The organism is Paracoccus aminophilus JCM 7686, from assembly GCF_000444995.1.
Lineage (GTDB): Bacteria > Pseudomonadota > Alphaproteobacteria > Rhodobacterales > Rhodobacteraceae > Paracoccus > Paracoccus aminophilus.
Window position 1 is genome coordinate 763,300 of sequence record NC_022041.1, and the last position, 227,593, is coordinate 990,892.

Sequence of the window (227,593 nt, forward strand, 5' to 3'; positions counted from 1 at the left end):
AAGAACTAACCTAGACAGCGAAAAGCCGAGCGGTCTTGGTTATGAGGCCCGCCCGGCTGGACTCGTTACGCCGCGTTGTTTTCTTGCCTCATGCATACGCCTTTGGGTGGAGTTTCGGCTATATAACTAAATCGTAAGTAATAGGTCAGCATCGGGGCACTATTATATAGACCAGTTGACCTATCTGTGGCGCTGCGCAGAGGTTGTCAGGCGCTTGCTGTGGTGGTTGGGCGGTTCCACCCATCACGCCTCCTCCCCGCTCTCTCCGCGGGTCGCGCCCTGATAGGCAAAGTCGATATGCTCCTCGACTGATCCCATGCGCCCTGTCGCTGGCGGATCGGGCGCCGCAATTCTCGCAGATGTACAGGTGTCCGCGCTTGCCCGTCACCGCCCTCCCTTCCCAGCAAGGGCGCGCCGGGCGGCGCGGGCAACTACCGCTAAACGGTTGAAGATCAGAACTTCCAACCGACACGGGCAGAAATCGTGTCGTTCGTGGCCTTCCATCCCTGCAAATTGTCGTAGTCGTGCCGGGTATACTTGATGCCCAAGATCACGTTGTCAGTAAGTGCATAGTCAACACCTGCTGCCGCGAGCCACCCATCATCACCACTGGTTTTGACGTAACCGGCAGCGATATAAGGCAGAAACCTTGCGTAGGCGTAGCCGAGCTGTGCTTCAATACTTACCGTTTTCAGGTCAAACCTGTGAGACTCCTGCTCAAATGAGGTCCTAACGCCGTTTGTTCGAGCGTAGTTTGCCTCCACGCCAACAACAGCCTTGTTGGAAAACTGATAGCGATAACCGGTGAAAACACCGAAGGTGTTCGCGCTTTCTTTCATTTCCTGCACGAAAGTCGAAGCATAGGCGGCGCGCACGACCTCCGTCCACGCTTCGCTTATGATGCGAGTTTCCCGACGCTCGGGTTCTACGATGATCGTTTCAGTCCGGGCGGCGCTCACGATCTCAGTTTCGGTTCGCCCCGGCTCCACGATCACAGTTTCGACCCGCCCGGGGGTGACGACCACGGTTTCGGTCCAACTGTCACGAACGATTTCTGTTTCAGTGCGTCCTGGTGTGACGATGACGGTTTCGGTCGACGTTTCGGTCCAAGCATCGCGGATGGTGACGGTTTCGCGACCGACTTCGCCACGTTTCCAGTCGCCTGTCCATTGCCCCTTATCGTTCCATTCGCCGGATCCGGGAACCGGGACTGGGCAAGTGTTATTGCCATGGTTGCAGCCGGGATATTGGTCTTTCGGGTCGGTTGGCTTCCAAATTTTGTCGATGACTGGGCGTTCTTCTGTGACAGGAGGGTGCTCAACAACGATTTCACGTTCTTCCGTGATCGGGGGTATCTCGACTTCTCGGGTAATTGGCGGATGAACCACGTCGCGCGTGACGGGCGGGATTTCCCGTTCTTCGGTTACCGGCGGAATTTCTACGTCACGGGTCTCGGCAGGTATCACGACCTCTTCGGTTACCGCCGGTACTATGACTTCTTCGGTGATAGCCGGGTGTTCAATCACCTCAGCCGGATGCTCGACGGGTACTCTGCGTTTGAGCTTAAGGTCGCTATAGCCGATTGCGGCCCCTAGATACGGCCCAGTCCATGAAAAGGATTGAGCGTTCTCTAATTGACTTTGAGCGGCGATCATCGGTGCTGGCGCGACATCGTCAACAGACACCACCGGAGCTACATATCCCCCGGCAGATGCCGTTGATGTAGCAAAAACACAGGCCAAGACAGCCATATTTTGTGCAATATGCGTCAAATCGTTACCCTACTATTTAAACAACATGATGGTTAACAGAGATCTTCTTAAGGTAGAATCTCTCAACAAGCATCCTGACTATTCAGACAGTTAGGCGACCGCGAATTGTGATAGGGACATTCCGCTCTTAGCTATCTTGATTGGTTAAGGGGTAACTATTTGTTGGCTAGGATAGCCCTTGGCCTCAACGCTCGGCTTCCAATAGATCTCGCCCGGCCGCTCTGGCAGCTTCCGAAAGCATTGACCGCAGAGCCAGTAGCCGTTGACGAAATCGCCGTTCTGGTGCTTGCAGGTCGCGGTCATGGGCGGGGCTCCTGCTCAAGGTCTTTGAGGCACCGCTTGCAGACCAAGGACCCGCCTTTACCGCGCCAATCATAGCCCATGCAGACAGGATCATGCCCCATCAGCCAGCAGGCGAACGGTGCCTCGCTCACGGCTTCTCTCCCCCGAGGGCGCGGCGCAGTGCGCCGTCTGCTATGTGCCAGATGTGAGGGTCTAGCGATCGCGAGACCGCGCTTCGGACCCGCTCTAGCCCCTCCCGTAGTATATCGACCTCCCGCGCCTCTCTGCTCACCGCGTCACCCGCGACAGGGGCGGTCTACGCCTTTTTCAGAACCGAACTGCCATGCAACACGACCGTCAGGGTAAACGTCAATCGTGCCCTTCCCGTTGACCTCAAACGACAGAACGCCATCGTCTAGATGCGACACGCTCGCCGCGTCAACCGCGGCAGCTTGAACCGGCAGTCTGCGATTAATCGCAGACTTCGGGTTCGCGGGTTCATCGAGCAGGTGTCCGAACCCTGCCTCGATTAGACGACGCTTGCTGTCCTGCACATCGGCGAGGATCTTGGCATAGCGCGGGGTCAGTGCCACCGGCTCCGCCTCGACCATTTTGTTGCCGTCACCGATATGGTCCGGATCCGGCTCGGCGTCGGGCTGGATCGCGGCGGCATGGGCGTTCACCGCGTCACCCGCGACAGGGGCGGCGTAGAGGGGGACTGTGTGGCCCGTGCTCTTGTCTGGTCGGTCGAAAATAACCCGATTGCCGTATCGGTTGTAACCGTCATCGGGAGCCATATAGCCAATCGGCTGCGTGCTCGCGGGATGGATCGCGGCGAGTGATCGCTTACCGACCTCATTCGGGCGCGTGACAATCCCGTCAGCTTCGGCGCGCTCAACAAGCCGGGCGGCGGCATTGTAGCCGATACCCATTGACCGGCTAACGAATGAGGTGCTGACGCGGTTTGCTCGGATCATAATCCCGATGGCCCGTTCATAATCCGCATCTAGATCGGCGGTTCGGTTGATCGTGCCGCACACCGTAGGGGCGGGATTGGTGGTCATAGCTTCAATCCTTCTACCTGTCGGGCAATCTCCACGGTTACATGAGCGCGCTCGCCATCCTCGATCAGCCACCATTGGCGGCGCGGATAGAACGACACGTCAACGAACACAGGTCTGCCGTTGAAAACACCAGCGCCATACCGCACGCGGTCTGCGACCTCGGCTCGCTCGACAGCGCGGAGAACCTCGGGGGCCAACTGATCTCGTGCGATACCCCTCGCCGTAGGGGTGGGATTGGTGGGGGTGGTCATCGGGTGGCCTCCGGCTTCATGAAAACGATCCAGTGGGATTTCGCGGTCTTGCCGCAGCGATTGCCGATCAGCGGCTTTTGGTCGGTCAGGGCCAGCAGCTCCGACACCCGCACCTCGTGCTCATTCCATTTGAAAATGAGCGTGCCGTGCGGTTTCAGAACGCGGAAGCACTCGGCGAAACCGGCGCGGATATCGTCGCGCCAGTCAGCGCCGAGCTTTCCGTATTTTTTGGCCAGCCAGCCGGTCTTTCCGTTTCGGATCAGGTGCGGCGGGTCGAAAATGACCAGGTGGAATGTGTCGTCCGGGAATGGCAGGGCGCGGAAGTCCATCACGGCGGCGGGCGCGATGATCAGTTCACGCGCGCCGCCGGCCGAGGATTTGTCGGGGAGGGAATGCCGCTCCGCCCGAATGTCGCCAAAGATGGCACGCGGATCAGCTCGATCGAACCAGAACATGCGGCTGCCGCAGCAGGCATCGAGCACAGGAGTTTCGCTCATGCCTTTCCCTCCCCGCCCTTGGGCTGGTCGAGGCGGGCGAGGATGGTGGAGCAGATGAAACCTGCCATAGCCTGCTCACCCTGATATCGCCCCCGGACTAAATCTGTCGGCCTATTGGCAACAAGTGGCCTGCGTTCGGCTATGCTTTGGGCAGCCTCCGCACACGCCCGCGTCTCTGCCTCGACGGCCCGCTGGACATGCTCGGCAAGGGCGGCTTTGGCATCGGCAGGGGTGAGGGCGCGGATACGCGCAGAGATAGTTTCCGCGCCCGGCGCACAGAGGGCCGCCTTCTCATACGCCGCCGCTGTCTCGGCCCGCGCTTGGTCTCGCTCTTTGGTCCGGCGGGCGATGAGGGCCCGCGCCTCGGTAAGGGCGGCTTTGATCTCGGTAAGCTCAGCTTTGTAGTCACGCCATAGCCGATCCGCCGCGCCAAGGGCGTCACGGGTGCTTTGGATGAAGCTGATTGCCAAGCCGACCCTGGGTAATTCCGGGTTCGGTGTTCCCGTGCAGCAAGACATTCCCGCCTCGATCAGTGCATCCCGCTCGGCCTCTGCCTTCTCGGCGCGGGCTTTCTCCTGCTCCCAGAGGCGTCCCATCATATCTCGGGCTTCGATCAGCGCCGCTTTATCGGCTTGCAGCGCGGTCAGGGCGTCGTCCCGATGTGCCGCGCAAAGGGTGAGCTTCTCGCGGATTTCTCGCGCCGCGATCACCTTGTCGTCGTAATCGTTGATGGTCAGCAGATCGTGCAGGGCCAGATCCGACATGAGTTCGTCGGCCCAAACTGCGATCTGCTCGTGGTGTGGCTCCACCAACCCCTCGACCTCGGCAGGCGCAGAGGGGGAGGACCGGCGAAAATCAGCATCGGCCAGCGCGAAATCACGATCAGCTTGCTTGTCAGGGTCGTGGGCCGTCAGCAGCCATCCCGGCTCGGGGTGCCAGTCAGTCGAGCCCCACCAGATCCGCTTGGGCGTCACGGTGCGGTCTGCGACCTCGCCGCGATAGTTGCGGTAGGTCATGGTAATCGGCTGACCCTCCTGCGCAGAGGGGGCGGAGAGATCGGCGCGGATGTACGCCACCTCATCACCATTCATCCGTTCGCCGGGGCATTCTTCGACCCAGGTGAGATTGTCCTGATCGGCCCAGATCCGCTCCGGTGCTTTATCCACGGCGCTCATGCTGCACCGCCTTTCGCCCAAGCCGCAATCTCGACGGGTTCACAGCTGTCGAAGCACCATGCGACCGGGGCAAGACCATGCGCGACCTGCCATTCGTCGATCGCCGCGCGGACGCGCTTCCCTAGATCTTCACAGGCCTCCGCTTTGAAATCGAGGATCGGATCGCCGTCCTCATTCGACAATTCGCAAAGGTCTTCCTCTGCTCGCTCAAGAAAGGCTTCGTGATCGAAGAAACGGGAAACGCGGATCGGCCCTTTCGTCGCCTGCACGATCAGCCGGTGCTCTTCCGCTTTCGCGCCCGCTTCGGCTTCCTCTCGCGTGTCGTAAGGACCACCGTGCCAGACCTCCTCGTCGTTCGAGGAATACCATGCGGTGCGGGCTTGGGTCAGCGCCTCGATGGCGCGCCCCACCTGATCGGCGGGCGGCGCAGTCTCGGCGTGGGGCGGGGTGGGCGAATCTTGACGGTCGCCCGCGTGGGGTGATGGCGCAGAGAATGCGCGGTTTGCAGACCTCGCATAACTCATTGAATTGATTTCAACCGGATCGAAGTTCGTTTGCAAACTATCTGATTGAAATTCGGAATTCTGTCCGGTTTTGGGTACCGTAGGCCGGAGGTTCGAATCCTCTCGCCCCGACCACAATTTAGCGTGTTTCGCTAAGGACATTTTACTCCTCATTTTACAGACTTTGCGCTTTTCGACTGCTGCGAGCTTCGCCGCGAGGCCGTCAGTCATTCTGGGTGATAGCGCGACATAGCGCTCGATCACCTCGGCCGCGTGCTGGATCGACCATCCCATGGGTGTCGCGATTTCCTTGAGTTCGGCCCCCGCCTCGAACAAGCGGCTCACCGAGATCTTCAGCAAGTGCCTGGGTTCGGATTGCGTTGATATCTTGATGAAATCAGGTGACTTGGCTGGGGTGGAAAGGTTTGGTTCGGCCATCGCGAGCCGTCAGATCAAGCTTACCCCAATCTCCTCACCGCTCCGGCGAAAGATCCGCCATGAGGTAGCAGGCCGAGACAGCACTGCTTTCCGCAGCCGCAGCCGCAGTCCTGTCCTCGGACCGGTCGATTACGTCGGGGGTCTGGATCGATTTGTTGTGGCTCGCATGACCGGCGGGTCGTGTTCGCGCCGCGTGGGTCGGTGCCCATTCGACAGGACGGCCCGCGAAGACTGCCGCAGGCATGGCGCGACCGGGATGACCGGCCCCCGGACGTTTGCGACAGGGCGGGGGCCGAGGCGAGCCTCCTCCCCCGGGGCTCGAGCCAGCTTCATTCTATCACATCTGGCAGGCCTTGGGTGCGCTCTCGCGGGCGGAACTCCCTGCTCTCAGGCAAAAGCCAGCGCGTGATGCGCGGCGCGGAAAACAATGCGAGGATGGTTGCGGAGGGGCGGGGCGATTGGCGATGACCCAACAGTGAGTGACCGGCAAGACGTGCTTGCGCGGTCACCAAACCACTACTCGTTACGACACATGAACAAGTCCACTCAGTACATAATAACAACTTTTGGGGGATTTATTGGTTTCCTGTCTAAAACGTCAGGCTGGCGTATTCCGAGTTGGGCCGGGTCGCATGGATCAGGCGGAGCGGGGGTTGCCGAGGTTTTTCGCGCGCCCGCTACGTTCATATTAAGAGCGTTGATACTAACTGCAGCCTAGAACGATGGGGCGAGGGCAGGGGCGATAGGCAGGAGATCGGACGCTGCCATCGTCTGTTGCGATGCGGCGAAATGACGAACCCGCCGGATATGATCGCGACGCGGTTGCGACGCTTCTCGCGGCGTTTGGCGGGGGGACCGGCTTCCTGTACCTTGCGCGATTTAAGAAGATAATCCGGCCAGAGGTAAGGCGATCATCAGATCTCTGAGGCGGGGTGTCGTTCGCGAGGGACGGTCAGCCGAGGCCGCCGGAATCTGCCCGCCGAACCGACGGACAGGCTTATGCGAGACGGCGTCTGTCCCAGCCGATCTGACAAGGCGCGGGGGGCCAACCCTGCGGCCCGGTCGCCAAGAGGTCCTTGAGTCAGGACTTCTGGATTTCGTTCAGGATTTCCTGAGCAATGGCCGCGGTGCCGACGGCCATGTCCGGAATGACCTCGTTCAGGAAGGCGATGATCTTGCCGCGCTCTGATTCGTGGCGGGACGCATATTCGGATATCAGAAAGATAATCGTGCGCTTTCGAAGCTGGATCTCGGCGTCGAGCACGGAAACTTTATCAATTTCAGACATTTATAACCTCCGGTATCGCATCACTACTCCATTGCGCCCCCCTCTCGTCAAGGGTTTTCACGGCGCTGCCCGATGCGCCACCGCCTTGATCCGTCCAGCAAGCCGTAATTCTGACCCGGAGCGCCGCAGTCGCTCAGTGGCACTCGACCCGGAACACCTTGTCGCGTTGTGCGGCCACGACCTGCTCGGTCGGCTGAACCGAGCCCGGCTCTGCGCTGTCGCGAAAGCGGATCTGATAGCGATTGAGAAAGTCACGCACGGCATCGGCGCGAATGACCCAGGCCATATTCTCGATCCCGGTTTCGGCGCGCAGGCTTTTTCCGGCTTTGGCCGCGACCACGGCAAGCTGGCGCCCGCTGCGGTCAAGCACCGGCCCGCCCGAATTTCCGGGCTGCACCGGCGCCGTGATCTGGAAGCTGAGACGGCTGCCTTCAAAGCCAGAGGTGCTTGAGACGACGCCATCGGTGACATTGAGCGCCTGAGTCAGGCTGAAGACCGGATAGCCCATCACGAGCAGGCTTTCGCCCAGTTTCGGCCCCTCGGTGCGGAAGGCAATCGGCTCGCGGCTGGCGAATTTCGGGACGCGGAGCAGCGCGAGGTCAAGCCGCACATCCGAGCCGATCAGCTCGGCGGGCTGGCCATTGACCGTCAGGCTGTCGCAAGAGGCGATGACGTGATGGTTCGTCAGCACATGGCCCTCGGTCGAGACAAGTGAGCCCGAACCGCTGGCGGTCATCGAGCGATACCAGTCCGGCCGATCCTCCATCCCCGGATAGCGGCCCTCGATCAGCCTGTCCTTGATCGCCTTGAAGGGCACGCCTTTCCCGGCAAAAAGCTCGGTCGAGGCCAGAACCTCGGCCACGATCGGGCGCATCGCCCAAGAGGACGAGGCCGAAACCGCGACCGAGACGCCGCGCATTTCACGGTCATCCTGCCCCATGATCGTATAGATCAGCAGATCGTCAACGCGCACGGCCAGATATCCCAACCCTCCGGTCACGCCGCTGGCCAGAATCTCGGCATCGTCCTGATCCGCGACCAATTGCTTGGCGAGCGCGCGCGGATTGATCGCGCTATTGCTTTGAAAACGGGTCTCGCGGATTTCGAAGGGCACGGCGGCGCGGCCCTCGTAAAGCAGACCCTGTGCATCCTCACCGTCGATCTGTGCCGCCGCGACAAAGCCACGCGGAATGGCGATGCGGATGCCGGTCCAATCCGAGGTCTCGACGCTGAGATCGGTGTCCTGCCGGGTCGCCTCGGCCCGTTTGGCCAGGATCGCGCGGCTTTCGGGATCGAGCGTGCCGGTTTCTGCCGTGCCAAGGCTGCGCTGAAAACTGCGCACGGCCTCTTTGGTCTCGGCACCCGCGCTGCCGTCAATCGCGCCGCGATAATGCCCGGTCCAAAGCAGATCGCCCTGAATGGAGGCCAGATCGCTGTCGGTCGCGCCATTGGCGGCAAGGTTGAAGGCCCGCATGATCTGCGCGGGCAGCTCGGCCTGCGCCGCCGAAGCGGCGCAGGTCAGTGTTACCATCAGGGCCGCTCGGCCCAGCCAGCCTGACAGGCCAAAGCGCGACACCAGTCCGGCGGGCAAAGCGGCGCGCCTCATCCGAGCAGCTTCTCGATGGCCTGCACATTCGCCTCGAGCTTCGCGCGCTGCTGGCCGTCTGCGGTCTTCTGCTGGTTCAGCGACGAGCTGACCGAAGCAACACTTGGGGTCGCAGTGCGGGCGGCGCGGGCATTGCGGTCCTTGGCGGCCAGATATTCGGCACGGTTGACCTGCGCGGTCGCGGCCGAAGCGTCAACATAGCCGTCGACCCGCTGACCGATCCCGTTGAACGAGGCCGAGATCACCTTGTTGTCGGTCGCGATATGGCGCTTGAGCGCCTCGAGCTGGGCTTTGCCCGATTTCTTGTCGATCTTGCCCGCGCGAATGCCTTTGGCCAGTTGATCGGCCTGCTGGCTGCGGCAGCTGCGCAGGGCGGCGACGGCTTTCCCGGTGGTCGTGACCAGCGCGCCCTCGGTTCGGGCGTCATTGTTGACCGAGGCCAGAAGCGTGCGCGCATCTTGCGCATTCTGTTGTTTTTGCTGGTAATAGGTCGCCGAATAGCCAGCAAGACCGCCCGCGGTCGCACCAATCAGCGCGCCTTTGGCCCGGTCATGGCGACCCGAAACTGCGGCACCCAGAACCGCGCCCAGCACGGCGCCGGCGACGGCATTGTTGGCCTGCCGGTTGATCTCGGTCGTGCGCGCGGCCGAGATCGTGTTGTAATAGGTGCTGCAGCTGTCTTTCGGATCAACAGCCGCTTCCTTCACCGTGATCTGCTCATCGCAGGCGGTCAGCAGCAGCATCGAGCTCAGGGCGAGAGCGGTCGTGCCCTTGCCGATGACTTTGAAGAGTGAGGTCTCAAACACGAAGGAACTCCTTGCAGGGTGAACTATTGAAAATCGGGGTAGTCGTTCCGGCGCTCGGCGCGGGTGGCGTCGAGGTCCGAAATCCAGTCGGCGCGCATCTGGTCCGAGATCTGGCCGCGCCCCTCGCGCAGCGTCTCGAGATGGCGGATCAAGAGGTCGAGATTGGGGGCAAGGCTCGCGCCGCCCTCATCGGCAAAGCTCGCGCGGGTGTCGCGGATCGCGGTATCGACCAGGGGCGCGGGGCGGGCGGCAAGCTCGACTTGCACCTGAAGATAGAGGTCATAAGCGTCCTGAATGCGGGCCTCGTTTTCGGCAATCCGGCTAAGAATGCGCGCGCGTTGCGAGCGCCTTTCGGCATTGGTCAGCTTGGTGCCCGCTGCGACATCCTCGAGCCGGGCAAGCTCGAACAAGGCCAGCCCGATATTGCGCCCGATCCGGTCAATGAGATTGCCGGTCAGCAGGCCCGAGCGGATCGAGAAGCGCACGGCCTCTTTTTCCTTTTCGGCCAAAGCGACATTCATCCGGTCCATCTGGACCTGCAATTCATCGGTCTTGCGCTCAAGTTCCTCGCGCGACAGCTCGCGCGCGGCGATCTGTTCGCGCAGACCGGCCAGCTCGGCCCCCATCGCTTGAGGGTCCGCGCTCGCCAGATTGGCGCCGCCTTGCAGCAGGGTCTGGCGGCTGGCGAGCATGTCCTTTTCCAGCTCGGGATTGGCCAAGCCTTCGACTGGCGGCGCGGCCTCGTCGCGCCGCCCGGCAAAGACCGGGGCCGAAATCGCCAGTCGCATCCCCAGCGCCGGTGTCCGACCCTCGCCGCCTTGCGTGAAGAGCGCCGCCACCTCGCTGCGCCGCCCGATGGCATTGCCTTCGCGCAGAACCAGTGACGAGCCGCCTTTCGAGATCACGCCCCCGACCTGACCGGCCAGCCCATCGGGCCGGGTCGGGCGGAAGAAGTCGAGCACGATTTCCTCGGCATTGCAGAGCATATCATAGAGGCCGAGCATATTCGGCAGGCGCGTGCCCACCGCGCCGGGGCGCGGCACGTCCGAGCGGGGCGGCGGGGCGCAGATTTCGTCAAGGCTGGCGTCGCGCGGCTGACCGCCGTCGCCCATGACCTGATAGAGCTGCCGCCCGCGATTTTGCGCGGTGACATAGGCCGCGCCACCGCGCGCGCCATATTCCCATTCCGCTTCCGTCGGCAGGCGCAGATAGCCAGTCGCTCCTTGATTCCACGGCAGATAACTGGGTTCCTTCGCCGCGATCCGGTCCTTGTCGAGCGCGATCATCCAGGCCGAATAGGCGCGCGAGAAGTCCACCGCATCAAACCAAGAAAGCCCGCCCTTCGCCTCGATCTGGCGCAGATTGCTGGCGGCGATCGCGGTGTTGAAGTCCGCGCAGGCGGGGGCATCCTCGGCCAAGGTCTCGGCAGGGGGGCGGGTGAACAGACCCATCTCATAGGCCAGCCATTGCGGCTGGGTCAGCTCGTATTTGGCGAGATAGAAGCTGAGCATCGCGGTGCGCTCAAGCCCGTCAGAGCCAAGCGGCTCCCCGGCTTCATCCAGCGCGAACGTGCCCGCGACGGGCGCATTCCACGGGCTGTTCGACAGCACGGATTGCGGGGTTTCCGCGCCGATATCAATGACGCGACCAAAGCTCGCATTGACCTGATCGAGCCCGCCGCGCGCGGGCACATCGATCCGGCGAAAGAGCATATGGCGCCCGCAGGGCAGGGGCAGGGCCAGCTCGACTGGCGTTCCGCCCGGGGCGGCAAGCGCGGGACAGGCGAGCTTTGTCAGGTCCTTTTCGCCCGAAGCGATCAGCTTTTTGCGGGCTTCGGCCCAGCCCGCCGGATCGTCGATCTGGCACCAGAGCGGTTTTTCAGCGGCCAAGGCGGTAATCGGCACAGCCAGAAGCAAGGCGGTCAGGGCGAATGCGGCTTTAATCATGGCGAAGCCCCTCGGCAATCTGCATCCGGCCCGCGCGCCAACCGGCTGCGCAGCCCGCCAAAGCTCCGGCGGCAACCGCAAGGGCGAAGGCCCAGAAAAGATGATAGGGCGCCAGCGCCATCATTGGCCCTTCCAGCCCGCCGAGCCCTGCCAGCCGCGCATTGACCAGCGGCTGAACGAGCCAAGCAGCAAGCCCGGCCAAAGTCGCTCCCGCCCCCGCAATCATCGCGCCTTGCAGCGAGGGCAGCAGCGCGACTGCCCCCGCCTGCAGGCCAAGAAGCCGCAAAAGCGAGAGCTCGCGCGCCTTCTCCATCACCCCGGCGGCGAGATGCAGGCCAAGCGTCAGCACGAAGCCCAGTACCGAAAAGACCGTCACCAGCGAAAACACCCAGCCAATCCCGGATTCGACGGCGAGCGCGGTCTCGATCTCTTCGGCGCGGGTCGAGACGTCAAAGCCCTGATGCATCAGCGCGTCGCGCAAGCCGGGCACATCGCGGATGTCGCGCGCGTAAAGGCGAAAGCTGGCATAGCTGCGATGCGCGGCATCGGTCTGGCCCTCGCGCGCACCGTCCCAGCCGAGCTCGGGGACGGCATAGCCCTCGCGCCAGCGTTCGACAGCGGTTTCGAGCGCGCGGTCAACGAAAATATCGTCGCTTTGCAGCAGATCGCGGGGCAACACGGCCAGAACCGTGACCTTGAGGTTGGCGCTTTCGCGCTTCTCCCCGACCTGTCGCAAGGCCGTCAGCGTGAGCTCATCGCCGGGATTTGCCCCCGCAGCGATCGCCAGCCGCTCGGTCAGGACGGTTTGGTGCAGCCCCTCGGGGACGGGAAGCCCCGCAAGCAGCGGATCGCCTTTGGCCGTCGGCAACAGCCGGGGTTCGAGCATCTCGCGCGCATCGGGGCCGCGCATCCGGACCGATGAGGCAAGATAGCGCGCACGCGGCAGCACAAAGCCCACGCGCGGATCGGCGGCGGTGGTCTCGAACCATTCGGGGGCAATCTGCAGATCGCGGGCCAGACGGATTTCCAGAATGCGCGGGTCCGAGCGCAGTCGGGTGACAAGATTGTCGACCACGCCAAGGCCGAGCCCGCCCAGAAGCAGGATCGGCAAAAGCGCCACCGCAACCGCCAGCATCAGGCACAGGCTGGAGCGCCAGCCATGCCAGAGATCGCGCAGCGCCAGCAGGGGCAGGGTCACAAGCGCCGTCATATCGCCTCGATCTCCAGCGAGACCCGGGTGAGCGCGGCGCTTCTTTCGCGCGCAACCAGCCGCCAGAGCGCGAAGCCGCAGGCGCTGAGAAGCGCCTCATGATGGCTGCTGACGAGAACCGCGCGATCCTCGGGCAGATCGGCGATCAGGCGCATGGTGGCACCGGCATTTGTGGCATCGAGCGCCGCGGTCGGCTCGTCGGCGAGGATCAGCTCGGCCTGTGAAACCAGCCCACGCAACACGGCGGCGCGCTGGCGCTGGCCCCCCGAAAGCGCCGAGGGCAGCTTGTGCAGCAAGGGCGCGATCCCGAGCCCTTCGGCCAGAGTTTCGATCTGCGCGCCATGCCCCGCCCGCGCCAGACGGGTGGCCAGCCGCGCATTCGCGCCGACGCTGAGATAGGGCAAAAGCCCGCCGTCTTGCAGGATATAGCTGATGTGGCGGCGTCGATAGCGCGTGAGCCGCCGCGCCCGGTCCTTGAGCAGATCCGGCGCGATCTCGGTCCCGAGCAGGCGAAAGCTTTTGGCCTGATCGGGGCGGCGGATCAGGGCCAAAAGATCGAGGAGCGTGCTTTTGCCGATGCCGCTTTCGCCAACCAGCCCGATCCGCGCGCCGGGCCAGAGCGTCAGGCGCGGGATCTCCAGCCGAAAGGCCGGGCTGCCCGCGCGCCCGGCGCGGGTCAGGACAAGACCGGCAAGGTCAAGGCAGGGCTCTCCCATGGCCGGGCCTCAGGGCAGGTTGACCAGCCGGACCGGCGTCGCCTCAAGCCCGGGATCGCCGGCGCCAAAATCGGCCCAGATCTCTGTTTGACCAAAGAGATCGGCATAGATCTTGCGCTTGGCCTCGAGGTTTTCGATGAACTCCTGCTGCTGGCTCACCGACATCGAGGACCAGTAGGATTGATCGAGCCGGAGCACCTGCGAGCGATAGGGCAGCTTTTTGAGGAAGCTCGGCAGGATCGCCTCGATCGTGGCGCGATCGCCCTGACGCAGACTTTCGGGATCGGACGAGGTCTGGGCTGCGAGCATCTGCAGATTGGCAAAGAAGGCCTGCGGATCCTGACCGCCGCTGCGGAAGGCCTCGATGATCGCCTCAAGCCGCTTGTCGAGCGTCGAAAGCTGGTTGCGGCTCAGATAGACGCTGACCTCAAGCGTTTCGACATCGGGGTTGGTCAGATCGCGGTCGGCGGCCCAGCCCGCCAGGAAGGCAGGCGCGGCGCTGCCCTCGACCCGACCGAGGCTTTCCAGTTGCGCGCGGAAGATCTCATTGCCGACGATATCCGAGAGGCGCGAGATATCGCCCGCCTTGCCCGGATCCGCCGCATCAGCGACTTCGGGCGCATCCGCAGCTTCCGCAGCGGCGGGCTGATCCGCGGGCATCGGCTCCTTCTTCTCGGTGTCCCCGCGCAGGATTTCCCCGGCGTTGGCGCGCAAGGTGCTGGTCGCGACATCGCGTGCGAGCTGTTCGAGTGCCTTTTGGAACTCGTCGGCGCGCGTCACATCCAGCGCCAGATATTTGTCCTCGGACAAATCTCCGGTCTGGGCGAGCTTCTGATACTGGGCGCGCGCAACCTCGGCATCGCCCTCTTTCTTATTGGCGGGGGTCAGCAGATGGATCGGGATGATCGTGATGTTTTGCGCCCGCGCCTTTTCGCGCAGCCGCTCCAGCGTCATATCGGGATATTTCGCCTTGGCATCGGTGCGCGCCGAGGCGTCGGTCACCAGAATGATGATGCGCGCGTCATAGGGCGACCAGTCGTTTTCATCGATCGCATCGGTCAGACCGGCAAGCGAATCCTCGGCAAAGCCCAGATTCGAGACCCGTGCCTCGGTCATCCGCTTCATATTGTTCAGAATGCTTTGCGCCGGGGCATCGGGATCGAGCGGCTGGAAGTTGCGCGTCACATATTCGAGGTTCTTCGGATCGCTGTCGATATTGTCGCGAAAACCGGTCAGGCCGAAGGAGATGTATTTCGCGCTCTCGACCTTGGAGAAGGCATCGTAAAAGCCCTGAATCGCGGCATAAGTGCGGTCGATAAAGGGACGCATCGACACGGTGGTATCGACCACGAAGACCACGCCGACGCGGAATTCATCATCCTTGGCCGCCGCATCCTTGGCCGAAGAGGCGAAGCTCGCATCATCCTTGGCCGCGATTTTCGCCGAAGACCCGGCAGGCAGCGCGGCGACCTTGACCAGAGTCGTATCGGCGGTACCGTCAAACATCTCGTTACGCCAATCGAGGATCGGCAGCAGATAGGGTTTGTCGCCATAGCGAACCGCCGTCTCTGGCTCGATCGCAACAAGATCGGTATTCCACTGCGGCTTGTAATCGGGATCCTGCGCCAGCTTGCGGCGCTCGTCGCCGAGCTTTTCGTAAATGCCGACCGCCGTGGTCTGATAGAAGGGACCAGAGATCAGGTCGGTCAACGGCGCATCGCCATTGAAGAAGAGCACGCGGTTGCGTTTGCCGCGCGGGGCGAATTGCATGACCAGCATGGTCGACCAATCCATCGCCTCTGCGGCGCGCGCCCAGCCGAGCGGCTCTTTGTTGAGCGCCGTGCCGAGCTGTAGCCAGCTTTCGCCACCCAGATCGCGGCGCTCGAAGACATAGAGCACCGAAAAGGCGGGCAGCGCGGTTCCGGGATCGGTGATGCCGGGCGCATCGTGAAGCTGGAGGTCAGGCAGAGAAATCACGCGCTGGAACAGATCGGGATTATCGGGCACCGCCAGCGGCATCGGCCCTTTGGCAAGCGCCGCGGTTTCGTTTTCGGGGGCCGAGGCGGTGGTGGCTGCGGGCACTTCGGGTTCGGTCGTGGCGGCTGTACTCGTGGTGGTTTCGTTTGCGGGGCTCGCCTGTTCAGCGGAGCCGGTCTCTGGCGCAGTGGCGATCGCGGCGCCAGCCGCGGCTGCGGCGGCACCGTGCGCGGCGCCGGCGGTGACGGCCTCCTCAGGCATCGGCTCCATCGCTTCGTCGCCCGGTGCGTCTTTGACGGCTGCGGTCTCGGTGGAGGCGGTCTCAGCAGCGGCGCGGTCCTCAGCGGCCGACGGCGTCACCTCGGTCGTCTGCACCTCCGGCGCGGTTTTCGCGGCCGATTCCTCGGGCTTTGCCGCGCTCGAGGCGATTTCGGCCCCTTCGGCGGGCTTGGCGGCTTCTGATGCTGCGACAGTGTTGGGCTCGGTAGGCTTGGCCTGATCCTCGGCGGTGGCTTTGTTGTCCGATTCCTCGGGTTTTGCCGCGCTCGAAGCAATCTCGGCCCCTTCGGCAGGCTTGGCCTGATCCTTGGCGGCGGCCTTTGCTGTGTCGGTGGCCTTGCTTTCCGATTCTGCGGGCTTGGCCTCGCTTGACACGACTTCAGCCCCTTCGGCAGGCTTTGCGGTTTCCGAGGCTGCGACGGTGGTTGGCTCGGCGGGCTTGGTCTGATCCTCGGCGGCGGTCTTGGCGGTGTCGGGGCCCTTGCTTTCTGCCGCAGCTGCGGTTTGCCCGGCTGTGCTGTCTGGGGAAGCGGGCGTTGCCGCGGGTGTGGGGCTTTCTGTGGCGGCCTGCGCCTTCACGGGAGCCGCGTCGCCGCTTTCGAGAAGGGTCAGCGCGGCCTCGCGCTCTTCGACGATCTTCTGCGCGGCATCGAGCTCGGTCCGGACCTGCTCTGCGGCGGAGAGCTCGGCGGTCAGTTCCGTGGTGCAACCCTTGTCACCGGTCAGCACGGGCGCGGGCGCCTTGGGCAGCTCGGGCAACTTGGCAATCGTGCTGCGATCGGTTTGCTCGCCAAGGCCGGCCAGTCGCAGCTCTTGTCCATCAATACGCGCCTGCAATTTGCGCAGGCTGCGGGAAATCGCACTGATTTCCTGGGTGAGCTCAAGCTTCTGCGCCTGGAATTTCGGCACGCAGGCCTCTTCAGCCTGTGCGGCCGAGGCGAGCAGGAGGCCTGCGATGACGGTGCGGCGCAGATAGGCCATTCTGTCCATTCCCTTGTCTGTGAAGATGAATGCGTCAGCGAGATGCGGTGAGGAGGGGCACCCAAAGACGGCGCGGCCCGGCAGGAGGCTGTCCCAGCCGCTGATGGCTCTGGCTGTTCTCTTGCATGGCGCGGCACTCCCGCCCCGGGGGCCCGAGGCAAACGATCAAAAACTCACGGGAATATGACTAAGCGTGAAGCCGAAGACAACCCAAAGCCGGGAAGCTTCGTAAACCAAAGATGAGCGGCGGGCGCTTACCGCTCGAAGCGCCCCTGCGGAATGGTCGAGGGCTCGAAGGTTTCGGCCGAGGCGCGATTCCAGCGGCTCTGCCAATCGCGCAATTCGGGATAGTCGCGCGCGCCGACGAGGAAGCTTTCCGGCAGATAGGGAAAGGCTTCGTTGCCGTCGAGGAAGGTGCCGTCGCTTTGGCGGAACATGAAGTGATAGGGCAAAAAGTCGTTGGGGCTGGAAAGTCCTGCCGCCCCGGCAATCTCGCCAAGCGCATGGAGCGTGTTGCGGTGGAACCGCGCGACGCGGTCGCTTTTGCTGCCGACATCAATGGCGCGTTGGCGCAGCTTGTCCTGGGTCGCGATGCCGACCGGGCAGGCGTTGGTGTGGCACGATTGGGACTGGATGCAGCCGATTGCGAACATGAAGCCGCGCGCCGAATTGCACCAATCCGCGCCAAGCGCGATGGCGCGGGCGAGATCGAAGGCGCTGACCACTTTGCCCGCGGCGCCGATGCGGATGCGGTCGCGCAATCCCGCGCCGCGCAGGGTGTTGTGGACGAAGTTCAGCCCCTCGAGCATGGGCATCCCGACCCGGTTGGCGAATTCAAGCGGTGCCGAGCCGGTGCCGCCCTCTTTGCCGTCGACCACGATGAAATCCGGGGTAATGCCGGTCTCGATCATTGCTTTGACGATACACATGAACTCGCGACGATGACCGATGCACAGCTTGAAGCCGATGGGTTTGCCGTTCGACAGCTCGCGCAGCTCGGCAATGAAATTGCAAAGCCCGATCGGGGTTGAGAACGTGCTATGGGCAGGCGGCGAGAGGCAGTCCTGTCCCATGGGAACGCCGCGCGCCTCGGCGATTTCGGGGCTGATCTTGGCGGCGGGCAGCATCCCGCCGTGACCGGGTTTCGCACCCTGACTGAGCTTGATCTCGATCATCTTGATCTGAGGATCGGCCGCCTGTTGCCGGAATTTCTCCGGGTCGAAACCACCCTCCGCCGTGCGACAGCCGAAATAACCCGAGGCGACCTGATAGATGAGATCGCCGCCATTCGCGCGGTGATAGCGGCTGATTCCGCCTTCGCCGGTGTCATGGGCAAAGCCGCCGGTCTTGGCGCCAAGGTTCAGCGCGGCGATGGCATTGGCCGAAAGCGCGCCGAAGCTCATCGCCGAGATATTGTAAAGCGACGCCATATAGGGCTGGCGGCAATCCGGGCCGCCAATCGAAATCCGGAAATCGGTATCGTGGATGACCTTGGGCGCGACGGAATGGGTGACCCAAGCATAGCCGGCCTCATAGACCTTTTCCGAGGTGCCGAAGGGCTTCTTGTCCTCGGCCCCTTTGGCGCGCTGATAGACGAGACTGCGCGCTTCCCGGCTGAAGGGCAGCTCTTCGCTGTCGCTTTCGATCAGATATTGCCGGATCTCGGGCCGGATGCTTTCGAGCAGAAAGCGCATATGGCCGATCACCGGATAATTGCGCAGCACCGCATGGCGCGATTGGATCAGGTCGTAGACCCCGAGCGCTGACAGCGCCAGCGCCAGAACCGCCAGAAGCTTGATCCAGAAGTTGCCCGACATCCCCAGAGGAAAGAGGATCAGGACGGCGAGAATGCAAAGGGCGAGGACGGAGTAGCGCTTGATCTGTGGCATTGCGGGCTTTCGGGCGTCAGATTTACGACTTTGGCACGATACTGACCGATGGTTGATATATTCTCAACGGTGAGCAGGTCACGTCTGCTTTAGGCATAATTTGCGACGGCGCGGTAAAGCTAGCAGGCCCTGCATGGGCGATGCGTCTGGGGCTTCGGGTAAGTCCGGGGCGAGAGCTTGGTTTTATGCGTGCCCAGGCTGCGGATTGAGGCGTTTTGGCCTTCTACGGATCGCAAAATCCCTCGCGCTCAGGGCGAGCTATCACCGAACATTTCTTTGAGCTTTTAGGAGGATAGCGGTTCGACCGCGGGCCGTTGACCATCACGACGCGCGCGTGGTCTATCTCGCTTTCGTCGCAGGCTTCTTGTCTCACAGGGGCAGGGGGCAGGTCCCATTCCGACGGATTTCAGGCATACCAGCCCCTCTTTGAAGCGAGTAAAACCATCTCCACAAGGGCTCGCTGCGACGGGCGAGGTGGCCATTCGGCACGGTCCCGAGACCCGCGATTTTGTCTCACCCGGGGACCTATTCAAATGATCGTGCGAAAACTTCGGAACCAGGCGCAGGGCGGAATGTTAAGTTTTCGATTGTAGGACATGCGAGATGAGGATGCGGGACATGTGCGCCAATAGGATAGCGAGGCATACATTGGTCATTCACGATGAAATCGATGATCTCATCGAAGCTTATCACCCGGAGCCCGATCACGAGGCTGCGGCGGAAGCCTATGTCGATGCGGTGGGCTATCTTTTGTGGGCGGCAGAGATGGCCTCAATGGGCAAGCTGCAGGATGGCCCCATGTCGCGCGCGACCCTGTTGCAAGCGGCCCGGCGTAGTCTGGAGGATGCTGAGCGTGCGGAGTTGATGGCGCTGAATGCGATCCACCAATCCACGACCCCGATCATTGCGAAGGTTGCAGCCGGGGCCTGACCGGACCATCCGGCTCCGGTTATCGCAGATCTTGTCAATATCGTCTGATTCTTCGCGACCGGCGAAGATGTGCAGATTGTTGCTATGAAGGCAGTGCGCACGCGCGCCCTGAATCGCGCTGGGCGTGGTGTTGACCTGTTGCCAACTGGACCCGGAAGCTGATGCAACGCGGTGGCCGTAGGGCCGTCGAGTTGCCTATCTGTAACATCTTTTTTCGAGGCGCGACAGGGGTTTGTCGTCAAGCGAGGAAAAATCTTCGCGTGCTTTGGTGTGGTTGGAAACGGGCGCGCAGAGATCAGGGACCGAACCCTTTCGGTCGCCGATTTCGTGACGGCTGTTTTAGAGCCGCATAGGGGCTGCGCGGCCGGCTTGTCTGACCGTAACGGCTTACGTTAACCAACGCGCTCAATGATCCTTACCGATCGGGGGTGCGTTCGTGGTTCTTTCGACAGCCAAGGGCCATTTCAAAGAATGCGATGGCCATTCTTTCGTCAGAGCGCCCAAGCCATCGGCGCCTGTCGCTCATCCCATTTATCCTCTTCGTGGCCTATCTCTGCACGCGTCGCCCGAGCCGACGGGCGCAAAACGGGCTGATCGCGCGGCCCCCCAATCTGCAAAGCCGCCGGTGCCAAGGGCAGCCGGCGGCTTTGATTGTCAGTTGATCGGATCGCCTGTTACCGGGCCGTCCCAGTTCGGTTTCCAGCCAAGCGCAGGCGCGACATGTTTGGCAAAGGATTCAAGCAGATGCAGGTTGTATTCCGGCCCGAGCTGGTTCGGAATCGTCAGCATCAATGTATCCGCCAGCGCCACGGCCTTGTCGCGTTTCAGCTCTTCGATCAGCCGGTCGGGCTCGGCGGCATAGGTCCGCCCGAAGGTCGAGCGGAAGCCGTCGATCACGCCAATCCCGTCGCGCCGGTCCTCTCCGCCGCCGAAATAGGCCGCATCCTGCGCGTTCATGATCGGGAAGACGCTTCGGCTGACCGAGACCCGCGGCGCGCCTTTATGCCCGGCGGCGCGATAAGCCTCGCGGAAGCGCAGGATCTGCTCGGCCTGCAGCTCGTCAAAGGGCATTCCGGCTTCCTCGGTCAATAGGGTCGAGGACATCAGGTTCAGCCCCTGTTTCCCGGTCCATTCCGCCGTTTCGCGCGTCGCAGAGCCCCACCAGATATGATCGCGCAGCGAGGCCGAACGCGGCTCGATCGGCGTCATCTGCCCGCCCGACATCTGCCGGTCGCCCTTCGCCAGACGCGCACCGTCGATCGCCTGCAAAAACAACGCGAACTTGTCGCGGGCAATATCGGCGCCGCGCTCATCGTTCGAGCCGGTGTAGCCAAAGGCCTCATAGCCGCGCACGACGGTCTCGGGCGAGCCACGGCTGATCCCCAGCGCAATGCGACCATCCGCCAGAATATCGAGCGATGCCGCCTCTTCCGCGAGATAAAGCGGGTTCTCATAGCGCATGTCGATCACGCCGGTGCCGACCTCGATATGTTTGGTCTTGGCGGCGATCGTGGCCAGAAGCGGCATCGGCGAGGCCTGCTGGCTGGCAAAGTGATGCACGCGGAAATAAGCGCCGTTGACGCCGAGTTTATCGGCCCCGACGCCGATCTCGACCGCCTGTTTCAGCATCTCGCTGGCGTTGCGGGTCTGCGAGCCACGTGCGTTCAGATAGTGGCCAAAGCTCAAAAAACCGAAAGCTCTCATCGAAGTTCTCCTGCCGCCCGAGGCGGTCTCACTGTCCGTCTCGATATGGGCTTTCCCACCCGTTCGCCGAGCCCGCGCGCAGCCAACGCGGTGTTCGCTTTGATCGAACGGATAGGGTGGATTTGGCTGCGCGGCTTACGGCTATGCCGTCTGTTCTGGATTATGGGTCGGGCAGGATTGACTTATCTCAAGGTTGCATGAAGTCTAATCGCACAATTTAAAAGATATTGATTGATGATCTTGGAAGCGGAGACAGTGATGTGTCTGACGTGTTTTTAAATTGCGGCGCGGTCCGGGCGGCGGGATTTCTGCCACTGCAGCAGCCTGAGGACCTTGGCGGCAAGAGCAATCTCGGCTGGCGCGCCGATCCCGACCATCTGCGGCTGATCAGGAAGGGCGGCCGCATCTTCAAGAACAATCTGTGAGGAACAGCCATGATGCGGAAACTTCTGGCGGGCGCGGCCCTTCTTTGTGCTTCGGTGCTGTCGACCAGCGCCGGAGAGTGGTCGGGGCAGGTCACGCCCTATGTCTGGGCGGCGGGCGTCGGTGGCGATATCACGCCCTTTACCGGCGCGCCGAGCCTGTCGTTCGACAAATCCGCGTCCGAGATCCTCAAGGATGTCGATGGCGCGTTCTTCCTGTCGGGCTATGCGCGGCGTGACCGGCTGGTGGTGATGGGCGATCTGAGCTGGTCGTCGAGCTCGAAATCCGGGGCGATCCCGCCGGGCCTGCCTGCCGAGGCCAAGCTGAAACAGCGCTCGCTGACGCTGCTGACCGGGTGGCGAGCGGTCACGAGTGACGACATGTCGCTTGATCTGCTCGCGGGCGCGCGCGCGTGGAAGATCAAGGGCAGCGTCGATGTGGCGGGCGGGATGCTGTCAGCATCGCCCAGCAAGGATTTCGTCGATCCGATCGTCGCGGTGCGCGCCAATTTCAAACTGGCACCCAGATGGTCGTCCATTTTCTATGTCGATTACGGCGGCTTCGGCGCGGGCTCGGACAGCACCAGCCAGATCCTTGCGACGGTGAATTATCAGGCGAGCGACAATCTCTGGCTGTCGGTCGGCTATCGCCAATTGAATGTCGATTATCAAAGCGGCGGCACGAAATTCGACGTGAGCATGGCCGGTCCGCTGCTTGGCGCGACCTGGCGTTTCTGAGGAGATGAAGATGTTTCGTAAACTCGCCCTGACCTTCTCTGTGGCGCTGATGGCGGCGGCGCCCATCGCCGAGGCCTGCACTCGCGTCATCTATCACGGCCCCGATGGCCGCGTGCTCACCGTGCGCTCGATGGATTGGAGCCTGCCTATGGTGTCCAACCTTTGGGTCTTCCCGCGCGGCATGACCCGCAGCGGCGAGGCCGGGCCGCGCTCGCTCGAATGGACCTCGAAATATGGCAGCCTGATCGTCACGGGCTATGACATCTCGACGGTCGATGGCATGAACGAGGCCGGGCTGACCGCCAATATGCTGTGGCTGGTCAGCTCGGATTACCCCAAGGACGACGGCAAGACGCCGCAGATCTCGCTGTCGCTTTGGGCGCAATATGTCATGGACAATTACGCGACCGTGGCCGAGGCCGTCGCGGATATGCAGGCCAATCCGATCCATGTCGTCACCAGCGACGTGCCGATGCAGCCGGGGCGTCTGGCGACGGTCCATCTCTCGCTCTCGGACCCGAGCGGAGACAGCGCGATTCTCGAATGGATCGACGGCGCCTTGCAAATCCATCACGGGCCGGAATTTCGGGTGATGACCAATGATCCGCCCTATGACGAGCAGCTTGCCATCACCTCTTATTGGCAGGGCGTGAACCCGCGGGAAATGCTGCCCGGCACGACTCGCGCCCCGGATCGGTTCACGCGCGCGGGCACCTATATCGACATGGTGGTGCAGTCGGATGATCCCCGGACGGCGGCCGCGGCAGCTTTCAGCGTGATCCGCAACGTCTCTGTCCCCTACGGGATCAGCACGCCGGATGCGCCGAACCTCTCGACCACGCGCTGGCGCGTGGTGGCCGATCAGAAGGATCGGCTGTTTTATGTGGAATCGGCGATTTCCCCGAATATCTTCTGGGTCGATCTGAAAAAGCTCGACTTCTCGGAGGCGGGCGGCGTGCGCTGGCTCGATCTCGGCGAGGATATGGCGGTGCTTCACTCGGGCGAGGTCTCTGGCGACTTCACCCCGGCGAAACCGTTTCGGTTCGAGCCTGCGGGGTAGGGCGGTCCATGTCCCTTGTCGGCCCGGCGGAAGACTGCCGGGCTGCCTGCCGCGCGATGTGATCTTTGCTTGAGGAACCCCCGCGCGCCAAGAGATGGCAGTATGCATGCCAATCCGTTGGCGACAAACAGAACTGCTTGGCTGGTGATTATCCAACCAACTGAATTCATGCGTATTTGAAGGGTGGATAACTGGTGCTGCAAGAGAGGATTGAACTCTCGACCTCTCCCTTACCAAGGGAGTGCTCTACCACTGAGCTACTGCAGCGCCGGTGGAAGGGCGTTTAGCCCGCGCCGCGTGAGGGTGCAAGAGGGTATCGGGAAAAAAACGCCAAGAACTTGCGCAAGCCCGAGATTGGTTCTGTCCGGGCGCAGGCGTTCGGCGGGATTTGCAGTTCCGGCGCGTCAGGGTGCGGGGCAGATGTCGGGCGGATGCTGGACGGATGCGCAGAGGGCGTTTAACAGAAGACATGAGCAAACGCCCGGATTCCCCCACAGACAAATCCAAGCGCGAGGATCGGCTCAAAGCCGCCTTGCGCGCCAATCTCAATCGACGCAAGGCGCAAGATCGCGCCCGTGCCGCCGATCCTGATTGGCGGTCTGACGAATCCGGGGAGGGGCAGGCGGCGCACCTCGACGACGAATCGACGGCTCCGCCCAAACAGGAGACTTGAATGGACCAGATCATCGTGCGGGGCGGCAATGAGCTCCACGGCGAAATTCCGATCACCGGGGCGAAAAATGCCTGTCTGACGCTGATGCCGCTGACGCTGCTGACCGATCAGCCGCTGACGCTGACCAATGCGCCGCGCCTCTCGGATATCCGCACCATGACACAGCTTCTGCAGTCGCTCGGCGCGGAAGTCGCCAGCCTGCAAGACGGTCAGGTTCTGGCGATGTCGAGCCATGCACTGACCAGCCAGACCGCCGATTATGACATCGTGCGCAAGATGCGCGCCTCGATTCTGGTGCTCGGGCCGCTGCTCGCGCGCTATGGTCAGGGTGTCGTGTCGCTGCCGGGCGGGTGTGCCATTGGCGCGCGGCCGGTCGATCTGCATCTCAAGGCCTTCGAGGCGATGGGGGCAGAGCTTGATCTGCGCGACGGCTATGTCTGGGCCAAGGCGCCTGCGGGCGGACTGAAGGGCGCGGTTATCGACTTCCCGATCGTCTCGGTCGGCGCGACGGAAAACGCGCTGATGGCGGCGGCGCTCGCCAAGGGCACCACGGTCATCAAGAACGCCGCGCGTGAGCCGGAAATCGTCGATCTCGCCGTCTGTTTGCGCCGCATGGGCGCGCAGATCGAGGGCGAGGGCACCTCGACCATCACCATCCAGGGCGTCACCAGTCTCGGCGGCGCGACCCATCCCGTCGTCACCGACCGGATCGAGCTTGGCACCTATATGCTCGCGCCCGCGATCTGCGGCGGCGAGGTCGAATGTCTGGGCGGTCGCATCGACCTGCTCGCGGCCTTCTGCGAGAAACTGGACGAGGCTGGCATCAGCGTGACCGAGACCCCGCGCGGGCTGAAAGTCGCACGCAAGAATGGCCGCGTCCGCGCCGTCGATGTCGTGACCGAGCCCTTCCCGGGCTTTCCGACCGACCTTCAGGCCCAGATCATGGCGCTGATGTGCACCGCCGAGGGCACTTCGGTGCTGGAGGAGCGCATTTTCGAGAACCGCTTCATGCATGCGCCCGAACTGGCTCGCATGGGCGCGCGCATCGAGGTTCATGGCGGCACTGCGCGGGTCACCGGGATCGAGAAGCTCAAGGGGGCGCCGGTCATGGCCACCGATCTGCGCGCCTCGGTCAGCCTGATTCTCGCCGGGCTCGCTGCCGAGGGCGAGACCGTGGTCAGCCGCGTCTATCACCTCGATCGCGGATATGAGAAGGTTGTGCGCAAATTGAGCGGCGTTGGCGCCCAGATCGAGCGCATCAAGGAGGTTCACCACGATGAGTGACGCAAGCTTTCACGATGCCGATCCCGGTCCGCTTGCTCTTGCGGCGGCGGATGGTGACGATCTGCAGGTGATCGCCGCGCTGGCGCAGGACGCGGTTCTGCCGGTCAGTGACATCAGCTACGATTCGAAGCGGCGCTATCTGGCGCTGCTTCTCAACCGCTTTCGCTGGGAAGATCTTGAAGAGGCGCAGCGCGATCAGCGCCCCTATGAGCGGGTGCGCAGCCTGTTGGTGCTGTCGGATGTGGTCCGGGTGCAGGGCGACGGGATCGACCGGCAGGACAAGGATCTCGTGCTCGAGTTGCTCAGCATTGGCTGGGAGCCGGGCGAGGATGGCTGCGGCCGGATCTTGCTGCAATTCGCGGGTGACGGCACGCTGATGGTCGATGTCGAATGCGTCAATGCCGAACTGCGCGACGTGACGCGCCCCTATATCGCGCCCAGCCAACGGGTGCCGAGCCATCCATGAAGCTTTGGCAGATCGGGCCGGAGGCTGCGGCCTCTTGGCGCGAGATCCGTCTGGAGGCCCTGCGGCTTGCGCCTCGGGCCTTTGGCTCGCGCTATGAGGATTGGCGGGACGTGCCTTTGTCCTCCTTCAAAAAGCGCCTGAGCGACGCCCGCCATTTCGCTGCCGGAGAGGCCGACGGCCGCCCCTTGGCAGTCGGTTGCTGGCAAGAGGGCATGGTGTCCGACGATCCGGCTCAGGGCTGGGTCATGTCGGTCTATGCCCGCCCCGAGGCACGCGGTCTTGGCTATGCTCAGGCCGTCATGGCGCGGATTGCTGAAGATGCCCGCGCCGCTGGCATGACCTCACTCGGCCTGCATGTCGTCACGACGAACCACGCCGCCCTGCGCTTCTACGCCCGGCTGGGCTATGCCGATAGCGGGATCGCGGGCGTGATGAGCAATCTGGGAGACCCCGAGTTCCGCCTGATGCTCGATCTTGGGCCCCGGATCTAAGACCTTTCCCCAATCGGCGCGGATCATTGCTTGAGCCAGCGAGACCCAGCCGCTAGGTAGAGGCTGGTTTTCCGGAGGCCCAGTCATGCCCATCACCCTTTCCACCTCGCAATCCGATTTCGACGCCCGCTTTGAAGAGATGCTCTCTGCCAAGCGTGAAGATTCGGTTGATGTGAGCGAGGTCGTCGCGAAAATCATCGCGGATGTGGGCGACAGGGGTGATGTGGCGCTGACCGAGTTGACTGCGCGCTTCGACCGGCTGGAACTGACGCCCGACCGCTTGGCCTTTTCTCCCGAAGAGGTCGATGCCGAGATCGCGAAAGTCTCGCCCGAGGATCGCGCCGCGCTGGTGCTCGCGGCAGAGCGCATCCGCGCCTATCACGCGCGCCAGATGCCCGAAGACGTCTTCTGGACCGACCCCGATGGCGCGAGTCTCGGCTGGCGCTGGACGCCGGTCTCGGCGGCCGGTCTCTATGTGCCGGGCGGGCTTGCGAGCTATCCGTCCTCGGTCCTGATGAACGCCATTCCCGCGCGCGTCGCGGGCGTCGAGCGTCTTGTCGTTTGCGTGCCGACGCCCGATGGCGTGGTCAATCCGCTGGTCCTGCTGGCCTGCCGGATCGCGGGCGTCGATGAAATCTATCGCATCGGCGGCGCGCAGGCGATTGCCGCGCTGGCTTACGGCACCGACACGATCCGCAAGGTCGACAAGATCACCGGGCCGGGCAATGCCTATGTCGCGGCGGCCAAGCGTCAGGTCTTTGGTCGGGTCGGGATCGACATGATCGCGGGCCCCTCCGAGGTTTTGGTGATTGCCGAGGGCGATCAGAACCCTGAATGGCTGGCGCTTGATCTGATGGCGCAGGCCGAACATGACGCCGATGCGCAGGCGATTCTGGTGACGCCGGATGCCGGGCTTGCTGCGCGGGTCGTGGCCGAGGTCGAGGCGCTTTTGCCGCGACTGCCGCGCAGCGCCATCGCCGGAGCAAGCTGGCGCGATTACGGCACTGTCATCCTCACGCGCGATCTCGACGAGGCGGCGGCGATCTCGGATCGGGTGGCGCCCGAACATCTCGAGCTTTGCGTCACCGATCCGCAGGCGCTTTTGCAAAAGGTCCGCCATGCGGGTGCGATTTTCCTCGGCGGCTGGACGCCCGAGGCGGTCGGCGATTATGTCTCGGGCCCGAATCACGTCCTGCCGACCGCGCGTTCGGCCCGGTTCTCTTCGGGGCTTTCGACGCTCGATTTTCTCAAGCGCACGACGCTGGCGCAGCTCACGCCGGGCGCTTTGGCGGCCATCGGCCCGGCGGCGGTGCGTCTTGCGACATCAGAAGGGCTTGACGCGCACGGTCTTTCGGTTTCGGCTCGGCTGCGGACTTTGAACGAGGACGGGAAATGACCGCGACGGATTTGGCGTCGAGACTAGCGCGGATTGATATCGACGACGGCGGCCTGCCGCCGCCCACGCCCGAGATGGAGCAAGAGCGCCGCGTCGCGGTGTTCGATCTCTTGGAGGACAACAGTTTCCGGCTGCCCGGCCGGGATGGGCATGAGGTGCCGATCGGGCCCTATGCGCTGCTTTTGGCCACGCGTGAGGGGCGTCTGGTCTTCGACATTGCCACCGATCCGGGCGTGAAGATTGCGGAATTCCATTTGTCGCTCGGCCCGTTCCGTCAGACGGTAAAGGATTACTTCCAGATCTGTGCGAGCTATTACGACGCGGTCAAAAAGCTGCCGCCGGCGCAGATCGAGGCGATTGATATGGCGCGACGGGGCATTCACAACGAAGGGGCGCGCACATTGCAGGACCGTCTTGACGGCAAGGCGGTGATCGATATCGACACCGCGCGGCGCCTGTTCACCCTGATCTGCGCGCTGGTCCCGGGCAAGTAAGTGACGCAGCAGATACCACATTCGGTGCTCTTCTGCTGCGATCACAATGCGATTCGCTCGCCGATGGCCGAGGGGATGATGAAGAGGTTTTACGGCCGCTCTGCCTATGTGCAGTCTGCGGGTGTGAAAAATGATACGGAAATTGACGGTTTTGCGATTGCCGTCTGCCAAGAGCTCGGGATCGAGCTGGCACAACATCGCTCGCGGTCGTTCGAGGAAATGCAGGCCTGGGGCGATGATCTTGGCGGTTTCGATCTGGTCGTGGCGCTGTCTCCGGCAAGCCAAAGGCAAGCGCTTGAACTGACACGGGTTTTTCACCTCGATGTTGAGTATTGGCCAATTATGGACCCGACCGGCCTTGCCGAAGGGCGCGAGGCGAAATTGCAGGCCTATCGCCAAACCCGCGATCAGATCCGCGACAGGATGATTGCCCGCTTTGGCCCGCCCCGCGACGACTAGTCGACATCTTGCCGAATTTTATCCATTCGCTATTTGCGGGCGGGAGAAAGTCAGAGGCAGGCTAACGATATCTTATCCTTTCAGTCCTATTCCAACGGGAAACCGGACAGGAGTTGCCGATGTCGTCTACCACCCATCCCTTCCCAGACCAGGCCTTGTTTGCGGTTGAAAAGGTCCAGGCGGTTCTCGCCTATGATCTTGACGGCCGCATTGTTGATGTGAACCAGCGTTATCTCGATATTTGCGGCTACCGCCGGGAAGAGTTGGTTGGCCAGCCGCTGATGATGCTGAATGAAAATCAGGATTCAGATCGTCTCGCCCCCGAAGATTTCATGTCGGCGCTCTGTCGCGGTGCCGCGCAAAAGACCGAAGCGAAACATGTCGGTCGCGGGGGTGAAAGCTATTGGGTCTTTGAAACTCATGTTCCCGTCATGAATGAGGCAGGGCAGCTCGAAAAAGTTGTCATTCTCGCGCTCGATCAGACCAAGTCGAACCATCGTGCGCAAGAACATGACGCGCTCCAGCGAGCCGTCGATCGCTCGCAGGCGGTGATCGAGTTCAAGCCGAATGGTGAAATCATCACCGCGAATGACAACTTTCTGAAGACCTTTGGCTATACGCTTGGGGAAATCAAAGGCCGCCATCACAGCATTTTCTGCGATCCGGCCTTTTCCAATAGCATCGAATACCGCCAATTCTGGACCGATCTCGAAAACGGCTATTTTCAGGCCGGCGAGTTTCACCGGATGGCCAAAGGCGGGCGCGATGTCTGGGTTGTGGCCAGCTACAATCCCGTTGTCGACAAATGCGGCAATGTCTTGCGCGTCGTCAAATATGCGGCGGATGTGACGGCTCGCAAACGCGCGCTGCTCGACAAGGCGGAGTCGCGTCAGGCAGCAGTCTCGCGCTCGCAGGCCGTGATCGAATTCAAGCCGACCGGCGAGATCATCACCGCCAACGAGAACTTCCTGACCGCGCTTGGCTATACCCTGCCCGAGATTCAGGGCCGCCATCACAGCATGTTCTGCGATCCGAGCTACACCCAGACCGCTGAATATCGCCAGTTCTGGATGGAGCTTGAAGGCGGCCGCTATCAGACCGGCGAATATCGCCGGGTTGCGAAGGGTGGGCGCGATGTCTGGATCGTTGCAAGCTACAACCCGGTGCTCGATGAGCAAGGCAACGTGTCGAGCGTGATCAAATATGCCACCGATGTGACGCCGCGCAAACGTGCGGTAAACGAGCTGATTGTCGGTCTCGATAAACTTGCTCATGGCGATCTGACGCCGCGGATCAGCGATGCGATCAGCTCCGAGTTCGAATCGGTGCGTGAAAGCTTCAACCTGACGCTCGATTCCTTCACCGAGATGGTCGAAGAAATCCGTAATCAGGCCGAGGCGATGAACACCGAAGCCGGTCAGATCGCCCGAGGCGCCGGGGATCTCGCACGGCGCGGCGAAAGCCAGGCGGCGTCACTCGAGGAAACCGCCTCTGCGGTCGAGCAGATTTCCGGCAACATCGCGATGACGAGCTCGGCCGCCAATGATGCGGATGCCGCGGCCCGTGACGCCCAGCAAGTCGTGCTCAAGGGTGCCGAAGTGGTCTCTCAGGCGATTGCCGCGATCGAGCGGATTGATGAGCACACCAAACAGATGGGCGAATTCACCCGCGTCATCGAAGGCTTTGCCTTCCAGACCAACCTTTTGTCGATCAATGCCGCCGTCGAAGCCGCGCGTGCGGGTGAGGTAGGGCGTGGATTTGCTGTTGTCGCAAACGAGGTGCGCAACCTCGCCCAGCAATCGGCGAAAGCCTCGCAAAGCATTGCCGATCTGATCAACAAAAGCGAAACCGAGGTGAAGGCCGGGGTCAAGCTGGTGCGCGACGCGGGCAGCTCGCTCAATCAGATCCGCGAGGCGGTGGCGGGCATGGTCGAGAATATCGCCGGGATCGCACATGCCACCTCGGAGCAGGCAACCGGCGTGCGCGAGGTCTCGCAGGCGCTGTCGCAGCTTGATAGCGTGAACCAGGCCAACCTCTCGATGTCAGAGCAATATGCCGCTGCAGCCGCCTCGCTATCGTCGCAGGTCGAGGATCTTGGCGCGATGATGGATCGCTTTGACACCGGTGCGGAGGCTCCGGCCCCGACGACGCGTCGGTTTTCTCAGAAAATTGCCTGAGCGCTCAGCTTTGGCGGCGGTCCCGCGATCCGTCCAGATCGGCACAGAACTGCAGAGTGTAAAAGAGAGGGCGCGGCTTGCGCCCTCTCGATCAGATCAAACCACGATCGAGGCGCCGTCCGTGGCAGGACCGACATGGGCGCGGAATGCCTTGAAAAGCTCCCGCCCCATGCCCTCGGCACTGTCTTCGGTCTCGATAAGAGTAACCGGGCGGGTGTCGAAATCCGGCTCCAGACAGCTGATCGTGCCGCTATTGGCATCGAGGCGCAGAAGGTCGCCGTCGCGAAGGCGCGCCAAAGGCCCACCATCTGCCGCTTCGGGCGACATGTGGATCGCCGCTGGTACTTTTCCGGACGCGCCCGACATGCGGCCGTCGGTAACAAGCGCAACCCGAAGTCCACGATCCTGTAGCACGGCAAGGACAGGGGTAAGGGCATGCAGTTCAGGCATCCCATTGGCTCGCGGACCCTGACCGCGCACGACTACAATGCAATCCGAGGTGAACTCGCCATTTTTGAAGGCGGCCTTGACTTCGTCCTGTCGCGAAAAGACCCGGGCGGGCGCCTCGATGACATGGCGATCCGCGGCGACCGCCGAAACCTTGATAACCCCGCGCCCGAGATTGCCCTGAAGCAGCTTCACGCCGCCGATTGGCGCAAAGGGCGTGCGGGCGGGGCGCAGGATCTTGTCGTTGAGACTGTCCGGCGCGCCTTCGGCCCAGGAGAGAGTGTCGCCCGACAGGCGAGGCTCTTGCGTATAATGATGAAGGCCGGAGCCGGCGACGGTTTGAACGTCTTCGTGCAGCAGTCCGGCATCGAGCAGACTCGCAATCATGAAGCCCAATCCGCCTGCGGCGTGGAAGTGGTTCACATCGGCAAGACCATTTGGATAAACCCGCGCCATCAGCGGAACCGCTTCGGAGATGTCGTGGAAATCTTCGAGCGTCAGGTGAATCCCCGCTGCCCGCGCCATCGCCGGAAGGTGGATCACCAGATTGGTCGAGCCGCCGGTGGCCATCAAACCGACCAAGCCGTTCACGAAGGCTTTTTCATCCAGCACCTCGCCGACCGGCAGGTAATTGTTGCCAAGCCGCGTCAAAGCGGCGGCGCGCGCTACGGCGGTCACGGTCAGCGCCTCGCGCAAGGGCGTGTTCGGCGGCACGAAGCTGGAGCCGGGCAGATGCAGGCCCATGAACTCCATCAGCATCTGATTGGTGTTCGCCGTGCCATAGAAGGTGCAGGTGCCCGGGGCATGATAGCTCGCCATTTCTGCGGCCATCAGCGCATCGCGCCCGATCTCGCCGGTGGCGAACTGCTGACGAACCTTCGACTTTTCGTCATTGGGCAGCCCCGAGGGCATCGGCCCCGACGGCAGAAAGACCGAGGGGAGATGCCCGAAAGTCGCGGCGGCAATGATCAGCCCTGGCACGATCTTGTCGCAGATCCCAAGGTAGAGCGCCGCGTCAAACGTATCATGCGAAAGCGCGACCCCCGCCGCCAAGGCAATGACATCGCGCGAGAAAAGCGAAAGCTCCATCCCGGCGCGGCCCTGGGTAACCCCGTCGCACATCGCCGGAACCCCGCCCGCAACCTGCGCCGTTGCCCCGGCCTCATGGGCGGCGCGGCGGATCAGCGCGGGGTAGTGCTCATAGGGCTGATGCGCCGAAAGCATGTCATTATAGGCGGTGACAATGCCCAGGTTCGGCTTGCGTGACTGCGCCAGATCAAGCTTGTCCTCCATCGCGGCATAGGCATGGGCCTGATTGCCGCAGGACAGATGGGCACGACGCGGACCGTCCTCGGCGGCGCGGGCGATCTTGGCCAGATAGGCGGCGCGTGTGGTGAGCGATCTTTCGCGGATCCGCTCCGTGACGCGGTCAATGGTGGAATCCAAGGGCATGGCATTCTTCCTTTCGCTTGGGCCCTCATAGCATGTTAGCGGTAACAACGCAACCGGCTGCCCTTGCTGCGACGCGGTCTTCGTGTCACATCTAACGGTCAAATCCGAGGCCAAAATGACTTCTCAACTCCCTACCGTCCGCCTGCGTCCGAAAGCCAATGCCCGTGCAATCCGCCACGGTTTCCCTTGGGTTTTCGCCGATGAGCTGGTGACCGACCGCCGCACCCGCGCCATTGCGCCGGGGGCTTTCGCGCTGCTTGAGGATGAGGAGCGTCGTCCCTTGGGCGTCGTGACCGTCAATCCGAATTCGAAGATCATCGGCCGGATGATGGATCAAAATCCCGAGGCAGAGATCGACGGAACCTGGCTGCGCGCCAAGATTGCGCGGGCTCTTGCCCTGCGCGAGCGGCTTTATGACCAACCCTTCTACCGCCTCGTCCATGCCGAGGCCGATGGGCTGCCCGGCACGATCATCGACCGTTTCGGCGATGTGGCGGTGATCCAGCCGAATGCGGCTTGGGCGGATCGGATGATCGCGGATCTGGCCGAGGCTCTGCGTGAGGTCACCGGCGTCTCGACCGTGATCATGAACGGTCAGGGCCGGGTGCGCGGTCTTGAGGGGTTGGACGAGCGGACCGAGATTCTGTCGGGCCAGATCGCGGGGCCGGTCGAGGTGCCGATGAATGGCGCGACCTATCTGGCCGATGTGATCGGTGGGCAGAAGACCGGGCTTTTCTATGACCAGCGCCCGAACCATGCCTTCGCGCAGCGTCTTGCGAAGGGCGCGCGGGTGCTTGACGTCTTTTCCCATGTCGGCGGCTTTGGGCTGGCGATGCTGGCGGGCGGGGCGCGCAAGGCGACTTGTGTCGATGGCTCGGCGGCGGCTTTGGCCTTGGCCGGGCAGGGGGCAGAGCGCATGGGCATGGCCGATCGCTTCACTGCGCGGCAGGGCGATGCTTTTGCGGTCCTTGAGGCCTTGGCCGAGGAAGGCGCGGAATTCGACGTGGTGATCTGCGATCCGCCAGCTTTCGCGCCCTCGAAACCCGCGCTTGAGGCCGGGCTGCGCGCCTATGAGCGGGTGGCGCGGCTTGCGGCGCCTCTGGTGGCGCCGGGCGGTTATCTTGGGCTGTGCTCGTGTTCCCATGCTGTGGATCTGGCCGCGTTCCGCAACTCCAGCGCGCGCGGCATTGGTCGGGGCGGGCGGCGGATGCAGCTTTTGCACAGCGGGCAAGCGGGGCCGGACCATCCGACGCTGCCGCAGCTTGCCGAGACCGGCTATCTCAAGGCGCTGTTCTTCCGGCTCGATGGATGAAGGCCCTGCTCGATGCCTGCGTGCTCTTCCCGACCATCTTGCGGGAAATCCTGACGGATGTCGCGCAGGCCGGGCTTTACACTCCGCTCTGGTCCGAGCGGATCTTGAGCGAATGGCTCCATGCCGCTGGACGGTTGGGCGAGGTGCAAGCGGTGATCGCGGGCGGAGAGGCGGCGCTGATGCGCGCGCGCTTTCCGGGCGCGATGATCGCGCCGGGCGATGAGGCCACGCTTGGCGTGAGCCTGCCCGACGCCGGAGATCTCCATGTCCTGCGCACGGCGGTTGATGGCGAGGCCGATCTGATCGTGACCTTCAACCTGCGCGATTTCCCGCGCCGGACCCTCGGTCTTTACGGGATTTCGGCGCTGCATCCTGATGAATTTCTGACGACGCTCGCCAAAAGCCAAGGCGCGGTGGTTGAGGCTGCAGTCGAGGCCGCCCGTGCCCGCGCGATTGCAGCGGGCGGAGATCTGACGCGCCGCGCGATGCTTGCGCGCTCGGGTCTGCCGCGCTTGAATAAATTCCTGACGCAAAACTCTGCCAAGATCGACGAAACGGTGGTAAGTGGACGGCGGGGTTGATGGTAGCGCTAACAAGAGATAGACGCTTCGGGACTCATCAGGAGGAAGCCATGGTTTCGCGGATCATCCCTGTCGAGGATTTTGACCTCGTCATCTTCGGCGCGACCGGAGATCTTGCGCGTCGCAAGATTTTGCCCGGCCTCTACCGGCGTTTCGTTGCCGGTCAGATCCAGGACAGTGCCCGAATCATCGGGGCCGCGCGCACCGATCAAAACGATGCCGCCTTTCGCGAAGAGGCCAGCGCCGCGATCCGCGAATTCGCACCGTCGGCGGTCGATGAAGCCGCGCTCGCGTCCTTCCTGAAGCTTCTGTCCTATGTCACCATCGATGCCCGCGGCACGGCGGGTTGGGACCGGCTCAAATCCGAGATGCGTCCGGGCGTGACGGCAGCTTTCTATTTCTCGGTGGCGCCCGCGCTCTTTGGCGATATTGCCGAACGACTGGCGAGCAATGGCATCACCCATGACGACAGCCGGATTGTCGTCGAAAAGCCCTTCGGCCGCGATCTCGCCAGCGCCAAGGCGCTGAACAAGATGCTCGCGCGCTATTTCCACGAGGGGCAGATCTACCGGATCGACCATTATCTCGGCAAGGAAACCGTCCAGAACCTGATGGCGGTGCGGTTCGCCAATATCCTGTTCGAGCCGCTCTGGAATGCGCAATATGTCGACCATGTCCAGATCACGGTCGCCGAAACCGTCGGCGTCGGCGGGCGCGGCGAATATTACGATCACTCCGGCGCGATCCGCGACATGGTCCAGAACCATATGATGCAGCTTCTGTGCCTGATCGCGATGGAGCCGCCCTATCATTTCGACCCCGATGCAGTGCGCGATGAGAAACTCAAGGTGATCCGCGCGCTCGATCCCCTGAAGCCCGGAGACATTGTACGCGGGCAGTATCTCGCCGGACCGGACGGGCCGGGGTATTTGGATGATGTAGAAAACGCAGAGTCGCGGACCGAAAGCTTCGTGGCGCTGAAGCTCACGATCGCCAATTGGCGCTGGACCGGCACGCCTTTCTATCTGCGCACCGGCAAGCGTCTGCGCGCGCGCACGAGCGAGATTGTCGTGACCTTCAAAGAGCCGCCGCATTCGATCTTTGACGAGGCCGAGGCACCCAAGGCCAATCAACTCGTCATCAAATTGCAGCCCAATGAGGGCATGCATCTGACCGTGATGATCAAGGAGCCGGGGCCGGGCGGGATGCGGCTGGTGCAGGTGCCTTTGGACATGAGCTTTGCCGATGCGCTCGGGCAGGAGGGCAGCGATATGCCCGATGCCTATGAGCGGCTGATCATGGATGTGATCCGGGGCAATCAGACGCTCTTCATGCGGGGCGATGAGGTCGAAGCGGCCTGGGCCTGGACCGATCCGATCATCTCGGACTGGGAGGCGGCGCCGACCCGGCCCGAGCCCTATGATGCCGGTTCGAGCGGTCCGGAAGAGGCCTTGCGGCTCTTGCACCGCGACGACCGCCGCTGGCGGGAGATCCGCGCATGAGCCTCAATATCGTCGAATATCCCGACCGTGAGCTGCTCTATCTTTCGCTCGCGAACAGCATGGCGGGCCAGCTTGCCCAGTATTTGCGGGTGAATGAGCGCGCCTCGCTTTGCGTGCCGGGCGGGACCTCTCCGGCGCCGGTGTTCAATACGCTATCGGGCACCGATCTCGACTGGGAGCGGGTGACGGTTTTTCTCAACGACGAGCGTTGGGTCGATGGGGAGCATAACCGCTCGAACAGCCGCCTGTTGCGCCGCCATCTCTTGCGCGACCGGGCCGAGGCCGCGGAATATATCGACCTCTATACCGGCGATGCCGATGCCGCCGCCGCCGCGCCTTTGCTTGCGCCGCGGATCGAGGGGCAATTGCCGATCACCGTCCTGCTGCTCGGCATGGGCAATGACATGCATACGGCGAGCCTCTTTCCCGGCCTGTCCGACACGGTCATGGCTTTCGCCCCCGATGCACCGGCGGTCATGCCGGTCGGCGGGCTTGAGGAGCCGCGCATCACCCTGTCCGCGCGGGCGCTGAAATCCGCGATCCACACCCATCTTCTGATCACCGGACCCGAAAAGCGCGAGGCCCTGGAGCGGGCGGAAAAGCTCGATCCGCTGGAGGCACCGATCCGGGCTTTCCTGGGCGAAGCCACCGTCCATTGGGCCGAATGAGGCAAAGACCGAGATGAGCCATCCTTCTGATATCTGGGCGAAACTTGAAGCCCACCGCCAAGCGCAAGGCGATCTGCGGATCGAGGCGCTGCTCGATGAGACGCGCGCTCGCGACTATACGACTTCTGCCGATGGGCTAAGCTTCGATTGGTCGAAAACCACCATCGACGCCGAGGCGCGTGCGCTTTTGCTGGCCCTTGCCGCGCCGGTGGCTGCTCGCCGGGCCGCGATGTTTGCGGGTGAGCGCATCAATGAGACCGAGGACCGTGCGGTCCTGCATACGGCTTTGCGCGATCTCGACCAAAGCCTGATCCTCGACGGGCAGGATGTCATGGCGGAGGTCCGCAAGACCCATGACCGCATGGCGCGCTTTGCCGAACAGCTGCGCGATGGCCGTTTCCGCGGGCAGGGCGGCAAGATTACCGATGTGGTCAATATCGGCATCGGCGGCTCGGATCTTGGTCCGGCGATGGCGGTGCGCGCGCTCGCACCTTATCACGACGGGCCGCGCGTGCATTTCGTCTCGAATGTCGATGGTGCGGATATTGCCGATACTTTGGCGGTGCTCGATCCCGAAACGACTTTGGTGATCGTCGCCTCGAAAACCTTCACCACGATCGAGACGATGACCAATGCCGAGACGGCACGCCGGTGGATGGCGCACAAGGTCGCGACCCCCGCCGATCAATTCGCGGCGCTCTCTTCGGCCGAGGGCAAGACCTCGGAATGGGGCATTGATGCGACCCGGGTCTTTGGCTTCGAGGATTGGGTCGGCGGGCGCTATTCCGTCTGGGGCCCGATCGGTCTCTCGCTGATGATCGCCATCGGCCCGGCGAATTTCGACGCGTTTCTCGCCGGTGGCGCCGCGATGGACCGCCATTTCCGCGAGGCCGCGCCCGAGGACAACCTGCCGGTGCTGCTGGCGCTGACCGGGATCTGGCACCACCAGATCTGCGGCTATGCCACCCGCGCCGTGCTGCCCTATGACAACCGCCTCGCGCGCCTTCCGGCCTATCTCCAGCAGCTCGAGATGGAATCGAATGGCAAGGGCGTGGCGATGGACGGCACCTCGCTGACGCGCCCCTCTGGCCCGGTGGTCTGGGGCGAGCCGGGCACCAATGGCCAACATGCCTTCTACCAGCTTATCCATCAGGGCACGGCCATTGTGCCCTGCGAATTCATCCTCGCCGCCCGTGGCCATGAAGCCGATCTCGCCCACCACCACCGCCTTCTCGTCGCGAATTGCCTCGCCCAATCCGAGGCGCTGATGCGCGGCCGCGATCTCGACACCGCGCGGGCGCTGATGCGTGCCAAAGGCTATGAGGGTGCCGCGCTCGACCGTCAGGCCCGCCACCGCGTCTTCCCGGGCAACCGCCCCTCGACGACGCTCTTGATCCCCGAGCTCACCCCCTTCACGCTCGGCCAGATCGTCGCGCTTTACGAACACCGTGTCTTCACCGAGGGCGTCATTCTCGGCATCAACAGCTTCGATCAATGGGGGGTTGAGCTCGGCAAAGAGCTCGCGCTCAAGGTCGAGCCGCTGCTCGAAGGTCAGGACATGCCGGGCCATGACGCCTCGACCCGCCATCTCGCGGAGCTGGTGCGCGACTTGCGCAACTGACGCGCGCCCACCACCCGCACGGACGCTCCCCGTCTTTCATGCCGAAATATCCCGGGGGAGGCCCGCAAGGGCCGGGGGCAGCGCCCCCTCTTCCCCCGGTACCCCTCGGCTCCCGCGCGCCAAGATTGCGTCAGCGCCGGGCTCTCCCTAAGGTGGCGCAAAATCTGATCCAAAGGGAGACATACCATGAGCGAGACCTGGGGCTTTGATACGCTCGCCATCCATGCGGGCACCGCGCCTGATCCGGCGACCGGGGCGCGGCAGGTGCCGATCTATCAAACGACGGCCTATGCGTTCAAAGATGCCGCCCATGCTGCGCGGCTTTTTGGCCTGCAGGAAGTGGGCTATATCTATTCGCGCCTGACCAACCCGACCGTCTCGGCGCTGCAAGCGCGGGTCGCGGCGATGGAGGGCGGCGCGGGTGCGGTCTGCTGCTCGTCGGGCCATGCCGCCCAGATCATGGCGCTGTTCCCGCTGATGGAACCGGGGCGCAATTTGATTGCTTCGACCCGGCTTTACGGCGGCACCGTCACCCAATTCAGCCAGACCTTCAAACGCTTCGGCTGGAAGGTCAAATTCGTCGATCTCGATGATCAGGCCGCGCTGAAGGCGGCGATTGACGATGACACCCGCGCGATCTTTTGCGAATCGATCTCGAACCCGGGCGGCTATGCCACCGATATTCCGGCGATTGCAGCGATTGCCGATGCGGCGGGCCTGCCGCTCATCGTCGACAACACGCTCGCCTCGCCCTATCTCTGCCGCCCGATCGAGATGGGCGCGACGCTCGTCGTCCACAGCCTGACGAAATACATGACCGGCAATGGCACGGTGACGGGCGGCGTGGTCGTCGACAGTGGCAAGTTCGACTGGTCCGCCAGCGGGAAGTTCCCCTCGCTCTCGGCGCCCGAGCCGGCCTATCACGGGCTCAAATTCCACGAGACCTTCGGCGCGCTTGCCTTCACCTTCCACGGCATTGCCATCGGTCTGCGCGATCTCGGCATGACCATGAACCCGCAGGCGGCGCATTATACGCTGATGGGGATCGAGACCTTGGGGCTGCGGATGCCGCGCCATGTCGAGAATGCCCAGAAAGTCGCAGAATGGCTGGAAAACGACCCGCGCGTTGCCTCGGTGACCTATGCCGGGCTGGCCTCGTCGCCCTGGAACGAAACTGCGAAACGCGTCTATCCCAAGGGCGCGGGCGCGCTCTTCACCTTCTCGGTCAAGGGCGGCTATGAGGCCTGTGTTAAGCTGGTCGATCACCTCAAGCTCTTCAGCCATGTCGCGAACCTCGGCGACACGCGCTCGCTGGTGATCCACTCGGCTTCGACCACGCATAGCCAGTTGACCGAGGCCCAGCAGATTGCGGCGGGCGCGGGGCCCGATGTCGTGCGTCTCTCGATCGGGACCGAGACGGTCGCGGATCTGATTGCCGATCTCGATCAGGCTTTGGCGGCGGCGACCGCCTGAGGTCGCGCGAAGCCCCGATGTTGCATCCGCTCAGGCGGGGCGGCGACGACGGGCGGACATGAAAAAGCCCGGCGAAACCGCCGGGCCGTCGAGGGCAGGCGCAGGCCTGCCCTTTTTCAATGGCTTATTCGGCTGCCGGTGCCTCGGCGCCCGCATCCTCAGCGCCATCAGCACCACCCGCCGGACCATGGGCCGGGACCAGAGCGAAGGTCGCGGTGACATTGGCGGTCACGCCAAGCTCGCCCGCCTCGATCGGCGTATCGGCGGCTTTGGCATTGGCATTCATCGCCATCATGATCGGACGCGGGCCCGAGCCCATGGTGACATCCGACAGCGAGATCAGCCGGCCAAGCTTCATGCCGGTGGCATTGGCCATGACTTCGGCCTTGTGGCGGGCATTCTCGATTGCCTTGACGCGGGCCTGATCCTCGGCCTCGAGCGTATCCTCGCGCGAGAAGCTGATGCCGTTGATTTCATTGGCACCTGCCATGACCAGCGTATCCAGCGCCGGGCCAAGCTTCGCCAGATCGCGGACCCGGACCTGAACCATGTTCTGCGCCATATAGCCGGTCACGACCGGCGGTTTGCCGTCATTGGTATAGGTCTGGACCGGCGAGAGGTTGAGGCCCGAGGTCTGGATATCCTTGGCATCGACGCCGATCTCTTTCAGCTTGGCGATCACCGCTTGCTGGCGGCTCGCGTTCTCGCTCATGGCGGCGGCGGCGGTATCGGCCTGCACGGTCACGCCGATCGAGATCGAGGCCATATCGGGCTGAGCCGACGAGGTGCCTTCGCCGCTGACGGTGAGTCTGCTGACCATGGCGGGATGCTGTCCTTCCATTTTGCCCGCGTGATGGGGCGGCGGCGGGGTCTCACCCGGGGTAGCTTGCGCAAGGGCGGGCAGGCTCGATGCGACGAGCGTCAGCGCTGTGGCGCCTGCGGCCAGTCCAGCGGCAAAGCGGCGGGAGAGACTGCGGTCGGCAGCGCGTGACAGGGTGGGACGACGTTCCATTACTGGCTCCATATTGTGGCCCGCTTCCTGCGGGCTCGAGTGATCCTACACACGCCGAACGTGAAAGTCGGCGATTGGCTGCATAACAATCCGGTGTAAAGCTTTTCACGCAGCCCAATCTGCGCTACTCCCAGAACAAATCACCATAAGAGCAGTTCCCGGACAGTCAGCCGTCGTATGCAGCCTCACGCACATCCAGATCATGCCCTTTCCTTCAGCGCCGATGCCGTTCATCTGTTGCGGCGCGCTTGGGGAACTTCGCCGGACGATTGGGAAGAGATCGGCTTTGCTGATTTCTCCTCTCCGAGTTTTCGCAGTGATCTTGCCGAGCTGCGCGGGACGATCAGCCACGCACCGGATCTGGTTCCGGTCGTGCTGGTCATCCCGGACGATCAGATCCTCTATACTGATCTCTCGGTTCCGGTCGGCGTGGCACGGACGCAGGCCGTCGGGCTCGCGCTTGACGGGCTGACGCCTTACGCGATCGAAGAGCTGGCCTTTGACTGGGACGGCGAGGGCAATGATATCCGCGTCGCCGCCGTCGCGCGCCAAACGCTGATCGAGGCGCAAGAATTCGCCTCTCGGCATGGCTTCGACGGATGCGAATATTCCGCGCAACCCGCCGCCGAAGATTTCCCGGGCCGGCCGATCTTCCGGCTGGACGATGATGTCGAGGACGCGCCGGTGAGCAATGGCGTCCACAGCGATGCTTTCCACAATGATGCTTTCCACAGCGATGCCTTCACCGAGGGTCTGCCCGAGCTTCCCTCCGATGCGGCGGCTTCGGGCGGCTATGACACCCAAAGCGCGGCAGACCTCGATCTCGACCTCGATCTTGAGGGGCTCGATGCCCATCCGGCGAGCGAACAAGACATCACCGATGTGACCTATATCGAAGTGGCCCCCGAAGACACCGCCGCGGCGCTCGACACGACCGGGGCAGAGGAGGAGGGGGGCGCTGGCTCCGAAGCCTTTGCGCCCGAGGCGCAGGCTGAGGGGGAGGTCGCGTCGGAACCCGCTTCGGTTGAACCGGTCGAAGAGGCCGAGATCGAAGAGATCACGGCGCCGCTCGCCGATCTCCCCGAGGATTCAGCGGCTGATGCTGCGGATTCCGAAAGTGCAGATCCCGACCTTCCAGAGACAGCAGAGATCGCGGCAGAACCCGCCGTAGCCGAGCTGATCCCGACGGAGATCCCGGCCTCGTCGGCGGCAGCGCCGTCCGACGAGCTCGCGGAGATTGCGGCGGACGATGCCGCTCCGATCGAGGCTGAGGTGACGGTTGAGGCTGCGGACGGTGCTGAGGCATTGGACGCCGACACGCCCGCCCATGATCAGGAGCCACTGGCCGATTCTGTCGTGACCCTGACGTCCGACGAGGTCGAACCGGTCGCGCATGAACACGACACCGCTGCCCATTCGGCAGGCGACACCGCCGACAAGCCTTTGGGCGAGAACGCCGCGCATGAAACCCCCACGGCGGATGAACTGGCTGCGCTTCTGAGCGCGGAGGTTGCCGGTCCGGCCCATGAATCCGCCGCTGATCTTGATCAGGCCGAAACGGATGGCGCGGCACCGGAAAATCTGTCGCCAGAAGCCGAAGCTGGTTTCGAGCCGGAAGTTGAGCCCGAACCTGAAGACGAGCTGACCGAAGCCGAACGACTGGCTTTGGCTCTGGCCGCAGCCGAGGTCGCTGCCGAAGAAGAGGCCGCCGCGCGCGGTCTGTCGCAACGTGGTGGCAATGCCGCGCTGAACCCGCGCGCCCGCGCCGTTCGCGACCGCGCGATGGAAGCCCGCCGCGCCAGAGGAGACGAGGAAGAGGTCTTGGCCGCGCCGGAACGTCCCCGGACGCGGCGCGCAGGCGAGCGCGGTGGGGTTTTCGAACTCGCGCTGATGCTTGGAGCGCTCGTGATCGGCATCGGGCTGGTCTGGATCTTCTTCATGCCGCATGAAAATCCGGCGGAAGTCGCGCTGCGCAATGCCGCGCGCGGCACGACGCCCGAGATCGCGCGGACCAGCTCGGATCCGGCGACGGCATTGCCTGAGACCGCGCCCGAAACCGCGACGGGCGCCGCGACCCCGGTCAGCGCGGCGCCCGCCACCTCACCAGTCGTTGTGCCGGATTCGGCGCTGTCACCGGCAGAGCGTGCCGCCGTGATCGAGGCCGCGACCCAGCCTCTTCTGGCCATTCTTCCCGATCCCGAAGAGCTCGCCGATACCGAGCTGGTCGAGGCCGAGGCGATGAGCCAGCCTGTCGCCACAGCGCAACCCATCTCTGAGCCTGCGCCGCAAACGGCGCCTGTCGCGACGGCACCGGCGACTCCCGCAGAGGCTCTGGCCGAGGCGGCTCGTGCGCAAGCCGCTGCCGCGCAGCCGGGCCAAACCGCCACAGCACCGCAAGCCGAGCCTGTGGTTGCAAGCCCGCCCGCGCCGACGCAAGCTGCGCCAGTCCAAGCTGCCCCGGCTCCGACGACCCCGGCGCAACCGGCACAGGTTGCTGTCGCCCCGGCTCCGACTGCTGCTGCTCCGGCCCCAACTGCTCCGGCACAGCCCGCGCCGCGTGTCGAGGCCGCGAAACCGGCGACACAGCCGCGCGCCGAGCCTGCCCAGCCGGTCCGAACCGCGCGTGCGGGGCTGACCAGCTCGGCACGGCCGCAAAGCGCGACCGCGCCGCGCAAACGCGCCGCCGTGCCCGATGAGGACACGCCGCCGCGGGTGCCGGGCAATCCCTTGCCCTACGAGGTCGCTCAGAAAAAGACCGGCCTGACCGGCAGTGCGCGCCCGCCTGCGCGCCCCGCTCGGGCACGCGCCGCTGCCTCGACCAATGCCGCAGCGACCGCGCCTGCCGCGCCGCGTGCGCCAGAGGCCGCGGCCAGCCCGGCTCCGGCCAGCAGCCAGACCAGCCAGCTGCGCAGCTCAAGCCGCCCGCCGTCGCGTCCCGAGGGTTCGGCCCCCGATACGCTGGCGGATGCGCCGCTGACGCCCGCCGAACAAAGCCAGCTTGACGGCCTGCGCCTTGATCTGCGCGCCAAACTGCCGGGTGTGCAGATTTCGGCCCTGTCACCTGTCCCGGAGGCGCGGGGCGAACGTTATGCCGAAGCGCGTCCGGCGCAGCGGCCCAAGCGCAAGGGCGGCGTCGATGCCGCTGCGGTTGATTCGGCGGTGCGCGAGGCCGCAAAACCGGCGTCGAGCGCCAGCCGTGGCTCGACCGTTCCCGCCAGCGGTCGGAACAGCGGCGTGCAGTCTTCTGACCGCCCCCATGCGCGGCCGGGTGCTGCTGCCAGCACGGCGGCAGTCGCCACTGGCGGCAAGAAGGCGAAGTCCAAGACCGACGACGCGGTCAAAGAGGCGATTGCCAGCGCGGTCAGCGAATCCTCGGCCTCGCGTGGCGGGGTTGAGCTGAAAGCGCTGCGCTCATCGGCACTCCCGCCGCGTCGAAGCGGCGCGGCTGCCGTCGCCGCTGCTGCGGCCGCGACCTCGACCAAGACCGAAGAGGCGCCGGTGACGATGACGCTTGCGGCGGCGGCTCCGACCTCTGCGGGTGTGCCGACTGTTCCCGAGACCGCTGCCGCCGCGCCGAATGATGGCGGGGCGAATACCGCCGAGATCGCCGAGCGGCGCCGCGTCGATGAGCAGCTTCAGGCGCAGGCTGAAGCGCGGATCCGGGCGCGCGCTCAAGCCGATGCTGCCGCCGAGGCCCAGGCCCGTGCTCAGGCCGAGGCCCGCGCGCGTGCGCAGGAAGAGGCCGAAGCTCAGGCCGCCGCCCGTCAGCGCCAGACCTACCGTCCGGCCGAGGTGGACAACGAACCCGAAGTCGCGTTGAACGTCCCGAAAGGCGCGTCGAGCGCGGTTGTCGCCAGTGCTGCGACCCAAAAGCGCGGGCTCGATATGGGCCGGACCACGATCATCGGCATCATTGGCGCCGGTCAGGCCAGCCGTGCGCTGATCCGCCTGAGCAGCGGCAAGATCGTCACCGTGCGTCTGGGCGACCGGATCGACGGCGGCACGATCAACTCGATCGGCGATGGCCGGATCACCTATGTCAAAGCCGGTCAGCTGCGCGAATTGCGGATGCTCGACGGGCGCTGACGGACAGGCGCTGACGAACGAGTTGTGAAAGAATGAGAAAAGGCCGCCTTTGGGGCGGCCTTTTTCATATGGAGGGCAGGGAGGCGGCGCCTTACCGGCCGCAATAGGCCTGCTGGCTGGTCCAGGCGGCAATGTCCGAACGCTTCGAGGTCGAGCGCAGCGGCATCCAATCGCGGGCGACGCCGCGCTGACCAGCGGCAATCGCGCCATCACGCCCGACATTGCGCGCGGCGATCTTGACGGCGCAGGCCATATTGTCCGAGCCGTTCAGCATATTGCCTTTGCAATTGTAGTGGCGCGCGGTCGATTGCGAGATCTGCATCAGCCCGAGATAGCGCCCGCCGCCGCCCTTGGCGGTCGGGTTATAGCCGCTTTCGTGCTTGGCGACCGAAGACAGCAGCCCGACCCAGAAATGCTTGCGATCCTCGCGGTTAAGCGAGGCATAGCCCGGGCAGTAGGTTTTGACATCCGACGGCACCGAGGACAGCAAGGTGACGCCCTCGGATTCAAGCGTGCGCAAAGCGGCGCGGGTCCAGTCGTCCGAGCCCGCGCGGTTGCCCCAGCGCATTTTCGGAGCTTTTGCCGATTTGGCTTCAGCCAGTCGCACAACATTGCTGCCGCCACTTGGTTTGGCATCACAGGCAGCGACACCCATGACCATGATCAAGGTTGCAGCAGCGATTGCGCGAGCGCCGAATTTGCCGAGCATCGGAAGGTCCGTTGTTGTTTCGTCCTGCACGGCGTATCGCGGGAAGGCCTTTCGAAAAACCTAACCGTTTGTGATAAAGCGGAAATTCGCCATCTGGGCGGATTCGCATGAGAGGATTTCCGCCGACGAAAACCGAAAATCCCGGGGATTCGACCTTTTCGGCCTCGGGCCCCGGATTTGGCGTCATTTGGTTAACTGACTGAAAATAAATATATTAACTAATGTTTCGGGGATGTTCCGGCGCGTGAAAAGACCCGTGTCAAGCGGGAGTCGTCAGATTTTCACACTTTTGAGTTGAGCGAGGCGGTATTCTGCGCGTCAAGCGAAAACGACCGAAGCGCGGGTGCTGCCAAATGGCCACGAATCTGCCAAAGCACGGAGGATTCGCGGGAAAAGCGCGGGGCGAGACAGGATGCAGGCGATCCGCTCGGGCGAAAGGCCGCGCTTGGGCGTGGCGCAAAGCGGCCATCCTTCTCTTGCCCCGCAGGCGTTCCGGCCCTAGAACCGCGTGCAATATGCAAGGATATCGCGATGCTTGATCTACTCAGCTTTACCCCGCCGAAACCCAAAGTCATCCAGGGCGCGAAGCAGGACTGGGAACTGGTTATCGGGCTTGAGGTCCATGCTCAGGTCGCGTCGAATGCCAAGCTCTTCTCGGGCGCCTCGACCGGCTTTGGGGCCGAGCCGAACAGCCATGTCGCCTTCGTTGATGCGGCGATGCCGGGGATGCTGCCGGTCATTAACGAATTCTGCGTCGAGCAGGCGGTGCGCACCGGTCTGGGGATCAAGGCCGCGATCAACCTGCGCTCGGCCTTTGACCGCAAGAACTATTTCTACCCGGATCTGCCGCAGGGCTATCAGATCAGCCAGCTCTATCATCCCATCGTGGGCGAGGGCGAAGTGATCGTCGATATGGGGCCGGGCGTCGCTCGCCGCGTTCGCATCGAGCGCATTCACCTTGAGCAGGATGCGGGCAAGTCGATCCATGACATGGATCCGAACATGTCCTTCGTTGACCTCAACCGCACCGGCGTTGCGCTGATGGAGATCGTCAGCCGTCCCGACATTCGTGGCCCGGAAGAGGCCGCCGCCTATGTCGCGAAACTCCGCCAGATCATGCGCTATCTCGGCACCTGCGACGGCAATATGCAGAACGGCAACCTGCGGGCAGACGTGAACGTCTCGATCTGTACGCCGGGCGCCTATGAGAAATTCCAGGAAACCGGCGATTTCGGCTATCTCGGCACGCGCTGCGAGATCAAGAATATGAACTCGCTGCGCTTTATCCAGGCCGCGATCGAGGTCGAGGCCCGCCGTCAGATCGCCATCGTCGAAGATGGCGGCGCGGTCGTGCAGGAAACCCGGCTTTACGATCCGGACAAGGGCGAGACGCGCTCGATGCGCTCGAAGGAAGAGGCGCATGATTACCGCTACTTCCCCGATCCCGACCTGCTGCCGCTGGAAATCGAGCAGGCTTGGGTCGATGACATTGCCGGGGCGATGCCGGAACTGCCGGATGCCAAGAAGGCCCGCTTCGTGGGCGATCTCGGCCTGTCGGAATATGACGCCAGCGTCCTGACCGCCGAGGTCGAGAATGCCGATTTCTTCGAGGCGGTAGCCGCGGGTCGCGATGGCAAGATCGCCGCGAATTGGGTCATCAACGAGCTCTTCGGTCGCCTGAACAAAGAGGGCCTTACGGTCGAGACCTCTCCGGTGTCGGCGGGTCAGCTCGGCGGGATCATTGATCTGATCGCTAAGGGCGACATCTCGGGCAAGATCGCCAAGGATCTCTTCGAGATCGTCTGGACCGAAGGCGGCGAGCCGGCCGAGATCGTCGATGCGCGCGGCATGAAGCAGGTGACCGACCTCGGCGCGATCGAAAAGGCCGTCGATGAGATCATCGCGGCCAACCCCGATCAGGTCGAGAAGGCCAAGCAGAACCCGAAACTCGCGGGCTGGTTCGTCGGGCAGGTGCTGAAAGCCACCGGCGGCAAGGCCAATCCGGCGGCGGTCAACGAACTGGTTGCGAAAAAGCTCGCGGATTAAGTCGATGCTGCGCCCCGTTCTGATCGGGCTGGGCGCCTTCATTGCCGCCTTTCTGGCGCTTTACACGCTCTTGCGTCCGGAGATCGACATGCTCGATCCCCGGGCGCCGTCGATTTGGTGGGCGGCCCTGCTTGCGGGTGGCGTCGTGGCCGGGCTCTTCTGGTCGGATCCGCGCCGCCCGGCCAAGCTCTGGCGGGTGATCGGGGTCGCGGCGCTTTTGACCCTTCTGGCTGCCGGGCTGCTGATCGTCTTTCTGACCTCAACCGTCCTCTTGGTGCAGGTGATCGCGATCGGTTTTGCGGTTCTGGGCGATATCCTGACCGGCGGTGCTTATGGCATGGCGGATGAGCTGCAGCGCGACTTCCGCGTCAACTGCCCCTTGCTCGCCAGCGATCTCGCGGTGGCACTCGCGATTTCGCTGGTCGGGCTGGGGATTGGATTGGGCCTGCGACAGATCCGCCGGATCGGCCCGTAAGCGGAACTCTTGCCCCGGGCAAAAGCGTTAGGCTCGGGCGCTTGGTTCATCAGGACGGCGTCAAGGCAAGGATGCCCTGAGGAAAAGGAAGGTAAGGCCAGATGCAGAAGTTTGAATATTCCGTCATCCCCGCTCCGGACCGCGGCGAGAAAGCTCGCGGCGCCAAGACCGGGGCCGACCGCTTCTCGCTGGCTTTGACAACAGTGCTGAACGAGCGCGCGGCCGAGGGCTGGGAATATGTGCGCGCCGAGACCCTTCCGGCGGAAGAGCGCACCGGGCTGACCGGGCGCGCCACGGTTTACCACAATGTCCTGATTTTCCGCCGCGCCCTTGCCGGATCGGCACCGCAAGAGGTCGAGTCGCGCCTCTTCAGCCAGCCGATGCGCGTCATCGAAAAGCCGGAGCCGCAGCGCGAGGCGATCGCCGAGGCCGAAGCCGCCGATGAGGAAGCCGCAGCCGCCGAGGCCGGCAAGGCCTGATCGCGCGCCGTGACGGCCCGCCTGCCTCAGCCCGTCCTCACCAATGGGGCGGGCGCTGATCGGCCAGAGGGATCGTGCCTTCCTGACTGGCCTCGCGTTCCGCCTCACGCTCCATCAGCAGGCCGACGCGGCGACCGAGCCGGGCGATCTCGCGCTCTTGGCGGGCGACGATCCCCGAGAGGTCCTCGGCCAGTCGCGTCAGATGCGCCACGTTTTCTTCCAGCCGCTCGATGCGATCTTCCGCGCGCTTGTCCATAAAGCCTCCATCCGCTAGACCCCTGCCTGAACTCACCAAAAGGCACGGCGATGGCCAAGGATCAGAAAAAACAGCCCCGTCCCAAGGCAGAGACGCCTAAGGGCTTTCGCGACTATTTCGGCGCGGATGTGACGGAACGCAAGGAGATGTTGGACCGGATTGCCGAGGTCTATCATCGCCACGGCTTTGATCCTCTGGAAACCAGCGCGGTCGAGACGGTCGAGGCGCTCGGCAAATTCCTCCCCGATGTGGACCGCCCGAACGCGGGCGTCTTCGCTTGGCAAGAGGCCGAGGTCCCCGGCGGCGGCACGGCGGGCGATTGGCTGGCGCTGCGCTATGACCTGACGGCGCCCTTGGCGCGGGTCGCGGCGCAATATCGCAACGATCTGCCCTCGCCCTATCGGCGCTATGCGATGGGTCCGGTCTGGCGCAATGAAAAGCCCGGTCCGGGCCGTTTCCGCCAGTTCTATCAATGCGACGCCGATACGGTCGGCTCGGCCTCGGTCGCGGCGGATGCCGAGATCTGCGGGATGCTCGCGGATGCACTCGAAGCCGTCGGCATCGAGCGCGGCGATTATCTGGTGCGCGTCAACAATCGCAAAGTGCTGAACGGCATTCTTGAGGAAATGGGCGTGACGCCGGGCGAACAGGCCGATGCCGTCCTGCGCACCATCGACAAATTTGACAAGGTCGGCGCGCAGGGCGTGCGCGAGCTGCTGACCACCGGGCGCAAGGATGACAGCGGCGCGGTGATCGAGGGCGTCGGACTGGCGGCCACGGCGGTCGAGCCGGTGCTGGCCTTCCTGACCTCGAAAGGCGCCGATAACGCCGAAACGCTCGCCAATTTGCGCGCCGCCGTTGGCGCCTCGGTTGCGGGCGGCGAAGGCGTGGACGAGCTTCAGCAAATCGCCGAGATGCTCGCGGCTGCAGGCGTTGGCCCGGATCGCGTGGTCATCGACCCCTCGATCGTGCGCGGGCTTGGCTATTACACCGGTCCGGTCTTCGAGGCCGAGCTGACCTTCGAAATCCTTGACGAAAAGGGCCGCAAGCGCCAGTTCGGCTCGGTCGCGGGCGGCGGGCGTTATGACGGTCTGGTCGAGCGCTTCACCGGCCAGAAGGTTCCGGCAACCGGCGTCTCGATCGGCGTGGACCGCCTGCTTGCCGCGCTGCGTGCCAAGGGGCTTGCGGGCCGCGAGGGTCATGGCCCGGTCGTCGTCACCGTCATGGATAAGGCGCGCATGGCCGATTATCAGGCAATGGCCGCCGAGCTGCGCGCCGCAGGCATCCGCGCCGAGGTCTATCTCGGCAATCCGAAAAACTTCGGCAACCAGCTCAAATATGCCGACAAGCGCCAGTCTCCGGTCGCGGTGATCCAAGGCGAGGATGAGGCCGCGCGCCGTGTCGTCCAGATCAAGGACCTGATCCTTGGCGCGAAAATCGCAGCCGAGGCCAGCCATGAGGAATGGAAGGCCCAGCCCGCCCAGACCGAAGTCGCGCGCGCCGATCTGGTCGCGGCGGTGAAAAAGATCCTCGGCTCATGATCGTGAAAAGCGCCCGGCAGGCCACCGGCCAGCGCATTCTCGGCCGGTTCCGTGATGCCGGCGCGACCGAGGTTGCGCCCGACATCCTGCTGCCCGCCGAGACGCTGCTTGATCTTTACGGCGAGGACATCCGCGCCCGCGCCTATGTCACCCATGACCCGATCCGGGGCGAGGTGATGATGCGCCCGGATTTCACGGTTCCGGTCGTGCAGATGCATATGGCGGGCGGGGCCGAGCCCGCGCGCTATTGCTATCTGGGCGAGGTCTTCCGCAAGCAGGATCACGGCGACACGCGCCCCGACCACCCGCGCGAGAATGAATATCTCCAAGCCGGTTTCGAGCTTTTCGCCCGCGACGATGCCGCTGACGCCGAGGTCTTCACGCTCTTCGCCGATATCCTCGCGCCTTACCGGCTCTCGGCGGTGATGGGGGATATGAGCCTTGTGCTTGACGCGATCCGCGCGCTGCCTTTGTCGCCCGCGCGCCGCGATATGCTCTTGCACTATATCTGGCAGCCCAAGCGCTTCCGCGCCTGTCTCGCCCGCTTTTCGAGCCCCGCGCCCCGCCGTGATTTCGGCGATGACAGCGGCGTCTGGACCGGTTTGCGCACCCCCGAGGAAATGCAGGCCCGCGTCGATCGGCTGAACGCGATTGCCGAGGAAACCCCGCTCCCCGCCGAATGGTCGGGGCGGTTGCAGCATCTGCTGTCGATCACCGGCTCGGCCCCGCAGGCCTTGACCGAGTTGCAGGCGCTGGCGAAGGAAATGCCGCAGATCGGTCCGGCGGTTGCGCGTCTGGGCAAGCGGCTGGCGCTGATTGCCGAGCGCGGTATCGACATTGCCGCGATCCGCTTTGACGCGAGCCACGGGCGCCATTCGATGGAATATTACGACGGCATGACGTTTTCCTTCTTCACCCATCGCGCCGATTGGCCGCCGGTTGCCTCGGGCGGGCGCTATGACGCGCTGACTCAGGTTTTGGGGCAGGGCAAGGCCATTCCGGCCGTGGGCGGCATCATCCGCCCCGGTCTCGTCGCCGAATTGGAGGCCGGGCAATGATCCGTCTGGGCGTGCCGTCCAAGGGGCGGCTGATGGAGCAGACCTTCGACTGGTTCGCCGCGCGCGGGGTGAAACTGTCGCGGGCGGGCTCGGACCGCGAATATTCGGGCAAGGTCGAGGGCGCCGCGGGCGTCTCTCTGGTCCTGCTCTCGGCGGGCGAGATCCCGCGTGAGCTGGCTGCGGGCCGGATCGAGCTTGGCGTCACCGGCACCGATCTCGTGCGCGAAAAGCTTGCGGGTTGGCGCTCGGATGTGGTCGAGATCGCCGAAATGGGCTTTGGTCATGCCGATCTCATCCTCGCCGTGCCCGCCTGCTGGCGCGATTGCGAGACCTTGGACGATGTCGCCTCGATCGCGCGGGATTTCCGCCTGAGCCACGGCTTCCGCCTGCGGATTGCGACGAAATATCATCGGCTTGTGCGGGCTTGGCTGTCAGAGCAAGAGGTCGCGGATTACCAGCTCGTCGACAGCCAGGGCGCGACCGAAGGCACCGTCGCCAATCTCACCGCCGAGGCGATTGCCGATATCACCTCGTCGGGCGAGACCCTGCGCGCCAACCATCTCAAGATCATCGACGCCGAGCCGATCCTGCGCTCGCAAGCGACGCTTTTCGCGAGCCGCACCGCGCTTGATGCAGAGACGCTTGGCCCCGAAATGGCGCGCTTCCTCGATCAGCTCGGACTGGCCGCCTGACGCCAATCTCCGGGCAAAGGCGAACCTTTTCGCCTGCCCGAACGTTCCCCTTGGACCTGAACAGGAGAAGCCGATGCGTTCCCACCTCGTCCTTGCCGCTTTGTTGGCGTCGGCCACCACCGCCGCAGCATCTTCCGACGCCGCATGGGAGACGTTTCGCCAAGAGGTCAATGACGCCTGCTCTGCGCTCGCGCCAAAAGACGGCGAGACCGTGATCGAGGTCAATCCTTTCGGCTCGGAAAGCTATGGCGCGGCGCTCATCATCCATACGGTGAATGACGAAGGCGCGGATCGCTATGTCTGCATCTATGACAAGACCAGCAAGAAGGCCGAGCTCACCGCCGCCTTCCTGCCGCCGGGGGAGATCACCACGCCGGTGGCCCAGCCCGATGGCACGATCAAGCCGGAAAAATCACAAAGCACTGACGCGCATCTCGTGAAATAGCGCAGCGCCCGGCGCCTGATGCCGCCGGGCTCAGTCGAGCCCAACCAGCGCGCGGGCAAAATCGCGTGCATCAAAGGCATCGAGATCGTCGATCTGCTCGCCCACGCCAATCGCATGGATCGGCAGGCCGAAGCGGTCGGCCAAGGCGACCAACACACCACCGCGCGCGGTCCCGTCCAGCTTGGTCATCACCAGACCCGAGACATCGGCAAGCTTCTGGAAGGTTTCGACCTGCGACAGAGCATTCTGCCCGGTGGTCGCATCCAGCACGAGCAGCGTGTTATGCGGGGCCGAAGGGTCCTTCTTGCGGATCACGCGAACGATCTTGGCCAGCTCTTCCATCAGATCCTGACGGTTCTGCAAGCGCCCGGCGGTGTCGATCATCAAGAGATCCGCCCCATCCGCTTCCGCCCGCGTCATCGCATCAAAGGCAAGGCTCGCCGGATCCGAGCCCTCGGGCGCGGTCAGCACCGGCACGCCAGCGCGCTTGCCCCAGACCTGCAATTGCTCGACCGCCGCCGCGCGGAAGGTATCGCCCGCTGCGATGACGACATTCTTGCCCGCCGCGCGAAACTGGCTGGCGAGCTTGCCGATCGTCGTGGTCTTGCCCGAGCCATTGACGCCCACCACCAGCACGACCTGCGGCTTCTTGGGATAGATCGGCAAAGGCTTCGCGACCGGCGTCATGATCCGGGTCACTTCGCTGGCCAGAAGCTCCTTGAGCTCGGACGAGGAAATCTTCCGCCCGAGCCGCCCCTCAGCGATATTGGCGGTGACGCGCAAAGCGGTCTCAACGCCCATATCGGCCTGAATGAGCATCTCTTCCAGCTCCTCCAGCATCTCATCGTCCAGCTCGCGCCGAGGCTCTGCCTCGCTGCGCCCGAACAAGCGCCCGATCACGCCGGGCCGCGCAGCTTCCTCACGCACCGGTTCGACACGCGCAGGCTCGACCCGCGCAGGCTCCGAACGGACCAGCTCACCCTCAAGCGGTGCTGGCATCGGCGGCAGGCCCGGGGCGGGCGCAGGTGCGAGCCCGGTTTCCTCGGGCAGCTCGGCGCGGCTCGGCTCGGGCGTGGCGCTGTCCTTGACCAGATCGTCAAGCCCTTCGCCGATCTTCGACGAGGACCGGGTCAAACGCTCGCGGAGCTTCGAGAAAAACGACATGGGCAATCCTTCTGATAACCCGGAGAACCTAGGACTTTCCGCGCCCAAGGAAAAGCCCGGCCGGATCGCGCAACGGAAAAAGGGCGCCCGCAGACGCCCTTTCTTCATCACGCAAATCCCCCACGGGGGTGTGGGGGTGTGAAACCCCCACCCTGAGCCCCGCTCAGGCTTTGCCGAGATAGATATCGACCAGCTTTTCGAGCATCGCCAAAGCATCCTCGCGCGAGCGCTGGAAGCTGTTGCGCCCGATGATCGAGCCATTGCCGCCGCCATCACGGATCGCGCGGGCATCGTCATAGACTGCATCGGTGCCTTTTGCGGCGCCGCCCGAGAAGACGACGATGCGGCGGCCGTTGAAGCTTGCCTGCATGCAATGTGCGACGCGCTTGGCTTGGGTCGCGATGTCGATCTGCTTGTCCTCATAGACCTTCTTGGCCTCGGGCAGCATCAGGTGATCGGTCGAGAGCTTGATCTTGATGATATGCGCACCGATCAGCGCCGCGATCTGCGCGGCGTAGGCCGCGACATCAATGGCAGTCTCTCCGTCTTTGGTGATCGCCTCACCGCGCGGATAGGACCAGATCACGGTCGCGACGCCTTTCGCGGCGGCTTCCTTGCGCATCTCGACGATCTCTTCGAACATTTCGAGCGCGAGATCCGAGCCCGGATAGATCGTGAAACCGATGGCGGCGCAGCCCAGGCGCAGAGCATCATCGACCGAAGCGGTGATCGCCTGGTTTTTGCCTGCCGTATCCGACATCAACGAATTGGCCGAGTTCACCTTGAGGATCGTCGGGATCTGACCGGCGAAGGTATCCGCACCGGCCTCGATCATGCCAAGGGGGGCGGCATAGGCGTTCAGGCCTGCGTCGATCGCGAGCTGATAGTGGTAATGGGGATCATAGCCCGCCGGGTTCGGCGCAAAGCTGCGCGCCGGGCCGTGCTCGAAACCCTGATCGACCGGCAGGATGATCATCTTGCCCGTCCCGGCGAGTTTGCCGGTCATGAGCATACGGGAAAGCTGGGCTTTGACGCCGGGCGTCTCACCTTCGTAATTCGCGAGGATCTTGCGAACCGTATCTGTCATTTTCATAGGAAACTCCCCTTTCCGGACTTAGGCGCTGATACGCAGGCCGACCGCGAAGAACAATCCAGATTGCGCTAACGGGAACCGCCTTGAACAGACTGCGTTAATTTCGTGAAGGTTTTGCGAGGAGGCATCCCATGGCAAATGAAGATCCCGCCGGAATTCCCGAACAGATCCGGCAGAACCGCCCGTTTTTCATGGTTCTGCTGCTCGCTTTGTTGATCGCGATCGGCACGTTCATGTTCGTGCTGTCGCGCGACACCGGCGAAAAGGACATCGACCGCAATGTCATCGACGCGCCGACCGCGACCGGGCTTGACGCCGCAGGCGCAGCCGCGACCGGCCTGCCGGAAGAGGGCAGCCCCGCACCCGCGAAACCCGCAGCTCCCGCAGCAGCGAAACCGGCCCCAGCGGCAACCACCGCGCCTGCGGCTCATACGACGCCCGCGGCGCCGGCACCCGCAGCAACGGCTCCCGCCGCAACAGCTCCCGTGACGCCCGCCCCGGCGGCGACAACGGCTACCCCGGCAACACCGGCACCGGCTGCCACAACTCCTGCTGCGCCCACGCCTGCAGCGCCCGCAACCGCTCCGGCGACGAGCAACTGACGTTCTCGGCCGAGGATGAAAAAAGGGGCCCCGCGGGGCCCCTGATTATGTCAGATCGCGAAAATCTGACCCAGAAAACGCCGCTTCAGCGTTTGGCCAAAGCCAGCACGCCGGGCAGATCCTTGCCTTCCATCCATTCAAGGAAAGCGCCGCCTGCGGTCGAGATATAGGTGAAATCACCAGCCACGCCCGCCTTGTTCAGCGCCGCAACCGTATCGCCGCCCCCGGCAACCGAGATCAGCTTTCCAGCCTTGGTCAGTGCGGCCGCGTCACGCGCTGCGGCATTGGTCGCGGCATCGAAAGGCGGGATTTCGAAGGCACCAAGCGGGCCGTTCCAGATCAGCGTGCGCGCGCCTTCGAAGACCGCTTTGATCGCGGCAACCGTCTGCGGACCGGCGTCGAGGATCATCGCATCGGCCGGGCATTGGTCGGCGGGCAGGGTCTCGGTTTCGGCATGAGCCTTGAACTCGCGGGCGACGACGATATCGACGGGCAGGTGGATGGTGCAGCCGGTCGCGGTGGATTTCTCCAAGATGGCGCGGGCGGTGTCGGCCATGTCGCGCTCGGCCAAAGACTTGCCGACCTCGATCCCCTTGGCGACAAGGAAGGTATTGGCCATGCCGCCGCCGATCACCAGATGCTCGACCTTCTCGATGAGATTGGTCAGCAGTTCGAGCTTGGTCGAGACCTTCGCACCGCCGACAATCGCCACGACCGGACGCTCGGGATTGCCAAGGGCGGCATCGAGCGCGGTCAGCTCTGCCTGCATCAGACGGCCCGCCGCCGAAGGCAGCAGTTTCGCGATGCCTTCCGTCGAGGCATGGGCGCGATGCGCGGCCGAGAAAGCGTCATTGACATAGACCTGACCGAGTGCCGCGACCGAGGCCGCGAAGGTCGGGTCATTGGCCTCTTCGCCGGGATAGAAGCGGGTGTTTTCCAAAAGCAGGATATCGCCCGCCTTGAGATCGGCAACTGCACGCTTGGCCGGGCCGCCAATCGCCTCTTCCGAGAATTTGACCGGCTGGCCGAGAGCTTTTTCCAGCGCGGGAATCAGCTGGTGCAGGCTCATCGCCGGGACCTTCTGGCCCTTCGGACGATCGAAATGCGCCAGCAGCACCGGGATGCCGCCTTTGGCCTGAATATCCTTCACCGTCGGCACGATCTTTTCGATGCGGGTCGCGTCGGTGACCTGACCGTTCTCGACCGGGACGTTGATATCCACCCGGACCAGCACAACCTTGCCGTCCAGATCCAAGTCGTCGATCGTATTGAAATCCGCCATGTCAGCACCTCTCCGCAACTGCATTGTCTGTGTCGCTGTCCTGCTGCGTTTTCCACGATGTTGACAATATCGTCAACTGACGCCCCCCTGCTGTTTCGTTAAACCGCCGAGCAGCGTTGTTCATGGCAAGCCTTTCCGACGATGGCCCTCTCCTGAACGGGCCCTTACCACGACGGGCCTTTATTATGACGGGCGTTGTCCATAGCGGGCGAAAGGCTTAACTCTGAGCAAGTTCAGAAAAAGAGGACCACATGGCCGAGATCAAAGATCCTGAGAACACCATCATCATCGAGCTGAAGGACGGTCCTGTCGTGATCGAGCTTTTGCCCGATGTCGCGCCCAAACATGCCGAGCGCATGAAGCAGCTCGCGCGCGATGGCGCCTATGACAATGTGGCGTTCCACCGCGTCATCGACGGCTTCATGGCCCAGACCGGCGATGTCGAGAATGCCAATATGGAAAAGGACTACAATCCGCGCCGCGCTGGCACGGGCGGGTCGCAATATCCTGATCTTCCGGCAGAGTTCTCGAAACTGCCGCATGACCGTGGCACGCTTGGCGCCGCGCGGTCGCAGAACCCGAACTCGGCCAACAGCCAGTTCTTCATCAACTTTGGCGACAACCATTTCCTCAATGGCCAGTACACGGTCTATGGCCGGGTTATCTCGGGCATGGAAAATGTCGACAAGATCCTGCGCGGCGAGCCGCCGGCGAACCCCGACCGCATGATCTCGGTCCGCGTTGCAGCGGATGAGCCCAAATGATGCTGAAATATCTTCTGACCCCTGCGCTCGCATTGTCGGCTTCGGTCGCCTTTGCTGAGGGCCTGCCGGGCGTGAAAGACGGCCCGGGCCCGAATCTCGTGATCGAAGTCGCCGATGCCGCCGGTCAGCCCAAGGGCACGATCGTGCTGGATCTTTACGCTGACAAGGCGCCGAAACATGTCGAGCGTCTGGTTTCGCTGGCGAAATCGGGTGCCTATGACGGCGTTGTCTTCCATCGCGTCATCGACGGCTTCATGGCCCAAACAGGCGATGTGAAATTCGGCAAGAAAGACGGCGATACCTCGCGCGCGGGGATGGGGGGATCCGATCTTCCCAATCTCAAGGCCGAGTTCAACGATGTCTCGTTCCAGGCGGGCACCGTCGGCATGGCACGTTCGCAGGATCCGAATTCCGCCAACAGCCAGTTCTTCATCGATCTGGCCCCGGCGGAATTCCTTGACGGGCAATATACCGTCGTCGGCCAGTTGGTTGACGGCTGGGATGTGCTCAATGCGATCAAGAAGGGCGATGCCGCGGCCAATGGCTCGGTCGACAAGCCCGATTACATGCTCAAGGTCACCGTTCAGCAGTGAGCTTTGGCCGCAACGCCGGGGCCTCGCCGGCCCCGCGCGTCCCGCAGCAAAAAGGCCCCCTCGGGGGCCTTTTCTTATGCGCGCCGCTTCCCCGCAGGTATTTTCGTCAAAGCGAAGGGCGGGAGGGCGAAGGAGGGGCCGGATCAGCCGATCTGGATCATCCGGTGCTTTTTCTTGCCAACCGAGACCTTGAGGCCATCGCCGATGGTCGCCGCACCGATCACGGTTTGCGGGTCGGTGACCGTGTCGTTGTTGAGCTTGAGCCCGCCTTCGGAGATCAGGCGTTTGGCCTCTTTGCCAGAGGGCGTGATGCCGGTCTGGGTCAGAAGCTGGACGATGGAAAGCCCTTCGCCAAGCGCATCCGCTCCGATCAGCACGGTTTCGAGATCGCCGCCTGCGCCGCCTTCTTCGAAGACCTTGCGCGCGGTCGCCTCGGCCGAGGCGGCGGCCTCGGCACCATGGAGGAGCGTCGTTACCGCATTGGCGAGGACGATCTTGGCGCCGTTGATTTCCGAGCCTTCGAGCTTGCCCAGACGCTCGCATTCCTCGACCGGGAGCTCGGTATAGAGCTTGAGGAAGCGGCCGACATCGGCGTCGGTCGTGTTGCGCCAGAACTGCCAGAACTCATAGGGCGAGAGCATTTCGCCGTTGAGCCAGACCGCGCCGCCCTGCGACTTGCCCATCTTGCGCCCGTCCGAGGTGGTCAGAAGCGGCGAGGTCAGGCCCCAGATCTCGTGATCGAGGACGCGGCGGGTCAGGTCGATCCCGTTGATGATATTGCCCCATTGATCCGAGCCGCCCATCTGAAGGCGGCACTCGTAGCGCCGGTTCAGCTCGAGGAAGTCATAGGCCTGCAAAATCATATAGTTGAATTCGAGGAAGGAGAGCGACTGCTCGCGGTCGAGGCGCGATTTCACCGATTCAAACGACAGCATCCGGTTGACCGAGAAATGCCGCCCGATGTCGCGCAGGAATTCGAGGTAATTCAGATTGTCGAGCCATTCGGCATTGTTGAGCATCTGCGCCTTGCCGTCGCCGTAGTCGAGGTAACGGGCAAAGACCTTCTGCATCCCGTCGATATTCGACTGGATCGCAGCTTCGTCGAGCAGCGGGCGCTCTTCCGAGCGGAAAGACGGATCGCCGACCTTGGTCGTGCCGCCGCCCATCAGCGTGATCGGGCGGTGGCCGGTCTTTTGGAACCAGCGCAGCATCATGATGTTCAGAAGGTGCCCGACATGCAGGCTCGCCGCCGTCGCGTCATAGCCGATATATGCCGTGACCGGGCCATCCTTGAGGGCTTCGTCAAGCGCTTGCAGATCGGTGCAATCGGCCAGATAGCCGCGCTCGATCATCACGCGCAGGAATTCGGACTTGGCATGGTATGTCATGGGCTGTTCCTTTCGAATAGCGGGGATATACCGGCAGACGCGCCGAAGGAAAAGCCATAGGAAAAGCCATGACAAACCGCATGATCCGCGCGCTGGGGCTGATGTCGGGGACCTCGCTGGACGGGGTCGATGCCGCGATAATCGAAACCGACGGCCTTCGCATCGCGGGTTTCGGGCGTTCGGCCTATGCCGGTTACTCGGATAATGAGGCGCAGGTGCTGCATGAAGCCTTGGGGCGCTGGCCCGGCGAGCCGGGCGTGGCCGAGGCGGCAGAGTTGTCGGTTGCCGCCCATGCCGGGCTTGCCGCGCAATTCCCGGAGGCCGAGGTTTTGGGCTATCACGGCCAGACGCTCGCCCATGATCCGGCGGGCGGGCGCACCCATCAGGCGGGCGATGGCGCGGCTTTGGCGCACCGCCTTGACCGCCCGGTCGTCTGGGATTTCCGCAGCGAGGATGTGCGCCAAGGCGGCGAGGGCGCACCGCTTGCGCCCTTCTTTCACTGGGCCTGTGCGGTCTGGGCAATGGGGCAGGGCAGGCTGCCCGAGGCTCCGGTCGCGTTTCTGAACCTGGGCGGCGTTGGCAATATCACCTTTGTCGACCCCCGCGCACAGGCGCCCGAGGCCGAGGGGGCTTGTTTGGCCTTCGACACCGGCCCGGCCAATGCGCCCGTCAACGATCTGATGCGCAAGCGGTTGCGGCGCGAGCGCGATGAGGGCGGGGCTTTGGCCCTGGCGGGGCGCGTCGATGAGGCGGTGATCGCGGACTTCCTGAGCCATCCTTATTTCGCGCGCGTGCCGCCGAAGTCTTTGGACCGCGATGCCTTTACCGCGCTGAGCCAAGCAGTCGAGGGCCTGAGCGACGCGGATGCGGCGGCGACCTTGACCGAAGCCGCGGCGGCGGCTGCGGGGGCGGGTATGCTCTGGATGCCCGAGCCGCCCGAGCGGGTTTTGGTCTGCGGCGGCGGACGGCACAATCGCGCGATGATGGCCGCCTTGGCGCGGCGCATTGCCGCAGAGGTCGTGCCGGTCGAAGAGGCCGGGCTCGATGGCGATATGCTGGAGGCGCAGGCCTTTGGCTGGCTTGCGGTCCGGGTGTTGCAGGGCTTGCCGACCTCGGGACCGGGCACGACCGGCGTGGCCGCGCCGGTTTCGGGCGGACGAATCAGCTATCCCCGCCGCTCTGGCCCGATGCCGAGCTCGGCATCGCGGGAACAGATACCGGGACGAGCGGGTTAAGCCTGCGAGAACTGCCACGACCCGACTGATATGTCTTATCTTGAGAGGAGATCGCGATGAAAGTCTTGCTCGCTGCCGCTGCGACGGTTGCATTGGCCACTGGAGCCTTTGCTCAGACGGCGCCGGAGCAAAGCGCTCCGGCTCAGGCCGCCGAGACCGCGAAGGATGCGGCACAGACTGCGGCAGATGCCGCCAAGGAGGCCGCGCAAAAAGTCGGCGAGGCCGCTGTTCAAGCCGGTCAGGAAACCGGCGCTGCCGTGAAAAACGCCGTAGATGCCGCGAAGAATGCTGCAGATGCGGCGGTGGATGCCGCCGATCAGGCCGGAGAATCTGCGGCGGCTGCGGCCAATAATGCCGCTGCCGCCACCACCGACAAGGCGGGCGAACTGGCCGATCAGGCCAAGACGACCGCTGCGGCTGCGGCGAACAAAGCCGCTGATGCGGCCGACAAGGCCGCCGATTCGGCCGCTGAGGCGGTGAAGGCTGCGGAAACCGCGATTGCTGCCCCCGATGTCGCTGCGCCGGTGATTTCGGCAAGCTCGCCCGGGATCCTGAGCTCCTGGGTTACCAGCCGTCAGATCTGGACGACGAATGATTCGACCAGCACGCCCTGGGCTGGCGAGGCTTTGGCCAAGCGGCCGGCGGAATGGACCCAGGTTGCCAAGGTCGATGACCTCGTGCTCGACGATCATGGCAAGCTGGTCGGCTATGTCGCCGATATCGGCGGCTTCCTTGGCATCGGCGCGAAGAAGGTCCTGCTGGGCAAGGATGCGATCCACCTTCTGACGATTGGCGAGGACCGCTTCTACGCGACCAACTTCACCAAAGCCGAGCTTGAGGCTTTGCCCGATTTCGATCCGGCGACCGTTCTGAAGTGACGGCGGGCCAGCTGGGCTGCCTTTGGGCGGTCCGGGCGGGCCTCCATGAACGCGCGAGAGGCCCGGAATCGGGCTTCTCGCACTTTTCGTGACAAAGGGCGTAGATCGGGCCTTGACGGTCCATCGTCCTGCCCTTAGACACCGCCTCACTCCAGAGGCGATCTGGTAGTGGAACGGGCGGTTGTAGCTCAGTTGGTTAGAGTACCGGCCTGTCACGCCGGGGGTCGCGGGTTCGAGCCCCGTCAACCGCGCCACTCCACTCTCATATCGCCACGGAAAAAATGCGCGGTTGTAGCTCAGTTGGTTAGAGTACCGGCCTGTCACGCCGGGGGTCGCGGGTTCGAGCCCCGTCAACCGCGCCATTTTTCGCCGATCTGGATCGACAGGGCCCCTTCACGGGGCCTTTTGTCGTTTCTGGCCCCATGTTTTCCTCATGATCCGGCGCGGGCCATTTTGCTTTTCCTCGGCGCGTTTCCTCGTCCGGCGGGGCTTTTCATCGCTTCGCAATTGCCTATTCTGGCAGCCACGAAAACAGGAGGACGTCATGGCACGCGGAATCGATTATGGCGGAATGATGCACCGCGCCATGCAGGGGCTCATTGCTGACGTTCTGCGCTCGGTCGCGGCAGAAGGCTTGCCGGGAGAGCATCATTTCTTCATCACCTTCGACACCCGGGATCCGGATGTGCAGATGGCCGATTGGCTGCGCGAGCGCTATCCGGAAGAGATGACCATCGTCATCCAGCACTGGTTCGACAATCTCGTGATCGAGAAAGACCATTTCGAGATCACGCTGAACTTCGGCAACTCGCCCGAGCCGCTGCATGTGCCCTTCGATGCGGTGCGCACCTTCGTCGATCCTTCGGTCGAATTCGGTCTGCGGTTCGAGACCCAGAACGAGGATGATGACGAGGAAGACGACGAGGAAGACGAGGATGACGCCGAAGACGGGGTCGAGGTTGCCGAGGCCGAAGAGGCTCCGAAAACCGGCGCCGAGGTGGTCAGCCTGGACAAGTGGCGCAAGTAATCCGTCATAAGCCTGTCACTGCGAGGACCTAGGCCCCATATCAGCATCATGCTGGAGGTAGCCTTGTCCGACCTGTCGCTGTTTCTTGGCCAATTTCTGCGCCGCCCCTCTGAAATCCGCTCGCTCGTGCCGACCGGGCGCGCCGCCGCTCGCGAAATGGCGCGGCATGTGCGCCCGGAGATGGAGGCGGTGGCGGAAATCGGGGTTGGCACCGGCACCATCACCAAAGCCATTCTGGCGCGCGGCCTGCCGCCGGAACGGCTTGAGCTTTACGAGCTGAATGCCGCGTTTTGCGGCCGTCTGCGCGAGCTTTTCCCCGGCACGCACGTCCATAACCTGCCCGCGCAAGAGATGGTCAATGTCGGGAGGAAGGATCTCGATGCGGTGATTTCCTGCGTCCCGACCCTGCCTCTGCCCGACGAGATCCAAAGCGCGATTCTGGGCGCTGCGCTGAAAATGATGAAGCCGGGCGCGCCCTTCGTGCAGATCACCTATGGCCCCTTGCCGCCGCTCTCGGATGCGGTGCGCGCGCGCTTTGGTCTGAGCCACCAGAAAAGCCGCCGGATCTGGGCCAATTTCCCGCCTGCCAGCATCTATGTCTTCCGTCAGCTTGGCTGATTTTGGCATACATTTGCATACAGATTGCGAATCTCTGCCGCAGCGCCTAGAACCCCCACGAAACCGTGAGGCCGCCCTCTGCGTGGCCCACAAAACCGCGAGGGATGGAGAGCCATGACCAAGACCCGCACCGAGACCGACAGCTTTGGCCCGCTCGAGGTTGATGCCAGCAAATATTGGGGCGCGCAGACGCAGCGCTCGATCATGAACTTCCCGATCGGCTGGGAAAAGCAGCCCGTGCCGATCATTCGCGCGCTTGGCGTGATCAAGCAGGCCGCCGCCGAAGTGAATATGGCGACCGGCAATCTTGATCCCAAGATCGGCAATGCCATGGTCGAGGCCGCGAAAGAGGTCGTTGCGGGCAAGTTCGACGACAACTTCCCGCTGGTGGTCTGGCAGACCGGCTCGGGCACCCAGTCGAACATGAACGCGAACGAGGTCATCTCGAACCGTGCCATCGAGATTCTGGGCGGCGAGCTTGGCTCGAAAAAGCCGGTTCACCCGAATGACCATGTGAACATGGGCCAGTCCTCGAACGACACTTTCCCGACCGCGATGCATGTCGGCATTGCCATGCTGGCGCGCGATCTGCTGATCCCGGGGCTCGAAAAGCTGCACAAGGCGCTGGCCGCCAAGGCGGTCGAGTTCAAGGACATCATCAAGATCGGCCGCACCCATACGCAGGATGCAACGCCCCTGACCTTGGGTCAGGAATTCGGCGGCTATGCCCATCAGGTCGAAAAAGGCATTGAGCGCGTGAAACTCGCGCTTGGCGACATCTATGAGCTCGCGCAGGGCGGCACGGCTGTCGGCACCGGGCTCAACACCAAAAAAGGCTGGGACACTGCGATTGCCGCGAAGATCGCGGAAATCACCAACCTGCCTTTCGTGACCGCACCGAACAAATTCGAGGCTCTGGCCGCGCATGATGCGATGGTGTTTTTCTCGGGCGCGCTGAAGACGGTTGCGGCCTCGCTCTTCAAGATCGCGAACGACATCCGCTTGCTGGGTTCGGGTCCGCGCTCGGGTCTGGGCGAGCTGATCCTGCCGGAAAACGAGCCGGGCTCTTCGATCATGCCGGGCAAGGTCAACCCGACCCAGGCCGAGGCGCTGACCATGGTCTGTGCCCATGTCATGGGCAATGACGCGGCGGTGACCTTCGCGGGTTCGCAGGGCCATTTCGAACTCAACGTCTATAATCCGATGATGAGCTACAATGTCTTGCAATCCATGCAGCTCTTGGGCGATGCGGCGGGCTCTTTCACCGACAATATGGTCGTCGGCATCGAGGCGAACCTGCCGCGAATCGACAAGCTGATGAAGGAATCGCTGATGCTGGTGACGGCGCTGGCGCCGACCATCGGTTACGACAACGCCACGAAAGTCGCCAAGACCGCCCACAAGAACGGCACGACGCTCCGCGAAGAGGCGATCAATCTGGGCTTCGTCGATGGCGAGACCTTCGACAAGGTCGTTCGTCCTGAGCAGATGGTCGGCCCCGAAGACTGATCCGCGCCTGCGATCTGGTGGCGTGATCTCGCGCCACCGATGACAATCAGGGGCCGCCGTGGCATTCTGCCGGGGCGGCCTTTTCCATGCGGAGACCTTCCATGACTGTCATCAACCTGCGTCAGGCGCGCAAGGACCGTGCCCGCGTCGAAAAGCGCGCCAAGGGCGATGAAAATGCCGCGAAATTCGGGCGTTCCAAGGCGGAAACCGCGCAGAGTCGTGCTGAGGCCGAGCTGAGCGCGCGCCGTCTCGACGGGCATCACCTTGACGGCGGCCGCGCGCCGGGCGAGGGCGCGGATGATTGATCTGCCGCCTTTGAGCGCGCCCGCGAAACACTCGGTCACGATTGACGGGCACCGCACCAGCGTCAGTCTGGAGGAGGCCTTCTGGCGCGAGTTGCGCGCGATTGCGCAGGTGCAACAGACCACCCCCGCCGCGCTGATTGCCGCCATCGACCACCAGCGCCCGCCCGAGGTCGGCCTTGCCACCGCGATCCGGCTTTACGTTCTTGCCGAGGTCAAGGCGGGGAGAAACCTTGCGGCGACGGCCATCGGCGACTAAAAGCGCCCCACAAACCCTAGAAATGACGACATACGGGACCCCGCACAATGGCTGGCCATTCCAAATGGGCGAACATTCAGCACCGCAAAGGGCGCCAGGACGGCATCCGTTCGAAGCTGTTTTCCAAGCTCTCCAAAGAAATCACCGTCGCTGCCAAGATGGGCGACCCTGATCCCGACAAGAACCCGCGCCTGCGTCTGGCGGTGAAGGAAGCGAAGTCAAACTCGGTTCCGAAAGACGTGATCGACCGCGCCATCAAGAAGGCGGTCGGTGGTGATGCCGAGAACTATGACGAGATCCGCTATGAGGGCTATGGTCCGAACGGCATCGCGATCATCGTCGAGGCCATGACCGACAACCGCAACCGCACCGCCTCGAATGTGCGCAGCTATTTTACCAAATCCGGCGGTGACATGGGCCAGACCGGCTCGGTCAGCTTCATGTTCGATCGCGTCGGCGAGATCTTCTACAAAGCCGCGATTGGCGATGCCGATACCGTCATGATGGCGGCTTTGGAGGCCGGGGCCGATGATGTCGAGAGCGACGATGAAGGTCACTGGATCTATACGTCGGATCAGAGCCTGATCGATGTCGCGGGCGCGCTGGAAAGCTCGCTTGGCGAATCGGAGCATGCGAAGCTGATCTGGAAGCCGCAGGCGCCGACCGAGATTACCGATCTCGAGATGGCGCAGAAGCTGATGAAGCTGATCGACACGTTGGAAGATGATGACGACGTCCAGAATGTGACGGCGAATTTCGATCTCTCCGAGAGCGTGGCCGCGCAGCTTTGATGTCTTTGCCGGAGCCTCCGGCGGGGATATTTAAGACATGAAAGACATCAGGGTCGCAGGTCTTCTGCGGCCCTTTTGCATATGGCCTGCGTCAGCGGGGCGATGGCCGCGGCGATGTCGCGGCTGACCTGCCAGTAAAGCGGCACGTCAAACGGCTGCCCGGGGGCCAGCGTGACCAGGCGGCCTGCGGTGATCGCGGGGAGCGCCATGCTTTCGGGGATCATGCCCCAGCCGAGGCCGAGTTCGATCGCATGGGCGAAGGGTTCCGAGGCGGGGATGCGGTGGCCGGAGAGGCGAAGTTTCGCGCCGGTGGCGCGTTCGGCCCATCGCATTTGCAGCGCGTCCTTGGTGTTGAAGATGATCGTGGGCGCGGCGGCGAGGCTTTGCGCGGTGAGCCCTTGCGCGAAATGGCGCGCGTGGAATTCGGGCGTGGCGGTCGCGAGATAGCGCATATGGCCGAGCGCGCGGGCGTCGCAGCCCGCGACCGGATTGGGGTTTGAGGTGATCGCCGCCGAGACCTGACCTTGCCGGAGCCAGTCTCGGGCGTGGTCCTGATCGTCGATCACCAGATCGAAGAGCACGGGCAGCGCCGTCATCGCGGGCATGAACCAGGTCGCGAGGCTGTCGGCATTGACCGCGATTTTCAGGACCGCCGGACCCGCCTTGGGACGGATCGCGGTCTCGAGGCTTTGTTCGAGCAGGCGGACCTGATCGAGATGCTGCATCAGTCGGAGCCCGGTTTCGGTGCCGGTTGCGGGGGGGCCTCGGTGGATGAGCACGGCGCCGAGGCGCTCCTCGAGCCCCTTGATGCGTTGGGACACGGCAGAGGGGGTGAGCGAGAGTTGCGCCGCTGCCGCCTCGAACGAGCCGCGGCGGATGATCTCGGCCAGAGCTTCGAGAGCGGCATAGTCGTGCATCAGTTTTCCTTAATCTGAATGAGAATTGTTAATTTGATTGATCATGGCCCATCAGGCAAGACGAGGCAAAGGAGATAAGCCATGCAATCCTATCTTGCCGGTCTGGGCATGCTCTTGTCATTGATCGTTGCCATTGGCGCGCAGAATGCCTTTGTGCTGAAACAAGGCCTGTTGCGGCAGCATGTGCTGGCGGTGGCCCTGTTTTGCGCGCTCTCAGATGCGCTGCTGATTGTCGCGGGGGTCGCTGGTGCGGGGGTGATCGTCTCGGCTCATCCGGGCTTTTTGACGGCGACGAAATGGGGCGGGGCGCTCTTTCTTTTCTGGTATGGGCTGCGGTCGTTTCGCGCGGCTTGGGTGGGCGGTCAGGAGCTGCATGCGACGGCGGGCACGGCGGTGCAGTTGGGTGCGGTTCTGAGCACGGCGGCGGCGCTGACCTGGCTCAATCCGCATGTCTATCTGGATACGCTGATCCTGCTAGGTGCGGTTTCGGCGCAGGCCGAGAGCCGGTGGCTGTTTGCTTTGGGCGCGGTCTCGGGCTCGCTTGGGTTCTTCCTGCTTTTGGGCTTTGGCGCGCGTTTGCTCGCGCCGGTCTTTGCCCGCCCGATCGCGTGGCGCGTGCTCGACGCATTGGTCGGTGCGATGATGTGGCTGATCGCCTGGGGGTTGGTGCGCGGATGATGCGAGGATGATGTTGGGGGTGATCGGGAGGAGCTGGAGCGCTCCTCCCTTGGACCTTACCGCAGCAGCGTCCGGTCCGGCGGCTCGTGTTTGCGGTTGAGGCCGATATCGCGCAGCAGATAATCCGAGAGGCCGGTCACCGGCGGCGGCCGGTTTTTGCGCCGGATTGCGGCACGGATCAGCGCGGTGGCCACGGCCCAGATGCCGTGGGTGTCGATCAGATCGTCGAGAGGCGCGCGCAGTTCATGCGCCGGGGTCAAAGGCAAAGCAGTCATGGGGTTCGTCCGCCTGCGCAGGGCAGGGCGGTCCTTATGTGGAAGGTTTCGAAAGGGGTGCCACGGCGCGCCGCAGGGTTGCGGGGCGAAAGAGGCATCGGCTTTGAAGGGAGATCCCGCCGTCAGGTCGGGATCAGTTGCGGATCAGAAGCGCTGCGAAAAGCGGCGTCGGTGATCCTGCGCTTGCGCCATGAAGGAATGGGCAAAAGCGGTATTGGATTTGAATACGAACATTGGCCCCCCTTTCTTCTGTGATGGCGCAGGCCGCCAGTTGCGCAGAGATGGCTCATCAAAACAAGCCCGCCCCGCGCAAAAGGCGGGGCGGGCTGTGTCGGCTTGGCAACAGGGGGCGGTTAGCGCCCGGGATTGACCAGAGCGGCAATCACGCCCTTGCGGCTGACGATGCCGCCGCCCAGAACCGGCGCGGTTTCGCGGTCGGCCAAGGCCCAGAGCACCTCGCGCACCGGCAGATCGCGGGGCAGGGGGCGGCCCTCGGCCTCGCCCTCTTCGAGCACATCCTCGGCGCGCAGCACGGCCATCGGGTTCATATGGGCGACGAAATCCTCGACATATTGATCGACGGGATTGGCGATGATTTCGCGCGCGGTGCCGATCTGGACGATGCGCCCGCCCTCCATCAGCGCAATGCGGTTGCCCAGTTTGAAGGCCTCGTCGAGGTCATGGCTGACGAAGATGATCGTGCGCTGGAACTTGTCCTGCAGCTCGAGCAGCTCGTCTTGCAGGCGCGAGCGGATCAGCGGATCGAGCGCCGAGAAGGGCTCGTCCATCAGAAGGATCGGCGCTTCGGTGGCAAAGGCGCGGGCGAGGCCCACGCGCTGCTGCATCCCGCCCGAAAGATCGCCGACCTTGCGATCCGCCCAATCGGCCAGACCCACCGTGTTGAGCTGGTTGTCGACCTTGGCGCGGCGCTCGGCCGGGGACATGCCGGCGAGCTCAAGCCCGAGGCCGACGTTTTCGCGCACGGTCCGCCATGGCAGAAGGCCGAATTGCTGAAAGACCATCGCGATGTTTTTCAGCCGGATCTGCCGCAGTTTCGCCGATCCCGCCTTGGTGACCGAGACCATTTCGGTCCCGTCCCAGATCCGGACATCGCCGCGACAGACCTCGTTGAGCGCATTGACCCCGCGCAGCAAGGTCGATTTGCCCGAGCCCGAAAGGCCCATGAGCACGAGAATCTCGCCCTCGCGGACATTGAGCGAGCAATTGTGGACGCCCAGAACCTGCCCGGTCGCGGCCTTGATCTCGGCGCGGGACTTCTGCTGATCCATCAGCGGCAGCGCATCCTTGGGGCGGGCGCCGAAGACGATGCAGGCATTGTCGAATTCGACGGCGTTGCGCTCGGTCGTATTGAGTTCAGTCATTGTGTTTCCCCACGCGCAGCATCCGATCAAGCATGATCGCCACGACGACGATGATTGCACCGCTTTCAAAGCCAAGCGCCGTGTTGACGCTGTTGAGTGCGCGCACCACCGGCACGCCAAGCCCCGAGGCACCGACCAGCGCCGCGATCACGACCATCGAAAGCGACAGCATAATCGTCTGATTGAGCCCTGCCATGATCTGGGGCATCGCGCTGGGAAGCTCGACCTTCCACAGAAGCTGGCGTTTGGTCGCGCCAAAGGCGGTCGCGGCCTCGACCAGCGCCCGCGGCGTCGAGGAAATGCCGAGATAGGTCAGCCGCACCGGCGCGGGCAGCACAAAGATCACGGTTGCGATCAGACCGGGCACCATGCCGATGCCGAAGAAGACGATGGCCGGGATCAGATAGACGAAGGTTGGCAGCGTCTGCATCAGGTCGAGGACCGGGCGCACCCAGGAATAGAGCTTGGGGCGATGCGCCACGGCAATGCCGATCGGCACGCCGACCAGCATACAGACGACGCAGGCCGAGAGGACCAGCGTCAGCGATTGCATGGTCTCGTCCCAATAGCCCTGATTGAGGATGAAGAGAAAGCTCAGCAGGACCAGCAGGCAGACCTTCCAGCTGCGCTGCAATGCCCAGGTCAAAGCGACCATGATCAGCGTGAAGATCAGCGGATGCGGCAATTCAAGCAGCCACAGGATGCCGTTGATCAGGCTTTCCATCACTTTCGAGATGAAATTGAAGACGACGGACGCATGCGCGTTCAACCAGTCGAACACGGTTTTGGCTGTCTTGCCGACTGGAATTTTCCAACCGGTGAGGAGGGCCGTCAGTTGCTCCATTCAGATTTTACTCCGGCTTGCGGGCGCTGCGGCCCTCTCGCGATAAATGGCCGGTCAGGCCGCGATGTCAGTCCTTGAGAAAGGTCGAGATGATCTCGCCGGCCTGCTCGGGCTGCTCCCAGAAGAAATTATGCCCAAGACCGGTGAATTGATGAAACTCGGCTTTGGGCAGGGTCTTGCGCAGTTTGTCTTGAGTCTCGGGGCCGAAGAGCGCGTCCTGATCGCCCCAGAGGATCGCGGTCGGCGCCTCGATCCGGGGCGCGAGTTTGCTCCAATCGAGAACCGTTAGAGCCTGCAAGACACCCATCCAGACGTGATGGGGGACGGCAGCGGATTCCGCGCGCTCATGGGTCAGGAAATCTTCCGAAACCGGGGTCGGATTGGCGTACCAGTCCCGCATGAACTTGCTGTTCGGATCGATCTGTTCGGGCAGGGCCGGGACATTGTCCCACAGCCATGCCGTTGCCTCGGGTGGACTTGAGGTCGAGACGCTGGCCAGAACGATGCGATTGACGCGGCTCGGCTCGGTGGCGGCGAGAAAGGCCGTCGTCATGGATCCGAGCGAATGGCCGACGACATCGGCGCGTTTGATTTGCAAGGCATCGAGCGCGCCCGCAATGTCATGGGCAAGGCTGTCAGGGCCATAGCAGCAACTCGGCGCATCCGACGCGCCATGGCCGCGCAGATCGAAGGCGAGAATGCGGCGACCCGGCAGCTCCTTGCGCAGGACCGGCGCGACCAGAGACCAACTGCGGCTGTTGTCGGTATAGCCGTGGATCAAAATGATCGGCAGGCCGACCGCCGTTTCCGGCGCCTCGCCAAGCTCGACATAGGCGATATCGACGCCATCGGCCGTCACGACATGCTGGCGCGCATCGTTCCAGCCCGCCTGATCTGGCAGGGACACGGGAGCGGCAAAAGCCGTCCCGCCCCCGAAGTTTACCGCAAGGCCGGTCAGAGCCGCACTCAGCGCGATGGCGCGAAGTGCTTTCCTCATTTGGCCAAAGCCGCATCAATGGCGGCCTGTGCATCGCCGCCGTCGACGGTGGTGACGCCAACGAGCCAGGGTTTCACCGCGTCGGGATTGGCCTTCAGCCATGCCTTGGCCGCTTTTGCCGGATCATCGCCATCATTCAGGATCTTGCCCATCACATCGTTTTCCATGGGCAAGGTGAATTCGAGGTTTTCGAGGAATTTCCCGACATTCGGGCATTCCTTGGCATAGCCTTGGCGGATGTTGGTATCAACGCGCGCGCCGCCGAAATTCGGCCCGAAGACGTCATCCCCGCCCGCGAGATAGGTCATCTGGAACTGGTTGTTCATCGGATGGGGCTCCCAGCCGAGGAAGACGATCGGCTTCTTGGCCCCGGTCGCGCGGGCGACCTGCGCCAGCATCCCCTGTTCCGAGCTCTCGACGATCTCCATCGTGCCGGTGTCGAACTTGTTGTCCGCGACCATCTGCAAAAGCAGGCGGTTGCCGTCATTGCCGGGCTCGATCGCGAAGATCTTGCCGTCGAGATCTTTCTTATGCGCCGCGATCTGGGCGAAATCGGTGATGCCGAGATCCTTGCCATATTGGTTGGTCGCGAGCGTATATTTCGCGCCAGTCAGGTTGGTGCGCAGGGTTTCGACCGTGCCAGCGTCGCGATAGGGCTTCAGATCGTTTTCCTGCGTCGGCATCCAGTTGCCGAGGAACACGTCGAGGTCGCCTTTCGCCATCGCGGTATAGGTCACCGGCAGCGAGAGAATCTTGATCTCGGTCTTGTAGCCGAGGTCCTGCAGGACGGTGGTCGCCAATGCCGTCGTCGCCGAGATGTCCGTCCAGCCGACATCGGAAAAGACAACATCCTTGCACGAATCCGGTTCTGCCGCGAAGGCCGGTAGCGCCAGCGCGGTTAAGGCGGTGGCGAGCATCAAGCTACGAACGGTCATTTGTTTCCCCCCTGTTGTTGATTGACGAGTCAATTAAGAATGAGCTACGTCAATCTGGCAACGATTTTTTTCAGGGACCGTCGTCAGAATGCCGAAACTTGGTGTCGAGCCTATCCGAAAGGCGGCGTTAATCAACGCCGCGATTACGATGGTGGGGCGCACCGGATCGCTTGATGTGACCGTCGCCCAGATCGCGCGAGAGGCCGGAATGTCCTCGGCTCTGGCGCATCATTACTTTGGTTCTAAAGACAAAATCTTCCTTGCTGCGATGCGGCAGATTTTGTCCTCCTACCGCGATGGCGTGCGGGAGGCCCTGCGCGATGTGACCACCCCGCGCGCCCGGCTCGACGCCATCGTGACAGTGAGTTTCGCGACGCCGAACTTCGACACGAACACCGTCGCGGCCTGGCTCAACTTCTATGCGCTGGCGCTGGTCGACCCCGCTGCCGCCCGGCTTTTGCGGGTCTATCGCAACCGGCTGCGCTCGAATCTGCTGACCGCGCTCAACCCGCTGGTGCCCGAGCGCGCTCAGGATGTTGCCGAAACCCTTGGCGCGCTGATCGACGGCGTCTATCTGCGCGCCGCTTTGTCCGAAAAGCCCGATGCCTCGATGGCTGAGCGCATCGTCCAAGACTTTCTCCGGGAGATACTCGCATGACGCTTCACGCTCAGCCCAAGGCGAGCCTTTTCATCAATGGCGCCTATGTCGAGGGCGAAGGCCCTGAACTCAAGGTGCTTTACCCCTATACGGGCGAGGTGATCGCAACCCTGCGCGAGGCCAGCCCCGAGCAGGTGGCGCTGGCCACCAAATCGGCCGAGGCCGCGCAAAAGGCCTGGGGCGCGCTGCGTCCGGTCGAGCGCGGCCGCGTGTTGGCCCGCGCCGCCGCGATCATCCGCGAACGCGGGGCCGAGCTCGCGCGTCTCGAAACGCTCGACACCGGCAAGCCCATTCAGGAAACCGAAGTCGCGGACTGGCCCTCGGGGGCGGATGCGATCGAATATTTCGCGGGTCTCGCCGCGACGCTGACCGGCGAATCGATCCCGCTTGGCGGCGATTTCGTCTATACGATTCGCGAGCCTTTGGGCGTTTGCGCAGGCATTGGCGCGTGGAACTATCCCAGCCAGATCGCCTGCTGGAAATCGGCGCCCGCGCTGATCATGGGCAATGCCATGGTCTTCAAACCCAGCGAGGAAACCCCGCTTGGTGCCCTGAAACTGGCCGAGATTCTGGTCGAGGCCGGGCTGCCTGCCGGGGTCTTCAACGTTGTGCAGGGACGCGGCGCGGTGGGGGCGGCACTGGTCACCGACCCGCGCGTGGCCAAGGTCTCGCTGACCGGCTCGGTTCCCACGGGGCGCAAGGTCTATGCCGCTGCGGCCGAAGGGATTCGCCATGTCACGATGGAGCTGGGTGGCAAATCGCCCCTGATCGTCTTTGACGACGCGAGCCTTGAAGATGCGGTCGGCGCGGCGATTCTGGCGAATTTCTATTCCTCGGGTCAGATCTGCTCGAATGGCACGCGGGTTTTCGTGCAGGAGGGCATCAAGGAGGCCTTCCTCGCGCGGCTCGCCGCGCGCTGCGCCGATGTGGCGATGGGCGATCCTCTGGACCCCGCGACGCAGCACGGCCCGATCATCAGCGCGGCCCAGGCTGCCAAGATCCGCGCCGCGATCGAGGCCGGGATTGCCGAGGGCGCGCGGCTGGTCTGCGGCGGTCCGGGCGACGGCGCCTTCATCCCGCCGACCGTCTTTGCCGAGGCGACGGATGCCATGACCATCACCCGCGAAGAAATCTTCGGTCCGGTGATGACTGTCCTGACGTTCAAGGATGAGGACGAGGTGATTGCCCGCGCCAATGGCACGAATTTCGGCCTTGCGGCGGGCGTCTTCACCCGCGATCTGGCGCGCGGACATCGCGTCATCGCCCAGCTTGAAGCCGGAACCTGCTGGATCAATGCCTACAACCTGACCCCGGTCGAGGCGCCTTTCGGTGGCGTCAAGCAATCGGGGGTGGGCCGCGAGAACTCGCGCGCCGCCATCGAGCATTATTCGCAACTCAAATCCGTCTATGTCGGGCTTGGCCCCGTCGAATCCCCCTATTGAGGGCGAAGCCGCCCTATTGAGGAGCCCAGAATGAAGGCTGATTACGTCATCATCGGTGCCGGTTCTGCTGGTTGCGCTTTGGCCTATCGTCTGGTCAAGGCAGGCAAACGCGTCGATCTCATCGAATTCGGCGGCTCGGATATCGGGCCGTTCATCCAGATGCCCGCGGCTCTGTCCTATCCGATGAATATGTCGCGCTATGATTGGGGCTTTTCCTCCGAGCCCGAGCCGCATCTGGGCAATCGCCGTCTGGTGACGCCGCGCGGCAAGGTGATCGGGGGGTCCTCTTCGATCAACGGCATGGTCTTTGTGCGCGGCCATGCCCGCGACTTCGACTTCTGGGCCGAATCGGGGGCGCATGGCTGGTCCTATGCCGATGTGCTGCCCTATTTCATCCGCATGGAGACCTCGCATGGCGCGGTCAGCGATTATCGCGGCACCGAGGGCCCGCTGCATGTGACACGCGGCCAGCGCAAGAACCCGCTCTTCAACGCCTTCATCCGGGCGGGGCGCGAGGCGGGCTATCCGGTGACGGATGATTACAACGGCTCGCAGCAGGAAGGTTTCGGCGCGATGGAGGCGACGATCTGGGAAGGTCGCCGCTGGTCCGCCGCCAATGCCTATCTGCGGCCTGCGCTGAAAACCGGGCTGCTGCGCCTGCGTCGCGGTCTGGCCAGCCGAATCGTCTTTGACGGCAAGCGCGCGGTCGGGGTCGAGATCAAGAATGCCCGCGGGCTCGAGGTGATAGCCGCCGCTCAGGAGGTCATCGTCTCGGCAAGCTCGATCAATACGCCGAAACTGCTGATGCTGTCGGGGATTGGCCCGGCAGAGCATCTGCAGGCCCATGGCATCACGCCGCTGGCGGATCGTCCGGGCGTTGGCTCGAACCTGCAAGATCACCTTGAAATCTATATGCAATATACCGCGACCCAGCCGGTGACGCTCTACAAGCACTGGAACCTGTGGGGCAAAGGCTCGATCGGGGCGCAGTGGATGGCGACCGGGCAGGGGCTTGGCGCCTCGAACCAGTTCGAAAGCTGCGGCTTCATCCGCTCGGCGCCGGGGGTGGAATATCCCGATATTCAATATCACTTCATCCCGCTGGCGGTGCGCTATGACGGCAAGGCCGCAGCCGAGGGCCATGGCTTCCAGGCCCATGTCGGGCCGATGCGCTCAAAATCGCGCGGCACGGTGCGGCTGAAAAGCGCAGATGCTGCCGAATCGCCCGAGATTCGCTTCAACTACATGTCGCAAGAGAGCGACTGGGCCGAGTTCCGCGCCTGCGTGCGCCTGACCCGCGAGATCTTCGACCAATCCGCCTTTGCTGAATACAAGGGCCACGAGATCCAGCCGGGCCAGAATGTGACCTCGGATGCCGAGATCGACGCCTTCATCCGCGAACATGCCGAATCAGCCTTCCATCCCTGCGGCACGGCGCGGATGGGCGCGGCCTCGGATCCGATGGCAGTGGTTGATCCAGAGCTGCGGGTGATCGGGGTCGAGGGGCTGCGCGTCGCGGATAGCTCGATTTTCCCGCGCATCACCAATGGCAACCTCAACGCGCCTTCGATCATGACCGGCGAAAAAGCCGCCGATCATATTCTGGGCCAAGGGATGCTCGCGCCGAAGAACCTCGGGCCGCATCTCGTCGCGGATTGGGACAAGATGCAGCGTTCGAGCTGAGTTACTGCTTTTGCTTCAGCAAATCGGCGAGGCCAGCGAAGGGACGGCGGATCTCGGCATCCGCATCTTCGGCCTCGTCGGCGGGAAGTTCAGCCCCTGCGGCGCGCGGATAAAGCGGCAGCGCGAGCTCGAGCGCCTCGATCATCACCGCGCGCAGGTCGATGAACTGGCCAAGCAGATCGACCTCTTCGTCAGGCATTTCAACCTCTTCGCCCTCGGGCGTCGCGGCATGGGGCGAATAGATGCGATGGACCGGCTCGCTGAGATCGGTCTTGACCGGAGCCAGCGTCACCACGCAGGGCTGGACGACACGGGCGGTCAGCTGACCGGTCAGCTCCCAGGCATCGGTGCCCTTGGCGCGGATCGCGCCCGCGAAGTCGAGTTTGGGCAGATCGAGCAGATCGAGCTCGGCGGCCAGCGCCTTGCGCGCTTCGGCATCCGGGGTAATTCGGAACTCCGTCGGCTGGCGGGGATTGAGATGGGCCACGCGAAGGCGCGTGTTGTTGTCGTTTTGACGGGTCATGGGTCGGTCTTTCGCTGACAAGCCCGATTGGCTTAGGGATATTCTTGAGCGCGGGGGCTGAGTTTGCTAAGTCGGGCACACCGCGTCAACAGGCGGATAAGGGGGCAGACGATCAATATGACCAGTTTCCGGCGGCATCTCTATGCGCTTGCCCTTGTTCTGCCACTCGCCGTGGCCGGATGCACCCATGTTTATCGCAATCATGGCTATGTCCCACCCGAGGTGGATCTGCAACAGGTGCAGATCGGCAAGACCACGCAGGGCGAACTTGATTCGCTGATTGGTCGCCCCAGTGCGCAGGGCGTGCTCACCGGCTCGACCTGGTATTACGTCGGCTCGCGCTGGGATTATTACGGCTACCGCGAACCGCGCGAGATCGAACGCCGAGTCGTCGCGATCAGCTTCACCCCGCAGGGCGTCGTCAGCAATGTCGCGACCTATGGGCTCGATCATGGCCGCGTCGTCGAACTGTCGCGCCGCGTGACTGATTCGGGCATCGAGAATGTCAGCATCGTCCGCCAGCTCATGGGCAGCCTCGGCCGGGTCTCGGCAGGGCAGTTGCTCGATCAGCAGTAAGCTGCGACCAAGCGCGACGCAGAACAGGCACAGAGAAGGGCCCGGGGAGAACCCGGGCCTTTGTCATGTGGCGCGCGGCCCAAGTCGCGGATGCATGAGCGGCAGAGGCGTCAGCGCGGCGGTTTGCTCTTGAGGACCGCATCGGCCTTGGCATCGACCTTGCGCGCCTCTTCGGGGGAAAGATGGCCGGATTTCAGCTCTTGCGCAGCGCGGGCCTTGGCATTGCGGGCATGGGCCGCGTCTTCGACCGGATAGCGCCGCCCAGGCAAAGCAAAATCGCTGTCGGGCAAAGCATCGCGGGATGTCGTGGTCAGTTTGCTCATCGAAGACTTCCTTGCTGTTCCACTTTGTGAAACGCCTAGGTCAACGCAGGGGCATTCGCCGCAGTTCCGGGAAATGGGTCCGGAAGAGTGCAGCAAGGGGCGTCCGCCCCGAAGAGCAGGACGCTAAGGGCTTCAGCCTTTGAGGATCTCGCGCAGGCTCGCGCCGGGCTTGCCGTCGCGCCCGGGCAGGGGCGTCGCGTGCCACATCGCATTCAGCACCGCCTCTTCGACGGTCTCGACTGCCGCGAGAAAGAACGGGTCAAGCGCGTCGTCATCCAGCAGCGCCGTCGTCAAAAGCCCGTCCTCGCCCTTGACCGGGCGCTTCGTGGTGAAGGCGAGCGCAATATCGCCCGAGCCGTGGCCAAGGTGGCTGCCCAGCCGTCCAAGCCCCGCCGCCGCCCGGCGCGAGATTCGGGTGAGCTGGCGCGAATCAAGCGGTGCATCGGTGGCATAGGTGATGATGATCGAGCCCTTGTCGCGGGTCTCTTCGCCCGAGAGCGGCACGCGCTGGCCAAGGACGCGCAGTTCCGACCGCTGGCCGAAGTTCGACAGGACCAGCGCCGCAAGTGTGTAGTCGCCGACCCGGCGCGAGGCCGAGCCGATGCCGCCATTCAGCCCGAAGGTCTTCATGCCCCGCCCTGCGCCAACGGTGCCTTGCTCGGGCGGGTTCGGGCTTGCCGCGTCAATCGCCGCCTGCGCATCTGAGGGCCGCAGGGCCAAAGCTTGAATGTCGTTCACCCGGCCATCGTTGCATTCCAAGACAAGGGCGTTGACCGTCGAGGTCGAACGTCCGATCGCCGGATTTTCGGCAATGGCGCGGCGGATCAAAGCCTCGGTCCCGGCGGCGATCGCAAAGGTGTTGGTCAGAAGAATCGGGGTCTCGATCTCGCCAAGCTCGATGAGCTGGATCAGCCCCGCGCTTTTGCCAAAGCCGTTCAGCACCACCGCGCCGGCAGGCACCGGATCGGCGAAGAGGTTGCCCTGATGGGGAAGGATCGCGGTAAAGCCGGTCTGAACCGACCCTTCGTCGCGGGTGAAATGGCCAAGGGTGACGCCGGCGACGTCACAGATCGAATTTTGCGGCCCGGCGGGCAGGGCCCACCAGTCGCCGGGATCGAGGTCATGTCTCATTTTGCTTCCGGTCTTGGGGTGCGGCCGGAGATCAGCTCTCCGGCACGAAGGTCAGGGCAAGGCCGTTGATGCAGTAACGCAAGCCGGTCGGCGGCGGTCCATCGGGAAAGACATGGCCGAGATGGGCGTCACAGCGATGACAACGCACCTCTGTCCGGATCATGCCATGACTGCTATCGCGCAGCTCGTCAATCTTGCCGCCCGCCTGCGAGAAGCTGGGCCAGCCGCAATGACTTTCGAATTTCGTATCGCCGTCAAACAGGCGCGCCCCGCAGCAGACACAATCGTAATGGCCCGGCCCTTTGGGAAAGCCCGGATGGGAAAAAGGCCGCTCGGTCCCTGCCTCTCGCGTGATCCGGTAGGTCTCGGGATCAAGCGCGGCGCGCCATTCGGCATCCGTCTTGGTGATCTTCTCGGACATGTTGCCCCTGTTATCCTGTTGCGGTCCTGTTACAACATAGGATTAGGGACGTAGGGAACAAGACGGATGCCCCTTCCGTGAAATGGGCGTCAGGAGCAAGGATCGGTCCGCCATGAAGCCGATGAGCAAAGGCCGCTATATCCTTCGCGTCGCAGAAACCGCCGCAGATCTCTCTGCCGCGCAGCGCCTGCGCTGGCTGTGCTTTTTGTCGCAATCCGGCGCCGCGGCTGGTGGCGCTTCCGGTGCGGGCGAGGAGGCGGGGCTAGATGCCGACGACCATGACGCGCGCTGCACCCATATTCTGATCGAAGAGCAGGCGAGCGGGGTTCTCGTGGCCTGTTTCCGGATGCTGACCCTGACCGGCGGCGCCGATATCGGCCAAAGCTATTCGGCGCGCTATTACAACCTTGCCGGTTTGCGCGGTTATGATGGGCGCATGGCCGAGATCGGGCGCTTCTGCCTCCATCCCGAATGGCACGATCCCGATATCCTGCGCCTCGCCTGGGGCGGGCTTGCGCGGCATGTCGATGATGCCGGTGTCGGGATGCTCTTTGGCTGTTCGAGCTTTCATGGCACGGCGATCGAGGGCTATGAAGACGCTTTCGCCATGCTGCGCGAGCGCCATCTTGCGCCCAAGCGCTGGCTGCCGCGCGTGAAGGCGCCGCAGGTCTTCCGCTTTGCCCGCGCTTTGCGTGCCCGCAAACCTGATCCGAAACGCGCCATGGCCGCGATGCCGCCCTTGCTGCGCAGCTATCTGCTGATGGGGGGCTGGGTCTCGGATCATGCGGTCGTCGATCCCGAGATGAACACGCTCCATGTCTTCACCGGGCTAGAGATCGCCGCGATCCCGCCGGTGCGGGCCCATTTGCTGCGCGCGGTCGCGAGCTGAGCCGTCTTTGCCGCTTGCGCGGTCCTTTGGGTATTTGGGTGATGAAGAAGCGCGGTCTTCGGCTTTGATTTCGCCGGGCGGCTGCGTTATCAGGCGCCATCATGAGCACAAAATTCTCTTTCTCGGTCTCGGCAGTTGACGGGCAGGCGCGCACCGGCGTGATCTCGACCCCGCGTGGCGAGATCCGCACCCCTGCCTTCATGCCGGTCGGCACTGCCGCCACGGTCAAGGCGATGATGCCCGAATCGGTGCGCGCGACTGGCGCGGATATCTTGCTGGGCAATACCTATCATCTGATGCTGCGCCCCGGCGCGGACCGGATCGAGCGTCTGGGGGGCCTGCATAAATTCATGAACTGGCCGCGCCCGATCCTGACCGATTCCGGCGGCTTTCAGGTCATGTCACTGTCGGGCTTGCGCAAGCTGACCGAAGAGGGCGTGACTTTCTCGAGCCATGTTGACGGCTCGAAGCATTTTCTCTCGCCCGAGACCAGCATGGAGATCCAGCGCAAGCTTGGCTCTGATATCGTGATGTGTTTCGACGAATGCCCGGCGCTGCCTGCGACCGAGGCTGAGGTCGCGACCTCGATGCGGATGTCGATGCGCTGGGCGCAGCGGTCTCGCGATGCTTTCGGGGATCGTCCGGGCCATGCTTTGTTCGGGATCCAGCAGGGCGGCGTCACCCGCGAGCTGCGCGAGGAATCGGCTGAGGCTTTGCGGGCGATCGGTTTTGACGGCTATGCCATTGGCGGCCTTGCGGTCGGCGAGGGGCAGGAGGCGATGTTCGGCGTGCTGGATTATGCGCCGGGCTTTCTGCCCGAGGACAAGCCGCGCTATCTCATGGGCGTCGGCAAGCCCGATGATATCGTTGGCGCGGTCGTGCGCGGCGTCGATATGATGGATTGCGTGCTGCCCTCCCGCTCAGGCCGGACCGGGCAGGCTTGGACGCGGCGCGGTCAGGTCAATATCAAGAACGCCCGCCATGCCGACGACCCGCGTCCGCTGGACGAGCACTGCAGCTGCCCGGCCTGCAGCCAATATTCGCGCGCCTATCTGCATCATGTCTTCCGCTCGGGAGAGATGATTTCGGGTATGCTGCTGACCTGGCACAATCTGCACTACTTCCAGGAGCTGATGGCCGGGCTGCGCGGTGCCATTGCTGCGGGGCGACTCGGGGCCTTTGTCGCCGAATTTGAGTCGCAGCGGGCCGAAGGGGATATCGAGCCGCTGACGGTCGAGCGCGGCTGATCACCTGCAAAAGAGCGTGGCAAATTGAATGAATTTGCCACTTTTGCATTTGTGCAACACTCCTGTTGCGATAAATCATCACCTTTCTGCATCCGAGAGTTGCGGGGAACCGAAGAGCGCCAACAAACTTGATGTTTGTTGGCCAAATCTGTTTCTGCACTGTCATATTCCAGAGAAGAATTGGCGGACGACCCGCCCATATCGAAAGGCTCAGGCGGATGTCCGCACCAGCGATTGAAACGATCACCACCACCGAAGCCCTTGCCGCATTCTGCGCCGAGGCGAAGACGATGCCCTATGTCACGCTCGACACCGAGTTCCTGCGTGAGCGCACCTATTACTCGAAGCTTTGTCTGATTCAGGCCGCGCTTCCGCCGGCGGGGATCGGCAAGGGCGGCAGCGGCGGTGGTCGCGCGGTGCTGATCGACCCGATCGTCGGGAATATGTCGCTTGAGCCGCTTTATGACCTCTTCCGCCATCAGGCGACGGTCAAGGTCTTCCATGCCGCGCGTCAGGATCTTGAGATCTTTTACCACGATGCCGGTGTGCTGCCCGACCCGCTGTTTGACACCCAGATCGCGGCCATGGTCTGCGGTTTCGGCGAACAGGCGGGTTATGAGACGCTGGTCAAGAAGATCGCCCGCCAGCCGCTCGACAAATCGAGCCGGTTCACCGATTGGTCGCGCCGCCCGCTGACCGAGGATCAGGCCGCTTATGCCATCGCCGATGTCATCCATCTGCGCGCGATCTACGAATATCTCTCGGCGCAGCTGCAAAAGACCGGACGTGGCCCCTGGGTCGAAGAAGAGGTCGGCGTCCTCTTGGACCCCGAGACCTATATCACCCGCCCCGACGAGGCTTGGGAGCGGGTGCGCACGCGCTCGGGCTCGCCGCGGTTTTTGGCGGTGGTGCGCGAGCTCGCGCGGTTTCGCGAGATCTATGCCCAGAAGAACGACGTGCCGCGCTCGCGCGTTTACAAGGATGATGCGCTGATCGAGTTGGCCTCGACGCGGCCGCTCAATGAAAACGATCTCGGCAAGTCGCGGCTGTTGCTGCGTGAGGCGCGCAAGGGCGAGATTGCCACGGGCATTCTGGCTGCCGTGAAGGCCGGGACCGAGGCCAAGGAGCTGCCCAAAGCCACGCTGGAAGAGCCGGGCCGTCCTGGCAATGCCGCTTTGGCCGATCTCTTGCGCGTGCTCCTCAAGGCGAAATCGGATGCGGCGGATGTCGCGCCGAAGCTGATCGCCTCTTCGGCCGATCTTGACGCCATCGCCTCGGGCGCGCGCGATCTGCCCGCCCTCAGCGGCTGGCGGGCTGAGGTTTTCGGCAAGGATGCGCTGCGGCTGGCGGCGGGCGAGATTGCGCTTTCGGCGGAAGGGGGCGCGGTGCGGATCGTGCCGGTCACAGGCTGATGCGGATTACTCTGGGACGGGCGCGGGCGGCAGATACACCGGCGATTTCGGTGGCTCTGATGGACCCGGCCGTCTCGTCCTGGCTCAAGACCTTTCCGTTTCCCTATGATCGCGACGCGGTTCTGGCCGAAGAGGTCGAGACCGGGCTGGCCGGGGATTTCGCGATCCTTGTCAACGGCGGCTTTGCCGGGCTGGTGCTGGCACGGCCAGAACTGGGCTGCTGGGTCGATCCGAAGTTTCAGGGCCGTGGCGTCGGGACGCGGGCCTCGATGCTGGCGCTGTCGCGCCATTTCGCCACCGGCGCCGAGACCGCCCATGCACGTTGCCGTGCCGACAATCTGGCGATGCGCCCGGTGCTGGCGCGGCTGGGTTTCGTGCCGGACGAGGCGGCGCGCTCGATCCCAGGCGAGCTGGAGCTGCACCGTCTGAGCCGCAAAGATTTCGCCACGGCGCAACCGTTCCGCCTGCGCACCGCGCGCTGTCGGGTCGAGGGCGCGCGCCCCGAGGATGCCGAGGATCTATACGATCTGGCGTCGCGGCGCGCGGTCCTGTGTATGCAGGGGCCGCTTCATGCCGGGCTTGGCTTTGAAAGCTTTGCCCGGATGATCCATCCCTTTGCTGGGGGCTTGCCGTTTTCGGCCCGGATCATGGTCGAGGATCGCGCGATCGGCATGATCGGCATCGGCCCGGGCCCCGAGGCGCTTTTGTATTTCTGCCTCGCGCCTGAAGTCACCGGGCTGGGCTTTGCCTCCGAGGTCGTTCCGGCCTTTTGCGCCGAGATCTTCGACCGCTACGGGGTTCAGGCGATTCTGGGCGATGTGGTTCCGGGCAATGCCGCCTCGGTCCGCCTGCTCGAACGCGCAGGCTTTGCCTTCGAGGGGCCCGCGATGATCCATAGCGCGGGACGGACCCCGGAAATGGGGATGCGTTACCGCCTGAAAAACCCGGAGTGACCCGCTGGCCGCGCTGCGCCTTTAGCGGCGCCCGGCCTTTTCGTCGATGCCCGAGCGGCCTTCACGCCGTTCGAGCTCGGCCAGAACTTCCTCAAGCGAGACATCGCGCGCCGTCAGCATGACGATGAGGTGATAAAGCACATCCGCCGCCTCCGAGGTCAGCCGGGCGCGGTCGCCCTTCACCGCCTCGATGATCGCCTCGACGGCCTCTTCGCCGAATTTCTCGGCGCATTTCTCGGGACCCTTGGCGAGAAGCTGGGCGGTCCAGCTTTCCGAAGGATCGGCCCCGCGCCGGGCGGCAACGGTCTCGGCCAAACGGGTCAGCGCAGTCTCGGTCATGCAAGCCTCATCGGAATGCCGGCGGCGGCCATATGGGCCTTGGCCTCGGCGACGGTATAGGTGCCGAAATGGAAGATCGAGGCGGCGAGAACGGCGCTCGCATGGCCCTCGGTCACGCCCTCGACAAGATGGTCGAGCGTGCCGACCCCACCCGAGGCGATGACCGGAATCGTCACCGCATCGGCAATCGCGCGGGTCAGCGGGATATTGAACCCCGCCCGGGTGCCGTCGCGGTCCATGCTGGTCAAAAGGATCTCGCCCGCGCCTTTGGACGCGACCAGACGCGCGAATTCGACGGCGTCAATGCCGGTCTCCTTGCGCCCGCCATGGGTGAAGATCTCCCATTTGCCGGGCGCGACGGTCTTGGCGTCGATGGCGCAGACGATGCATTGGCTGCCAAAGCGGTCGGCGGCTTCCGCGATGACATCGGGATTGGCGACAGCGGCCGAATTGAAGCTGACCTTGTCGGCCCCGGCAAGCAGCAGATCGCGGACATCGTGATGGCTGCGCACGCCGCCGCCCACGGTCAGCGGGATGAAACATTGCTCGGCGGTGCGGGTGACCAGATCGAACATCGTGCCGCGGTTCTCATGGGTCGCGTGGATGTCGAGAAAGCACAACTCGTCGGCGCCGGCGGCATCATAGGCGCGCGCGGCCTCGACCGGATCACCCGCATCGATCAGATCGACGAAATTGACGCCCTTGACCACGCGGCCATCGGCAACATCAAGGCAGGGAATGATGCGGGTCTTCAGCATGGAGCCTCCTGTCCGTCGCAGTCTCAGCCGCGATCTATCCCCTTGTTGCCGCCGGGGGAAGTGGGCGCGGCGCCGGGTGGGGCCTGTCGCCGGGCGCGGATCTCGATGACGGCGGCAACCGCCAGCGTCAGCAGCGTAATCAGCGGCAGCATTCCGGTGCCGAGCAAAAGCAGGATGACGACCGTGGCGACCCCGCCGCCGGTCGGATCTGTGCAGTTCAGCGTGAAGGCATCAACCAGCGGCCCGCAATAGCCGATCAGCCCAAAGCCGATGGCGAGGACCAAAAGCATCAGCCCCACCATCAGCAGAGCCATGACCATGAGCAGCCGTCGCACCAAAAGATCGCGGCAGAAAAACCGCGCGAGCAGCAAAAGCAGCGGAGAGATCACGATCATGGTCACGGCGTCTCTCCTTCTCCTGCGATCAAGCGGCCAAAGCCCTCAACGCAGCATGAAGATCAATCGCGCCGTCGTAAAGCGCGCGGCCCGAAATCGCCCCGGCAATCACCCCGGTCGCCTTCAGAGCCTCAAGATCGGCCATCGAGGAGACACCCCCCGAAGCGATCACCGGAATATTGACCGCCCGCGCCAAAGCCTCGGTCGCGGCGATATTCGGGCCCTGCATCGCGCCGTCGCGGTCGATGTCGGTGTAGATGATCGCAGCCACCCCGGCATCCTCGAAGCGCTTGGCCAGATCGGTGACCATGACATCGGTCTCCTCCGCCCAGCCGCGCGTCGCGACGCGGCCCTTGCGCGCATCGATGCCGACGGCGATCTTGCCCGGAAAGGCCATGGCAGCCTCGCGCACCAAAGCGGGCTCCTCGACGGCAACCGTGCCCAGAATGACCCGGCTCAACCCGCGCGCAATCCAGGCCTCGATCGTGGCCATGTCGCGAATGCCGCCGCCCAATTGCGCCGGAACCGAGATCGCCGCCAGAATCGCCTCGACGGCGGCGGCATTGACCGGATGCCCGGCGAAGGCCCCGTTCAGATCGACCAGATGGATCCACTCCGCGCCCGCATCCTCGAAAGCCTTGGCCTGAGCCGCCGGATCGGTCCCAAAGACCGTCGCCGCCTCCATCTCGCCGCGCAAAAGCCGCACGCAATTGCCGTCCTTGAGGTCGATCGCGGGGTAAAGGATCATCGCATCACTCCTGAATGCCCATCTCGGGGACCGCCGGCCCACCGTTGTCGTCCCTTTGCCATATCGCGCCCCGATCAGAAACCCCGCCTTTGACCCGAGACCACAGGCGCCGAACCTCACGTCACGCTTGATCGCAACCCCGGACCTGCCGATCCTCAAAGCGGAAGGGCCAGAGGAGGACCATATGAAGATCATCACCGCCGCCGCGCTTGTCGCCATATCGACGCTTGCCGTACAGGCACAACAGGCACAGGGCATCAGCGGCATCTTTCAGACGCAAGCCAATGACGAAGGCCATCTCGGCATGGTGGAGTTCTACGATTGCGGCGGCAAATACTGCGGCACACTGGTGCGCTCCTTCGACAAAAGCGGCAAGGAAATCAACTCGCCCAATACCGGAAAGAACATCGTCGCGAATATGACCGACAATGGCGACGGCAGCTTTTCGGGCGGGACGATCTGGGATCCGGGCTCGGGCAAGACCTATAAATCGAAAATGAGCCTCAGCGGCAAAACCCTGAATGTGTCGGGCTGCGTCGCGATTTTCTGCCGGACCCAGGTCTGGACCAAAGTGAAATAACAAACCCGCCCGAGCCGCTCCCGCCCCGTCTTTCATGCGGAAATATCCTGCGGGGGTCCGGGGGCGCAAAGCCCCCGGCTTCGACCATTAGGGCTTCCAGCGCAGGAAGTTCTCGATCAGTCGCAGCCCGACGGCTTGGGATTTTTCGGGGTGGAACTGCATGCCCAGAATATTGTCGCGCCCGACAATCGCCGTCACTGGTCCGCCGTAATCCACTGTCGCAATCAGATGCGCGGGGTCGGTGACGCGGAATTGCCAGCTATGGACGAAATAGGCGTGATCGCCGCCCGAGACGCCTTCCAGCACCGGATGCGGGCGGTGGATCTGAAGATCATTCCAGCCCATATGCGGCACCTTCAGACCCGGCGCTTCGATCGCCACGACCTCGCCGCCGATCCAGCCGAGACCCGGCGTCGGGCGATATTCTTGGCCGGTTTCCGCGAGCATCTGCATGCCCACGCAGATCCCCAGAAAGGGCACGGCGCGCGCGAGCACGGCATCTTCAAGCGCCTCGATCATCCCGGGCACCGCGGCCAAAGCGTCGCGGCAGGCCGGGAAGGCGCCGTCGCCGGGCAGGACGATCCGTTCGGCCCGGGCCACGACCTCGGGATCCGAGGTCAGATCGACCTCAACCCCGGCCGCCATGCCCGCAAGCTTCAGCGCCTTGGCCGCCGAATGGAGGTTGCCGCTTTCATAATCGACCAAAGCCACCCGCATCAGAGCGCGCCCTTGGTCGAGGGCAGCACGCCCGCCATGCGCGGATCGGGCTCGACTGCTTCACGCAGCGCGCGGGCCACCGATTTGAAGGTGGCCTCGGCGATATGGTGGCTGTTGAACCCGTGCAGCTTGTCGACATGCAGCGTGATCCCGCCATGGGTCGACAAAGCCTGAAAGAATTCGCGCACCAATTCGGTGTCGAAGGCGCCGATCTTCTGGGTCGGGAAATCGACATTCCAGATCAGGAAGGGCCGCGCCGACAGATCCAGCGCTGTGCGGATCTGGCTGTCGTCCATCGCCAGATGGAACGCGCCATAGCGGCGGATGCCGCGCTTGTCGCCAAGCGCCTTGACCAGCGCCTGCCCGATGGTGATGCCCACATCCTCGACGGTGTGGTGGTCGTCGATATGCAGATCGCCCTTGGCCGTGACCTTGAGGTCGATCAGCGAGTGCCGCGCGAGCTGGTCGAGCATGTGATCGAAGAAGCCGATGCCGGTCCGGTTCTCGTAAGCGCCGGAGCCATCGAGATTAAGCGAGACCTCGATTTCGGTTTCGGCCGTCTTGCGGGTGATCGTGACACTGCGCATCTTCTGTCCCTTTCCAGGCCCGACTTGGGTCAGGCCACCTTATAGGCTGCGAATTCGAGGCTGAAAAGCAGGCCGATCCGCGCCGATTTCATGGGAAATCCGGGGCTTCGGGTATCGCGTCCTTGTCACGGGGGATTTGGAATGCCAAAAAGTTGAGGACTATCTGAAAAGGATGCAGACCCATGATCGGCAACCTGACCGCCAGCGAGAAGCGTCTGATCGCGGCGCTCGACCGGATCGATTACACGATCGAACGTGCCGCCGCAGGGCGCGGCGCGCCTTCCGCCGCCAACGCAGCCTCTGGCGCAGCGCCAGAAACCCTGCGTGAAACCCCGGCTGATGAGGGCGCGGCGGCGCTTCAGGCCGAAAACCAGCGGCTCAGTGCCGAGATCAAAGAGGTCTATGCCAAGCATGACGCCATGCTGTTGCGTCTCGCCGACAGCCAGCAACGTCTGACCGAGGTCAGCGAGCAGGCAGCCGCATTGGCGGGCGCGAATGAGGCTTTGGCCGAGGCCAACCGCAGCTTGCTTGCCCGCTCGGACAGCGGCGGGGCAGGGCCGGATGAGGCGCGGGCGAGCCTTGAGGCCGAGATCCGCGCCTTGCGCGCGGCGCGCTCGGCCGAGATCGGCAAGGTCGCCGAAATCATCGATTCGCTTGACCGGATGCTCGGGACAACGCCCGCCAAAGAGCGCGGTGCCGCCCCCAGCCCCGCCGAAGCCGTGACCGAGAAGGAGGGCTGAGCATGGCCGAAGTCGATTTCACCATCGGGCACAAGCAATATACGCTCTCTTGCCAAGAGGGCGAAGAGCGGCTGCTCAAGCGCGCGGCCGGAATGCTTGATACCGAGGCGCAGCAGATTCTGTCTCAGGCCGGGCGGATGCCCGAGCCACGTCTTCTGCTTCTGGCCGGGCTGATGCTGGCCGACCGGACCTCGGCGCTTGAAGATCGCGCCAATGCCGCCGAGCGCGAGTTGGCCCGGCTCAAGTCGAACCCGCAGAAGGTCGAGGTTCCCGCCGTGCCGCAGGATCTGGCCGATGCCTTTGCCGAACTGGCGGCCCGGGCAGAAGCCCTCGCCCAAAAGGCTGAGGACAGCCTCATCTCTGAATAGCTTTGATCGGAACGCCGGGCGGACCGGGATTTGACCCAGCGGCAAGGCGAAACCGGAATTTTCCCTGACAGCGACTCGGAAGAGAAGATTTTTGCGCCGTCCCTTTGGGGCGGCGCGGTTGATTCGCATCGGAAGATCCGTCGTGAAAGCCGATGATTCGCAAGGCCTGCGGGAATTTCGTTGCGGTTCGATTGCTGGAGGCCGGGAAAATATCCCAGTCTGGACAGAAAAACGAAAACAGCGTAAACACGACAATCTTTAGCGTAATTTTTTTCTTGCGAAATGCGAGTAACTCAGTCGATATTTTTGCCGTAACGGGGAGCGCCGCAAAGGACAGGCCCCGATAACAGGAAGGAAGACCGACATGATCCGTTTTGCTCGCCTCTCTGGTACTGCCGTTCCGGCCGCGCGCGTTTGTGCGCCTCACGCCTCTTCGGCCCGCCCGATGCGTCGGATCGTCGCGGCGGTTGTGACCGCCATTTCGCTGGGTTTCGGCCCCCAGATCGCCAGCGCCGAATCGCTGCTCAATGTCAGCTATGACCCGACCCGCGAGCTTTACCGCGCGGTGAACGAAGCCTTTTCCGCGAAATGGGTTGCTGAGGGCCATGAGGCGCCGAAGCTTGAATCCTCGCATGGTGGCTCGGGCTCGCAGGCGCGTGCCGTCATCGACGGGCTCAAGGCGCAGGTGGTGACGCTCGCGCTGGGTGCCGATATCGACAAGATCGCCGAAAAGGGCCTTCTGGCCGAAGACTGGCAATCCCGTCTGCCGCATAACTCGTCGCCCTATACCTCGACGATCGTCTTCCTTGTCCGCGAGGGCAACCCGAAGGGGATCAAGGATTGGAGCGATCTGGTGCGCGATGATGTCGAAGTCATTACGCCGAACCCGAAAACCTCGGGTGGCGCGCGCTGGAACTATCTGGCCGCCTGGGCCTGGGCCGAAAAGAACGGCAAGGACCCCAAGGAATTCATGAAAGAGCTGTTCTCGCATGTGCCGGTGCTCGACAGCGGTGCGCGCGGCGCGACCACGACCTTCACCCAACGCGGGATGGGCGATGTGCTGCTCGCTTGGGAAAACGAGGCCTATCTGTCGCTGCAAGAGCTGGGCGATGATCAGTTCGATATCGTGACGCCCTCGCTTTCGATCCTGACCGAGCCCCCGGTCGCGGTCGTCGACAAGAACATCACCTCGGAAGGGCAGGGCGAGCTGGCCAAGGCCTATCTCGACTTCCTGTATTCGCCCGAGGGGCAGGCCATCATCTGGAAGAACTTCTACCGCGGTTGGGATACCTCTAAAGCCGATCCGGCTGATGTTGCCCGCTTCCCGAAACTCGATCTCGTGACCATCGCCGATTTCGGCGGCTGGAAGAAAGCGCAGGCCGAGCATTTCGCCGACGGTGGCACCTTCGACCAGATCTATACCGCGAAGTAAGAGGGAAGCCTGATGCGCGCGCTCGTCAACAAATCTCCCATGCCGGGCTTCGGGCTCGGCATGGGCATCACCCTGACAATGCTGTCTTTGGTGGTGCTCTTGCCGATCGCGGCGCTTCTCACTTACGGCTTCAGCTTCGGACCCGGCGAAGTCTGGCGGGTCGTCAACACCGAGCGGGTCTGGGCGGCGCTTTACCTGTCGTTCCGGATCTCGCTGTTCGCGGCGCTGTTCAATCTCGTCTTCGGGGTGGTGCTGGCCTGGGTGCTGGCGCGCTATGAGTTTCCGGGCCGCCGGGTGGTCGATGCCATCGTCGATCTGCCTTTCGCCTTGCCCACCGCCGTCGCCGGCATTGCGCTGACGACGCTTTACGCGCCGAAAGGGGTCTTCGGAGCCTTTTCGCGCGACTATCTGGCCCCGCTTGGCAATACGCTTCTGGGGCCCTTTGGGCTGCATTTTTCGGGCAAGATCGCCTATACGCAATGGGGCATCCTGATCGCGCTGATCTTCGTTGGCCTGCCCTTCGTCGTGCGCACCGTCCAGCCCGTCATTGCCGAGATCGAGCGCGAGGTCGAAGAGGCTTCGGCGACGCTTGGCGCGGGGCGCGCCTATACGATCCGCCGGGTCATCCTGCCGGCGCTGGCGCCTGCCGCGCTGACCGGCTTTGCGCTGTCGCTAGCGCGGGCGGTGGGCGAATATGGCTCGGTCATCTTTATCGCGGGCAATATTCCCATGAAGACCGAGATCGCGCCTTTGCTGATCGTGATCCGGCTTGAAGAATTCGATTATGCCGCCGCTTCGGCCATCGGCATCGCCATGCTGCTGATTTCCTTCTCGATGCTGCTGGTGATCAACCTTATCCAAATCTGGAGCCGCCGGAGGATTGGCCATGTCTGAGACTTCATTCCAATCCGGCACGAGTGCGCCCCCGCGCCGCTGGCGCCCCGTCACCAATGAGAGCCGTCCGGTGCGGATCACCCTGATCGTGGTCTCGCTGTTTCTGCTGGCGGTGCTGGTCGTCGCGCCGCTGCTGGTGGTCTTTGCCGAGGCTTTGGCCAAGGGCACCCAAGCCGCCATCGCCTCTTTGTCCCAGCCCGACGCCCGCTCGGCCGTGCGCCTGACGCTCTTGGTCGCGGCGATCACCGTGCCGCTGAATGCGGTTTTTGGCGTGGCTGCGGCCTGGACGATCACGAAATTCGACTTCAAGGGCAAAGCCTTCCTGATCACGCTGATCGACCTGCCGTTCTCGGTCTCGCCGGTGGTGGCGGGCCTGTCGCTGGTCTTGCTCTTCGGCGCCAACAGCCTGCTGGGCGGCTGGCTGGTCGCGCAGGGCTTTCCGATCATCTTCGCGCTGCCGGGCATCGTGCTGGCCTCGATGTTCGTGACCTTCCCCTTCGTCGCGCGCGAGCTCATCCCGGTCATGGTCGAGCAGGGCAAGACAGAGGAAGAGGCCGCGCTGACGCTTGGCGCGTCGGGCTGGCGCATCTTCCTGACGGTGACCTTGCCGAATATCAAATGGGCGCTGCTTTACGGCGTGCTTCTGAGCAATGCGCGCGCCATGGGCGAATTCGGCGCGGTCGCGGTCGTGTCGGGCAAGATCCGCGGCGTCACCGCGACCATGCCGATCGCGATCGAGATGGCCTATAACGAATTCCTTTCGGTTGCGGCCTTTTCCATGGCGGGCGTGCTTGCCGCGCTGGCTTTGGTGACGCTGATCCTCAAGACACTTCTGGAATGGCGCTATGCCGACCAGCTTGCCACCTCCCGCCGCCACTAAGGCCAGATGAAGGGTGTGAATATGCATATTGAAATCGACGAAATCGCAAAAGCCTTCGGCGCAACTTCGGCGCTTCATCCGGTCAGCCTGCAAATCCCCTCGGGCGCTTTGGTGGCGCTTCTGGGGCCCTCGGGCTCGGGCAAGACGACGCTCCTGCGCATTCTGGGCGGTCTGGAGTATCCGACCTCGGGGCGCGTGCTCTTTGACGGGCAGGATGCGACCGGGCTCACGGTGCAAGAGCGCCGCGCGGGCTTTGTCTTCCAGAGCTACGCGCTCTTTCGCCATATGACGGTCTTTGAAAATATCGCCTATGGGCTGCGCGCCCGCCCGCGCAAGACCCGTCCGACCAATGCCGAGATCGATCGGCGCGTGCGTCATCTGCTTGATCTCATTCAGCTGCCCGATATCGGCGCGCGCTATCCGAGCCAGCTTTCGGGCGGACAGCGGCAGCGCGTGGCTCTGGCCCGTGCGCTGGCGATCGAGCCGCGGATGCTGCTTCTCGACGAGCCTTTCGGCGCTTTGGATGCGCGCGTGCGCAAGGAGCTGCGTCAGGGCCTGCGCGAGATCCATGACACGACCGGGCTGACCTCGATCTTCGTGACCCATGATCAGGAAGAGGCGATGGAATTGGCCGATCTGGTTGTCGTCATGTCGATGGGCCGGATCGAGCAAATCGGCCGCCCGCAAGACATCCGCGCCCGGCCCGAGACCGATTTCGTGCGCGAATTCATCGAGGCCTGAGCCTGATTGCCCCGTCTTTTGGGTATTTGGGTGATGAAGAAAGCGTGATTGTCGCCCGCTTTGGGCGCTGATGCGGATATTCGGCGAGAAACGGGCTTGTCCTTCGGTCCGGTCCTTGACTAGATTGGCTGCTTCCGCGGCGGTCGGGGCATTGCTCTCTCTGCGCCGAATTGTTCCCTGACCTCACGGCTGACGCGAGGGGCAGTCTTTTCTGGCACGCCGATTTCGGGGGGAGCGCACGCTTCCACCCTTGCGCCGCAGCCTGTCATGGCTATAACCCCGGACGATTTATCTGCCGCACATCGCCCGAGGACTCAGCATGCCGAAAAGAACTGATATCAAATCCATCATGATCATCGGTGCGGGTCCCATCGTCATCGGGCAAGCCTGCGAATTCGATTACTCGGGCGCACAGGCCTGTAAAGCGCTGCGCGAAGAGGGTTACCGGGTCATTCTGGTGAACTCGAACCCGGCCACGATCATGACCGATCCCGAGATGGCCGATGCGACCTATATCGAGCCGATCACCCCGGAAATCGTCGAGAAAATCATCGCCAAAGAGCGTCCCGATGCGCTGTTGCCGACGATGGGCGGGCAGACCGCGCTGAATACCGCGCTGGCTTTGGCCGATATGGGCGTGTTGAACCGCTACGGCGTCGAGTTGATCGGGGCGCAGCGCGCGGCCATTGAAATGGCTGAAGACCGGAAATTGTTCCGCGAGGCGATGGACCGGATCGGGCTGGAAAACCCGCGTGCAACGATCATTTCGGCGCCGAAGCTTGCCAACGGGCGCTATGATATCGCGAGCGGCGTGGCTGAAGCGATGAAGGCCTTGGATGATATCGGCCTGCCCGCGATCATTCGCCCGGCCTTCACGCTTGGCGGCACCGGCGGCGGGGTTGCTTATAACCGCGATGATTACGAGGCGATCTGCCGCTCGGGGCTTGATGCCTCGCCGATGGCGCAGATTCTGGTCGATGAAAGCCTGCTCGGCTGGAAAGAGTTCGAGATGGAGGTCGTGCGGGATCGCAACGACAATGCCATCATCGTTTGCGCGATTGAAAACGTCGATCCGATGGGCGTCCATACCGGCGATTCGATCACGGTTGCGCCCGCTTTGACGCTGACGGACCGCGAATATCAGGCGATGCGCAATGCTTCGATCGCGGTTCTGCGCGAGATCGGCGTCGAGACCGGCGGCTCGAACGTGCAATGGGCGGTGAACCCGAAGGACGGCCGCATGGTCGTGATCGAGATGAACCCGCGCGTCTCGCGCTCTTCGGCTTTGGCCTCGAAGGCCACCGGTTTCCCGATTGCCAAGATCGCAGCGAAACTGGCCGTCGGCTATACGCTCGACGAGCTCGACAATGATATCACCCGCGTAACGCCCGCGTCCTTCGAGCCCTCGATCGACTATGTCGTGACCAAGATCCCGCGTTTCGCCTTCGAGAAATTCCCGGGCTCGAAACCGGAACTCACCACCGCGATGAAATCGGTGGGCGAGGTCATGGCGATTGGCCGCAGCTTCCACGAATCGCTGCAAAAGGCGCTGACCTCTATGGAGAACGGGCTGACCGGCCTTGACGATATCGAGATCCCCGGCGCGCCCGAGAAATCGGCGATCATCAAGGCGCTGTCGCAGCAGACCCCGGATCGGCTGCGCGTCATTGCCCAAGCCATGCGCCACGGCCTGACCAATGACGAGATCCAACATGCCACGAGCTTCGATCCGTGGTTCCTCGCTCGACTGCGCGAAATCGTCGATGCCGAGGCCGAGGTCATTGCCAAGGGTCTGCCGGATGATCTGGACGGGCTGCGCCGCCTGAAGATGATGGGCTTCACCGATGCGCGTCTGGCCACCTTGGCCGGGAAATCCGAGGCGGCGGTTCGCAAGACGCGCCGCTCGCTCGAGCTGCATCCGGTCTTCAAGCGCATCGACACCTGTGCCGCCGAATTCGAGGCGCAGACGCCTTACATGTATTCGACCTATGAAGCCCCGGCGATGGGCGATGTCGAGAACGAGGCGCGGCCCTCGGATCGCAAGAAGGTCGTCATTCTCGGCGGCGGTCCGAACCGGATCGGGCAGGGGATCGAATTCGATTACTGCTGCTGCCACGCCTGCTTCTCGCTGTCGAAAGTTGGTTATGAGACGATCATGATCAACTGTAACCCCGAGACGGTTTCGACCGATTACGACACCTCGGACCGGCTGTATTTCGAACCGCTGACCTTCGAGCATGTCCTTGAAATCCTGCGCATCGAGCAGGAAAACGGCACGCTTCATGGCGTTATCGTCCAGTTCGGCGGCCAGACGCCGCTGAAGCTCGCGAATGCTTTGGAGGCCGAGGGCATTCCGATCCTTGGCACCACGCCCGACGCGATTGACCTCGCCGAGGACCGCGAGCGTTTCCAGAAGCTGCTCAATGATCTCGAGCTGAAGCAGCCGGTAAACGGGATTGCCCATTCCGACGCAGAGGCCATTGAAATCGCAGGTCGTGTCGGCTTCCCGCTGGTCATCCGCCCCTCCTATGTTCTGGGTGGTCGCGCGATGGAGATCGTGCGCGATATGGACCAGCTCCACCGCTATATCCGCGAGGCCGTGAAGGTGTCGGGGGATAGCCCGGTGCTGCTCGACAGCTATCTCTCGGGCGCGATCGAGGTTGATGTCGATGCGCTCTCGGATGGCAAGACCGTCCATGTCGCGGGCATTATGGAGCATATCGAGGAAGCGGGCGTCCATTCGGGCGACTCAGCCTGTTCGCTGCCGCCGCATACGCTGTCGCCCGCGATCATCGAGGAGCTGAAGCGTCAGACCGTTGAAATGGCCAAGGCGCTCAATGTCGTCGGCCTGATGAACGTGCAATTCGCGATCAAGGGCGAGACGATCTATGTCCTCGAAGTGAACCCGCGCGCCTCGCGCACCGTGCCGTTTGTGGCCAAGGCGACCGACAGCGCGATTGCCTCGATCGCGGCGCGTCTGATGGCGGGCGAGCCGATGTCGGCCTTCCCGGCGCGCGCACCCTATCCGGCAGGCGTGGGCCCGGATGATCCGCTGCCCTTCGCCGATCCGATGACCTTGGCCGATCCTAATACGCCTTGGTATTCGGTCAAGGAAGCGGTGCTGCCCTTCGCCCGCTTCCCCGGCGTCGATACGCTGCTTGGGCCGGAAATGCGCTCGACCGGCGAAGTCATGGGCTGGGACCGTACCTTTGCCCGCGCTTTCCTGAAGGCGCAGATGGGCGCAGGCGTCAACCTGCCGGACGAGGGCCGCGTCTTCATCTCGGTCAAGGATGCCGACAAGACCGCCGAGCTGGCCGAGGCCGCCCGCGATCTGACCGCGATGGGCTTCACGCTTGTCTCGACCAGCGGCACCGGCGCGTTCCTGAAAGCACAGGGCGTTGAAACCGAGCAGGTCAACAAGGTCTATGAGGGCCGCCCGAACATCGTCGATCGCCTGAAGAACGGCGATATCACGATGGTGCTGAACACGACCGAAGGCACGCAGGCGATTGCCGACAGCCGCGAGATCCGCGCCGTCGCGCTTTATGCCAAGATGCCCTATTTCACCACGGCTGCGGGCAGCATTGCCGCGGTCGCTGCGATCAAATCGCGCGGTGAGGGCGAAGTCGGCGTGCGTCCGCTGCAAGCCTGAGAGCTGTGAAATCGAGACGCTGTAAATCAGGACCCTGCCCAGATGGGCGGGGTCTTTTTCTTTCGGGATGTGGTGCGCGGATTTAGCCGCGCAGGGCTTGCCCGCCAGTCTCGGAGCGGGCGCCGAACCGGGCATAGCTGTCGCGACTAAAGCCGAGCGTGACCACGGCCATGACCACGACCCCCACCATCATCAGATACCAGGCCTGCGTGAGCGAGGCGAAATGGTCCTTGATCGCCCCGGCGACGAAGGGCAGGGCGCTGGCGAGAATATAGCCCCAGCCTTGCACGAATCCGGCGAGGTCTCCGGCGATCTCGGGGTTCGAGGCATGATCCATGGTCACGATCAGCCCGAGCGGGAAGACCGAGCCGATGCCGATGCCCAGAAGGATCATCGCGGGAATTGCCATGCTGACCGGAGCCCAGACCAGCAGGATCAGCCCCAGCATCAGCGCCGCCAGCACCGCAAACAGCGGCCCGCGCCGGTCGGGGAAGCGGTCGATGAAGGCGGCAATGGCAAGGCCCGCGAAGACCTCGGTGATCGTGAGGCCCGCAAGCATATAGCCGCTGGTTTCGCGCCCGAGGCCAAGGTCTTGATAATACGGCGGAAGCCAGGCCAGAACCAGCGTATAGGACCCAGTGCCAAGGCCGAAGAAGACGACAAGCTGCCACGCGCGCGGAAGGCGCGACAGCGCGAGGCGGGGGGCAGGCGCGCGGCCCGGATCTCGCGCAGGATCCGCCGGGGCAATCAGCCACCACACGATCAGACCGGCCAAGGCGGGCAGGGCCCAAAGCGCAAGCGAGGCCTGCCAGCCGATCAGCCGCGCCAGATCGGCCGAACTGGCCGCGCCAAGCGCCGAGCCGGTCATGATCCCGGTCGTGTAAAGCGCCATGACCGTGCCGGTCGCCATGCCGAAATGGCGCTTGATCAGCCCGGGCAGCAGCGCCTGCGTCAAGGCAATGCCAAGCCCGCCCAAAGCCGCGCTGAAGAGCATCCCAAAGGCCGAGTTGAAGGGCAGGCGCATCGCGCAGGCGATGGTCAGGCAGAGCGCGCCAAAGGCGATGCCGCGCTTTTCCCCGATCACCCGCCGCACCGTGCCGCCCGCCAGCGCGACAAGGCCCATGACCAGAATCGGCAGCGTCGTCAGCAGCCCGGCCTGCGCCGAGCTCAGCCCGGTCCGCAACTCGATCAGGTCGATCACCGGCCCAAGCACCGCCATGACCGGACGCAGCGAGAGCGACAAAAGCAGGATGGCGGCCAGCAGGGCGCGATGTTTGCGGATCATGGGGGACCTTTCCGGCCTTTGGCCTCAGCCCGGCGAGACTAGTCGCTTCGCGCCGGAAAGGCCCGTGCGATTTTGGGGTGGGTTTCCCAGAAAAGCTGAAACCAGTTGCAAGCTTTGCTTGAAAGCCGCCGCGCTCTTTTCCGGCAGGCGACCGCATGGCACAGAGGGGAAAGCGCAGGGGGCGGATCGCAGGGGAGCAGCCATGACACAGACCGCAAGCACCGATTTCCTCATCATCGGCGGCGGCATTGCCGGGGTCTCGGCTGCCGCAGAGCTGGCGCCTCTGGGCAGCACCCGGCTGATCGAGGCCGAGGCGCATCTGGCCTATCACGCCTCGGGCCGCTCTGCCGCGCTTTATGAGCCATTTTACGGCCCGCCGCCGATGGTCACGCTGAGCCTTGCCTCACGCGAGGGGCTCGATGCGGCGGGGGTGCTCTCGCCGCGCGGGGTCATGCTGGTCGTCGGCCATGACGATGCTGGGCTTCTCGACGAAGAGGCGGCGCTGATGCGAATGACCGAGATCGACCGCGAGGCGGCGCTTGCCGCCTGTCCGGGGCTCGATCCGGCCAAACTTGCCCGCGCGGCTCTGGGCGGCGATGCGCAGGATATCGACACCGACAAGCTCATCCAAAGCTATCTGCGCCGCGCCAAGGCGCAAGGCGCGCAGGTCGAGCTTTCCGCCCCCGCCACTGCGATCACCCGGCGCGCGGGGCTGTGGCGGGTGGCGACGCCCAGGGGTGAATTCTCGGCTGCGGTTTTGGTGAATGCGGCGGGCGCTTGGGCTGATCCGGTCGCGCAAATGGCCGGGGTCGCGCCCAAAAGCATCGTGCCGCACCGCCGCTCGATGGCACGGATCGCCGCGCCCGCCGGGGTCGATGTCTCGGGCTGGCCGATGCTGCTGGGCGCGCGCGACAGCTTCTACGCCAAGCCCGATGCGGGCGCGCTGATCGTCTCACCGGGCGATGCCGAGTCGACCACGCCCCATGACGCTTGGGCCGATGATCTGGTGCTGGCCGAGGGGCTCGCGCGCTACGAGGCGCTGATGCGTTACCCGGTCGAGCGGATGCTGGCCAATTGGGCGGGGCTGCGCAGCTTTGCGCCTGATGGCGCGCCGGTCTATGGCCGCGACCCGGATGAGCCCGATTTCATCTGGTTCGCCGGGCAGGGCGGATATGGGTTCCAGTCCTCGGTCGCAGCGGCGCGGCTGATCGCCGATCTGGTCGCCGAACGCCCGACCGATCCCGAGTTGACCCGAGCAATCGACCCCGCCCGCTTTGCCTGAGGCCAGTTTGCCGTTGCCCCCTGCGAAGGGCGGGGGTATCGCGGGACGGACGGATCAACAGGCAGGTTAACGGACAGGCGCGCCCCATGAGTTTCAACACCTTTGGCCATCTTTTCCGCTTCACGACCTGGGGCGAAAGCCACGGGCCGGCGCTGGGGGCGACGGTGGACGGCTGCCCGCCCGGGATCGCTTTGGACGAGGCTTTCATCCAGCAATTTCTGGACCGGCGCAAACCCGGCACCTCGAAACACACGACCCAGCGCAAGGAAGCCGACGAGGTCCGCATCCTCTCGGGCGTGTTCGAGGGCAAGACCACCGGCACGCCGATCCAGCTGATGATCGAGAACACCGACCAGCGCTCGAAGGATTACGGCGAGATCGCGCAGGCCTTCCGCCCCGGTCACGCCGATATCGCCTATCATCTGAAATACGGCATCCGCGATTATCGCGGCGGCGGGCGCTCCAGCGCGCGCGAAACTGCGGCGCGGGTCGCGGCGGGTGGCGTGGCGCAGGCGGTTTTGCGCGATCTCGTGCCGGGGCTGCGCATCACCGGCTATATGACCCAGATGGGCGCGCTGCATCTGGACCGCGACAAGTTCGATGCCTCCGAGATCCTGAACAATCCCTTCTTCCTGCCCGATGCCTCGGCGGTTCCGGCTTGGGAGGATTACCTCACCGGCATCCGCAAGGCGCAGGATTCGGTCGGCGCCGCCATCGAGGTGCTGATCGAGGGCTGCCCGGCGGGCCTTGGTGCGCCGATCTATGCCAAGCTCGACACCGCGCTGGCGGCGGCGATGATGTCGATCAATGCGGTCAAGGGCGTCGAGATCGGCGAGGGCATGGGCGCTGCGGCGCTGACCGGGACCGAGAATGCCGATGAGATCATCATGGGCAATGACGGGCCGGTCTTCCTTTCGAACCATGCGGGCGGGATTCTGGGCGGGATTTCGACCGGGCAGGACATCGTCGTGCGCTTCTCGGTTAAGCCGACGAGCTCGATCCTGACGCCGCGCCGCACGATCAACCAAAAGGGCGAAGAGATCGAGCTGATCACCAAGGGCCGCCACGACCCCTGCGTGGGCATCCGCGCCGTGCCGATCGCCGAGGCGATGGCCGCTTGCGTCATTCTGGATCACCTGCTTCTGGACCGCGCCCAGACCGGCGGGCAGCGCGGACATATCGGCGGGTAAATCCACGCTTGATCCGGACGGAAAAGGCGAGGGCTGCGCAGGGCGCGGCCCTTCTTTTTGTGTCCGAACTGTCATCTGCGCTGTCACAAAGCCGGGAATCAGCGCTGGACTACTGCACTTGTTGTCGAGGCAAGCGTCATATTTCTTTCCCGCATCACACGAATCCAGCGAGAAAATTCTCTCCCGTTTTCGTTTGTTTACAGCCTGTTAACCAGACACCTCCCCGATGTCATTCAACTGTCACATTTCTGTATCAAAAGCGACATGTCGACGCTCTAGGTCACAGCCAAGGTCGAGCACGACCTCAGACATTCAGGAGAGATCCATGACTTCCGTGAAATTCACCGTCTCGGCCCTGGCCCTCATCGCTGCCTCGGCCACTGCTGCCTCGGCTCGCGACCAGATCCAGGTCTCCGGCTCCTCGACGGTGCTGCCCTATGCCACCATCGCCGCCGAAGCGTTCAGCGAGAACTCTGACTTCCCGACGCCGGTTGTTGAATCGGGTGGTTCGTCGGCTGGTCTGAAGAAGTTCTGTGAAGGCGTGGGCGACAACACGATCGACATCGCGAACTCGTCGCGTCCGATCAAAGACAGCGAGCGCGAAGCTTGCAAAGCCGCCGGCGTCGCCGACATCATGGAAGTCCGCATCGGCTATGACGGGATCGTCTTCGCCAGCGACATCGCGGGCAACTCCTTCGCCTTCACCCCGGCCGACTGGTTCAACGCGCTTTCGGCTGAAGTCGTGAAAGACGGCAAAGTCGTCAAGAACACCGCGACCAAATGGAACGAGATCCGCGCCGAGCTGCCGGATCAGGAAATCCTCGCTTTCGTTCCGGGCACCAAGCACGGCACCCGTGAAGTCTTCGAAGAGAAAGTCATCGCCGCAGGCTGCAAAGAGGCCGGTGCTGCTGACGTCTTCAAGAAAGAGCTCGGCGACGACAAAGCCAAGGAAGCCTGCATGGCGCTGCGCACCGATGGCAAATCGGTCGACATCGACGGCGACTATACCGAGACTCTGGCCCGCATCGGCTCGGCCAAGAACGGCATCGGCGTCTTCGGTCTGTCCTTCTACGAGAACAACACCGACAAGCTGAAAGTCGCGACCATGTCGGGCGTCACCCCCTCGACCGAGACCATCGCTTCGGGCGACTACCCGGTCTCGCGTCCGCTCTTCTTCTACGTCAAGAAAGCCCATATCGGCCAAGTCCCGGGCCTGAAAGAATTCGCTGAATTCTTCGTCTCGGACGACATCGCTGGCCCGACCGGCCCGCTGGCTCAATACGGTCTCGTGTCGGATCCGAAACTGGCCGACACCCAGAAGGCCGTGGCTGACGAAGCCACCATGCAATAAGCGAAAACGAGCGGGGCCAGAGATGGCCCCGCCCGCCCTTTGTAGCTTCTCCATCATCCATTTCCCGAACAATCCGAGGCCCTTATGCCTGCAATCTGGATCGCGCTGATCATCCTCGCGCTGGCCGTCGTTGGCTATGTGCTGGGCGTCAAACGCGCGCTGTCCCTTGCTGGCGGTGACAGTCGCCGTCTGCATTCCCGCACAACCTATTATGGCTGGAACGTCGCGCTGTTCGCCGCTGTTCCGGCTTTGCTGGTTCTGGTGCTGTGGCTGATCGCGCAGCCGGTCATGCTTGAGCGCGCCATGTCCGGTGCCATTCCCGAGGATATGCTGAGCGAAGGGGCAAACCGCAGCCTGATCATCGCCGATGTCCGCAACACCGCCAATGCCTTGAGCGCAGCCGAGCAGAAGGGTCTGCTCAGTGCCGCCGAGCTTGCCGATCCTGCGGGCAATGCCGATGCGATCAAGGCCAAGCTGACCGATGCGGGCATCCGCTTCGCCTCGGGCGCCACGCCGCAGATCTTCGCGGCCGCCGAGCATTACAGCGCCAGCCAATCGACTGGCCGCAAGGTCATCACCGTGCTCGCGCTTCTGGCCGCTGTCGCCGGGCTCGCCTTTGCGACCATGCGCATCCATCCCGAGTTCCGCGCGCGCAATGTCGTCGAGACCTTCATCAAGGGCCTGCTCATCGCCTGCTCGAGCATCGCGATCCTGACCACGGTCGGCATTGTTTTGTCGATGCTCTTCGAGACCGGGCATTTCTTCCAGGCCTATCCCTGGACCGACTTCTTCTTCGGCACGACCTGGTCGCCGAAATTCGGCGGCGGTTCGCAGCTTGGCATCCTGCCGCTGATCTGGGGCACGCTTTATATCTCGGTCATCGCGCTGGCGGTGTCGGTTCCGGTCGGGCTTTTCGCTGCGATCTACATGTCGGAATATGCGTCGAGCCGCGTCCGTTCGGTGGTCAAACCCGCCATCGAGATGCTGGCCGGTATCCCGACCATCGTTTACGGTCTCTTTGCGCTGATCACGGTCGGCCCGATGCTGCGCGACTATTTCGCCCAGCCGCTTGGCCTTGGCTCGTCGGGCTCTTCGGTGATGACCGCGGGTCTGGTCATGGGCATCATGCTGATCCCCTTCGTCAGCTCGCTGTCCGATGACATCATCAACGCTGTGCCCCAAAGCCTGCGCGATGGCGCGCTTGGCCTTGGCTCGACCCAGTCCGAAACCGTGCGCAAGGTGGTTCTGCCCGCCGCGCTGCCGGGCATCGTCGGCGCGATCCTGCTGGCCGCCTCGCGCGCCATCGGTGAAACCATGATCGTGGTCATGGGTGCGGGGGCTGCGGCGAAGATGAACCTCAACCCCTTCGAGGCGATGACAACCATCACCGTGAAGATCGTGAGCCAGCTGACCGGCGACACCGATTTCCGCGCACCCGAGACGCTGGTCGCCTTCGCGCTGGGTCTGACGCTCTTTGTCATCACCCTCGCCCTCAACATCGTCGCGCTGTATGTGGTGCGCAAATACCGGGAGCAATACGAATGACCGACGCAAGCCTCTCTGGGGCCGCTGCCCCCGCGCGTCGTCACGGCTCGCTGACGCAACTCGACGAGCGGACCCGCCGCCGCAATGCTGCCGAAAAGCGCTTCCGCGCCTATGGTGCCGGTGCGATCGCCATCGCCATCGCCTGTCTTGCGATCCTGCTTTTCACGATCCTGAGCAACGGTCTTGGCGCCTTCCGCCAGACCTACCTGACACTGCCGGTCGCGCTTGACGCGCAGGTGCTTGATCCTTCGGGCCAGCGCGATCTTGACGCGATGAAGAAGGTCACGACCATCGGTTACAGCAAGGTTCTGGAAGCCGCTTTGCGCCAGACCCTCGCCCAGAACGCCATTCCCGAAGAGGGGCTGTCGAAGAAGGACATCGGCGATCTGATCTCGAAAGAGGCGCCCGCGCAGCTGCGCAATATGGTGCTGGCCGATCCGGCACTTGTCGGCACCAGCGTCGATGTCAGCGTCCTGACCAACGGTCGCGTCGATGGCTTCTTCAAGGGCCGCGTGACCATGGCTTCGGCCGAAAAGGACAGCAACACCTCGCCCGCGCAGTTGCAGCTGGCGCAGACCCTGAAAGAGAAGGGGATGCTGGCCACGAAATGGAACTGGGCTTTCCTGACCAATCCCGATGCCTCTGACCAGCGCCCCGAAGCGGCCGGTGTCGGCATCGCGATCCTGGGCTCGGTCTATATGATGCTGGTGGTGCTGGTTCTGGCAGTTCCGATCGGGGTTGCGGCCTCGATCTATCTGGAAGAATTCGCGCCGAAGAACCGTCTGACCGATATCATCGAGGTCAATATCGCGAACCTTGCGGCCGTGCCCTCGATCGTTTTCGGTATCCTTGGTCTGGCGGCCTTCATCAACTTCGCCGGTCTGCCGCAATCGGCGCCGATCGTTGGCGGTCTGGTGCTGACGCTGATGACGCTGCCGACGATCATCATCTCGACCCGCGCTGCGCTGAAGGCGGTTCCGCCCTCGATCCGCGACGCAGCGCTTGGGATCGGTGCCTCGAAGATGCAGACGATCTTCCACCACGTCCTGCCGCTGGCGCTTCCGGGCATCCTGACCGGCACGATCATCGGTCTGGCTCAGGCGCTTGGCGAAACCGCGCCGCTTCTGCTGATCGGCATGGTCGCCTTCGTGAAGAACTTCCCCTCGGCCCCGCCGGAAGGTCTCTTCGACCCGGCTTCGGCTCTGCCCGTACAGGTCTATAACTGGACCCAACGCGCGGACCCGGCCTTCTTCGAGCGTGCCTCGGGCGCCATCATCGTCCTCCTCGTGTTCCTGCTGTGCATGAACGTTCTCGCCATCTTCCTGCGTCGCCGCTTCGAGCGCCGGTGGTGATCTTAAAAAGGAAATCTGATAATGAATGACATGAGCATCATGGAGCGCGCCGTGACCGTCAACGAAAGCAAGATCTCGGCCAAGAAGGTGCAGGTCTATTACGGCGAGAAACATGCCGTGAAGGACGTCGACATCGAGATCCTGGACAAGACCGTCACCGCTTTCATCGGCCCGTCGGGCTGCGGCAAATCGACTTTCCTGCGCTGCATCAACCGCATGAACGACACGATCGACATCTGCCGCGTCGAAGGTCAGATCACGCTGGACGGGGACGATATCTACGACCGCCGCGTCGACCCGGTGCAGCTGCGCGCCAAGGTTGGCATGGTTTTCCAAAAGCCGAACCCCTTCCCGAAGTCGATCTATGACAACGTGGCTTACGGGCCGCGCATCCACGGCCTCGTGCGCAACAAGGTGGAAACCGACGAGATCGTCGAGAAGTCGCTGCGTGGCGCCGCACTCTGGAACGAGGTCAAGGATCGCCTGCACGAGCCGGGGACCGGTCTCTCGGGTGGTCAGCAACAGCGTCTGTGCATCGCCCGCGCGGTTGCGACCCAGCCGGAAGTCCTGCTGATGGACGAGCCGTGCTCGGCGCTTGACCCGATCGCGACCAGCCAGGTCGAAGAGCTGATCGACCAGCTGCGCTCGGAATTCTCGGTCGTGATCGTGACCCACTCGATGCAGCAGGCCGCGCGCGTCAGCCAGAAAACCGCCTTCTTCCACCTGGGCAACCTGGTCGAATATGGCGACACCGACGATATTTTCACCCGGCCGCGCGATCCGCGCACCGAAAGCTACATCTCCGGCAAGATCGGTTGATCGGATAGAGGGCAATATGAATACCAACAACGAACGCCATATCGCCTCGGCCTTTGATCGCGACCTTGAAACGGTTCAGGCTCTGGTCGTGAAAATGGGTGGAATGGTCGAAACGGCCATTCAGGATTCGGCGCGTGCGCTGGAAACCCGCGACGACGAGCTGGCCGAAGATGTGCGTCAGCGCGACAAGGCCATCGACGCGCTCGAGGCCCAGATCAACGAAGAAGCCGCCCGGCTGATCGCTTTGCGCGCGCCGATTGCCTCGGATCTGCGCACGGCGCTGACCGTGATCAAGATCTCGGCCAGCCTCGAGCGGGTCGGCGATTACGCCAAAAACATCGCCAAGCGCAGCAATGTGCTGGCCCATATGCCGCTGATCAACGGCGCGGGCATCGCTTTGCGCCGGATGTCGACCACGGTTGAAGGCATGATGAAGGATGCGCTCGACAGCTTCATCCAGCGCGATGCCGCTTTGGCCGAAGATGTGCGCCAGCGCGATATCGATGTCGATCAGATGTATAATGCGCTCTTCCGCGAATTCCTGACCTATATGATGGAAGACCCGCGCAATATCACGGCCTGCATGCATCTGCATTTCATCGCCAAGAACATCGAGCGCATGGGCGATCATGCGACCGGCATTGCCGAGCAGGTGATCTATCTCACCACCGGCGAGCTGCCCGACGACACCCGCCCGAAAAGCGACAGTGTCTCGCGCGTGGATCTGAATGAGGGCGAAGACTGATGGCTTCGGCACATCAACCCTGCGTGCTTGTGGTTGAGGATGAGGGCGCGCAGCGCGAGGTCCTCAAATACAATCTCGAAGCCGAGGGTTTTTCGGTTGTCCTCGCCGAGAATGGCGATGAGGCCATGCTGCTTGTTCAGGAAGAGCAGCCCGATCTGATCGTGCTCGACTGGATGCTGCCCAATGTTTCGGGCATCGAGGTTTGCCGTCGGATCAAAGCCGATCCGGCAACGCGCTCGATCCCGATCATCATGCTTTCGGCGCGCTCGGAAGAGGTCGATCGCGTGCGCGGGCTGGAAACCGGCGCGGATGATTATGTCGTCAAACCCTATTCGGTGGTCGAACTCATGGCCCGGCTGCGCACGCAGCTGCGCCGCACCCGACCGACGACCATGGGTGAGCGGCTGAGCTTTTCCGACATCATCCTCGATTCGGCCGAGCATCGCGTCTTCCGCAGCGGGCAGGCCCTGCATCTCGGGCCGACCGAGTTCCGCCTGCTCTCGACCCTGATGGAAAAACCGGGTCGGGTCTGGACGCGCGAGCAATTGCTCGACCGGGTCTGGGGTCGCGACGTCTATGTCGATACCCGCACGATTGATGTCCATGTCGGCCGTCTGCGTAAGGCGCTGATGGTGAACGGCGGCGAGAACCCGGTCCGGACCGTGCGTGGCACGGGCTACGCACTCGGGTAAACACCTTTCGAGACTAAAAAAGGCGGGGATCTTTCCCCGCCTTTTTTGTTGCGCTGCGGTGTGACCGGGGCGCTTAGGCGCCCCAGCCGTTTCGGCTCAGCGCTGTTCGATCAGATCGGTGATCCGACGCACGGCGACGCGGCGGTTGGCTTGTTCAGGGCCATCGGTCTGGACGCGCAGGAACTGTTTGCCATAGCCCTGAACCACCAGGTTTTCCGGCGGGACCTTGAAATATTCAGACAGCGCCAGCGCCACCGATTCCGCACGACGGTCCGACAGCGCGAGGTTCGAGGCCGCCGAGCCCACCGCATCGGTATAGCCCTCGATCAGGAACATCTCTCTGGGGTTCTTGCGGATGCTGTCGGCAATGGCGCGGCCCAGATCCGACAATTGGCTTGCCTGATTGGGGTCGATCGCTGCCGAGCCGGTCGCAAAGGTGATCGATTGGATATCGAGCGGCGCCACCAAAGCGCGGACCTGCGCGATGTCGCGGATCTGGTCGAGCGTGAAGCGGCGGCTCACCCGCGATTCCTGCATCAAGGCGTCGCGAAGGGCTTGCTCGCTCATCCCGGGCTGATAGGGGATCGGGCGGGCAGGAGCGGGAAGCTCCGAGACACGCACCGGCGCCACATCGACGGTGTCGTCGATCAGCATGGTCGAGCGTCCATCCGGCCAGACCACCGAGCGGCGCAGCACGTTCATCCGCGCATCGCGGATCGTCACGACCTTGCTGCCATCTTCGCGCAGAACCGAGGTGATCGTCGAGCCATCCGAGAATTTCTCGGTCTGCACATTCGAGCCCGGCTGGAAGAGCAGCGTATCATCGTTCTTGATCAGCTGTTGCGAGCCGTCCGGATTGGTCACAACCACCCGGTCGCCGGTGTTAAGCGCAACCTGCTGATTGTTCGACAGATAGCTGCCCACCGCATAGCCCGCGAGCCCGGCAAGCGCGAGCCGCGCCAGATCGCGACCGGTGTGGTCGTCCTTTTTCTTCGCCTCGGTCTTGCCGGTGATCGCCTCTTGGATGCTTTGGGTCACCGAAGTGCCGAAGTCTTCATCCGAGCGGCGCGTGTCCTCTTTGGTGACGGTGACATCCGTAACCTTGCCCTCGGCCTTCTTGCCATTGGTGCCGGCCAGCAGCGCGTCATTGGGCACGACCTTCTTGGGGTTGGCGGCGGCAATCGCGGCATCGGTTTCCTTGGCCGCAGCCTCGGGGGCGGTGAGTTCGGTGACCGCGGGGTTGGTCTTGCCGCCTTTGCCAGCCTGCGCGGCATCTGCGGGAAGGATCTCTTTGCCGTTGCCGGTTGCATCGCCGGGAAGGATGTCCTTGTTTTGCGCGGCTTTGCCTTTCCCTTTGGCCTGATCTTGTCCGGCCTCGGTCGCTGCTGCGGCCGCGGCCGCGGCAGCCGCTGCCGCTTTGCCGTCCTTGGCCTTGCCTTCCTTGGCCTCAAGCGCCTGTTTCAGCGTATCGGGATTGTCCCCGACAGCCGTGGCCTGTCCGGCATCACCCGGCACCACCTCTTTGGGTTTGTCTGCCTTGGCGGCCTTGTCGGCGGGCTGGGCCTTGTCGGCGGCCTGCGCCTTGTCTGCGGCTTTGGCCTGACCTTTGGGTTGCGCGGCGTCCGCCGCAGCGGCAGTCCCAGCTGCGGCATCCGCCGCGGCTTTGGCCGCCTTGCCGGCTTTGGCAGGCTGATCCTGCTGCTCCAGTGCCTGCTTCAGCGCATCGGTCGATTCGCCAGCCTTGGCCTTGGCTTCGGCGGCGGCTTCAGACGCGGCATCTGCAGCTTTGGCCTTGCCCTTGGGCGCGGGCTGATCGACGGTTTCGGCGACGGCGGGCTTGGCGTCGGGAGCCTTTTCGTCGGGTTGGGCGCGTGCGGCCTTGGCGGGTTTCTTCTGGCCCTCCTCGGCAACCGCCTTGGCTTTTGCCGCGCGGTCAGGGGCATCCGCCGGTTTCACATCCGGGCTTTCGGCCTGAACGACCGCGGGACGCTTGTTCGGCGCGGGGGTGTCAGCGGCGGCTTCGGGACGTTGACGCACAGGCTTGGCATCCTTGGGCACCACGGCCTCTTCGGCGGCGGCCTGAGCGGCCTTGCCCTTCCCTTTGCCGGGATGTCCGCCGTCGGCTTGCGGCGCGGCGGCCTCGGCTTGCGCGGCATCCGCGTTGCGGGCCTTTTTGCCCGCCTTTTGCTGGCCCTCGGCCGGAGCCTCCTGTGCCTCTTTCGCCTTTTTCTTCGGCGCGACCTGCGTGGCATCCTGCGCGGCACCGCTTTGATCGGTCACTGCGCCTTCGGCGAGCGAAATGGTCGGCATGAGCAGGGACAGGATCGTGACGATGGCTGTCGTGGTTCTGAAGGTCTGGCGCATATCTGCTCCTCTGGCCACTGGGGCGCGTGTTAGTCGCAATAAAACCCCGGCTCGGGAGCAGAGTTCCGGGCCGAAGCGCCACGGTTGCGTGAAGCGCAGGATTTTGCCGACAAGAATCGCGCGAAGGTGGAAGCCGCAGAAAAACCTCATGAAGTTCGCGCCATCATCCCGCCGGGCAGGCGCGTGAGCTCCCCCGAAAGTTCAAGCGCGAGAACCGCGGGCGCCACGTCGGACGGCGCGGCGCCGATGTCGCGCATCAGGGCGTTTTCGTCGGTCGGGCTTAGATTGAGGCGATTGAGGATCTTCGCGCGGATCTGGCTTTGGCGCTGCGTCTCTGCCTCGGCATCGGCAATCAGATTGCTGGCCGTCGCCGGGGGCTCGGCCACGGGGGCGAGGGGCCGGGAGATCGTCAGCGCGGCCAGCACATCTTCGGCGCTGCGCACCAAGGTCGCGCCGTCGCGGATGAGGTTGTTGCAGCCGCCCGCCCGCGCATCCATCGGATGGCCCGGCACCGCCATGACCTCGCGGCCCTGATCGAGCGCATTGCGCGCGGTAATCAGACTGCCCGAACGCTCCGCGGCCTCGGCCACCACGGTCGCTTGCGCCAAGGCCGAAATGATGCGGTTGCGGGCGGGGAAATGGCGCGCGATCGGCGCAAGGCCCGGAGGTTGCTCGCTTAGAAGAAGGCCGCGTGCGGTGATTTTTTCAGCAAGCTCGGCATTTTCCGCCGGATAGATCTGATCGATCCCGCCCGCCATCACCGCGATGGTTCCGGTGTCGAGGCTGGCTTCATGCACCGCAGTATCAATCCCGCGCGCCAGCCCCGAAACCGTGCAGAGCCCCGCGCGACCAAGGCCAGAGGCCAGCGCGCGCGCCATGCGCAGCCCGAGCGACGAGGCATTGCGCGCGCCGATGACAGCGATTTTGGGCGCGCTGAGCGCATCGAGATTGCCGCGTAACCAGAGCAAGGGCGGCGCGTCAGAGATTTCGCGCAGCGCAGCCGGGTAAAGCGGGTCGCACCAGAAGAGAAGCCGTGCCCCGGCCTTGCGACCCGCGGCAAGTTCGGCCCGAGCGACGCCTTCGGGGCAGGGGGCGTAATCGCTCAGCCCCGCCGCGCGGGCGACCTCGGGCAGAGCGGCAAGTGCCGCAGCAGGGCTGTGATGCTCGGCAATCAGGCGGTGAAAGGTCGTCGGGCCAACCCGGCGCGAGCGGATGAGGCGCAGCACCGTCACCGCGTCGAAACCCGGGCTATCGAGGGGCAGTTCGAGAGCTTCCGTTTTTCGCCGCATGACATGTCACCCGCCTCATCCAGTCTCTGTCATCGCAGCCAGAGGTTAAGATAAGGTTATCCGCCGCCAAAATAATGGCCTGCGGAGGATGTCGCGTGGTGGCTCAGGTGGCCGAGCCGCCCACCGTCAGCCCGCCCAGCATCAGCGTCGGCAGGCCCACGCCCACCGGCACCCATTGGCCCTGCTTGCCGCAATTGCCGATGCCGGGATCAAGCGCGAGATCATTGCCGATGGCGCGGATCTGCTGAAGCGCGGTCGCGCCGTCTCCGATCAGGGTGGCGCCGCGAATCGGATCGCCGACGACACCGTTTTTGACGCGATAGGCCTCGGTGCAGGAGAAGACGAATTTGCCGTTGGTGATATCGACCTGACCGCCGCCAAAGCCGACCGCATAGATCCCATCCTTGAGATCGGCGAGAATCGCCGCCGGGTCGCTTTCGCCTGCCAACATGAAGGTATTGGTCATGCGCGGCATCGGCGCATAGGCATAGCCCTGACGGCGACCGTTGCCGGTGGCGGGCACGCCCATCAGGCGCGCGTTCTGGCGGTCCTGCATATAGCCGGTGAGAATCCCGTCCTCGATCAGCACGTTGCGCGCGGGCGGCGTGCCCTCGTCATCGACGGTGATCGAGCCGCGCCGGTCCGGGATCGTGCCGTCATCGACCACGGTCACCCCGGCAGAGGCGACGCGTTTGCCCAAAAGCCCGGCAAAGGCCGAATGCCCCTTGCGGTTGAAATCGCCCTCGAGCCCATGGCCCACGGCCTCGTGCAGCAAGATCCCCGGCCACCCCGGGCCGAGCACGACATCCATGACCCCGGCCGGAGCGGGGACCGAGCGCAGATTGACCAAAGCGATGCGCAGGGCTTCCTGCACGAGCCCTTTCCAATGCTCGGGCGCGACCAGCCCATCGAGCGCGATGCGCCCGCCGCCGCCTGCCGAACCCGATTCGCGGCGCGAATTCGATTCGACCATGACCGAGACATTGATCCGCGCCATCGGGCGGATGTCCGAAGAGAGCCCGCCTTCGGGGCGCAGAATCGCAACCTCCTGAACCGAGCTTGCGACCGAGGCTGTCACCTGAACGACACGCGGGTCGAGACTGCGGGCGTAATCGTCGATCTCGCGCAGGACGAGGACGCGATCGGCGAAACCGACATTCGCGGCCGGGTCGATCGGCGCATAAAGCCGCGGCGTCGGACCAAAGGGCGCAGCCGCCAGCGTGCCGCCCCCATTGCCAACGGCAAGCCGCGCGGTCTCGGCGGCACTGGTCAGGCCGCGCTCGCTGATTTCGGTCGAATGGGCGTAGCCGGTGACCTCGCCCCGCACGGCGCGCAGGCCAAAGCCCTGATCGGCCTCATATCCGGCATTGCGCAGCCGACCATCGTCGAAAACCAGCGTCTCGGCGCGGGAGCGTTCGAGAAAGAGCTCGCCGTCATCGCCGCCGGCGACCGCCGATTGCAGGATTCGAAGCGACTGATCGCGATCAAGGAGGTCTTCGAAAGGAGAGAAGGGGGCGTCATTCATCTGTCTTGTCCGTGCCACGTTCGGCAGACTATGGGGTTTTTGGCGCAAAATAGATAGGTATGGCTTGCCCGTGGGGGCAAGATATGGTTCTGACTTTCTCACCAATACCAGTTGGCCGCAGCACGCGGACCGACCGGTGCGACTGTAGGCAACGGGATGGGATGATGGCAATTGCTACAATGCGCCGCGCGCTGGCGGCAGTGACAGCGACAGGATTGGCAGCTTTCGTGGCGGCTCCTGCTCTGGCGCAGGAAGTTCTGGGTGATCTGCCGGTGATCGGCAAGCCGGTGAACAAGGGGATGGGTTTCCAGCCGCCGTCGAGCGAGCTTGCCCATGACCAGCAGTGGCTCGATCATTTCGTGCTGATCATCATCACGGTGGTGACGGTTTTCGTCTGCCTTCTGCTGCTGATCTGTATCCTCCGCTTCAATCGCCGCGTGAATCCGGTCCCGGCCCGCTTCACGCACAACACCCCGATCGAAATCGCCTGGACGCTGGTTCCGGTGCTGGTGCTGATCTCGATCGGTGCATTCTCGCTGCCGATTCTGTTCCGCAGCCAGGAAATGCCCGCCAATCCGGATCTGGTCATCAAAGTGACCGGGCACCAGTGGTACTGGTCCTATGAATATCCGAATGACGGCATCGCTTTCGACGCGCTGCTGCTCGAAAAGGAAGACCTCGCCGCGCATGGCTATACCGAGGAAGATTACCTCCTCGCGACCGACAACCCGGTCGTGGTCCCGGTCGGCAAGACCGTGCTGGTTCAGGTCACCGCAAGCGACGTGATCCACAGCTGGACCGTTCCGGCCTTTGCCGTGAAACAGGATGGCGTTCCGGGTCGGATTGCACAGCTTTGGTTCGCAGCCGATAAAGAAGGCATCTATTTCGGCCAGTGCTCCGAGCTCTGCGGCAACAACCACGCCTATATGCCGATCGTCGTGAAAGCCGTCAGCCAGGACAAATATGATGCCTGGGTGAAAGGCGCCAAAGAGGAATTCGCAGCGGATGCTTCGGATTACCTCCCGGCCCAGCCGGTCAAAGTGGCTTCGGCCCAGTAAGGGAAGACAGTGGCTCAGACGCGCGCATATGAAGGTCAGGGCGAGGCTCAGTTCGGCGATTACGTCGCCCTGCTGAAGCCCCGGGTGATGTCGCTGGTGGTGTTCACGGCCTTTGTTGGCCTGTGGATTGCCCCGGTGCCGATGAACCCTTTCGTGGCCTTCTGCTCGATCCTGTTCATCGCACTCGGAGGCGGGGCCTCCGGTGCGCTGAACATGTGGTATGATTCCGATATCGACGCCAAGATGCGCCGGACCCAGACCCGTCCGATCCCGGCGGGCCGGGTCGAGCGTGGCGAGGCTTTGGCCATCGGAATCGCGCTTTCTGGCCTTGCTGTGATGATGCTCGGCCTTGCGGCAAACTGGTTTGCCGCGGGCTTTCTTGCCTTCACCATCTTCTTCTATGCCGTGATCTATACGATGTGGCTGAAGCGTCTGACGCCGCAGAACATCGTCATCGGCGGTGCCGCCGGCTCTTTCCCGCCCATGGTGGGTTGGGCCTGCGCCACCGGCAGCATCAGCCTCGAATCGCTGCTGATGTTTGCGCTGATTTTCTTCTGGACCCCGCCGCACTTCTGGGCGCTGGCGCTGTTCACCAAGGCAGATTACTCGGACGCCGGTGTTCCGATGCTGACCGTGACCCATGGTCGCACCTCGGCTCGCCGCCATGTCTTTGCCTATACGCTGATCCTCGCGCCTTTCGCGATCTGGCTGGGGCTGACCTCGGTCGGCGGCCCGCTTTACATGGCGGTGGCTGTTGCGCTGAACGTGCTCTTCATCCACGGCGGCTGGCAGGTCATGCAGCGCGGGGATGCCGCAGCCGAGGCTGACGGCTATAAAACCGAGCGGCGCTTCTTCAAGCTTTCGCTCTATTACACTTTCCTTCATTTCCTGGCGCTTCTCGTCCAGCATTGGATTGGAGCAGGCTGGTAATGGCACTTCGTCCCGAACATGAAATCCATCAGCGCCGCCGCGGGCGCAATGTCGGCCTACTGGTCGTGCTGCTGATGTTTGTCGCTCTGGTCTTCGGCCTCTCGATCGTCAAGATCCAGCAGGGCGATCTGATGGAGGGCTTTGACCACCAGTTCCGTGCCTCGGCCCTGCCGCGCACGGAGCCGATCAAACCGGGCTCGCCGGACTCTATCGCGAGATCGGCCAAGCCGCGCACGCCGGCGGCTGTCAGCTCTGACCCGGCCACGACCTCTGGAGCGGATGCTCCCGCAGCAGGGGCGACCACCGCCCCCGCCGCAAACTCCGAAGCCGAGGCGACGCCATGACCGCGAATACCAAGATCCTGACCCGCCTCTTGGCCGTGGTCTTCACCATGGGCGCGCTCGCCTGGGCGGCGGTGCCGTTCTATTCCTGGTTCTGCAAGGTGACCGGCTATGGCGGGACAACCAATGTCGCCGTCTCTGCGCCCGATACCGTGCTGGATGAGGTCGTGCGCGTGCGCTTTGATGCGAACGTTGACAGCGATCTCGGCTGGACCTTCCGCCCGATGCAGAAGGATATGACTCTGCGTCTGGGCGAATCCGGCATGGCCTTTTACGAGGCCGTCAACAACACCAATGAGGCGATCACCGGCACGGCGAGCTATAACGTCGCGCCCGATCTCGCCGGTTATTACTTCAACAAGATCGAATGTTTCTGCTTCACCGAGCAGACGCTGCAACCCGGTGAGCGTGTCGAGATGCCCGTCAACTTCTTCGTGGATCCTGATATCCTCAAAGACAGTGACGCGAGCTGGATTCGCGACATCACGCTTTCCTACACGTTCCACCTGACCGACAAGCCCCAGCCGAAGCAAGCTTCGCTGGACGCCGAGCCGGCGCGGACCGTAAACTGACCAAAATAATCAAGACGCACCAACAGCCAGGATCCGAAAATGGCGCACGCTAAGAACCACGATTACCACATCCTGCATCCGTCCATCTGGCCGTTCTTCGGCGCGGTGTCCGCCTTCTTCATGCTGGTCGGCGGTGTCGCCTGGATGAAAGGCGAAAGCGGAATCGACCCGTTCGGCCTGACCGTCTCTGGCCCCTGGCTGTTCCTGATCGGCCTGGTCGGCGTCCTGTTCACCATGTTTGGCTGGTGGGCGGATGTCGTCCGCGAGGGCGAAACCGGCGACCACACTCCGGTCGTCCGTATCGGCCTGCAATACGGCATCATCCTGTTCATCATGTCCGAAGTGATGTTCTTCGTCGCTTGGTTCTGGGCCTTCTTCAAGAACGCGCTTTACCCGATGGGCCCGATGAGCCCGCTCAAGGATGGCGTCTGGCCGCCGGAAGGCATCGTCACGCTTGATCCGTGGCACCTGCCGCTGATGAACACGCTGATCCTGCTGCTCTCGGGCGTTGCCGTGACCTGGGCGCACCATGCGCTGGTCCATGACAACGACCGCAAGACCACGATCAACGGTCTGGCCATTGCCGTCGTTCTCGGCCTGTGCTTCACCGCGCTTCAGGCGCTGGAATACAGCCACGCGACCTTCGGTCTGGCCGACACGGTCTATGGCGGCGTCTTCTACATGGCGACCGGCTTCCACGGCTTCCACGTCATCATCGGGACGATCTTCCTCTTCGTCTGCATGATCCGCCTGATGCGCGGTCAGATGACCCAGACCAACCACGTCGGTTTCGAGGCCGCTGCGTGGTACTGGCACTTCGTCGACGTTGTCTGGCTGTTCCTCTTCTTCGCGATCTACATCTGGGGTCGTTGATCCAAAACGCGGCCCTGCTGGCAGGACCCAAGGCGTGCGAGGCGAAAGCTTCGCGCGTCTTTTTTGCCTGAACCCTCGGGCAAAAGCCCAAAGGCGCGCCACAGCCTCTTGACGATCGCGCGCCGATAGCAGACCCCCGGTAACGTCCCGCGTGGCACGCGCGCCGGGGCGATTGCCGTCCTCGCGACTTCTCGGAAGAACCCCATGCGCCGCTATCTCGCTCCTCTTATTGTCGGCATTCTTGGCTGTGCCATTCTCATCAGCCTCGGCATCTGGCAGGTCCAGAGACTGGGCTGGAAAGTCGCGATGCTCGAAGAGATCCAGGCCCGGATCGAAGCCGCGCCGCGCCCGCTGCCCGCTCGCTACGAGCCCGAGATGAAATATGACCCGGTCGAGGTTTCCGGACGGACCACCGGCGAGGAAGTGCTGGTCCTGTCTGGCACGCGTGAGCTCGGCGGCGGCTATCAGGTGATTTCCGCCTTCGAGACCGAGGACGGGCGCCGCATCCTGCTTGATCGTGGTTTCATCCCCGAGGATGACCGCCGCCAGCCGCGGCCTCCGGTCGAGCTGCATGTGATCGGCAATCTTCATTGGCCGGAAGAGCGGGGCTCCTCGACGCCCGCGCCCAATCTCACCGAAGGGATCTGGTTTGCGCGCGAGGTGCCGCTTCTGGCCGAACATCTTCACACCGAGCCGCTGCTCGTGGTCGCCGCGGCGGTCGAGGGCGATGCACAAGGCGTTGCGCCGGTTCCGATCAGCGTTCAGGGCATTCCGAACAACCACCTCGAATATGCCGCGACATGGTTCATGCTGGCGGTGATCTGGGCAGGGATGACAGTTGGGCTGATCTGGCGTATCAGACAGCGGAAATACTAGGGATCAGAATGAAATACGTTTCGACGCGCGGTCAGGCTCCCGAACTGACTTTCGAACAGGCGATGATGACCGGCCTTGCCCGTGACGGCGGCCTCTATCTGCCCGAGACCATTCCGACCTTCAGCGCCGCCGAGATCGCCGCGCTTGAAGGTCTGCCCTATGAAGAGGTGGCCCGCCGTGTCGTGGCCCCCTTCATCGGCGACAGCTTTACCGATGCGGAACTGCGTCAGGCGATTGCCAAGGCTTACGGCAATTTCGGCCATATCGCCCGCGCGCCGCTGGTCCAGCTGGCACCCGGCCATCATCTGCTCGAGCTTTTCCACGGCCCGACTTTGGCCTTCAAAGACTTCGCCATGCAGCTGATCGGTCAGCTCTTCCAGATCGCGCTGGCGCGGTCGGGCGATCGCATCACCATCGTCGGCGCGACCTCGGGCGATACCGGCTCGGCGGCGATCGAGGCCTTCAAGGGCCTTGCCAATGTCGATGTCTTCATCCTTTACCCGCATGGCCGCGTCAGCGAAGTCCAGCGCCGCCAGATGTCGACGCCCTCCGAGGCGAACGTCCATGCCCTCGCCATTGATGGGCATTTCGACGATGCACAGGCGCGGCTGAAGGATCTCTTCAACGACCATACGTTCCGCGACGAGGTTGGGCTTGCTGGCGTGAACTCGATCAACTGGGCGCGGGTTCTGGCGCAGGTCGTCTATTACTTCACCGCCGCCGTCTCGCTTGGCGCGCCTTTGCGCGAGATCGACTTCACCGTGCCGACCGGCAATTTCGGCGATATTTTCGCGGCCTCGATTGCCAAGGAAATGGGCCTGCCGATTGGCAAGCTGGTGATTGCGACGAACCAGAACGACATTTTGCACCGCGCGCTCACGACCGGCGAATATCGCACCGGCACGGTCGAGCCCTCGATCTCGCCCTCGATGGACATTCAAGTCAGCTCGAATTTCGAGCGCGCGCTGTATTTGGCTTATGGCCGCGATGCGGGCGCGATCCGTCAGCTCATGGACGAGCTGAAATCGGGCGGTTTCACCATCAGCCAGGGCGCGCTTCGGCACCTGCGCGAGACCTATGTCTCGGGCCGCGCCTCGGAAGAGGAAACCACCGCGATGATCCGCACCATCCGTGCGGAAGCCGCCGAGGTGATTTGCCCCCATACCGCCGTCGCCGTGAAGGTCGCGCGCGAAAACCTGCGTCCGGGCGTGCCGATGATCTCGCTCTCGACCGCGCATCCGGCGAAATTCCCCGATGCGGTCGAAGCGGCTTTGGGCATCCGCCCGCCGCTGCCGCCGCATATGGCCGATCTTTTCGAGAGGGACGAGCGCATCACGCAGGTTCCGAATGACGCTGAAGCCCTTAAAGCGCTCGTGCGCGACCGGAGACGTGCATGACAGCTATCCGCATTTCGACGCTTCCGAACGGATTGCGCATCGTCACCCACCGGATGGAGGGGCTGCATTCCGCCTCGATCGGGGTCTGGGTCAATGCGGGCGGTCGCGATGAGCGCGCCGAGCAAAACGGCATCGCGCATTTCCTTGAGCATATGGCCTTCAAGGGCACCGCGAAACGCTCGGCCTTGGAAATCGCCGAGGCGATCGAGGATGTCGGTGGCTATATCAACGCCTATACCTCGCGCGATGTGACCGCCTATTACGCCCGCGTGCTCAAGGAAGACACCGTGCTCGCGCTCGATGTCATCTCGGATATCGTGCTGAACCCGGTCTTCGAGCAACGCGAGATCGAGCTTGAGCGCGGCGTGATCTTGCAAGAAATCGGCATGTCGCTGGATACGCCGGACGATGTGATTTTCGACTGGCTGCAAGAGGCCGCCTATCCGAACCAGCCGATGGGCCGCACCATTCTCGGCCCGGCAGAGCGGGTCTCGAGCTTTGGCAAAAGCGATCTCGCCGGTTTCGTGGCCGAGCATTATGGCCCCGGCCAGATGATCGTCGCGGCGGCGGGGGCGGTTGACCATGACCAGATCGTGGCGCAAGCGACCGGCATTTTCGGCGGGCTCTCGCCCTTGACTAAGGTCACGCGCGAAGCTGCGCGCTGGCAGGGTGCCGAGATGCGCCGCGTCAAGGATCTTGAGCAGGCGCATTTCGCGCTGGCGCTCGAAGGTCCGGGCTATCGCGATTCCGATTATTTCGCGACCCAGATCTGGACCAACGCGCTTGGCGGCGGCATGTCCTCGCGGCTCTTCCAGAAGATCCGGGAAGAGCGCGGGCTCTGCTATACGATCTTCGCGCAGTCGGGCTTCCACGACGACACCGGCATGGTGACGATCTATGCCGGGACCTCGGCCGAGCAGATCTCGGATCTGGCGCAGATCACCATCGACGAGCTGAAACGCAGCGCCGAGGATCTGACCGAAGCCGAGGTTAATCGCGCCAAGGTCCAGATGAAGGCCGGGATGCTGATGGGGCTCGAAAGCCCCTCGGGTCAGGCCGAGCGTATGGCGCGCTCGCTCGCGATCTGGGACCGGGTGCCGACGCCCGAAGAGGTCGCAGAGCGCATCGACGCGGTCACCGTGCGGCAGGTTCAGGATCATGCGGTCGGGCTTTTGCACGCCGCGCGCCCGGCGCTCGCGCTTTACGGCCCGGTCGAGGATGCACCTGATCGCGACACCCTTGCCGAAAGGCTCGCCGCCTGATGTTCGGTCGCCGCCGTCCGCCTCGATTGGAAACCGAGCGGATGGTGCTGCGCTTGCCTGCGCATGCCGATTATCAAGCCTGGACGGCGCTGCGCGAAGAAAGCCGCGCCTTCCTGACCCCCTGGGAGCCGACCTGGGCGGCCGATCATCTCACCCGGAAAAGCTTTACCAACCGGGTCTATTGGGCACAGCGCGCCAGCCGCTCGCGCACCTCGCTGCCGTTGTTCATCATCCGCCACGACGGGGTGTTGCTCGGCGCGATCACGCTCGACAACATCCGCCGCGGCCCGGCGCAATCGGGCACGATCGGCTATTGGATCGGCCAGCCCTTCGCGCGTCACGGCTATATGCGCGAGGCGATTGCCGCGCTGGTCAATTTCGCCTTTACCGAGCTGGATCTCAGCCGCATCGAAGCCGCCTGCCTGCCCGAGAATGCCGCCTCGCGCGGGGTGCTGGAAAAGGCGGGCTTCAAATATGAGGGCGTCGCGCAAAGCTATCTTCAGATCAGCGGGCGCTGGCGCAATCATGTGCTTTACTCGAACCTGCGCGGCGATCGGCGGGGAAAGACCGATGCCGGCGCCTGAGGGCCGCGGCGGGTTGTGATCTCATACAAAATGCGCAAATTGGCCGCTGATGTGTTTGTGCCATTTGTGAGGTTTTGGTCATGGGTTTTTTCAGCAGCACGCCAGAGACGCTTCCGCTCGACAATTTTCGCGTGGCCCCCGGTGCGGTCGAGGCGAGCAAGGACGGCCGGAATTTCATGGTCGATCTCTCGGCGATTGCGCAGCAAAAGGCGAATGACCTCGGAAATGCCGCCAGATCGAAAGGGGGCACCGGGGCCGGGATCAATGTGACCGAGGGCGGGCGCTGCAAGATCGTCGAAGGCAAGGCCAAGAATGGGATCAGGACGCTGACCGGGCAAACTGCCACCGATGGCAAGGACTACTGGTTTCCCTATCCGGCCCAAGCGGTCGGCCATGTCGAGGTTCCAGCCGATGTGCCGAAAGGCACGATTGTCGCGACGCCGCCGATGAACGGATGCAGTCTCGTGGTGACCAAGACCGAGGACGGCAAGTGGCATTTCTTCCATGACCCGAATGGCGAAGTCATGTTCGGCAAAGGGGTTGGGCCGACTGACCGCATGGCATTGGACGACGAGATGAAGGCCGCGCGTGCCGGCGATCTGACTGGGCAAGACAAGCAACGAACCCAACATCAATTGCAGTTTTTCAAAAACTTCAGGGATTACGCAGGGGGACCGGCCTTCGCGAAAATCGGGAGGCCGACCGACAGCGGCGGGATGTCAGGTGGCCTTGAGCCGAAGGATTCCCAAGGCCAGGCCACTGTGGCCGAGAAGTCGAGCGCGACCGGAGAGCCGCATCAGTTCGGTCACAGCCTGATCTCGGTGAAGACGGATACGGGTTGGGACGTTTACAATTTCGGGGTCGTCACCAAAGGGAGCCAGAACGAACCCGAGGCGGTCGTCGAAGGGCTCGGTTCGAAAAAACTCGGCTCGTTCTAACGCGTTAGGACGGCATGGGGCCGACGCCCCCTTGCGTTGTCCGGATTTGCAGCGCACCTCTTGGCCCTCTGCAGATCCCGGAGGGCCCGCGATGACCGACCTCAATCCCGCTGATGCAAATCTCGCCGCGCGGCTGCCCGAGGGCGTGCTGCGCCCGGTTTCTGACGCCTATCTGGACGAGCCGCGCGGACGGCTTCACGGGCGCGCAGGGCTCATCGCCGCGCCGCGCTCGGTCGAGGAGGTTGCAGCGGTGGTTCGGGCCTGCGCCGAGGCGCGGGTGGGCATCGTGCCGCGCGGCGGCGGGACCGGGCTTGTCGGCGGGCAGGTCATGCCCGAGGGGCCCTTACCGCTAGTCCTGTCGCTGGAGCGGATGACAGCCATGCGGGGGATCTGGCCCGAGGAAAACGTCCTGATCGCCGAGGCGGGGATGACGCTGCACGCGGTGCGCGAAGCGGCAACGGGCGCGGGGCGCGCCTTTCCGCTCTCGCTCGCCTCGCAAGGGACGGCGGCGATTGGCGGCTGTCTTTCGACCAATGCGGGCGGCGTGGCTGCCTTGCGGCACGGGACGGCGCGCGCGCTCTGTCTCGGGGTCGAGGCGGTTCTGCCCGATGGCTCGATCCTGCGCGATCTCAAGCGGCTGCGGAAGGACAACACCGGCTATGATCTGCGCGATCTGCTGATCGGGGCCGAGGGCAGTTTGGGCATTATCACCGCCGCCGCCCTGCGGCTGATCGTGCCGCCTGCGGGCGTGGGAACCGCCATGCTCGAAGTCCCGGACCCGGCGGCGGCGCTGAGCCTGCTCGCCTTGGCCGAGGGGCGGCTTGCGGGCGGGGTGACCTCGTTCGAGCTTTTGTCGGGGCAGGGCATGGATTTCCTGCGCGACACCCTGCCGGAGGTGCGTCTGCCCCTGCCGCAGGCGCGCTGGTCGGTGCTTTTGGAGGTCGGCCTGCCGGAAGGGCTCGACCCAGCGCAGGCGCTGGAAGGCCTGCTGGTCGATGCGATGGAGCGTGGTTTGGTGCGGGACGGCGTCATCGCGCAATCCGGTGCTCAGGCGCGCGAATTCTGGCATCTGCGCGAAAGCTTGCCCGAGGCCAACCGCCGGATTGGCGCGATTGCCAGCCATGACATCAGCCTGCCGCTGTCGGACATTCCGGGCTTCATCCGCGACGCCGATGTCGCGCTGCGCCAAGGCAGCGATCTGCGCATCCATTGCTTCGGCCATCTCGGCGACGGGAACCTGCATTACAACCTCTTCCCGGCCAAGGGGCGGCGGCGCGAGGAATATGACGGGGCGCGCAAGGCCCTGACCGAGCAGGTCCATGAGATGGTCATGGCGCGCGGCGGCTCGTTTTCTGCGGAGCACGGGATCGGGCGGCTCAAGGTCGGCGATCTGGCGCGCTGGGGCGATCCGGTGCGGCTTCAGGCGATGCGGGCGATCAAGGCGGCGCTTGATCCTTTGGGGATCATGAACCCGGGCGCGGTTCTGGGGTGAAATGGGGCCGTAGCGCCTCGCGCAGGTGATCGAGATAGGCGGCAACGCGCGGCACCGGGAAGGGCTGCGGGAGCTGTAACGCCTGAATATCAAGCGTGGCCGTCGCGAAATCGCTGAGAAGATGGATCAGGCGACCCGCCGCAACATCTTCCTCGACGACGAAGCGGGGCGTGAAGGCAATCCCCTCGCCCGCCAGCGCCAAGCGGCGCACGGCGGCGGCACTGTTCACCGCGATCCGGCTTTGCAGCGCGACGCTGAGGGGCGCGCCATTGACGATGAAGGTCGCGCGATTGAGCGAGCTGTCATTGGTGTCGCGGATCGTGCGGTAATGTTTCAGATCGGCGGGCGTCTCGGGCTGGCCGTGGCGCGCAAGATAATCCGGGCTTGCCACCACCCAGGATTGGGTCGTGCCGATCCGCCGCCCGAGTAAGGCGGAATCGCGCAGATTGCCGATGCGGATCGCGATGTCATAGCCTTCGGCCGCCAGATCGACATAGCGGTCGGTGAGGTTCAGATCCACGCTCACGCGCGGGTTCTGGCGCAGGAAATCATGGGTCAGCTCCGTGATGAACATCTCGCCGAAGGTCATCGGCGCGGAGACCCGCAGCCGCCCGGTCAGCCCGGCCTCGCCCGCATGCAGCTGGGCGTCAAGCTCATCCGCAGCGGCCAGCAGGCGGCGCGCACCTTGCAGGTAACGCTCGCCCGCACTGGTCAGCGAGAGCGCGCGGGTGGTGCGGTGCAACAGCGTGACGCCGAGATCGGCCTCGAGCGCCGCGACATATTTGCTGACAAGCTTGTTCGAGATGCGCAGCCGATCCGCCGCCGCGGTGAAAGAGCCCGCGTCAACCACGGTGACAAAGGCGCGGATGCGGTCGATCCTGTCCATGACTGTCCACAAAATGGCGGGAATATCTCGCGAAATATAGCCGTTATCGGCGATGATCGGAAGTTCTATCTTCGCTTCATACGCAAACGGAGCGAACCCATGTCCGATACCACTCTTCAAAACGGCAATGCCGATCTGGCGGCCACCATTCTGCGCGTCTCGACCGGCGCACTGTTTCTGGTCCACGGCCTGACGAAGCTCTTCGTCTTCACCCCGGCGGGGACCGCGGGCTATTTCCAATCGCTCGGCCTGCCCGGCGCGCTTGGCTATCTGACGATGATCATCGAGATCCTGGGCGGTCTCGCGCTGATCGCGGGCTTCATGACCCGTTGGGTCTCGTTGCTGGGCGCGCTGGTCCTGCTGGGTGCGGCCTGGTTTGGCCATGTTCCCAATGGTTTTGGCTTCTCGAATACCGGCGGCGGCTGGGAATATCCGGTCTTCTGGGCCATCGTGATGGTGGCTTTGTCTTTCCTTGGGGACGGCCGCTGGTCGGTCTTTAACCGCAAATAAGTGAGGCGATCATGGCGACGAGTGATGCACCTGCCGACATTGGCCGCGTGGCCCTTGTCGTGAAGGATCTGGCCGGGATGAGCGATTTCTATCGCTCGGCCCTCGGCCTTGAAGAGCTGGCGCGCGACGCAGAGGTTGCGCGTCTGGGGCAGGGCGAGCGTGTCCTGCTGGAGCTGCGCGGCGACAAGGCCGCCCGGATTGCTGATCCGCGTCAGGCCGGGCTGTTCCACAACGCGTTTCTGCTGCCCAGCCGCGCCGATCTCGGCGCTTGGCTGCGCCATGCCGCCGATACCGATCTGCGCCTTGACGGTGCCTCGGATCACGGCGTCAGCGAGGCGCTATATCTGCGCGACCCCGAGGGCAACGGGATCGAGATCTATGTCGATCGTCCCCGTGCCGATTGGCCGCGCCGGGACGCTGCGCTCAGCATGGTCACGCGGCGGCTCGATCTGAACGATCTGGCAGCCGAGGCGCGCGGCCCCTTCACCGGCGCGCCCGAAGATACGGTGATTGGCCATGTCCATTTGCAGGTCGGCGATCTGACCGGCGCGGAAAGCTTCATCACCGGTCCTCTCGGCATGGGGCTGACGCAAAGGATGCAGGGCGCGAGCTTCTTCAGCTCGGGTGGCTATCACCACCATCTCGCGGGCAATATCTGGAACAGCCGTGGCGCAGGCGCGCGGCCCGACGGCGCGACCGGCCTTGCCGATGTCGAGATCCGGCTGACCCCCGAGCTTTACGCCGCAGCAAGCCAAACCCATCTGCGCGATCCCTGGGGCACGGCATTCACGCTGAGCGCCAAGGGCTGAACGGGCGCAAGAAACGACCACTTTCGGGGCCGTTGATCGAAAGGTCAACGGCCTTTGCCTTGCGCCCGCCGCATGGCCGCGTTGATTTGTCACCCGCCCGATATGCTTCTATGCCACCCCCAGATCCAGAGGATGGAGGGCTCGCTTTGCCAGATTATCTCGACCGCATCCGGCACAAGGGATTGCGCGATCTCGTGGTCTCCGCAGATCAGGCGGCGGCGCTTATCAAGGACGGCATGGTCCTTGGCATGAGCGGGTTCACCCGCGCGGGCGAGGCCAAGGCCGTGCCGTTGGCGTTGGCCGAGCGTGCCAAACGCGAGCCGCTGAAGGTCACGCTGATGACCGGGGCCTCGCTTGGCAATGATCTCGACAAGACTTTGGCCGAGGCGCATGTCCTCTCGCGCCGCATCCCCTTCCAGTCCGACCCGGCTTTGCGCCGCGCGATCAATGCGGGCGAGGTGATGTTCATCGACCAGCATCTCTCGGAAACCGTCGAGCAATTGCGCACCCGCCAGATCCCCGGCGTCGATCTCGCCATCATCGAGGCGGTCGCGATCACCGAAGAGGGCGGCATCATCCCCACGACCTCGGTCGGCAATTCGGCGAGCTTCGCGCTTTTGGCCCCGAAGGTGATCGTCGAGATCAACACCAGCCAGCCGCTGGCGCTTGAAGGGATGCATGACATCTTCATCCCGACCTATCGCCCCGCGCGGATGCCGGTGCCGGTGGTCTCGCCGCAAAGCCGGATCGGGCTGCCCTATATCCCGATCCCGCCCGAGCGGATCGCAGCCATCGTCATCTCGCAAAAGCACGACAGCGCCTCGAATATCCTTGAACCGGACGAGGACACCCGCGCGATTGCGGGCCATCTGACCGAGTTCTTCAAGCACGAGGTCGCCCAAGGCCGCCTCACCAACCAGCTCGCGCCCTTGCAAGCCGGGATCGGCACGATTGCCAATGCGGTGCTGCACGGGCTGATCGACAGCCCGTTCCACGACCTGACGATGTATTCCGAGGTCTTGCAGGATTCGACCTTCGATCTTTTCGACAGCGGCAAGATGGTCTTTGCTTCGGGCTCGTCCCTGACGCTCTCGCCTGCGAAGGGCGCGAGCGTCATGCCGCGCCTCGCCGAATATAAATCGCGGCTGATGCTGCGCCCGCAAGAGATCTCGAACCATCCCGAGGTCGTGCGGCGTCTGGGCATTATCGCGATCAACACCGCGCTCGAATTCGACATCTATGGCAATGTGAACTCGACCCATGTCATGGGCACGCAGATGATGAACGGCATCGGCGGCTCGGGCGATTTCGCGCGCAATGCCTTCATGTCGATCTTCGTGACGAAATCCATGGCCAAGGGTGGCAGGATTTCCTCGGTGGTGCCGATGGTCAGCCATGTCGATCACACCGAGCATGATGTCGATATTCTGGTGACCGAGCAGGGGCTGGCCGATCTGCGCGGACTGGCACCGCGTGAGCGCGCGCGGGTCATCATCGAAAACACCGTCGCCCCGGAATGGCGCGACCTTCTGCGCGATTATTCCGCGCGCGCGACCGAGCGTGGCGGGCATACGCCGCATCTGCTCGAAGAGGCTTTGAGCTGGCACGACCAGCTCCGCCGCACCGGCACGATGAAGCCGGAATGATGAAACCCGAATGACGAACTCCAAAGGCTGAAACGAAAAACGCCCCGCAATTGCGGGGCGTTTGCCGTTCGATCACCAAAGATCAGAACGCGGGGATGACCGCGCCTTTGTATTTCTCTTCGATGAAGGTTTTGATTTTCGGGTCGTGATAGGCCTCGACCAGCTCTTTCGCCCAAGCCGCGTCTTTATCGGCGGTTTTCACCACGATGATATTGGCATAGGGGCCTTCGGCCTTCTCGATGGCAATCGCATCCTTGCTGGGATCGAGCTTGGCTTCGAGCGCATAGTTCGTGTTGATGACAGCCACATCGGCATCATCGAGCGAGCGCGGCAGCTGGGCGGCGTCGAGTTCAAGGAATTCGAGCTTCTTCGGGTTTTCCGCGATGTCGAGCGGGGTCGGGGTCAGGCCAACGCCGTCCTTGAGTTTGAGCACGCCCTTGTCGGCCAGCAGCAAAAGCGCGCGGCCACCGTTGGTCGGATCGTTCGGGATCGCGACCTTGCCACCTTCCGGCAGATCATCCAGCGATTTCAGCTTGGACGAATAGACGCCCATCGGCGTGGTGAAGGTCAGGCCGATCGTGGTCAGGTCATAGCCACGGTCCTTGATCTGGTTGTCCAGATAGGGCTGGTGCTGGAAGATATTGGCGTTGAGATCGCCATCCGCCAGCGCCTGGTTCGGCATGACGTAATCGGTGAACTCGACCAGCTCGATGTTCAGGCCCTTTTCCTTGGCGATCGGAACGACCTGTTCCATGATTTCGGCATGTTCGCCGACCGAGACACCAACCTTGATGTCTTCGGCCAGAGCCATGCCCGAAACCAGGGCGAAGGCGGCAGTCAGGGTAGCGAAGCGCAGCTTTTTCATTGGCTTTCTCCTGTGAAAGAACTCTTTACCGGCCCCGGTTGCGGGGCGCGCGTTTGTCGAACCGGCTGGCGATCCATTCGCCGATGGATTGCACCAGCTGGACCAAGACGATCAGGATCACGACCACGGCGGCCATGACATCGGGCATGAAACGTTGATAGCCGTAGCGGATGCCGAGATCGCCAAGCCCCTTGCCGCCGACCGCGCCGACCATGGCGGAATAGCCGATCAGACTGACGACGGCCAAGGTCAGGCCCAAAACGATGCCAGGCATGGCCTCGGCGACCAGAACCTTGCGCACGATCTGGCCCGGCGTCGCGCCCATCGAGCGCGCGGCCTCGATCAGACCGGCATCGACCTCGCGAATGGCGGTCTCGATCAGGCGGGCGATGAAGGGGGCGGCAGCGATGGTCAAAGGCACGATCGCGGCATCGGTGCCGATCGAGGTGCCGACGACCAGACGCGTGAAGGGGATGATCGCCACGACCAGAATGATGAACGGAACCGAGCGCGCCGCATTGACCACGAGCCCCAGCACCTTGTTGAGCACGGGGCTCGAATAGAGCTCGCCCTTGCGCGAGGTCGCAAGGAAAATCCCCAAAGGCCCGCCGATCAGCGTGCCGAGGATCGTCGAAAGCGCGACCATATAAAGCGTCTGCAGCGTCGAGGCCCAGAGCAGGTTGATCAAACTAGCCGACATAGCCAAGCACCTCGGTCATCATGCCGTGACGGTTCAGAAAGGCCTGAGCCTCGGCGGCGCGGGGGCCGGGCAGGCTGACGATCAGGCTGCCGAAGGGATTGGGGCCGATCTCTTCGATCGCCCCGGCGAGAATATTGGTTTCGATCCCGCGATCAACGGCAAGGCGCGAGAGCATCGGGTCGGTGGCGTGATCGCCGATGAAGGTGATCTGCAGCACGGCCTGCGCGCCCTCGCCTTGCGGGGCAGGCGTCATGCGACCGGCGATGAAACCGGGCACGGCGACGCCGGTGACGCCGGTCAGGAACGAGCGCGTCGTCGGATGCTGAGGGCGCGAGAAGACGGCATAGGTCTCGCCCGCCTCGACGATGCGCCCGCCCTCGATCACGGCGACATGGGTGCCGATGTCGCGCACCACCGCCATTTCATGGGTGATAAGCAGAATGGTCAGGCCAAGCTCGCGGTTGATGTTTTGCAAGAGCTCCAGCACCTGCCGCGTCGTGTCGGGATCAAGCGCCGAGGTCGCCTCATCCGACAAAAGCACGCGCGGATTGGTGGCGAGCGCCCGGGCAATGCCGACGCGCTGCTTTTGCCCGCCCGAGAGCTCTGCCGGATAGCGGTTGGCCTGCGCGGTTAGCCCGACGAGATCAATCAGCTCGCTGACACGCGGCCGGATCTGTGCGGACGGCGCGCCTGCGATTTCCAGCGGCAACGCGATATTGTCAAAGACCGTGCGCGAGGAGAGGAGGTTGAAATGCTGGAAGATCATGCCGACTTCGCGCCGGATCGCGCGCAGCTCGGCCCCTTCGGCGGGCGCGACATCGCGGCCATGCACGATCACCTTGCCCGAAGACGGGCGCTCGAGCCCGTTCACCAGCCGCAGCAGGGTGGATTTGCCCGCGCCCGAACGGCCGATGATCCCGGTGATCGCGCCTTGCGGCACGTCGAGCCAGATATCGTCAAGCGCGACCACATCACCTGCGCCGCCCTTTTGCGGATAGAGGCGGGTCACGCCCTGAAAGGAAATCGCCGGTTCGCCCCGGTGCGCGGCCTCAGTCATCTCTAAACCCTGTCAAGTCGGTCAGAGGTATGCGCCTCGCGGGGGATTTTGCAAGAGGCGACACTTGCGCAAAGAGAAAACGGTGTTCCGATCTTGCTGTAAACGCCGGAACTCCGTCCTTTTTTGCGCAAAAATGTCGAGGTAGAGAAGATTTTTCTTATGCGCCGAGCGCGGAAATGATCGCGCCGAAATCGCTGGCCTTGAGGCTCGCGCCGCCAACCAGCGCGCCGTTGACATCGGCAATCGCAAAGATCTCGGCGGCATTCGAGGGTTTGACCGAGCCGCCGTAAAGCAGCGAGATCTCGGCGCCATCGGCAAAGCGCGCGGCAAGGCGGTCGCGCATCAGGGCATGGACCTCGGCGATCTGGTCATTCGTCGGGGTGCGGCCGGTGCCGATCGCCCAGACCGGCTCATAGGCGATCACGGTATTCGCCGCCGTGGCGCCTGCGGGGACCGAGCCCTGAAGCTGGGTCGCGATCACATCGAGCGTCTGGCCAGCATCGCGCTGCGCCTCGGTTTCGCCGACGCAGATCACCGCGACCAGCCCGGCCTCATGGGCGGCAAGCGCCTTGGCGGCGACCTCGGCATCGGTCTCGCCGTGATCGGCGCGGCGCTCGGAATGGCCGAGGATGACATGCGAGGCGCCGACATCCTTGAGCTCGACCGCGGCAATATCGCCGGTATGGGCGCCCGAGGTCTTGGCGTGGCAATCCTGACCGCCGACGCGCAGCACCGAGCCGGCCGCGCGGGTGGCCATGGCATGGATCAGGGTCGCGGGCGGGCAGATCAGCACGTCGCAGGCAGGCGAGGGGTGCGCGGCCACAAGCTGGTCGATTTCCGCCAGCGCGGCCAAGGTCCCGTTCATCTTCCAATTGCCAGCAGCAAGCTTGCGCGGTGCCATCCCTCATCCCCCGATTATCAAAACTCAGCAGGGATTAGGGACTTCGCAGCGGTCAATCAAGCGAGGCGCCTGTGATTTTGGCAAAGATTGCAACTGTTTGCGCCAACAGTCCGGGCGCGCGGCCTCAGCTGGCCGGGCGACCCGCGCCCAGAGGCTCAAAGCGCACCGATTCCCCGCAGCCGCAGGCTTCGGTCACATTCGGATTGCGGAACTTGAAGCCGGATTCGAGCAGCCCGGTCTCATAGTCAATCTCGGTGCCGAAAAGGAACATCTGTGCGGTCGGCGCGATCATCACGCGCGCCGCGCCCTGTTCGACGACCTCGTCCGAGGCATGCGGCGTTTCCGCCATCTCCATCGTATATTCCATGCCCGCACAGCCGCCTTTCTTCAGGCCGATGCGCAGACCATGCGACGACTTCCCCGCCATCAGCTTGGCGATTTGACGCTCGGCTGCCGGGGTAATGGTGACAGGGGATTTGCCGGGGATCGAAAACATGACGGGCCGCCTTTCTGTGAGATCAAAGATAGGCTTCCGCCCGCCGTCACTCAAGACCCCGAATTTCCGAAACCGGTGGCAGGGCGGCGACAAAGCGGCTCATCACCGCCACCGAATTCGCGGCGGCAAGGTCCATGAAGGTGCCCATCTCATTGTGACCCGCCCCCCCACCGGCCAGATCAGAGACCGAGCGGAAGGCGATGAAGGGCACGTCATTCGAATAGGCCACCTGCGCGACCGCCGCGCTTTCCATATCAAGCACATCGGCCTTGAAAGTTTCATGCGCCCAGTTCCGAAGCTGGGCATTGTCGACAAAAACCGAGCCCGACACGCCATTCCCGCCAATCCGCACTTCGGGCATCTTGGTCAGGCAGGCATTGCCTTTCGAGCAATTCGACAGTTTCACATCCTTGGCGGCTTCGGCTGCGATGCGAAACAGCTTGGGATCGACCTCGAACCAGAATTTGGTCTCGGGCTTCTGAGACTGTGCGGTGATCACATCGAGCGGGCGGGTGAAGAACATCCCGAAATTCTTGTGATCCGAGCGGAAGAAGCGCGGCATCGTGAAGGCACCGTCGCGCTCGCGTCCGGCAACCACCTCGAAATATTGGCCCCAACGCAGGGGAATCGCGACATCGCCGATGTCATATTTCGGCTCCGCGCTGCCAGCGATGCCGGTGAAGGCAATCGCCTGGATGTTGAACCGGTCGAGCGCGAGCTGCGCCGTCATCGCCGCATTCACCATCGAAACGCCCGAGAGGTAAAGGACGACATCCTTGCCCTCAAGCGTCCCGGTCACGAACTCGGTACCGTGCTGAATCGAATGGCCGGTCGGCTGCACGACCTCTTTCAGCGCCAGCCACTCGGGCTCGAAAGCCGAGACGATCGCGATCCGTGGGGTGTCATCCCAGTCGGGGCGTTCAGCCAGAGCCGGCGTGCCGAGAAGCAAAAGAGTCAGTGCGGCGCGCAGAGATCGCATTGCGATTCCTTATCCAAGGATCCATCAAGATAACTTGCGCTCAGATGACGGATCGTCAACCTCTGGAAAGCTTAGGATTTTCAGAAGACGCAATGTAATTTGCCGCCTGTGCCCCTTCGGCCGCAAAGCTGTGCAATCTTAGGGCTTCGGGGGTCGGCGTTTCGGGGCCTTGAGCCAGACTTGACCCGCACTTGACCTGCACTTGACATGGGGTGGCAAGCGGCTATAAGCGCGGCTTCATTGGTGTTGGTGGCCCCCGCAAGGGGATTCCTGTCGGGCTTCATTGCCAGAGGACAACGCCCTTCGACGCATCTGCGGTCCGGGAGAATGCTACCGGTTCCGGGTCTAACCGCAGACGCATAATTTGTGAAGGAGATCAGCCGTGACCAAACGCACAGCTGCCAAGTACAAACTCGATCGCCGCATGGGCGAAAACATCTGGGGCCGCGCCAAATCGCCGGTCAACCGTCGCGAATATGGCCCGGGCCAGCACGGTCAGCGCCGCAAGAACAAGCTGTCGGACTTCGGTACCCAGCTGCGCGCCAAGCAAAAACTCAAAGGCTACTACGGCGATCTGACCGAGAAGCAATTCCGTCGCATCTACGCCGAAGCCGAGCGTGTGAAGGGCGACACCGGTGAGAACCTGATCGGTCTGCTCGAGCGCCGCCTCGACGCCGTCGTCTACCGCTCGAAATTCGTCCCGACGATCTTCGCTGCACGCCAGTTCGTGAACCACGGCCACGTCCAAGTGAACGGTCAGCGCGTCAACATCGCGTCCTACCGCGTCAAAGAAGGCGACGTGATCTCGGTTCGTGACAAGTCGCGTCAACTCGCGATCGTTCTGGAAGCCGTCGGCCTGGCCGAGCGTGACGTCCCGGACTACATCGAAGTCGACACCAACAAACTGACCGCGACCTTCGTGCGCACCCCGACCCTTGGCGACGTGCCCTACGCCGTTGTCATGGAGCCGAACCTGGTCGTCGAATTCTACGCTCAGAACTAATTCGGACGATCCAACCGGATCATCCAAAAGAAGGCCGCTCCCACCGGGGCGGCCTTTTGCTTTGGGGCGCCCTTTGGCAGGGGCAGGCTGTCGCATTTGCCTTTTGATGCCAGCATGTTAGAACCCTGCATCCCCCAGCCAGATCATGGCGCTGCCCGGCTTTCGGGCCTGCGCGGACCGCCAGGGCCTATCCCCAAGGAGGCTCAGAATGACTGCGATCACCCCGCGCGGGCTGGAAATCAATCTTGACGCGGCCCGCCCGATGGAGCCCGCGCAGGTCGCGCGCCAGATGCTGCTGACCAGCCGGGTCGCGGCGCTGGCGACGCTCGATCCCGGTGGCTTTCCCTATAATACGGCGACGAATCTCGTGGTGCGCGCCGATGGCACGCCGCTGATCTTCACCGCCTCGCTTGCACTTCACGCCCGCAATATCGAGGCCGATCCCCGTGTCTCGCTGTCGCTGGCCGATCATGGTCGCGACGTGCTGGTGACGCCGCGCCTCAGCCTGTCGGGTCGAATGGAACGTGTCACCGGCCCGACGATTGACGCGGCCAAGGATCTCTATCTGCGGCGTTTTCCCAAGGCGAAGCTTTACCTCTCGCTGCCCGATGCGCGGATCTATCAGATGAAGATCGAGGCGGTTCAGCTCAATGGCGGCCCGGCGCAAAACGCCAATGACGTGACCCCGGATCACCTGCGTCTCGATCTGAGCGGGGCCGAGGCGCTGATGGCGGAAGAGGCTGCAATCGTCGAGGCGCTCAATGGCAATCCCGCGCATGTCGCGCGGATTGCCAAAGCGGCGGGCGTGACCGAGGACGGGCGCTGGAGCGTGACCGGGATTGATCCCGAGGGCGTGACGCTGAACGGACGGGCAGAGGCGGCGCGCTGGTGGTTTGGCGCGCGACTGACCTCGCGCGCGCGGATCGAGGCGGCGCTGGCCGCGCTCGGCTGAGGCCCGGGCGAAGGCCGCGCTCTTTTGCAACAGGGCGTGGCCTCTTTGCCATCAAACTGCCGCGACCTTCGCGTCAGGCTGTCGCCTCGGCTTTGGCTTCGGGTTAAAGTCCGGCGGGGCAAATTGAGGATGATCATGCGCAAGACCGCGGCCTTTCTGCTTTTGACACTCGCCGTGACCGGAGGGCCGGTCTGGTCCGAAACCGCTGATGAGAAGCTGTGGACCTGCAAGACCTCGCTCTCGGGCGCGGTGACAGAGATCAACTATCTCAAGGACGAGGGTTACCAGAAGAACGTCGGATCGATGGAAGCGCGATTCGCCCGTTTCGGCAAGGTGACCTGCCCGGGCTATGTCACCCTGCGCGAGATCCTGCGCCGCAATGAGATCAAGGACGAGGCCAATTACTGCCTGCTCTGGGATCAGAAAAACGACACCTATGTCGGAGCTCAGCTTGGCCCGCGCAAATCGAATGCGATCTGCGGCAAGACCTTCTGCACGCGGGTGAACTCGGCCAAGGCGGCGGCGCTTCAGGGCGGCAAGGCGGCGGTGACGTCGGGGTTTGAAGAGGTCACGCAAAGCCCCGGTCAGGCGATCATCGGGGTCGCGACGGGCGATCTCAAGGGCACGATCGAAGGCGCGGGCGCGGTTGCGGCGGGGCTGGCCTCGTCTCCGGCCGCGGCGGGTGCCGTGCTGGTCGGGGCGGCGGCGACTGGCGGCGCGCTTTGGTATTGCTCGGGCGGCCCTGACGACCGCGCCGCCGATGCTTTGCCCGAGGCCAAGCCCTATGTGCCGAGCGAAGAGGACACGCCTTTGGGTATGCATACGCCCGGCGCGGACCCCGCCGATGAGGTGGTCTGGAGCTCGACGCTGCCCGATGCCCCCAAAGCCGCAACTCCGGCCACGCCTGCTCCCGCGCCTGCGACAGCCCCGGAGACGGCCCCAGCATCCGACGCCACCCCTGCGACGGCACCCGCGCCCGATCCGGCAAAGCCGTAAACGGCACGCGATCATCGCGACATCATCGCGGCGCGCAAAGAAAAAGCCCCGGCAGTGCCGGGGCTTTTCCTCTTCGTGATCCGGGTATTCGCCCCGATCAGGCTTTGGCGAGATTGCGCAAAACGTAATGCAACACGCCGCCGTTTTCGAGATATTCGATCTCGACCTCGGTATCGACGCGGGCCTTGAGCTGGATCGTGCGCTCGCGGCCATCGGCATATTGGATGTGGCAAGGCACCAGCGACAGCGGTTTGAAGTCGCCTTCCAGCCCGTCGATCGAGATGACCTCGTCTCCGGTCAGTTCCAGCGATTTGCGGGTCGCACCATTGGTGAACTCGAAGGGGATGACGCCCATGCCGACGAGGTTCGAGCGGTGGATACGCTCGAAGCTTTCAGCGATGACCGCCTTGACGCCCAACAGGTTCGTGCCCTTGGCCGCCCAGTCCCGCGAGGAGCCCGCGCCGTATTCGATGCCGCCGAAGATCACCAGCGGGATGCCCGCTGCCTGATATTCCATCGCCGCGTCATAGATCGAGGTCTGCTCGCCATCGAGGCCCTTGGTGTAACCGCCCTCGACCCCATCCAGCATCTCGTTCTTGATGCGGATATTGGCGAAGGTGCCGCGCATCATGACTTCATGGTTGCCGCGGCGCGAGCCGTAGCTGTTGAAGTCTTTTGCAGCGACCTGACGCTCGGTCAGGTATTTCCCGGCAGGCGTCGTCGGTTTGAAGGAACCGGCGGGCGAGATATGGTCGGTGGTGATCATATCGCCCAGCAGCGCCAGAACGCGCGCGCGCTCGATATCGTGGATCGCGCCCGGCTCTTTGGACATGCCGCGGAAATAGGGTGGGTTCTGGATATAGGTCGAGGTCGCGGGCCAGTCATAGGTCTCGCTGTCGGTGACCTTGACGGCCTGCCAACGCTCGTCGCCTTTGAACACGTCCGCATATTTCGACTGGAACATCTCGCGGGTCACGATGGTATCGACCAGCTCGGCGACTTCTTTCGAGGACGGCCAGATGTCTTTGAGGAAGACCGGCTTGCCTTCGTTCGAATAGCCCAGAGGCTCGCTCGTCAGGTCGATGTTCATATCGCCTGCGATGGCGTAAGCGACGACCAGCGGCGGCGAGGCCAGATAGTTCGCGCGCACATCGGGGCTGATCCGGCCTTCGAAGTTGCGGTTGCCCGAGAGGACAGAGACCGCGACCAGATCATTGTCGTTGATCGATTTAGAGATCGCCGGCTCCAGCGGGCCCGAGTTGCCGATGCAGGTCGTGCAGCCGAAACCAACGAGGTTAAAGCCAAGCGCGTCGAGATCTTCCTGAAGGTTCGCGGCCTTCAGATATTCCTCGACCACCTGCGAGCCGGGGGCGAGCGAGGTCTTGACCCAAGGCTTCCGGGTCAGGCCAAGCGCGCGGGCTTTGCGGGCAACAAGGCCAGCCGCCATCAGCACGTAAGGGTTCGAGGTGTTGGTGCAGGACGTGATCGAGGCGATCACGATCGAGCCGTCATGGAGCTTGTAGCTTTCGCCCTCGACATCGCCCGAGGCAAAGCCGTCATGGTGGCCCGGCAGGTGATCCGGAGCAGGCGCGCCGCCATCGCCGTTCCAGCGCTTTTCCGATTTCTCGGTCGGCTCGGGCAGTTTGCGGGTGCCGCAGATGTATTTCGCGAATTCCGTTGCCGAGGCGGTCAGCGGAACGTGATCCTGCGGACGTTTCGGGCCGGAGATCGCCGGGACGACCTCGCTCTGGTCGAGTTCCAGCGTCGAGGAATAGACCGGCGCATAATCAGCACCGCGCCAGAAGCCGTTTTCCTTGGCATAGGCTTCGACCAGCGCAATCCGAGCCTCTTCGCGGCCGGTTTGACGCAGGTAGCGCAGGGTTTCATTGTCGACCGGGAAGAAGCCGCAGGTCGCGCCATATTCCGGCGCCATGTTGGCGATGGTCGCGCGGTCGGCCAGCGGCATATGGTCAAGGCCTTCGCCGTAGAATTCGACGAATTTGCCGACAACGCCGTGTTTGCGCAGCATTTGAACGACTTTAAGGACGAGGTCGGTCGCGGTGACGCCTTCGGTCAAAGCGCCGGTGATCTTGAAGCCGACGACTTCCGGGATCAGCATGGAAACCGGCTGGCCGAGCATCGCGGCCTCGGCTTCGATCCCGCCAACACCCCAGCCCAGAACGGCAAGGCCGTTGACCATGGTGGTGTGGCTGTCGGTGCCGACGAGCGTATCGGGATAGGCAACCTCTTCGCCGTTCTGGTCCTTGTCGGTCCAGACGGTCTGGGCCAGATATTCAAGGTTCACCTGATGGCAGATGCCCGTCCCCGGAGGCACGACGCGGAAGTTGTTGAACGCGTTCTGGCCCCATTTCAGGAACGTGTAACGCTCCATATTGCGCTCATATTCCAGCTCGACGTTGCGCTGGAAGGCGCGGGGGGTGCCGAATTCGTCGATCATCACCGAGTGGTCGATGACCAGATCAACCGGGTTCAGCGGGTTGATCTTTTGCGGATCGCCGCCAAGCGCCTTGATACCGTCGCGCATCGCGGCAAGGTCAACCACGGCGGGAACGCCGGTGAAGTCCTGCATGAGCACGCGGGCGGGGCGATAGGCGATCTCGCGCGGGTTTTGCCCGCCCAGCTTCGCCCATTCGGCGAAGGCCTTGATATCCTCGACCGAGACGGTCTTGCCGCCATCCTCGAAGCGCAGCAGGTTCTCGAGCACGACCTTCAGCGAGGCCGGCAGTTTCGAGAAATCACCAAGCCCGGCTTCGGTTGCGGCCGGAATCGAGTAATAGGCATAGGTTTTGCCGCCAGCGTTGAGGCTGCGGCGGGTTTTTGCGGAGTCTTTTCCCGTTTCGATGGGCATAGCTCGCTCCCTATCGTGGCTAAGGTGGCTGTGAGGCGGTCTGAGCGCCATGTGCGCTTTTTCGGGCGAGGGTGCAAGGGTCTCGGACCTGATTGTATGCGATTGTATGCGAAAAAAATTCCGAGCGGGACAGGCTGTTGCGATGGTGACACGGCACTGATGTAATCGCGCGACGCTAACAAACCCTTGATTTGGCACTTTGCCCCCGCAGACGTTAGGTGGACGGGATCATGCCGTGGTTCTCTGCGGTGGCCTATTGGAAAAGCTCTTGATGACCGCATGTCTGCCCGCTGGCTCTGATGACGTTTTGTCGCGCCAACCGATATGCCGCATACCACCGCATCGGGCTGCGGTCAGGTTGCGGCGTGCAGGTCGGATGTCGCTGCAGGTTCTGGCCATGGGGATGTTCCTTGTCGCAGCCCAGCCGGGTCTGGCTCAGGACAGTGAATCCGATGGCGGTGTCAGTGGAATGACAACCGGAGGCGGAGACGGGTTTTCCTCGTCGACCGGCTTTGGTGGCTCGATCACCCATTCTCCGGGCAGCGATGTTTCGGCCTTTGGCTCGGCCGCGACCGGAGATCCGTCGAGCGCGACGGCGGGATATGGCGGGATGAGCGGCGATCTGAGCGCCGATGACAGCACCAGCTTTCTCGATGCGCCCGACGGCGAAGCGGGGCTGATCCGGGCGCCGCGTGCGCTTGGCGGTTCGGCGGATGCGGCTTTTAAGAGCAGCACGATGGATGGGGCGAATTACGGCTTTTTGCCCGAAGCGGGCCAACCCCAGCCCAACCAACTGCTCGAAGCCAACCGCGCGGCGCCTCTGGCCGCGAATGCGCTGCCGATCGGGCCGATGATTCACTCTCCGGTTGTGGTCGAGCTGTTCACCTCGCAGGGCTGTTCCTCTTGCCCTGCGGCCGATGACATGCTGGCGGATCTGGCCAATCGTTCGGATGTGCTCGCGCTGTCGTGGCATGTCGATTACTGGGACTATCTGGGCTGGAGCGACGATTTCGCCCGTCCCGAATTCACCGTGCGTCAGAAAAACTATGCCCGCGCCGCCGGAGAGCGCTCGATCTATACACCGCAGATTCTGGTTGGCGGTACCGATACGCTGCTCTCGCTGCGCCCGGCCGATCTGATGTCGCTGATCGAGACCGAAATGGCGCGCCCGATCGCGCTTTCGGTGGTCTCGCAGGATACGCCCGACGGGTTCAAGATCGAGCTGACCCCGCGCGGCCCCAGCAAGCACGGCATTGCGATCCTGCTGATCCGCTACGCACCCGCGCGGCAGGTCGAGGTGAAATCCGGCGAGAATCGCGGCCTCACGCTGACCTATCGTAATATTGTTCTGGGCGTGGACCGGATCGCGACCTGGGACGGGCGCCAGCCGCTGCGGCTGAAGGTATCGAGCATGGCGCAACCCGGCTCGGCCTATCCGCCCGACACCCGCCACGCGCTGATCGCTCAGCAGATCGGGCGCAAGGATGCGGCCTCGGGCGCGATTCTGGCCGCGATCAAGCTGGACTGAGGGCTGAGGGCTTAGCGGCTTGACGCGTCGCGGCCCTGATGCGGCCTCGATCCGACCTCGCGCCAACCCCGATCCGGCGCGACCCCGCGCCACCTTGCCCAAGCCCCGCGCCTGAGCGACAAGGCAAGACGATTATCACACCGGAGAGCCAGATGACCGAACCCAAAAAGCCCGCACCGCTCGCGAAGGCTGTCCTTGAATTCGGACCGGCGCTGCTGTTCCTGCTGACCTTCCTTGCGCTCAAGAACAAGACCGTGACGCTTGGCGGGACCGAGTATCAGGGCTTTGTCGTCGCGACGATGGTTTTCGTCCCGGTTCAGGTCATCGCCACGCTGATCCTGTGGCGGATGACCGGCAAGATCTCGGTCATGCAGATCATGACTCTGGTCTTGGTGGTATTTTTCGGCGGGCTGACGGCTTGGCTCAATGATCCGAAGTTTCTCGAAATGAAGCCGACGATTCTCTATCTCTTCTTCGCCGGGCTTCTTGGCCTCAGCCTTGCTTTGCGGCGCAACTGGCTCCAGGCGGTGATGGGCGAGGCACTGCCGATGCAGCCCGAGGGCTGGCGCATCCTGACGATCCGGCTGGTCGTGCTGTTTCTGGCGATGGCCGCGCTGAATGAAATCGTGCGCCACACCATGTCGCAATCCGCTTGGGTCTGGTTCAAGACCATCGGTCTGGTGGTCATCATGTTCGGCTTCTTCATCGCCAATGCGAAGCTCTTTGAACGCTACGCGCTGCCCGCCAAGGACGAGGACTCGCGGGGCTGAGCCTTTTTCGCTGTTGCCGCAAGGCCGGAATGCGGATTTCGCTTGCGGGTGAACTTGCACAGGCGCGGGCCGAGGAGTAACCCCGAAGCCGCAATTCTGCACAAATCCGGGAATCCGCCATGTCCACAGATCCGAAACCGCAGCTTCACCCTCGCACCCGCGCCGTTCACGCAGGCACGCGCCGCAGCCAATATGGCGAAATGGCCGAGGCGCTCTTCATGACGCAGGGCTTTGCCTATGACACGGCAGAGCAGGCGGAGGCGCGGTTCATCAATGTGGGCCCGGACGAGTTCATCTATGCGCGCTACGGCAATCCGACCAGCCGGATGTTCGAGGATCGCATCGCAAGTCTTGAAGGCACCGAGGACGCCTTTGCAACCGCAAGCGGCATGGCGGCCGTGAACGGTGCATTGATGTCCATGGTCAAGCCGGGCGACCATATTGTCTCTTCCTCCGCGCTCTTCGGCTCGTGCCTCTATGTGCTCGATCTTCTGGCGAAATTCGGGGTCGAGATCAGCTATGTCGATGGCACCGATCTCGATCAGTGGAAAGCCGCGATCCGTCCCGGCACCAAGGCCGTCTTCTTTGAAAGCATGTCGAACCCGACGCTGCAAATCGTCGATATCGCGGGGGTCGCGAAACTGGCCCATGCGGTCGGCGCGCTGGTCGTCGCGGACAATGTCTTCGCGACCCCGACCTTCTCGAATGCGGCCGAGCAGGGCGCGGATGTCATCATCTATTCGACCACCAAACATATCGACGGGGCCGGGCGTGCTTTGGGCGGCGTGATCTGCGGCACCCGCGATTTCGTGCGCAATGTCGCCGAGCCCTATCTCAAGCACACCGGCGCCGCGATCAGCCCCTTCAATGCCTGGCTGATGCTGAACGGTCTGACGACGATGGATCTGCGCGTGCGCGCCATGGCCGACAGCGCGCTTCAGGTGGCGACGGCGCTGGAAAGCCTGCCGCAGATCTCGAAGGTGATCTATCCGGGGCTGGCAAGCCATCCGCAGCACACGCTGGCCGCGCGCCAGATGGGCACGGGCGGCACGATGATCGCCGCCGATACCGGTAGCAAGGACGCCGCCTTCCGCGCGATGAACCGGCTCGAGGTCGCGAAGATCTCGAACAATCTCGGCGATGCCAAGACGATCGTGACCCATCCGACGACGACGACGCATCAGCGCCTGTCCGAGGAGGCGCGGCTGGCGCTTGGCATCACGCCGGGGCTTTTGCGCATCTCGGTCGGGCTCGAACATCCCGAGGATCTGATCGCCGATCTGCGCCAGGCGCTTGCAGGCTGAACCGCTGGCCCGTCCGCCTTTCCGGCACGCTCAAAGCGAGCTGTGACCTTTTGGGGATGGGCCCTCGGTATGAAGCTGGTTAATCAGGGGTTCCTTTCGGGCCCCTGACGCCCCATATTCATCCTTCCGCGCGAGGAGAATGCCATGACCCATGTTCGGCCCGTGAACACCAGCCAGCCGGTCTATAGCCGGACCTATCCCGCCGATTTCAAGGTGGACGAGGCCTATAAGGCCACGCTGCCCGATCTGCAGAATGGCCCCGCGAGCCTGATCGTCGGGGCGAATGCACCGATCCAACATGTCGGCATCTCGAATTTCCGCCTGCCGATTCGCTATCTGAAACGCGATGGCGGTGAGATCACGCTGGAAACCAGCGTCACCGGCACGGTCAGCCTTGAGGCCGACCGCAAGGGCATCAACATGAGTCGCATCATGCGGTCCTTCTATGCCCATGCGAACAAGGATTTCTCGCTCGCGGTGATCTCCGAGGCGCTCGACGACTATAAAAGCGACCTCGACAGTTTCGACGCCCGCATCCAGATGCGCTTTTCCTATCCGATGGAGGTGGGCTCGCTGCGCTCTGGCCTCTCGGGCTGGCAATATTACGACATCGCGCTCGAGCTGATCGAGCAGGGCGGCGAGCGGCTGCGCATCATGCATTTCGACTATGTCTATAGCTCGACCTGCCCGTGCTCGCTCGAGCTGTCGGAGCATGCCCGCAACACGCGCGGGCAATTGGCGACGCCGCATTCGCAGCGCTCGATCGCGCGGATCTCGGCGGTGATGCTGCCCGAGGATGGCAAGCTGTGGTTTGAGGATATGGTCGCGATCTGCCGCGCCGCCGTGCCGACCGAGACGCAGGTCATGGTCAAGCGCGAGGACGAGCAGGCTTTTGCCGAACTCAACGCCGCCAATCCGATCTTTGTCGAGGATGCGGTCCGCGCCTTTGCCGACCAGCTTCTGAAGGATCCGCGCATCGGCGATTTCCGCGTCATTGCCAGCCATCAGGAATCGCTGCATTCGCATGATGCGGTCAGCTTGCTGACCTCGGGGCCGACTTTCGCGCAATCGAGCCTTGATCCGACGACCTTCTCGGCGCTGCGGGCTTAACGAGTTTCGGAACAAGGCGTGAACACACGCTTTTCATGCGGCCTCGCGCCCGCTATGGTGACGCTATGAGCCAGTATGACGATTTCGATCCTTTCGAGGCGGCCGCGGCCCCCGTCCCTCTGTCCCAGCGGGCGATGGGCGTGCGGCCGACGCCCTATCTTGACGGTCTGAACCCGGCGCAGCGTGCGGCGGTCGAAGAGCTTGACGGCCCCGTCCTGCTGCTTGCCGGGGCAGGGACCGGCAAGACCCGGGCGCTGACGACGCGGATCGCGCATCTGCTGATGCAGGGCAAGGCGCGGCATGGCCAGATTCTCGCGGTGACCTTCACCAACAAGGCCGCGCGCGAGATGAAGGACCGTATCGCCCGGCTTCTGGGCGAAACCGTCGAGGGGATGCCCTGGCTTGGCACCTTTCACTCGGTCTCGGTCAAGATCCTGCGCCGCCATGCCGAGCTGATCGGCAATGCCGACCTGCATCTGAAGACGACCTTCACCATTCTCGACACCGACGATCAGATCCGGCTGCTGAAGCAGCTGATCGCGGCGGAAAACATCGACGAGAAACGCTGGCCCGCGCGAATGCTCGCCGGGCTGATCGACGCGTGGAAGAACCGCGCGCTGACGCCGTCGCGCGTGCCGAAAAGCGATGCCCGCGCCTATGACGGCTATGGGGTGAAGCTCTATCAGGCTTATCAGGACCGCTTGCTCGCGCTGAACGCCGTCGATTTCGGCGATCTCTTGATGCATTGCGTGACGTTGTTCCAGGCCCATCCCGACATTCTGCGCCAGTGGCAGGAGCGCTTCCGCTATATCCTTGTCGACGAATATCAGGACACCAACACCGCGCAATATCTCTGGCTGCGGCTGCTCGCACAGGCCCATCACAACATCTGCGTCGTGGGCGATGATGACCAGTCGATCTATGGTTGGCGCGGCGCCGAGGTCGGCAACATCCTGCGCTTTGAAAGCGATTTCCCCGGCGCCAAGGTTATCCGGCTTGAACAGAACTATCGCTCGACCCCGCATATCCTCGCGGCGGCCTCGCGGCTGATTGCGGCCAATTCGGGGCGGCTTGGCAAGACGCTCTGGACCGAGGCCGAGGGCGGCGAGAGGGTGCGGCTGATCGGCCATTGGGACAGCGAGGCCGAGGCGCGCTGGATCGGTGAGGAGATCGAGGCCTTCCACGGCGGCCACCGCGCCGCCATCGGCAAGCGCAGCCTCAATGACATCGCGATCCTCGTGCGCGCCAGCCATCAGATGCGCGCCTTTGAAGACCGCTTCATGACCATCGGTCTGCCCTATCGCGTGATCGGCGGCCCGCGCTTCTATGAGCGGCAAGAGATCCGCGATGCCATGGCCTATTTCCGGCTGGCGGTTTCGCCCGACGACGATCTGGCTTTCGAGCGGATCGTGAACGTTCCCAAGCGCGGCTTGGGCGACAAGGCGGTGCAGAAGGTCCAGATCGAGGCGCGTGACCGCGGCCTGCCGCTTCTGCTGGGTGCTGCGGCGGCGGTGGCCTCGGGCGCGGTCGGCGGCAAGGGCGGCGGCGCCTTGCGCCTGCTGACCGAGCAGCTGGGGCGCTGGCACGCCGATGCGATCGATTCGACCGTGTCCCATGTCGAGTTGGCCGAGCGGATCTTGGACGAATCGGGCTATACGGCGATGTGGCAGAACGACAAATCGCCCGATGCGCCGGGGCGGCTCGACAACCTCAAGGAATTGGTCAAGGCGCTCGAGGAATTCGAGAACCTGCAAGGCTTCCTCGAACATGTCGCGCTGGTCATGGACACCGACAAACAGGAATCGGCTGAGCAGGTCTCGATCATGACGCTGCATGGCGCCAAGGGCCTCGAATATCCCATCGTCTTCCTGCCGGGCTGGGAGGATGGCCTGTTTCCTAGCCAGCGCAGCATGGACGAAAGCGGCACCCGCGGGCTCGAGGAAGAGCGGCGGCTGGCCTATGTCGGCATCACCCGCGCCGAGGAGCTCGCGACGATCAGCTTTGCCGGAAACCGGCGGATGTATGGCCAATGGCAAAGCTCGCTGCCCTCCCGCTTCATTGACGAGCTGCCCGAGGATCACGTCGATGTCCTGACCCCGCCCGGCCTTTACGGCGGCGGCTATGGCGCGGCGGCGCAGCCCTATGGGCAATCCTCGATCTACGACCGAGCGTCCAAGGCCGATGTCTATAATTCTCCGGGCTGGAAGCGGATGCAGGAGCGCAGCAGCCATCACGCGGCCCCGGTTCACAAAAAGCCCGTGACCATTGATGCCGATCCGGCGGCGGGTTTTACGGTGGGTGAAGAGGTCTTCCATCAGAAATTCGGCAAGGGCCGGATCATGGGGATTGCCGAGGATACGCTGACCGTCGAATTCGGCACCGGCTTCAAGACCATCAAGGCGGCTTATGTCCAGCCTCTGAGCGCGGCTGGCAGCGACGACGTGCCCTTCTGAGCGCAAAAGGCGGCCCGGTGGAGCCGCCGTCACTCGTTACAGAACTGGTGGGCCTCAGAGCGCCGCTTTGACGATCTCGCGCAGGGGCGTGGTCGGGCGACCGATCAGGGTCGAGAGCGATTTGTCCTCGGCATAAAGCGCGCCATTCGAGGCCCCGACATCCCAGCCCGCAATCATCGCGGCGAAATCTGCAGGAATGCCCGCCCCGGCCAGAGCGGCGGCGTAATCACCTTCCGAGAGGTGTTTGTAGGGCACGTCCTTGCCGGTCTGGGCCGAGATCTCGGCGGCGAGATCGGCGAGTGTGAAGGCTTGATCGGCGGCGAGCTCATAGGTCTTGCCGGCATGGCCCTGGTTGCTGAGAACCACGCTCGCGGCGGTCGCGTAATCCTTGCGCGCGGCGGCCGAGATCCGGCCCGCACCGGCTGCACCGATCAGCGCGCCATGCTGGACGGCGGCGGCAATCGAGCCCGCGTAATTTTCGCCATACCAGCCATTGCGCAAGATGACATGGGGAATGCCCGAGGCCTTCAACAGCGCCTCGGTCTCGACATGTTCGCGCGCAAGGCTCAGGGGCGAGGTGTCGGCGTGCAGAAGGCTCGTATAGACGATCTCGCGCACACCCGCAGCCTTGGCCGCCTCGATCGCCTTGCGGTGCTGGGCGGTGCGCTGGCCGACCTCGCTGCCCGAGATGAGCAGAAGCTTGTCCACGCCCGCCAGAGCCGCCGCAAGCGTGCCGACATCGCTGTCATAATCAAACGCGCGCGCCTCGACGCCCAGATCGGCGGCTTTGGCCGGGCTGCGGGCAAGGGCCACGATCTGGCCTGCGGGCACACGGGTTTTCAGATCGGCAATGACAAGGCGGCCCAATTGGCCGGTGGCGCCGGTGATGGCAAGGGACATGGTCTTCACTCCGTTTTGTGGGGCGGGTGCTTGTGGACCCGCGCTGTGAAACACCATATGGGAAGGCACGAACTAATCGTAAGTACGCACACAAAGGTAAGCATGAAACTTTCCGATTCGATTGGCGATCTGGACGGGCGCGGCAATCTGCTGGCGGCGGCCTGTCCCTCGCGTGAGGTGCTGAAGCATCTGACCAGCCGCTGGGGCGTTCTGGTGCTGATCGTGCTGCGGCTGGGTCCGCATCGCTTCTCGGCGATCCGCAAGCGCATTGGTGGCGTCAGCGAGCGGATGCTGGCGCAGACGCTGCAATGGCTGGAGGGCGACGGCATGGTGCTGCGCCGCGATTTCCAGACCGTGCCGCCCCATGTCGAATATAGCCTGACGCCTTTGGGAGAAGAGGCGGCGGCCAAGGTTGCCGATCTCGCCGATTGGATCGAGCTCGCCATGCCGCGCATCGACGCGGCGCAGGTCGCGCGTGGCCGTGACGCTGCCTGACGGTCCCGACGCCACCTGACTGTCTTGGCTTGACCGCCTGCGCGCCCGGCCCTATGTCGCAAGCCGCGCGGATGGCTGGATGACCGCGGGGGTTTCGGCCCGCGAGGAAAGTCCGGACTCCATGAAGGCACGGTGCCGGGTAACGCCCGGCGGGGGTAACCCTAGGGAAAGCGCCACAGAGAACAGACCGCCCATCTTGATGGGTAAGGGTGAAACGGTGGGGTAAGAGCCCACCGCGGGACGGGTAACCGGACCGGCAAGGCAAGCCCCACCGGGAGCAATGCCGAATAGGGATCTTGCGCAGGGCAACCTGCAGGGCGGCCTTCGCCTGAAAGATCCGGGTTGGCAGCTCGAGCCCGTCAGCAATGGCGGGCCTAGATGAATGGTCATCCAGAGGGGCAACCCTTGGACAAAATCCGGCTTACAGGCCATCCGCGCAATTGCCTTTTCGCTCGACCCTCAAGGGTGTGATCGCCAAAAGTCGTGGACTAACAATTGTTTAGTCACGCTGCGCCCGGCTTTTCGTTGACAGAAGCGTCAATATGTCTTTATGGTGAGGATGTTGACGACTGCCATCATCAACTCAAGGGTGTCTGCATGAATAAGATCATGTCCTCCCGCCTGCCCGGAGCTTCAACCGTGTCGCTGCCCGCATCGGGGGTTTTCCGCATGGAGGACGCCGCAGGCAGCAATGCCGCTTTGGCGTTGGCCTTGCTGCGTGCCTTGCCCGACAGCGTCTATCTCATGGACCCGGACGGGCGCGTCACCTTTATGAACCGCGCCGCGGCAGCCTGCCTTGAGGCGGGTCTCGCTCATCCGCCTGCCGGTGCGCAGAATGGGGCACAGAACGGGGCAGGGGCGCCTCATGGACGCTTCTGGTGGGAGCTCTGGCCCGAGGCTCCGGTTGACCAGCTCAAGGCTCAGCTCGCCCAGTCGCTTGAGGGCGATTTCTGCGAGTTCGAGGCGATCTGTCCGGGAGCGGGCGGCTGGGCACAGCTTTGCGCGGTCACGCTGGCGCCGATCGAGGATATGACCGGGCAGATCACCAAACTTCTGTGCATTGCCCGGGTCTCTGGCAGCGATTCGGCGTGAAAAGCGCGGATTTCCTGCCAGAATGCGGTTGACTCTGACGCCCGCCGGTCTAAAAGACGGCTTCCAAGGATTTCTGGGGTGAATCGCGGCGATGGGCTGCTGGCCCCGCAGCAGGAGCTAAGACCATGGCTAAGCCGACGACGATCAAGATCCGTCTGAACTCGACGGCCGGGACCGGGCACTTCTACGTCACCAAGAAGAACGCCCGCACGATGACCGAGAAAATGACGGTCAACAAATACGACCCGGTCGTTCGTAAGCACGTCGAATACAAAGAAGGCAAGATCAAGTAATCTGCCTCGTCAGATACTGATCTGCACAGACCGCGCCATTGGCGCGGTTCTTCTTTTTTGGCCCTCTCTCCGGAGCTGACCAGCCCCGGCGCGACCGGCAAGCGGAGCAAGCCCATGACCCCGGCCCAGCAAGACCCCAAGATCCTCACCGCCGCGCGCCTGTCCGTTGCGCCGATGATGGATTGGACCGAGTCGAACTGCCGGGTCTTTCACCGCATGATGAGCCGGCGCGCGCTGCTTTACACCGAGATGGTGACGGCGGCGGCGATTGTGCATGGCGAGCGGGGCAGGCTGCTTGACTATGACGCGGGCGAGCATCCTCTGGCGCTGCAGCTGGGTGGCTCGGAACGGGGGCAGCTGGTCGAGGCGACGCGGGTCGCGTCGGATTGGGGCTATGACGAAATCAACCTCAATGTCGGCTGCCCAAGCGATCGCGTGCAATCGGGCTGTTTCGGCGCGGTCCTGATGACGCGGCCCGAGCTGGTCGCCGAATGCGTCGCCGCGATGATCGCCGTCAGCCCGGTCGAGGTCACGGTGAAATGCCGCATCGGTGTGGACGACCAGATCCCCGAAGAGGTGCTGCCCGCCTTTATCGCGACCATGCGCGACGCGGGCATCCGGCGCATGACCATCCATGCCCGCAAGGCATGGTTGCAGGGCCTCTCGCCCAAGGAAAACCGCGAGGTGCCGCCGCTCGATTATCCGCTCGTCCATCGGATGAAGACCGAGTTTCCCGACATACATCTCTCGATCAACGGCGGCATCCAGAGCCTGCCCGAGATCGAGGCGCATCTGCGCGCGATGGATGGCGTCATGGTCGGGCGCGCGGCCTATCATCAGCCTTGGGATGTCTTGGGCGAGGCCGACCGGCTTTATGGCGATGAGCCGCCCTTTGCGGGGCCGGGCGAGGTTGCCGATGCCATGCGGCCGGTGATCGAGGCGCATCTGGCCGAGGGTGGGCGGCTTCACCAGTTCACCCGCCATATGCTCGGCCTCTTCCACGGCCGCCCCGGCGCGCGGCAATGGCGGCGTGTGCTCTCGGAGGGCGCGTCGCAGGGCGGGATCGAGGTCTATGACGCGGCGCTGGCCCAGACCCGCCAACTCGCCGCCTAAGAGGTGCTGGGACGCGTCAGCCGAATTCTTCCTGCCAACGCCGCATCGCGCCTGCCAGCATCATCCGACGCAAGACCTTGCCGCGTGCGTCAATGTAATAAGCGGCCATGATCTCGCCCATCATGAAGCGCAGCACCGGCTCTTGATCGCCACCAAGCAGCCCCGGCACGAAGCGCAGCGCCGCGTAATCCGAAGCTGAAACACCGTGACGCGTCACTTCGGGCATCTCCGAGCGGCGGCTTTGCAGCCAGACGAGGAAGCGCCCGACATCGCGCACCACTGCCATTTGGCCGCCGCGCTGCATGTCGATGCCAACCAGCCGCGCGCCATCGAGATAGAAATTGTCGGGGGTGAAATCGCCATGCGTCATGGCGCGCTCGACATCGGCGCCGCGCAGATCCTGCGCAAGCTCGCGCATCCTTTCCAGATGGCGCGCGATCAGGGCCGCATCGGCATCAGGGTCCAGCCGGTCGGCGCGGTCCTCCAACCCCTTGAGCCAGAAGCCCGGACCAAAGACGCCCCGCTCGCGCGTCGCGGTGAGCGTCGACAGCCAGCCACCCGCGCGGGCGATCAGCATCTTGCGCCGGGGCAAAGTGGCAATGGCGATCGCGTTGGTCAGCTGCACGCCCTTGACCGGGTCGAGCAGGATAATGCCCGCCTCGGGCAAAGCCAGCCGCAGCTTGACCACGGCATTTTCCGCCTGACCCAGAGCCTCGGCGGCACGATCAAGGGTCTTGACCGTCTCGCGCACCAGATCGGCGGCGTCGCGATTGCGGAACAGTTTGAGAAAATAGGGCCGGTCGCGCCAGATGACGGCGAAGACCGCGTGATCGGGCCGGTCGCGCAGAACCTCGGTGACGACGAGGCCTTCGAGATCGGGCAGGTCGGGAAGCAGGCCGCCCCCGATGGTTGCAGGGGGCAGCGGGCTCATGCGCGTTCGGCCTCTTTGGCGGCGTCCCAGAGCGCATCCATCTCGGCCAGATCGCTGTCTTCGGGACGGCGACCCGATTTGGCAAGTGCGGCCTCTATCGAGCGGAAGCGGCGGGTGAATTTGGTATTGGCCGCGCGCAACGCCTCTTCGGGATCGACCTGAAGATGGCGCGCCAGATTGGCCATGACGAAGAGGAGGTCGCCGAATTCTTCGGTCAGCGCCGCCTGATCCTTGTGGTCGCGCGCCTCGATCACCTCGGCGGTTTCTTCGACGAGCTTGTCCATGACATCCTCGACGCCCGGCCAGTCAAAGCCGACGCGGGCCGCGCGGTTTTGCAGCTTGACCGCGCGGGTCAGCGCGGGAAGGCCAAGCGCCACCCCGTCGAGCACGCCCTTTTCGGCTTTGGCGGCGCGTTCGACCGCCTTGATCGCCTCCCAATCCTTGACCTGCTGCTCGGCGGATTTGTCGCGGTTTTCCGAGCCGAAGACATGGGGATGGCGGAAAATCAGCTTGTCATTGATCTTCTTGGCCACATCGTCAAAGCCGAACATGCCCTTTTCTTCGGCGATCTGGGCCTGAAAGACGACTTGCAGCAGCAGATCGCCCAGCTCGGCGGGAAATTCGTCCCAGGCCTCGCGTTCGATCGCATCGGCGACCTCATGAGCCTCTTCGATCGTATAGGGGGCGATGGTCGCGAAATCCTGTTCGATGTCCCAGGGGCAGCCCTTTTCGGGATCGCGCAGCACCGCCATAATGGCGCGCAGCCGGTCGATCTCGGGCAGGGCGCCGCTCTGCATGAGGGGGGTGAAGTCGCTCATCAGGGTCGTTTTCCTCGGGATTTGGCCTGTCTTCCTGACCTGACACAGCCGCGAGAGCTTGTCCACATTTGCGCCGGGGCAGGGGAAAATCAAAGCTGCGGCATCACATCCCTGCCGCGAGCCCGACAGTTTCTTGCGTTTCGCCACTTGCGCTTATAGTTTGCGCGCCAATCCGGGCGGCAGCTTCGCCCCAAGAAGTTCAGACAAGGGATATCTCTATGTTCGTTACTCCCGCCTATGCGCAGGCCGCGGGCGCTGCGCCCTCGGGGGCCGCAAGCCTCGCCTCTTTCGTGCCGCTGATCCTCGTCTTCGTCATCATGTATTTCCTGATGATCCGCCCGCAGCAGAAGAAGATGAAAGAGCATCGCGCGATGGTTGAGGCCCTGAAAAAGGGCGATGAAGTCGTGACGCAGGGCGGTCTGCTCGGCAAGGTCACGGCCGTCAAGGATGGTGAAGTCGAGGTCGAGATCGCCCCGGGCGTCAAGGTCCGGTGTGTGCGTTCGTCGATTTCGAACGTCATCACCCGCACCGCGCCGGCTGCCGCCAATAACTGAGGACCGGCTCCGCCATGCTGCAGATCCCGCTCTGGAAACGAATCGTCATCCTTGGGCTGGTCGCCCTGGGGCTGCTGCTGGCGATGCCCAACGCATTCTATGGCCGGGTCGAGACGCATAATGATGCGCTCGCCCGGATCGAGAAAACCGGCACGACCACCCCGCAAGATACCGCAGATATTGCAGGCTGGCCGAGCTTCCTGCCCTCCGCGCTGGTGAACCTTGGCCTCGATTTGCGCGGCGGCGCGCATCTTCTGGGGCAGGTCCATCTCGAGGATGTCTACAAGGCGCGCATGACCGGGCTCTGGCCCGAGCTGCGCAATGATCTGGCCGCGCAACGCGATACGGTCGGCGCCGTGCGCCGCGTCGCGGGCCCGGATGACCAGCTCATCATCGAGATCGGCAATGCCGATCAGATGGCTCAGGCGATTACGATCGCCCGCAAATATGTGACCCCGGTTGCCACGCTTGCCGGGGCAGGCCAAAGCGATCTGGTGATCGCGGGCTCGGGCAACCGTATGACCATCAGCATCTCGGATGCCGAGAAATCCGCCGTCGCCGACCGCACCGTCCAGCAGACGCTGGAAATCGTGCGTCGCCGCGTTGACGAGGTCGGCACGCGAGAGCCGACGATCGTGCGTCAGGGCGCAGATCGCGTGCTGATCGAGGTGCCCGGCATCGGCTCGGCCGAAGAGCTGAAGGCGCTGATCGGCACCACCGCGAAGCTGACCTTCAACCCGGTTGTCGGCCGGGTCACCGATCCGAACACCCGCGCGCAGCCCGGGCAGATGGTGGTGCCCTCGATCGACGAGAAGGGCATTTTCTACGTCCTCGAAGAGACCCCCGTCGTCACCGGCGAGGATCTTGTCGATGCGCGTCCGAGCTTTGACCAGAACGGCGCGGCGGCGGTCGATTTCCGCTTCGGCCCGAATGGCGCGAAACGCTTCGGCGCTTATACTTCGTCCAATATCGGCCAGCCTTTCGCCATCGTTCTCGACAATCAGGTGATCTCGGCTCCGGTCATCCGTCAGGCGATCACCACCGGCTCGGGCCAGATCTCGGGCGCGATGAATGTCGAGCAATCGACCCAGCTTGCCGTGCTGCTGCGCGCTGGTGCGCTGCCCGCCAAGATGACCTTCCTCGAAGAACGCACCATCGGTCCCGAGCTTGGTCAGGATTCGATCGACGCCGGTCGGATCTCGTCGATCATCGCCACCGTGGGCGTCGTCGCCTATATGATCGCAAGCTATGGCCTGTTCGGGACATTCGCCTCGATCGCGGTGCTGATCAACGTCGGCATGATCCTTGGCATCATGTCGGTGATGGGCGCCACGCTGACCATGCCCGGCATCGCGGGTATCGTGCTGACCGTCGGCACGGCGGTTGACGCCAACGTCATCATCTATGAGCGGATCCGCGAAGAGCTGCGCCGCACCACCAATGTCGTCAAGGCCGTCGAGCAGGGCTTCAAAGAGGCCATGAGCGCGATTATCGACGCAAACCTCACCAGCTTCATCTCGGCGCTTGTGATGTTCTTCCTTGGCTCTGGTCCGGTGAAGGGCTTTGCCGTCACCTTCACCATCGGCCTTGTCACCTCGGTCTTTACCGCGATCTTCCTGACCCGTCTGATGATCGTGTTCTGGATCGAATGGCGCAAGCCGAAGCAACTGATCCTCTAAGGGAAATTCGTCATGGCATTTCGTCTGAAACTGGTTCCCGAGGAAACCCATATCAACTGGTTCTCCGTCCAGTGGCTGACCTTCGGCATATCTGCGGTGCTGATGGTCGCCTCGCTGGTGGTCACCTTGGTCATGGGGCTGAACTTCGGTATCGACTTCCGGGGCGGCACCACCATCCGCGCGGAAAGCACGCAAACCGTCGATATTGCGCAATACCGCAAGACGCTGGACGGGCTTCAAATTGGCGATGTCTCGATCACCGAGATCTTCGACAATGCCTTCACCCAGAACAAGAACATCACCCAAATCCGCCTTGCGGCGGGCGAGGGCGATGCGGCTGTCACCCCCGAAGAGCTTGACCGCGTCCATACCGCCCTGCTGACGATCGATCCGACGGTGAAATTCGTCTCGGTCGAATCGGTCGGGCCGAAGGTTTCGGGCGAGCTGGTCAAAACCGCCTTCTATGCGGTCACGGCGGCGACGATCGGGATCATGATCTATATCTGGTTCCGCTTCGAATGGCAGTTTGCGGTGGGTGCCGTGGTCTCGATGGTCCATGATGCGTTGCTGACGGTGGGCATTTTCGCGCTCTTCCAGATCCGCTTTGACCTCACCACCATCGCCGCGCTGCTGACCGTGGTCAGTTACTCGGTCAACGATACGGTGGTCGTCTTCGACCGGCTTCGTGAGAACTTGATGAAATACAAGACCACGCCGCTGATCGACCTGATGAACCTCACGGTGAACGAGACGCTCTCGCGCACGGTGATGACCGGGATGACCACGGCAATCGCGCTGACCGCCATGCTGATCTATGGCGGCGATGTGATCCGCTCCTTCGTCTTCGCGATGCTGTGGGGCGTCTTTGTCGGCACCTATTCCACGCTCTACATGGCCAAGAACATCGTGCTTTGGCTGGGCGTGAAGCGCGATTGGAGCAAGGACGCCAAGAAAGACCCGACTCCCGCAGAGTTCCGGGACATCGGCTGATGGCAAGCGTCGAGCCTGCCGATTACAACGGGGCCGTGCCGGTGGACGGCTACGGCCCCGGCTTTTTCCGCGTCGCGGGCGAAGTCACTCATGGCCCGGTGCTGGTCGAGGCCGATGGTGCCCATCCCTGGGGCGGGCTCGATGATCATGCGACGCTTCTGGCTTTGGCCGGGCGCGTCGATGTGCTGTTTCTCGGCATGGGGGCGGCGATCGCCTATCCGCCGAAGGCACTTGTCGCGGCGCTTGACGAGGTCGGGGTCGCGGTCGAGCCGATGTCGACCCCTGCCGCCGCACGCAGCTATAACGTCACTTTGTCGGAAGGCCGCCGGGTCGCCTGCGCGCTTCTGCCGATATGACGACGCTTCTCGCGGTGCATGAGCTCGCCGTGGCGCGCGGCGGGCTGCGTACGCTCGAGGGGCTCGATTTCGCGCTGGCGCCCGGCGAGGCGCTGATTCTGCGCGGCCCGAATGGTCTGGGCAAGACCACGCTTCTGCGCACGCTTGCGGGTCTGCAACCGCCGGTCGCGGGCCGGATCGAGGCCGCCCCCGACGCCTTGGCCTATGCGGGCCATGCCGATGGGCTGAAATCGGCGCTGACCGTCACCGAAAATCTGCGTTTCTGGGCCGAGGTCTTTGGCCAAAGCGATGTTGCCGCGGCCATCGAGGCGATGAACCTGCGCCCGCTGGCGGCGCGGCCTGCGCATATGCTCTCGGCCGGGCAAAAGCGCCGTCTGGGGCTCGCGCGGCTTTTGGTCACCGGCCGTCCGGTCTGGCTGCTGGATGAACCGACGGTGTCGCTTGATACCGCCTCGGTCGCGCTGTTTGCTGAGGTCCTGCGCGGCCATCTTGCCCGGGGCGGCGCGGCGCTGATCGCGACCCATATCGATCTGGGCCTGCCCGAGGCGCGGCTGCTCGATCTCGCGCCCTTCCGCGCCGATCCGAGCCGCAAGTCCGACGCGGATCGCCCGGCCGGTTTCAACGAGGCTTTCGCATGAAGGCGCTTTTATGGCGTGACCTCAGGCTCGCGACGCGGGCGGGCGGCGGCTTCGGGCTGGCTTTGGCCTTCTTCCTGATCGTCTGCACGCTGGTCCCCTTCGGCGTCGGCCCCGAGGGCCGCACGCTTGCGCTGATCGCGCCCGGCATTCTCTGGGTCGGCGCGCTTTTGTCCTGCCTGCTTTCGCTCGACCGCCTCTTCGCGCTGGATTACGAGGACGGCTCGCTCGATCTGCTGGCGAGCTCTCCCTTGCCCGGAGAGGCGGTGGTCGCGGTCAAGGCTTTGGCGCATTGGCTGACCACGGGCCTGCCCTTGGTGCTGGCCGCGCCGGTCTTTGGCTTGCTTTTGCATCTGCCGGGGCCCGCTTACGCCACGATGATGCTGTCGCTTCTGCTGGGCACGCCCGCGCTTTCGATGCTTGGGGCCTTTGGCGCGGCGGTGACGGTCGGGCTGCGCCGGGGCGGGCTTTTGCTGTCGCTGCTGGTGCTGCCGCTTTATATCCCGACGTTGATCTTCGGGGCCGAGGCGGTGCGGCGCGCGGCCACAGGACAGGCGGTCACGACGCCTCTGGTCTTTCTCGCCGGGATCACGCTGGCGACTTTGGCGCTGGTGCCTTTCGTCGCAGCCGGGGCGCTGCGGGTCAATCTGAGGTGAATGGCCCGTCAACGGGCTTGAGAGCGGAACCGCCGCAGGATAGGGACGACGAATGTCGATCTGGGAATATGCCAACCCCGCCAAATTCATGCGCACCTCGGGCGCAATCCTGCCCTTTGCTGTGGCGGGTGCCGCGCTTTGCGCGATCGGGGGCGTGCTCTGGGGCTTTCTGACCCCGAATGATGTCCGTCAGGGCGCCACGGTGAAGATTATCTTCCTGCATGTGCCTGCCGCGCTGATGGCGATCAACATCTGGCTGATGATGCTGGTCACCTCGCTCATTTGGCTGGTGCGCCGTCACCATGTCTCGGCGCTCGCCGCCAAGGCCGCCGCCCCAATTGGCGCGGTGATGACGCTGATCGCGCTGATCACCGGCGCGATCTGGGGCCAGCCGATGTGGGGGACCTGGTGGGAATGGGACCCGAGGCTGACCTCGTTTCTGGTGCTCTTCCTGTTCTATCTCGGCTATATGGCTTTGTGGTCTGCGGTCGAGGATGCCGATAGCGCCGCCGATCTGACGAGCTTCCTCTGCCTCGTCGGCTCTGTCTTCGCGCTGCTGTCGCGCTATGCGGTGCTGTTCTGGAATCAGGGGCTGCATCAGGGCGCCTCGCTCTCGGTCGCCTCGGGCGAGCGCATGTCGGCGACCTATAAATATCCGCTCTATGTCTCGATGATCGGGTTTTTCCTGCTCTTCGTGGCGCTGGTCCTGATCCGCACCCGCACCGAGATCCGCCGCCGCCGCCTTGCGGCCCTGCTGGCCCGGGAGAATCGCGCATGATTGATTTCGGCAAATATACCGTTGTGGTTCTGTCGGCCTATGGCGTCTCGGTGGCGCTGCTGGTCGGGTTGGTCGCGCAGACGCTGATCGCCAATGCGAAAGCGCGCCGCGCGCTCGAGGAGCATGAGAAGAATGGCTAAATTCTCGCCGCTGATGGCGATCCCGCCGCTGGTTTTCGCAGGGCTTGCGGGCGTGTTCCTCTGGGGCATGACCGGGCGCAGCGATCCCGAGCATCTGCCCTCGACGCTGGTTGGCCGCGAGGCGCCTGCGATCCCGGAAACGACCTTGCCCGGCAAGACCCAGCTCACCGCCGATCTGCTCAAGCAGCCGGGGGTGAAGATCGTGAACTTCTGGGCGAGCTGGTGCCCGCCCTGCCGCGCCGAGCATCCGACCCTGACCGAGCTGTCGAAAACCATCCCGGTCTACGGCGTCGATCTCAAGGATCCCGAGGCTGCGGCGACCGCCTTTCTGAACGATCATGGCGATCCCTTCCACGCGCTCGCCACCGACCCGCGCGGGCGCACCGCCATTGATTGGGGGGTGACCGCGCCGCCCGAGACCTTCATCATCGACGGTTCAGGCAAGATCCTCTATCGCCATGCGGGACCGCTGGTGCATGACGATCTGGAGAAACGCTTCATGCCACAGTTGGACAAGGCGCTGGCTGCCGGGGATTGACGGGCCTTTTCACGGCCCCGGCTGACCGCTATGACATCCGCGGCTCTAATCGGAGGCTGGTCCTATGACCAATGTCATCGCCCCTCAACCGGGCATCATGGAAATCGCTCTTTATGAGGGTGGCGCGGCGAAGATCGCGGGTCGCACCGATGCGATCAAGCTCTCGTCGAACGAAAACCCGTTCGGCCCCAGTGACAAGGCCCGCGAAGCGGTGATCCGCGCGGCCCATAGCCTCCATCGTTATCCCAACACCGACCATGCCGGGCTGCGTCAGGCCATCGGCGAGGTTCACGGCCTTGACCCCGATCGCATCATCTGCGGCGTGGGCTCGGATGAGATCATCCACTTCCTCTGCCAAGCCTATGCCGGGCCGGGGACCGAGGTGCTCTTCACCGAGCACGGGTTCCTGATGTATCGAATTTCGGCTCATGCGGCGGGCGCGACCCCGGTCGAGGTGCGCGAGCGTGACCGCGTTACCGATATCGACGCGCTGATCGCTGGCGCGACCAAGCGCACGCGGCTGATCTTTGTCGCCAATCCGAACAACCCGACCGGCACGATGGTCGGCCTCGCCGATCTGGAACGGCTGGCGCGCGCCGTGCCGCAGGCCATTCTGGTCGTTGATGCGGCTTACGCGGAATATGTCGATGATTACGACGGCGGCGCCGAGCTTGCGACGCGGCTGCCCAATGTCGTGATGACCCGCACCTTCTCGAAGATCTACGGCCTTGGCGGGTTGCGCGTCGGCTGGGGCTATGGCCCGCGCGAGATCATCGACGTGCTGAACCGCATCCGCGGCCCCTTCAACCTCTCGGTTGCGGCGCTCGATGGCGCCGAAGCTGCGATGCGCGACCGTGAGCATATCAACCGCTGCCGCACGGAAAACGCCCGGATGCGCGCTTGGCTGGCTGAAGCTTTGGCGGAAAAGGGCGTGCCCTCGGATACCTCTTGCGCGAATTTCATCCTCGCGCGCTTTGCCAATCCCGAGACGGCGGATGCCTGCGACGAGGCGCTGAAATCCGAAGGCGTGCTCGTGCGCCGTGTGCCGGGCTACGGGCTACCGAATTGCCTGCGCATCACCGTCGGCGATGAGGCCTCGTGCCGCCGCGTCGCCCATGTCATCGGCAAGTTCATGGCCGACCGCGCCAATGCCGGGCAGGGTGCGGGGCAAACCGCATGAGCGTGATCTATGACCGCGTGGCGCTGATCGGGCTTGGCTTGATCGCGGGCTCGATGTCGCTGGCTATGCGTCAGGCGGGGCTGGTGCGCGAGGTTGTGGGCTATGCCCGCAGCGCCGAGACCCGCGCCACCGCCGCCGAAATCGGGCTGGTGGATCGCGTGACCGACAGCGCGGCGGATGCCGTGCGCGACGCCGATCTGATCGTCTTGGCCGTGCCGGTCGGCGCCATGGGCGAGATCGCCGCCGAAATCGCGCCTTTCCTGAAAAAGGGCGCGGTCGTCACCGATGTCGGCTCGGTCAAGCAAGCGGTGATCGAGGCCGTTGCCCCCCATATCCCCGAGGGCGTTCATTTCATCCCCAGTCACCCGCTCGCCGGGACCGAGCATTCCGGCCCGCGCTCGGGCTTTGCCAGCCTCTTCAGCAACCGCTGGTGGCTTCTGACCCCGCCCGAGGGCGCGGACCGCGCCGAGGTTGACCGTTTGGCATCGCTCATCCGTGGCATCGGCGCGAATGTCGAAGACATGGACGCGGCGCATCACGATACGGTTCTGGCCGTGACCTCGCATACGCCGCACCTCATCGCCTATACGATGGTGGGCGTCGCCGATCACATCAAACGCGTGACCGAATCCGAGGTCATCAAGTATTCCGCCGCCGGTTTTCGCGATTTCACCCGGATCGCGGCGTCAGATCCGACGATGTGGCGCGATGTGTTCTTGCAAAACAAAGAGGCGGTTCTCGATATTCTCGGCCGCTTTGCCGAAGAGCTTTTCGTGTTGCAACGCGCCATCCGCATGGGCGACGGCCAGCATCTGCACGATTACTTCACCCGCACCCGCGCCATCCGCCGCGGGATTATCGAGGCCGGTCAGGACACCGCCGCGCCGGACTTTGGCCGCTCGCCGGGGGCCGCTGCGCCGGACGCCGCGAAGCCAGAGCCCGCGAAAGCTGCCGGGCAGGATTGAGAAGAAACGGGCGCCGCGCAAGCTGGCGCCCTTTCTGTTTGGGCTCGGGGCGCCTCAGCCGGGAAAGCGCGGCGCGGGGCCAAGGCCAAGCGGGCCAAGCATCATCTTGCCGCCCGTGAAGATAAGCGGCAGCCGGATCTCGCCCGCCGTCGCCGCCGGATAGGCCGGGGCAGCGGGCTCGGCGCCATTCGCCGCCAGGACGGGATCGGGTGTCGCCTTGGAGAGCGAGGTCAGCACCGTCTTGATCAGCGGCACCGATTTCGACGAGATCGCGCCGGTCGAGACCGCGAATGCCAGCAGCGGATCAAGATCGGCGGTGTAGAGCATCAGCTCGCCCTCGCTCAGGCCATTCGCATCGCGTTGGATCCGGCCAAGCGCCTTGACCTTGAGCGCGCCGAGCGTGAGCTGGGTGTCATCGATGCGCAGACCGACCAGAGCGGGCGGGGCGTCCCCGCCTGTCACAGAGATCGCCGAACTGAGCCAGAGCCGCCCCTTGCTGCTCAGCGTCAGCCGTCCCTCGGGCAGCACCGCTGTGGCGAGTTGCGGCAGGGTCCGCAGGTCGAGCTCGGCCAGCCCGAGGTCGAGGTCATAGGCCGCACGCGCGGCTTTGGGCGAATCGTGCGAAAGCGCGGTCAGCTGAAGCACGGCGCTGAGCGCGCTGGCCAAAGGCGCCTGATCGAGCGTCATTGCGCCCGAGGACAGATCGGCGCGCGTCACCTGCAGCTCGTGGAGCGGCGAGACGCGGGCGCGGGCGCGGGCATCGCTCAGGCCAAGCGCAAGCGTCTCGGCGGCACCTTCGGGCCGGATGGCAAGTGTCGGGGGCAGATCGGCCTCCAGCGTCGTCGGCGCGCTGAACCGGGCGAACAGCTCGACTGCGGGTGCGCTCACCTGCGCCGCGCCAGCCTCGAAAGTGGGCTCCGTAAGCCGCAGACCGATGCGGCGCGGATCGCGCAATTCTGCAATCTCGGTGACCGAAATTGCGGGGTTTCCGGCAAGGGCCGCACGGGCCTCGCGCGCCAGATATCCCTCTGCGGCATACCAGCCGCCGCCCAGTGCAACCAGAAACACGATAAGCACGATCAGGAATCTGAACATTCTTGCCTCTTCTTCCATGTCCCGTCTTGGAACGCGGGTCATCCTGACCTAACTTCTCTAGCATGGAAAGATGGCGTGAAAGGGCCGAAGACGCGTGCTGAACATGCCGGAACATTGGGTTTTCGCTTATGGCTCCCTGATGTGGGATCCGGGGTTCGAGGTTGCCGAATGTGTGACCGCGCAGGTCGACGGCTACGCGCGGCGGTTCTGTATGCAATCGGTGGTCTATCGCGGCACCGAGGAAAACCCCGGACTGGTGCTGGCGCTGGACCATGAAAACGGCGCGGTCTGCACGGGGCTTGCCTTGCGCGTCGCGGCGACAGACTGGCCCGAGACTTTGGCCGGATTGCGTGAACGCGAGCTCGCGACCCATGCCTATAGCGAGGAAATGCTGCCGATTTCGCTGCGCGACGGGCGCCGGGTCGAGGCGATCGGCTATGTCATGCGCCGCGATCACTGCCAATATGTCGGTGGTCTCAGCCTTGCCGATCAGGCTCGCATCATCGCCGGAGCGACCGGCGGACGCGGTCCGAATGCCGATTACCTCTTCAACACGACGCGTCATCTGGCGCAGATCGGTGTCAGCGACGAGGCTTTGGCCGAACTCGCGCAACGGGTGCAGAAAATCATCGACACAAAAGCTTAACCATTGGATTGCTTGGCAAGTCGGTCAGAGCTTTCTACACTCGCGTGAAACTATCTAACGAGGCAGGAAGATGTCTGACGCCGATGGCCGCCAGTCCAATGAAAGCGGTCCCGAAGAGGAAGGCATCGTGACGCACGATCTGCCCGGGGCAGCGGTTGCTGCAAGCGATCGCAGGATCCGCGCAATCCGCCACGGCGCGCGAAGCGCCGAAACCACCGCGCCGCAATTCTCGCAGCCGGTGCGCCAGATCCTGATGATGCTGATCGTGCTGGCGCTGGTCGGCGCCGGTGGCTGGTTCGCCTATGGCCGCATTCTGTCGATCTTTTCGGCCAACGAATTTTTGAACGGCATCATCATCTTTGTTTTCGCCTTGGGGGTGATCACCTGCTTCTGGCAGGTCGCGCAGCTTGTGAAATGCGTGAACTGGATCGAGCGTTTCGCACAGCGCCGCCGCAATGCGGTCGAGCGTGGCGCTCCGGCGGGCGACGGCACCGAGGTGCAGGATGCGCCGACGCTGCTGGCGCCCTTGGCCGCCCTTCTGGGCGGACGCGGACCGGCGGGCGGGGTGATCTCGACCGCCTCGTCGCGCTCGATCCTCGATTCGGTCGCGGCCCGGATCGACGAGGGCCGCGATGTTACGCGCTATCTCTCGAGCCTGTTGATTTTCCTTGGCCTTCTCGGCACGTTCTACGGGCTCGCGACGACGGTTCCGGCGGTGGTCGAAACCATCCGCGCCCTGCAACCGCAAGAGGGCGAAAGCGGGCTTCAGGTCTTTGACAAGCTGATGACCGGCCTCGAAGGCCAGCTTGGCGGCATGGCCACGGCCTTTTCGAGCTCGCTGCTGGGTCTGGCCGGATCGCTGGTCGTCGGCCTGCTGGAGCTGTTCGCCACCCATGGCCAGAACCGCTTTTACCGCGAGTTGGAAGAATGGGTGACCAGCTTCACCCGCATCGGCCTGTCGGGCGCGGATGGCGAAGGTCTCGATCAGGCGACGGTCGCGGGCTTTCTGGACCAGATCACCGGCCAGATGGCGGATCTCCATGAGTTCTACCTGACCCGCGACGCCAGCCGCGAGGCAGAGACCGCCGCCGCTGAAGCGCGCATGGCGCGGGTGACGCAGGGCTTTGACGAGCTCGCGAACCGCATTGTCGCGCAGGGCCAAGCCGTCGCCGATGAGACGCAATCCACCGCCCGCGCGCTTGAGCGGCTGGCCGATGGTCAGGACCGCGGCAGGCTTCATGTCGAAAACAGCCATCACGCCGCCAATCAGCACGCCGAAGACACGCGCTCGGTCCTGATCCGCATCGCCGAGGGGCAGGCCGCCTTGGCCGAGCGTCTGGTGCAGGACCGTGCGGGCAGTGCCGCGCAATCGGTCCATGCCGCTGCCGCCGTCCAACGTCTGGCAGAGGGCCAGCAAGTGCTTGGCGCCGAGCTGGTGCGCGACCGCGCAGAAAGCCGCAGCCAAAGCGATGCGCTGGCCGAGGCGCTGGCCGCGCTGGTCGCCGGGCAGGACCGGCTGATCGAGCTGGCACAGGCACCCGCCGCGCCCGCATATGTTGCGGCGCCGGTGCAGGCAGAGGCCGAAACCGATGACAGCGCCGCGCGTGAGGCGCAGATGCGCTTGCGCTCGATCGACAACCAGATCGCGAAACTCGTCGAGGAAATGGCCGTGAGCCGTGGCGATCTGATCGCGGATCTGCGCGCCGATCTGACGGCATTGACGCGCGCCATCCGTCGTCTGGGGCAGGGCGATGAGGCTTAGTCGCGGCGGCCAGAAGTTTTCGGCCAATATCTGGCCGGGCTATGTCGATGCGGTGACGACGCTGCTCATGGTCATCATGTTCGCACTGACCATTGCCATGGTGGTGCAGGCGGTTCTGCGCGAGCAGATCACCGAACAGGACAGCCAGCTTGGCCAATTGGGCAATGAGATCGCCCAGCTTTCCGGCGCGCTTTCGGACACGCAGGGGCGGGCGCAGACGCTTGACCGCGATCTGACGGCGGAGCGCGAAAGGCTCGCGGCAGAGCGGGCGCGGCTGGCCTCTGAAGCGGCGCTGCGGGTCGCGGCCGAACAGGGGCTCTCTGCCGCGCGCGACCAGATTGATGCCAAAGATGAGGCGGCGCGGCTCGATGCGGCGCGGCGCGAGGCGATGGATATGCTCGTGGCCGATCTGCGCCGCCGCGAGGCCGAAGCTTCGGGCTCACTGGCCGAGACGACAAGCGCGCTCGACCAGGCCAAGGCCCAGCTTTCCGATGCCGAGACCGCCCGGCTTGCCGATGCGGCAGCCGCGAAGCTGCTGGAAGAGAAGCTCTCGGGCTCGCAGGCCGAACTGACCGCGATGACCATGCAGCTCGAAGAGCAACGCAAGAAGGCCGAGGAAACGCTGACGCTGCTGGCCGCCGCCGAGGCCGCGAAGAAGGATCTGGCGGGCCGGGTCGATCAGCAGGTGAGCGAGGCGGATAAGAACCAAGGGCTGCTCGCGCTTGCCCAGCAAAAACTGTCCGAGCAACAGGCGCTCTCGAGCGAAGATCAACGCCGCGTCGCCTTGCTGAATGAGCAGGTGGCGGAACTCAATTCGAAACTCGGCACGTTGCAAGCGGTGCTTGATGCGGCGGGCGATACGCAGAAACAGGCCGAATTGCGGGTCGAGGATCTGGGCCAGCAGCTCAATGCCGCGCTCTTGCAGGTGGCCGAAGCCCAGACCAAGACCGCCGCCGAGCAAAGCAAGAATGCCGAGCTGGAGCGGCAGGCCCGCGAAAAGGCCGAGGCCGAGGCCGCCGATCTGTCGCGCTACCGCTCGGAATTCTTCGGGCGTCTGTCGCAGATCCTGCAAGGACGGCAGGGCGTGCGCGTGGTCGGTGACCGCTTCGTCTTCTCCTCCGAGGTGCTGTTCCCCGTCGGCGAGGCGACGCTGTCGCCTGCTGGGCGCGAGCAGATCCGTCAGGTCGCAGAGACGCTGAAACAGATCGCCCCCGAGATCCCGCCCGAGATCGACTGGATCATCCGCGTCGATGGCCATACCGACAACCTGCCGCTCTCGGGCGCGGGCCGCTATCGCGACAACTGGGAACTGTCTCAGGCACGCGCTTTGGCGGTGGTGCGCTATCTGATCGAGGATCTGGGCTTTCCCGCAAACCGTCTGGCCGCGACCGGCTTTGGCGACACCCGCCCGATTGCGGAAGGCGACAGCGACGAGGCCCGCGCCCAGAACCGCCGCATCGAGCTGAAGCTGACCGAACGCTAGGGCGGCCTTCCCGTTCCCACACCCCCTGTGGCTTGCCGCTCGGGGGCGGATCGCCTAACCATGGGCAGAGCTGGGAAAGTCGTGGAAAGATGCAGGAAAAATCGTCGGATATCTTGACCGAGGCGCTGGCGCAGAAAATTCTGCGCGGCGAGCTCGCCCCCGGCGAAAAGCTGCGTCAGGACCATATCGCGCAGGAATTCGGTCTCAGCCATGTGCCCGTGCGCGAGGCGCTGCTGCGGCTTGAGGCCAAGGGGCTTGCGGTCAGCCGTCCGCGTCAGGGCATGCGCGTCGCGCCCTTGGACGATTCCGCGCAAAAGGAACTGCGGGTCATGCGCGAGGCCTTGGAGCCGGTGGCTTTGGCCCATTCCGTGCCCCATCTCTCGGCCGCACAGATCGCCCATGCCGAAGGCTTGCGGCTCGCCTGTGACGAGGCCGAGGACATGTTCACTTGGGAGGCGCTCAATCGCGACTTCCACCTTGCGACCATCGCGGCCTGCGCCATGCCGCGGCTGATCGAAGAGGTCACCAAGCTTCAGCTTCTCGCCGCGCGCTATATGTTGCAGCACTATCGCCAGCGCTGGAAAAAGCACATCGACATCGACCACCGCGCGATCATGGCCGCGATCCGGCGCCGCGATGCGCAGGCGGCGGCAGCAGTGCTTGAGCGCCATCTGGCGCGGTTAGGCTAAGGCTTTTCGGCGATCAGCCAGACCGGGTTCCAGCTGAGCCGGACACCGGATTTCCACGCAAATTGCGCCTGATAGCGCGCGATGAAATCGGCAAGGTCGCGCTTGGTCCAGACCGAACGCGCCAACCCGTTGACGCCGGTGCGGCGCAGGTGGTGCAAGAGCGCGAGTGGGCTCGGGAAAAACTGCGCAAGCCGCGCCTCGCCAAGCGCATGGATCCGCCAGCCGGGCGGCAAAGCGGCGGCAAGCGCCTCTGGCGGCAGCAGCGCCGGGGCGCGGGCCGTGGGATGCAGCGCGGCGAGCTCCGCGAAATGATTGGGCCCGAAGGAGGACAGCGCAAGCCAGCCGCCCGGGCGCAGCGCCGCGCCAAAGCGGGCGATCAGCGCGGCGGGATCGGCGATCCATTGCAGGCTCGAGGCCGAGGCGATCAGGTCGAGCCCTTGCGGTAGGCTCACCCGCTCGACCGGCCCCGGCAGCGCGATCACCTGCGCGGCGGGGGGCGGCACAAGCGCGGGCAGGGGCGCGACGAGATCATTCAGCCAAAGCGTCTCGAAGCGGAAGCGCAGCCCCAGCGCTTCGGTCAGATGGCCCGAGCCATGGCCGAATTCGAGCGCTTTTGCGATGGGTTGCTCATGATGAGACCCGCGAAGCTGGGCAAGCCTTCGGGCAAGCGCACGGGCGAAAAGCCTTTGCGGACGGGCTTCGTCGGAATAGCTCGCCTGACTGCGCCCGAAGCTTTGGGCGATGCGGTGTTGGCTGCGATGCTGCGGCGCGTTCATGCCAGAACCTCGGCCCAATCGCGCCATTGTGCGAAGGGGCAATGGGGCGCGGCAATCGCGCGGATGCGCGCGGCATCTGCCTGCCAGGCTCGCGCCATGGCTTCGGGCGGGAAGATCCGGTCGCGCTCGGACAGCCAGATCCGATCGAAGGAGCAGGCGGGCGCGGGCGGGCGGGCCGCGACAGCCAGCAGCTCGGCGCGCAGGGCGGCGAGATCGGGCGGGCTGTCCTTTCCATCGGCAAATCCCGCGCGGCGCCGAAACCGGGCGAGGCTCTCCGAGGTCAGTTCGTCTGCGGTCGCGCGGATCAGCTCGGGCGAGATGCCGCGTGTCGGATCGCTGGGGAAAAACGTGCCGTTCACCGCGACCTTGTGCGCGAAAGGATCGCCGTGATCGGTCAGCCAATGCCCCGCCGCCGCGACGCCGAAGCTGAAGGCGAGAAGGTCGGCCTGCGCGTAAGCGGCGAGCTCGGGCAGGGGCTCTGCGGGGCTGCGCCAATCGTCGAGGAAGAGCACATCCTCAGCACCCGCCAAATGGCGAAAAGGTGCAGGTCCGAGCGCCCAGCCGCCAAAGATCACGATCAGCCGCGCCGCGCCGGTTTGCCTGAGCCAGAGCCGCCTCATCCCAGAAGATCCAGCATCGCGGCATTGACGCGCGAGAGCTCGTCCGGCGTGATCACATAGGGCGGCATCGCGTACAAGAGACGCCCGAAGGGGCGCAGCCAGACGCCGCTTGCGCGCGCGGCCGCATGGACCTTCGCCATATCGAGCGGGGCTTTCGTCTCGATCACCGCAATCGCGCCGAGGATGCGTAGATCGGCGACGGCGGGGTGGTGGCGCGCCGGAGCAAGCTCGGCGCGGAACTGCGCCTCGATGGCCGCGACCTGACCCGGCCAGTGCCCCTCGGCGATCAGATCAAGGCTCGCACCCGCCGCAGCGCAGGCGAGCGGATTGGCCATGAAGGTTGGGCCATGCATGAAGATGCGTGGCGGCGCGTCCGCAATCGCCTGCGCGATCCGCGCATCGGTCACGGTCGCCGCGAACGAGATATGCCCGCCGGTCAGCGCCTTGCCGAGGCAGAGAATATCTGGCGCGACGCCCGCGTGATCCATCGCGAAGAGCCGCCCCGTCCGGCCAAAGCCGGTGGCGATTTCGTCGAAGATCAGGAAGACGCCCGCCTGATCGCACAGCCTGCGCGCCGCCTTGAGATAGGCGGGGTGGTAAAAGCGCATCCCGCCCGCGCCTTGCACGACCGGCTCGAGAATCAGCGCCGCGATCTCGGCGCCGTGGCGCGTGAGCAGGGCCTCGAGATCCGCGATCCCGTTCTGCGCCGGATCCTCGGGCCAATCGGCGCCAAAGGTGATCGGCGGGGCGGGCAGGAAATGCTCGGCGCGCAAGGCATTGCCGAAATGGCCATGCATCCCGGTCTCGGGGTCGCAAAGGCTCATCGCCTTCCAGGTGTCGCCGTGATAGCCGCCGCGCACCGTCGCAAAGCGGGTGCGCGCGGGATGCCCAAGCGCGACCTGTGCCTGAAGCGCCATCTTCAGCGCGACCTCGACCGCGACCGAGCCGCTGTCCGAGAAAAACACCCGATCAAGCCCCTCCGGCAGAAGTGCTGCCAGCCGCGCGGCCAGCGTCGTCGCGGGGGCATGGGTGAGACCCCCGAACATCACATGCGGCATCCGCGCAATCTGATCGGTCATCGCCGCCGTGATCTTGGGATGGCGGTGACCGAAGGCCGCGCACCACCAGGATGACATCGCATCAATCATCCGCGTGCCGTCCTCGAGCGTCAGCCAGACGCCCTCGGCCTCGCGCACGACATGCAGCGGGCCGGGTTGAAGCGGGTTGTCATAGGGGTGCCAGAGATGGCTGCGGTCGGTGGCGATGACGGTCATGCCAGCGCCGCGCGGATCGAGGCGAGGTCAATCGCGGTGAAAGCCTCGGCGAGCGCGTCCGGGCCGAGATCGGGCAGGACGGGCAAGCGGCCCAGATGGCGCGTCCCGCCGAGCCGCGTGATGATCGCCTCGCTGTCAGGTTCGGGCGGGCCGATGAAAACCACGCCGATCACGGCAATGGCGCGGGCGCGCAGAGCCTCCAGCGACAGCAGGCTGTGGTTGATCGTACCAAGTCCGGTCCGTGCGCAGAGGATCACCGGCGCTTGCCATGCCGCAAACTGGTCGATGGTCAGAAGATCGGGCGTCAGCGGCACCATGAGCCCGCCCGCGCCTTCGATCAGCAAAGGGCCGTCATGGGCGGGGATGCCAAGCCGGACGGGATCAAGCGTGATGCCCTCGGCTGCGGCGGCGCGGTGGGGCGAGGCGGGCAGGTGCAGGCGGTAGGCCTCGGGCAGGATCGCGCAGCCGGGGGCAAGCCGCGCGACCACTTCGCTGTCGGTCTCCTCCTCCAGCCCCGATTGCACGGGCTTCCAGTAGCTCGCGCCCAGAGCGCGGGTCAGCCCGGCGCTGAAGACGGACTTGCCAATGCCGGTATCGGTTCCGGTGACGATCAAGGCGCTCATTGGGGTCTCAATTCTGCAACTGTGTGGAAGAGCGCGCTGATCTGATCCGGCGAGACATGGCCGGTGATCGAGGCGCGGAGCCGGGCGGTGCCGCGCGGCACGGTCGGCGGGCGGATGGCGCGGATGTCAAAGCCGCACGCCTGCAGCGCCCGGGCCAGCTCGAGCGCCGCGCGATCCTCCCCGACCGGGATCGGGATGATCTGGCTGCCGGTCGGAGCAAGCCCGCAGCTCTCGGCCAGACGGTTCGCGTGGTCGCGCCGGGCGCGGGCACCTGCGCTCAAGCCGGGATCGGCGGCGAGCGCGGCCAGCACCGCGCGGATCAGCGCGGCCTCGAACGGCGCGGGCGCGGTCGCATAGATGAAGGGCCGGGCGCGGGCGATCAGCGCATCGATCACCACGCGCTCGGCGGTGATCAGCGCGCCCGCCACGCCAAGCGCCTTGCCGCAGGTGTGCAGCGCGATCAGCGCGACATCGGGCAGGCCATGCGAAAGCCCGCGCCCCTCTGGCCCAAAAAGGCCGGTGGCATGGGCCTCGTCGACGATCAGGACCGCGTCGCTCTCCATCGCGATCTCGGCAAAATCGGCCAGAGGTGCCGCGTCTCCATCCATCGAATAGAGACTTTCGACCGCGATCCAGATCCGCCCGCGCTGCCCAGCCTGCCGCCAGTTCCGCGCAGCGTCACGCAGAGCGGTCGCATCATTATGGGCAAAGGGCAGGGTCTCGGCGCGCGAGAGCCGCATCCCGTCATGGCTGCTCGCATGGATATGCGTGTCATAAAGGATCAGATCGCCCGCGCGCGGCAGCGTCGAGAGGATCGCGAGATTGGCCTGAAAGCCGCCGCCCATGAAAAGCGCGGCCTCGGCGCCGAAGAAAGCGGCGGCCTCGGCCTCCAAAGCCTCATGCTCGGGATGATTGCCCCGCAAGAGCCGCGAGCCGCCCGCGCCGAAGGGCACCGCGCGGGCCAGAGCGGCGGTGGCGGCCTCGCGCAGCAGCGCCGAGCCCGCGAGGCCAAGGTAATCATTCGAGGCGAAATCGAGCCCTTTGGCCCGCGCCAGCACCCGGCGCCGCGCGCGATGCTCGAGCGCTGCCAATTGCGCCGCGAGCTCGGGAAAGGCGGTCATGCCTCGACCAGATCCGCCGGTTCGGTCGCGCCGGTCAGGCCAAGGCGGCGGAAAAGTGCGGCGTCACGGTCCTCTTCGGGGTTGTCGGCGGTCAGCAGCGTGTCGCCGACAAAGATCGAATTCGCCCCGGCATAGAAGCACATCGCCTGCAACTCATCGCTCATCCGGCTGCGCCCGGCCGAGAGGCGCACATAAGAGCGCGGCATCAGAATGCGGGCAAGCGCGATGGTGCGGACGAAATCGAACGGATCAAGCGGCGTAGCAGCGGCCAGAGGCGTGTCCTCCATCGGCATCAGCATATTGATCGGCACCGATTGCGGCGGCTCTGGCAGATTGGCGAGCGAGACCAGCATCGAGACGCGATCCTCGGAGGTTTCGCCCATGCCGAGAATGCCGCCCGAACAGACATTGATCCCGGCCTCGCGGACGCGCTCCAAGGTCTCGATCCGGTCGGCGAAGCTGCGCGTCGTGATGATCTCGGGGTAGAAGCGCTCCGAGGTATCGACATTGTGGTTGTAGTAATCGAGCCCGGCCTTTTTCAGCGCATGGGTCTGGTCCGCATCGAGCATCCCGAGCGTCATGCAGGTTTCCATCCCCAAGGCCTTCACGCCTTCGACCATCGCGAGAATCGCGGGCATGTCGCGCTCTTTCGGCGAGCGCCAGGCCGCGCCCATGCAATAGCGCGTCGCACCCTGCGCCTTGGCGCGGCGGGCCTCGGCCAGCACGCGTTCGACCTCGATCAGCTTGGAGGCCGAGAGCTTCGAGCCATTGCGCGCGGATTGCGAACAATAGGCGCAATCCTCGGGGCAGCCGCCGGTCTTGATCGACAGTAGCTTCGAGCGCTGGACATGGTTCGGATCGAAATTCTGGCGATGCAAGGAATGCGCGCGGTGAAGAAGCTCCATGAAAGGTGAATTATAGATTTTATTGGCTTCAATCTCGTCCATCTTGCCTTGCTCTCTGCCGGTTGCTCAGATTCGATGGGGAGTTTTTTAGGAAAATAGATTTCAAACGGGAAGAAAAAACGTCTTCTCGTGAAATAATAGATAATAATGGGAAGCATACTTCGAACCGGCAAGGAACGATGGGACTGAGGCCGGCGACCGGCGCCATCAGCGCGCCCAGGACGCGGATCGCTTGTCAGAATGAAGGGAAAGCTTTGAAAATCGGGTCAAAAGTCATCCGGCACAGGCAGGCTGCCCGGCCGGATGATTCTGAACGACGAGGCGGCTGCGCGGCCCGGTTTAGGCTGCTTTCTCGGCGGCGATGACTTTTTTCACGGCGGGATCGGCAGCAAGGCGGGCATGGAGATCTTTCAGCTGCGCCCGGGCGCCCAGCCCGTCGGGCAAAGCCTGCCGGGCCCAGCCCAGCATCGGAAAGGCATAGGCATCGACATAAGAGCGTTTGCCTTTGCCCGCGCCCAGAAACCACTCGCGCCCCGCCATATGGTCTTCGAGCAGGTCGAGCTTCTTGGCCACCAACTTGCGCGCCGCCGCAACGACATGTTCCTTCGCGCTGTCGCTGGTGTCGGTCGTGTAGCGGTCAGGCATGAAAAACGGCCAGTAAGAGCCGTGAAGATCGCCGGTGAGAAACGACGCCCACCGATGCGCCTCGGCCCGGTCGCGCAGGCTGTCGCCGCCGCTTAATCCCGCTCCGGGATGCTTATGCGCCAGATAGTCGAGGATCGCGCCCGCTTGGGTCAGCACCCAGCCGTCATCCTCTTGCAGGACCGGGACCGCACCTGCGGGGTTCAGGGCGATCAGCTCGGGCGAGCCGGTTGCGATGCGTGTGGCGACATAGGGCTGGCCGATCCATTCGAGCAGGATATGGGGCGCAATCGAGCAGGCATGGGGAGAGAAATACAAAGTCGGCATGAAGGACCTCCATCTGGGCCGATCCGGCAGTCCGGACCGAGACAGGAAGCCAACCTTTTCTTTCGGCTGAGGTTCCCAAGGGGCGCGCGCGGCTTTTGCATCTTGCCGCGCTGCCCGCTAAGGCTCTGGCCATGACAGCAGAGCCCGATGATTCCCTGATCTTTGACGCAGCCGAAGTGCGGCAGGACGGCCACCGCCTGCTCGGGCCGCTGAGCCTGACGCTGCGCGAGCGCCGGGTTGCGGTGATCGGGCGCAATGGCGCGGGCAAATCGACCTTCCTGCGGCTGGCTGCGGGACTGCTTGCGCCAGCCTCGGGACAGGTGCGGGTCTCGGGGCTCGATCCGGCGCGCGACCGCGCGGCGATGCTCGCGACCATCGGCATCCTGTTTCAGAACCCCGACCATCAGATCATCTTTCCGACCGTGGCCGAAGAACTGGCCTTTGGTCTGCGCCAGCAGGGCCAGAGCAAGGCCGAAGCGGCGGCGCGGGTGCGGGATCATCTGGCGCAGATGGGGCGCGCGGATTGGGCGGACCGCTTGGTGAACAGCTTTTCTCAGGGCCAGAAGCAATGGCTCTGCCTTGAGGCGATTTTGCTGATGGGGCCGAACACGATCCTGCTCGACGAGCCTTTCGCCGCGCTCGATCTGCCGACGCGGCTGCGCCTGTCGCGGCGCTTGGCGGCGCTGCCGCAGCGGCTGGTCACGATCACCCACGACCCGCTTCATGCCGAAACCGTCGATCGCGTGATCTGGCTGGAGGGCGGCGCGCTTGCCGCCGATGGCCCACCCGGCGCGGTTCTGCCCGCCTTTCATGCGGCCATGGCCGAATTGGGAGCGCGCGATGCTGACGCTGACCCATCCGCGTAGAACGCCCGCCCATCGCCTGCCCGCCGGGGTGAAGCTGATCGCGCTCGCCGCCGCGAGTGTCGCGATCTTTCGTCTGCCACCGCTGGGCCTTGGACTGGCGGCGCTGGGCCTCCTTGGGCTTTACGCCGCCTTGGGGCGCGATCTCTTGCGTGCGGGGCTGCGCGGGCTTTGGCCGCTCTGGCCCTTCGTCGTGATCCTCGGCCTCTGGTATGGGCTGACCGGCGCGCCCGATGAGGGCATTCGGCTGATCTCGCGCATGATGCTGGCGGTGGCGGCGGCCAATCTGGTGACGCTGACGACGCCCTTGGCCGAGATGATCGCGGTGATCGAGCGCGCGCTCTCGCCGCTGCGCGTCTTTGGCGTCAATCCGAATGCGGTCGCTTTGGCGATGGCGCTGGTCATCCGCTTCGCGCCGGTGTTGCTTGAGAAGCAAAGGGCGCTGGCGCTGGCCTGGCGCGCGCGCTCGGCCAAACGTCCGGGATGGCGGCTTTCGCTGCCATTGACCCTTGCCGCGCTGGATGAAGCCGATCATGTTGCGGAAGCTTTGAAGGCGCGGGGCGGCGTGCAGCCTGCCCGGCGCGATTAGGACGGAGACACCGATGGAACGCAGCCTTGCCCATATCGCTTTGTTCGCGGCGCTGATCGCGGTTCTGGGGTTGATGCCTCGGATCGACCTGATCTCGGGCGTGCCGATTACGCTCCAGACCTTCGGGGTGATGCTGGCGGGCACGGTGCTGGGCGCGAAGCGCGGTTTTCTCGCGGTGCTTCTCTTCGTGGTGCTGGGCCTGATCGGCCTGCCGATCTTTTCGGGCGGGCGCGGCGGGCTTGGCGTGCTGGCCGGGCCGACGGTCGGTTACATCATCGGCTTTCCGATCACCGCTTTCGTCGCGGGCTGGATCACTGAGCGCTGGCGCAATGTGCCGGTGGGGGTCGCGGCCACGGTGGCCTCGATCATCGGGCCGATGGTGCTCTTGTCGGTCTTTGGCGCGCTCGGCATGGCCTATATTCTCGGCAAGAGCTTTTCCGAGGCCTATCTTCTGACGCTGCCCTTCCTTGCGGGCGATGCGATCAAGGCGGTTCTGGCGGGCTTTGTCACCCAGACGCTCGCGCGGCTGCGGCCCTCGGTCGTGACTTCTCGCGCGTAATGACGCGCGCCTGATCTCGGGATGACAGAAAAAAGGCCGGGAGAGATCCCGGCCTTTTCCTTTGCGATCAACTGAGGTGATGGGGCTTTTGCAGGCCGTAGACCTGCGTTTCCAACCCTTCGAGCCGCGCTTTCAATTGCAGCGAGAGATAGCGCGAATAGTGGCGCGACTGGTGCAGGTTGCCGCCGTGGAACCACAGCCCCTCCTGCTGGGTCGGCTTCCACATATTGCGCTGCTCGCCCTCCCACGGGCCGGGGTCCTTGGTGGTGCCAGAGCCCAAGCCCCAGCATTTGCCGACCTTATCCGCGACCTCTTGGCTGATCAGATCCGCCGCCCAACCGTTCATCGAGCCATAGCCCGTCGCATAGACCACGAGATCGGCGGGCAGCTCGGTGCCGTCATCCAAAAGCACGCCGGTTTCGGTCAGCCGCTCGATCCCCTTGCCGGATTGCAGCTTGATCGAGCCGTCGATGACCAGATCACAGGCCCCGACGTCGATGTAATAGCCCGAGCCGCGGCGCAGGTATTTCATGAAGAGCCCCGAATCGTCATCGCCGAAGTCGAGCATGAAACCGGCATCCTCGAGCTTGCGGTAGAACTCAGCGTCGCGCTCGCGGATCTTGTTGTAAACCGGCACCTGAAAATCGGCCATGATCGCATAGGGCAGCGAAGCGAAGATCATGTCGGCCTTGTCGGTGGTCACGCCATTGGCCAAGGCGCGCTCAGAGTAAAGATCGCCCAACCCGATATCCATCAGGCTGTCGGATTTCACGATATGGGTCGAGCTCCGCTGAACCATGGTCACATCGGCTCCGCCCTCCCAGAGCGCCGCGCAGATGTCATGGGCCGAGTTATTCGCGCCGATCACCACAACCTTCTTGCCCTTATAGGCGTCGGGGCCGGGGTGTTGGCTGGAATGCTGCTGCTCGCCCTTGAAGACATCCTGCCCGGGGATTTTCGGCACATTGGCCTTGCCCGACATGCCGGTCGCGAGCACGAGCTGCTTCGGATGCAAGGTGATCTCGCGCCCGTCGCGCTCGACCACGACCGTCCATTCGCCCTTTGCCGCATCATATTGCGCCGATTTCGCCGTGGTCGAGGACCAGTAATTCAGCTCCATGACCTTGGTATACATCTCCAGCCAGTCGCCGACCTTGTCCTTGGGCGCAAAGACCGGCCAATTGTCGGGGAAGGGGATATAGGGGAGGTGGTCATACCAGACCGGGTCGTGCAGGCAGAGCGATTTATAGCGGTTGCGCCATTGATCGCCCGGACGCGGATGCTTGTCGACGATGATTGCGGGCACGCCCAATTGACGCAGACGCGCGCCAAGTGCGATGCCGCCCTGACCGCCACCGATCACCAGCACATAGGGCTGGGCGTCAAAGCCAAGGCTCGCGGCCTCATCCTCGCGCTTTTCCTTCCAGGTGCGGCGGTTCGGGTCATGGCCGTGCTCGGCCCCCATCGGGCGACGGAGGCCGCGCGGCTCCTCATGGCCTTTCAGCTCGTGCAGCGTGGTCAGCAGCGTCCAGATCTTGCCGTCCTTCATGCGGATATGGCCGACGCCGCGCCCGGTCTCGGTTTCGAGCACCAGCCAGCCTTCGGTCACGCCGCCCGCCGAGGTCACACTTTCGCGCGGATCAAGCGCGATCGACACCGGCTTGATATGCGAGAGCTGCGCGCGTGCCATGTCGCGGACCTGCGCCGGGCCCTCCATCGTCTTCAGGTTCCAGGTGAAAGCCGCAAGATCGCGCCAATAGCCCGTGTCCAGAAACAGAGTGGCCGTGGCATCGGCATCCTGCGCCACAAGCGCGTCATTCAGTTCCGAGACCAGTTTGGCCAGATCGGTCTGATGGTGTTGGTCGAGCATCTCTCCTCCTTCGCTCTGACAGGGGCGGGCTCCTCTTCCCGCCAGTTCCTTGGGCAAAAGTCTCGGCCAAGCGTAGAAGTGCGCCCAAGCGGAAAATCTGGATCTAGGGAAATCAAGGAGTTGGCGCGACGGGCTGTGGCAGCAGATGCAACAGGTGTGGCCCCGTCCTGCGACCAAAGAAGGTTTTGGAGCAACGGCGCTTCTGCGTTAGCCTGAGGCAAGGCGAGGTCGCGCAGGAGGATGGCGTGACAGGAGGGATCTGTGAGCGACCTTCATCATATTCGCGAAATCGAAAGCGTCCGGGCCGGCCATGAGGCCGCGCGTCATCCCATCGTCGTCGAAAGCTGGCTGCGCTGCCTCAATGAACATGGCCTCGACCCGACGGCGCGGGCCGCGGCCCATATCGTCACCGAGCGCGAATTGCGCCTCCATCGCGAGCGCTCCGGGGATCTGATCGAGATCGCGCGCTCGGGGATCGAGCGGCTTTACGCGCTGGTCGCCGGGCAGAATTACGTCCTGATGCTGTCGGATCGCGACGGGGTGACGGTCGAATATCTGGGCGACGCGGTGCAAAAAGAGGGGCTGCGCCGCAGCGGGCTTTATCTCGGCGCGGAATGGTCCGAGGCGCGGGCCGGGACCTGCGCGCTTGGCGCCTGTCTCGAGGCGGGCGAGGCGCTGATCATCCACCAGACCGACCACTTCGACGTGACCCATGCGGGGCTTTCTTGCACGGCGGCGCCGATTTACGACACGCGCGGGCAGCTCGCGGCGGCTTTGGACATTTCGCTTCTGTCCTCGCCTTTGCCGCGTGCCAGTCAGTCGATGGCGCTCAATCTGGTGCGCCAAACGGTCCGGCGCATCGAAATGGCGAATATCATGGCCGAGAACCGCCATGATTGGGTGCTGCGGCTGGCGGGTAGCCCGGATTTTCTTGATGTCGATCCCGAGGCTGCGGTTGCGCTGGATGGCGCGGGCCGGGTGATCGGGGCGACCCATGGCGCAATGCGGGTGCTGACGGCGGCGGCGGGCGTTCCTTGGCGCGAGGGCCATCGTCTGATCGGGCGGCCTCTGTCGGATTTCCTGAACATCCGCCTCGACCGGCTGGACGATCTCACCCGCGACCGTCCCGCCGCCGAAAGGCTGATCGAGACCCGCGACGGCCATCGCCTCTTTGCCCATGCGATCGAGCCGCGCGCCCAGCCTTTGCGCAGCCCCGCCCGTCCGGCGCTGGCGCGGACCGGCGCCTTGCCCACGCCCCTGCGCGCGCTTGCAGGCGATGATCCTGCCATGGCGAGCCTGCTTGCCCGCGCGGCGGCGCTGGCGCCAAGCACGCTTCCGGTGCTGATCGAAGGCGAGACCGGCAGCGGCAAGCTGACGCTTGCCCGCGCGATCCACGAGGTCTCGGGGCGGCGCGCCTTCGTGACGCTCTCGGCGGCCGAGCTTTCCGAGCCCGAAGCCGAGGCGCAGCTCTTCGGGCGCATCGCGGCGCGGCGGGTGGAAAACGGCCTGCTCTCCGAGCTCGGAGGCGGCACGCTGGTCTTGCAAAATGTCGAGGACCTGCCCGAGCGGGTTCAGACCCGGCTGTCGCGCCTGCTGGCCGAGGGCGGCTTTGTCCCGCTTGGCGGGTTGCGACCGGTGCCAGTCGATCTGCGCATTATCGCGACCAGCCAGCATGGCGCGGCGCGGCTGCGGCCCGATTTCTATCACCGGCTTTGCGGCGGGCTGCTCTCGCTGCCGCGTTTGGCCGCGCGGCAGGATCTGCTGTGGCTGGCGCGGCGGATGACCGAGAGCGCGGCGGGCCAACGCCTTGACCTGCCGCCCGACATCATGCGCGCCTTGGCCGAGCGCGACTGGCCGGGCAATCTGCGCGAGCTGGGCTTTGTCGCCCGCGCCTTGGCCGGGCTGGTCGAGGGGCGCAGCCTGCCGGTCGCGCCCGCGCTTGCGCTGCTCGGTCCTGCTCAGCCCAAAACCGGCGCGCCTTCGGAAGCGGCGCTTCTGGCGCAGATGCTGGAGGCCTCGGGCGGGAATATCTCGCTTTGCGCGCGTAGGCTCGGGGTCGATCGCTCGACCATCCACCGCAGGCTGCGCCGCTATGGGCTGGTCGGCCGCGGTTAGGCCGAGAGATGCTCGATCAGGATCGCGGTGCCAAGCCCGATCAGCACGACCCCGCCCAGCACTTCGATGACGCGGCCAAGCTTCTGGCCCAGGAACCGCCCGGCGAGAATCCCAGTCGTGCTCATCGCCATGGTGGCCAGACCGATGGCCAGCGCGATGACGATGATATTCACATCGAGAAAGGCCAGCGAGACCCCGACCACCATCGCATCGATCGAGGTGCCGATTGCCGTGGCGACCAGCGCCCAAAGCGAGGCCGAGCGCGGCGGCTCGTCGGCGGCACGGCCAAGCGCGTGCAGCACCATGCGCAGCCCGACCGCGCCCAGCAGGACGAAGGCGATCCAATGGTCGATGGCCTCGACATAGCTCGCTGCCGCCATACCGAGCCCCCAGCCGATCAGCGGTGTCAGCGCCTCGACCGCGCCGAAAATCGCGCCGGTGCGCAAAGCCTGACCGAAATGGGGACGCAGGCCGACGGCGGCGCCGCGACCGAGAGAAGCGATGAAGGCATCGACAGACATGCTGACGGCAAGAAGGCCGATCGCGATCGGGGACATGGGAGCTCTCCTTGGACTTCCTTGGGCGTTCCGGGCGACGGACGGACCCCGCCCGCAGGATCCTGTCGCCACGGTCTCGCAAGGCCCAAGGGCTGGACGCGCCACGCAGGATTGCCTGCGAGTCTGTTGACGCGGCCCCGCTTTCCCGCGGTCGCTACTCCCCGATGGCGGGCTGATGCGGGAATCGGGCGGGAATGTCAATGAAAACAATGAGATGTAGTTGAGACGCATGTGCAGTTGGCAGCTGCGCGACCTCGGCCCGACGGGAAGTCACTGGTTTTATTGCGCTTCCCGGGGCGCAGCTGGCGGCGCGAGAATCCGCCCATGGGCGCGGCGATGATCTCCGGAGGCTCCGCCTTCCGGATGCGTTGACTTGGCCCGGAATTTCACGAATAGCCAAAGGGGACTGGTCACTTCGGCGATGCACTGCCCAAGACCTGCGCCTCGGTTTTCCGGCACAGATGTCGCGCCGGATCCCGCAGCGAGCCTCTCGGGCAGTCGGTCGAAAAGCCGCGTTTGGGGCAGGACCTGGGCGCGCGAAGCTCCTGTCTTCTGTGGCGCGCCTTTGGGCGCAAATTCGGAGATCTGACGATGCTGACCGGCTTCGTTCTGTTTTATGTGGGCGCTGTCTTGTCGCTCAATGGTCTGTGGCTGATGGGCAAGATCGAGGATCGCGAGATCGTCGTCATCAACATCGTCGTGGCCGCTTTGGCGCTTGGCGTGGTCGTCCATGACGGCTTTTTCATTGGCACGGCAGAAAGCATTCGCAACGCCGCGCTGACGTTGCTCTTTGCGACGACCTATCTCTGGGTGGCCTATAACCGCTTTTCGGGCGTCGATGGGCGCGGGCTGGGCTGGTTCAGCCTGTTCGTTTCGATCACCACGGTCCCGGTGTTTCTGCGCGCCTTCATCGAGGCGGGCAGCGCGACCGACCTTTGGCTCGCGGCCAATTGGCTGGCCTGGGGCGTGCTCTGGTTCCTGTATTTCTTGCTGTTGGCGCTGCGCCTGCCGATCCAGCGACAGACCGCTTGGGTCACGCTGCTGACTGGGATCTTCACCGGCTGGTTTCCAGGGTTTCTGCTGCTCGACGCGCTGATCTGACACGAAAAAGGGCCGGGGAAACCCGGCCCTTTCTGTATCTGGGGGGCAAGTTTCGGCTCAGTCGAGGCCGAGCTTGGCTTTCAGCGTCGAGAGATCCTCGGCCAGCGTATTGACGCCGGTCGCGAGAACCAGACGGTCCTCTTCGGTCAGCTTGTCATAGCTGACATAGCCGTCGCCTTCCTTGTATTTGTCCAAGGTCACGTCGATCGTCTTGAAGTTCTCGTCGACCTTTTTCAGGAAATCCGCTTCCTTGTCCGCGATGAGCGGGCGGGTCAGTTCAACGATCTTATAGGCGCCGTCAAAGTTGCCGCGGAAGTCCCACAGATCGGTGTGGCTGTAGCGATCTTCCTCGCCCGAGATCTTGGTGGCCGCGACCTCTTCCATCAGAACGGCCGCACCACCGACGACGACTTCCGGCGGGAAGGCCAGACCGTCGATGCGGCTTGCCAATTCCTTGATATCGGCCAGAAGCTTGTCAGCGACCGGGCTGAGGTCGGCGGTCGATTTCTCTTCCCAGAGCGCATATTCGATCCGGTGGAAGCCGGGGAATTTCGGGTCTTTCTCGCCCAGCTCGTAATCATCGGCGCGGCTGTCGATCGAGACATCGATATCCGAGAACAGCTCGGCAATCGGCTCGATCCGCTCGTAGTTCAGGCGCGTGGGCGCATAAAGCGCCTTGGCCTTCTCGATATCGCCCGCCTTGATCGCATCGGTGAAGGCGGTGGTGTTTTCGACCAAAGTGTCGAGGTTTTCCGAGACATAGAGCTTATATTCCGCAATCGGGCCGACAAGATCGAGGCTCGGGCCTTCGGCTTGGGCAAAGGCCGGGGCCAGCAGGCAGGCGCAGGACAGAAGCAGGCGTTTCATTCAGGGCTCCTTGCAGATCGTCGATCCGCAGTCAGGGTTAAAGGCTGGCGATCAACTGGCTGGCCGGAAAGCTGCCGGCCTCAAAGCCCGGCAAGGCGAAGAAATAGCCGCCGCCCACCGGCTTGATATATTCCTCGAGCGGCTCGCCGTTCAGCCGGTTCTGGACGGTGATGAAACCGGCTTCGAGATCGGCCTGATAGGCGATGAAGAGCAGGCCCTGATCGAGCTGGCCCGATTTCGTGACCCCGAGGGAATAGTTGAAGGGGCGGCGCAGGATCAGGTTTTCCTGATGCGCGGCGGTGCGATCATTCGCCAGCCGGATATGGGCGGTCAGGCGCGTGACCTTGCCCTCGGGATCCTTGGCGTAATCGGGCACATCGGATTCGCTGCCATGGGGATTGTCCATCGGCGCGCCATTCATCTTCATGCGGCCGAAGATGCGCTCCTGCTCGCCAAGTGCGGTGCGGTCCCAGCGCTCGACGAAATTGCGGATGACGCGGACCGCCTGATAGCTGCCGTTCTTGGCCCAAGCGGGCTCATCCGGGGCGCTGACCCAGAGCATCCGATCCATCATGGCATGATCGGCGGGGTCGGGGTTGGCCGAGCCGTCGCGGAAGCCCAGAAAGTTGCGCGCATTCTCGGCTTTGCCATCGGCGGCGGCGGGAAGGACCGGAACCGAGCCCTCGACCTTCCATTTCAGCACCATCTGATCGGGGATGTTCTTGATCAGGTCGCGCAAGGCATGGATCACCGAATCCGAGCTGTTCGCGCAGATCTGCACGCCCAGATCGCCGTGGCAATCCTCGGCCACCAGCGCATCATTCGGGAACGAGGTCATGCGTTGCAGCTTCGCCGGTTTATGGGCGGCCAGCCAGTCGCGGCTGTCAAAGAAGCTCGCGCCAAGCGACAGCGTGATCGTCAGCGCATCGGGCGAGATCACCGGACCAAGCAGGCCGCTGTCGAAGGGCGGCAGCTTCGGGTCAAGCTCGGGCACCGGGCCGCCCTTGGTCAGAACCTCGATCCGCTCGCCCAGACGGCGCATGAGCTTTTCGAACTCGTCCTTGTCGCGTACGAGCACCGCGAAGCTGGCAAAGAGCCCATGCGCCGGGCGCGGGGTCACGATCCCGGCCTGATGGAGACCGTAGGGCGAAATCGCCTCGGTCGAGGGTTGCGCCAGCGGCGCCTGTGTCACCGATTGCTCGGTGGCGGCGAGGGCAGGGCTCGCCAGCGCGCCACCAAGACCCGCGGCGCCCAGACCCAGCAAGAGGCCGCGCCGGCCGAGATCGGTTTTGCCGTCCGTCATTCGTCCAGCCCCATGGATTGGTTGACCTGAGCCAGCGCCGTGCCAAGCTTGGCGAAAGCCGCGGCGAGCGCCTTGCGGCTGTCGGCGCTGACCTGCCGGTAATCGGCGGGCAGGGCCTCGATCTGGCCCGCCAGCGTCGCGAACTCCGCATCCAGCGCCTGTTGCTGATCGGGATGGCCGACCGAAAGCAGCGGTTCAAGCAGCGCCGCCGCCGCTTTCATCGTGTCGAGCCGCTGTTTCAGCTCGGCGCTGTCCTGTTCGTTCTTCGGGCTCTGGCCCTCGGGGATCACGGCATCGGCGACATGCTGGGCGTAATTCGCGGCAAGGCCGGTGATATCGCTTGGAACGGGCTCGAGCGTCTTGATGCGGCCATTGAGCTCGGCTGCGGCGCTGGCAAGCGCGGAAGCCGCCGCCGCGCCATCGGGGCGCTCGCCCCAGAGCGAGGCCTCGATGCGGTGGAAGCCGGTGAAGGCCGGGTCATCCTCGCCCTTGGCGAGATAGGTCGCCTGCGGGTCGATGCGTTCCTTCAGATCGGCAAAGCGGCTGGCGACCGGCTCGAGCTGGATCCAGTAGCCGCGCGCCTCTGCATAAAGCGTGCGCGCCTCTGCCTGATCGTCCGCGGCCATGGCGGCAGCAAGCTTGGCCGTGGTCTTTTCCAGCCGACCCGATGCCATCATCAGCCGGACCTTGTATTCCGAAAGCGGCGCGATCAGCACGCGGACCGGCGGCCGTTTCTGTTCGGCCAGCGACTGATCGGTCGCGGTGACGGTCAGCTTGCCGCGCGGGCTGGAGAGCAGGCCGCAGGTGATCTGATATTCGCCCGGCACGAGCCGCGCCGCGACATCGGCGCTAAAGCCAGGCGCGATGTTTTCGCGCTCGGCCACGACCATGACGCCGTCGAGGATCTCCCATTCGAGCGGGCGGCTGGTTGCGGCATTGTGGATGCGGAAGATCCGCCGCCCTGCCGGAACGCTCAGCTCCATCGGGTCGCAGACGGTTTCGGTCACGCGGATCTCGACTGTGCCCTCGGCGGGCCGGGTGCCACGCTCGGCCAGAGCCAGCGCGCTGATGAAGGCCGTCAGCGAGACCGCGAACAGCACGGCGCTGACCGGCAGCAGAATGCGCGGGACCGCGCTGGTGGCAATCGGGGCCTCAGGGGCGGACATGGCGGGCCTCCGTCGCGGATTTGACCGGGCGCAAAAGCCAGGCGAGCGGGATCAGAAGCGCGACGAGATAGACAAGCAGCTCGCCCAGAACCAGCGTCTCGCGATAGCCGAAGAAGCCCGACAGGATCGTGCCGAATAGCGAGGATTCCGGCAGAGTCCCGGAGAGGTTCCAGATCGGCTGTTGCAGATGGTTCCAGATCCCGGCCTCATGCAGCGCACGCGGCACGCTGGCGGCGATGCCCGCCGCGATCAGCACGATGAAGATCGAGGTCCAGTGGAAGAATTTGCCAAGGTTCACATGCAGCGCGCCGCGATGGATCAGCCAGCCGACGCCAATCGCCAGAACGATGCCCAGAAGCGCGCCGATCGGCGCCTGCCAACCCGCGCTTTGCTGGAAGATCGCCAGCAGGAAGAAGACCGATTCAAGCCCCTCACGCGCGACGGCGGCGAAGGAGAGCAGAACCAGCGACCAGGTCGTGCCCGAGCTGAAGGCCGCATCCATCTGATGCTGCAGATCGGATTTCACCGAGCGCCCGAATTTGCGCATCCAGAGCACCATGGTGATCAGGAAGACATAGGCGACGATGCCGATGCCCGCTTCGAGCAACTCTTGCGCCTTTTGCGGGAAGCTGGCGTCCAGCCAGATCAGCACGGCGCCGGTCAGAAGCGCGAGCGAGAGGGCCAGAAGAATGCCCGACCAGATGGCGGGAAGCAGGGCTCGGCGGCCTGTGCGGGTCAGATAACCGCAAAGGATCCCGATGATCAGAGCTGCTTCGAGCCCCTCTCTGAGCATAATGAGAAATGGCGCGAACACGAAAAACTCCGATCGATCGCTGGCGATCCGACCAGATATGCCAGAGATCGGGGCGTGTTCAACTGAAATAGTCGGAAAACTCAGGGGCGAAATTCTGCAATTGGGCGGATTGACGCAGTTTTTCTCTCAACTTTCAGAGAGATCTTGGGGAGATCTGGGCGTGCTTTGAATATTGTGCAGATGACGCGAAATATTGAGCGACAGGTTTTCCTTTGCAGAAGGCGGGCCTATATTGCCAGTTGAAGCGAGGGCGCGCGCCTCAAGGTTGCGCCAACTCGCCGAAACTCACTCGAAAAGAGAGGCTTCCTCGTGGCCGATTACCCAGATACCCAGCTTTTCATTGATGGCACTTGGCGTCCCGCAGCGGATGGGCGGGTGATTCCCGTGCTCAATCCCGCGACCGCCACTCAGATCGGCACGGTCGCCTGGGCCGGAAAAGGCGAGCTCGACGCGGCTTTGGCGGCTGCCGAGCGCGGATTTCTCCAATGGAGCCGGACCTCGGCCTTTGAACGCGGCGCGGTGATGCGGCGCGCGGCGCAGCTGATGCGCGAGCGTGCCGAGACGACGGCGCGGCTGATGACGCTGGAGCAGGGCAAGCCCTTGGCGCAGTCCAAGGCCGAGGTGCTCGCCGCGGCCGATACGATCGACTGGTTCGCGGGCGAGGGCCAGCGCGCCTATGGTCAGGTGATCCCGGCGCGTGCGCCCGATGTCTTGCAGATCACGATGAAACTGCCGGTCGGCCCGGTCGCGGCCTTCACGCCCTGGAATTTCCCGATCAACCAGATCGTGCGCAAGCTCTCGGCGGCGCTGGCGGCGGGCTGTTCGATCATCGTCAAGGCACCCGAGGAAACCCCGGCCTCTCCGGCAGAGCTGATCCGCGCCTTTGCCGATGCCGGCGCGCCGGCGGGCGTCGTGAACCTTGTCTATGGCGTCCCGGCTGAGATCTCGGAATATCTGATCCCGCATCCGGTGATCCAGAAGATCAGCTTCACCGGCTCGACCCCGGTCGGCAAGCAGCTGGCGTCCTTGGCCGGGCTTCACATGAAACGCGCGACGATGGAGCTCGGTGGTCATGCGCCGGTGATCGTCGCGGGCGATGCCGATCTCGATCTCGCGGTCAGCCTGATGGTGACGCAGAAATTCCGCAATGCCGGGCAGGTCTGTGTCTCGCCGACGCGGTTTTTGGTGCAGGAACGGCTGGCCGATGATTACATCGCCCGCTTCACCGAAGCCGCCAAGACGCTCAAGGTCGGCGACGGGTTGGACAGCGCGACCGAGATGGGCCCGCTCGCCAATGAGCGCCGCATTCCCGCGCTTGAGGGGCTGATCAAGGATGCCGTGGCGCAAGGCGCGAAGCTGACGACCGGCGGGCGTCGGATCGGCAATGAGGGCTGGTTCTTCGAGCCGACGGTTCTGGCCGATGTGCCGCTGTCGGCGCGGATCATGAATGAAGAGCCCTTCGGTCCGGTCGCGGTCATCAACCGCTTCGGCGATCTCGACGAGGCGATTGCCGAGGCCAACCGCCTGCCTTACGGCCTTGCCGCCTATGCCTTCACGCGCGACAGCGCCACCGCGACGCGGCTGGGCAATGAGGTGCGCGCGGGCATGACCACGATCAACCATCTCGGGCTTTCGCTGCCCGAGACGCCCTTCGGCGGCATTCGCGATTCGGGCTATGGCACCGAGGGCGGCTCCGAGGCGATCGAGGCCTATCTCGACACCCGCTTCGTGACCCGCAAGGGCTAAGAGACCCGCGCGCTCCGGCCTTGCACCGGGGCGCGCACCCGCAAGCTTTGGGGCGGCAACTTTTGCGTGACCCTTGTCAAACCGCCTCGGGCTGCTTTTCTCTGGCGGGTGGAATGGCGACCCGAAGGGACCAGAGATGACGCAGCCCAAGCTTTTCGAACCCGTTGAAATCGGAGGGCTTCGCCTTTCGAACCGCATCGTGATCGCGCCGATGTGCATGTATTCCGCCGATGACGGCAAGATGACCGATTGGCACCTGATCCATCTGGGCCAGCTGGCGCAATCGGGCGCGGGCATTCTGACGATCGAGGCGACGGCGGTTCTGCCCGAGGGCCGGATCTCTTACGGCGATGTCGGGCTTTGGGACGATGCGACGGAAGCCGCGATGAAGCGCGTGCTCGATGGCGTGCGGGCGTGGTCGGATATGCCGATCGCGATCCAGCTTGCCCATGCAGGACGCAAGGCCTCGACCGATCTGCCCTGGCAGGGTGGCGCGCAGATCGCGCCGGATCACCCGCATGGCTGGCAGACCGAAGCGCCCTCGGCACTGGCCTTTGGCGCCGAGGAAAACCCGCCCGTCGCGCTGGATGCGGCTGGGCTTGCCAAGGTGCGGGGTGCGTTTGCAGACGCGGCGACCCGCGCGGCCCGGCTGGGGATCGACGCGATCCAGATCCATATGGCGCATGGCTATTTGCTGCATGAATTCCTCTCGCCGCTCTCGAACCAGCGAACCGACGCCTATGGCGGAAGTCTCGAAAACCGACTGCGCTTCCCGCTTGAGGTCTTTGATGCCGTTCGCGCGGCCTTCCCGCCCGAGCGGCCGGTGACGGTCCGGGTGTCGGGGACCGATTGGGTCGAGGGCGGCTGGGATGTCGAGCAGACCGTGGCCTTGGCGCAGGCGCTTGAGGCGCGGGGCGCGGCGGCGATCCATATTTCAAGCGCGGGCCTCTCGCCCGCGCAGCAGATTCCGGTCGGGCCGAATTATCAGGTGCCGCTGGCGCGCCGCGTCAAACAGGCGGTCAAGATGCCGGTGATCGCGGTCGGTCTGATCACCGAGCCCGAGCAGGCCGAAGCGATCCTTGGCACCGGCGACGCCGATCTCATCGCGCTTGGCCGGACCGCGCTTTATGATCCGCGCTGGCCCTGGCACGCGGCGGCGCGGCTGGGCGCGCAAGTGAAGGTCGCGCCGCAATATCTGCGCGCGGCGCCCCATGGCGCGCGCGATCTTCTGATCAAGGCCTAGCGCCAGAGCGCAAAAAAGGGGGCGCGGCCTGCGCTGCGCCCCATAAACTCTCAGCCAAGGATCTTTGCGACCCAATCGCCATAGGCCTGCATGATCTTGCTGAGAAAGCCCTGCGTGCCTTCGTTCTTGACCTTGCCCTGATCGTCAAACAGGTCGTTGAAGCCGCCGATATAGGCCTCGGGCTGCTGCAAGACGGGCATGTTCAGGAAGACCAGAGATTGGCGCAGATGGTGGTTCGCGCCAAAGCCGCCAATGCCACCGCCCGAGCCCGAGACCACCAGCGCGGGCTTGCCGTCCCAGACGCTTTGGCCATAGGGGCGCGAGCCGACATCCAGCGCGTTCTTGATCGAGGCCGGGACCGAGCGGTTATATTCGGGCGTCACGAACATGACCGCCTCCGCGCCTTTGATCTCGCGCCGCAGCCGCGCCCAGGCGGCGGGCACATCGGCTTCGAGATCTTCGTTGTAAAGCGGCAGATCGCCGATCTCGACGAAGCTGAAATGCAGGTTTTTGGGGGCGAGTTCGGTCAGGGCATGGGCAAGTTTACGGCTGAACGAGCCTTTGCGCAGACTTCCGACGAGGACGGCAACTTTGCGTTCGGTGGACATCAATCACTCCTGAACCAAGGGGCCCTGTGGGCGGGCCGCGTGCAGGGTGAACGCAAGATGCTTGGATTGGTTCAGGAAAAAAGGGGCCTTTCCAGGCCCCTTCGCTCATTTGACGCTTGGCTCAGAAGGTCAGGCGCGTGGTCAGGAACAACGAGCGGCCAGCCTCGGGATAGCCGTCGACGAGCTGGTAGTTCTTGTCGAGGAGGTTGCGCAGGCCGAAAGCGAGCTCTGCGGTCTCGGTGACCTGCCAGCGTGCATCGAGGTTGAGCAGGCCAAAGCCCGACGCTTTGGTGTAAGACACCTGGGTCGGATCGGGCGACTGGATCGCGCTGTCGGTCCAGCGCGAGCTGGCGAATTCGATCGAGGGCGAGATCGTCAGATTGTCCTGCGCCTTCCAGTCAAGCCGCAGATTGGCCGCGTGCAGCGGCACATCGGTCGCGCGCAGACCGTCGCGGACCGGATCGGTGATCTTGCGGTGGGTATAGGTATAATTACTGCTGATCGCGAGAACCGGCGAGATCTCATAGCTCGCCGCGAATTCGAGACCCGAGATCTTGCCGTCGCCGACGTTCTGGCTCTGGGTCAGATCGGTGCCGACATAGACCGACTGGATCATGTCCTCGATCTTGCTGTGGAAGATCGCGGCCTCCACTGCCACCGGGCCGAGATCGCCATTATAGCCGAGCTCTGCCGTGATCGCGCGTTCCGCCTTCAGATCGGGGTTCGGAACCGCAGTGCCGAACCGCGTCGAATAGCGGTTGAAGAGCGTCGGGAAGCGGGTGCGCGACGAGACGCTGGCATGGACATCGCCGATATCGGTCGCATAAAGCGCCGCGACCTGCCAGTTGAGCGCATGGGTGCTGCCGGTCGGCCAGCCATATTCGGTCGCGGTGCGGCTGGCCTCGATCACCTTCGCGGTGTCGTAGCTCAGACCGCCGATGATCGTCAGACGGTCGCTGGCGTGCCAGGTGTCCTCGACCGCAAGCGACCAGGTCTCTTCCTTGCTGCGCTTGGTCGGATCGGGCCGATCATTCACGCCGGGCTGCGAAAGCTGCGTGTCGTCATGCTTGTCGCGACGATAATGCAGCGCCGCGCGCAGCGTGTTTTGCGCCGCGACCTCGCCGCCAACCTCAAGGCTCAGACCGTAGGCGTCGTCCTTATAGGTGCTGTTGAACGCGCGCCGCTCGATCTGGGTCGTGTGGGTGTAGTCGTCGTAAGCTTTCAGGACGTTGTCGAAGCGGTTGTAGTAAAGCTTCGTCTTGAAATAGCCGCTCTCGGCGAAAGTCGTGTTCGAATAGAAGGCGAGGCTTTCGATGTTCCAGGTCGGCCAGCTCCAGTCGCGCTGATAGGATTGGCCCGGCGGCAGCGGCGAGGGCGTGATGCCGCGGATCGGCTGCTCGACGTTATAGGGCGCGTTTTTCGCGCCGGTCTGCCGGGTGTAGCTCAGGACATATTCATCGGTCGCATTGGGGGTATAGCCCACCTTGAGGTTCAGGCGCGTGTCCTTGGTGTCGGCATAGTTGCGCTTGCCCGAGCCCTGATTGGGCGTCGGTTTGAAGTCTTTCGACAGGTAATAGCCGTCGCTGTCGCGCCACATATAGCTGCCGGTTGCATAGAACTGGTCCTGCTTGGTGCCGAACGACAGGAACGCGCTTTTCGCGGTGACATCGCCGCGATTGCCAGCCTCGACGCCCAGACGCGCCTCGCCCTCGAAGGGTTTCGTCGGCGTGCGGGTCACGAGGTTGACGGCCCCGCCCATCGCGCCCGGACCGTTCAGAACCGAGACATAGCCCTTCTGGATCTGGATCTCGGCCAAATCGGGGGTCAGGAAACGACCGAAGTCCAGACGGTTGTCGGCCGGCAGATAGACGCGGATGCCGTCGATCGAGAGCGGCACCTGAAGACGGTCAAAGCCACGCACAAAGATCAGCCGCTCGTTGCGGCTGCCGCCCGAGTTGCCGACGCTGACACCCGGCTGGGTTTTCAGCGCATCGTCGAGGGTCTGGCGGTTGTTCGCGAGGATCTCATCGGCCTTGACCGTCGAGGTCGTCCCGGCGGCGGTGCTTTCGTCGGCTGTCGCGTTGATCACGATCGTGCCGAGTGTGAAAGAGCGATTGTCGGCGCGGTCGGCCGCGTCCTCGGCGAAAGCCCAAGTTCCCATCAGTCCCGGCAGAACACAGCCCGCCAAGGCAAGTCTTTGCAGCAATGACATCTTTTTCCCTGTCTCTTGTGTGGTTCCCGCAGAGCGCGAAGGGCGCAAGCGAGAATCGCTATGCACGATTAAGCATATCGTGATGTGTCGCAACAGCGACTTTCCGCCGAGGATGGATGAACAGCGTTAAACTCAGCTTGGGATTGCCCGACGCGCCGCAATCGCGCAAAGAGCGCGCATGGAAAAACACGCTTTGCACATCCGCCCCGCCCATTCCGGCGAAGGCCCGGCGCTGGTTGCGCTTTGGGCGCGCTCGGTCGATGCCACCCATGATTTTTTGACCCCCGCCGACCGCGCCGCAATCGGCGCCGAGGTTGCGGCCTTTCTGCCCGAGGCGCCGTTGATCGTCGCGGCGGACGCTTCGGATCGCCCGCTTGGCTTCATGCTACTGGACGGCGGTCGGATGGAGGCGCTTTTCCTCGATCCCGATCAGCGCGGTCAGGGCGTCGGCCGGGCTTTGGTCGAACATGCGCTCGGCCTGCACCCGCGCCTTGAAACCGAGGTCAATGCCCAGAACCAGCAGGCGCTCGGCTTTTATCTGCATCTCGGCTTTGTCGAGACCGGGCGCTCGGCGCTGGACGGGCAGGGGCGCGCTTACCCGCTGATCCATCTGCGCCACGACGCCTGAAGGCGCGCCGCGCGGGCGCTAGTCCGGACGGAAATGCAGCGCGCCGTCCGACAGCGCCTCGCGCCGGATCCTGGTGCCGTAAAGCGCCGAGAGGTTTTCGGCGGTCATCACCTCATGCGCGGGGCCGCTGGCGACCAGACCGCTGCGGCCCAGCAAGATCACCCGATCCGCCAGAGCCGCCGCCTGATCCGGGTCATGGGTCGAAAGCACCACGCCCTTGCCGTCGCGGGCGAGATTGCGGATCAGATCGTCGATGCGCTTGCGGTTGGCAAGATCAAGGCTCGCGGTCGGCTCGTCCATCACCAGCGCCCGCGCGCCTTGCGCCACGGCCCGCGCGATCAGCACCATCTGCTGCTGCCCGCCCGACAGCCGCGACATGTCGCGCGGACCAAGATCGCCGATCCCCAGCCGGTCGAGCGCCGCATCGGCCTCGCGCTCGGCGGCAGGGCCGGGGGTGGCAAAGAGCGGTAAGGTCGCCGCGCGGCCCATCAGGACGATATCGCGGGCGGTGAAGGCAAAGGGCAGGGTCTGGGCCTGCGGCACATAGGCGATGGCGCGCGCAATCTCGCGCCGGGCCAGCGCGCCAAGCGGGCGGCCTTCGAGGTGAAGCGCCCCGCCGCGCGCGGGCAAAAGCCCCAGAAGCGTGCGGAAAAGCGTGGTCTTGCCCACGCCATTCGGGCCAAGCAGGCACAAGACCTCGCCCGCGCCCAGCCAGAGATCAAGCCCGGTGAAGAGCGTCTTGTCACGGTGGCCAATCGCCAGCGCATGGGCTTCGAGCAGCATCAGGATCTCCAGCCGGTGCCGCTGCGCGCGAGCAGCAGGATGAAAATCGGCGCGCCGAGAACGGCGGTCAGCAGGCCAAGCGGGATTTCCTGCCGCGCGAGCATCCGCGCACCGCAATCGACCAGCACCATGAAGGCCGCGCCGCCCAGAATGGTCGCGGGCAAAAGCCGGTCAAAACGCGGCCCGGTCAGCAGACGCAGCATATGCGGCACCATCAGCCCGACCCAGCCGATCACTCCGGCCATCGACACCGCCGCCGCCGTCATCAGCGTGGCAGAGGCCACGACAATCGCGCGCAGCCGCCCGGCATGAACGCCCAGAGATTTCGCCTCGTCATCGCCAAGCGCCAACAGGCCGATGCGCCAGCGCAAAAGGATCAGCGGCACCAGTCCCAGCAGGATCGCGGGCGCCGCCGCCAGCACATCGCCGCGCTTGGCCCCGGCAAGGCTACCCATCAGCCAGAAGGTTATGGCGGGCAGTTGGTTTTCGGTATCGGCCAGTAGTTTGATCAGCGAGATCCCGGCCCCCGCAAGCGCGCCAAGCGCAATGCCGCAGAGCACCATAACCAGAACCCCGCCCCCGAGCGCGAGCGAGAGCCCGACCACCAAAAGCACGGTGACCAGCCCGGTGCCAAAGCCCAAAAGCTGGATCATCAGGACCGGCAGGCCCAGATAGATGCCCAGCACCGCGCCAAAGCCCGCGCCCGCCGAAACGCCAAGAATATCCGGGGAAACCAGCGGGTTGCGGAAGGCGGTCTGATAGGCTGCCCCGGCTGCGGCCAAGGCCGCCCCGGTCAAGGCGGCGGCCAGCACGCGGGGCAGGCGGATGTTCCAGAAGACCGTGGTTTCGGTCCCGCCGGTGCCCTGACGGGTGAGCTCGGTCCAGATCTGAGCCGGGCTCAGCGGATAGGGACCAAGCGCGATGCCGAGAAGGAGAACGCCAAGCAGGACCAGCCCGAGGGGCAGGGTCCAGCTTTTGTCACTCACCCAGCAGGTCTTTCAGCTGATCCTCGCTCAGCTCGCTTTGATAGAAGAGCTGATAGAAATCGCGCACATCATCCTTGAGCCCGGCCTCGGCCAGCTCGGGATGCAGCTTCGCGGTCAGCCAGCGCAGACCGAGCAGGCGGTTGACCGAGGGCGGCGCGTCGATGAAGCCGAAGGGCACTTGCGGGGCGAGATAGATCTTGTGGTTCTCGATCGCGGGAATGCCTTTCAGCTCTGGCATCTCGGCGGCTTTCTTGGCGAAATCGGCATCGACCGTGATGATGACTTCGGGCGCCCATTTCTGCAGCTGCTCGGGTGAGACCGTGATCGGTCCCTTGCTATCGCCTTCGGCGACGTTGATGCCACCCGCGCGCTCGATGATCTCGGAATGGATCGAGCCCTTGGCCGCGCTTTCCAGCCCCTCGGGGCCACGGGCGAGATAGACTTTCGGGCGCTTGTCTTCCGGGATCCCGGCCACCAGAGCATCGGTGTCTTTCAGGATCGCCTCGGCCTCGGCGGCCAGCGTCTCGCCACGCTCGGGCACGTCAAGCGCCGCGCCAAGCGTGCGCAAAGTCTCGGGCGTTTTGGCGAAAGCGCCGTCGAGCAGCAGATAGGGCAGGCCGGTCTGCTCTTCGACCCGTTTCGCAAGGTCGATATAGGTCGCGTTGATATTGCCGTAATCGAGCACCATCTGCGCTTTCGCGGCCAGCAGCCCCTCGAGGTTCAGCGTATCGCCCTTGCCGGTCAGACGGCCCAGACCCGGCAGATCGCGGGTCTCAGCCACAAGATATTGCTTGCCGCTGTCGGGGACCGCACGGACCCAGCCGAGCATCGCCTGCGGCTTCAGCACATAAAGCAGCACATCGGCGGGCGGGCCTGCGGCATAGATCCGGCTGGCATCGGCGGGCACCGAAATATCTCGACCGGCCGCATCCTTGACGGTTTCGGCAAAGGCCGGGCCAAAGGACAGAGAGGCCGCGACCAGCGCCGCGGCAGAGAAATCACGAAAGAAGCGCATCAGGCAGGGTGTCTTTCAGGCTGTTCATCATAGCAGAAAATCGGCTTGATATCGACGAGCGGGGTGCCGTCGATACAGTCAAGGCCGCGCACGAAAAGGCTGGTGCCCTCGATCCGCTCGAGCGTCACCACGGATGAGGCGATCGGATTGGGGCGCAGCGGCGAGCGCAGGGCGAATGTGCCGATGCCGCGATCTCCGAAATCGGGATTTTGCTGCACGACATCGCGTCGCGCCTGATGCATCCAGTAAAGGATCTGAAGCTGGCTTTTGCCTTCAAGCCCCAGCAGAGCCCCGCGCCACAGAGGATCGAGCCGGATTTCGCAAACCGGCCCGTCCTTGGCGTCGCCCTTCTTGGGGGAGGTCTTGCGGTCGACCCATGGTGTATGGATCGACCCGATGAACCAGAGATCGGCATCCGAGCGAGGGGGTGCGTTGACCGCGATTTCATGCGGGCGCAGATCGCCCGGAACCGATTCAGCCATCGACACCGACCATCACGTCAGAGGCCTTGACGATGGCGCTGGCTTTCGCGCCGACTTTCAGCCCGAGATCGGCAACCGCTTCATTGGTGATGGATGCGGTGACGATCGTGCCGCCGACATCGAGACGGACATGGCTGGTGACAGCCCCCGTGACGATCTCGACCACCGTGCCCGCAAGCACGTTTCTGGCGCTGATTTTCATGACACTCTTCCCTTTATGTTGATTCGAGCATATCGTTCTGAGACTGCGCGCGTCAATCGGACAGGATGGGACGCGCCGGGAGAGTTTGGCACGTCTGAACCGGGGCGCAAGCGATTGTGCCCGGGCGTTGTCTTTTCAAAGAGGAAAGAGCGGATGGGTTGCGTGCCGGGTCAGATCACCGGCACGGCGGGCGGGCCCGATTGGACTGTATGTCCGATTGGGCGAGGTGCACGACGCGGCGCGCATGCACCGGTCGTTCCCGCTGCGCTGAGAATGCTCAGCGCGAGGCAAGCCGCAGATTGCAGAAACCTGCATGTTGCGCGGCTTTGGAGAAGGCGATCCGGGCCTCTTCGACCGGGATCAGACAGGCCATGGCGTCTTCGACGGCGCATAGCGCTTTGTCGCGGAGCACACCGGCATCGCGAGGCAAATCGGCCGTCGGCCATTTTTCCTCAAGCCAATATTGCGCCTGTTCAATCGTAGAGATGGTATAAGAAGTGCCGCTTTGGGCGGTATCGAATGCGAGGGGTTTTCCCCAATTGAGTTCTATCATAGTCCCTACTTAGGCGGGAAATTGCGCAAATCAAGCGTATTTGCCGAAGCGATCTGCTGCAAAACGTCTGGTCAGCAATTCGATTCTGTGCTAGCCAGTCGGCACATTGCTATCTTGAGCCGATCCTTAACCGGGCAAGCGCCGTCTTAGCTTTGTCAGGTTGCTACATAGTGTGAGCGGCAAAATCGTAAGGAATATCAAGATGGCAACTGGCACCGTGAAATGGTTCAACGCCACCAAAGGTTTCGGCTTCATCGCCCCCGACAATGGCGGCCAGGACGTGTTCGTTCATATCTCGGCTGTTGAGCGCGCTGGTCTTCGTGGCCTCGCCGACAACCAGAAAATCTCGTTCGAGCTCGAAAAAGGCCGCGACGGCCGCGCTTCGGCTTCGAACCTCGAGCTTCTCTGAGCTTCGCCAGATAAGCGGCCCGCCACTCCGGCGGGCCTTTTCATTTGCGCAGAACGGGCCTTTGAGGCGATGATCGCCTTGGGCCAACCTGCCGTAATTCTCCCAAGTCACATTCCGCGATCTCACGATTCTGGCATCGCCCGGAACAATCGGTCTCGACCTATACTTGTATAGGTGCGCGCATTGTTTTGGTAATGAGTTTGCTTCGCGAAGCACCCTTTGGCCAAGGGTGAGATGACGGCTCTTCCAAGCGCGAAGAGCGCGGTTGGCTTCAGATCTTCCTCAGTCAGTTTTGAATCATGCGATGGTTTTCCCTGGGACGGCCCGCGGCTGTTTGCGTGGTTGCCTCTGGAGGAGGGATTGTCACGAGGCCGTGCCTGCGACAGCGGCGATGGCTGCGCTGAGCTGGGCAGCTTGCTGGGCGCACCAATCAACTCTCGCGCGGATCGCTCTGCAGAGGTCCGGCCTCTTGGTTGTGCCGCCGGACCATCCGGTGCTGGAGTGAACCGCGGCCACCCGAAATCGTACCGACGGTCTGATCATGCCTCCGGCCAGTTCTCGCCTGTGTCACACAAGTGAGATGACCTGTCGTTGAATCAGGCTATCTATTGAAATCATTGTAAAAAAATTAAGACCTCTCGCTTGCGGAAACGATGTGAATTTCCCCGTATTCGCAGCGATGACAGCGGCAAGTTGACCAAGCGGCAACTTGCCGCCGCTGCTGACGCAAGAGGATTGCAAAGCATGAGGGGCTGGTGCGCTAAATGGCGGCATTAGACGTATAGATCATAATTATTTTATGCGGGGCGCGTTTTCGAGGTTCGCGAACAGGCCCCTGCGGAGTTGTTGAGGAGGTGCGGTTTGACGCAGCAGGCGAGTATGCCGGCCGAGGCACGGGCACGACTGAAGCAGTTGCTCGACGATCGGAAAGCACGCGGAATCAGCGTGACCCCCACATCCCACGGTCAGGCCGCGCTCTATCACCTCCATCTTCTTGAACCGGATGGCAGCGCCTATAACACGGCTTTTGCGTTGGAGATCGCGGAAGCAATCGACCTGTCTGCGATGCAGAAAGCGGCGGATAGCTTGCTGGCTCGGCATTCGGCATTGCGGGCCGGCTATGCATTGCGCGGCGGCAAGATCGTTCAGGTCATCCGCGACGCGGCGCGCTGTCCGGTCGTCGTCGATCGGCTGGGTCCGATGTCGGATGCCGCGCTTTCTCACCGCTTGAGCGCGCTCTTGGCGCAGCCCTTCGAGGTCACGAGAGGCAGTCCCGTCCGTCTGCATCTGATCGAGCTTGAGCCCGATCATTGGGTCCTGATGTTTGGCGTTCACCATGTCGCCATTGATGCCCGCTCGCTCATGGTTGCGCTCGACCAATTGCTTCAGGACTATCGCTGGCAGGTGCGAGGGGGCCCAGAGCCCCGGTTGCCAGCGTCGGATTACGGCGACTATGTCGCTTGGGAGGCCCGGCAGTTGGCAGAGAAGCGCGATCTCTGGGCATCGCAATGGGCGGGCTCTGCCGAGGTCGCGCTGCCGCCGCCGCAATTCCATGCCGATGAGACCGAGCTCAGCCAGCGGCCCGACCTGACCGGATTGGGTGTCGCGCAGCATCGGATCGCCGCCGAGGAATGCGCCGAGATAGAGGCGTTTTGTCGTCAGATCAGCATTTCGCCAGCGGCGCTCTTTCTGGGGGCATTCGGCCTTGTGATCGGTGCCCGCGCCGAGGAGGCCGGGCTCAATGTCGCGGTCTTGACCGACGCGGTCATGGCCGCTGGCGGTGCGCTGCCCCTGCATCTTGTTGGCTATGCCGTGAATCCCGTGCTTGTCGCGATAATGCCGAAGGAGATCGGCGCTTCGGCATGGCTTCAGGACGTCCATCTTCGGCTGAACCAATCGCTCACCCGGCAGGCCTATCCGTTTTCGCTGTTGGTCCAGCAGCTTCCGGCTGGGGCGCGCTCCGCCAGTCTGCCCATTGTCGGTGCCGCCTTCAACTTCCTGCGCGTGCCGGGCCGCGCCCCGCTGGCCGGTCTGCTCGACGGCTCCGACGAGGGGTGGACCTCGCTTTACGACATGTCGTTGCGGTCGGTTTTCGTGCCTCAGCAGCAGTCGCAGTTCGAATTCAGCATGGATTGCATCCGGCATTCGGGCGGGCTTGATCTCAGCCTGCGCTGCCCGCCCGAGCGCTATGGTCAGGCGACGATCGAGGAGGTTCTGGACGGCGTCATCAGCACCGTCCGCCAGCTCCTGGACAGCGCCCAGCCGCTTTTGGCGCTCGATCACCGGGGCCGGACAGAGCGCGGTCCCATCGCGGGGCCCGCGCTTGCCGAGACGGCGCTTCTCGCGGTCGGCTCGCCGCAATCGGCCCATCCGCTGAACCTGTTTGATCGGATTGATGCCCATCTGGCTCATCAATCTCCGACCATCGCGGTGGCGGATGCACAGGGCGAGATGTCGCGCGCAGAACTGCTGGCGCGCAGTCAGGAAATTGCCGCCGAGCTGACCCGCCGCGGTGTGCAGGGGATCGTGGGGATTCTGGTCCGGCGCTCGCGAATGATCCTTCCCGCCGTGCTTGGGGTTTTGCGCGCGGGTCTGGCCTATGTGCCGATCGATCCGGCCTATCCCGAGGACCGGATCCGTTACATGTTGAAGGACAGTCAGGCCAGCGCCATCATCTATGATGAGAGCACGCAAGACCACGCTTTGCTGAATGATTTTAGCGGGTTGCGCCTGAAGGTCTCGGATCGCTTCGCCCGCGGTGACGTCAAGCTTGCCCGTCCCGCGCCGGACGATCTGGCCTATCTGATCTATACTTCGGGCTCGACCGGACGACCGAAGGGCACGATGATTTCTCATGGGGCGGTCAGTGCGTTTCTGTGGTGGTGCATTCAGGAATTTGACGAAAGCGCTTTCGATACTGCGATCTTTTCGACCTCGCTCTGCTTCGATCTGTCGATCTTTGAAATGTTCTACCCGCTGAGCGTCGGCAAAAGGATCCGGGTCGTCGAATCTGCGATCGAGCTGCGTGCCATTCTGCGCCATCAAGAGCTGGGCCGGCTTCTGGTCAATACCGTGCCTTCGGTGGTGCGGGAATTGTTGAGCGCCGAGGTCGATTTCGCGCCGGTTTCGGTCCTGAACATGGCCGGAGAGCCGATCCCGCAATGGGTGGTCGAGGCGCTGGCCCAACAGAGCGCCGACCGGCGCGCGGCGGGGGCGCAAGAGATCGAGGTGAGAAACCTTTACGGCCCCTCGGAGGACACAACCTATAGCACCTGCATGCGGTTTGGTCCGGGGCTATGGAGCAATCGGCTCATTGGGCGAGCGATTGCCGGAACCGAGCTTCATCTGCTGGATGCGCAATTGCGGCCGGTCCCGCGCGGGGCCTGTGGCGAGATCTGCCTGACCGGCCAAGGGCTGGCTCAGGGCTATTGGCAGCGTCCCGACCTGACAGAGGAAAAGTTCGTCCCCTGTCCCTTCCTGCCCGGTCAGCGCATGTATCGTACCGGAGATATCGGTCGCGCGCGTCTCGACGGGCTGATCGAATTCCACGGACGACGTGACGCTCAGGTCAAGCTGCGCGGCTATCGGATCGAGCTTGGGGAAATCGAGACCGCGCTGCTCAGGCAGCCCTCGGTGCGCGAAGCGGCCGTCAGCGTCTTCGAATTCGGCGAAACTCAGGTGCTTGCGGCACATGTCGTCGCCGATCCGTTCGACGAACATGCCCTGCGCGCAGCTCTGGCCGAGCGGCTTCCCCATTTCATGGTGCCCGAGAGGTTCGTGGCGCTCGAGGCCCTGCCGCTGACACCGAATGGAAAGATTGATCGCAAAGAGCTGCGCCTGGAGCGGCGGGTCCTTCACGCAGGCACCGAAGATCTGAGCCTGGCCGAGACACGCCTCATGGCGGTTTGGGCAGGCGTGCTGGGACGCGCGGCCATTGACGTAGAGCAGGGGTTTTTTGAAGCAGGCGGCAATTCCCTTGCCCTGATCTCTCTTCAGGCGGCTTTGGAAAAAGAGCTCGGCATCACGGTGCAAATCGCCGAACTATATGAAGTGCCGACGATCCGGCATCAGGCGCGAAAGTTCTTCCCGGATCCATCTCCATCACAAAGCCCGCCGGAACCAGAGGCTTCAGATCCAGAGCCAGCGCTGCCCGATCGGCACCTGCGTCAGGCGCATTTCATGGACCAGAGAAAGAAACGCCAAGCTCGGCGCTAGGCTCTGTCTCGCGATGAACCGCGCTCGAACGGTCATTGCCGATAGCGAGAAAGTTGAACAATGCTGAATGATAATGTCGCGATTGTGGGCATGGGATGCCGGTATCCGGGTGCGCAATCGGTTACGGAATTCTGGGCGCTTCTGCGAGCGGGACGCTGCATGGTCAGCGAGGTGCCCGAGGACAGATGGGACAGGTCCGCGATCTTCGACCCCGAGCGGCAGATCCCGAAAAGCGGCGCGTTTCTTGACGATATCAAGCAGTTCGATGGCGGGTTCTTCGGGATGTCGCCACGCGAAATTGCCCAGATGGACCCGCAGCAGCGGCTGGCGCTAACGGTGTCCTGGGAGGCGCTCGAGGATGCCGGGTTAAGCCAAACTACGTTGAACGATGCCCGCGTCGGCGTCTATTTCGGCGTGATCTGGCATGATTACGAACTCGCTCATCGCACGGCCAGTCAGCTCCACACCCCCCATAGCGCCGTCGGTCAATCGAATGATGTGATCGCGACCCGGATCTCTTATGCCTTCGGGTTTCAGGGGCCGAGCCTGATCGTCAACACCGGCTGTTCCTCATCCCTGGTCGCTTTGCATCTGGCGCAGCAGGCCCTGCTGGCGGGCGAAATCGACATTGCGGTCGTCGGCGGCGTGAACGCGATGATCGCGCCCGAGGTCATGGTTGCGCTGACCCGGTTTGGCGGGCTGTCGATGGATGGCACCAGCAAGGCCTTCGCGGCAAGTGCCGATGGTTTCGGGCGCGGCGAGGGCGCGGGGGTGATCGTTCTCGAGCGGCTCAGCGCCGCCAGGGCTGCCGGTCGTCGTGTCTATACCTTGATCCGGGAAACGGCGGTGAACAATGATGGCGGCGGCAATCAGTTGACCGCACCTTTGCCGCAGGGCCAGATCAATCTGCTGGCCGAGATCTACGGACGCGGCTCGGTCGCGCCGGGTGAGGTGGATTATGTCGAGGCCCATGGCACCGGCACAGCCGCAGGCGATCCCGTGGAGGCCGAGGCGCTGGGCGCCATTCTCGGGGCGGGACGGACTGTGCCGCTGCGCATTGGCTCGGTCAAGACGAATATCGGCCATCAAGAGGGAGGCGCGGGCGTCGCAGGTGTCATCAAGGCGGCGCTTTGCACCTATCACGGGCGTTTCGTGCCCAGCCTGCATTTCACCGATCCCAATCCGAAGATCGACTTCGATGGTTGGGCGCTTCAGGTTCAGACAAGCGATGAAAGTTGGACAAAGCCGCGCGCCGCGCGCTTTTGCGGTGTCAGCTCGTTTGGCTGGGGGGGCACGAATGCCCATGTCGTGCTGCAAGGTGCGCCCGAAGAGATCACGTCGCCGCCTGCCGCAGCGGCGGCCGCAAGCCAGCAGACAATGGCGGGGCCTCCCCTCTTGTTGGGGCTGTCCGCGCATACTGCCGAGGCTTTGGCTCAGCGGCGGCGTCACGCGGCTGATCTGATCGCGCAATCCGCCGATCCGCGCGATGTCGCCTTCACCTATACCCAGCGCCGCCAACGCCTGAACCGGCGCTTTTGCGCCATCGGCGCGACGGCCGCAGAGCTGGCGGAGATGTTGCGCAGCGCCGATCTCGGAGACGAGGCCTCTTCGGAGGCTCTGATCGCTGCGGCCGAGGAGGAGGGCACAGGCGAGCACGGGCCCGGGGCGCGGAGCGCCGGGGACGAGGCCCGTTCGGTTTGGGTTTTTCCCGGGCATGGGTCGCAATGGCTGAGGATGGGCAAGCCGCTTTATGATCGCGAAGCGGTGTTTCGCGACAGCATCGACGCTTGTGCTGCGGCTCTGCGAGAATTCGTGGACTGGGACCTGATCGCCTTCCTGACCGAAGAGACCTCTTCTGATTGGCTGGCGCGTGTCGATGTCGTTCAGCCAGCGCTCTGGGCGATGCAGGTTTCCCTGTCAAAGCTTTGGGAAAGCTACGGCGTGACGCCAGCCGTCGTCGTTGGCCACAGCATGGGCGAGGTTGCCGCGGCAAGCGTGGCCGGGGCCTTGTCGCTGCGCGACGGCGCGCGAATCATCGCGCTGCGCAGCCTGATCGCGAAGCAGCAAAGCGGGAAGGGCGGCATGCTGGTTGTCGATCTGTCCTATGAGGATGCGCTTGATTTGATCGAGCCGTATCAGGACCAGATCTCGGTCGGTGTCAGCAGCAGCCCACAATCGACCGTTCTGTCGGGCGATCTTGAGGCGCTGCGCGAAATCGAGGCGCTGCTGGAGGTCGAAGAGACCTTTTGCAAATGGGTTCGCGTGGATTACGCCTCGCATAGCCCGCAAATGGACCCGCTGAAAGCCGAGCTGCGCGCGGCTCTGCGCGAGGTCGCGCCGCAGCCCACGCGGTTTGCGATGCTCTCGACCGTGACGCTGGATCAGGTCGCGGGGCCCGATCTCACCGCCGATTATTGGGTCGACAACCTGCGCGAGCCGGTGCGCTTTGCCCAAGCGATCCGGCAGCTTGTCGAAGCCGGCCATCTGACCTTCATCGAGATGAGCCCGCATCCGATCCTTCTGCCCGCGCTGGCCCAGAACTTTGCCGCGTTGGACGTGAAGGCTACGGCCATCGAAACGCTGTCGCGTGATCAGGGGACGCTCACGCAATTCTGGCGCGCGCTCTGCCGGGCCTATTGCGCCGGGGTGCCGTTTGACGATGGCGCGGTCCTGTTCGCGGGGGCGCGCCAGATCGAGGTCACGCGATACCCTTGGCAATTTGAGGACCATTGGTTCCCGACCAAAGGCGGGGCGGCGAATATCCCGGCCTTGGGCAGGCATCCGGTCATCGGCGTGCCGGTTGAGGCAGGGCGTGCTGGTCTGTCCCGCCTGATTTGGGAAAGCACTTTGGGCCTGTCGCGGTTTCCGTTCCTTGCCGATCACCGCGTGGCAGGCGCGATAGTCTGTCCCGGTGCCTTCTATATTGAAGCTCTGCGCGCGGCGGTCGAGCAACTCGGCGGTGAAGCGGTCATCGCGCTTGAGACGATCCAATTCGCACAGCTTTTGGTTCTTGATGAGGATCAGGACTATACGGTCCAGGTCACCTTTACCGGAACCGCAGCGGAGGGCGGGTTGCTCGAATTCCGCTCGCGCCCGGTCGAGGCCGAGCCGACGGCGGACTGGACCGTGCATTGTCGCGCGCATTTTGTGCCCGGTCAGGCGCCAGTTGCAGAGCATCGGGCCGCAGCGCATCGGACCGCGGCGGTTTTGCCGGAAAACCCCGAGGCGGCCGCGCGTTTTTATGCCGATGTCGCGGCCACAGGGCTGGATTATGGCGAGGCCTTCAGGGCGATCACCGCGATCGAGCCCGTCCATGGAGGGGTTGCGGCGCGGGTGGAGGCCGGCGCGGCGCTTGGTGCCGGGCTGGGCCTTTACGGTGCCCATCCGGTCCTGCTCGATGGTGTCCTTCAAACCTGCCTCGCCCATCCCGCGCTGCTTGCGCTCGGGCTACGGCAACCCGTGCCGATTGCCATTGAACGCTGCCGTCTGGCCGGGGATTGGGCTGGCACCCTTAGCATCGAGGTAGAGGGGGTGACCCCTTTGTCATCGCAGGGCTGCCGGATCGATGCGGTCCGCGTCTTCGGGCCGGACGGCAGCCCGATCGGAGAGATATCCGGTCTCGAGCTGAAAGAGGCCTTTCTTTCCCAAGACACAGGCGGCAGTGGGCTGATCGACGCCGAATGGGGTCGGGAATGGACCGAGCTGGTCCCTGCGACCGGACCAATGGCACCCACCCCGAAGTCAGGCCGCTGGTTGGTGCTCGCGCAAGACGCCGACCTGCTTGAGCGGATCAAGGCGGCCGCCCCCGAGGGGGTCGCGCTTCACCTCGTGACGCTGCCCGAGACCGCCGAACTCGCCGAGCTGCTGCGGCGCGAGGACTGGGCGCAGGTCATTTTTTGCCCGGATGCCTCGGATGATCGGGCCGATCATGCGCAGGGGGTGAGCTGGCAAGCGATCACCGTGATGCGGGCCGCGCTTGCCGCGCCCTCTGAGCCGCGGCTTTGGTTTCTGACCTCGCGCAGCCTGACCGCGCCGGATTATGCCTGCGCAAACCCTTGGCTGGCGGGGTTGCGCGGATTGACGCGGACCGCTGCTTATGAAGCGCCCGGGCTGCGGGTGAGCTTGCTCGATCTCGCCGGCCTCGACCCTGCCGCTCTTCGCAGGGGGATGGCGTTGATCCAGGCGGACCAGCCGGGCGAGGAATTCGCCATCGGGCCCGAAAAGGATTGGGTGAATGCGCTCGCGCCCGAAAGCCTCGCCGAGATCGACGCTCCGGCAAGCTATCTCGGCTTGCAAAACGGCGGCCCTTATCGGCTGAGCCTTGCGCAGCCGGGATCGACAAGCGGGCTGCATCTGAGCGCCGCGCATGAGCGTCCGCTCGCTGAGGACAAGATCCGCGTTCGGGTGAGCCATGCCGCGCTGAACTTCATCGATCTGATGAAGGTCATGGGGATCTATCCCGGACTTGAACCCGGTGCGCTGGCGCTTGGGGGTGAATGTGCTGGTGAGGTCGTGGCGGTTGGCGGGGCGCTGACGCAGACGGGAAACACAGCCGGGGGAAACACAGCCGGGGGGATCGCGGTCGGGGGGATCGCGGTCGGGCAGCCGGTGATGGTTGCGACCTCGGGGGCGTTCTCTCGCGAGGTCGATGCCAGCGCCTTCGAGCTTGTGGCGCTGCCCAAAGACCTGTCGCTTGAAGCCGCATCGGCCCAACCTCTGGTCTATATGACTGCCTGGTATGGGTTGCACCATCTGGCACGGCTGCGCCCGGGCGAGCGTGTGCTGATCCATTCGGGCACCGGCGGGCTGGGTCTCGCGGCGATCGCGGTCGCGCGGTCGCTCGGGGCAGAGGTGCTGGCGACGGCGGGCAGCGAGGCCCGGCGCCAGCATCTGCGCGAGATGGGCATCAGCTGCGTGGCCGATTCCCGCAGCCTCGACTTCGTCGCGGCGGTCCGGGCACATACCAAAGGCGAAGGCGTGGATGTGGTGCTCAATTCGCTGACCGGACAAGCCCTTTCCGCCGGTATGGAGCTTCTGCGCTTTGGGGGACGGTTCGTCGAGGTTGGGAAAAAGGACATCTATCGCGACGCGCCGCTCAATCTCGGCGCGTTCCGGAAAAGCCTCTCGTTCTTTGCGGTCGATCTCGCCTCGTTGCAAAAAGAGCAGCCAGCGCTTTTCTTGTCGCTGCTGCGCGAGGTCGCTGCGCTGCTCCAAGACGGTCAGGTCCCCGCTTTGCCGGTCACCACCTTTCCGGTCGATCGCGCCGCGGAGGCCTTCGATTATCTGTCGAAGTCGCAGCATATCGGCAAAGTCGTTCTCGAGATGACCGGTGCGACAGGTCTGAGAACTCAGGCGCTGGACGGCGGTCAATTGCGTCGGAATGGGATCTATCTGATTACCGGCGGGCTCGGAGCTTTGGGCCTTGCGACCGCCCGGCTTTTTGCCGAACGCGGCGCGGGACATCTCATCTTGTGCGGTCGCTCGGCACCCGGTCCGGCAGCGCGTGACGAGATTGCGGCACTTGAAGACATGGGGTGCACCGTCTCGATCCTGCCGGTCGATGTCGCACAGAGCGCGCAGTTGCGCGCCGCCCTGCTTGCGCTTGGCGAGCGCGTGAACGAATCCGAGATCCTTGGCAAGATCAATGGCGTTGTCCATGCGGCGGGGGTTTTGGACGATGCCACGCTCGAACAGGTGAGCGAGGCCCAGCTCGCCCGGGTCTTCCGGCCGAAGGTCATGGGGGCTTGGGCGCTCGACAGCGTTCTGGCGGATGCGCCGCTCGATTTCTTCCTGTTCTACTCCTCGGCCGCCGCGCTGTTCGGCTCTCCCGGTCAAAGCGCCTATGCCGCGGCGAATGCGGTTCTGGATGCTTTGGCCGAGTGCCGCCGCGCGCAGGGCAAACCCGCGACCTCGATCAATTGGGGGCCTTTCGCCGATATCGGTCTGGCGGCGCAGGATGCGCGGCGCGGCAAGCGACTGGATGCGCAAGGCATGCGCGAGCTCAGCGTGACGCAGGGCATGGATGCCCTGATCGACATTTTGCACGCGCAGCCAGTCACCATCGGCATCGTCCCCTTCGAGCCGGGGCGGTGGTGCGAGGCCCATCCTTCGGTCGCGGGGCTCCAAAGCTTCGCCGCACTTTTGCGCAGCGAAACCGGCGGCACGGCACGGCGCCAGGAGCTGCTGCGGCAGGTCGTCGACGCGCCTGTCGAGGACAGGGCGCGGCTCTTGGCGGACGGCCTTCGCAGCTTGCTGGCCCGCGTGCTCGGGCAAGGCGAGGACCGTATTTCGGATGAGACGCCTTTCCGCGCGCTCGGATTGGATTCCCTGATGAGCCTCGAATTGCGCAATCGCCTGGAAAAAAGCCTCGGGCTGAAGCTCGCGCCGACCCTGCTCTTTCGCCATTCGACCGTCGCGGCACTCAGCGACTTCCTCCTTGGCAGCCTCGCCACCGCCGGAGCCTGGCACGAGGCCGGGACGGCAGGCGAGCCGCCGCTTTCCCCCGTGAGATCAGAGAGACGCGGAGACGCCCAATGAGTTTATCCGATGACACCGCCGCGCCTGCTGCACCGGCCGAAGAACGTGGAGCCGCACAGCTTCGCCGCGCGATGGGGGCGCTGCGCAAGTTGCAGACCGAGCTTAGCCAGTTGAAGCAAGCCCAGAACGAACCGATTGCCATCGTCGGATTTGCCGCGCGCATGCCCCAGGTCGGCGCCAGTACCGACGCGTTCTGGGAGCAATTGCTCGCCGGTGCCGATCTGACCGCGCCGCCATCGGCACGCCGCAAGGCGCCCTGTGCGACGGGCTTGCCGCAGAAGGCCGGCTTTCTGCCCGAGATCGATTGCTTCGATGCCTCGCGGTTTGAAATATCGCCCAAAGAAGCGGGCCGGCTTGATCCCCAGCACCGGATCTTGCTGGAACTGGCGGACGCGGCTTTGGACGCTGCCGGGCTTGGGTCTCGCGCGGGGCACGCCGCTGGCCCGCGCAAGATCGGCGTCTATGTCGGCATGTCCTCGGGCGATTATCGCGAGCTGCTCGACCCGCAATCCGCCCAGCTCGACGCTTTTTGTGCGACTGGAACGACGCCCTGCTTCTCCGCAGGCCGGATTTCCTATGCCTTGAACCTGACCGGCCCGGCCATGGTGGTCGATACCGCCTGTTCCTCGGCGCTGGTCGCGCTCCATCTGGCTTGTGCGGCGCTGCGGCGTGGCGAATGCGACGCCGCACTTGGCGGCGGGGTCAATATCATCACCTCGGCCTTCGCGCAGGCGCTGCTGGAAGAAACCCGCTCGCTGTCGCCCAGTGGCATCTGCCGCCCCTTTGACGCGCGCGCGGATGGTTTCGTCCGCGGCGAGGGCGGGGCGCTTTTCGTGCTCAAACGCCTGTCCGATGCGCTCGCTTCCGGCGACGAGATCCGCGCCGTGATCCGGGGCAGTGCGATCAATCAGGATGGGAAATCCAATGGCTTGACCGCGCCAAACCCCGAGGCTCAAACCGCCGTCATCCGCGAGGCCCTACGCAATGCCGATCTTTCCGCCGAGGCGATTTCCTATGTCGAGGCGCATGGCACCGGCACCGCTTTGGGGGATCCGATCGAGATGGAGGCCTTGACCGAGGTCTTCGCGCGTGCGGGTGAACCCTGCCGCGTCAGCTCGGTGAAAAGCAACATCGGTCATCTGGAAGCCGCCGCTGGTGCCGCCAGTGTCCTCAAGCTCGCGTTGTGCATGGCGCGGCATCAGCTGCCCGCGCAATCAGGGTTCGCCACGCTCAACCCCCATATCGCCCAGAGCGAGGGCGCGCCCGAAATTCTGGCCGAGGCGCGGGACTGGGGCAAGGCGGGCGAGACCGTCTATGCCGGGGTCAGCTCTTTCGGCATGAGCGGGACGAATGCGCATGTGATCCTATCCTCAGCCGATGATTATGCGCCAGCACGCGCGCCGACCACCTCCGAGCTGGGTGAGGCGTTGATCGTGCCGCTTTCTGCCGCCGATCCAGAGCGGCTTCTTCGCCGCGCCGCCGAGCTGGGCGCGCGTATGCAAAGCGCGCCTGACCCGGTCGGGGCCGCCGCAGCCTGCTGCCTTGCCGCGGGCGGGCAGCTTGAGCGCATGGCGGTTGTGGCCCGCGATCCCCGAGAGCTCAGCCAGCGCCTTCTTGACCCGCCCCTCTCCAATCCGAACGTGCTGCGGGGGCGGCGAGATCCGAACACGCGGGGGAAAGTCGCCTTTCTCTTCAGCGGGCAGGGCTCGCAATATGCACATATGGGCGCGGCGCTCTATCGCTCGAGCGCGAGCTACCGGCAGGCTTTCGACGCCTGCGATGCGCTATTTTCGCCCTTGCTGGGCGAGTCCCTGCGCGCGCGCGTCTTTTCGGATGACGGCGGGCTGGAACGCACCGAATGGACCCAGCCCGCGCTCTTTGCCGTTGAATATGCGCTCGCCGCGTTTTGGCGCGCTCTGGGTGTCGAGCCCGATTTCGTCGCGGGCCATAGCATCGGGGAATATGTCGCGGCGACGGTCTCGGGCATTTTGAGTCTTGAGGATGCGATCGCGATGGTTGCCGCGCGTGCGCAGGCCATGGGGGCCTTGCCCAAGGGCGGCGCGATGCTTGCCGCCTGGTGCGACGGCCAGACCACGGCGCAGATCGCGACCGAGATTTGCGCCGAAAGCGGCGGCCCGCTTGCCCTTGCAGCGACCAATTCCGACAATCAGGCTGTGCTCTCGGGAGCCGAGCAAGCGATTGCCGAAGCCGAGCGGCGTCTGAATGCGCGCGGCGTCCGGACGCAACGCCTCGTCGTGTCTCATGCTTTCCATTCGCCGCTGGTCGCGCCCGCCGTCGCGGGGTTCCGCGCGGGCTGCGAAACGATTGAATTCGCGCCGCCGAAGATCCCGATCGTGTGCAATCTGACCGGAAAGCGCGCCGCAGCGCAGGAACTTGCAAGCCTTGATTATTGGTCGCAACAGATCGTCTCGACGGTTCGTTTCGCCGAGACCGTGCAGACCCTGCGCGACAACGGCGTCACGACCTGGCTAGAGGTCGGTCCGCATCCGGTCCTGACGCCGATGCTGGGCGCACGCAGCAATGAGAATGCCGCAGCTTCACTGCTGCGGGGACGCGATGATTGCCTGACCATGTCGAAGGCGGTTGCGGGGCTTTGGGTCGCGGGCGTGCCGATCGCTTGGGACAAGCTTTTCCATGGCAGCGCGCCACACTGGCGGGTTTCGCCCGAACCGGTCGCGCGGCTGTCGCATTGGTTGCCCTCGGGGCTGTCGCGGACCGAGACTCTCAGCTCTGCCGATGCGGCGGCGGGCGCTTCGGTCGCGCCGCCGCAGCCTAACGCGACCGAAGCGGCGCTAGAAGCGCCGGTCGAAGCGTCAATCGAGATCGGCTGGCATTCCTTTGAACTGCCCGCGCAGATTGCCGCGATGCCGGCGATTTTGCTGCCACTGGCACCGGAGGCGGGGGAGGATTTCATCCAGATCGCCGCCACCCATACCGAGAGCACCGTTCTGGACCCAGGGTGGACGCAGGGCGCGACTGTCGCGGAAATGCGCGATGCCCTGCTGGGCGAATGGGACCGGCAGATCGCGAAAGACAGCACGGCGGTCGCGAATGTCTTCGTGCTGCCGCCGCAGCGGATCGACACCAGCGCCGAGCTTGGCCGAGAGCTGGCGGTCTGCACGGCGGTCTTTCAAGCCCTCAGCAAACGGCGCGACCGGCAGCCGCTTCGCCTGTGGCTGGTGACCCGAGGGGGCCAGCTTGCGAATGGCATGGAGGCTCAGGCCGTCTCGGCCGCCGCGGTGCATCATGGCAGTCTCGGCGGCTTCGCCCAGGTGGCGGCGCTGGAATATCCCGATCTGGTCCAGGGGGTGCTCGACTTGCCGCTTGTCGAAGAGGCAAGTCCGGCCGATCTGGCGCGCGGGCTGCAGGCGGTCGAGGACAACCAGCACGATTGGCTCGCCCTGCGCGAGGGGCGCGTCTATGGGCGGATTGCCACATCCGCCGCGCCGCGGCCCCCTGCGGGCCCAGTTGAGTTTGCCGCGCAGGACTGGGTCATTGTCACCGGCGGGCTGGGCTCGATCGGCCTTGCCACGCTTGAATGGCTGGCCGCGCGCGGGGCACGCCAGCTTCTGGTGATTTCGCGGTCTGCCGTCGATTGCGCAGACCCGGACCGGCGCGACAAGCGCCAGCGGTGCCTCGCGCGGCTTGCGGCCGCCGGTGTGCGCTGCGAGATTTTCGTCGGCGATGCGGCGGACCCCGCGCTTTTGGGCAGCGCGGTCGATTTTGCCGCCGATCACGGCGGGCTCGGCGGCGTTTTCTGCCTCTCGGGGACCACATCGCGGCAAAACCTTGACGATATGAGCGCAACCATCGACCCGCTGCCGCTGGTCTCGAAGCTTGAAAGCGCGTCGATCCTCAGCGCGCTTTGCCCAGAGGTTCGGCATTTCGTGGTGTTCTCTTCGGTTTCCGCGCTTTGGGGAACGCCGGGGGAGGCGGTCTATGCCGCAGCAAATGCCGGGCTTGATCGCCTGATCGCGGCGCGTCGGCAATGCGGGCAATCGGGATGCGCTTTGCATTGGGGCGCTTGGGCGGCATCGGCCATGGTGGGGGACGCGGATCAGGAATGGCTCGCACGGCTGGGCATGACGGCGCTTTCTGCTCAGGACGGATTGGCCTTTTTGTCCGAAGAGCTTGATGCCGCGCCTGCCGCCGGGCCATCCACCTCCGGTCATCGCGTCTTGGCGCGGATGGATTGGCGCCGCTTTGTGGCGACCTATCAGGCGCGGCGGCGCTACTCCCTTTTTCGCGATCTGGGTGCGATGCTTGATCTGTCGCCCGCACAGGGCAATCAGCGACAAGGACCGCAATCCGCGCGCGCCATTGCCGAGCTGGTGGAGCGGACGGTCTCGACGATCCTCGGCTATGACGAGGGCCAGAGCCTCCCGACCAATCGCGGGTTTACCGAGCTTGGCATGGAATCCATCTCGGCAGTCGATTTGGCGCGCGCGCTCAGTGCCCAGCTCTCGGTCGCGATCACCCCGGCGACCGTGTTCGACCATCCGACGGTCGAGCGCCTCTCAGAGCATCTGGCGAAAGAGATGCTCAAGGACGAGGGGCCCGCGCAGCCGATGGCGGCGAAGGCACCCCATTCGCCCGAGCCGCAAACTGCCCGTCAAACCATCGACCAAGACGTCAGCCAAAGCACAGGTCGCCCTGTCGCGCCTACCGGGGAGGCCTTTGCCATTGTCGGGGTTGGGTGTCGTCTGCCGGGCGGAGTTCGTGATCTCGACGGGCTGTGGCGGTTGCTCTCGTCCGGTAAAGACGGCCTGAGCGATATTCCTTGGGCACGTTGGCCGCATGCCGGAGCAGATCCGGCGCTTTATGTGCGTCGCGGCGGTTTTCTTGACGCGGTTTACAGCTTTGACGCCTCCTTCTTCGGCATCAGCCCCCGCGAGGCCGATTTCATGGACCCCCAGCAGCGGCTGCTTTTGCAATGCAGCTGGGAGGCCATGCAGGATGGCGCGCTCTTTCAATCCGACGGCGCGCCCAAGGACACCGGCGTTTTCGTCGGGATTTCGAATTCCGATTACGGGCTGATGATGGCGCGCAGCCAGATCGACCAGTATTTCGCCAGCGGCAGCGCGCTGAGCGCCGTGCCGGGCCGGATTGCGCATTATTATGGCTTCGAGGGCCCGACCTTGGCTGTCGATACGGCTTGCTCGTCCTCACTGGTCGCGTTGCATCTCGCTTGTCAGGCGCTCACGCGCCGCGAATGCGCGACCGCTTTGGTCGCGGGCGTCAATCTGATGCTGTCGCATGAGGTCACGCTGGCGACCTGTCGCAATCGGATGATGTCCGAGAAGGGGCGCTGTGCCACGTTCGACGCCGCAGCGGACGGCTATATCCGCTCGGAGGGCTGTGTCGTTCTGGCCGTGAAGCGGTTGGAGGATGCGCAGCTCAATGCCGACCGCATTCTTGGCGTGGTGCGCGGATCGGCGGTCAATCAGGATGGCGCAAGCAGCGCGCTCACCGTCCCCAATGGCGATGCACAGCGCCGCGTCATTGCGCGGGCGCTTGAGAATGCCGGGCTTTCGGGCGGTCAGGTTCACTATGTCGAAGCCCATGGGACCGGCACGCCGCTCGGGGACCCGATCGAGGCCGAAGCGGCATGGGATGCCTATCGCGGGAACAGCCGCGATCCGGCGCCTTTGTGGATCGGCTCGGTTAAAAGCAATCTCGGCCATCTCGAGGCTGCGGCGGGTCTCGCCGGGGTTCTGAAGGGATTGGGCATTCTGCGCCATGGCCAGATCCCCGCAAGCTTGCATTTCCAAGACCCTAATCCGCATATCCCCTGGGATCGGATCGGCTTGCGCGTTCCGCAACAGATCGTGCCGCTTCCGGCGCAAGAGGCGGGGTTGGTCGCGGTGAGTGGCTTTGGCTTCACCGGCACCAATGCGCATGTGCTGCTTGGGCGCGCGCCAGAGCCCGACGCCGCGACCTTGGCAGAGCCAGAGAGCCGGGCGGACCATGCGGCTTTGGCGCAGCACGGACTGCTCTCGGCCCGCAGCCCTGCGGCGCTGACCGCGCTGATCGAGACCTATTTGGAGCGGTTCGCCCAGACCGATCGGCGCGACGCCCGCGCGCGTCTGCGTGAGGCGCTGAACGGTCGCAGCCAGCAGCATGAATTCCGTGCGGTTCTGGCCTTTGACGAGGCGTTGCGGCCGAAAGCGCAGGCGCGGGCCGAGACTGCGGCACGTTTCCAGACACGGCTTCGCCTCGATCTGCGGGGCCGGCCGGTTCTGGGAGCCGGCGCGGCTGATCTGCTGCGGGCGCTTCCCGAGATCGCGGCTCTGACCGGCCCGATGGATGGCGATCCCGCCGAGGCTGCGCTTCTGGCAACGCTTGCCTGGATGCGGCTCTTGGGGCTGGAGGTCGAGGTCGTGGGCGCGGCTTGGTTGGGGAGCGCGTCTCCGCGCGCGGCGATGGTCGCGCCGTTGAACGGGCCAGCGCCGGTGGCCACAGGCACCAGTCAAAAGGCCGATGACCGGCTGAATTGGGTGGTGACGGATGATCGGATCATCGCGCCCGATGGCACCGAGATCATGCCATCGGCGCGATTGGCCGATACGTGGGATGCGCTGCTCGCCGCGCTTTTCCTCAACGGCATGCGGCTTAAGATGGCCGCGCTGACCGGCGGGCGCATGGTCCGACATGCCCCGCTTGCGGCCTATCCTTGGCAGTTGAAGGATTATCGCCTGCCGCGCGCCGCCGGTCAGCCGGTCTTCACCATGGAGGCGGCGCAGGGCGCACAAAGCCTCGCGATCGGCGCGCATCGTGCCGATCACCCGGCCTATCTCACCGATCACCGTCTGTTCAAAACCGTGGTCGTGCCCGCCGCCTCGCATCTCGCACAGCTTCTGGTCCTGCTGCGGCGCGAAGAGGCGGCTGCAACGGTGATCGCAACCGACCTGGCCTTTCCGCGGGCCTTGGTGCTCGACGACGCCGAGGATGTCGCGGTGCAGATCGCCATCGAGGGACAGCCCGATGCGCCAAGGACGCTGAAGGTCCGCTCGGCGAAGGAGGCGGGCACCGATGCATGGACCCCGCATCTGGTCGGTCGGATCGCAACGGCTGCGGAGGGTGGCGACGCGCTTGCGCGATGGGCTGACGTGCCTGCGATCCCGGCGCAGAGCCACGAAATCTCGGGCAAGGATTTCTATGCCTATTTCGCGGCCGTGGGATATACGCTCGGGCCCAGCTTTCGCTGGATCGACCGGATCTGGCGACGCGAGCACGAAGCCTTTTGCCGGATGAAGCAGCCGGTTCTGCCCGATCGGGTCGAGGATTACAGCCTCTATCCCGGATTGATCGATTCCTGTTTTCAGCTGCTCGCCTGCTGGATGGTGACCGAGGGCAGCGCCGAGGATGACGCGCTCGCCATCCCTTTCCACTGCGACCGCCTGACCCTTTCCACGAAGCCGCCGCAGGGAGAGCTGACCTGTCATATGCGGCGGCGCCGCTCGGGGGATTTCGATTCCCAAAGTGAGGTCGTCGATATCGATCTTTATGACGAGACTGGCGCGCGCTATCTGGAAGCGCGCGGGTTCCGGACGCGCCGGGCGGCGCGCGAGGTTTTGCAACGCAGCCTCCATCGGGGCGGCGGTATCAGCTATGTCGAGGATTGGCAGGTCGCGCCGCTCGGCGAAAGCCCGGTCGAAGATCGGGGCGGGCGTTATCTGCTTCTGTCGGACGGCGGGGCGCAAGCCCAAAGCCTGACCGAGCGGCTGACTGCCGCCGGACATGAGGTTGCGGTTCTGACGCTTGCGCCAGAGGACCTCGCAGATCTCTCGCAGATCCGCGAGAAGCTGCGCGCGGCGCTTGGCGGGCGCGGTGTCGATCACGTGGTCTCGCTGTGGGGGCGGGCCGCATCCCCTGCGGAAACCACGCCCCATGACACCGGGCCCCATGACACCACGCCCCATGACACAAGGTTAACCTTCGCCACCACGCTCGTCACGGCGGTCAGCACGGCGCTTCAGGGCGTTCTGGCCCATGGCGGGGACTCGCCCGGCTCGATCAATCTGGTCACCGAAGATGCCGTTTCCGTGACGGGCGAGGGCATCGTCTTGCCCGAAAGGGCGACGCTTGTCGGTCTGGCCAGCGCGCTGCGGCGCGAGTTGCCCGGGACCGAGGTCCGGCTGATCGACCTTGAGGATGCTGCCGCCGATGATTGGAGCGCGACGCTCGTCGCAGAGCTTGCGCGCGCAGACGAGCCGCGTCTGTGCTACCGCGCGGGTCAGCGCTGGGTGGCGCGGCTTCGGCCCGCCGATCCCTCTGCCGCCGAAGCGCCACATCTTCCCGAAGATCGCAGTTTCGTCATAACCGGCGGCACCGGCCTGCTCGGGCTCAAGATCGCCGAGCGCTGGATCGGGCATGGCGCAAAGCGCGTGGCGTTGATCTCACGCGGGCAACCCTCCGAGGCGGTGCGCGCGCGCATGGCTGATCTTGCGGCCGATCTTGCGGCCGAGGTCGCATTCTATCAGGCCGATGTCGGCGATCTCGACCAGCTTCGCGCCGTCTTGCACCGCATTCGCGCGGATCTGGGGCCGATTGGGGGCGTCATTCATGCGGCGGGGGTCTTGACCGACGCGGCCTTCGCTCAGCAGAGCCCAGAGCTTTTCGCGACCGCCATGTCGGCGAAAGCGGGGGGGCTGCGCTGGCTCGATCAGGAAACCCGGGGCGATTGCCTGTCGCATTTCATCGTCTTCAGCTCGGTTGCCTCGCGACTGGGCTCGGCGGGGCAAGCGAGCTATGCGGCGGCCAATGCCTTTGCCGATGCGCTGATCGAAGAGCGCCGTCTTCAGGGGCTTCCCGGGCTTGCGGTGAATTGGGGACCGTGGAGCGGGGGAGGCATGCTCGCCGAGGCCGGTGCCGCAGCGCAGCGCAGGCTCGATCTTCTGGGCGTGCACGAGCTTGACGAAACCGGCCTCGCGGCGCTTGACGAGGCTCTGACCAGCCCGGGCAGCCACCGCATCGTCATTGATGCGGATTGGGATCGCTACAAGGCCGCGCTTCGTCGTCCCGACCCGCTGTTCGATGCCTTGGGGACGGCGCGGCCGGTGGCGCCTGAACCCGCAGAAGCTGCGCCTAGGGCAGGTTTGCTGCGGCGGCTCTCCGAGGCTCGCACGGCGCAGCGCCCCGAGATCCTGAGCCAAGGGCTCACGGAAATCGTCGCGCGGATCATGAACATCGACGATCTGGGCAGCGTGAACTGGAGCTTGGGCTTCACCGATCTCGGTCTCGATTCGCTGATGGCCTTGGATCTGCAAAGCCGCCTCAAGGACGAGCTTGCGCTTGAGGTCTCGGCGACAGTGGCGCTCGACTACCCCGATATCGAGCGGTTGTCGGCCCATCTGCTGGACCAATTCGATTTCGGCCCGACCGAAGAGCTGTCCTCCGAGGATGCGCTGCTCGAGGCGGCTTTGAAACAGCTGAACCAGCTCAACGGCACAGGAGTGTAAGCCGTGAATGCGAAGATCACAGAAATGGACATCATCCGCCAGCAAATGGTGGCGATCGACGAGCTCAAAAAGCGGCTGAGCACGCAGGCGACGGAGGCCGAGCCTCTGGCTATCGTCGGCATGGCCTGCCGGTTTGGCGGCAAGGTGCAGTCTCTCGATGGCTATTGGGACTTTCTTGCGAGCAAAGGCAATGCGGTCTCGACCGTTCCCGCCGCGCGGGCGCAGGCGTTCGCGCCCGAAGATGTGGTCTATACCCAGAAGGCGAGCTTTCTGGACGATATCACATCTTTCGACGCGGCCTTCTTTGGCATCAGCGCGCGTGAAGCCGCGTCCATGGACCCGCAGCAACGCCTCTTGCTTGAGGTCAGCCATGAGGCGCTGGAAGATGCCGGCCATCCGATTGACCGCAAGCGCGGGGATCGCGTCGGGGTTTTCGTCGGCATCATGGCCTCGGATTACGGCGAGCTGGTCGCCGCCAGACGCCCCGCGCAATCGGTCGATCCCTATCATGCCAGCGGGCGCGGCTTTTGTTTCGCGGCCGGGCGGATCTCTTACACTTTCGGCTTTCGTGGACCGTCTCTGGCGATCGACACCGCCTGTTCCTCGTCGCTCGTCGCGCTTGAAACCGCGCGAAAGTCGATCCTGAGCGATGAATGCGATTTCGCGCTGGTTGCCGGGGTGAATGTCATCTTGTCCCCAGCGGTGAATGCGGCGCTGTGCAAGGCACAGGCGCTGTCGCCCGAGGGGGTCTCTAAGGCCTTTTCGGCGGATGCGGATGGGTATGGCCGGGGTGAGGGCTGCGGCGCGCTGGTGCTGAAGCGTCTGTCGGATGCGCGGCGCGACGGCAATCGCATCTATGCGCTCTATCTGGGGGGCGCGGTGAACCATGATGGCCCGAGCTCGGGGTTGACGGTGCCAAGCGGTCCCGCGCAAACCGAACTCTTGCGTCGGGCATGGCGGACTGCCGGGGTCGCGCCTGAACAGCTCGACTTCGTCGAAACCCATGGCACCGGGACCAAGCTTGGCGACCCGATCGAGATCAGGGCGCTCGCCGATGCATTGGGCGCGCGTGAGACCAGCCTGCCGATTGGCTCGGTCAAGGCCAATATCGGGCATACCGAAAGCGCCTCAGGGCTTGCCTCGGTCATCAAGGCTGCGCTGATGCTGTCGCGGCGGCGCTGGTTGCCGCAGCTTCTCACGGGCGAGAAAAACCCGCTGATCGACTGGGCGAAGACCCCGCTCGATCTGGCGGCCGACAGCGCGGCTTGGGCGACGCGTGACGCGCAAAGGGTGGTGGGCGTCAGCTCTTTCGGACTGAGCGGGACCAATGCCCATGTCGTGCTCGGCGAAGCCATACCGGGAGAGGCTGAGGCACCAGCTCCTGAAGCGGCGCTTCCCGCCCTTCTGCTGCTGTCGGCCAAGACCACGACCGCGCTGAAGAGGCTAATCGCGCAGTATCGCCAACTTGCCCCGGATTGGTCCACCGAAGATCTGGCCGCGATTTGTCGGACGACCCGGAAGGGCAGGGCGCATCATAAGATTCGTTGCGCCGTGGTGGCCGAGACCGGCCTCGGACTTCAGGCGGCCCTCGACGGGCGCGAACTGGGCGAGCCAGGCCACGAAAGCGCGATCATGCGCTGGCCGGTTGGCGATGACGGTTCTGAGCAGGCGCGCCAGAGCCGTGATCTGCTTGCACGGCTGGAGGGGACGCGACGCGCGGGGGCGCTGTTCACGAGCCTTGGTTTGCAGCCCGAACAGCTTTTCGCCCCGGGATATGAACAGGTGACTGCGCTCGCCGTGCAGATCGTCCTGCTCGAAACCCTGCAGGCGCTGAGAATGGATCTGTCCAAGGTTCAGGGCGAGGCTCTGGGCGGGCAGCTCGCGGCTTGGGCACGCGGTGAGATCACGCGCGAGGCGCTTTTCGCGCAGGCTTTGACCGATACGCCCCCTGGCGGGGCCGGTGACTGGTCTTTGATCTTCGAGGTGCCCGCGACCTCGCGACGCTCGGAGCCGGAGCCGCCCTCTGCCTCCTTGTGGACGGATCTTCTGGCGCTGCTCGGCCAGGTCTATGAAACCGGGGCGAGCCTCGATTGGGCCAAGCTCGATGGCGCGCCCGCCGATCCCAAAGCGCCGGGTGCCCTGCTGGGGCGGGCGCCGCATTACCTCTTTGACCGCCAGCGTCATTGGTTGGCGGAGGTCGATCAGCCGCAGTTTCCGACAAATGGAACGCCGGTATCGACGGTGCAATCTTCAACCGAAAAGGAAAAGCCAGTGCAGGAAACAGCCGGGCAATCCGTTGGCGTGGCCGACAGCTACACGCGTTTTGATGAGTCCTTGCTGCGTTATGGCAGCGGGCGGCGCGCGCCCTATCTTCATTGGGCACCTTTTGCCGAGACTCCCGATTTTTCTTGGCTCAAGGTCTTCTGTCCCGAGGCCTTCGACGGCGGCCTGTCTGAGGCGCAGGAAAGCCATTACCTGAACGCGATCTCGCAGATGCGGGCGCAGTCGCTGCGCGGGATCGACTTTTCGCAAGTCGAGCGCGTGTTGGACGTTGGTTGCGGCTATGGGACCGATGTCTTCGACCTTGCCGCCGCCCATGATCATCTGCGGCTCGATGCCTATAACATCACCCTCGCGCAGGTCGATGTCGTCGCCAAAGAGATTGCCGCGCGCAACCTCGGCCGCCGCGTCCGGGTCTTTCACCGCGACAGCGCGAAAGACCCCTTCCCGGATCAGTACCAGCTCGCCTTCGCTTATCAGGTCGTGCACCATGTCGAAGACAAGGCGGCGCTGCTGGCCAATGTCGCCGACCATCTCGATGATGGCGGGCTTTTTGTCCTGACCGATATCATGGCCGAGGTCGATGAGCGCCTGGAGCATCTGGATTCCGAGGCGCGGCTGCTGCCGATCGCCCATTGGGTGACGCTGTTTGCAGAAGCCGGGTTCCGCGTGTTGAGCGTGGTCGATGCAAGCGAGCCCATCGGGAATTTCCTGCACGATCCGGATTTCGACCGAAACATCCAGACGCTGCGCGAACATATCAGCGCCGAAGAAGCCGATTTCGCCGTCGGCCCGCATATGCTGGGGCGGATGCTGCGCAAACGTCTGGCGCGCTATTCCATGCTGACCTTGCAGCGTGATCGGTTGCTGACCAAAGCGGCCCTGCTTCAGATCAATGCCGCGCTGCTGGCGGCGCCGGTGCCTTATGCGCGGCTTAGCGCCGCCGATCTGGGCTTTCAGACCTCAGGCGAGGCGCGTCGCACCCAAGCTGCCTCTGGCGCAGGCGCGGGTGCAGAGATCAGCGCACGCAGGGCGGGTGATGCAAGCGGCGACGGGGCCGCGATCGCGGCGCAGGTCGAGGCTCTGATCCGCGAGGCGCTTGAAATGCCCGAAAGCGCGCGCCTGCCCAAAGAGGCCGAGTTGATGGAACTTGGCGTCGACTCGTTCACCGCTTTGCTGGTGGTGCAGGGCATCAAGCGCGAGCTTGGCCTGAACTATGAGATGAGCGAGCTGCTCGGGCCCGGCACGCTTGGCGATCATATCGACCGCGTGGTGGCACGCGCTCAGCAGGCAAGGGAGTCCTCGGTTCGGGCGGCCGATGCCTCTCAGGGTATCGACGAGCTGAGCGATGAGGAGGTCCTCAGGCTGCTTGCGGAAGAGCAGGCTTTGAATGCCGCGCTTGGCGCCTGACGGAACGCGCCCGGAACCGGCGTCGCCCGAACTTTGACAGAAGGGTATAGACACGTGGAATTTCTCAAAAGCATGACCGTTCCGCTCGTGGGTGAATTGCATGACACCTACCTGCTGCATCTCGCCTTGGACCCTGATGAGATCAGGCCCTATATGCCGGCTTCGATGCCGCTGCGGATCGTCGACGGCAAGGCGATCATGTCCTTGGTGAATGTCCAGGCCCGGCATTTTCGCTTGCGCGGTATGCCGCGGTCCTGGGGGGTCAAATACAATGCCGTGATGATGCGCATGACCGTCGATGATGCCCATCTGACGCCGGACGGGCTGTGTCGCGGCATCCATATCCCGCATATCTTCCTGAGCCGCGGATATATGAGCAAAGCCTTCGGCCTGACCACGGATCAAAGCACGTCGCCCGCGGCGATCTAGGTGGACGGGGCTTCGTTGAAGCTGCGGGCCGGGGCCCATACGCTCAGCTATGTCGCCGATCCCGACACCACGGTCGAGACGCCGCTGGACCAGCTCGAGATCGCCGAAAACCTCGACCGTGCCTATACGGTTTCGGACAGCGGACAGGTGCGGCGCATCACGATTGCCCGGGACAAATGGCCGCTGCGGGCCGTCGCCTGCCATGAGTTCAAGACGAGTATGTTCGAAAGCGCGCAGGTGCGCTGCCTGTTCAAGGTGACCGAGGTCATTCCCTATGAATGGAGCGCCTTCAACCGCCTTTACGAGGTTCCGCTGGCGCAGGCCCGGCGCGCACGCTCTTTCGCGACGGAGCAGATCGGATGAGCGACGAGATGGCTGTGCTGGAGTCTGCGGTGGCGATTGTCGGCCTCTCGGCGCGCTTTCCCGGCTGCGCGGATCATCGCGAGTTTTGGCAAAACCTTCGCGCGGGCAAGGAAACGGTCCGAACCTTCCAGCGCGCCGAGCTGCTTGCCGCCGGTGTTTCCCCCGATCTTGTCGATCGGCCCGATTATGTCGCGCGTAAGGGCATTCTTGACCGGCTGGAGGCCTTCGATCACGATCTTTTCGCGCTGACGAAGGGCGAGGCCGCGCAGCTCGATCCGCAGCACCGCTTGCTTCTCGAGCTCGCCTTTCACGCCTTTGAGGACGCCGGTTACGATCCGGGCGAATATCCCCGAACGGGCGTCTTTTGCGGAGTCGGGCTGGGCTCGGGCATGTTGGGGCGCGCGCTTGCGCAGGCCGGAGAGGTTTCCGAGCAGGATCTTTTCGCGCTTTATGTCTCGTCGGAAAAAGATTTCGTTGCCACCCGGATCGCCAACCGTCTGGGCTTGCAGGGGCCGGCCTTGGGCGTGCAGACGGCCTGCTCGACCTCGCTTGTCGCCGTGCATCTTGCGGTGCAGAGCCTGCTGTCGGGCGAGGTCGATTGTGCACTGGCCGGGGGCGCTTCGGCTTCGACCCCTTCGGTGCGCGGATACCGCTATTCGAGCGATTTCATCCTCTCCAAAGACGGGCATACCCGTCCGTTCGATGCCGAGGCGAGCGGCACGCTGTTCAGTCAGGGCGGGGGCATGGTGCTGCTCAAGCGCTATGAGGATGCGCTGCGCGACGGCGACAGGCCCTATGCCCTGATCCTCGGCAGCGCGATCAACAATGACGGCAGTGACAAGGTCGGCTTTACCGCGCCCAGTGTGACCGGTCAGGCGGCGGTGATCCGTGAGGCGCTGGCGGTTGCTGGCGTCGCGCCCGAAACGCTCGGCTATGTCGAGGCCCATGGCACCGGCACCAGCCTCGGCGACCCGATCGAGGTCCGTGCGCTGACGCAGGCCTTCGGTGTGGCGCAACCCGGTTCTTGTGCGATCGGTTCGGTCAAGGGCAACTTCGGCCATACGGATACCGCCGCCGGGATCGCAGGGCTGATCAAGACTGCGCTGTGCCTGCATAATCAAAGTCTGGTTCCGACGGTCAATTACACCACCGCCAATCCGAAGATCGGATTTCAGGACACGCCTTTCTTCGTTCAGGGCGATTTCGCGCCATGGCCCGCGCGTGACGGGGTCCGTCGGGCCGGGGTCAGCGCCTTTGGCATCGGCGGGACCAATGCCCATGTCATCTTGCAGGATGCGCCGCCCCAGTTCGCGCAAAGATCAGCGTGCGGGGCGAAAACGGGATCGGCGCCGACGGATATCTGCCTTCCTCTCAGCGGTCGCAGCGCCGCCGCGGTGGTCGAAAGCGCGCAGGGTCTGCGGGCTGTCTGCGAAAGCGCGGAACCTGCTTTCGGCGATCTGGAGCGCACCCTGCGCGCCCGGCGCGAACATGCCGAGTACCGGCATGTGGTCTTTGCCAAGGATCACGGCGGTCTGCGCCAAGCCCTCAGCGCCGTGGCCACCCAGAACCTTGAGCCCGTGACGCCGCGCCCTGTGGTTTTCCTCTTCTCGGGCCAAGGTTCGCAATTTCCCGGGGCCGGTCGCGAGCTCTACACGCAGTATCCGGTTTTTCGCGAGCAGTTCGATCATCTCGCCACGATTGCCGGACGCAGTCTCGATGTCGATTTGCGCCAGCTCGCCTTTGGGCAAGAGCGTGGTCGCATGGATGAAACCTGGTTGACGCAGGTGCTGCTGCTCTCGTCCGAATATGCGCTGGCCAAACAGATCATGGCTTGGGGGGTGAAACCGGCGGCCTTGCTGGGCCATAGTATCGGTCAATGGACGGCGGCGGCACTTGCCGGGATCGTTTCAGCCGAAGATGCGCTGCATCTGACGATCGAGCGCGGTGCCTTGCTGTGGCAGCAGCCTCGCGGCGGCATGCTCTCGATCCCGCTGTCGGCCGAGGATTGTCTGGCTGAGCTGAAGGACAGCGGCCTGTCGCTTGATCTGGCGGCAGAGAACGGCCCGCGAGCCTCCGTCGTCGCCGGAACGAAGGCCGAGCTCACCCGCTTTCAAGAGAGGCTGGAGGCGCAGGGCATCACCAGCCGCCAGCTGCGGACCTCGCATGCCTTCCACTCGCGCTTGATCGACGGCGCGGTGGCCCCGTTTGCCGCAGCAGTCGGCGGCGTGACCCGCAAGCCGCCCGAGATCCCGATCATCTGCAATGTCACGGGAGAATGGCTTGGCGATGCGCAGGCGGTCGATCCGGGCTATTGGGCGGATCATATCGCCCGCCCGGTCCGCTTTGCCCGTGGGATCGAGACTTTGCAGCGCCATGCCGATTTTTGCTATCTCGAGGTCGGGCCGGGAACCGCGCTCAGCCAGCTTGCGCGCGCCTGCCTGCCCCTGCCAGAGCGGCGCTGGGTGGCGTCGAGTATGCGTGGCCCTGATCAGCCCTCGGATCGCGAGGCGCTTCTGCAGGGGCTCGGCCGCGTGTGGGAGGCGGGCCAACCCGTGGATTTCGCGCAGATCCGGCCGCTCGATCAGGCGCGTCGGCTGCATCTGCCGGGCACCCGTCTCGAAGGCGAGGCCCCGCCCGCGGCTGAGGTCGAGGTGCTGGGGCAGAGCTGGCAGGCTCTGGCGCTCGCCCGCCCGGATGCCAAAGACGGCACCGCTCTGGCTTCGAGGCAGGGACTTGCCGCCCTGATTTTGGCGGCGGATGCGGACATGGAACAGGCGGGGCGCGCGGCGCTGCATCCCGTCGTCGGGAAGGTGCATGCCGTGACGTTGGCCGATCTCGGTGATCGGGACCCGGTCGCGGCCCTTACCGACCTGCTTGACCAGCTGCGGCGTGACGGGGTGAGCCTGCAGCTTGTGGTCGATCTTTGGCCGCTGTCGGACGAGCTTCGCCTTGAGCCTCTGGTGCAGCGCGCCCTTGCCCTTGCGGCTGCCCTGACCGCCCATGACCGGCCTGCCTTCTGGTGGACCCTCGCGCGGCCCGCCGAGAGCGCCAAGCCGCCGCTTCAGGCGTGGTTGACCGGGCCGGTGGTCAGCGCCGCAAGCGAATGTCGCGGTCTGGCGGCCCGGCTGGTGACGCTCGACACCCAAAGCTCGGTCGAGGCCGCACTGGGCGTTCTCGACCGAGCTTTGGGCGATGAGGCCTTTCCCAAGCTGACCGCCGTTCGTGGCGATAGATGGTTCCAGCCGGTCTTTACGTCGCTGGCCGCAGACAAGCACCCGCCACCCTTTGCGCGAGGTGCGCATCATGTGCTGACGGGCGGCTTTGGCGGGGTGGGGCGTCTATTCGCGGCACATCTGGCCAAGGCTCATGGCGCGAAGCTGACGCTTCTGGGGCGAAGCCTTCCGCCCTCGGTCGCCGAATTGGAGCACAGCCTGCGCGAGCTCGGTGCGCAAGGCGTCTTGAGCTACGGCGTCGATATCACGGATGAGGTGGCGCTGCGGCGCGCGCTTGACGATGCGCGCGCGCAGCATGGTCCGATTGCCGGCGTGATCCATGCGGCGGGACTTGCGGGCGGCGGCTTTCTCAAGGGCGCGGATTGGGAAAACTATGCTCGGGTGATTGCCCCCAAGATATCGGGAACTGTCGGGCTGATCTCGGCACTGGAGAACGATCCGCTGGCTTATGCGATCTTCTGTTCGTCGATCGCGGCATCCGACGGCGGGGCGGGGCAGGCCGCCTATGCGGGCGCGAATGCTTTCCTCGACAGCTATGCCCAGAGCCTGCGCGACGGCGGATTGCCCGCGACGAGCATTCAATGGGGGCGCTTCGCCGAGGTCGGTATGGCGCAGCGTGCGCTAGAAGAGCTGGTGACGCGGCGCGAGAACGGCTCGTTCTTTCAAACCACCGAAGGCGCGCAAGCGCGCGGGCGCCGCCACATCCTCGCCAATCTCGATGCGGGACATTGGGCGTTTTACGACCATCGGGTCGGGGGCGTGCCGCTGCTGCCCGGCACCGGTCAGATCGAATTCCTGCTGCGCATGTTCGGTGCGCCCAAGAAAACCCCGATCCGGCTGGAAAACATCCGGTTTGAACGTCCGCTTCAGATCGCGCTTGGCCGATCGCGCCAGCTTGACGTGATCCATGAGCTTGCATCGAACGAGATCACCCTGACCAGCCGGGCGGCAGGTGGCGATGATCGCGAAATCGTCCATTCGCGGGCGCGGCTGGTGCAGGACGCACCAAAGCCGCGCGCGGCGCTGGATTTGCACGCCATTCTGGGTCGTTGTCCCGAGCGGATCAGCTCGGCCGAGGATGAGCTGGCGCGCATCCCCAAAGAGCGTATTTTCTTCGGAGAGATGTGGCGCAAGAACCGCGTCACCTTGCACAAAGGGGATGGCGAACTGGTGGTCGAGATCGTCCAACCCAAGGAGGACGAGGTCTATGCTTTCCATCCCGCTCTGATGGATCTGGCCACCGGCTTCGCGCGGGCTTTGCTGGAAAACTCGGCGGAGGATGCCGAGCTGCATTTGCCCGTGGCTTACCAAGAGTTCACGTGGTTTCGTCCGAGCCCGTCCCATCTTTTCGCCCATTGCACCCTGCGCGATCAGGACAAGACCGAGGGCACGGTGCGCTTCGACATCACCCTTTGCGACGACAGCGGCGAAAGATGCGCAGAGATTCTTGGCTTCACCTTGAAACGTATCCCCGCCGGTCTGCCCGCAGTCGAGACCCGCGCGCCGGACGGGTTGAGCAATGAGACCGCAATCGCGGCGCTTGAACGGATCTGGGGTCAGTCCGCTTCGGCCGTGTTGCGGGTGCCGGTGTTGCAAGCCGCGACGTCGGAAAAGGCGCGCCAAAGCCGTGGCGCGTCCGCCTCGCAGCTTACCGGCGCCGAAGATCTCGCCGGTAAGCTGCGAGAGGTTGTGGCGCGATATCTCGGCATTGACCCGGCGGCGGTGGACGACCGGCAATCCTTCGACGAGATGGGCGCGTCGTCGCTCGTGCTGGTCCAGATCACCAGCGCGCTGCGCGAAGAGCTTGGCGTCTCACTGGGGCTTGATGCCGTCATGGCAGAGCCGACGATCGCCGGTTTGACCCGCGCCGTTGCGACACAGCTTGGCGCGCCAGATCCTGTGGCCGACCCTGTGGCCGAGGCTCTCGTTCCGGCGGAGAGCGGTGCTGATGGGCGCTCGGCTGGGGGCGTGGAACCCGCGCCTTCAGCACCTCGGATTGCGATGCGACCGGCAGAGAAAACGGCTGTCGCCGTCCCGCGCGCCGTCACCGTCGCGGGTGCGGTCGATCGAGAGCCGCTGGCGTTGCGTCTTCGCAGCGGTCAGAGCCATATCCCGCCGCTCTTCTGCCTCCATCCGGCGGGCGGCTCGGCCTTGGCCTTTATCGGGCTCATGCCCTATCTCGATCCGAGCCAACCCGTCATCGCGATCCAAGGGCGGGGCATGGTCGGGGATGAAGCGCCTGACAGCGAAGTCATCGACATGGCGCGGCGTTATCTCAAGATCATCCGCACGATCCAGCCACGAGGGCCATATTTTCTCTGTGGCCTGTCTCTGGGCGGGATGGTCGCCTTCGATCTGGCACGGCGTTTGCAAAAGACCGGCGAATCCGTGGCTTGGCTTGGGATGATCGACAGCCCGGGCCCCGGGCAGACGACCAAACGCCAGGTTCAGGGCGATGATGCGCACGTGCTGGACTATGTGCGGACCAGTGCGCCCGACATGTATCCCACCTTCCGTCGGCTCGCCGAGCAAAATCCGGGCTTTCTCAGAACGTGGCGGCTGCACAACCTTGCCCTCGAACGCTACAACCCGGATCCTCTGGATGTGAAAATCCACTTTTTCCGCGCCAATGAGCGCGACGAGGTCATCGCCGATCACCCCGAACATGGCTGGATCCCTCTGGCGCGGGACGGAATCGACATCCGGCCGATCCCCGGCAACCACCTGACCATGACGGCGGAACCCCATGCGCGCGTGCTGGGGACGCTGTTGCAACAAAGTCTGCGGGCAAGTCTGACGAGGTTGAGCGAGGGATGAGCGCCGCACGCGACAGGAACGACTGCCAGCCAAGCCCTGATTGCGCCGATGCCGGGCGGGCTGGTGTGGGGCGGCCCGTCACGTCACGGCGGCTCCAATCGCTGTCTCAAGCAAGGGAAGCGACGTGATGGCGGATGAGCACGCACCCGGCTGCGCGCCGGAATCTGGTGGGATCGGCGGTTCGGGTCAATCCGGGGCCGGTTCTTACTGGCGGCGATATTTCGACGGCGTCTACGACGCCGCGCTGCTGCGCGAGTTCGAGCGGAATGCGGTTAGCTCGTCCTTCCGGTCAGAGTTTGCGACGCTTCCCTACGACCTTTTGCCCGCAGCAGGGGAAAGCGCGCCGTTGGTGGTGATCGTTCCCGGCTCGATCGCTTATGGCCGCCTTTTCGCCGCACTTTCGGCGCTTCTGGTTCGGCAGGGGATGAGTGCCGTCACCTTTGATTATGCCGGAACCGGCGAAGCGGGGCGGCCGCTTGCCGATTTTTCTGTCGCGCAGCATATCGCGAATATCACCGACCTCTGCACCGAGCTGACGCGTCTTTATCCGCGGCAGCCCATCGTGCTTTTGGGGCTGAGTTATGGCGGCTATATGTCCTTTCTCGCGTCGCGGCGCACCCCGGTGGCCGCGATGTGTTGGTATGCGGCCCCCGATCCGACCTCGCGCAAATTCGTAAAGTCTCAGCCCGGATTTTCCTTGGCCGTTCCTGTACTTACGGCTTTGGCGCGGCTCTTTCCGCGCTGGCCGGTGCCGTTGGAACGCTTGGTGGATTACGGCAAGGTCTCGGCCAGCACGGCGTTTCTTGATGTCTACCGATCCGATCCGGGGGTCACGACGCGCTGCACCCTGAGATCGCTGGTCAGTCTCTTTGGCGGTTTCGCCTCACCCCACGATTTGGCTGATCTGTCGACGCCGACGCTGGTGGCTCATTGTCGGAACGACCGCTTGTTCGCGAGCGCGCTTGGCCAAGACGTGTTTTCAAGAATCGGAAGCCCGGCCAAAGAGTTCATCGAGATCGAGGGCGGCGGGCACTGGCCGTCAAACACGGCAGAACTGACCAGTCTCGCGACGGCGGTTGGCAACTTCCTGCGCGCGCAGGGGTTATTGGCCTGACAGCAGTGGTTGCGAGATCCGTGTTGGACGGTTTGACCGCGATATTTTCGGCCTGTCCTCAGCTGTCACGGCGCATGGCCGAACTGCGGAACTGGCTTGATTTGGCGCTGTGATAAAAATGCGCAACCAAGTCGAGTTGGTCGATTGCTCTCATCATATCAGGGGATTAAGTGGCGGAGAGGGTGGCCGCCATTGTTCAGTCGTATGCTGTCGCTTGAAATCGCAGACAGTCCTATGAATCCACGTAATTTATCATGAACCCTGTTGCCACACGTTGCAACGTGTCGCGACCGTGTGCATAGTCTTAGGCGGGTATGATGAGGGGCGTAGATGCCGAGAGTTGCCAAAGAGCTTTCCGCTCTAGACGTGAAGAGGTTGCAGCATCCTGGCAAGGGCGGCAATGCCACATTCGCGGTTGGCGGCGTTTCCGGGCTCCTGCTCCAGATCACACCGAACGGCGGGCGCACATGGCTGTTGCGGGTGACCGTCGGAGCGCGGCGGCGCGAGATTGGCTTGGGCGGTTTCCCCGATGTGACGCTGGCGCAGGCTAGGGACAGGGCGCGCGAAGCCAAGGACCAGATTCGGCGCGGTACTGATCCGGTAGAGGAGCGCAGGGCTGCCCGAGCCACACTGGAGGCGGCACGGCGGCGGGGCCTCACCTTTGCCGACGCGACCGAGCGCTATCTGGATGCGAAGCTGGAAGGCTTCAAGAACGCCAAGCATCGGGATCAGTGGCGCAACACGCTCCAGACCTATGCCATGCCCGAGCTTGGCAAGCTGCTGGTTGACGAAATCGCTGTGCAGGACGTGCTGCGCGCGCTTGAGCCAATTTGGACAGAAAAGACCGAGACTGCCTCTCGCCTTCGCGGTCGCATTGAATCGGTTCTGTCGTGGGCGACGGTGGCCGGACACAGGACCGGCGATAACCCGGCGCGCTGGGCGGGCAACTTGAAAGAGCTTCTGCCCGCGCCGTCCAAGGTCAAACAGGAAGAAAATCACCCCGCCGTGCAGATAGACGACGCGCCGCGCTGGTTCGCTGAAATTCGCGAGCGCGAAGGGATGGGAAGCCGTGCGCTTGAGTTCACGGCGCTGACGGCTGCGCGGTCCCGTGAAGTGCGCGGGGCGCTGTGGGAGGAAATCGACCTCGACAAGGGGCTTTGGATCATCCCCGCCGCCCGCATGAAAATGGACAGGGAGCACCGGGTGGCGCTTTCAGCCGAGGCGGTCGAACTGCTGAAAGCCCTGCCTCGCTTTGAGGGCAATCCGCTGGTGTTTCCGGCACCGCGCGGCGGCGAAATGTCCGACATGACCCTGAGTGCCACCATGAAGCGGATGCACGCGGCGGATTTGGACGCGGGCGGTAAGGGCTTTGTGGATCGAGTGAACAAGCGCCCGGCTGTCCCGCACGGCCTGCGCAGCACCTTCCGCGATTGGGTTGCAGAGCGCACGCATTTCCCCGGCGACATGGCCGAGGTCGCACTGGCCCACAAGGTCGGGAACGCGGTCGAGGCGTCTTACCGGCGCGGAGACATGATTGAGAAGCGCCGCGCGATGATGGCGGCATGGGCGGATTACCTGACCGGGAAAGCCCGGTCTGGCGTTCAAGTGGTAAGGATAGGCTGATGATAGTTTATAAGCGGACAACCGTCTCCGAAGTATGCCTGCCATCCGAGGTCGCGGATTGGTTGATGGTCGGTAGAGTGCCGGAATTCATGCCGGGTCGCTACGGGGAAGAAGAGCGCACGAACTTTGACTTCTGGATCAATCGTGATTTTCACCTAATCCCAGATCCTACCTACCCGGAGGAGCTTGAATTGCTCGGGATCAAGACTGACTACGAACAATACATAGAAGCGTTGTTTGGTCGATTTTCGAGTGTTGCTGAGCTTTTTAATGCTGACGATGCGCACTTGCCCGAACACCTAAAGTTCCGTGACCAAGGCCCCCCAACTAAGCAGGTTATCGAATCGATCAAGGAGATGGAGCGAGTCAACGCATTAATCGCCCCCATACGGGAAAGGGCAAAGCTGACTGTAATTCTTGCCCTGCTAGAAGGTAGGCTCAAAGCTTACGGCTACCCTCTAGATGAGCCCGAGGCGCATGAAGCGTGGCAGGGTTCGGACTGGCGAGAGTACATAGCGAAAACCTCCGCAGTTGAAGTTCCAGCGCAGTTTTGGAGAAATGAGGAGTGGGTCTGGTCAATCGGCGAAAACGAAGGTTCGATACCGGGCTACTTGGCGATTTGGATAAAGACCTCCGACGCTCTCGAACTTTTTCCCAAGCCATTCTTTGAGCCAAAAGCAATTTCTGGCGAAGAGCATGGCGTTTTCATGGTAGTTGATGGGGCCTCGGATCATCGCGTGACGAAGCAAATTAGACAGCCCGGGCAACGCGGGCGCGCCATGAAGGGAGAAGGGGCTATTGAAAAGGCTGTGCGAGCAGAATTCACAAAGCGACTTGAGTCCGGTGCCTTGCCACAAAAATCAGAGGCAATCTGTCAGGAAGCTATTGAATGGGTTGAGTGGCTGTTCGGAGAGGCCATAGGCCGAACAACGGCGCAGCGTTACTTGAAGCCCATAATTGATGCCCAAAAAGACCGCCCATAATTTGGCCCGAAGAGTGCATTCTAGTTACCACCGCAGATGGTTAGATTCGGGCGCGCTTTGTGAAATGTGGGCTGTTATCGAGGTTATCCACTGACGTGCGTTGCGGCAATTTGCCTCCAGTCGCAATTGATTGGAGCACATCGCAATGGCCGACACCTACCTCGCAGATGTTCAAGTCGCCGCCCGCTATGGAATTCACCGCGCAACGCCGTGGCGCTGGGCGAAGGCCGACCCCAGTTTTCCCAAGCCTTTCACGCTGACCCACGGATGCACGCGTTGGAAGCTTTCGGAGCTTGAAGCATGGGAAGCTGCC

Annotated in this window: 200 protein-coding genes, 4 tRNA genes and 1 other RNA gene (1 of these 205 cut by a window edge); 127 read left to right on the top strand and 78 right to left on the bottom strand. The window is 64.0% G+C overall.

Annotated features, from left to right (window positions below; all coding sequences use genetic code 11):
* Positions 1-452: 452 nt before the first annotated feature.
* The 7 genes from JCM7686_RS23845 to JCM7686_RS03915 all read right to left on the bottom strand — a co-directional run bounded on the left by JCM7686_RS23845 (position 453) and on the right by JCM7686_RS03915 (position 5,601).
* Entirely contained in the window at positions 453-1,772 is a 1,320-nt protein-coding gene (locus tag JCM7686_RS23845) for an outer membrane protein (RefSeq protein ID WP_148292572.1), read from the bottom strand.
* Positions 1,773-1,916: 144 nt separating this feature from the next.
* Positions 1,917-2,075, bottom strand: a complete 159-nt coding sequence (locus JCM7686_RS24640) for a hypothetical protein (RefSeq protein ID WP_158442337.1) — start codon at positions 2,073-2,075, stop codon at positions 1,917-1,919.
* Positions 2,076-2,350: 275 nt separating this feature from the next.
* Positions 2,351-3,118, bottom strand: coding sequence for a DNA translocase FtsK (locus JCM7686_RS03895; RefSeq protein ID WP_020949562.1), 768 nt, complete (start codon positions 3,116-3,118; stop codon positions 2,351-2,353).
* Positions 3,115-3,369, bottom strand: a complete 255-nt coding sequence (locus JCM7686_RS24645; protein ID WP_041527113.1) for a hypothetical protein — start codon at positions 3,367-3,369, stop codon at positions 3,115-3,117. The genes JCM7686_RS03895 and JCM7686_RS24645 overlap by 4 nt, the downstream gene beginning before the upstream one ends.
* Positions 3,366-3,866 carry a class I SAM-dependent methyltransferase gene (locus JCM7686_RS03905; protein ID WP_020949563.1) on the bottom strand — a complete coding sequence of 167 codons (501 nt, stop codon included), beginning with the start codon at positions 3,864-3,866 and terminating at the stop codon, positions 3,366-3,368. The genes JCM7686_RS24645 and JCM7686_RS03905 overlap by 4 nt, the downstream gene beginning before the upstream one ends.
* Positions 3,863-5,041 carry a hypothetical protein gene (locus JCM7686_RS03910; protein ID WP_020949564.1) on the bottom strand — a complete coding sequence of 393 codons (1,179 nt, stop codon included), beginning with the start codon at positions 5,039-5,041 and terminating at the stop codon, positions 3,863-3,865. The genes JCM7686_RS03905 and JCM7686_RS03910 overlap by 4 nt, the downstream gene beginning before the upstream one ends.
* Positions 5,038-5,601, bottom strand: coding sequence for a hypothetical protein (locus JCM7686_RS03915; RefSeq protein ID WP_148292573.1), 564 nt, complete (start codon positions 5,599-5,601; stop codon positions 5,038-5,040). The genes JCM7686_RS03910 and JCM7686_RS03915 overlap by 4 nt, the downstream gene beginning before the upstream one ends.
* Here JCM7686_RS03915 and JCM7686_RS24275 point away from each other — a divergent pair.
* A tRNA-Phe gene (locus JCM7686_RS24275) sits at positions 5,581-5,679 on the top strand. The two genes, JCM7686_RS03915 and JCM7686_RS24275, sit on opposite strands and share 21 nt — an antisense overlap.
* 1,384 nt (positions 5,680-7,063) lie before the next feature.
* Here JCM7686_RS24275 and JCM7686_RS03920 read toward each other — a convergent pair.
* The 8 genes from JCM7686_RS03920 to JCM7686_RS03955 all read right to left on the bottom strand — a co-directional run bounded on the left by JCM7686_RS03920 (position 7,064) and on the right by JCM7686_RS03955 (position 18,680).
* Entirely contained in the window at positions 7,064-7,270 is a 207-nt protein-coding gene (locus JCM7686_RS03920; protein ID WP_041527115.1) for a hypothetical protein, read from the bottom strand.
* Between the two features lie 133 nt (positions 7,271-7,403).
* Positions 7,404-8,876 carry a serine protease gene (locus tag JCM7686_RS23300; RefSeq protein ID WP_020949566.1) on the bottom strand — a complete coding sequence of 491 codons (1,473 nt, stop codon included), beginning with the start codon at positions 8,874-8,876 and terminating at the stop codon, positions 7,404-7,406.
* A complete protein-coding gene (locus JCM7686_RS03930) occupies positions 8,873-9,682 on the bottom strand; it encodes a YMGG-like glycine zipper-containing protein (protein WP_020949567.1) in 810 nt (269 codons plus the stop codon). Before JCM7686_RS03930 ends, JCM7686_RS23300 begins: the two co-directional genes overlap by 4 nt.
* Before the next feature lie 23 nt (positions 9,683-9,705).
* Entirely contained in the window at positions 9,706-11,628 is a 1,923-nt protein-coding gene (locus tag JCM7686_RS03935; RefSeq protein ID WP_020949568.1) for a formylglycine-generating enzyme family protein, read from the bottom strand.
* On the bottom strand, positions 11,621-12,838 hold the full coding sequence (locus tag JCM7686_RS03940; protein WP_020949569.1) for an FtsX-like permease family protein: 1,218 nt from the start codon (positions 12,836-12,838) through the stop codon (positions 11,621-11,623). Before JCM7686_RS03940 ends, JCM7686_RS03935 begins: the two co-directional genes overlap by 8 nt.
* Positions 12,835-13,554: an ATP-binding cassette domain-containing protein gene (locus JCM7686_RS03945; protein ID WP_020949570.1), complete on the bottom strand. Its 720-nt coding sequence runs from the start codon at positions 13,552-13,554 to the stop codon at positions 12,835-12,837. Before JCM7686_RS03945 ends, JCM7686_RS03940 begins: the two co-directional genes overlap by 4 nt.
* Before the next feature lie 9 nt (positions 13,555-13,563).
* Positions 13,564-16,791, bottom strand: a complete 3,228-nt coding sequence (locus JCM7686_RS03950; RefSeq protein ID WP_020949571.1) for a vWA domain-containing protein — start codon at positions 16,789-16,791, stop codon at positions 13,564-13,566.
* A 254-nt stretch (positions 16,792-17,045) separates the two neighbouring features.
* Positions 17,046-18,680 carry an FMN-binding glutamate synthase family protein gene (locus JCM7686_RS03955; RefSeq protein ID WP_020949572.1) on the bottom strand — a complete coding sequence of 545 codons (1,635 nt, stop codon included), beginning with the start codon at positions 18,678-18,680 and terminating at the stop codon, positions 17,046-17,048.
* 648 nt (positions 18,681-19,328) lie between these two features.
* On the opposite strand from JCM7686_RS03955, the gene JCM7686_RS03960 reads away from it, so the two are divergent.
* Entirely contained in the window at positions 19,329-19,610 is a 282-nt protein-coding gene (locus tag JCM7686_RS03960) for a hypothetical protein (protein ID WP_041527116.1), read from the top strand.
* A 654-nt stretch (positions 19,611-20,264) separates the two neighbouring features.
* Here JCM7686_RS03960 and JCM7686_RS03965 read toward each other — a convergent pair.
* A complete protein-coding gene (locus tag JCM7686_RS03965; RefSeq protein ID WP_020949574.1) occupies positions 20,265-21,314 on the bottom strand; it encodes an LLM class flavin-dependent oxidoreductase in 1,050 nt (349 codons plus the stop codon).
* A gap of 227 nt (positions 21,315-21,541) precedes the next feature.
* On the opposite strand from JCM7686_RS03965, the gene JCM7686_RS24280 reads away from it, so the two are divergent.
* Genes JCM7686_RS24280 through JCM7686_RS03975 form a run of 3 tightly spaced genes read left to right on the top strand, consistent with a single transcriptional unit; the run spans position 21,542 to position 23,534 of the window.
* Positions 21,542-21,739 carry a hypothetical protein gene (locus JCM7686_RS24280; RefSeq protein ID WP_148292574.1) on the top strand — a complete coding sequence of 66 codons (198 nt, stop codon included), beginning with the start codon at positions 21,542-21,544 and terminating at the stop codon, positions 21,737-21,739.
* Between the two features lie 9 nt (positions 21,740-21,748).
* A complete protein-coding gene (locus JCM7686_RS03970) occupies positions 21,749-22,474 on the top strand; it encodes an outer membrane beta-barrel protein (RefSeq protein ID WP_020949575.1) in 726 nt (241 codons plus the stop codon).
* A gap of 10 nt (positions 22,475-22,484) precedes the next feature.
* On the top strand, positions 22,485-23,534 hold the full coding sequence (locus JCM7686_RS03975) for a linear amide C-N hydrolase (RefSeq protein ID WP_020949576.1): 1,050 nt from the start codon (positions 22,485-22,487) through the stop codon (positions 23,532-23,534).
* Between the two features lie 192 nt (positions 23,535-23,726).
* Here the strand turns inward: JCM7686_RS03975 and JCM7686_RS03980 are convergent.
* Positions 23,727-23,801, bottom strand: a tRNA-Thr gene (locus JCM7686_RS03980).
* Between the two features lie 202 nt (positions 23,802-24,003).
* On the opposite strand from JCM7686_RS03980, the gene JCM7686_RS03985 reads away from it, so the two are divergent.
* The 8 genes from JCM7686_RS03985 to JCM7686_RS04020 all read left to right on the top strand — a co-directional run bounded on the left by JCM7686_RS03985 (position 24,004) and on the right by JCM7686_RS04020 (position 30,974).
* On the top strand, positions 24,004-24,207 hold the full coding sequence (locus tag JCM7686_RS03985) for a hypothetical protein (protein WP_041527117.1): 204 nt from the start codon (positions 24,004-24,006) through the stop codon (positions 24,205-24,207).
* A complete protein-coding gene (gene murA / locus JCM7686_RS03990; protein WP_020949577.1) occupies positions 24,208-25,491 on the top strand; it encodes a UDP-N-acetylglucosamine 1-carboxyvinyltransferase in 1,284 nt (427 codons plus the stop codon).
* A complete protein-coding gene (locus tag JCM7686_RS03995; protein WP_020949578.1) occupies positions 25,484-25,957 on the top strand; it encodes a DUF2948 family protein in 474 nt (157 codons plus the stop codon). The genes murA and JCM7686_RS03995 overlap by 8 nt, the downstream gene beginning before the upstream one ends.
* Entirely contained in the window at positions 25,954-26,448 is a 495-nt protein-coding gene (locus tag JCM7686_RS04000; protein ID WP_020949579.1) for a GNAT family N-acetyltransferase, read from the top strand. Before JCM7686_RS03995 ends, JCM7686_RS04000 begins: the two co-directional genes overlap by 4 nt.
* Before the next feature lie 85 nt (positions 26,449-26,533).
* Complete coding sequence (gene hisD, locus JCM7686_RS04005; RefSeq protein ID WP_020949580.1) at positions 26,534-27,844, top strand: histidinol dehydrogenase; 1,311 nt, start codon at positions 26,534-26,536, stop codon at positions 27,842-27,844.
* Complete coding sequence (locus JCM7686_RS04010; protein ID WP_020949581.1) at positions 27,841-28,338, top strand: UPF0262 family protein; 498 nt, start codon at positions 27,841-27,843, stop codon at positions 28,336-28,338. The genes hisD and JCM7686_RS04010 overlap by 4 nt, the downstream gene beginning before the upstream one ends.
* Positions 28,339-28,797, top strand: coding sequence for an arsenate-mycothiol transferase ArsC (locus tag JCM7686_RS04015; RefSeq protein ID WP_020949582.1), 459 nt, complete (start codon positions 28,339-28,341; stop codon positions 28,795-28,797).
* Between the two features lie 119 nt (positions 28,798-28,916).
* Complete coding sequence (locus tag JCM7686_RS04020) at positions 28,917-30,974, top strand: methyl-accepting chemotaxis protein (protein ID WP_020949583.1); 2,058 nt, start codon at positions 28,917-28,919, stop codon at positions 30,972-30,974.
* Between the two features lie 96 nt (positions 30,975-31,070).
* On the opposite strand, the gene edd is transcribed toward JCM7686_RS04020, so the two are convergent.
* The gene (gene edd / locus JCM7686_RS04025) at positions 31,071-32,873 is read right to left on the bottom strand and encodes a phosphogluconate dehydratase (RefSeq protein WP_020949584.1); all 1,803 of its coding nucleotides are present in this window, start codon (positions 32,871-32,873) and stop codon (positions 31,071-31,073) included.
* A gap of 115 nt (positions 32,874-32,988) precedes the next feature.
* Here edd and JCM7686_RS04030 point away from each other — a divergent pair, with 115 nt between their 5' ends.
* The 6 genes from JCM7686_RS04030 to JCM7686_RS04055 all read left to right on the top strand — a co-directional run bounded on the left by JCM7686_RS04030 (position 32,989) and on the right by JCM7686_RS04055 (position 40,030).
* Positions 32,989-34,185: an RSP_2647 family RNA methyltransferase gene (locus JCM7686_RS04030; RefSeq protein WP_020949585.1), complete on the top strand. Its 1,197-nt coding sequence runs from the start codon at positions 32,989-32,991 to the stop codon at positions 34,183-34,185.
* Positions 34,182-34,766: an RSP_2648 family PIN domain-containing protein gene (locus JCM7686_RS04035; protein WP_020949586.1), complete on the top strand. Its 585-nt coding sequence runs from the start codon at positions 34,182-34,184 to the stop codon at positions 34,764-34,766. The genes JCM7686_RS04030 and JCM7686_RS04035 overlap by 4 nt, the downstream gene beginning before the upstream one ends.
* 50 nt (positions 34,767-34,816) lie before the next feature.
* Entirely contained in the window at positions 34,817-36,268 is a 1,452-nt protein-coding gene (gene zwf, locus JCM7686_RS04040; protein WP_020949587.1) for a glucose-6-phosphate dehydrogenase, read from the top strand.
* Complete coding sequence (gene pgl, locus JCM7686_RS04045) at positions 36,265-36,936, top strand: 6-phosphogluconolactonase (protein ID WP_020949588.1); 672 nt, start codon at positions 36,265-36,267, stop codon at positions 36,934-36,936. The genes zwf and pgl overlap by 4 nt, the downstream gene beginning before the upstream one ends.
* 13 nt (positions 36,937-36,949) lie before the next feature.
* Positions 36,950-38,557 (top strand): glucose-6-phosphate isomerase, encoded by a 1,608-nt coding sequence (gene pgi, locus JCM7686_RS04050; RefSeq protein ID WP_020949589.1) that lies wholly within the window; start codon positions 36,950-36,952, stop codon positions 38,555-38,557.
* Positions 38,558-38,743: 186 nt separating this feature from the next.
* Positions 38,744-40,030, top strand: coding sequence for an O-acetylhomoserine aminocarboxypropyltransferase/cysteine synthase family protein (locus JCM7686_RS04055; protein WP_020949590.1), 1,287 nt, complete (start codon positions 38,744-38,746; stop codon positions 40,028-40,030).
* A 124-nt stretch (positions 40,031-40,154) separates the two neighbouring features.
* On the opposite strand, the gene JCM7686_RS04060 is transcribed toward JCM7686_RS04055, so the two are convergent.
* Positions 40,155-41,042: an SIMPL domain-containing protein gene (locus tag JCM7686_RS04060; RefSeq protein ID WP_020949591.1), complete on the bottom strand. Its 888-nt coding sequence runs from the start codon at positions 41,040-41,042 to the stop codon at positions 40,155-40,157.
* Between the two features lie 177 nt (positions 41,043-41,219).
* Between JCM7686_RS04060 and JCM7686_RS04070 the strand changes: the two genes are divergently transcribed.
* Entirely contained in the window at positions 41,220-45,128 is a 3,909-nt protein-coding gene (locus JCM7686_RS04070) for a ribonuclease E domain-containing protein (RefSeq protein ID WP_020949592.1), read from the top strand.
* A 91-nt stretch (positions 45,129-45,219) separates the two neighbouring features.
* Here JCM7686_RS04070 and JCM7686_RS04075 read toward each other — a convergent pair whose 3' ends face one another.
* On the bottom strand, positions 45,220-45,837 hold the full coding sequence (locus JCM7686_RS04075) for a transglycosylase SLT domain-containing protein (RefSeq protein WP_020949593.1): 618 nt from the start codon (positions 45,835-45,837) through the stop codon (positions 45,220-45,222).
* 531 nt (positions 45,838-46,368) lie between these two features.
* Between JCM7686_RS04075 and gatB the strand changes: the two genes are divergently transcribed.
* The 3 genes from gatB to JCM7686_RS23305 all read left to right on the top strand — a co-directional run bounded on the left by gatB (position 46,369) and on the right by JCM7686_RS23305 (position 48,837).
* Positions 46,369-47,883 (top strand): Asp-tRNA(Asn)/Glu-tRNA(Gln) amidotransferase subunit GatB, encoded by a 1,515-nt coding sequence (gene gatB, locus JCM7686_RS04080; RefSeq protein ID WP_020949594.1) that lies wholly within the window; start codon positions 46,369-46,371, stop codon positions 47,881-47,883.
* Between the two features lie 4 nt (positions 47,884-47,887).
* Complete coding sequence (locus tag JCM7686_RS04085) at positions 47,888-48,358, top strand: hypothetical protein (protein WP_020949595.1); 471 nt, start codon at positions 47,888-47,890, stop codon at positions 48,356-48,358.
* A 101-nt stretch (positions 48,359-48,459) separates the two neighbouring features.
* Positions 48,460-48,837: a DUF4177 domain-containing protein gene (locus tag JCM7686_RS23305; RefSeq protein ID WP_020949596.1), complete on the top strand. Its 378-nt coding sequence runs from the start codon at positions 48,460-48,462 to the stop codon at positions 48,835-48,837.
* Between the two features lie 37 nt (positions 48,838-48,874).
* Here the strand turns inward: JCM7686_RS23305 and JCM7686_RS04095 are convergent, their stop codons facing one another.
* Positions 48,875-49,093 carry a SlyX family protein gene (locus JCM7686_RS04095; protein WP_020949597.1) on the bottom strand — a complete coding sequence of 73 codons (219 nt, stop codon included), beginning with the start codon at positions 49,091-49,093 and terminating at the stop codon, positions 48,875-48,877.
* Positions 49,094-49,143: 50 nt separating this feature from the next.
* On the opposite strand from JCM7686_RS04095, the gene hisS reads away from it, so the two are divergent.
* The 4 genes from hisS (at position 49,144) to JCM7686_RS04115 (ending at position 52,829) form a co-directional block, all read left to right on the top strand.
* Positions 49,144-50,634: a histidine--tRNA ligase gene (hisS, locus tag JCM7686_RS04100; RefSeq protein ID WP_020949598.1), complete on the top strand. Its 1,491-nt coding sequence runs from the start codon at positions 49,144-49,146 to the stop codon at positions 50,632-50,634.
* Positions 50,631-51,692: an ATP phosphoribosyltransferase regulatory subunit gene (locus tag JCM7686_RS04105; protein WP_020949599.1), complete on the top strand. Its 1,062-nt coding sequence runs from the start codon at positions 50,631-50,633 to the stop codon at positions 51,690-51,692. The genes hisS and JCM7686_RS04105 overlap by 4 nt, the downstream gene beginning before the upstream one ends.
* Positions 51,689-52,384, top strand: a complete 696-nt coding sequence (gene hisG / locus JCM7686_RS04110; protein WP_020949600.1) for an ATP phosphoribosyltransferase — start codon at positions 51,689-51,691, stop codon at positions 52,382-52,384. The genes JCM7686_RS04105 and hisG overlap by 4 nt, the downstream gene beginning before the upstream one ends.
* 73 nt (positions 52,385-52,457) lie before the next feature.
* Positions 52,458-52,829, top strand: coding sequence for a hypothetical protein (locus tag JCM7686_RS04115; protein WP_020949601.1), 372 nt, complete (start codon positions 52,458-52,460; stop codon positions 52,827-52,829).
* Positions 52,830-52,859: 30 nt separating this feature from the next.
* Here the strand turns inward: JCM7686_RS04115 and ftsY are convergent, their stop codons facing one another.
* Entirely contained in the window at positions 52,860-53,993 is a 1,134-nt protein-coding gene (gene ftsY / locus JCM7686_RS04120; protein ID WP_020949602.1) for a signal recognition particle-docking protein FtsY, read from the bottom strand.
* 163 nt (positions 53,994-54,156) lie between these two features.
* Positions 54,157-55,086 carry a class I fructose-bisphosphate aldolase gene (locus JCM7686_RS04125; protein ID WP_020949603.1) on the bottom strand — a complete coding sequence of 310 codons (930 nt, stop codon included), beginning with the start codon at positions 55,084-55,086 and terminating at the stop codon, positions 54,157-54,159.
* 131 nt (positions 55,087-55,217) lie between these two features.
* Here JCM7686_RS04125 and JCM7686_RS24855 point away from each other — a divergent pair, with 131 nt between their 5' ends.
* Entirely contained in the window at positions 55,218-55,688 is a 471-nt protein-coding gene (locus JCM7686_RS24855; protein ID WP_020949604.1) for a hypothetical protein, read from the top strand.
* An 85-nt stretch (positions 55,689-55,773) separates the two neighbouring features.
* Here JCM7686_RS24855 and JCM7686_RS04135 read toward each other — a convergent pair whose 3' ends face one another.
* Positions 55,774-56,970, bottom strand: coding sequence for a phosphoglycerate kinase (locus JCM7686_RS04135; protein WP_020949605.1), 1,197 nt, complete (start codon positions 56,968-56,970; stop codon positions 55,774-55,776).
* 251 nt (positions 56,971-57,221) lie between these two features.
* On the opposite strand from JCM7686_RS04135, the gene JCM7686_RS04140 reads away from it, so the two are divergent.
* The gene (locus JCM7686_RS04140; protein WP_020949606.1) at positions 57,222-57,734 is read left to right on the top strand and encodes a peptidylprolyl isomerase; all 513 of its coding nucleotides are present in this window, start codon (positions 57,222-57,224) and stop codon (positions 57,732-57,734) included.
* Positions 57,734-58,327, top strand: a complete 594-nt coding sequence (locus tag JCM7686_RS04145) for a peptidylprolyl isomerase (protein ID WP_041527579.1) — start codon at positions 57,734-57,736, stop codon at positions 58,325-58,327. Before JCM7686_RS04140 ends, JCM7686_RS04145 begins: the two co-directional genes overlap by 1 nt.
* A gap of 143 nt (positions 58,328-58,470) precedes the next feature.
* Here JCM7686_RS04145 and tyrS read toward each other — a convergent pair whose 3' ends face one another.
* A complete protein-coding gene (tyrS, locus tag JCM7686_RS04150; RefSeq protein ID WP_020949608.1) occupies positions 58,471-59,715 on the bottom strand; it encodes a tyrosine--tRNA ligase in 1,245 nt (414 codons plus the stop codon).
* A 68-nt stretch (positions 59,716-59,783) separates the two neighbouring features.
* Here tyrS and JCM7686_RS04155 point away from each other — a divergent pair, with 68 nt between their 5' ends.
* From JCM7686_RS04155 to JCM7686_RS04200, 10 genes are all read left to right on the top strand, one after another.
* On the top strand, positions 59,784-60,950 hold the full coding sequence (locus tag JCM7686_RS04155; RefSeq protein WP_020949609.1) for an anhydro-N-acetylmuramic acid kinase: 1,167 nt from the start codon (positions 59,784-59,786) through the stop codon (positions 60,948-60,950).
* A gap of 56 nt (positions 60,951-61,006) precedes the next feature.
* Positions 61,007-61,828 (top strand): PRC-barrel domain-containing protein, encoded by an 822-nt coding sequence (locus JCM7686_RS04160; RefSeq protein WP_020949610.1) that lies wholly within the window; start codon positions 61,007-61,009, stop codon positions 61,826-61,828.
* A gap of 177 nt (positions 61,829-62,005) precedes the next feature.
* A tRNA-Asp gene (locus JCM7686_RS04165) sits at positions 62,006-62,082 on the top strand.
* 31 nt (positions 62,083-62,113) lie between these two features.
* A tRNA-Asp gene (locus JCM7686_RS04170) sits at positions 62,114-62,190 on the top strand.
* A 182-nt stretch (positions 62,191-62,372) separates the two neighbouring features.
* Complete coding sequence (locus JCM7686_RS04175) at positions 62,373-62,855, top strand: SspB family protein (protein WP_020949611.1); 483 nt, start codon at positions 62,373-62,375, stop codon at positions 62,853-62,855.
* A gap of 63 nt (positions 62,856-62,918) precedes the next feature.
* The gene (locus JCM7686_RS04180) at positions 62,919-63,473 is read left to right on the top strand and encodes a class I SAM-dependent methyltransferase (protein ID WP_148292575.1); all 555 of its coding nucleotides are present in this window, start codon (positions 62,919-62,921) and stop codon (positions 63,471-63,473) included.
* Positions 63,474-63,587: 114 nt separating this feature from the next.
* On the top strand, positions 63,588-64,982 hold the full coding sequence (gene fumC / locus JCM7686_RS04185) for a class II fumarate hydratase (protein WP_020949613.1): 1,395 nt from the start codon (positions 63,588-63,590) through the stop codon (positions 64,980-64,982).
* A gap of 101 nt (positions 64,983-65,083) precedes the next feature.
* Positions 65,084-65,287: a DUF4169 family protein gene (locus tag JCM7686_RS04190; protein ID WP_041527120.1), complete on the top strand. Its 204-nt coding sequence runs from the start codon at positions 65,084-65,086 to the stop codon at positions 65,285-65,287.
* Positions 65,280-65,543, top strand: a complete 264-nt coding sequence (locus tag JCM7686_RS04195) for a ribbon-helix-helix domain-containing protein (RefSeq protein ID WP_020949615.1) — start codon at positions 65,280-65,282, stop codon at positions 65,541-65,543. The genes JCM7686_RS04190 and JCM7686_RS04195 overlap by 8 nt, the downstream gene beginning before the upstream one ends.
* A 47-nt stretch (positions 65,544-65,590) precedes the next feature.
* The gene (locus JCM7686_RS04200) at positions 65,591-66,334 is read left to right on the top strand and encodes a YebC/PmpR family DNA-binding transcriptional regulator (protein ID WP_020949616.1); all 744 of its coding nucleotides are present in this window, start codon (positions 65,591-65,593) and stop codon (positions 66,332-66,334) included.
* A 47-nt stretch (positions 66,335-66,381) separates the two neighbouring features.
* On the opposite strand, the gene JCM7686_RS04205 is transcribed toward JCM7686_RS04200, so the two are convergent.
* A complete protein-coding gene (locus JCM7686_RS04205) occupies positions 66,382-67,251 on the bottom strand; it encodes a LysR family transcriptional regulator ArgP (RefSeq protein WP_020949617.1) in 870 nt (289 codons plus the stop codon).
* A gap of 81 nt (positions 67,252-67,332) precedes the next feature.
* Between JCM7686_RS04205 and JCM7686_RS04210 the strand changes: the two genes are divergently transcribed.
* The gene (locus JCM7686_RS04210) at positions 67,333-67,929 is read left to right on the top strand and encodes a LysE/ArgO family amino acid transporter (protein ID WP_020949618.1); all 597 of its coding nucleotides are present in this window, start codon (positions 67,333-67,335) and stop codon (positions 67,927-67,929) included.
* Positions 67,930-67,985: 56 nt separating this feature from the next.
* Here the strand turns inward: JCM7686_RS04210 and JCM7686_RS04215 are convergent, their stop codons facing one another.
* The 5 genes from JCM7686_RS04215 to choX form a co-directional block, all read right to left on the bottom strand.
* The gene (locus tag JCM7686_RS04215) at positions 67,986-68,204 is read right to left on the bottom strand and encodes a hypothetical protein (RefSeq protein ID WP_020949619.1); all 219 of its coding nucleotides are present in this window, start codon (positions 68,202-68,204) and stop codon (positions 67,986-67,988) included.
* Between the two features lie 353 nt (positions 68,205-68,557).
* Entirely contained in the window at positions 68,558-69,586 is a 1,029-nt protein-coding gene (gene choV / locus JCM7686_RS04220) for a choline ABC transporter ATP-binding protein (RefSeq protein ID WP_020949620.1), read from the bottom strand.
* On the bottom strand, positions 69,579-70,430 hold the full coding sequence (choW, locus tag JCM7686_RS04225) for a choline ABC transporter permease subunit (protein ID WP_020949621.1): 852 nt from the start codon (positions 70,428-70,430) through the stop codon (positions 69,579-69,581). The genes choV and choW overlap by 8 nt, the downstream gene beginning before the upstream one ends.
* Positions 70,431-70,497: 67 nt before the next feature.
* Positions 70,498-71,427: an alpha/beta fold hydrolase gene (locus JCM7686_RS04230; RefSeq protein ID WP_020949622.1), complete on the bottom strand. Its 930-nt coding sequence runs from the start codon at positions 71,425-71,427 to the stop codon at positions 70,498-70,500.
* Positions 71,424-72,362, bottom strand: coding sequence for a choline ABC transporter substrate-binding protein (choX, locus tag JCM7686_RS04235; protein ID WP_020949623.1), 939 nt, complete (start codon positions 72,360-72,362; stop codon positions 71,424-71,426). Before choX ends, JCM7686_RS04230 begins: the two co-directional genes overlap by 4 nt.
* Before the next feature lie 88 nt (positions 72,363-72,450).
* On the opposite strand from choX, the gene betI reads away from it, so the two are divergent.
* Genes betI through betA form a run of 3 tightly spaced genes read left to right on the top strand, consistent with a single transcriptional unit; the run spans position 72,451 to position 76,145 of the window.
* Positions 72,451-73,020 (top strand): choline-binding transcriptional repressor BetI, encoded by a 570-nt coding sequence (gene betI / locus JCM7686_RS04240; protein WP_020949624.1) that lies wholly within the window; start codon positions 72,451-72,453, stop codon positions 73,018-73,020.
* The gene (betB, locus tag JCM7686_RS04245; protein WP_020949625.1) at positions 73,017-74,462 is read left to right on the top strand and encodes a betaine-aldehyde dehydrogenase; all 1,446 of its coding nucleotides are present in this window, start codon (positions 73,017-73,019) and stop codon (positions 74,460-74,462) included. Before betI ends, betB begins: the two co-directional genes overlap by 4 nt.
* A 30-nt stretch (positions 74,463-74,492) precedes the next feature.
* Positions 74,493-76,145 (top strand): choline dehydrogenase, encoded by a 1,653-nt coding sequence (betA, locus tag JCM7686_RS04250; RefSeq protein WP_020949626.1) that lies wholly within the window; start codon positions 74,493-74,495, stop codon positions 76,143-76,145.
* Between the two features lies 1 nt (position 76,146).
* Here betA and JCM7686_RS04255 read toward each other — a convergent pair whose 3' ends face one another.
* Positions 76,147-76,668 (bottom strand): YceD family protein, encoded by a 522-nt coding sequence (locus JCM7686_RS04255; protein WP_020949627.1) that lies wholly within the window; start codon positions 76,666-76,668, stop codon positions 76,147-76,149.
* A 117-nt stretch (positions 76,669-76,785) separates the two neighbouring features.
* Between JCM7686_RS04255 and JCM7686_RS04260 the strand changes: the two genes are divergently transcribed.
* On the top strand, positions 76,786-77,244 hold the full coding sequence (locus JCM7686_RS04260; RefSeq protein ID WP_020949628.1) for an outer membrane protein assembly factor BamE: 459 nt from the start codon (positions 76,786-76,788) through the stop codon (positions 77,242-77,244).
* A 110-nt stretch (positions 77,245-77,354) separates the two neighbouring features.
* Here JCM7686_RS04260 and JCM7686_RS04265 read toward each other — a convergent pair whose 3' ends face one another.
* The 3 genes from JCM7686_RS04265 to msrB form a co-directional block, all read right to left on the bottom strand.
* Entirely contained in the window at positions 77,355-77,567 is a 213-nt protein-coding gene (locus tag JCM7686_RS04265) for a hypothetical protein (RefSeq protein ID WP_020949629.1), read from the bottom strand.
* A gap of 132 nt (positions 77,568-77,699) precedes the next feature.
* Entirely contained in the window at positions 77,700-78,698 is a 999-nt protein-coding gene (locus JCM7686_RS04270; protein ID WP_020949630.1) for a DmpA family aminopeptidase, read from the bottom strand.
* 31 nt (positions 78,699-78,729) lie between these two features.
* A complete protein-coding gene (gene msrB, locus JCM7686_RS04275) occupies positions 78,730-79,119 on the bottom strand; it encodes a peptide-methionine (R)-S-oxide reductase MsrB (protein ID WP_020949631.1) in 390 nt (129 codons plus the stop codon).
* A 112-nt stretch (positions 79,120-79,231) separates the two neighbouring features.
* Here msrB and JCM7686_RS04280 point away from each other — a divergent pair, with 112 nt between their 5' ends.
* From JCM7686_RS04280 to JCM7686_RS23315, 4 genes are all read left to right on the top strand, one after another.
* Complete coding sequence (locus JCM7686_RS04280; RefSeq protein WP_020949632.1) at positions 79,232-80,008, top strand: GNAT family N-acetyltransferase; 777 nt, start codon at positions 79,232-79,234, stop codon at positions 80,006-80,008.
* A 101-nt stretch (positions 80,009-80,109) separates the two neighbouring features.
* Positions 80,110-81,255, top strand: coding sequence for a tRNA guanosine(34) transglycosylase Tgt (tgt, locus tag JCM7686_RS04285; RefSeq protein ID WP_020949633.1), 1,146 nt, complete (start codon positions 80,110-80,112; stop codon positions 81,253-81,255).
* A gap of 233 nt (positions 81,256-81,488) precedes the next feature.
* Positions 81,489-82,667 carry a ribonuclease D gene (rnd, locus tag JCM7686_RS04290; protein ID WP_041527583.1) on the top strand — a complete coding sequence of 393 codons (1,179 nt, stop codon included), beginning with the start codon at positions 81,489-81,491 and terminating at the stop codon, positions 82,665-82,667.
* Positions 82,667-83,620 carry a GNAT family N-acetyltransferase gene (locus tag JCM7686_RS23315; protein ID WP_020949635.1) on the top strand — a complete coding sequence of 318 codons (954 nt, stop codon included), beginning with the start codon at positions 82,667-82,669 and terminating at the stop codon, positions 83,618-83,620. The genes rnd and JCM7686_RS23315 overlap by 1 nt, the downstream gene beginning before the upstream one ends.
* A 21-nt stretch (positions 83,621-83,641) precedes the next feature.
* Here the strand turns inward: JCM7686_RS23315 and JCM7686_RS04300 are convergent, their stop codons facing one another.
* Genes JCM7686_RS04300 through hisA form a run of 4 tightly spaced genes read right to left on the bottom strand, consistent with a single transcriptional unit; the run spans position 83,642 to position 85,860 of the window.
* Positions 83,642-83,959 carry a phosphoribosyl-ATP diphosphatase gene (locus JCM7686_RS04300; protein ID WP_020949636.1) on the bottom strand — a complete coding sequence of 106 codons (318 nt, stop codon included), beginning with the start codon at positions 83,957-83,959 and terminating at the stop codon, positions 83,642-83,644.
* Positions 83,956-84,717: an imidazole glycerol phosphate synthase subunit HisF gene (gene hisF, locus JCM7686_RS04305; protein ID WP_020949637.1), complete on the bottom strand. Its 762-nt coding sequence runs from the start codon at positions 84,715-84,717 to the stop codon at positions 83,956-83,958. Before hisF ends, JCM7686_RS04300 begins: the two co-directional genes overlap by 4 nt.
* Before the next feature lie 23 nt (positions 84,718-84,740).
* On the bottom strand, positions 84,741-85,118 hold the full coding sequence (locus JCM7686_RS04310; protein WP_020949638.1) for a hypothetical protein: 378 nt from the start codon (positions 85,116-85,118) through the stop codon (positions 84,741-84,743).
* Between the two features lie 22 nt (positions 85,119-85,140).
* Positions 85,141-85,860, bottom strand: coding sequence for a 1-(5-phosphoribosyl)-5-[(5-phosphoribosylamino)methylideneamino]imidazole-4-carboxamide isomerase (gene hisA, locus JCM7686_RS04315; RefSeq protein ID WP_020949639.1), 720 nt, complete (start codon positions 85,858-85,860; stop codon positions 85,141-85,143).
* A gap of 184 nt (positions 85,861-86,044) precedes the next feature.
* On the opposite strand from hisA, the gene JCM7686_RS04320 reads away from it, so the two are divergent.
* Complete coding sequence (locus JCM7686_RS04320; protein ID WP_020949640.1) at positions 86,045-86,440, top strand: DUF2147 domain-containing protein; 396 nt, start codon at positions 86,045-86,047, stop codon at positions 86,438-86,440.
* Between the two features lie 87 nt (positions 86,441-86,527).
* On the opposite strand, the gene hisH is transcribed toward JCM7686_RS04320, so the two are convergent.
* The gene (hisH, locus tag JCM7686_RS04325; protein ID WP_020949641.1) at positions 86,528-87,157 is read right to left on the bottom strand and encodes an imidazole glycerol phosphate synthase subunit HisH; all 630 of its coding nucleotides are present in this window, start codon (positions 87,155-87,157) and stop codon (positions 86,528-86,530) included.
* On the bottom strand, positions 87,157-87,744 hold the full coding sequence (hisB, locus tag JCM7686_RS04330) for an imidazoleglycerol-phosphate dehydratase HisB (protein ID WP_020949642.1): 588 nt from the start codon (positions 87,742-87,744) through the stop codon (positions 87,157-87,159). Before hisB ends, hisH begins: the two co-directional genes overlap by 1 nt.
* A 182-nt stretch (positions 87,745-87,926) precedes the next feature.
* Here hisB and JCM7686_RS04335 point away from each other — a divergent pair, with 182 nt between their 5' ends.
* The 7 genes from JCM7686_RS04335 to carB all read left to right on the top strand — a co-directional run bounded on the left by JCM7686_RS04335 (position 87,927) and on the right by carB (position 96,451).
* Positions 87,927-88,484: a hypothetical protein gene (locus JCM7686_RS04335; protein WP_020949643.1), complete on the top strand. Its 558-nt coding sequence runs from the start codon at positions 87,927-87,929 to the stop codon at positions 88,482-88,484.
* 2 nt (positions 88,485-88,486) lie between these two features.
* The gene (locus JCM7686_RS04340) at positions 88,487-88,852 is read left to right on the top strand and encodes a cell division protein ZapA (protein WP_020949644.1); all 366 of its coding nucleotides are present in this window, start codon (positions 88,487-88,489) and stop codon (positions 88,850-88,852) included.
* A gap of 445 nt (positions 88,853-89,297) precedes the next feature.
* Positions 89,298-90,284 (top strand): sulfate ABC transporter substrate-binding protein, encoded by a 987-nt coding sequence (locus tag JCM7686_RS04345; RefSeq protein ID WP_041527586.1) that lies wholly within the window; start codon positions 89,298-89,300, stop codon positions 90,282-90,284.
* Between the two features lie 12 nt (positions 90,285-90,296).
* Complete coding sequence (gene cysT / locus JCM7686_RS04350) at positions 90,297-91,178, top strand: sulfate ABC transporter permease subunit CysT (RefSeq protein WP_020949646.1); 882 nt, start codon at positions 90,297-90,299, stop codon at positions 91,176-91,178.
* Positions 91,171-92,058 carry a sulfate ABC transporter permease subunit CysW gene (gene cysW, locus JCM7686_RS04355; protein ID WP_020949647.1) on the top strand — a complete coding sequence of 296 codons (888 nt, stop codon included), beginning with the start codon at positions 91,171-91,173 and terminating at the stop codon, positions 92,056-92,058. Before cysT ends, cysW begins: the two co-directional genes overlap by 8 nt.
* 21 nt (positions 92,059-92,079) lie before the next feature.
* A complete protein-coding gene (locus tag JCM7686_RS04360) occupies positions 92,080-92,799 on the top strand; it encodes a sulfate/molybdate ABC transporter ATP-binding protein (protein WP_020949648.1) in 720 nt (239 codons plus the stop codon).
* Positions 92,800-93,118: 319 nt separating this feature from the next.
* Positions 93,119-96,451 carry a carbamoyl-phosphate synthase large subunit gene (gene carB, locus JCM7686_RS04365; RefSeq protein WP_020949649.1) on the top strand — a complete coding sequence of 1,111 codons (3,333 nt, stop codon included), beginning with the start codon at positions 93,119-93,121 and terminating at the stop codon, positions 96,449-96,451.
* Between the two features lie 82 nt (positions 96,452-96,533).
* On the opposite strand, the gene JCM7686_RS04370 is transcribed toward carB, so the two are convergent.
* Positions 96,534-97,736: an MFS transporter gene (locus tag JCM7686_RS04370; RefSeq protein ID WP_020949650.1), complete on the bottom strand. Its 1,203-nt coding sequence runs from the start codon at positions 97,734-97,736 to the stop codon at positions 96,534-96,536.
* A gap of 202 nt (positions 97,737-97,938) precedes the next feature.
* Here JCM7686_RS04370 and JCM7686_RS04375 point away from each other — a divergent pair, with 202 nt between their 5' ends.
* From JCM7686_RS04375 to phoB, 8 genes are all read left to right on the top strand, one after another.
* Complete coding sequence (locus JCM7686_RS04375; RefSeq protein ID WP_020949651.1) at positions 97,939-99,018, top strand: NAD(P)/FAD-dependent oxidoreductase; 1,080 nt, start codon at positions 97,939-97,941, stop codon at positions 99,016-99,018.
* Between the two features lie 86 nt (positions 99,019-99,104).
* The gene (gene aroC / locus JCM7686_RS04380; protein ID WP_020949652.1) at positions 99,105-100,208 is read left to right on the top strand and encodes a chorismate synthase; all 1,104 of its coding nucleotides are present in this window, start codon (positions 99,105-99,107) and stop codon (positions 100,206-100,208) included.
* 325 nt (positions 100,209-100,533) lie between these two features.
* On the top strand, positions 100,534-101,559 hold the full coding sequence (locus JCM7686_RS04385; RefSeq protein ID WP_020949653.1) for a substrate-binding domain-containing protein: 1,026 nt from the start codon (positions 100,534-100,536) through the stop codon (positions 101,557-101,559).
* 84 nt (positions 101,560-101,643) lie between these two features.
* Complete coding sequence (pstC, locus tag JCM7686_RS04390; RefSeq protein WP_020949654.1) at positions 101,644-103,104, top strand: phosphate ABC transporter permease subunit PstC; 1,461 nt, start codon at positions 101,644-101,646, stop codon at positions 103,102-103,104.
* Entirely contained in the window at positions 103,101-104,456 is a 1,356-nt protein-coding gene (pstA, locus tag JCM7686_RS04395; RefSeq protein WP_020949655.1) for a phosphate ABC transporter permease PstA, read from the top strand. The genes pstC and pstA overlap by 4 nt, the downstream gene beginning before the upstream one ends.
* Positions 104,457-104,477: 21 nt before the next feature.
* Positions 104,478-105,275: a phosphate ABC transporter ATP-binding protein PstB gene (gene pstB / locus JCM7686_RS04400; RefSeq protein ID WP_020949656.1), complete on the top strand. Its 798-nt coding sequence runs from the start codon at positions 104,478-104,480 to the stop codon at positions 105,273-105,275.
* Positions 105,276-105,291: 16 nt separating this feature from the next.
* Entirely contained in the window at positions 105,292-106,020 is a 729-nt protein-coding gene (gene phoU, locus JCM7686_RS04405; RefSeq protein ID WP_020949657.1) for a phosphate signaling complex protein PhoU, read from the top strand.
* The gene (gene phoB, locus JCM7686_RS04410) at positions 106,020-106,712 is read left to right on the top strand and encodes a phosphate regulon transcriptional regulator PhoB (protein WP_020949658.1); all 693 of its coding nucleotides are present in this window, start codon (positions 106,020-106,022) and stop codon (positions 106,710-106,712) included. Before phoU ends, phoB begins: the two co-directional genes overlap by 1 nt.
* Positions 106,713-106,808: 96 nt before the next feature.
* Here phoB and JCM7686_RS04415 read toward each other — a convergent pair whose 3' ends face one another.
* The 3 genes from JCM7686_RS04415 to tldD all read right to left on the bottom strand — a co-directional run bounded on the left by JCM7686_RS04415 (position 106,809) and on the right by tldD (position 111,890).
* Positions 106,809-109,076 (bottom strand): OmpA family protein, encoded by a 2,268-nt coding sequence (locus JCM7686_RS04415; RefSeq protein ID WP_020949659.1) that lies wholly within the window; start codon positions 109,074-109,076, stop codon positions 106,809-106,811.
* Between the two features lie 146 nt (positions 109,077-109,222).
* Complete coding sequence (gene dprA, locus JCM7686_RS04420; RefSeq protein ID WP_020949660.1) at positions 109,223-110,365, bottom strand: DNA-processing protein DprA; 1,143 nt, start codon at positions 110,363-110,365, stop codon at positions 109,223-109,225.
* Between the two features lie 103 nt (positions 110,366-110,468).
* Entirely contained in the window at positions 110,469-111,890 is a 1,422-nt protein-coding gene (tldD, locus tag JCM7686_RS04425) for a metalloprotease TldD (protein ID WP_020949661.1), read from the bottom strand.
* Positions 111,891-112,051: 161 nt separating this feature from the next.
* On the opposite strand from tldD, the gene coxB reads away from it, so the two are divergent.
* The 11 genes from coxB (at position 112,052) to JCM7686_RS04480 (ending at position 122,213) form a co-directional block, all read left to right on the top strand.
* Positions 112,052-112,948 carry a cytochrome c oxidase subunit II gene (coxB, locus tag JCM7686_RS04430; RefSeq protein WP_020949662.1) on the top strand — a complete coding sequence of 299 codons (897 nt, stop codon included), beginning with the start codon at positions 112,052-112,054 and terminating at the stop codon, positions 112,946-112,948.
* Positions 112,949-112,957: 9 nt separating this feature from the next.
* On the top strand, positions 112,958-113,878 hold the full coding sequence (gene cyoE, locus JCM7686_RS04435; protein ID WP_020949663.1) for a heme o synthase: 921 nt from the start codon (positions 112,958-112,960) through the stop codon (positions 113,876-113,878).
* Complete coding sequence (locus tag JCM7686_RS23320; protein WP_020949664.1) at positions 113,878-114,222, top strand: hypothetical protein; 345 nt, start codon at positions 113,878-113,880, stop codon at positions 114,220-114,222. Before cyoE ends, JCM7686_RS23320 begins: the two co-directional genes overlap by 1 nt.
* On the top strand, positions 114,219-114,791 hold the full coding sequence (locus JCM7686_RS04445; protein WP_020949665.1) for a cytochrome c oxidase assembly protein: 573 nt from the start codon (positions 114,219-114,221) through the stop codon (positions 114,789-114,791). Before JCM7686_RS23320 ends, JCM7686_RS04445 begins: the two co-directional genes overlap by 4 nt.
* Before the next feature lie 39 nt (positions 114,792-114,830).
* Positions 114,831-115,664: a cytochrome c oxidase subunit 3 gene (locus JCM7686_RS04450; protein ID WP_020949666.1), complete on the top strand. Its 834-nt coding sequence runs from the start codon at positions 114,831-114,833 to the stop codon at positions 115,662-115,664.
* Positions 115,665-115,868: 204 nt separating this feature from the next.
* The gene (locus JCM7686_RS04455) at positions 115,869-116,540 is read left to right on the top strand and encodes an SURF1 family protein (protein WP_020949667.1); all 672 of its coding nucleotides are present in this window, start codon (positions 115,869-115,871) and stop codon (positions 116,538-116,540) included.
* 8 nt (positions 116,541-116,548) lie between these two features.
* Positions 116,549-117,937, top strand: coding sequence for a threonine synthase (gene thrC / locus JCM7686_RS04460; protein ID WP_020949668.1), 1,389 nt, complete (start codon positions 116,549-116,551; stop codon positions 117,935-117,937).
* Positions 117,934-119,199, top strand: a complete 1,266-nt coding sequence (locus JCM7686_RS04465; protein WP_020949669.1) for a M16 family metallopeptidase — start codon at positions 117,934-117,936, stop codon at positions 119,197-119,199. The genes thrC and JCM7686_RS04465 overlap by 4 nt, the downstream gene beginning before the upstream one ends.
* A complete protein-coding gene (locus JCM7686_RS04470; RefSeq protein WP_020949670.1) occupies positions 119,199-119,783 on the top strand; it encodes a GNAT family N-acetyltransferase in 585 nt (194 codons plus the stop codon). Before JCM7686_RS04465 ends, JCM7686_RS04470 begins: the two co-directional genes overlap by 1 nt.
* An 80-nt stretch (positions 119,784-119,863) precedes the next feature.
* Entirely contained in the window at positions 119,864-120,721 is an 858-nt protein-coding gene (locus tag JCM7686_RS04475) for a hypothetical protein (RefSeq protein WP_020949671.1), read from the top strand.
* Positions 120,722-120,812: 91 nt separating this feature from the next.
* The gene (locus JCM7686_RS04480) at positions 120,813-122,213 is read left to right on the top strand and encodes an FAD-binding oxidoreductase (protein WP_020949672.1); all 1,401 of its coding nucleotides are present in this window, start codon (positions 120,813-120,815) and stop codon (positions 122,211-122,213) included.
* Here JCM7686_RS04480 and JCM7686_RS04485 read toward each other — a convergent pair.
* Positions 122,185-123,099 (bottom strand): LysR family transcriptional regulator, encoded by a 915-nt coding sequence (locus JCM7686_RS04485; protein WP_041527123.1) that lies wholly within the window; start codon positions 123,097-123,099, stop codon positions 122,185-122,187. The genes JCM7686_RS04480 and JCM7686_RS04485 overlap by 29 nt on opposite strands.
* 99 nt (positions 123,100-123,198) lie before the next feature.
* Here JCM7686_RS04485 and JCM7686_RS04490 point away from each other — a divergent pair, with 99 nt between their 5' ends.
* The 3 genes from JCM7686_RS04490 (at position 123,199) to JCM7686_RS04500 (ending at position 126,064) form a co-directional block, all read left to right on the top strand.
* Complete coding sequence (locus JCM7686_RS04490; protein WP_041527124.1) at positions 123,199-123,609, top strand: DoxX family protein; 411 nt, start codon at positions 123,199-123,201, stop codon at positions 123,607-123,609.
* Between the two features lie 11 nt (positions 123,610-123,620).
* On the top strand, positions 123,621-124,418 hold the full coding sequence (locus tag JCM7686_RS04495; protein ID WP_020949675.1) for a VOC family protein: 798 nt from the start codon (positions 123,621-123,623) through the stop codon (positions 124,416-124,418).
* Positions 124,419-124,564: 146 nt separating this feature from the next.
* The gene (locus JCM7686_RS04500) at positions 124,565-126,064 is read left to right on the top strand and encodes an acetyl-CoA hydrolase/transferase family protein (RefSeq protein WP_041527125.1); all 1,500 of its coding nucleotides are present in this window, start codon (positions 124,565-124,567) and stop codon (positions 126,062-126,064) included.
* Positions 126,065-126,146: 82 nt separating this feature from the next.
* On the opposite strand, the gene JCM7686_RS04505 is transcribed toward JCM7686_RS04500, so the two are convergent.
* The 6 genes from JCM7686_RS04505 to JCM7686_RS04530 form a co-directional block, all read right to left on the bottom strand.
* Complete coding sequence (locus JCM7686_RS04505; protein WP_020949677.1) at positions 126,147-126,929, bottom strand: MetQ/NlpA family ABC transporter substrate-binding protein; 783 nt, start codon at positions 126,927-126,929, stop codon at positions 126,147-126,149.
* Positions 126,930-126,954: 25 nt separating this feature from the next.
* Positions 126,955-127,629 carry a methionine ABC transporter permease gene (locus JCM7686_RS04510; RefSeq protein WP_020949678.1) on the bottom strand — a complete coding sequence of 225 codons (675 nt, stop codon included), beginning with the start codon at positions 127,627-127,629 and terminating at the stop codon, positions 126,955-126,957.
* Positions 127,619-128,686, bottom strand: coding sequence for a methionine ABC transporter ATP-binding protein (locus tag JCM7686_RS04515; RefSeq protein WP_020949679.1), 1,068 nt, complete (start codon positions 128,684-128,686; stop codon positions 127,619-127,621). The genes JCM7686_RS04510 and JCM7686_RS04515 overlap by 11 nt, the downstream gene beginning before the upstream one ends.
* 157 nt (positions 128,687-128,843) lie before the next feature.
* Entirely contained in the window at positions 128,844-129,587 is a 744-nt protein-coding gene (gene tpiA, locus JCM7686_RS04520; protein WP_020949680.1) for a triose-phosphate isomerase, read from the bottom strand.
* A 124-nt stretch (positions 129,588-129,711) separates the two neighbouring features.
* The gene (locus tag JCM7686_RS04525; protein WP_020949681.1) at positions 129,712-130,083 is read right to left on the bottom strand and encodes a HesB/IscA family protein; all 372 of its coding nucleotides are present in this window, start codon (positions 130,081-130,083) and stop codon (positions 129,712-129,714) included.
* Between the two features lie 46 nt (positions 130,084-130,129).
* Positions 130,130-131,062: a 5'-methylthioadenosine/S-adenosylhomocysteine nucleosidase gene (locus JCM7686_RS04530; RefSeq protein WP_020949682.1), complete on the bottom strand. Its 933-nt coding sequence runs from the start codon at positions 131,060-131,062 to the stop codon at positions 130,130-130,132.
* Positions 131,063-131,444: 382 nt separating this feature from the next.
* On the opposite strand from JCM7686_RS04530, the gene rpsD reads away from it, so the two are divergent.
* The 3 genes from rpsD to JCM7686_RS04545 all read left to right on the top strand — a co-directional run bounded on the left by rpsD (position 131,445) and on the right by JCM7686_RS04545 (position 134,013).
* Positions 131,445-132,065: a 30S ribosomal protein S4 gene (gene rpsD / locus JCM7686_RS04535; protein WP_020949683.1), complete on the top strand. Its 621-nt coding sequence runs from the start codon at positions 131,445-131,447 to the stop codon at positions 132,063-132,065.
* 208 nt (positions 132,066-132,273) lie between these two features.
* Positions 132,274-133,017 (top strand): HugZ family pyridoxamine 5'-phosphate oxidase, encoded by a 744-nt coding sequence (locus tag JCM7686_RS04540; protein WP_020949684.1) that lies wholly within the window; start codon positions 132,274-132,276, stop codon positions 133,015-133,017.
* A 135-nt stretch (positions 133,018-133,152) separates the two neighbouring features.
* Positions 133,153-134,013 (top strand): hypothetical protein, encoded by an 861-nt coding sequence (locus JCM7686_RS04545; RefSeq protein WP_148292576.1) that lies wholly within the window; start codon positions 133,153-133,155, stop codon positions 134,011-134,013.
* Between the two features lie 97 nt (positions 134,014-134,110).
* Here the strand turns inward: JCM7686_RS04545 and acnA are convergent, their stop codons facing one another.
* The gene (acnA, locus tag JCM7686_RS04550) at positions 134,111-136,882 is read right to left on the bottom strand and encodes an aconitate hydratase AcnA (protein WP_020949686.1); all 2,772 of its coding nucleotides are present in this window, start codon (positions 136,880-136,882) and stop codon (positions 134,111-134,113) included.
* A gap of 376 nt (positions 136,883-137,258) precedes the next feature.
* Between acnA and JCM7686_RS04555 the strand changes: the two genes are divergently transcribed.
* From JCM7686_RS04555 to JCM7686_RS04575, 5 genes are all read left to right on the top strand, one after another.
* The gene (locus JCM7686_RS04555) at positions 137,259-138,410 is read left to right on the top strand and encodes a DUF1223 domain-containing protein (protein WP_041527126.1); all 1,152 of its coding nucleotides are present in this window, start codon (positions 137,259-137,261) and stop codon (positions 138,408-138,410) included.
* 152 nt (positions 138,411-138,562) lie between these two features.
* Complete coding sequence (locus tag JCM7686_RS04560) at positions 138,563-139,180, top strand: inner membrane-spanning protein YciB (protein ID WP_020949688.1); 618 nt, start codon at positions 138,563-138,565, stop codon at positions 139,178-139,180.
* A gap of 119 nt (positions 139,181-139,299) precedes the next feature.
* The gene (gene metZ / locus JCM7686_RS04565) at positions 139,300-140,484 is read left to right on the top strand and encodes an O-succinylhomoserine sulfhydrylase (RefSeq protein ID WP_020949689.1); all 1,185 of its coding nucleotides are present in this window, start codon (positions 139,300-139,302) and stop codon (positions 140,482-140,484) included.
* A 144-nt stretch (positions 140,485-140,628) separates the two neighbouring features.
* The gene (folE2, locus tag JCM7686_RS04570) at positions 140,629-141,594 is read left to right on the top strand and encodes a GTP cyclohydrolase FolE2 (RefSeq protein WP_020949690.1); all 966 of its coding nucleotides are present in this window, start codon (positions 140,629-140,631) and stop codon (positions 141,592-141,594) included.
* A 65-nt stretch (positions 141,595-141,659) separates the two neighbouring features.
* Positions 141,660-144,047, top strand: a complete 2,388-nt coding sequence (locus JCM7686_RS04575) for an ATP-dependent helicase (RefSeq protein WP_020949691.1) — start codon at positions 141,660-141,662, stop codon at positions 144,045-144,047.
* A gap of 54 nt (positions 144,048-144,101) precedes the next feature.
* Here JCM7686_RS04575 and JCM7686_RS04580 read toward each other — a convergent pair whose 3' ends face one another.
* A complete protein-coding gene (locus JCM7686_RS04580; protein ID WP_020949693.1) occupies positions 144,102-144,947 on the bottom strand; it encodes an SDR family oxidoreductase in 846 nt (281 codons plus the stop codon).
* A 102-nt stretch (positions 144,948-145,049) separates the two neighbouring features.
* On the opposite strand from JCM7686_RS04580, the gene JCM7686_RS04585 reads away from it, so the two are divergent.
* From JCM7686_RS04585 to dusA, 5 genes are all read left to right on the top strand, one after another.
* Positions 145,050-145,442: a winged helix-turn-helix transcriptional regulator gene (locus JCM7686_RS04585; protein ID WP_041527127.1), complete on the top strand. Its 393-nt coding sequence runs from the start codon at positions 145,050-145,052 to the stop codon at positions 145,440-145,442.
* Between the two features lie 67 nt (positions 145,443-145,509).
* Positions 145,510-145,882, top strand: an RNA gene (gene rnpB, locus JCM7686_RS23605) — RNase P RNA component class A.
* A gap of 157 nt (positions 145,883-146,039) precedes the next feature.
* Positions 146,040-146,534: a PAS domain-containing protein gene (locus tag JCM7686_RS04590; protein WP_020949695.1), complete on the top strand. Its 495-nt coding sequence runs from the start codon at positions 146,040-146,042 to the stop codon at positions 146,532-146,534.
* A gap of 125 nt (positions 146,535-146,659) precedes the next feature.
* On the top strand, positions 146,660-146,827 hold the full coding sequence (gene rpmG, locus JCM7686_RS04595) for a 50S ribosomal protein L33 (protein ID WP_011750518.1): 168 nt from the start codon (positions 146,660-146,662) through the stop codon (positions 146,825-146,827).
* A 114-nt stretch (positions 146,828-146,941) separates the two neighbouring features.
* Positions 146,942-147,940, top strand: a complete 999-nt coding sequence (dusA, locus tag JCM7686_RS04600; protein ID WP_020949696.1) for a tRNA dihydrouridine(20/20a) synthase DusA — start codon at positions 146,942-146,944, stop codon at positions 147,938-147,940.
* 16 nt (positions 147,941-147,956) lie between these two features.
* Here dusA and JCM7686_RS04605 read toward each other — a convergent pair whose 3' ends face one another.
* Positions 147,957-148,871, bottom strand: coding sequence for a phosphotransferase (locus JCM7686_RS04605; protein WP_020949697.1), 915 nt, complete (start codon positions 148,869-148,871; stop codon positions 147,957-147,959).
* Positions 148,868-149,689, bottom strand: a complete 822-nt coding sequence (mazG, locus tag JCM7686_RS04610) for a nucleoside triphosphate pyrophosphohydrolase (protein ID WP_020949698.1) — start codon at positions 149,687-149,689, stop codon at positions 148,868-148,870. The genes JCM7686_RS04605 and mazG overlap by 4 nt, the downstream gene beginning before the upstream one ends.
* A gap of 218 nt (positions 149,690-149,907) precedes the next feature.
* Here mazG and yajC point away from each other — a divergent pair, with 218 nt between their 5' ends.
* From yajC to JCM7686_RS04665, 11 genes are all read left to right on the top strand, one after another.
* Positions 149,908-150,243 carry a preprotein translocase subunit YajC gene (yajC, locus tag JCM7686_RS04615; RefSeq protein WP_020949699.1) on the top strand — a complete coding sequence of 112 codons (336 nt, stop codon included), beginning with the start codon at positions 149,908-149,910 and terminating at the stop codon, positions 150,241-150,243.
* Between the two features lie 14 nt (positions 150,244-150,257).
* Complete coding sequence (gene secD / locus JCM7686_RS04620; RefSeq protein WP_020949700.1) at positions 150,258-151,922, top strand: protein translocase subunit SecD; 1,665 nt, start codon at positions 150,258-150,260, stop codon at positions 151,920-151,922.
* A 12-nt stretch (positions 151,923-151,934) separates the two neighbouring features.
* Positions 151,935-152,912: a protein translocase subunit SecF gene (secF, locus tag JCM7686_RS04625; RefSeq protein WP_020949701.1), complete on the top strand. Its 978-nt coding sequence runs from the start codon at positions 151,935-151,937 to the stop codon at positions 152,910-152,912.
* On the top strand, positions 152,912-153,268 hold the full coding sequence (locus tag JCM7686_RS04630) for an Mth938-like domain-containing protein (RefSeq protein ID WP_020949702.1): 357 nt from the start codon (positions 152,912-152,914) through the stop codon (positions 153,266-153,268). Before secF ends, JCM7686_RS04630 begins: the two co-directional genes overlap by 1 nt.
* Positions 153,265-153,906, top strand: a complete 642-nt coding sequence (gene ccmA, locus JCM7686_RS04635) for a heme ABC exporter ATP-binding protein CcmA (RefSeq protein WP_020949703.1) — start codon at positions 153,265-153,267, stop codon at positions 153,904-153,906. The genes JCM7686_RS04630 and ccmA overlap by 4 nt, the downstream gene beginning before the upstream one ends.
* A complete protein-coding gene (gene ccmB / locus JCM7686_RS04640; RefSeq protein ID WP_020949704.1) occupies positions 153,903-154,559 on the top strand; it encodes a heme exporter protein CcmB in 657 nt (218 codons plus the stop codon). Before ccmA ends, ccmB begins: the two co-directional genes overlap by 4 nt.
* A 52-nt stretch (positions 154,560-154,611) precedes the next feature.
* Positions 154,612-155,337, top strand: a complete 726-nt coding sequence (locus JCM7686_RS04645) for a heme ABC transporter permease (RefSeq protein ID WP_020949705.1) — start codon at positions 154,612-154,614, stop codon at positions 155,335-155,337.
* The gene (ccmD, locus tag JCM7686_RS04650; protein WP_020949706.1) at positions 155,334-155,477 is read left to right on the top strand and encodes a heme exporter protein CcmD; all 144 of its coding nucleotides are present in this window, start codon (positions 155,334-155,336) and stop codon (positions 155,475-155,477) included. The genes JCM7686_RS04645 and ccmD overlap by 4 nt, the downstream gene beginning before the upstream one ends.
* Positions 155,470-156,015: a DsbE family thiol:disulfide interchange protein gene (locus JCM7686_RS04655; RefSeq protein ID WP_020949707.1), complete on the top strand. Its 546-nt coding sequence runs from the start codon at positions 155,470-155,472 to the stop codon at positions 156,013-156,015. Before ccmD ends, JCM7686_RS04655 begins: the two co-directional genes overlap by 8 nt.
* A 64-nt stretch (positions 156,016-156,079) precedes the next feature.
* Entirely contained in the window at positions 156,080-157,195 is a 1,116-nt protein-coding gene (gene hisC, locus JCM7686_RS04660; RefSeq protein ID WP_020949708.1) for a histidinol-phosphate transaminase, read from the top strand.
* Positions 157,192-158,160 carry a prephenate/arogenate dehydrogenase family protein gene (locus JCM7686_RS04665; protein ID WP_020949709.1) on the top strand — a complete coding sequence of 323 codons (969 nt, stop codon included), beginning with the start codon at positions 157,192-157,194 and terminating at the stop codon, positions 158,158-158,160. Before hisC ends, JCM7686_RS04665 begins: the two co-directional genes overlap by 4 nt.
* A 54-nt stretch (positions 158,161-158,214) precedes the next feature.
* Here JCM7686_RS04665 and JCM7686_RS04670 read toward each other — a convergent pair whose 3' ends face one another.
* Positions 158,215-159,255: a DUF2125 domain-containing protein gene (locus tag JCM7686_RS04670; RefSeq protein WP_020949710.1), complete on the bottom strand. Its 1,041-nt coding sequence runs from the start codon at positions 159,253-159,255 to the stop codon at positions 158,215-158,217.
* Between the two features lie 103 nt (positions 159,256-159,358).
* Here JCM7686_RS04670 and JCM7686_RS04675 point away from each other — a divergent pair, with 103 nt between their 5' ends.
* The 4 genes from JCM7686_RS04675 to JCM7686_RS04690 all read left to right on the top strand — a co-directional run bounded on the left by JCM7686_RS04675 (position 159,359) and on the right by JCM7686_RS04690 (position 163,835).
* Positions 159,359-159,901, top strand: coding sequence for a gamma-glutamylcyclotransferase (locus tag JCM7686_RS04675; protein ID WP_041527595.1), 543 nt, complete (start codon positions 159,359-159,361; stop codon positions 159,899-159,901).
* A gap of 70 nt (positions 159,902-159,971) precedes the next feature.
* Entirely contained in the window at positions 159,972-161,663 is a 1,692-nt protein-coding gene (locus tag JCM7686_RS04680; RefSeq protein WP_020949712.1) for a coiled-coil domain-containing protein, read from the top strand.
* Complete coding sequence (locus JCM7686_RS04685) at positions 161,653-163,146, top strand: peptidoglycan -binding protein (protein WP_020949713.1); 1,494 nt, start codon at positions 161,653-161,655, stop codon at positions 163,144-163,146. The genes JCM7686_RS04680 and JCM7686_RS04685 overlap by 11 nt, the downstream gene beginning before the upstream one ends.
* An 89-nt stretch (positions 163,147-163,235) precedes the next feature.
* Complete coding sequence (locus JCM7686_RS04690) at positions 163,236-163,835, top strand: GntR family transcriptional regulator (protein WP_020949714.1); 600 nt, start codon at positions 163,236-163,238, stop codon at positions 163,833-163,835.
* Here the strand turns inward: JCM7686_RS04690 and JCM7686_RS04695 are convergent.
* From JCM7686_RS04695 to JCM7686_RS04725, 7 genes are all read right to left on the bottom strand, one after another.
* A complete protein-coding gene (locus JCM7686_RS04695; RefSeq protein ID WP_020949715.1) occupies positions 163,832-164,611 on the bottom strand; it encodes a methyltransferase domain-containing protein in 780 nt (259 codons plus the stop codon). The genes JCM7686_RS04690 and JCM7686_RS04695 overlap by 4 nt on opposite strands.
* Positions 164,608-165,231 carry a pimeloyl-ACP methyl esterase BioG family protein gene (locus JCM7686_RS04700; RefSeq protein ID WP_020949716.1) on the bottom strand — a complete coding sequence of 208 codons (624 nt, stop codon included), beginning with the start codon at positions 165,229-165,231 and terminating at the stop codon, positions 164,608-164,610. Before JCM7686_RS04700 ends, JCM7686_RS04695 begins: the two co-directional genes overlap by 4 nt.
* Positions 165,228-166,505, bottom strand: coding sequence for an adenosylmethionine--8-amino-7-oxononanoate transaminase (bioA, locus tag JCM7686_RS04705; RefSeq protein ID WP_020949717.1), 1,278 nt, complete (start codon positions 166,503-166,505; stop codon positions 165,228-165,230). The genes JCM7686_RS04700 and bioA overlap by 4 nt, the downstream gene beginning before the upstream one ends.
* Positions 166,502-167,128 (bottom strand): dethiobiotin synthase, encoded by a 627-nt coding sequence (gene bioD / locus JCM7686_RS04710; RefSeq protein ID WP_020949718.1) that lies wholly within the window; start codon positions 167,126-167,128, stop codon positions 166,502-166,504. The genes bioA and bioD overlap by 4 nt, the downstream gene beginning before the upstream one ends.
* A complete protein-coding gene (locus tag JCM7686_RS04715; RefSeq protein WP_020949719.1) occupies positions 167,125-168,249 on the bottom strand; it encodes an aminotransferase class I/II-fold pyridoxal phosphate-dependent enzyme in 1,125 nt (374 codons plus the stop codon). Before JCM7686_RS04715 ends, bioD begins: the two co-directional genes overlap by 4 nt.
* The gene (gene bioB / locus JCM7686_RS04720; RefSeq protein WP_020949720.1) at positions 168,246-169,196 is read right to left on the bottom strand and encodes a biotin synthase BioB; all 951 of its coding nucleotides are present in this window, start codon (positions 169,194-169,196) and stop codon (positions 168,246-168,248) included. Before bioB ends, JCM7686_RS04715 begins: the two co-directional genes overlap by 4 nt.
* A 297-nt stretch (positions 169,197-169,493) precedes the next feature.
* Positions 169,494-170,123, bottom strand: a complete 630-nt coding sequence (locus tag JCM7686_RS04725; protein WP_020949721.1) for a glutathione S-transferase family protein — start codon at positions 170,121-170,123, stop codon at positions 169,494-169,496.
* A gap of 131 nt (positions 170,124-170,254) precedes the next feature.
* On the opposite strand from JCM7686_RS04725, the gene JCM7686_RS04730 reads away from it, so the two are divergent.
* From JCM7686_RS04730 to JCM7686_RS04740, 3 genes are read left to right on the top strand one after another with little or no spacing between them, the layout of a single operon-like run.
* The gene (locus tag JCM7686_RS04730) at positions 170,255-170,989 is read left to right on the top strand and encodes an energy-coupling factor ABC transporter ATP-binding protein (RefSeq protein WP_051201619.1); all 735 of its coding nucleotides are present in this window, start codon (positions 170,255-170,257) and stop codon (positions 170,987-170,989) included.
* Entirely contained in the window at positions 170,964-171,575 is a 612-nt protein-coding gene (locus tag JCM7686_RS04735; protein WP_020949723.1) for an energy-coupling factor transporter transmembrane component T family protein, read from the top strand. The genes JCM7686_RS04730 and JCM7686_RS04735 overlap by 26 nt, the downstream gene beginning before the upstream one ends.
* A 13-nt stretch (positions 171,576-171,588) precedes the next feature.
* A complete protein-coding gene (locus JCM7686_RS04740; RefSeq protein WP_020949724.1) occupies positions 171,589-172,134 on the top strand; it encodes a biotin transporter BioY in 546 nt (181 codons plus the stop codon).
* A 67-nt stretch (positions 172,135-172,201) separates the two neighbouring features.
* Here JCM7686_RS04740 and JCM7686_RS04745 read toward each other — a convergent pair whose 3' ends face one another.
* Positions 172,202-174,004, bottom strand: coding sequence for an NAD(P)/FAD-dependent oxidoreductase (locus JCM7686_RS04745; protein ID WP_020949725.1), 1,803 nt, complete (start codon positions 174,002-174,004; stop codon positions 172,202-172,204).
* Between the two features lie 261 nt (positions 174,005-174,265).
* On the opposite strand from JCM7686_RS04745, the gene JCM7686_RS04750 reads away from it, so the two are divergent.
* Complete coding sequence (locus JCM7686_RS04750; protein WP_020949726.1) at positions 174,266-176,119, top strand: sigma-54-dependent Fis family transcriptional regulator; 1,854 nt, start codon at positions 174,266-174,268, stop codon at positions 176,117-176,119.
* Here the strand turns inward: JCM7686_RS04750 and JCM7686_RS04755 are convergent.
* Entirely contained in the window at positions 176,116-176,676 is a 561-nt protein-coding gene (locus tag JCM7686_RS04755; RefSeq protein ID WP_020949727.1) for a manganese efflux pump MntP, read from the bottom strand. The genes JCM7686_RS04750 and JCM7686_RS04755 overlap by 4 nt on opposite strands.
* A gap of 591 nt (positions 176,677-177,267) precedes the next feature.
* Between JCM7686_RS04755 and JCM7686_RS04760 the strand changes: the two genes are divergently transcribed.
* Complete coding sequence (locus tag JCM7686_RS04760; RefSeq protein WP_020949728.1) at positions 177,268-177,777, top strand: AmiS/UreI family transporter; 510 nt, start codon at positions 177,268-177,270, stop codon at positions 177,775-177,777.
* A gap of 57 nt (positions 177,778-177,834) precedes the next feature.
* On the opposite strand, the gene efeO is transcribed toward JCM7686_RS04760, so the two are convergent.
* The 4 genes from efeO to efeU are packed head-to-tail and all read right to left on the bottom strand — an operon-like array spanning position 177,835 to position 181,927.
* Complete coding sequence (efeO, locus tag JCM7686_RS04765; RefSeq protein ID WP_020949729.1) at positions 177,835-178,644, bottom strand: iron uptake system protein EfeO; 810 nt, start codon at positions 178,642-178,644, stop codon at positions 177,835-177,837.
* Positions 178,645-178,681: 37 nt separating this feature from the next.
* Complete coding sequence (gene efeB, locus JCM7686_RS04770) at positions 178,682-179,947, bottom strand: iron uptake transporter deferrochelatase/peroxidase subunit (protein WP_020949730.1); 1,266 nt, start codon at positions 179,945-179,947, stop codon at positions 178,682-178,684.
* Entirely contained in the window at positions 179,944-181,113 is a 1,170-nt protein-coding gene (locus JCM7686_RS04775) for a cupredoxin domain-containing protein (protein WP_020949731.1), read from the bottom strand. Before JCM7686_RS04775 ends, efeB begins: the two co-directional genes overlap by 4 nt.
* Complete coding sequence (efeU, locus tag JCM7686_RS04780) at positions 181,100-181,927, bottom strand: iron uptake transporter permease EfeU (RefSeq protein WP_020949732.1); 828 nt, start codon at positions 181,925-181,927, stop codon at positions 181,100-181,102. Before efeU ends, JCM7686_RS04775 begins: the two co-directional genes overlap by 14 nt.
* 309 nt (positions 181,928-182,236) lie before the next feature.
* On the opposite strand from efeU, the gene JCM7686_RS04785 reads away from it, so the two are divergent.
* A complete protein-coding gene (locus JCM7686_RS04785; RefSeq protein ID WP_020949733.1) occupies positions 182,237-183,673 on the top strand; it encodes an NAD-dependent succinate-semialdehyde dehydrogenase in 1,437 nt (478 codons plus the stop codon).
* A gap of 136 nt (positions 183,674-183,809) precedes the next feature.
* The gene (locus JCM7686_RS04790) at positions 183,810-184,916 is read left to right on the top strand and encodes an NADH:flavin oxidoreductase/NADH oxidase (RefSeq protein WP_020949734.1); all 1,107 of its coding nucleotides are present in this window, start codon (positions 183,810-183,812) and stop codon (positions 184,914-184,916) included.
* 50 nt (positions 184,917-184,966) lie between these two features.
* On the opposite strand, the gene JCM7686_RS04795 is transcribed toward JCM7686_RS04790, so the two are convergent.
* Both JCM7686_RS04795 and JCM7686_RS04800 read right to left on the bottom strand, forming a co-directional pair.
* Positions 184,967-185,524 carry an NADPH-dependent FMN reductase gene (locus tag JCM7686_RS04795; RefSeq protein ID WP_020949735.1) on the bottom strand — a complete coding sequence of 186 codons (558 nt, stop codon included), beginning with the start codon at positions 185,522-185,524 and terminating at the stop codon, positions 184,967-184,969.
* Positions 185,525-185,645: 121 nt separating this feature from the next.
* On the bottom strand, positions 185,646-187,736 hold the full coding sequence (locus JCM7686_RS04800; RefSeq protein ID WP_020949736.1) for a TonB-dependent receptor plug domain-containing protein: 2,091 nt from the start codon (positions 187,734-187,736) through the stop codon (positions 185,646-185,648).
* A gap of 178 nt (positions 187,737-187,914) precedes the next feature.
* Here JCM7686_RS04800 and JCM7686_RS04805 point away from each other — a divergent pair, with 178 nt between their 5' ends.
* Entirely contained in the window at positions 187,915-188,364 is a 450-nt protein-coding gene (locus JCM7686_RS04805) for an acetyltransferase (RefSeq protein WP_020949737.1), read from the top strand.
* A gap of 18 nt (positions 188,365-188,382) precedes the next feature.
* Here JCM7686_RS04805 and JCM7686_RS04810 read toward each other — a convergent pair whose 3' ends face one another.
* The 6 genes from JCM7686_RS04810 to JCM7686_RS04835 all read right to left on the bottom strand — a co-directional run bounded on the left by JCM7686_RS04810 (position 188,383) and on the right by JCM7686_RS04835 (position 192,385).
* Positions 188,383-189,147, bottom strand: a complete 765-nt coding sequence (locus JCM7686_RS04810; RefSeq protein ID WP_020949738.1) for an ABC transporter ATP-binding protein — start codon at positions 189,145-189,147, stop codon at positions 188,383-188,385.
* A complete protein-coding gene (locus JCM7686_RS04815; RefSeq protein ID WP_020949739.1) occupies positions 189,147-190,133 on the bottom strand; it encodes a FecCD family ABC transporter permease in 987 nt (328 codons plus the stop codon). Before JCM7686_RS04815 ends, JCM7686_RS04810 begins: the two co-directional genes overlap by 1 nt.
* Positions 190,126-191,148: an ABC transporter substrate-binding protein gene (locus tag JCM7686_RS04820; RefSeq protein WP_020949740.1), complete on the bottom strand. Its 1,023-nt coding sequence runs from the start codon at positions 191,146-191,148 to the stop codon at positions 190,126-190,128. Before JCM7686_RS04820 ends, JCM7686_RS04815 begins: the two co-directional genes overlap by 8 nt.
* On the bottom strand, positions 191,148-191,630 hold the full coding sequence (locus JCM7686_RS04825; RefSeq protein ID WP_020949741.1) for an SAM-dependent methyltransferase: 483 nt from the start codon (positions 191,628-191,630) through the stop codon (positions 191,148-191,150). Before JCM7686_RS04825 ends, JCM7686_RS04820 begins: the two co-directional genes overlap by 1 nt.
* Positions 191,623-191,832 (bottom strand): TOBE domain-containing protein, encoded by a 210-nt coding sequence (locus tag JCM7686_RS04830; RefSeq protein ID WP_020949742.1) that lies wholly within the window; start codon positions 191,830-191,832, stop codon positions 191,623-191,625. Before JCM7686_RS04830 ends, JCM7686_RS04825 begins: the two co-directional genes overlap by 8 nt.
* A 277-nt stretch (positions 191,833-192,109) precedes the next feature.
* On the bottom strand, positions 192,110-192,385 hold the full coding sequence (locus tag JCM7686_RS04835; RefSeq protein WP_020949743.1) for a DUF982 domain-containing protein: 276 nt from the start codon (positions 192,383-192,385) through the stop codon (positions 192,110-192,112).
* A gap of 202 nt (positions 192,386-192,587) precedes the next feature.
* Between JCM7686_RS04835 and JCM7686_RS04840 the strand changes: the two genes are divergently transcribed.
* The 12 genes from JCM7686_RS04840 to JCM7686_RS23855 all read left to right on the top strand — a co-directional run.
* Positions 192,588-192,794: a cold-shock protein gene (locus JCM7686_RS04840; RefSeq protein ID WP_020949744.1), complete on the top strand. Its 207-nt coding sequence runs from the start codon at positions 192,588-192,590 to the stop codon at positions 192,792-192,794.
* 945 nt (positions 192,795-193,739) lie between these two features.
* Positions 193,740-197,009, top strand: coding sequence for a non-ribosomal peptide synthetase (locus JCM7686_RS04845; RefSeq protein WP_158442338.1), 3,270 nt, complete (start codon positions 193,740-193,742; stop codon positions 197,007-197,009).
* Positions 197,010-197,069: 60 nt separating this feature from the next.
* Entirely contained in the window at positions 197,070-203,546 is a 6,477-nt protein-coding gene (locus JCM7686_RS04850) for a type I polyketide synthase (protein WP_051201515.1), read from the top strand.
* Positions 203,543-213,028: a type I polyketide synthase gene (locus tag JCM7686_RS04865; RefSeq protein ID WP_020949748.1), complete on the top strand. Its 9,486-nt coding sequence runs from the start codon at positions 203,543-203,545 to the stop codon at positions 213,026-213,028. Before JCM7686_RS04850 ends, JCM7686_RS04865 begins: the two co-directional genes overlap by 4 nt.
* A gap of 3 nt (positions 213,029-213,031) precedes the next feature.
* On the top strand, positions 213,032-216,718 hold the full coding sequence (locus tag JCM7686_RS23325) for a beta-ketoacyl synthase N-terminal-like domain-containing protein (protein ID WP_020949749.1): 3,687 nt from the start codon (positions 213,032-213,034) through the stop codon (positions 216,716-216,718).
* 54 nt (positions 216,719-216,772) lie between these two features.
* The gene (locus JCM7686_RS04875) at positions 216,773-217,147 is read left to right on the top strand and encodes a DUF2071 domain-containing protein (RefSeq protein WP_020949750.1); all 375 of its coding nucleotides are present in this window, start codon (positions 216,773-216,775) and stop codon (positions 217,145-217,147) included.
* Entirely contained in the window at positions 217,148-217,510 is a 363-nt protein-coding gene (locus JCM7686_RS04880) for a hypothetical protein (RefSeq protein ID WP_041527133.1), read from the top strand. It begins immediately after the preceding gene.
* On the top strand, positions 217,507-223,560 hold the full coding sequence (locus JCM7686_RS04885) for a type I polyketide synthase (RefSeq protein WP_020949752.1): 6,054 nt from the start codon (positions 217,507-217,509) through the stop codon (positions 223,558-223,560). The genes JCM7686_RS04880 and JCM7686_RS04885 overlap by 4 nt, the downstream gene beginning before the upstream one ends.
* Before the next feature lie 127 nt (positions 223,561-223,687).
* Positions 223,688-224,674 carry an alpha/beta fold hydrolase gene (locus JCM7686_RS04890; protein ID WP_020949753.1) on the top strand — a complete coding sequence of 329 codons (987 nt, stop codon included), beginning with the start codon at positions 223,688-223,690 and terminating at the stop codon, positions 224,672-224,674.
* A gap of 330 nt (positions 224,675-225,004) precedes the next feature.
* The gene (locus JCM7686_RS04895) at positions 225,005-226,297 is read left to right on the top strand and encodes a tyrosine-type recombinase/integrase (protein WP_020949754.1); all 1,293 of its coding nucleotides are present in this window, start codon (positions 225,005-225,007) and stop codon (positions 226,295-226,297) included.
* Entirely contained in the window at positions 226,297-227,280 is a 984-nt protein-coding gene (locus tag JCM7686_RS04900; protein WP_020949755.1) for a hypothetical protein, read from the top strand. Before JCM7686_RS04895 ends, JCM7686_RS04900 begins: the two co-directional genes overlap by 1 nt.
* Positions 227,281-227,425: 145 nt before the next feature.
* Positions 227,426-227,593: the 5' portion of a helix-turn-helix transcriptional regulator gene (locus JCM7686_RS23855; RefSeq protein WP_084621115.1), read on the top strand. Its footprint extends 27 nt past the window's final position; 168 of the gene's 195 nt are visible here — the first part of the coding sequence; it begins with the start codon at positions 227,426-227,428; its stop codon lies beyond the right edge, outside the window.

Excerpts from the sequence above, each read along its gene's own strand:
- JCM7686_RS04580 (WP_020949693.1), bottom strand. The coding sequence starts at position 144,947 with ATGTCCCTTGCCATCACCGGCGCCACCGGCCAATTGGGCCGCCTTGTC.
- JCM7686_RS04260 (WP_020949628.1), top strand. The coding sequence starts at position 76,786 with ATGACCAGTTTCCGGCGGCATCTCTATGCGCTTGCCCTTGTTCTGCCA.
- JCM7686_RS04585 (WP_041527127.1), top strand. The coding sequence starts at position 145,050 with ATGAAACTTTCCGATTCGATTGGCGATCTGGACGGGCGCGGCAATCTG.
- JCM7686_RS04755 (WP_020949727.1), bottom strand. The coding sequence starts at position 176,676 with ATGTCCCCGATCGCGATCGGCCTTCTTGCCGTCAGCATGTCTGTCGAT.
- JCM7686_RS04300 (WP_020949636.1), bottom strand. The coding sequence starts at position 83,959 with ATGACCGAGACTGCGCTGACCCGTTTGGCCGAGACCGTTGCCGCCCGG.
- JCM7686_RS23305 (WP_020949596.1), top strand. The coding sequence starts at position 48,460 with ATGCAGAAGTTTGAATATTCCGTCATCCCCGCTCCGGACCGCGGCGAG.
- JCM7686_RS04805 (WP_020949737.1), top strand. The coding sequence starts at position 187,915 with ATGGAAAAACACGCTTTGCACATCCGCCCCGCCCATTCCGGCGAAGGC.
- hisH (WP_020949641.1), bottom strand. The coding sequence starts at position 87,157 with ATGCGGGTGGCTTTGGTCGATTATGAAAGCGGCAACCTCCATTCGGCG.
- JCM7686_RS04700 (WP_020949716.1), bottom strand. The coding sequence starts at position 165,231 with ATGAGGCGGCTCTGGCTCAGGCAAACCGGCGCGGCGCGGCTGATCGTG.
- JCM7686_RS04740 (WP_020949724.1), top strand. The coding sequence starts at position 171,589 with ATGGAACGCAGCCTTGCCCATATCGCTTTGTTCGCGGCGCTGATCGCG.
- fumC (WP_020949613.1), top strand. The coding sequence starts at position 63,588 with ATGACCAAGACCCGCACCGAGACCGACAGCTTTGGCCCGCTCGAGGTT.
- carB (WP_020949649.1), top strand. The coding sequence starts at position 93,119 with ATGCCGAAAAGAACTGATATCAAATCCATCATGATCATCGGTGCGGGT.
- JCM7686_RS04675 (WP_041527595.1), top strand. The coding sequence starts at position 159,359 with ATGCCGGAACATTGGGTTTTCGCTTATGGCTCCCTGATGTGGGATCCG.
- ftsY (WP_020949602.1), bottom strand. The coding sequence starts at position 53,993 with ATGTCGTTTTTCTCGAAGCTCCGCGAGCGTTTGACCCGGTCCTCGTCG.
- JCM7686_RS04890 (WP_020949753.1), top strand. The coding sequence starts at position 223,688 with ATGGCGGATGAGCACGCACCCGGCTGCGCGCCGGAATCTGGTGGGATC.
- JCM7686_RS04670 (WP_020949710.1), bottom strand. The coding sequence starts at position 159,255 with ATGTTCAGATTCCTGATCGTGCTTATCGTGTTTCTGGTTGCACTGGGC.
- folE2 (WP_020949690.1), top strand. The coding sequence starts at position 140,629 with ATGACCCATGTTCGGCCCGTGAACACCAGCCAGCCGGTCTATAGCCGG.
- betI (WP_020949624.1), top strand. The coding sequence starts at position 72,451 with ATGCCGAAACTTGGTGTCGAGCCTATCCGAAAGGCGGCGTTAATCAAC.
- phoB (WP_020949658.1), top strand. The coding sequence starts at position 106,020 with ATGGCTTCGGCACATCAACCCTGCGTGCTTGTGGTTGAGGATGAGGGC.
- coxB (WP_020949662.1), top strand. The coding sequence starts at position 112,052 with ATGATGGCAATTGCTACAATGCGCCGCGCGCTGGCGGCAGTGACAGCG.
- JCM7686_RS04455 (WP_020949667.1), top strand. The coding sequence starts at position 115,869 with ATGCGCCGCTATCTCGCTCCTCTTATTGTCGGCATTCTTGGCTGTGCC.
- JCM7686_RS04060 (WP_020949591.1), bottom strand. The coding sequence starts at position 41,042 with ATGGAACGTCGTCCCACCCTGTCACGCGCTGCCGACCGCAGTCTCTCC.
- ccmA (WP_020949703.1), top strand. The coding sequence starts at position 153,265 with ATGACGACGCTTCTCGCGGTGCATGAGCTCGCCGTGGCGCGCGGCGGG.
- JCM7686_RS04820 (WP_020949740.1), bottom strand. The coding sequence starts at position 191,148 with ATGCGCTTCTTTCGTGATTTCTCTGCCGCGGCGCTGGTCGCGGCCTCT.
- JCM7686_RS04530 (WP_020949682.1), bottom strand. The coding sequence starts at position 131,062 with ATGCGATCTCTGCGCGCCGCACTGACTCTTTTGCTTCTCGGCACGCCG.
- JCM7686_RS04605 (WP_020949697.1), bottom strand. The coding sequence starts at position 148,871 with ATGAGCCCGCTGCCCCCTGCAACCATCGGGGGCGGCCTGCTTCCCGAC.
- JCM7686_RS04900 (WP_020949755.1), top strand. The coding sequence starts at position 226,297 with ATGATAGTTTATAAGCGGACAACCGTCTCCGAAGTATGCCTGCCATCC.
- JCM7686_RS04000 (WP_020949579.1), top strand. The coding sequence starts at position 25,954 with ATGAAGCTTTGGCAGATCGGGCCGGAGGCTGCGGCCTCTTGGCGCGAG.
- JCM7686_RS24645 (WP_041527113.1), bottom strand. The coding sequence starts at position 3,369 with ATGACCACCCCCACCAATCCCACCCCTACGGCGAGGGGTATCGCACGA.
- JCM7686_RS04340 (WP_020949644.1), top strand. The coding sequence starts at position 88,487 with ATGGCCGAAGTCGATTTCACCATCGGGCACAAGCAATATACGCTCTCT.
- JCM7686_RS04690 (WP_020949714.1), top strand. The coding sequence starts at position 163,236 with ATGCAGGAAAAATCGTCGGATATCTTGACCGAGGCGCTGGCGCAGAAA.
- JCM7686_RS24855 (WP_020949604.1), top strand. The coding sequence starts at position 55,218 with ATGGCAAATGAAGATCCCGCCGGAATTCCCGAACAGATCCGGCAGAAC.
- JCM7686_RS04495 (WP_020949675.1), top strand. The coding sequence starts at position 123,621 with ATGGCGACGAGTGATGCACCTGCCGACATTGGCCGCGTGGCCCTTGTC.
- JCM7686_RS03945 (WP_020949570.1), bottom strand. The coding sequence starts at position 13,554 with ATGGGAGAGCCCTGCCTTGACCTTGCCGGTCTTGTCCTGACCCGCGCC.
- secD (WP_020949700.1), top strand. The coding sequence starts at position 150,258 with ATGCTGCAGATCCCGCTCTGGAAACGAATCGTCATCCTTGGGCTGGTC.
- JCM7686_RS04070 (WP_020949592.1), top strand. The coding sequence starts at position 41,220 with ATGCAGCCTCACGCACATCCAGATCATGCCCTTTCCTTCAGCGCCGAT.
- JCM7686_RS04735 (WP_020949723.1), top strand. The coding sequence starts at position 170,964 with ATGCTGACGCTGACCCATCCGCGTAGAACGCCCGCCCATCGCCTGCCC.
- yajC (WP_020949699.1), top strand. The coding sequence starts at position 149,908 with ATGTTCGTTACTCCCGCCTATGCGCAGGCCGCGGGCGCTGCGCCCTCG.
- JCM7686_RS23300 (WP_020949566.1), bottom strand. The coding sequence starts at position 8,876 with ATGAGGCGCGCCGCTTTGCCCGCCGGACTGGTGTCGCGCTTTGGCCTG.
- JCM7686_RS04480 (WP_020949672.1), top strand. The coding sequence starts at position 120,813 with ATGACCGACCTCAATCCCGCTGATGCAAATCTCGCCGCGCGGCTGCCC.
- JCM7686_RS04105 (WP_020949599.1), top strand. The coding sequence starts at position 50,631 with ATGATCGTGAAAAGCGCCCGGCAGGCCACCGGCCAGCGCATTCTCGGC.
- cysT (WP_020949646.1), top strand. The coding sequence starts at position 90,297 with ATGCGCGCGCTCGTCAACAAATCTCCCATGCCGGGCTTCGGGCTCGGC.
- JCM7686_RS04125 (WP_020949603.1), bottom strand. The coding sequence starts at position 55,086 with ATGAAAATGACAGATACGGTTCGCAAGATCCTCGCGAATTACGAAGGT.
- JCM7686_RS04020 (WP_020949583.1), top strand. The coding sequence starts at position 28,917 with ATGTCGTCTACCACCCATCCCTTCCCAGACCAGGCCTTGTTTGCGGTT.
- JCM7686_RS04510 (WP_020949678.1), bottom strand. The coding sequence starts at position 127,629 with ATGTCGGCTAGTTTGATCAACCTGCTCTGGGCCTCGACGCTGCAGACG.
- JCM7686_RS04230 (WP_020949622.1), bottom strand. The coding sequence starts at position 71,427 with ATGAGGAAAGCACTTCGCGCCATCGCGCTGAGTGCGGCTCTGACCGGC.
- pstC (WP_020949654.1), top strand. The coding sequence starts at position 101,644 with ATGCCTGCAATCTGGATCGCGCTGATCATCCTCGCGCTGGCCGTCGTT.
- JCM7686_RS04140 (WP_020949606.1), top strand. The coding sequence starts at position 57,222 with ATGGCCGAGATCAAAGATCCTGAGAACACCATCATCATCGAGCTGAAG.
- JCM7686_RS04035 (WP_020949586.1), top strand. The coding sequence starts at position 34,182 with ATGAAGGCCCTGCTCGATGCCTGCGTGCTCTTCCCGACCATCTTGCGG.
- JCM7686_RS04885 (WP_020949752.1), top strand. The coding sequence starts at position 217,507 with ATGAGCGACGAGATGGCTGTGCTGGAGTCTGCGGTGGCGATTGTCGGC.
- JCM7686_RS04555 (WP_041527126.1), top strand. The coding sequence starts at position 137,259 with ATGTCGCTGCAGGTTCTGGCCATGGGGATGTTCCTTGTCGCAGCCCAG.
- JCM7686_RS04795 (WP_020949735.1), bottom strand. The coding sequence starts at position 185,524 with ATGTCCACCGAACGCAAAGTTGCCGTCCTCGTCGGAAGTCTGCGCAAA.
- choX (WP_020949623.1), bottom strand. The coding sequence starts at position 72,362 with ATGACCGTTCGTAGCTTGATGCTCGCCACCGCCTTAACCGCGCTGGCG.
- JCM7686_RS04715 (WP_020949719.1), bottom strand. The coding sequence starts at position 168,249 with ATGACCGCCTTTCCCGAGCTCGCGGCGCAATTGGCAGCGCTCGAGCAT.
- JCM7686_RS03950 (WP_020949571.1), bottom strand. The coding sequence starts at position 16,791 with ATGGCCTATCTGCGCCGCACCGTCATCGCAGGCCTCCTGCTCGCCTCG.
- JCM7686_RS04485 (WP_041527123.1), bottom strand. The coding sequence starts at position 123,099 with ATGGACAGGATCGACCGCATCCGCGCCTTTGTCACCGTGGTTGACGCG.
- ccmD (WP_020949706.1), top strand. The coding sequence starts at position 155,334 with ATGATTGATTTCGGCAAATATACCGTTGTGGTTCTGTCGGCCTATGGC.
- bioB (WP_020949720.1), bottom strand. The coding sequence starts at position 169,196 with ATGGACGAGATTGAAGCCAATAAAATCTATAATTCACCTTTCATGGAG.
- JCM7686_RS04730 (WP_051201619.1), top strand. The coding sequence starts at position 170,255 with ATGACAGCAGAGCCCGATGATTCCCTGATCTTTGACGCAGCCGAAGTG.
- dusA (WP_020949696.1), top strand. The coding sequence starts at position 146,942 with ATGACCCCGGCCCAGCAAGACCCCAAGATCCTCACCGCCGCGCGCCTG.
- choW (WP_020949621.1), bottom strand. The coding sequence starts at position 70,430 with ATGGAGCAACTGACGGCCCTCCTCACCGGTTGGAAAATTCCAGTCGGC.
- metZ (WP_020949689.1), top strand. The coding sequence starts at position 139,300 with ATGTCCACAGATCCGAAACCGCAGCTTCACCCTCGCACCCGCGCCGTT.
- JCM7686_RS04515 (WP_020949679.1), bottom strand. The coding sequence starts at position 128,686 with ATGACTGAGGCCGCGCACCGGGGCGAACCGGCGATTTCCTTTCAGGGC.
- secF (WP_020949701.1), top strand. The coding sequence starts at position 151,935 with ATGGCATTTCGTCTGAAACTGGTTCCCGAGGAAACCCATATCAACTGG.
- JCM7686_RS04375 (WP_020949651.1), top strand. The coding sequence starts at position 97,939 with ATGACACAGACCGCAAGCACCGATTTCCTCATCATCGGCGGCGGCATT.
- JCM7686_RS04835 (WP_020949743.1), bottom strand. The coding sequence starts at position 192,385 with ATGATAGAACTCAATTGGGGAAAACCCCTCGCATTCGATACCGCCCAA.
- phoU (WP_020949657.1), top strand. The coding sequence starts at position 105,292 with ATGAATACCAACAACGAACGCCATATCGCCTCGGCCTTTGATCGCGAC.
- JCM7686_RS04320 (WP_020949640.1), top strand. The coding sequence starts at position 86,045 with ATGAAGATCATCACCGCCGCCGCGCTTGTCGCCATATCGACGCTTGCC.
- JCM7686_RS04665 (WP_020949709.1), top strand. The coding sequence starts at position 157,192 with ATGAGCGTGATCTATGACCGCGTGGCGCTGATCGGGCTTGGCTTGATC.
- pgl (WP_020949588.1), top strand. The coding sequence starts at position 36,265 with ATGAGCCTCAATATCGTCGAATATCCCGACCGTGAGCTGCTCTATCTT.
- JCM7686_RS03920 (WP_041527115.1), bottom strand. The coding sequence starts at position 7,270 with ATGTCTGAAATTGATAAAGTTTCCGTGCTCGACGCCGAGATCCAGCTT.
- hisA (WP_020949639.1), bottom strand. The coding sequence starts at position 85,860 with ATGATCCTTTACCCCGCGATCGACCTCAAGGACGGCAATTGCGTGCGG.
- JCM7686_RS04545 (WP_148292576.1), top strand. The coding sequence starts at position 133,153 with ATGCGCAAGACCGCGGCCTTTCTGCTTTTGACACTCGCCGTGACCGGA.
- JCM7686_RS03910 (WP_020949564.1), bottom strand. The coding sequence starts at position 5,041 with ATGAGCGCCGTGGATAAAGCACCGGAGCGGATCTGGGCCGATCAGGAC.
- JCM7686_RS04575 (WP_020949691.1), top strand. The coding sequence starts at position 141,660 with ATGAGCCAGTATGACGATTTCGATCCTTTCGAGGCGGCCGCGGCCCCC.
- efeB (WP_020949730.1), bottom strand. The coding sequence starts at position 179,947 with ATGACGGACGGCAAAACCGATCTCGGCCGGCGCGGCCTCTTGCTGGGT.
- JCM7686_RS04490 (WP_041527124.1), top strand. The coding sequence starts at position 123,199 with ATGTCCGATACCACTCTTCAAAACGGCAATGCCGATCTGGCGGCCACC.
- JCM7686_RS04645 (WP_020949705.1), top strand. The coding sequence starts at position 154,612 with ATGTCGATCTGGGAATATGCCAACCCCGCCAAATTCATGCGCACCTCG.
- zwf (WP_020949587.1), top strand. The coding sequence starts at position 34,817 with ATGGTTTCGCGGATCATCCCTGTCGAGGATTTTGACCTCGTCATCTTC.
- gatB (WP_020949594.1), top strand. The coding sequence starts at position 46,369 with ATGCTTGATCTACTCAGCTTTACCCCGCCGAAACCCAAAGTCATCCAG.
- JCM7686_RS04075 (WP_020949593.1), bottom strand. The coding sequence starts at position 45,837 with ATGCTCGGCAAATTCGGCGCTCGCGCAATCGCTGCTGCAACCTTGATC.
- JCM7686_RS04840 (WP_020949744.1), top strand. The coding sequence starts at position 192,588 with ATGGCAACTGGCACCGTGAAATGGTTCAACGCCACCAAAGGTTTCGGC.
- choV (WP_020949620.1), bottom strand. The coding sequence starts at position 69,586 with ATGACTGAACTCAATACGACCGAGCGCAACGCCGTCGAATTCGACAAT.
- JCM7686_RS04725 (WP_020949721.1), bottom strand. The coding sequence starts at position 170,123 with ATGCCGACTTTGTATTTCTCTCCCCATGCCTGCTCGATTGCGCCCCAT.
- mazG (WP_020949698.1), bottom strand. The coding sequence starts at position 149,689 with ATGAGCGACTTCACCCCCCTCATGCAGAGCGGCGCCCTGCCCGAGATC.
- rpmG (WP_011750518.1), top strand. The coding sequence starts at position 146,660 with ATGGCTAAGCCGACGACGATCAAGATCCGTCTGAACTCGACGGCCGGG.
- JCM7686_RS04695 (WP_020949715.1), bottom strand. The coding sequence starts at position 164,611 with ATGAACGCGCCGCAGCATCGCAGCCAACACCGCATCGCCCAAAGCTTC.
- JCM7686_RS04760 (WP_020949728.1), top strand. The coding sequence starts at position 177,268 with ATGCTGACCGGCTTCGTTCTGTTTTATGTGGGCGCTGTCTTGTCGCTC.
- JCM7686_RS04450 (WP_020949666.1), top strand. The coding sequence starts at position 114,831 with ATGGCGCACGCTAAGAACCACGATTACCACATCCTGCATCCGTCCATC.
- tpiA (WP_020949680.1), bottom strand. The coding sequence starts at position 129,587 with ATGGCACCGCGCAAGCTTGCTGCTGGCAATTGGAAGATGAACGGGACC.
- aroC (WP_020949652.1), top strand. The coding sequence starts at position 99,105 with ATGAGTTTCAACACCTTTGGCCATCTTTTCCGCTTCACGACCTGGGGC.
- hisF (WP_020949637.1), bottom strand. The coding sequence starts at position 84,717 with ATGCTGAAGACCCGCATCATTCCCTGCCTTGATGTTGCCGATGGCCGC.
- betA (WP_020949626.1), top strand. The coding sequence starts at position 74,493 with ATGAAGGCTGATTACGTCATCATCGGTGCCGGTTCTGCTGGTTGCGCT.
- JCM7686_RS04345 (WP_041527586.1), top strand. The coding sequence starts at position 89,298 with ATGCGTCGGATCGTCGCGGCGGTTGTGACCGCCATTTCGCTGGGTTTC.
- dprA (WP_020949660.1), bottom strand. The coding sequence starts at position 110,365 with ATGCGGCGAAAAACGGAAGCTCTCGAACTGCCCCTCGATAGCCCGGGT.
- JCM7686_RS04175 (WP_020949611.1), top strand. The coding sequence starts at position 62,373 with ATGGCACGCGGAATCGATTATGGCGGAATGATGCACCGCGCCATGCAG.
- hisD (WP_020949580.1), top strand. The coding sequence starts at position 26,534 with ATGCCCATCACCCTTTCCACCTCGCAATCCGATTTCGACGCCCGCTTT.
- hisC (WP_020949708.1), top strand. The coding sequence starts at position 156,080 with ATGACCAATGTCATCGCCCCTCAACCGGGCATCATGGAAATCGCTCTT.
- tgt (WP_020949633.1), top strand. The coding sequence starts at position 80,110 with ATGAGCACAAAATTCTCTTTCTCGGTCTCGGCAGTTGACGGGCAGGCG.
- edd (WP_020949584.1), bottom strand. The coding sequence starts at position 32,873 with ATGCCCTTGGATTCCACCATTGACCGCGTCACGGAGCGGATCCGCGAA.
- JCM7686_RS04115 (WP_020949601.1), top strand. The coding sequence starts at position 52,458 with ATGCGTTCCCACCTCGTCCTTGCCGCTTTGTTGGCGTCGGCCACCACC.
- pgi (WP_020949589.1), top strand. The coding sequence starts at position 36,950 with ATGAGCCATCCTTCTGATATCTGGGCGAAACTTGAAGCCCACCGCCAA.
- pstA (WP_020949655.1), top strand. The coding sequence starts at position 103,101 with ATGACCGACGCAAGCCTCTCTGGGGCCGCTGCCCCCGCGCGTCGTCAC.
- JCM7686_RS04270 (WP_020949630.1), bottom strand. The coding sequence starts at position 78,698 with ATGAGACATGACCTCGATCCCGGCGACTGGTGGGCCCTGCCCGCCGGG.
- cysW (WP_020949647.1), top strand. The coding sequence starts at position 91,171 with ATGTCTGAGACTTCATTCCAATCCGGCACGAGTGCGCCCCCGCGCCGC.
- JCM7686_RS04200 (WP_020949616.1), top strand. The coding sequence starts at position 65,591 with ATGGCTGGCCATTCCAAATGGGCGAACATTCAGCACCGCAAAGGGCGC.
- JCM7686_RS03995 (WP_020949578.1), top strand. The coding sequence starts at position 25,484 with ATGAGTGACGCAAGCTTTCACGATGCCGATCCCGGTCCGCTTGCTCTT.
- JCM7686_RS04385 (WP_020949653.1), top strand. The coding sequence starts at position 100,534 with ATGACTTCCGTGAAATTCACCGTCTCGGCCCTGGCCCTCATCGCTGCC.
- bioA (WP_020949717.1), bottom strand. The coding sequence starts at position 166,505 with ATGACCGTCATCGCCACCGACCGCAGCCATCTCTGGCACCCCTATGAC.
- hisB (WP_020949642.1), bottom strand. The coding sequence starts at position 87,744 with ATGCGCAGTGTCACGATCACCCGCAAGACGGCCGAAACCGAAATCGAG.
- bioD (WP_020949718.1), bottom strand. The coding sequence starts at position 167,128 with ATGAGCGCCTTGATCGTCACCGGAACCGATACCGGCATTGGCAAGTCC.
- JCM7686_RS04505 (WP_020949677.1), bottom strand. The coding sequence starts at position 126,929 with ATGAAAAAGCTGCGCTTCGCTACCCTGACTGCCGCCTTCGCCCTGGTT.
- JCM7686_RS04370 (WP_020949650.1), bottom strand. The coding sequence starts at position 97,736 with ATGATCCGCAAACATCGCGCCCTGCTGGCCGCCATCCTGCTTTTGTCG.
- JCM7686_RS04145 (WP_041527579.1), top strand. The coding sequence starts at position 57,734 with ATGCTGAAATATCTTCTGACCCCTGCGCTCGCATTGTCGGCTTCGGTC.
- JCM7686_RS04095 (WP_020949597.1), bottom strand. The coding sequence starts at position 49,093 with ATGGACAAGCGCGCGGAAGATCGCATCGAGCGGCTGGAAGAAAACGTG.
- betB (WP_020949625.1), top strand. The coding sequence starts at position 73,017 with ATGACGCTTCACGCTCAGCCCAAGGCGAGCCTTTTCATCAATGGCGCC.
- JCM7686_RS04825 (WP_020949741.1), bottom strand. The coding sequence starts at position 191,630 with ATGGCTGAATCGGTTCCGGGCGATCTGCGCCCGCATGAAATCGCGGTC.
- JCM7686_RS04445 (WP_020949665.1), top strand. The coding sequence starts at position 114,219 with ATGACCGCGAATACCAAGATCCTGACCCGCCTCTTGGCCGTGGTCTTC.
- JCM7686_RS03935 (WP_020949568.1), bottom strand. The coding sequence starts at position 11,628 with ATGATTAAAGCCGCATTCGCCCTGACCGCCTTGCTTCTGGCTGTGCCG.
- JCM7686_RS04475 (WP_020949671.1), top strand. The coding sequence starts at position 119,864 with ATGGGTTTTTTCAGCAGCACGCCAGAGACGCTTCCGCTCGACAATTTT.
- msrB (WP_020949631.1), bottom strand. The coding sequence starts at position 79,119 with ATGTCCGAGAAGATCACCAAGACGGATGCCGAATGGCGCGCCGCGCTT.
- JCM7686_RS04745 (WP_020949725.1), bottom strand. The coding sequence starts at position 174,004 with ATGCTCGACCAACACCATCAGACCGATCTGGCCAAACTGGTCTCGGAA.
- JCM7686_RS04215 (WP_020949619.1), bottom strand. The coding sequence starts at position 68,204 with ATGACTGCTTTGCCTTTGACCCCGGCGCATGAACTGCGCGCGCCTCTC.
- JCM7686_RS04415 (WP_020949659.1), bottom strand. The coding sequence starts at position 109,076 with ATGCGCCAGACCTTCAGAACCACGACAGCCATCGTCACGATCCTGTCC.
- JCM7686_RS04775 (WP_020949731.1), bottom strand. The coding sequence starts at position 181,113 with ATGTCCGCCCCTGAGGCCCCGATTGCCACCAGCGCGGTCCCGCGCATT.
- JCM7686_RS04265 (WP_020949629.1), bottom strand. The coding sequence starts at position 77,567 with ATGAGCAAACTGACCACGACATCCCGCGATGCTTTGCCCGACAGCGAT.
- tyrS (WP_020949608.1), bottom strand. The coding sequence starts at position 59,715 with ATGACATACCATGCCAAGTCCGAATTCCTGCGCGTGATGATCGAGCGC.
- JCM7686_RS04655 (WP_020949707.1), top strand. The coding sequence starts at position 155,470 with ATGGCTAAATTCTCGCCGCTGATGGCGATCCCGCCGCTGGTTTTCGCA.
- JCM7686_RS04800 (WP_020949736.1), bottom strand. The coding sequence starts at position 187,736 with ATGTCATTGCTGCAAAGACTTGCCTTGGCGGGCTGTGTTCTGCCGGGA.
- hisS (WP_020949598.1), top strand. The coding sequence starts at position 49,144 with ATGGCCAAGGATCAGAAAAAACAGCCCCGTCCCAAGGCAGAGACGCCT.
- JCM7686_RS04190 (WP_041527120.1), top strand. The coding sequence starts at position 65,084 with ATGACTGTCATCAACCTGCGTCAGGCGCGCAAGGACCGTGCCCGCGTC.
- JCM7686_RS04360 (WP_020949648.1), top strand. The coding sequence starts at position 92,080 with ATGCATATTGAAATCGACGAAATCGCAAAAGCCTTCGGCGCAACTTCG.
- JCM7686_RS04155 (WP_020949609.1), top strand. The coding sequence starts at position 59,784 with ATGACAAACCGCATGATCCGCGCGCTGGGGCTGATGTCGGGGACCTCG.
- JCM7686_RS24640 (WP_158442337.1), bottom strand. The coding sequence starts at position 2,075 with ATGACCGCGACCTGCAAGCACCAGAACGGCGATTTCGTCAACGGCTAC.
- murA (WP_020949577.1), top strand. The coding sequence starts at position 24,208 with ATGGACCAGATCATCGTGCGGGGCGGCAATGAGCTCCACGGCGAAATT.
- JCM7686_RS03965 (WP_020949574.1), bottom strand. The coding sequence starts at position 21,314 with ATGAGAGCTTTCGGTTTTTTGAGCTTTGGCCACTATCTGAACGCACGT.
- JCM7686_RS03905 (WP_020949563.1), bottom strand. The coding sequence starts at position 3,866 with ATGAGCGAAACTCCTGTGCTCGATGCCTGCTGCGGCAGCCGCATGTTC.
- JCM7686_RS04280 (WP_020949632.1), top strand. The coding sequence starts at position 79,232 with ATGAAGCCGATGAGCAAAGGCCGCTATATCCTTCGCGTCGCAGAAACC.
- JCM7686_RS23320 (WP_020949664.1), top strand. The coding sequence starts at position 113,878 with ATGGCACTTCGTCCCGAACATGAAATCCATCAGCGCCGCCGCGGGCGC.
- JCM7686_RS23315 (WP_020949635.1), top strand. The coding sequence starts at position 82,667 with ATGCGGATTACTCTGGGACGGGCGCGGGCGGCAGATACACCGGCGATT.
- pstB (WP_020949656.1), top strand. The coding sequence starts at position 104,478 with ATGAATGACATGAGCATCATGGAGCGCGCCGTGACCGTCAACGAAAGC.
- JCM7686_RS04030 (WP_020949585.1), top strand. The coding sequence starts at position 32,989 with ATGACTTCTCAACTCCCTACCGTCCGCCTGCGTCCGAAAGCCAATGCC.
- JCM7686_RS04085 (WP_020949595.1), top strand. The coding sequence starts at position 47,888 with ATGCTGCGCCCCGTTCTGATCGGGCTGGGCGCCTTCATTGCCGCCTTT.
- JCM7686_RS04335 (WP_020949643.1), top strand. The coding sequence starts at position 87,927 with ATGATCGGCAACCTGACCGCCAGCGAGAAGCGTCTGATCGCGGCGCTC.
- JCM7686_RS04525 (WP_020949681.1), bottom strand. The coding sequence starts at position 130,083 with ATGTTTTCGATCCCCGGCAAATCCCCTGTCACCATTACCCCGGCAGCC.
- hisG (WP_020949600.1), top strand. The coding sequence starts at position 51,689 with ATGATCCGTCTGGGCGTGCCGTCCAAGGGGCGGCTGATGGAGCAGACC.
- JCM7686_RS04830 (WP_020949742.1), bottom strand. The coding sequence starts at position 191,832 with ATGAAAATCAGCGCCAGAAACGTGCTTGCGGGCACGGTGGTCGAGATC.
- JCM7686_RS04895 (WP_020949754.1), top strand. The coding sequence starts at position 225,005 with ATGCCGAGAGTTGCCAAAGAGCTTTCCGCTCTAGACGTGAAGAGGTTG.
- JCM7686_RS04630 (WP_020949702.1), top strand. The coding sequence starts at position 152,912 with ATGGCAAGCGTCGAGCCTGCCGATTACAACGGGGCCGTGCCGGTGGAC.
- JCM7686_RS03895 (WP_020949562.1), bottom strand. The coding sequence starts at position 3,118 with ATGACCACCAATCCCGCCCCTACGGTGTGCGGCACGATCAACCGAACC.
- acnA (WP_020949686.1), bottom strand. The coding sequence starts at position 136,882 with ATGCCCATCGAAACGGGAAAAGACTCCGCAAAAACCCGCCGCAGCCTC.
- efeO (WP_020949729.1), bottom strand. The coding sequence starts at position 178,644 with ATGAAACGCCTGCTTCTGTCCTGCGCCTGCCTGCTGGCCCCGGCCTTT.
- JCM7686_RS03940 (WP_020949569.1), bottom strand. The coding sequence starts at position 12,838 with ATGACGGCGCTTGTGACCCTGCCCCTGCTGGCGCTGCGCGATCTCTGG.
- thrC (WP_020949668.1), top strand. The coding sequence starts at position 116,549 with ATGAAATACGTTTCGACGCGCGGTCAGGCTCCCGAACTGACTTTCGAA.
- JCM7686_RS04590 (WP_020949695.1), top strand. The coding sequence starts at position 146,040 with ATGAATAAGATCATGTCCTCCCGCCTGCCCGGAGCTTCAACCGTGTCG.
- JCM7686_RS04810 (WP_020949738.1), bottom strand. The coding sequence starts at position 189,147 with ATGCTGCTCGAAGCCCATGCGCTGGCGATTGGCCACCGTGACAAGACG.
- JCM7686_RS03975 (WP_020949576.1), top strand. The coding sequence starts at position 22,485 with ATGTTTCGTAAACTCGCCCTGACCTTCTCTGTGGCGCTGATGGCGGCG.
- JCM7686_RS04010 (WP_020949581.1), top strand. The coding sequence starts at position 27,841 with ATGACCGCGACGGATTTGGCGTCGAGACTAGCGCGGATTGATATCGAC.
- JCM7686_RS04195 (WP_020949615.1), top strand. The coding sequence starts at position 65,280 with ATGATTGATCTGCCGCCTTTGAGCGCGCCCGCGAAACACTCGGTCACG.
- JCM7686_RS04560 (WP_020949688.1), top strand. The coding sequence starts at position 138,563 with ATGACCGAACCCAAAAAGCCCGCACCGCTCGCGAAGGCTGTCCTTGAA.
- ccmB (WP_020949704.1), top strand. The coding sequence starts at position 153,903 with ATGAAGGCGCTTTTATGGCGTGACCTCAGGCTCGCGACGCGGGCGGGC.
- JCM7686_RS04470 (WP_020949670.1), top strand. The coding sequence starts at position 119,199 with ATGTTCGGTCGCCGCCGTCCGCCTCGATTGGAAACCGAGCGGATGGTG.
- JCM7686_RS04135 (WP_020949605.1), bottom strand. The coding sequence starts at position 56,970 with ATGGCGGATTTCAATACGATCGACGACTTGGATCTGGACGGCAAGGTT.
- JCM7686_RS04540 (WP_020949684.1), top strand. The coding sequence starts at position 132,274 with ATGACTGCGATCACCCCGCGCGGGCTGGAAATCAATCTTGACGCGGCC.
- tldD (WP_020949661.1), bottom strand. The coding sequence starts at position 111,890 with ATGAATGACGCCCCCTTCTCTCCTTTCGAAGACCTCCTTGATCGCGAT.
- JCM7686_RS03955 (WP_020949572.1), bottom strand. The coding sequence starts at position 18,680 with ATGCCACAGATCAAGCGCTACTCCGTCCTCGCCCTTTGCATTCTCGCC.
- JCM7686_RS04055 (WP_020949590.1), top strand. The coding sequence starts at position 38,744 with ATGAGCGAGACCTGGGGCTTTGATACGCTCGCCATCCATGCGGGCACC.
- JCM7686_RS04685 (WP_020949713.1), top strand. The coding sequence starts at position 161,653 with ATGAGGCTTAGTCGCGGCGGCCAGAAGTTTTCGGCCAATATCTGGCCG.
- JCM7686_RS03985 (WP_041527117.1), top strand. The coding sequence starts at position 24,004 with ATGAGCAAACGCCCGGATTCCCCCACAGACAAATCCAAGCGCGAGGAT.
- JCM7686_RS04255 (WP_020949627.1), bottom strand. The coding sequence starts at position 76,668 with ATGACCCGTCAAAACGACAACAACACGCGCCTTCGCGTGGCCCATCTC.
- JCM7686_RS04680 (WP_020949712.1), top strand. The coding sequence starts at position 159,972 with ATGTCTGACGCCGATGGCCGCCAGTCCAATGAAAGCGGTCCCGAAGAG.
- JCM7686_RS04865 (WP_020949748.1), top strand. The coding sequence starts at position 203,543 with ATGAGTTTATCCGATGACACCGCCGCGCCTGCTGCACCGGCCGAAGAA.
- JCM7686_RS04465 (WP_020949669.1), top strand. The coding sequence starts at position 117,934 with ATGACAGCTATCCGCATTTCGACGCTTCCGAACGGATTGCGCATCGTC.
- JCM7686_RS03970 (WP_020949575.1), top strand. The coding sequence starts at position 21,749 with ATGATGCGGAAACTTCTGGCGGGCGCGGCCCTTCTTTGTGCTTCGGTG.
- JCM7686_RS04160 (WP_020949610.1), top strand. The coding sequence starts at position 61,007 with ATGAAAGTCTTGCTCGCTGCCGCTGCGACGGTTGCATTGGCCACTGGA.
- JCM7686_RS04205 (WP_020949617.1), bottom strand. The coding sequence starts at position 67,251 with ATGCACGACTATGCCGCTCTCGAAGCTCTGGCCGAGATCATCCGCCGC.
- JCM7686_RS04210 (WP_020949618.1), top strand. The coding sequence starts at position 67,333 with ATGCAATCCTATCTTGCCGGTCTGGGCATGCTCTTGTCATTGATCGTT.
- JCM7686_RS04850 (WP_051201515.1), top strand. The coding sequence starts at position 197,070 with ATGCTGAATGATAATGTCGCGATTGTGGGCATGGGATGCCGGTATCCG.
- JCM7686_RS04790 (WP_020949734.1), top strand. The coding sequence starts at position 183,810 with ATGACGCAGCCCAAGCTTTTCGAACCCGTTGAAATCGGAGGGCTTCGC.